This window comes from Blastococcus sp. SYSU DS0973 (assembly GCF_054051055.1).
In genome coordinates, this window is sequence record NZ_JBJHAN010000004.1 from 113,153 (window position 1) to 343,838 (window position 230,686).

Annotated in this window: 217 protein-coding genes, 4 tRNA genes and 1 pseudogene (2 of these 222 cut by a window edge); 148 read left to right on the top strand and 74 right to left on the bottom strand. The window is 73.6% G+C overall.

Annotated features, from left to right (window positions below; genetic code table 11):
- Together aroA and ACI791_RS09140 are read right to left on the bottom strand one after the other, a co-directional pair.
- Nucleotides 1-95 carry the start of a 3-phosphoshikimate 1-carboxyvinyltransferase gene (gene aroA, locus ACI791_RS09135; RefSeq protein WP_456585769.1) on the bottom strand. It extends 1,186 nt beyond the left edge of the window, so only the first 95 of its 1,281 coding nucleotides appear in the window; the start codon lies at nt 93-95; the stop codon falls past the left edge of the window.
- A 125-nt stretch (nt 96-220) separates the two neighbouring features.
- On the bottom strand, nt 221-1,684 hold the full coding sequence (locus ACI791_RS09140) for an NAD-dependent succinate-semialdehyde dehydrogenase (protein ID WP_456585770.1): 1,464 nt from the start codon (nt 1,682-1,684) through the stop codon (nt 221-223).
- A 137-nt stretch (nt 1,685-1,821) separates the two neighbouring features.
- Between ACI791_RS09140 and ACI791_RS09145 the strand changes: the two genes are divergently transcribed.
- From ACI791_RS09145 to ACI791_RS09175, 7 genes are all read left to right on the top strand, one after another.
- Nucleotides 1,822-2,607 (top strand): SOS response-associated peptidase, encoded by a 786-nt coding sequence (locus tag ACI791_RS09145; RefSeq protein ID WP_456585771.1) that lies wholly within the window; start codon nt 1,822-1,824, stop codon nt 2,605-2,607.
- Nucleotide 2,608: 1 nt separating this feature from the next.
- Nucleotides 2,609-4,150, top strand: coding sequence for a fused MFS/spermidine synthase (locus tag ACI791_RS09150; protein ID WP_456585772.1), 1,542 nt, complete (start codon nt 2,609-2,611; stop codon nt 4,148-4,150).
- A gap of 284 nt (nt 4,151-4,434) precedes the next feature.
- Nucleotides 4,435-4,731: a Dabb family protein gene (locus tag ACI791_RS09155; protein ID WP_456585773.1), complete on the top strand. Its 297-nt coding sequence runs from the start codon at nt 4,435-4,437 to the stop codon at nt 4,729-4,731.
- A 9-nt stretch (nt 4,732-4,740) separates the two neighbouring features.
- A complete protein-coding gene (locus ACI791_RS09160) occupies nt 4,741-5,487 on the top strand; it encodes an SDR family oxidoreductase (RefSeq protein ID WP_347057774.1) in 747 nt (248 codons plus the stop codon).
- A gap of 64 nt (nt 5,488-5,551) precedes the next feature.
- Nucleotides 5,552-6,664, top strand: a complete 1,113-nt coding sequence (locus ACI791_RS09165) for an NDMA-dependent alcohol dehydrogenase (RefSeq protein WP_347057773.1) — start codon at nt 5,552-5,554, stop codon at nt 6,662-6,664.
- Complete coding sequence (locus ACI791_RS09170; RefSeq protein ID WP_456585948.1) at nt 6,664-10,353, top strand: indolepyruvate ferredoxin oxidoreductase family protein; 3,690 nt, start codon at nt 6,664-6,666, stop codon at nt 10,351-10,353. The genes ACI791_RS09165 and ACI791_RS09170 overlap by 1 nt, the downstream gene beginning before the upstream one ends.
- 3 nt (nt 10,354-10,356) lie before the next feature.
- Nucleotides 10,357-11,505: an acyl-CoA dehydrogenase family protein gene (locus ACI791_RS09175; RefSeq protein ID WP_456585774.1), complete on the top strand. Its 1,149-nt coding sequence runs from the start codon at nt 10,357-10,359 to the stop codon at nt 11,503-11,505.
- Nucleotides 11,506-11,557: 52 nt separating this feature from the next.
- On the opposite strand, the gene ACI791_RS09180 is transcribed toward ACI791_RS09175, so the two are convergent.
- Both ACI791_RS09180 and ACI791_RS09185 read right to left on the bottom strand, forming a co-directional pair.
- Entirely contained in the window at nt 11,558-12,355 is a 798-nt protein-coding gene (locus ACI791_RS09180) for an HpcH/HpaI aldolase/citrate lyase family protein (protein ID WP_456585775.1), read from the bottom strand.
- On the bottom strand, nt 12,352-12,855 hold the full coding sequence (locus ACI791_RS09185; RefSeq protein ID WP_347057770.1) for a MaoC family dehydratase: 504 nt from the start codon (nt 12,853-12,855) through the stop codon (nt 12,352-12,354). The genes ACI791_RS09180 and ACI791_RS09185 overlap by 4 nt, the downstream gene beginning before the upstream one ends.
- Nucleotides 12,856-13,149: 294 nt before the next feature.
- Between ACI791_RS09185 and ACI791_RS09190 the strand changes: the two genes are divergently transcribed.
- From ACI791_RS09190 to ACI791_RS09235, 10 genes are all read left to right on the top strand, one after another.
- Nucleotides 13,150-14,601 carry an FAD-binding oxidoreductase gene (locus tag ACI791_RS09190; protein ID WP_456585776.1) on the top strand — a complete coding sequence of 484 codons (1,452 nt, stop codon included), beginning with the start codon at nt 13,150-13,152 and terminating at the stop codon, nt 14,599-14,601.
- A gap of 218 nt (nt 14,602-14,819) precedes the next feature.
- On the top strand, nt 14,820-15,959 hold the full coding sequence (locus ACI791_RS09195) for a C4-dicarboxylate TRAP transporter substrate-binding protein (RefSeq protein WP_456585777.1): 1,140 nt from the start codon (nt 14,820-14,822) through the stop codon (nt 15,957-15,959).
- 14 nt (nt 15,960-15,973) lie between these two features.
- Nucleotides 15,974-16,636 (top strand): TRAP transporter small permease, encoded by a 663-nt coding sequence (locus ACI791_RS09200; protein ID WP_347057767.1) that lies wholly within the window; start codon nt 15,974-15,976, stop codon nt 16,634-16,636.
- Nucleotides 16,633-17,976, top strand: coding sequence for a TRAP transporter large permease (locus ACI791_RS09205; RefSeq protein WP_456585778.1), 1,344 nt, complete (start codon nt 16,633-16,635; stop codon nt 17,974-17,976). Before ACI791_RS09200 ends, ACI791_RS09205 begins: the two co-directional genes overlap by 4 nt.
- A 58-nt stretch (nt 17,977-18,034) precedes the next feature.
- On the top strand, nt 18,035-19,171 hold the full coding sequence (gene pdhA / locus ACI791_RS09210; protein WP_347057765.1) for a pyruvate dehydrogenase (acetyl-transferring) E1 component subunit alpha: 1,137 nt from the start codon (nt 18,035-18,037) through the stop codon (nt 19,169-19,171).
- A gap of 16 nt (nt 19,172-19,187) precedes the next feature.
- Nucleotides 19,188-20,168, top strand: coding sequence for an alpha-ketoacid dehydrogenase subunit beta (locus tag ACI791_RS09215; RefSeq protein WP_347057764.1), 981 nt, complete (start codon nt 19,188-19,190; stop codon nt 20,166-20,168).
- Nucleotides 20,165-21,541 carry a dihydrolipoamide acetyltransferase family protein gene (locus tag ACI791_RS09220; RefSeq protein WP_456585779.1) on the top strand — a complete coding sequence of 459 codons (1,377 nt, stop codon included), beginning with the start codon at nt 20,165-20,167 and terminating at the stop codon, nt 21,539-21,541. Before ACI791_RS09215 ends, ACI791_RS09220 begins: the two co-directional genes overlap by 4 nt.
- Nucleotides 21,541-22,971, top strand: a complete 1,431-nt coding sequence (lpdA, locus tag ACI791_RS09225) for a dihydrolipoyl dehydrogenase (RefSeq protein WP_456585780.1) — start codon at nt 21,541-21,543, stop codon at nt 22,969-22,971. Before ACI791_RS09220 ends, lpdA begins: the two co-directional genes overlap by 1 nt.
- The gene (locus tag ACI791_RS09230; protein ID WP_456585781.1) at nt 22,968-24,209 is read left to right on the top strand and encodes a CoA transferase; all 1,242 of its coding nucleotides are present in this window, start codon (nt 22,968-22,970) and stop codon (nt 24,207-24,209) included. Before lpdA ends, ACI791_RS09230 begins: the two co-directional genes overlap by 4 nt.
- 101 nt (nt 24,210-24,310) lie before the next feature.
- On the top strand, nt 24,311-25,081 hold the full coding sequence (locus tag ACI791_RS09235) for a GntR family transcriptional regulator (RefSeq protein ID WP_347057760.1): 771 nt from the start codon (nt 24,311-24,313) through the stop codon (nt 25,079-25,081).
- 39 nt (nt 25,082-25,120) lie between these two features.
- Here the strand turns inward: ACI791_RS09235 and ybaK are convergent, their stop codons facing one another.
- On the bottom strand, nt 25,121-25,594 hold the full coding sequence (ybaK, locus tag ACI791_RS09240) for a Cys-tRNA(Pro) deacylase (RefSeq protein WP_347057759.1): 474 nt from the start codon (nt 25,592-25,594) through the stop codon (nt 25,121-25,123).
- Nucleotides 25,595-25,791: 197 nt separating this feature from the next.
- On the opposite strand from ybaK, the gene ACI791_RS09245 reads away from it, so the two are divergent.
- Nucleotides 25,792-26,487, top strand: coding sequence for a sigma-70 family RNA polymerase sigma factor (locus ACI791_RS09245; RefSeq protein ID WP_347057758.1), 696 nt, complete (start codon nt 25,792-25,794; stop codon nt 26,485-26,487).
- Nucleotides 26,484-26,822 (top strand): mycothiol system anti-sigma-R factor, encoded by a 339-nt coding sequence (gene rsrA, locus ACI791_RS09250; RefSeq protein WP_347057757.1) that lies wholly within the window; start codon nt 26,484-26,486, stop codon nt 26,820-26,822. Before ACI791_RS09245 ends, rsrA begins: the two co-directional genes overlap by 4 nt.
- 84 nt (nt 26,823-26,906) lie before the next feature.
- On the opposite strand, the gene ACI791_RS09255 is transcribed toward rsrA, so the two are convergent.
- Nucleotides 26,907-26,981: a 50S ribosomal protein bL37 gene (locus ACI791_RS09255; protein ID WP_014377707.1), complete on the bottom strand. Its 75-nt coding sequence runs from the start codon at nt 26,979-26,981 to the stop codon at nt 26,907-26,909.
- 180 nt (nt 26,982-27,161) lie between these two features.
- On the opposite strand from ACI791_RS09255, the gene ACI791_RS09260 reads away from it, so the two are divergent.
- Entirely contained in the window at nt 27,162-28,211 is a 1,050-nt protein-coding gene (locus ACI791_RS09260) for a biotin carboxylase N-terminal domain-containing protein (protein WP_456585782.1), read from the top strand.
- A 56-nt stretch (nt 28,212-28,267) separates the two neighbouring features.
- On the top strand, nt 28,268-28,492 hold the full coding sequence (locus ACI791_RS09265) for a biotin/lipoyl-binding carrier protein (protein WP_347057755.1): 225 nt from the start codon (nt 28,268-28,270) through the stop codon (nt 28,490-28,492).
- Here the strand turns inward: ACI791_RS09265 and ACI791_RS09270 are convergent.
- A complete protein-coding gene (locus tag ACI791_RS09270) occupies nt 28,489-28,986 on the bottom strand; it encodes a GNAT family N-acetyltransferase (protein ID WP_456585783.1) in 498 nt (165 codons plus the stop codon). The two genes, ACI791_RS09265 and ACI791_RS09270, sit on opposite strands and share 4 nt — an antisense overlap.
- A 135-nt stretch (nt 28,987-29,121) precedes the next feature.
- On the opposite strand from ACI791_RS09270, the gene ACI791_RS09275 reads away from it, so the two are divergent.
- Nucleotides 29,122-30,603, top strand: coding sequence for a sensor histidine kinase (locus ACI791_RS09275; RefSeq protein ID WP_456585784.1), 1,482 nt, complete (start codon nt 29,122-29,124; stop codon nt 30,601-30,603).
- 127 nt (nt 30,604-30,730) lie between these two features.
- Here ACI791_RS09275 and ACI791_RS09280 read toward each other — a convergent pair whose 3' ends face one another.
- Together ACI791_RS09280 and ACI791_RS09285 are read right to left on the bottom strand one after the other, a co-directional pair.
- The gene (locus tag ACI791_RS09280) at nt 30,731-30,982 is read right to left on the bottom strand and encodes a WhiB family transcriptional regulator (protein WP_091928851.1); all 252 of its coding nucleotides are present in this window, start codon (nt 30,980-30,982) and stop codon (nt 30,731-30,733) included.
- A 280-nt stretch (nt 30,983-31,262) separates the two neighbouring features.
- Entirely contained in the window at nt 31,263-32,288 is a 1,026-nt protein-coding gene (locus ACI791_RS09285) for a diacylglycerol/lipid kinase family protein (RefSeq protein ID WP_456585785.1), read from the bottom strand.
- 89 nt (nt 32,289-32,377) lie between these two features.
- Here ACI791_RS09285 and ACI791_RS09290 point away from each other — a divergent pair, with 89 nt between their 5' ends.
- Nucleotides 32,378-32,860, top strand: a complete 483-nt coding sequence (locus ACI791_RS09290) for a hypothetical protein (protein WP_456585786.1) — start codon at nt 32,378-32,380, stop codon at nt 32,858-32,860.
- A gap of 51 nt (nt 32,861-32,911) precedes the next feature.
- Here ACI791_RS09290 and ACI791_RS09295 read toward each other — a convergent pair whose 3' ends face one another.
- From ACI791_RS09295 to sodN, 6 genes are all read right to left on the bottom strand, one after another.
- Nucleotides 32,912-33,694 carry an HAD-IIA family hydrolase gene (locus ACI791_RS09295; RefSeq protein WP_347057750.1) on the bottom strand — a complete coding sequence of 261 codons (783 nt, stop codon included), beginning with the start codon at nt 33,692-33,694 and terminating at the stop codon, nt 32,912-32,914.
- A gap of 24 nt (nt 33,695-33,718) precedes the next feature.
- Nucleotides 33,719-34,201 carry an N-acetyltransferase family protein gene (locus tag ACI791_RS09300; protein ID WP_456585787.1) on the bottom strand — a complete coding sequence of 161 codons (483 nt, stop codon included), beginning with the start codon at nt 34,199-34,201 and terminating at the stop codon, nt 33,719-33,721.
- Nucleotides 34,198-35,025: a CDP-diacylglycerol--serine O-phosphatidyltransferase gene (gene pssA, locus ACI791_RS09305; RefSeq protein ID WP_456585788.1), complete on the bottom strand. Its 828-nt coding sequence runs from the start codon at nt 35,023-35,025 to the stop codon at nt 34,198-34,200. The genes ACI791_RS09300 and pssA overlap by 4 nt, the downstream gene beginning before the upstream one ends.
- Nucleotides 35,026-35,034: 9 nt before the next feature.
- A complete protein-coding gene (locus tag ACI791_RS09310; RefSeq protein ID WP_456585789.1) occupies nt 35,035-35,700 on the bottom strand; it encodes a phosphatidylserine decarboxylase in 666 nt (221 codons plus the stop codon).
- Between the two features lie 49 nt (nt 35,701-35,749).
- Nucleotides 35,750-36,997, bottom strand: a complete 1,248-nt coding sequence (locus ACI791_RS09315) for a PP2C family protein-serine/threonine phosphatase (RefSeq protein WP_347057746.1) — start codon at nt 36,995-36,997, stop codon at nt 35,750-35,752.
- A 108-nt stretch (nt 36,998-37,105) separates the two neighbouring features.
- Nucleotides 37,106-37,510 (bottom strand): superoxide dismutase, Ni, encoded by a 405-nt coding sequence (sodN, locus tag ACI791_RS09320; protein ID WP_347057745.1) that lies wholly within the window; start codon nt 37,508-37,510, stop codon nt 37,106-37,108.
- A gap of 51 nt (nt 37,511-37,561) precedes the next feature.
- Between sodN and ACI791_RS09325 the strand changes: the two genes are divergently transcribed.
- Entirely contained in the window at nt 37,562-37,960 is a 399-nt protein-coding gene (locus tag ACI791_RS09325) for a S26 family signal peptidase (protein WP_456585790.1), read from the top strand.
- On the opposite strand, the gene ACI791_RS09330 is transcribed toward ACI791_RS09325, so the two are convergent.
- Nucleotides 37,946-38,548, bottom strand: a complete 603-nt coding sequence (locus tag ACI791_RS09330) for a dTDP-4-dehydrorhamnose 3,5-epimerase family protein (RefSeq protein ID WP_456585791.1) — start codon at nt 38,546-38,548, stop codon at nt 37,946-37,948. The two genes, ACI791_RS09325 and ACI791_RS09330, sit on opposite strands and share 15 nt — an antisense overlap.
- Before the next feature lie 53 nt (nt 38,549-38,601).
- Here ACI791_RS09330 and ACI791_RS09335 point away from each other — a divergent pair, with 53 nt between their 5' ends.
- A complete protein-coding gene (locus ACI791_RS09335; RefSeq protein ID WP_456585792.1) occupies nt 38,602-39,798 on the top strand; it encodes an NAD(P)-dependent malic enzyme in 1,197 nt (398 codons plus the stop codon).
- Here the strand turns inward: ACI791_RS09335 and ACI791_RS09340 are convergent.
- The 3 genes from ACI791_RS09340 to ACI791_RS09350 are packed head-to-tail and all read right to left on the bottom strand — an operon-like array spanning nt 39,788 to nt 43,780.
- Nucleotides 39,788-41,227: a pyridoxal phosphate-dependent decarboxylase family protein gene (locus ACI791_RS09340; protein ID WP_456585793.1), complete on the bottom strand. Its 1,440-nt coding sequence runs from the start codon at nt 41,225-41,227 to the stop codon at nt 39,788-39,790. The genes ACI791_RS09335 and ACI791_RS09340 overlap by 11 nt on opposite strands.
- Nucleotides 41,224-42,567: an MFS transporter gene (locus tag ACI791_RS09345; protein ID WP_456585794.1), complete on the bottom strand. Its 1,344-nt coding sequence runs from the start codon at nt 42,565-42,567 to the stop codon at nt 41,224-41,226. Before ACI791_RS09345 ends, ACI791_RS09340 begins: the two co-directional genes overlap by 4 nt.
- A 25-nt stretch (nt 42,568-42,592) precedes the next feature.
- Nucleotides 42,593-43,780, bottom strand: coding sequence for an RtcB family protein (locus ACI791_RS09350; protein ID WP_456585795.1), 1,188 nt, complete (start codon nt 43,778-43,780; stop codon nt 42,593-42,595).
- 76 nt (nt 43,781-43,856) lie between these two features.
- Here ACI791_RS09350 and ACI791_RS09355 point away from each other — a divergent pair, with 76 nt between their 5' ends.
- Nucleotides 43,857-44,153, top strand: a complete 297-nt coding sequence (locus ACI791_RS09355; protein ID WP_456585796.1) for a hypothetical protein — start codon at nt 43,857-43,859, stop codon at nt 44,151-44,153.
- A 12-nt stretch (nt 44,154-44,165) separates the two neighbouring features.
- Here the strand turns inward: ACI791_RS09355 and ACI791_RS09360 are convergent, their stop codons facing one another.
- From ACI791_RS09360 to ACI791_RS09390, 7 genes are all read right to left on the bottom strand, one after another.
- Nucleotides 44,166-44,879, bottom strand: coding sequence for a metal-dependent hydrolase (locus tag ACI791_RS09360; RefSeq protein WP_456585797.1), 714 nt, complete (start codon nt 44,877-44,879; stop codon nt 44,166-44,168).
- Between the two features lie 62 nt (nt 44,880-44,941).
- Nucleotides 44,942-45,064 (bottom strand): hypothetical protein, encoded by a 123-nt coding sequence (locus ACI791_RS09365; protein ID WP_456585798.1) that lies wholly within the window; start codon nt 45,062-45,064, stop codon nt 44,942-44,944.
- 215 nt (nt 45,065-45,279) lie between these two features.
- Entirely contained in the window at nt 45,280-45,468 is a 189-nt protein-coding gene (locus ACI791_RS09370; protein WP_091928837.1) for a DUF6104 family protein, read from the bottom strand.
- A gap of 81 nt (nt 45,469-45,549) precedes the next feature.
- Nucleotides 45,550-49,338, bottom strand: a complete 3,789-nt coding sequence (locus ACI791_RS09375; RefSeq protein WP_456585799.1) for a multifunctional oxoglutarate decarboxylase/oxoglutarate dehydrogenase thiamine pyrophosphate-binding subunit/dihydrolipoyllysine-residue succinyltransferase subunit — start codon at nt 49,336-49,338, stop codon at nt 45,550-45,552.
- A 133-nt stretch (nt 49,339-49,471) separates the two neighbouring features.
- Nucleotides 49,472-50,281, bottom strand: a complete 810-nt coding sequence (locus tag ACI791_RS09380) for an ankyrin repeat domain-containing protein (RefSeq protein ID WP_456585800.1) — start codon at nt 50,279-50,281, stop codon at nt 49,472-49,474.
- 75 nt (nt 50,282-50,356) lie between these two features.
- Complete coding sequence (locus ACI791_RS09385) at nt 50,357-51,112, bottom strand: ABC transporter permease (protein WP_456585801.1); 756 nt, start codon at nt 51,110-51,112, stop codon at nt 50,357-50,359.
- Nucleotides 51,109-52,005 carry an ATP-binding cassette domain-containing protein gene (locus tag ACI791_RS09390; RefSeq protein ID WP_456585802.1) on the bottom strand — a complete coding sequence of 299 codons (897 nt, stop codon included), beginning with the start codon at nt 52,003-52,005 and terminating at the stop codon, nt 51,109-51,111. Before ACI791_RS09390 ends, ACI791_RS09385 begins: the two co-directional genes overlap by 4 nt.
- Nucleotides 52,006-52,245: 240 nt before the next feature.
- On the opposite strand from ACI791_RS09390, the gene ACI791_RS09395 reads away from it, so the two are divergent.
- From ACI791_RS09395 to ACI791_RS09410, 4 genes are all read left to right on the top strand, one after another.
- Nucleotides 52,246-53,412: an MFS transporter gene (locus ACI791_RS09395; protein ID WP_456585803.1), complete on the top strand. Its 1,167-nt coding sequence runs from the start codon at nt 52,246-52,248 to the stop codon at nt 53,410-53,412.
- 10 nt (nt 53,413-53,422) lie between these two features.
- Nucleotides 53,423-53,893 (top strand): universal stress protein, encoded by a 471-nt coding sequence (locus ACI791_RS09400; protein WP_456585804.1) that lies wholly within the window; start codon nt 53,423-53,425, stop codon nt 53,891-53,893.
- Between the two features lie 14 nt (nt 53,894-53,907).
- Nucleotides 53,908-54,987, top strand: a complete 1,080-nt coding sequence (locus tag ACI791_RS09405; RefSeq protein ID WP_456585805.1) for an adenylate/guanylate cyclase domain-containing protein — start codon at nt 53,908-53,910, stop codon at nt 54,985-54,987.
- A gap of 70 nt (nt 54,988-55,057) precedes the next feature.
- A complete protein-coding gene (locus ACI791_RS09410; RefSeq protein ID WP_456585806.1) occupies nt 55,058-56,695 on the top strand; it encodes an ABC-F family ATP-binding cassette domain-containing protein in 1,638 nt (545 codons plus the stop codon).
- 36 nt (nt 56,696-56,731) lie between these two features.
- Here ACI791_RS09410 and ACI791_RS09415 read toward each other — a convergent pair whose 3' ends face one another.
- The 4 genes from ACI791_RS09415 to ACI791_RS09430 are packed head-to-tail and all read right to left on the bottom strand — an operon-like array spanning nt 56,732 to nt 60,272.
- Entirely contained in the window at nt 56,732-57,274 is a 543-nt protein-coding gene (locus tag ACI791_RS09415; RefSeq protein WP_456585807.1) for an N-acetyltransferase family protein, read from the bottom strand.
- Nucleotide 57,275: 1 nt separating this feature from the next.
- The gene (locus tag ACI791_RS09420; protein ID WP_456585808.1) at nt 57,276-58,397 is read right to left on the bottom strand and encodes an alpha/beta fold hydrolase; all 1,122 of its coding nucleotides are present in this window, start codon (nt 58,395-58,397) and stop codon (nt 57,276-57,278) included.
- A complete protein-coding gene (locus ACI791_RS09425; protein ID WP_456585809.1) occupies nt 58,318-58,773 on the bottom strand; it encodes a hypothetical protein in 456 nt (151 codons plus the stop codon). Before ACI791_RS09425 ends, ACI791_RS09420 begins: the two co-directional genes overlap by 80 nt.
- Nucleotides 58,770-60,272: a long-chain-fatty-acid--CoA ligase gene (locus ACI791_RS09430; RefSeq protein WP_456585810.1), complete on the bottom strand. Its 1,503-nt coding sequence runs from the start codon at nt 60,270-60,272 to the stop codon at nt 58,770-58,772. The genes ACI791_RS09425 and ACI791_RS09430 overlap by 4 nt, the downstream gene beginning before the upstream one ends.
- A 123-nt stretch (nt 60,273-60,395) precedes the next feature.
- On the opposite strand from ACI791_RS09430, the gene ACI791_RS09435 reads away from it, so the two are divergent.
- Nucleotides 60,396-61,166, top strand: a complete 771-nt coding sequence (locus tag ACI791_RS09435; protein ID WP_456585811.1) for an SDR family NAD(P)-dependent oxidoreductase — start codon at nt 60,396-60,398, stop codon at nt 61,164-61,166.
- A gap of 483 nt (nt 61,167-61,649) precedes the next feature.
- On the opposite strand, the gene ACI791_RS09440 is transcribed toward ACI791_RS09435, so the two are convergent.
- The 5 genes from ACI791_RS09440 to ACI791_RS09460 all read right to left on the bottom strand — a co-directional run bounded on the left by ACI791_RS09440 (nt 61,650) and on the right by ACI791_RS09460 (nt 65,265).
- On the bottom strand, nt 61,650-61,784 hold the full coding sequence (locus ACI791_RS09440) for a methionine/alanine import family NSS transporter small subunit (protein WP_456585812.1): 135 nt from the start codon (nt 61,782-61,784) through the stop codon (nt 61,650-61,652).
- Complete coding sequence (locus ACI791_RS09445) at nt 61,781-63,406, bottom strand: sodium-dependent transporter (RefSeq protein ID WP_456585813.1); 1,626 nt, start codon at nt 63,404-63,406, stop codon at nt 61,781-61,783. The genes ACI791_RS09440 and ACI791_RS09445 overlap by 4 nt, the downstream gene beginning before the upstream one ends.
- Nucleotides 63,407-63,665: 259 nt before the next feature.
- Nucleotides 63,666-63,740, bottom strand: a tRNA-Arg gene (locus ACI791_RS09450).
- Nucleotides 63,741-63,810: 70 nt separating this feature from the next.
- Nucleotides 63,811-64,485, bottom strand: a complete 675-nt coding sequence (locus ACI791_RS09455) for a DUF305 domain-containing protein (protein ID WP_456585814.1) — start codon at nt 64,483-64,485, stop codon at nt 63,811-63,813.
- Between the two features lie 54 nt (nt 64,486-64,539).
- Nucleotides 64,540-65,265: a DUF3105 domain-containing protein gene (locus ACI791_RS09460; protein ID WP_456585815.1), complete on the bottom strand. Its 726-nt coding sequence runs from the start codon at nt 65,263-65,265 to the stop codon at nt 64,540-64,542.
- Between the two features lie 161 nt (nt 65,266-65,426).
- On the opposite strand from ACI791_RS09460, the gene argS reads away from it, so the two are divergent.
- From argS to ACI791_RS09575, 23 genes are all read left to right on the top strand, one after another.
- Nucleotides 65,427-67,088 carry an arginine--tRNA ligase gene (gene argS, locus ACI791_RS09465; RefSeq protein WP_456585816.1) on the top strand — a complete coding sequence of 554 codons (1,662 nt, stop codon included), beginning with the start codon at nt 65,427-65,429 and terminating at the stop codon, nt 67,086-67,088.
- On the top strand, nt 67,085-68,578 hold the full coding sequence (gene lysA / locus ACI791_RS09470) for a diaminopimelate decarboxylase (RefSeq protein WP_456585817.1): 1,494 nt from the start codon (nt 67,085-67,087) through the stop codon (nt 68,576-68,578). The genes argS and lysA overlap by 4 nt, the downstream gene beginning before the upstream one ends.
- Nucleotides 68,575-69,873: a homoserine dehydrogenase gene (locus ACI791_RS09475; RefSeq protein WP_347057716.1), complete on the top strand. Its 1,299-nt coding sequence runs from the start codon at nt 68,575-68,577 to the stop codon at nt 69,871-69,873. Before lysA ends, ACI791_RS09475 begins: the two co-directional genes overlap by 4 nt.
- Entirely contained in the window at nt 69,870-70,931 is a 1,062-nt protein-coding gene (thrC, locus tag ACI791_RS09480; RefSeq protein ID WP_456585818.1) for a threonine synthase, read from the top strand. The genes ACI791_RS09475 and thrC overlap by 4 nt, the downstream gene beginning before the upstream one ends.
- On the top strand, nt 70,928-71,881 hold the full coding sequence (gene thrB, locus ACI791_RS09485; RefSeq protein WP_456585819.1) for a homoserine kinase: 954 nt from the start codon (nt 70,928-70,930) through the stop codon (nt 71,879-71,881). The genes thrC and thrB overlap by 4 nt, the downstream gene beginning before the upstream one ends.
- A 252-nt stretch (nt 71,882-72,133) precedes the next feature.
- A complete protein-coding gene (gene rho, locus ACI791_RS09490; protein WP_456585820.1) occupies nt 72,134-74,365 on the top strand; it encodes a transcription termination factor Rho in 2,232 nt (743 codons plus the stop codon).
- 136 nt (nt 74,366-74,501) lie between these two features.
- Entirely contained in the window at nt 74,502-74,738 is a 237-nt protein-coding gene (gene rpmE, locus ACI791_RS09495; protein ID WP_347057713.1) for a 50S ribosomal protein L31, read from the top strand.
- An 88-nt stretch (nt 74,739-74,826) separates the two neighbouring features.
- A complete protein-coding gene (gene prfA / locus ACI791_RS09500) occupies nt 74,827-75,906 on the top strand; it encodes a peptide chain release factor 1 (RefSeq protein WP_456585821.1) in 1,080 nt (359 codons plus the stop codon).
- A gap of 14 nt (nt 75,907-75,920) precedes the next feature.
- The gene (gene prmC / locus ACI791_RS09505) at nt 75,921-76,760 is read left to right on the top strand and encodes a peptide chain release factor N(5)-glutamine methyltransferase (protein ID WP_456585949.1); all 840 of its coding nucleotides are present in this window, start codon (nt 75,921-75,923) and stop codon (nt 76,758-76,760) included.
- Nucleotides 76,761-76,783: 23 nt separating this feature from the next.
- Nucleotides 76,784-77,425, top strand: coding sequence for an L-threonylcarbamoyladenylate synthase (locus ACI791_RS09510; protein ID WP_456585822.1), 642 nt, complete (start codon nt 76,784-76,786; stop codon nt 77,423-77,425).
- Between the two features lie 251 nt (nt 77,426-77,676).
- On the top strand, nt 77,677-78,954 hold the full coding sequence (locus ACI791_RS09515) for a serine hydroxymethyltransferase (RefSeq protein WP_456585823.1): 1,278 nt from the start codon (nt 77,677-77,679) through the stop codon (nt 78,952-78,954).
- A 3-nt stretch (nt 78,955-78,957) separates the two neighbouring features.
- Nucleotides 78,958-80,214, top strand: coding sequence for a glycosyltransferase family 4 protein (locus tag ACI791_RS09520; RefSeq protein ID WP_456585824.1), 1,257 nt, complete (start codon nt 78,958-78,960; stop codon nt 80,212-80,214).
- Entirely contained in the window at nt 80,211-80,693 is a 483-nt protein-coding gene (locus ACI791_RS09525; RefSeq protein WP_456585825.1) for a hypothetical protein, read from the top strand. Before ACI791_RS09520 ends, ACI791_RS09525 begins: the two co-directional genes overlap by 4 nt.
- A gap of 92 nt (nt 80,694-80,785) precedes the next feature.
- The gene (locus ACI791_RS09530; RefSeq protein WP_456585826.1) at nt 80,786-81,034 is read left to right on the top strand and encodes an AtpZ/AtpI family protein; all 249 of its coding nucleotides are present in this window, start codon (nt 80,786-80,788) and stop codon (nt 81,032-81,034) included.
- Nucleotides 81,031-81,858, top strand: coding sequence for a F0F1 ATP synthase subunit A (gene atpB / locus ACI791_RS09535; protein ID WP_456585827.1), 828 nt, complete (start codon nt 81,031-81,033; stop codon nt 81,856-81,858). Before ACI791_RS09530 ends, atpB begins: the two co-directional genes overlap by 4 nt.
- A gap of 99 nt (nt 81,859-81,957) precedes the next feature.
- On the top strand, nt 81,958-82,185 hold the full coding sequence (atpE, locus tag ACI791_RS09540; protein ID WP_347057705.1) for an ATP synthase F0 subunit C: 228 nt from the start codon (nt 81,958-81,960) through the stop codon (nt 82,183-82,185).
- A 47-nt stretch (nt 82,186-82,232) separates the two neighbouring features.
- The gene (locus ACI791_RS09545) at nt 82,233-82,805 is read left to right on the top strand and encodes a F0F1 ATP synthase subunit B (protein ID WP_456585828.1); all 573 of its coding nucleotides are present in this window, start codon (nt 82,233-82,235) and stop codon (nt 82,803-82,805) included.
- Nucleotides 82,805-83,677, top strand: a complete 873-nt coding sequence (locus tag ACI791_RS09550; RefSeq protein WP_456585829.1) for a F0F1 ATP synthase subunit delta — start codon at nt 82,805-82,807, stop codon at nt 83,675-83,677. The genes ACI791_RS09545 and ACI791_RS09550 overlap by 1 nt, the downstream gene beginning before the upstream one ends.
- A 49-nt stretch (nt 83,678-83,726) precedes the next feature.
- Nucleotides 83,727-85,364 (top strand): F0F1 ATP synthase subunit alpha, encoded by a 1,638-nt coding sequence (atpA, locus tag ACI791_RS09555; protein WP_347057702.1) that lies wholly within the window; start codon nt 83,727-83,729, stop codon nt 85,362-85,364.
- Nucleotides 85,365-85,367: 3 nt separating this feature from the next.
- Nucleotides 85,368-86,339: a F0F1 ATP synthase subunit gamma gene (locus ACI791_RS09560; RefSeq protein ID WP_456585830.1), complete on the top strand. Its 972-nt coding sequence runs from the start codon at nt 85,368-85,370 to the stop codon at nt 86,337-86,339.
- Between the two features lie 49 nt (nt 86,340-86,388).
- Nucleotides 86,389-87,834, top strand: coding sequence for a F0F1 ATP synthase subunit beta (gene atpD / locus ACI791_RS09565; protein WP_347057700.1), 1,446 nt, complete (start codon nt 86,389-86,391; stop codon nt 87,832-87,834).
- Nucleotides 87,835-88,340: 506 nt separating this feature from the next.
- Nucleotides 88,341-88,730 carry a F0F1 ATP synthase subunit epsilon gene (locus ACI791_RS09570; protein ID WP_456585831.1) on the top strand — a complete coding sequence of 130 codons (390 nt, stop codon included), beginning with the start codon at nt 88,341-88,343 and terminating at the stop codon, nt 88,728-88,730.
- Nucleotides 88,731-88,752: 22 nt separating this feature from the next.
- A complete protein-coding gene (locus ACI791_RS09575; RefSeq protein WP_456585832.1) occupies nt 88,753-89,154 on the top strand; it encodes a DUF2550 domain-containing protein in 402 nt (133 codons plus the stop codon).
- Between the two features lie 24 nt (nt 89,155-89,178).
- On the opposite strand, the gene ACI791_RS09580 is transcribed toward ACI791_RS09575, so the two are convergent.
- Complete coding sequence (locus ACI791_RS09580; protein WP_456585833.1) at nt 89,179-89,796, bottom strand: cob(I)yrinic acid a,c-diamide adenosyltransferase; 618 nt, start codon at nt 89,794-89,796, stop codon at nt 89,179-89,181.
- A 68-nt stretch (nt 89,797-89,864) separates the two neighbouring features.
- On the opposite strand from ACI791_RS09580, the gene murA reads away from it, so the two are divergent.
- The gene (murA, locus tag ACI791_RS09585) at nt 89,865-91,142 is read left to right on the top strand and encodes a UDP-N-acetylglucosamine 1-carboxyvinyltransferase (RefSeq protein ID WP_456585834.1); all 1,278 of its coding nucleotides are present in this window, start codon (nt 89,865-89,867) and stop codon (nt 91,140-91,142) included.
- Nucleotides 91,143-91,158: 16 nt separating this feature from the next.
- On the opposite strand, the gene ACI791_RS09590 is transcribed toward murA, so the two are convergent.
- Complete coding sequence (locus ACI791_RS09590; protein WP_456585835.1) at nt 91,159-91,491, bottom strand: hypothetical protein; 333 nt, start codon at nt 91,489-91,491, stop codon at nt 91,159-91,161.
- A 94-nt stretch (nt 91,492-91,585) separates the two neighbouring features.
- Here ACI791_RS09590 and ACI791_RS09595 point away from each other — a divergent pair, with 94 nt between their 5' ends.
- The 3 genes from ACI791_RS09595 to ACI791_RS09605 all read left to right on the top strand — a co-directional run bounded on the left by ACI791_RS09595 (nt 91,586) and on the right by ACI791_RS09605 (nt 96,016).
- Nucleotides 91,586-93,604 (top strand): protein meaA, encoded by a 2,019-nt coding sequence (locus tag ACI791_RS09595; protein ID WP_456585836.1) that lies wholly within the window; start codon nt 91,586-91,588, stop codon nt 93,602-93,604.
- A gap of 54 nt (nt 93,605-93,658) precedes the next feature.
- Nucleotides 93,659-94,429: an enoyl-CoA hydratase-related protein gene (locus ACI791_RS09600; RefSeq protein ID WP_456585837.1), complete on the top strand. Its 771-nt coding sequence runs from the start codon at nt 93,659-93,661 to the stop codon at nt 94,427-94,429.
- Between the two features lie 240 nt (nt 94,430-94,669).
- Nucleotides 94,670-96,016: a dicarboxylate/amino acid:cation symporter gene (locus ACI791_RS09605; RefSeq protein ID WP_456585838.1), complete on the top strand. Its 1,347-nt coding sequence runs from the start codon at nt 94,670-94,672 to the stop codon at nt 96,014-96,016.
- Between the two features lie 87 nt (nt 96,017-96,103).
- On the opposite strand, the gene ACI791_RS09610 is transcribed toward ACI791_RS09605, so the two are convergent.
- A complete protein-coding gene (locus ACI791_RS09610) occupies nt 96,104-96,982 on the bottom strand; it encodes a hypothetical protein (protein WP_456585839.1) in 879 nt (292 codons plus the stop codon).
- A 277-nt stretch (nt 96,983-97,259) separates the two neighbouring features.
- Between ACI791_RS09610 and nucS the strand changes: the two genes are divergently transcribed.
- From nucS to ACI791_RS09625, 3 genes are all read left to right on the top strand, one after another.
- Nucleotides 97,260-97,931, top strand: coding sequence for an endonuclease NucS (nucS, locus tag ACI791_RS09615; protein ID WP_456585840.1), 672 nt, complete (start codon nt 97,260-97,262; stop codon nt 97,929-97,931).
- A gap of 65 nt (nt 97,932-97,996) precedes the next feature.
- Nucleotides 97,997-99,787: a 3-hydroxyacyl-CoA dehydrogenase family protein gene (locus ACI791_RS09620; RefSeq protein WP_456585841.1), complete on the top strand. Its 1,791-nt coding sequence runs from the start codon at nt 97,997-97,999 to the stop codon at nt 99,785-99,787.
- Nucleotides 99,788-99,790: 3 nt separating this feature from the next.
- The gene (locus ACI791_RS09625; protein WP_456585842.1) at nt 99,791-100,096 is read left to right on the top strand and encodes a hypothetical protein; all 306 of its coding nucleotides are present in this window, start codon (nt 99,791-99,793) and stop codon (nt 100,094-100,096) included.
- Nucleotides 100,097-100,162: 66 nt separating this feature from the next.
- Here ACI791_RS09625 and ACI791_RS09630 read toward each other — a convergent pair whose 3' ends face one another.
- The 4 genes from ACI791_RS09630 to mce all read right to left on the bottom strand — a co-directional run bounded on the left by ACI791_RS09630 (nt 100,163) and on the right by mce (nt 104,777).
- Entirely contained in the window at nt 100,163-101,389 is a 1,227-nt protein-coding gene (locus ACI791_RS09630; RefSeq protein ID WP_456585843.1) for a class F sortase, read from the bottom strand.
- 68 nt (nt 101,390-101,457) lie between these two features.
- Nucleotides 101,458-102,711: a hypothetical protein gene (locus ACI791_RS09635; RefSeq protein ID WP_456585844.1), complete on the bottom strand. Its 1,254-nt coding sequence runs from the start codon at nt 102,709-102,711 to the stop codon at nt 101,458-101,460.
- A 160-nt stretch (nt 102,712-102,871) separates the two neighbouring features.
- Complete coding sequence (gene ccrA, locus ACI791_RS09640) at nt 102,872-104,203, bottom strand: crotonyl-CoA carboxylase/reductase (protein WP_456585845.1); 1,332 nt, start codon at nt 104,201-104,203, stop codon at nt 102,872-102,874.
- Between the two features lie 97 nt (nt 104,204-104,300).
- Nucleotides 104,301-104,777 carry a methylmalonyl-CoA epimerase gene (gene mce / locus ACI791_RS09645; RefSeq protein ID WP_347057684.1) on the bottom strand — a complete coding sequence of 159 codons (477 nt, stop codon included), beginning with the start codon at nt 104,775-104,777 and terminating at the stop codon, nt 104,301-104,303.
- A gap of 228 nt (nt 104,778-105,005) precedes the next feature.
- Here mce and ACI791_RS09650 point away from each other — a divergent pair, with 228 nt between their 5' ends.
- From ACI791_RS09650 to ACI791_RS09660, 3 genes are all read left to right on the top strand, one after another.
- Nucleotides 105,006-106,196, top strand: coding sequence for an acetyl-CoA C-acetyltransferase (locus tag ACI791_RS09650; protein WP_456585846.1), 1,191 nt, complete (start codon nt 105,006-105,008; stop codon nt 106,194-106,196).
- Entirely contained in the window at nt 106,193-107,233 is a 1,041-nt protein-coding gene (meaB, locus tag ACI791_RS09655; protein ID WP_456585847.1) for a methylmalonyl Co-A mutase-associated GTPase MeaB, read from the top strand. The genes ACI791_RS09650 and meaB overlap by 4 nt, the downstream gene beginning before the upstream one ends.
- A 61-nt stretch (nt 107,234-107,294) precedes the next feature.
- Complete coding sequence (locus ACI791_RS09660; RefSeq protein WP_456585848.1) at nt 107,295-108,764, top strand: phytoene desaturase family protein; 1,470 nt, start codon at nt 107,295-107,297, stop codon at nt 108,762-108,764.
- A gap of 53 nt (nt 108,765-108,817) precedes the next feature.
- Here ACI791_RS09660 and ACI791_RS09665 read toward each other — a convergent pair whose 3' ends face one another.
- Together ACI791_RS09665 and ACI791_RS09670 are read right to left on the bottom strand one after the other, a co-directional pair.
- A complete protein-coding gene (locus ACI791_RS09665) occupies nt 108,818-109,402 on the bottom strand; it encodes a hypothetical protein (protein WP_456585849.1) in 585 nt (194 codons plus the stop codon).
- Nucleotides 109,399-109,731: a hypothetical protein gene (locus ACI791_RS09670; RefSeq protein ID WP_456585850.1), complete on the bottom strand. Its 333-nt coding sequence runs from the start codon at nt 109,729-109,731 to the stop codon at nt 109,399-109,401. The genes ACI791_RS09665 and ACI791_RS09670 overlap by 4 nt, the downstream gene beginning before the upstream one ends.
- Before the next feature lie 146 nt (nt 109,732-109,877).
- Here ACI791_RS09670 and ACI791_RS09675 point away from each other — a divergent pair, with 146 nt between their 5' ends.
- From ACI791_RS09675 to ACI791_RS09685, 3 genes are all read left to right on the top strand, one after another.
- Nucleotides 109,878-110,396, top strand: coding sequence for a MarR family winged helix-turn-helix transcriptional regulator (locus tag ACI791_RS09675; RefSeq protein WP_456585851.1), 519 nt, complete (start codon nt 109,878-109,880; stop codon nt 110,394-110,396).
- A 39-nt stretch (nt 110,397-110,435) separates the two neighbouring features.
- Nucleotides 110,436-112,115 (top strand): acyl-CoA mutase large subunit family protein, encoded by a 1,680-nt coding sequence (locus ACI791_RS09680; RefSeq protein ID WP_456585852.1) that lies wholly within the window; start codon nt 110,436-110,438, stop codon nt 112,113-112,115.
- A gap of 112 nt (nt 112,116-112,227) precedes the next feature.
- Nucleotides 112,228-113,187, top strand: a complete 960-nt coding sequence (locus ACI791_RS09685) for a tetratricopeptide repeat protein (RefSeq protein ID WP_456585853.1) — start codon at nt 112,228-112,230, stop codon at nt 113,185-113,187.
- Here the strand turns inward: ACI791_RS09685 and ACI791_RS09690 are convergent.
- From ACI791_RS09690 to ACI791_RS09715, 6 genes are all read right to left on the bottom strand, one after another.
- A complete protein-coding gene (locus tag ACI791_RS09690; protein WP_456585854.1) occupies nt 113,184-114,569 on the bottom strand; it encodes a neutral zinc metallopeptidase in 1,386 nt (461 codons plus the stop codon). The two genes, ACI791_RS09685 and ACI791_RS09690, sit on opposite strands and share 4 nt — an antisense overlap.
- A 45-nt stretch (nt 114,570-114,614) precedes the next feature.
- Entirely contained in the window at nt 114,615-116,003 is a 1,389-nt protein-coding gene (locus ACI791_RS09695; protein WP_456585855.1) for a neutral zinc metallopeptidase, read from the bottom strand.
- 134 nt (nt 116,004-116,137) lie between these two features.
- Nucleotides 116,138-118,960, bottom strand: coding sequence for a 1,4-alpha-glucan branching protein GlgB (glgB, locus tag ACI791_RS09700; RefSeq protein WP_456585856.1), 2,823 nt, complete (start codon nt 118,958-118,960; stop codon nt 116,138-116,140).
- 52 nt (nt 118,961-119,012) lie between these two features.
- Nucleotides 119,013-120,380: a maltokinase N-terminal cap-like domain-containing protein gene (locus ACI791_RS09705; protein WP_456585857.1), complete on the bottom strand. Its 1,368-nt coding sequence runs from the start codon at nt 120,378-120,380 to the stop codon at nt 119,013-119,015.
- Entirely contained in the window at nt 120,377-122,197 is a 1,821-nt protein-coding gene (gene treS, locus ACI791_RS09710; protein ID WP_456585858.1) for a maltose alpha-D-glucosyltransferase, read from the bottom strand. Before treS ends, ACI791_RS09705 begins: the two co-directional genes overlap by 4 nt.
- A 48-nt stretch (nt 122,198-122,245) precedes the next feature.
- The gene (locus ACI791_RS09715; RefSeq protein WP_456585859.1) at nt 122,246-124,279 is read right to left on the bottom strand and encodes an alpha-1,4-glucan--maltose-1-phosphate maltosyltransferase; all 2,034 of its coding nucleotides are present in this window, start codon (nt 124,277-124,279) and stop codon (nt 122,246-122,248) included.
- A gap of 148 nt (nt 124,280-124,427) precedes the next feature.
- Here ACI791_RS09715 and glgP point away from each other — a divergent pair, with 148 nt between their 5' ends.
- Together glgP and ACI791_RS09725 are read left to right on the top strand one after the other, a co-directional pair.
- Complete coding sequence (gene glgP, locus ACI791_RS09720) at nt 124,428-126,977, top strand: alpha-glucan family phosphorylase (RefSeq protein WP_456585860.1); 2,550 nt, start codon at nt 124,428-124,430, stop codon at nt 126,975-126,977.
- 123 nt (nt 126,978-127,100) lie between these two features.
- Nucleotides 127,101-128,066 (top strand): FHA domain-containing protein, encoded by a 966-nt coding sequence (locus tag ACI791_RS09725; protein ID WP_456585861.1) that lies wholly within the window; start codon nt 127,101-127,103, stop codon nt 128,064-128,066.
- Between the two features lie 155 nt (nt 128,067-128,221).
- Here the strand turns inward: ACI791_RS09725 and glgX are convergent, their stop codons facing one another.
- On the bottom strand, nt 128,222-130,372 hold the full coding sequence (glgX, locus tag ACI791_RS09730; RefSeq protein ID WP_456585862.1) for a glycogen debranching protein GlgX: 2,151 nt from the start codon (nt 130,370-130,372) through the stop codon (nt 128,222-128,224).
- 63 nt (nt 130,373-130,435) lie between these two features.
- On the opposite strand from glgX, the gene ACI791_RS09735 reads away from it, so the two are divergent.
- The 14 genes from ACI791_RS09735 to ligA all read left to right on the top strand — a co-directional run bounded on the left by ACI791_RS09735 (nt 130,436) and on the right by ligA (nt 147,197).
- Nucleotides 130,436-131,251 (top strand): ABC transporter ATP-binding protein, encoded by an 816-nt coding sequence (locus ACI791_RS09735; protein ID WP_456585863.1) that lies wholly within the window; start codon nt 130,436-130,438, stop codon nt 131,249-131,251.
- 65 nt (nt 131,252-131,316) lie between these two features.
- Nucleotides 131,317-132,102: an enoyl-CoA hydratase/isomerase family protein gene (locus ACI791_RS09740; protein ID WP_456585864.1), complete on the top strand. Its 786-nt coding sequence runs from the start codon at nt 131,317-131,319 to the stop codon at nt 132,100-132,102.
- 144 nt (nt 132,103-132,246) lie between these two features.
- Nucleotides 132,247-133,386 carry an ABC transporter substrate-binding protein gene (locus ACI791_RS09745; RefSeq protein WP_456585865.1) on the top strand — a complete coding sequence of 380 codons (1,140 nt, stop codon included), beginning with the start codon at nt 132,247-132,249 and terminating at the stop codon, nt 133,384-133,386.
- A 164-nt stretch (nt 133,387-133,550) separates the two neighbouring features.
- The gene (locus ACI791_RS09750; protein ID WP_456585866.1) at nt 133,551-134,294 is read left to right on the top strand and encodes an ABC transporter permease; all 744 of its coding nucleotides are present in this window, start codon (nt 133,551-133,553) and stop codon (nt 134,292-134,294) included.
- The gene (locus tag ACI791_RS09755) at nt 134,291-135,175 is read left to right on the top strand and encodes an ABC transporter permease (protein WP_456585867.1); all 885 of its coding nucleotides are present in this window, start codon (nt 134,291-134,293) and stop codon (nt 135,173-135,175) included. Before ACI791_RS09750 ends, ACI791_RS09755 begins: the two co-directional genes overlap by 4 nt.
- The gene (locus ACI791_RS09760; protein WP_456585868.1) at nt 135,172-136,281 is read left to right on the top strand and encodes an ABC transporter ATP-binding protein; all 1,110 of its coding nucleotides are present in this window, start codon (nt 135,172-135,174) and stop codon (nt 136,279-136,281) included. Before ACI791_RS09755 ends, ACI791_RS09760 begins: the two co-directional genes overlap by 4 nt.
- On the top strand, nt 136,278-137,399 hold the full coding sequence (gene cds1, locus ACI791_RS09765) for an L-cysteine desulfhydrase Cds1 (protein ID WP_456585869.1): 1,122 nt from the start codon (nt 136,278-136,280) through the stop codon (nt 137,397-137,399). The genes ACI791_RS09760 and cds1 overlap by 4 nt, the downstream gene beginning before the upstream one ends.
- A gap of 117 nt (nt 137,400-137,516) precedes the next feature.
- Nucleotides 137,517-138,296 carry an electron transfer flavoprotein subunit beta/FixA family protein gene (locus ACI791_RS09770; protein WP_347057655.1) on the top strand — a complete coding sequence of 260 codons (780 nt, stop codon included), beginning with the start codon at nt 137,517-137,519 and terminating at the stop codon, nt 138,294-138,296.
- 33 nt (nt 138,297-138,329) lie between these two features.
- Entirely contained in the window at nt 138,330-139,292 is a 963-nt protein-coding gene (locus tag ACI791_RS09775) for an electron transfer flavoprotein subunit alpha/FixB family protein (RefSeq protein WP_456585870.1), read from the top strand.
- A gap of 340 nt (nt 139,293-139,632) precedes the next feature.
- Nucleotides 139,633-140,865, top strand: coding sequence for a cysteine desulfurase family protein (locus ACI791_RS09780; RefSeq protein ID WP_456585871.1), 1,233 nt, complete (start codon nt 139,633-139,635; stop codon nt 140,863-140,865).
- 2 nt (nt 140,866-140,867) lie between these two features.
- Nucleotides 140,868-141,977 (top strand): tRNA 2-thiouridine(34) synthase MnmA, encoded by a 1,110-nt coding sequence (gene mnmA, locus ACI791_RS09785; RefSeq protein ID WP_456585872.1) that lies wholly within the window; start codon nt 140,868-140,870, stop codon nt 141,975-141,977.
- Between the two features lie 76 nt (nt 141,978-142,053).
- Nucleotides 142,054-143,910 (top strand): bifunctional metallophosphatase/5'-nucleotidase, encoded by a 1,857-nt coding sequence (locus ACI791_RS09790; RefSeq protein ID WP_456585873.1) that lies wholly within the window; start codon nt 142,054-142,056, stop codon nt 143,908-143,910.
- A 53-nt stretch (nt 143,911-143,963) separates the two neighbouring features.
- Nucleotides 143,964-144,980 carry a methionine synthase gene (locus ACI791_RS09795; RefSeq protein WP_456585874.1) on the top strand — a complete coding sequence of 339 codons (1,017 nt, stop codon included), beginning with the start codon at nt 143,964-143,966 and terminating at the stop codon, nt 144,978-144,980.
- 72 nt (nt 144,981-145,052) lie between these two features.
- Nucleotides 145,053-147,197: an NAD-dependent DNA ligase LigA gene (gene ligA / locus ACI791_RS09800; protein WP_456585875.1), complete on the top strand. Its 2,145-nt coding sequence runs from the start codon at nt 145,053-145,055 to the stop codon at nt 147,195-147,197.
- Nucleotides 147,198-147,216: 19 nt separating this feature from the next.
- Here the strand turns inward: ligA and ACI791_RS09805 are convergent, their stop codons facing one another.
- The gene (locus ACI791_RS09805) at nt 147,217-147,897 is read right to left on the bottom strand and encodes an ACT domain-containing protein (protein WP_456585876.1); all 681 of its coding nucleotides are present in this window, start codon (nt 147,895-147,897) and stop codon (nt 147,217-147,219) included.
- 169 nt (nt 147,898-148,066) lie between these two features.
- Here ACI791_RS09805 and gatC point away from each other — a divergent pair, with 169 nt between their 5' ends.
- From gatC to gatB, 4 genes are read left to right on the top strand one after another with little or no spacing between them, the layout of a single operon-like run.
- Nucleotides 148,067-148,384: an Asp-tRNA(Asn)/Glu-tRNA(Gln) amidotransferase subunit GatC gene (gene gatC / locus ACI791_RS09810; protein WP_456585877.1), complete on the top strand. Its 318-nt coding sequence runs from the start codon at nt 148,067-148,069 to the stop codon at nt 148,382-148,384.
- Entirely contained in the window at nt 148,381-149,910 is a 1,530-nt protein-coding gene (gene gatA / locus ACI791_RS09815) for an Asp-tRNA(Asn)/Glu-tRNA(Gln) amidotransferase subunit GatA (protein WP_456585878.1), read from the top strand. Before gatC ends, gatA begins: the two co-directional genes overlap by 4 nt.
- Nucleotides 149,907-150,104 carry a hypothetical protein gene (locus tag ACI791_RS09820; protein ID WP_347057645.1) on the top strand — a complete coding sequence of 66 codons (198 nt, stop codon included), beginning with the start codon at nt 149,907-149,909 and terminating at the stop codon, nt 150,102-150,104. The genes gatA and ACI791_RS09820 overlap by 4 nt, the downstream gene beginning before the upstream one ends.
- The gene (gene gatB / locus ACI791_RS09825; protein WP_456585879.1) at nt 150,101-151,603 is read left to right on the top strand and encodes an Asp-tRNA(Asn)/Glu-tRNA(Gln) amidotransferase subunit GatB; all 1,503 of its coding nucleotides are present in this window, start codon (nt 150,101-150,103) and stop codon (nt 151,601-151,603) included. The genes ACI791_RS09820 and gatB overlap by 4 nt, the downstream gene beginning before the upstream one ends.
- Nucleotides 151,604-151,713: 110 nt before the next feature.
- On the opposite strand, the gene ACI791_RS09830 is transcribed toward gatB, so the two are convergent.
- Nucleotides 151,714-152,844 (bottom strand): PQQ-dependent sugar dehydrogenase, encoded by a 1,131-nt coding sequence (locus tag ACI791_RS09830; protein ID WP_456585880.1) that lies wholly within the window; start codon nt 152,842-152,844, stop codon nt 151,714-151,716.
- A gap of 64 nt (nt 152,845-152,908) precedes the next feature.
- Between ACI791_RS09830 and ACI791_RS09835 the strand changes: the two genes are divergently transcribed.
- Nucleotides 152,909-153,856, top strand: a complete 948-nt coding sequence (locus ACI791_RS09835) for a 2-hydroxyacid dehydrogenase (RefSeq protein WP_456585881.1) — start codon at nt 152,909-152,911, stop codon at nt 153,854-153,856.
- Here the strand turns inward: ACI791_RS09835 and ACI791_RS09840 are convergent.
- Complete coding sequence (locus ACI791_RS09840) at nt 153,850-154,248, bottom strand: PH domain-containing protein (RefSeq protein ID WP_456585882.1); 399 nt, start codon at nt 154,246-154,248, stop codon at nt 153,850-153,852. The two genes, ACI791_RS09835 and ACI791_RS09840, sit on opposite strands and share 7 nt — an antisense overlap.
- A gap of 64 nt (nt 154,249-154,312) precedes the next feature.
- Between ACI791_RS09840 and ilvD the strand changes: the two genes are divergently transcribed.
- The 4 genes from ilvD to ilvC all read left to right on the top strand — a co-directional run bounded on the left by ilvD (nt 154,313) and on the right by ilvC (nt 160,098).
- Nucleotides 154,313-156,037: a dihydroxy-acid dehydratase gene (gene ilvD, locus ACI791_RS09845; protein ID WP_456585883.1), complete on the top strand. Its 1,725-nt coding sequence runs from the start codon at nt 154,313-154,315 to the stop codon at nt 156,035-156,037.
- 476 nt (nt 156,038-156,513) lie between these two features.
- On the top strand, nt 156,514-158,400 hold the full coding sequence (locus ACI791_RS09850; RefSeq protein WP_456585884.1) for an acetolactate synthase large subunit: 1,887 nt from the start codon (nt 156,514-156,516) through the stop codon (nt 158,398-158,400).
- Between the two features lie 11 nt (nt 158,401-158,411).
- Nucleotides 158,412-158,939: an acetolactate synthase small subunit gene (ilvN, locus tag ACI791_RS09855; RefSeq protein WP_347057638.1), complete on the top strand. Its 528-nt coding sequence runs from the start codon at nt 158,412-158,414 to the stop codon at nt 158,937-158,939.
- Between the two features lie 130 nt (nt 158,940-159,069).
- Nucleotides 159,070-160,098 (top strand): ketol-acid reductoisomerase, encoded by a 1,029-nt coding sequence (gene ilvC, locus ACI791_RS09860; RefSeq protein WP_456585885.1) that lies wholly within the window; start codon nt 159,070-159,072, stop codon nt 160,096-160,098.
- Between the two features lie 126 nt (nt 160,099-160,224).
- Here ilvC and ACI791_RS09865 read toward each other — a convergent pair whose 3' ends face one another.
- Complete coding sequence (locus tag ACI791_RS09865; RefSeq protein ID WP_456585886.1) at nt 160,225-160,833, bottom strand: hypothetical protein; 609 nt, start codon at nt 160,831-160,833, stop codon at nt 160,225-160,227.
- A gap of 122 nt (nt 160,834-160,955) precedes the next feature.
- The gene (locus ACI791_RS09870) at nt 160,956-161,693 is read right to left on the bottom strand and encodes a hypothetical protein (RefSeq protein WP_456585887.1); all 738 of its coding nucleotides are present in this window, start codon (nt 161,691-161,693) and stop codon (nt 160,956-160,958) included.
- A gap of 618 nt (nt 161,694-162,311) precedes the next feature.
- Between ACI791_RS09870 and ACI791_RS09875 the strand changes: the two genes are divergently transcribed.
- From ACI791_RS09875 to cimA, 3 genes are all read left to right on the top strand, one after another.
- Complete coding sequence (locus ACI791_RS09875; RefSeq protein ID WP_456585888.1) at nt 162,312-162,455, top strand: hypothetical protein; 144 nt, start codon at nt 162,312-162,314, stop codon at nt 162,453-162,455.
- 11 nt (nt 162,456-162,466) lie between these two features.
- Nucleotides 162,467-163,489, top strand: a complete 1,023-nt coding sequence (locus ACI791_RS09880; protein ID WP_456585889.1) for a 3-isopropylmalate dehydrogenase — start codon at nt 162,467-162,469, stop codon at nt 163,487-163,489.
- A 282-nt stretch (nt 163,490-163,771) separates the two neighbouring features.
- Nucleotides 163,772-165,358 carry a citramalate synthase gene (gene cimA / locus ACI791_RS09885; protein ID WP_456585890.1) on the top strand — a complete coding sequence of 529 codons (1,587 nt, stop codon included), beginning with the start codon at nt 163,772-163,774 and terminating at the stop codon, nt 165,356-165,358.
- Here the strand turns inward: cimA and ACI791_RS09890 are convergent.
- Both ACI791_RS09890 and ACI791_RS09895 read right to left on the bottom strand, forming a co-directional pair.
- Complete coding sequence (locus ACI791_RS09890; protein ID WP_456585891.1) at nt 165,349-166,077, bottom strand: glutamine amidotransferase; 729 nt, start codon at nt 166,075-166,077, stop codon at nt 165,349-165,351. The two genes, cimA and ACI791_RS09890, sit on opposite strands and share 10 nt — an antisense overlap.
- Before the next feature lie 7 nt (nt 166,078-166,084).
- Nucleotides 166,085-166,411, bottom strand: a complete 327-nt coding sequence (locus ACI791_RS09895; RefSeq protein WP_456585892.1) for a putative quinol monooxygenase — start codon at nt 166,409-166,411, stop codon at nt 166,085-166,087.
- A gap of 519 nt (nt 166,412-166,930) precedes the next feature.
- Here ACI791_RS09895 and ACI791_RS09900 point away from each other — a divergent pair.
- The 9 genes from ACI791_RS09900 to ACI791_RS09940 all read left to right on the top strand — a co-directional run bounded on the left by ACI791_RS09900 (nt 166,931) and on the right by ACI791_RS09940 (nt 173,535).
- Nucleotides 166,931-167,743, top strand: a complete 813-nt coding sequence (locus ACI791_RS09900) for a fumarylacetoacetate hydrolase family protein (RefSeq protein WP_456585893.1) — start codon at nt 166,931-166,933, stop codon at nt 167,741-167,743.
- Complete coding sequence (gene gltX, locus ACI791_RS09905; protein WP_456585894.1) at nt 167,740-169,230, top strand: glutamate--tRNA ligase; 1,491 nt, start codon at nt 167,740-167,742, stop codon at nt 169,228-169,230. Before ACI791_RS09900 ends, gltX begins: the two co-directional genes overlap by 4 nt.
- 230 nt (nt 169,231-169,460) lie before the next feature.
- Nucleotides 169,461-170,408, top strand: coding sequence for a CPBP family intramembrane glutamic endopeptidase (locus ACI791_RS09910; RefSeq protein ID WP_347057625.1), 948 nt, complete (start codon nt 169,461-169,463; stop codon nt 170,406-170,408).
- Nucleotides 170,409-170,485: 77 nt separating this feature from the next.
- Nucleotides 170,486-170,557: transfer RNA gene (locus ACI791_RS09915), tRNA-Gln, on the top strand.
- A 35-nt stretch (nt 170,558-170,592) separates the two neighbouring features.
- Nucleotides 170,593-170,665 (top strand) — tRNA-Glu (locus ACI791_RS09920).
- A gap of 99 nt (nt 170,666-170,764) precedes the next feature.
- Nucleotides 170,765-170,837, top strand: a tRNA-Glu gene (locus ACI791_RS09925).
- A gap of 180 nt (nt 170,838-171,017) precedes the next feature.
- Nucleotides 171,018-172,109 (top strand): galactose-1-phosphate uridylyltransferase, encoded by a 1,092-nt coding sequence (gene galT, locus ACI791_RS09930; RefSeq protein WP_456585895.1) that lies wholly within the window; start codon nt 171,018-171,020, stop codon nt 172,107-172,109.
- Nucleotides 172,106-173,275: a galactokinase gene (galK, locus tag ACI791_RS09935; protein ID WP_456585896.1), complete on the top strand. Its 1,170-nt coding sequence runs from the start codon at nt 172,106-172,108 to the stop codon at nt 173,273-173,275. The genes galT and galK overlap by 4 nt, the downstream gene beginning before the upstream one ends.
- On the top strand, nt 173,275-173,535 hold the full coding sequence (locus ACI791_RS09940; RefSeq protein ID WP_456585897.1) for a hypothetical protein: 261 nt from the start codon (nt 173,275-173,277) through the stop codon (nt 173,533-173,535). Before galK ends, ACI791_RS09940 begins: the two co-directional genes overlap by 1 nt.
- Before the next feature lie 7 nt (nt 173,536-173,542).
- On the opposite strand, the gene ACI791_RS09945 is transcribed toward ACI791_RS09940, so the two are convergent.
- A complete protein-coding gene (locus ACI791_RS09945; RefSeq protein WP_456585898.1) occupies nt 173,543-174,244 on the bottom strand; it encodes an IclR family transcriptional regulator in 702 nt (233 codons plus the stop codon).
- Nucleotides 174,245-174,317: 73 nt separating this feature from the next.
- Between ACI791_RS09945 and leuC the strand changes: the two genes are divergently transcribed.
- Together leuC and leuD are read left to right on the top strand one after the other, a co-directional pair.
- Nucleotides 174,318-175,724, top strand: coding sequence for a 3-isopropylmalate dehydratase large subunit (gene leuC, locus ACI791_RS09950; RefSeq protein ID WP_456585899.1), 1,407 nt, complete (start codon nt 174,318-174,320; stop codon nt 175,722-175,724).
- A gap of 3 nt (nt 175,725-175,727) precedes the next feature.
- Nucleotides 175,728-176,327: a 3-isopropylmalate dehydratase small subunit gene (gene leuD / locus ACI791_RS09955; protein WP_456585900.1), complete on the top strand. Its 600-nt coding sequence runs from the start codon at nt 175,728-175,730 to the stop codon at nt 176,325-176,327.
- Here the strand turns inward: leuD and ACI791_RS09960 are convergent.
- The 3 genes from ACI791_RS09960 to cofC are packed head-to-tail and all read right to left on the bottom strand — an operon-like array spanning nt 176,276 to nt 179,964.
- Entirely contained in the window at nt 176,276-177,256 is a 981-nt protein-coding gene (locus tag ACI791_RS09960; RefSeq protein WP_456585901.1) for an NUDIX hydrolase, read from the bottom strand. The genes leuD and ACI791_RS09960 overlap by 52 nt on opposite strands.
- Entirely contained in the window at nt 177,240-179,312 is a 2,073-nt protein-coding gene (locus tag ACI791_RS09965) for an RNA degradosome polyphosphate kinase (RefSeq protein WP_456585902.1), read from the bottom strand. The genes ACI791_RS09960 and ACI791_RS09965 overlap by 17 nt, the downstream gene beginning before the upstream one ends.
- A gap of 4 nt (nt 179,313-179,316) precedes the next feature.
- On the bottom strand, nt 179,317-179,964 hold the full coding sequence (gene cofC, locus ACI791_RS09970; protein ID WP_456585903.1) for a 2-phospho-L-lactate guanylyltransferase: 648 nt from the start codon (nt 179,962-179,964) through the stop codon (nt 179,317-179,319).
- Nucleotides 179,965-180,078: 114 nt separating this feature from the next.
- Between cofC and ACI791_RS09975 the strand changes: the two genes are divergently transcribed.
- The 3 genes from ACI791_RS09975 to ACI791_RS09985 are packed head-to-tail and all read left to right on the top strand — an operon-like array spanning nt 180,079 to nt 183,052.
- Entirely contained in the window at nt 180,079-180,915 is an 837-nt protein-coding gene (locus ACI791_RS09975; RefSeq protein ID WP_456585904.1) for a lysophospholipid acyltransferase family protein, read from the top strand.
- Entirely contained in the window at nt 180,912-181,907 is a 996-nt protein-coding gene (locus ACI791_RS09980; protein ID WP_456585905.1) for an NAD(P)H-dependent glycerol-3-phosphate dehydrogenase, read from the top strand. The genes ACI791_RS09975 and ACI791_RS09980 overlap by 4 nt, the downstream gene beginning before the upstream one ends.
- Nucleotides 181,904-183,052 carry a cystathionine gamma-lyase gene (locus ACI791_RS09985; RefSeq protein ID WP_456585906.1) on the top strand — a complete coding sequence of 383 codons (1,149 nt, stop codon included), beginning with the start codon at nt 181,904-181,906 and terminating at the stop codon, nt 183,050-183,052. The genes ACI791_RS09980 and ACI791_RS09985 overlap by 4 nt, the downstream gene beginning before the upstream one ends.
- On the opposite strand, the gene ACI791_RS09990 is transcribed toward ACI791_RS09985, so the two are convergent.
- Nucleotides 183,023-183,823, bottom strand: a complete 801-nt coding sequence (locus tag ACI791_RS09990; protein WP_456585907.1) for a CDP-alcohol phosphatidyltransferase family protein — start codon at nt 183,821-183,823, stop codon at nt 183,023-183,025. The genes ACI791_RS09985 and ACI791_RS09990 overlap by 30 nt on opposite strands.
- Before the next feature lie 98 nt (nt 183,824-183,921).
- Here ACI791_RS09990 and ACI791_RS09995 point away from each other — a divergent pair, with 98 nt between their 5' ends.
- Together ACI791_RS09995 and ACI791_RS10000 are read left to right on the top strand one after the other, a co-directional pair.
- Nucleotides 183,922-185,058, top strand: a complete 1,137-nt coding sequence (locus ACI791_RS09995; protein WP_456585908.1) for a D-alanine--D-alanine ligase family protein — start codon at nt 183,922-183,924, stop codon at nt 185,056-185,058.
- The gene (locus ACI791_RS10000) at nt 185,055-185,729 is read left to right on the top strand and encodes a hypothetical protein (RefSeq protein WP_456585909.1); all 675 of its coding nucleotides are present in this window, start codon (nt 185,055-185,057) and stop codon (nt 185,727-185,729) included. Before ACI791_RS09995 ends, ACI791_RS10000 begins: the two co-directional genes overlap by 4 nt.
- Before the next feature lie 14 nt (nt 185,730-185,743).
- Here ACI791_RS10000 and ACI791_RS10005 read toward each other — a convergent pair whose 3' ends face one another.
- Both ACI791_RS10005 and ACI791_RS10010 read right to left on the bottom strand, forming a co-directional pair.
- A complete protein-coding gene (locus ACI791_RS10005; RefSeq protein ID WP_456585910.1) occupies nt 185,744-186,316 on the bottom strand; it encodes a DUF3515 domain-containing protein in 573 nt (190 codons plus the stop codon).
- An 11-nt stretch (nt 186,317-186,327) separates the two neighbouring features.
- A complete protein-coding gene (locus ACI791_RS10010; protein ID WP_224500414.1) occupies nt 186,328-186,561 on the bottom strand; it encodes an Lrp/AsnC ligand binding domain-containing protein in 234 nt (77 codons plus the stop codon).
- 92 nt (nt 186,562-186,653) lie between these two features.
- Here ACI791_RS10010 and ACI791_RS10015 point away from each other — a divergent pair, with 92 nt between their 5' ends.
- From ACI791_RS10015 to ACI791_RS10025, 3 genes are read left to right on the top strand one after another with little or no spacing between them, the layout of a single operon-like run.
- A complete protein-coding gene (locus tag ACI791_RS10015; RefSeq protein WP_456585911.1) occupies nt 186,654-187,694 on the top strand; it encodes a thiamine-phosphate kinase in 1,041 nt (346 codons plus the stop codon).
- A complete protein-coding gene (locus ACI791_RS10020) occupies nt 187,678-188,208 on the top strand; it encodes a GNAT family N-acetyltransferase (RefSeq protein WP_456585912.1) in 531 nt (176 codons plus the stop codon). The genes ACI791_RS10015 and ACI791_RS10020 overlap by 17 nt, the downstream gene beginning before the upstream one ends.
- The gene (locus ACI791_RS10025) at nt 188,196-188,822 is read left to right on the top strand and encodes a cytidylate kinase-like family protein (protein WP_456585913.1); all 627 of its coding nucleotides are present in this window, start codon (nt 188,196-188,198) and stop codon (nt 188,820-188,822) included. The genes ACI791_RS10020 and ACI791_RS10025 overlap by 13 nt, the downstream gene beginning before the upstream one ends.
- 89 nt (nt 188,823-188,911) lie before the next feature.
- Here ACI791_RS10025 and rpmB read toward each other — a convergent pair whose 3' ends face one another.
- A complete protein-coding gene (rpmB, locus tag ACI791_RS10030; protein ID WP_454970731.1) occupies nt 188,912-189,094 on the bottom strand; it encodes a 50S ribosomal protein L28 in 183 nt (60 codons plus the stop codon).
- A 195-nt stretch (nt 189,095-189,289) separates the two neighbouring features.
- Here rpmB and ACI791_RS10035 point away from each other — a divergent pair, with 195 nt between their 5' ends.
- The 11 genes from ACI791_RS10035 (at nt 189,290) to smc (ending at nt 201,590) form a co-directional block, all read left to right on the top strand.
- The gene (locus ACI791_RS10035; RefSeq protein WP_456585914.1) at nt 189,290-190,894 is read left to right on the top strand and encodes a DAK2 domain-containing protein; all 1,605 of its coding nucleotides are present in this window, start codon (nt 189,290-189,292) and stop codon (nt 190,892-190,894) included.
- 2 nt (nt 190,895-190,896) lie between these two features.
- On the top strand, nt 190,897-193,089 hold the full coding sequence (gene recG, locus ACI791_RS10040) for an ATP-dependent DNA helicase RecG (protein WP_456585915.1): 2,193 nt from the start codon (nt 190,897-190,899) through the stop codon (nt 193,087-193,089).
- A gap of 72 nt (nt 193,090-193,161) precedes the next feature.
- On the top strand, nt 193,162-193,716 hold the full coding sequence (rsmD, locus tag ACI791_RS10045; protein WP_456585916.1) for a 16S rRNA (guanine(966)-N(2))-methyltransferase RsmD: 555 nt from the start codon (nt 193,162-193,164) through the stop codon (nt 193,714-193,716).
- Nucleotides 193,713-194,198 (top strand): pantetheine-phosphate adenylyltransferase, encoded by a 486-nt coding sequence (gene coaD, locus ACI791_RS10050; protein ID WP_347057602.1) that lies wholly within the window; start codon nt 193,713-193,715, stop codon nt 194,196-194,198. The genes rsmD and coaD overlap by 4 nt, the downstream gene beginning before the upstream one ends.
- Nucleotides 194,195-194,890, top strand: a complete 696-nt coding sequence (locus ACI791_RS10055; RefSeq protein ID WP_456585917.1) for a hypothetical protein — start codon at nt 194,195-194,197, stop codon at nt 194,888-194,890. The genes coaD and ACI791_RS10055 overlap by 4 nt, the downstream gene beginning before the upstream one ends.
- A 117-nt stretch (nt 194,891-195,007) precedes the next feature.
- Nucleotides 195,008-195,634, top strand: a complete 627-nt coding sequence (locus ACI791_RS10060) for a YceD family protein (protein WP_456585918.1) — start codon at nt 195,008-195,010, stop codon at nt 195,632-195,634.
- A gap of 2 nt (nt 195,635-195,636) precedes the next feature.
- Complete coding sequence (gene rpmF / locus ACI791_RS10065; RefSeq protein ID WP_014377519.1) at nt 195,637-195,816, top strand: 50S ribosomal protein L32; 180 nt, start codon at nt 195,637-195,639, stop codon at nt 195,814-195,816.
- 10 nt (nt 195,817-195,826) lie between these two features.
- Entirely contained in the window at nt 195,827-196,609 is a 783-nt protein-coding gene (gene rnc / locus ACI791_RS10070; protein WP_456585919.1) for a ribonuclease III, read from the top strand.
- A 4-nt stretch (nt 196,610-196,613) separates the two neighbouring features.
- Nucleotides 196,614-197,519, top strand: a complete 906-nt coding sequence (gene mutM / locus ACI791_RS10075; RefSeq protein WP_456585920.1) for a bifunctional DNA-formamidopyrimidine glycosylase/DNA-(apurinic or apyrimidinic site) lyase — start codon at nt 196,614-196,616, stop codon at nt 197,517-197,519.
- Between the two features lie 165 nt (nt 197,520-197,684).
- The gene (locus ACI791_RS10080) at nt 197,685-197,876 is read left to right on the top strand and encodes a hypothetical protein (protein WP_347057597.1); all 192 of its coding nucleotides are present in this window, start codon (nt 197,685-197,687) and stop codon (nt 197,874-197,876) included.
- A gap of 147 nt (nt 197,877-198,023) precedes the next feature.
- The gene (gene smc, locus ACI791_RS10085; protein ID WP_456585921.1) at nt 198,024-201,590 is read left to right on the top strand and encodes a chromosome segregation protein SMC; all 3,567 of its coding nucleotides are present in this window, start codon (nt 198,024-198,026) and stop codon (nt 201,588-201,590) included.
- A gap of 5 nt (nt 201,591-201,595) precedes the next feature.
- Here smc and ACI791_RS10090 read toward each other — a convergent pair whose 3' ends face one another.
- Together ACI791_RS10090 and ACI791_RS10095 are read right to left on the bottom strand one after the other, a co-directional pair.
- Entirely contained in the window at nt 201,596-202,411 is an 816-nt protein-coding gene (locus ACI791_RS10090; protein ID WP_456585922.1) for an endonuclease/exonuclease/phosphatase family protein, read from the bottom strand.
- A 13-nt stretch (nt 202,412-202,424) separates the two neighbouring features.
- Entirely contained in the window at nt 202,425-204,098 is a 1,674-nt protein-coding gene (locus ACI791_RS10095; protein ID WP_456585923.1) for an alkaline phosphatase D family protein, read from the bottom strand.
- 81 nt (nt 204,099-204,179) lie between these two features.
- Here ACI791_RS10095 and ftsY point away from each other — a divergent pair, with 81 nt between their 5' ends.
- Nucleotides 204,180-205,406: a signal recognition particle-docking protein FtsY gene (ftsY, locus tag ACI791_RS10100; RefSeq protein WP_456585924.1), complete on the top strand. Its 1,227-nt coding sequence runs from the start codon at nt 204,180-204,182 to the stop codon at nt 205,404-205,406.
- Between the two features lie 21 nt (nt 205,407-205,427).
- On the opposite strand, the gene ACI791_RS10105 is transcribed toward ftsY, so the two are convergent.
- Genes ACI791_RS10105 through ACI791_RS10120 form a run of 4 tightly spaced genes read right to left on the bottom strand, consistent with a single transcriptional unit; the run spans nt 205,428 to nt 207,961 of the window.
- Nucleotides 205,428-206,171 (bottom strand): energy-coupling factor ABC transporter ATP-binding protein, encoded by a 744-nt coding sequence (locus ACI791_RS10105; protein ID WP_456585925.1) that lies wholly within the window; start codon nt 206,169-206,171, stop codon nt 205,428-205,430.
- Nucleotides 206,168-206,950: a cobalt ECF transporter T component CbiQ gene (gene cbiQ, locus ACI791_RS10110; RefSeq protein ID WP_456585926.1), complete on the bottom strand. Its 783-nt coding sequence runs from the start codon at nt 206,948-206,950 to the stop codon at nt 206,168-206,170. The genes ACI791_RS10105 and cbiQ overlap by 4 nt, the downstream gene beginning before the upstream one ends.
- 1 nt (nt 206,951) lies before the next feature.
- Nucleotides 206,952-207,263 carry a PDGLE domain-containing protein gene (locus ACI791_RS10115; RefSeq protein ID WP_347057589.1) on the bottom strand — a complete coding sequence of 104 codons (312 nt, stop codon included), beginning with the start codon at nt 207,261-207,263 and terminating at the stop codon, nt 206,952-206,954.
- Complete coding sequence (locus ACI791_RS10120; RefSeq protein ID WP_347057588.1) at nt 207,260-207,961, bottom strand: energy-coupling factor ABC transporter permease; 702 nt, start codon at nt 207,959-207,961, stop codon at nt 207,260-207,262. The genes ACI791_RS10115 and ACI791_RS10120 overlap by 4 nt, the downstream gene beginning before the upstream one ends.
- Before the next feature lie 265 nt (nt 207,962-208,226).
- On the opposite strand from ACI791_RS10120, the gene ACI791_RS10125 reads away from it, so the two are divergent.
- From ACI791_RS10125 to ACI791_RS10150, 6 genes are all read left to right on the top strand, one after another.
- Nucleotides 208,227-209,549, top strand: a complete 1,323-nt coding sequence (locus ACI791_RS10125; RefSeq protein ID WP_456585927.1) for an ammonium transporter — start codon at nt 208,227-208,229, stop codon at nt 209,547-209,549.
- Nucleotides 209,546-209,884, top strand: a complete 339-nt coding sequence (locus tag ACI791_RS10130; protein ID WP_347057586.1) for a P-II family nitrogen regulator — start codon at nt 209,546-209,548, stop codon at nt 209,882-209,884. Before ACI791_RS10125 ends, ACI791_RS10130 begins: the two co-directional genes overlap by 4 nt.
- Nucleotides 209,885-209,992: 108 nt before the next feature.
- Nucleotides 209,993-212,362: a [protein-PII] uridylyltransferase gene (locus tag ACI791_RS10135; RefSeq protein ID WP_456585928.1), complete on the top strand. Its 2,370-nt coding sequence runs from the start codon at nt 209,993-209,995 to the stop codon at nt 212,360-212,362.
- 84 nt (nt 212,363-212,446) lie between these two features.
- The gene (locus tag ACI791_RS10140) at nt 212,447-212,638 is read left to right on the top strand and encodes a hypothetical protein (protein WP_456585929.1); all 192 of its coding nucleotides are present in this window, start codon (nt 212,447-212,449) and stop codon (nt 212,636-212,638) included.
- Between the two features lie 137 nt (nt 212,639-212,775).
- Nucleotides 212,776-214,353, top strand: coding sequence for a signal recognition particle protein (gene ffh, locus ACI791_RS10145; RefSeq protein ID WP_347057583.1), 1,578 nt, complete (start codon nt 212,776-212,778; stop codon nt 214,351-214,353).
- Nucleotides 214,350-215,459, top strand: a complete 1,110-nt coding sequence (locus tag ACI791_RS10150; protein WP_456585930.1) for an amidohydrolase family protein — start codon at nt 214,350-214,352, stop codon at nt 215,457-215,459. The genes ffh and ACI791_RS10150 overlap by 4 nt, the downstream gene beginning before the upstream one ends.
- Nucleotides 215,460-215,486: 27 nt before the next feature.
- On the opposite strand, the gene ACI791_RS10155 is transcribed toward ACI791_RS10150, so the two are convergent.
- On the bottom strand, nt 215,487-216,875 hold the full coding sequence (locus tag ACI791_RS10155) for an LCP family protein (RefSeq protein WP_456585931.1): 1,389 nt from the start codon (nt 216,873-216,875) through the stop codon (nt 215,487-215,489).
- Between the two features lie 472 nt (nt 216,876-217,347).
- On the opposite strand from ACI791_RS10155, the gene ACI791_RS10160 reads away from it, so the two are divergent.
- The 16 genes from ACI791_RS10160 (at nt 217,348) to whiG (ending at nt 230,533) form a co-directional block, all read left to right on the top strand.
- Nucleotides 217,348-219,096 carry a proline--tRNA ligase gene (locus ACI791_RS10160; protein ID WP_456585932.1) on the top strand — a complete coding sequence of 583 codons (1,749 nt, stop codon included), beginning with the start codon at nt 217,348-217,350 and terminating at the stop codon, nt 219,094-219,096.
- Between the two features lie 216 nt (nt 219,097-219,312).
- Entirely contained in the window at nt 219,313-219,762 is a 450-nt protein-coding gene (gene rpsP, locus ACI791_RS10165; protein ID WP_347057579.1) for a 30S ribosomal protein S16, read from the top strand.
- Nucleotides 219,763-219,765: 3 nt separating this feature from the next.
- On the top strand, nt 219,766-220,002 hold the full coding sequence (locus ACI791_RS10170; protein WP_113799223.1) for an RNA-binding protein: 237 nt from the start codon (nt 219,766-219,768) through the stop codon (nt 220,000-220,002).
- An 11-nt stretch (nt 220,003-220,013) separates the two neighbouring features.
- Nucleotides 220,014-220,559, top strand: coding sequence for a ribosome maturation factor RimM (rimM, locus tag ACI791_RS10175; RefSeq protein ID WP_456585933.1), 546 nt, complete (start codon nt 220,014-220,016; stop codon nt 220,557-220,559).
- Nucleotides 220,556-221,299 (top strand): tRNA (guanosine(37)-N1)-methyltransferase TrmD, encoded by a 744-nt coding sequence (gene trmD / locus ACI791_RS10180; protein ID WP_456585934.1) that lies wholly within the window; start codon nt 220,556-220,558, stop codon nt 221,297-221,299. Before rimM ends, trmD begins: the two co-directional genes overlap by 4 nt.
- 7 nt (nt 221,300-221,306) lie before the next feature.
- Nucleotides 221,307-221,807, top strand: a complete 501-nt coding sequence (locus ACI791_RS10185) for an NUDIX hydrolase (protein WP_456585935.1) — start codon at nt 221,307-221,309, stop codon at nt 221,805-221,807.
- Nucleotides 221,808-221,953: 146 nt separating this feature from the next.
- Complete coding sequence (gene rplS, locus ACI791_RS10190; protein ID WP_347057575.1) at nt 221,954-222,310, top strand: 50S ribosomal protein L19; 357 nt, start codon at nt 221,954-221,956, stop codon at nt 222,308-222,310.
- A 77-nt stretch (nt 222,311-222,387) separates the two neighbouring features.
- Complete coding sequence (gene lepB / locus ACI791_RS10195; protein WP_456585936.1) at nt 222,388-223,344, top strand: signal peptidase I; 957 nt, start codon at nt 222,388-222,390, stop codon at nt 223,342-223,344.
- Nucleotides 223,345-223,491: 147 nt separating this feature from the next.
- Nucleotides 223,492-224,214 (top strand): LuxR C-terminal-related transcriptional regulator, encoded by a 723-nt coding sequence (locus ACI791_RS10200; protein WP_456585937.1) that lies wholly within the window; start codon nt 223,492-223,494, stop codon nt 224,212-224,214.
- A gap of 109 nt (nt 224,215-224,323) precedes the next feature.
- On the top strand, nt 224,324-225,157 hold the full coding sequence (locus ACI791_RS10205; RefSeq protein ID WP_456585938.1) for a ribonuclease HII: 834 nt from the start codon (nt 224,324-224,326) through the stop codon (nt 225,155-225,157).
- Nucleotides 225,154-225,474 (top strand): DUF2469 domain-containing protein, encoded by a 321-nt coding sequence (locus ACI791_RS10210; protein WP_347057571.1) that lies wholly within the window; start codon nt 225,154-225,156, stop codon nt 225,472-225,474. Before ACI791_RS10205 ends, ACI791_RS10210 begins: the two co-directional genes overlap by 4 nt.
- Before the next feature lie 79 nt (nt 225,475-225,553).
- Nucleotides 225,554-225,910 carry a YraN family protein gene (locus ACI791_RS10215; RefSeq protein ID WP_456585939.1) on the top strand — a complete coding sequence of 119 codons (357 nt, stop codon included), beginning with the start codon at nt 225,554-225,556 and terminating at the stop codon, nt 225,908-225,910.
- Nucleotides 225,907-227,427: a YifB family Mg chelatase-like AAA ATPase gene (locus tag ACI791_RS10220; RefSeq protein WP_456585940.1), complete on the top strand. Its 1,521-nt coding sequence runs from the start codon at nt 225,907-225,909 to the stop codon at nt 227,425-227,427. The genes ACI791_RS10215 and ACI791_RS10220 overlap by 4 nt, the downstream gene beginning before the upstream one ends.
- Nucleotides 227,424-228,671 carry a DNA-processing protein DprA gene (dprA, locus tag ACI791_RS10225; RefSeq protein WP_456585941.1) on the top strand — a complete coding sequence of 416 codons (1,248 nt, stop codon included), beginning with the start codon at nt 227,424-227,426 and terminating at the stop codon, nt 228,669-228,671. The genes ACI791_RS10220 and dprA overlap by 4 nt, the downstream gene beginning before the upstream one ends.
- Before the next feature lie 31 nt (nt 228,672-228,702).
- Entirely contained in the window at nt 228,703-229,641 is a 939-nt protein-coding gene (locus ACI791_RS10230) for a tyrosine recombinase XerC (RefSeq protein WP_456585942.1), read from the top strand.
- A 91-nt stretch (nt 229,642-229,732) separates the two neighbouring features.
- Nucleotides 229,733-230,533: an RNA polymerase sigma factor WhiG gene (whiG, locus tag ACI791_RS10235; RefSeq protein WP_456585943.1), complete on the top strand. Its 801-nt coding sequence runs from the start codon at nt 229,733-229,735 to the stop codon at nt 230,531-230,533.
- Between the two features lie 102 nt (nt 230,534-230,635).
- Here whiG and ACI791_RS10240 read toward each other — a convergent pair.
- Nucleotides 230,636-230,686 (bottom strand): annotated as a pseudogene (locus tag ACI791_RS10240) (murein hydrolase activator EnvC family protein) (its annotated part continues 408 nt past the right edge of the window); the annotation flags it as partial.

The following is a 230,686-nucleotide window of genomic DNA, read 5'->3' on the forward strand; positions in this document are numbered from 1 at the left end:
ACCAGTGCCCGGGCGGTCAGGGACTTGGACCCGGGCAGGGCGGCGACGGCGTCGACGGGAGCCGGGTGGTGCGGCGCGGACCAGACGTCTGTCACGTGACCTCCTCGCCAGCGCTCGTCGGTCACGTGACAGCGCTGTGCCCAGCGTTCGGGTGAGCTTGCAAGCTCGCTCACCCGCTCAGTCTGCCCGTTGGCCCGCGCCGCGCCTCCCGCGCACCCGATCAGCCAGCCTGCGGCTTCGCGGCCTTCTTGATCGGCACGGTGCGCACCAGCCGCCGGTTGGCGAACTCGAACATCGCGAGCTCGGACAGCTCACGGCCGTAGCCGGAGCGCTTGATGCCGCCGAAGGGCAGGTCGGGGAAGGACGCGGTGGGCTGGTTGATCCACACCATGCCCGCCTCGAGCCGCTCGGCGACGGCGCGGGCACGCTCGAGGTCGCTGCTCATCACGGTCGCGCCCAGGCCGAAGTCGCTGCTGTTGGCCAGTTCCACGGCCTCGTCGGCGTTCCCGACCTTGTAGACGACGGCCGCCGGACCGAAGAGCTCCTCGGAGTACGCGCGCATCTCCGGCGTGACGTCGGTCAGGATGGTGGGCTCGACGAACGCGCCGGGGTGCTGCGGGCGTCCGCCTCCGGAGACCACCGTGGCGCCCTTGTCGATCGCGTCCTGGATCTGGGCGTGCAGGTCCTGCGCCGCGCGCTCGCTGGACAGCGGGGCCAGTGACGTCTCGGGATCGGCCGGGTCGCCGGGTGCGAAGGTGGAGAACGCCTGCTTGAGGCCCTCAACGAAGGGCTCGAAGAGCTCCTCGGTGACGATCAGTCGCTTCGATGCCGTGCACGCTTGGCCGGTGTTCTGCATGCGGCCGGCGGTCGCGGCCTTGACGGTGGCGGCCATGTCATCGGCGTCGAGCACGATGAACGGGTCGCTCCCCCCCAGCTCGAGCACCGACTTCTTGAGGTGCTTGCCGGCCAGGGCGCCCACGGAGCTGCCGGCCCGCTCGCTGCCGGTCAGGGTGACGCCCTGCACCCGCCGGTCGGCGATGACCTGCTCGACGTCGCTGATGCGGAGGAAGACGTTGGTGAACAGGCCTTCGGGCGCGCCGGCGTCGGTGAAGAGGCGCTCGATGGCCTGGGCGCACTGCGGCACGTTCTCGGAGTGCTTCAGGACGATGCTGTTGCCCAGCACCAGGTTGGGCGCCGCCACCCGGACCACCTGGTAGAAGGGGTAGTTCCAGGGCTCGATGGCGAACAGGACACCGACGGGCTGCGTCTCGACGACGGCTTCGCCCTTGCCGAACATCGGGTCGATCCTCGTCGGCTGGAGGAAGTCGGCACCCTTGTCGGCGTAGTACGTCAGGATCATCGAGCAGAGCTTGAGCTCGCCGACGGCCTCCGCGTGGCGCTTGCCCATCTCCCGGGTGATCAGGCTGGCGTACTCGTCGAGTCGCTCGCCCAGCAGCTCGGCGGCGCGCGCCACGATCGCGGTGCGCTCCTCCACAGGACGGCCTCGCCACTCCTGGTACGCGACGTGTGCACGTTCGAGGATGCCGTCGATCTCCCCCGTGTCGAGGAAGGGGAATTCCTGCTCGGTCTCCCCGGTGTAGGGGTTGACCGTCGCGTACGGGCGGGCCGCGGCGTCGCTGGCGGTCTTCGGGTGCTCGGTCGGTGGCTTCTGAGTCACGGTCACGCGGTAATCCTCGTCTCTCGTCGGCTGTTTCGACAGGGGGGCCTACCCGTTCCGGCAGCGGACACGCACGGGTTCCGCGTCGGCGCACGCACCTACAGTGCGAACCGTCAGTCCCGCCCGTCCCCGAGGAGGCACCCGTGTGCGGTCGCTACGCCGCCAGCCGCAGCCCCGATGACCTCGCGATCGAGTTCGAGGCGGTGCCGGCCGGCGGACAGCCGGCGCTGCCCGCCGACTACAACGTCGCCCCGACCAAGGACGTCTACGTCGTGCGGCACGCCAAGGAGCGCGACGCCGAGGGCCGGCCCACGGGCGGCGGCCACCGGGAGGTCCGCGCCGTCCGCTGGGGGCTGGTCCCCTCCTGGGCGAAGGACGCCTCGGTCGGCAACCGCATGCTCAACGCGCGGGTCGAGTCGCTGATCGAGAAGCCGGCCTTCCGCATCGCGGCCCGGTCGCGGCGCTGCCTGGTGCCGGCCGACGGCTGGTACGAGTGGGCCAAGCGGCTGGACTCCCCGGCGAAGCAGCCCTACTTCATCACCCCGGAGGACGGCTCGGTGCTCGCCCTGGCCGGCCTGTGGGAGGTGTGGGGGAGAGGTGAGGACCGGCTCTACTCCTGCACCGTGGTCACCGCCCCGGCCACCGGGGCCCTGACCGAGATCCACGACCGGATGCCGTTGGTGCTGCCGCGCGACCGCTGGGCCGACTGGCTCGACCCGGCCCGCGAGGACGTCGAGGAGCTGGCCCGGCCGACACCGCCGGAGGTGGTCGCCGGTCTGGAGCTGCGGCCGGTCGGGGTGGCCGTGAACAACGTGCGCAACAACGGGCCCCAGCTGCTGGCGCGGGCGGACTCCGTCCAGGCGCCCGCCCCTCCGGGTGCCCTTCCGGTTCCCGTGCGGAGCAGCGACGACCAGCCCGCGCTGTTCTGACGTGGCCGCGGACGAGGTGGCCGCCGGCGCCGCCGCACCCCCGATGGCGCCGCCCCCGGGCGGCGCGCTGCCGCCCTGGATCGCGGCGGGGCTGACCTTCCTCAGCTCCGGCGCGGTGCTGGTGCTCGAGATCGTCGGTCTCCGGCTCATCGCGCCCTACGTCGGCGTCACCGTGCAGACGAGCACCGCCGTGATCGGTTTCGCGCTGGCGGCGATCGCGGCCGGGGCCTGGTTCGGTGGCGCGGCGGCGGACCGCACCGATCCCCGACGCCTGCTGGCGCCGCTGCTGGTGGCGGGCGGTGCGCTGATCGTCGCCGTGCTGCCGCTGGTCCGGTTCACCGGCGACCTCCTCACCGGCGCGGACGCCGGGGGCGTGCTGCTGCTCGCCGCGGTGGCGGTCGTGGTGCCGGCGGCGCTGCTGTCGGCGGTGCCGCCGATGGTGGTGAAGCTGCAGCTGGCCAGCCTCGACGAGACCGGCGCCGTGGTCGGTCGCCTCTCCGGCATCGGCACGATCGGCGGCATCGCGGCGACGTTCGCCACCGGCTTCGTCCTGGTGGCGGTGCTGCCCAGCAGCGTCATCCTGGTCGCCACCGGCGCGGTCACCGTCCTCACCGGCCTGGCGGTGGCCCTGCTCCTCCGGCGCGGGCCGGGCGCCCGACCGGTGCCCACGGGGCTGCTGGTGCTGGCGGTGGTGGGCAGCGGGCTGGCCGCCGTCGCGCCCACCCCTTGCGAGGAGGAGACCGCCTACCACTGCGCGCGCGTGGTCGCCGATCCCGAGCGGAGCTCCGGCCGGGTGCTGCTGCTGGACACGCTGCGGCACTCCTACGTCGACCTCGAGGACCCCACCCACCTGGAGTTCGAGTACGTGCGGGCGATCGCCGCGGTGACCGACGCGGCCCTCCCCGCCGGAGAGCCCATCTCGGCGCTGCACCTCGGCGGCGGTGGGCTGACGCTGCCGCGCTACCTCGCCGAGGTGCGCCCGGGCACGGAGAGCCTCGTGGTGGAGGTCGACCCCGGCGTCGTCGCCATGGACCGCGAGCAGCTGGGGCTCGAGACCTCCGCCGACCTGCGGGTGCGGGTGGCCGACGGCCGGGTCGGTCTGACCGAGGAACCGGCGGGGCAGCGCGACCTCGTCGTCGGCGACGCCTTCGGCGGGCTGTCGGTGCCCTGGCAGCTCACCACCCGCGAGGCGCTGGAGCTGATCGATCGCGCGCTCGCCGACGACGGTGTGTACGCGGTGAACCTCATCGACCACCCGCCGCTGTCGTTCGTCCGCGCCGAGCTGGCCACCATGCGCTCGGTGTTCGCCCACGTGCTGCTGCTCGCCCGCGCTCCCGTGCTCTCGGGGGAGGACGGCGGCAACGTGATCGCCGTCGCGTCCCAGCAGCCCCTGCCGGCCGGCGCGATCGCCGCCGCGCTGACCGACCGGGACCTCGCCTGGCAGGTCGCCGAGGGCGCGGAGCTGGACCGGTTCGTGGATGGGGCCGAGGTGCTCACCGACGACTTCGCGCCGGTCGACCAATTGCTCAATCCGTACGGCTGAGCGGACGCGCGCGGATGCGACCAGCGACCGGCCGCTGTTGACCGCGCTTTCCCGGACGCGAAGAACCGCGCCAGGGGTTCGGATCGCCGCAGATCGCGACCGCTTGGGCGCGCAGGGGGCGTACTCCGCTCGCGGGTGGCAGCCGTACCGGTTGGGAGTCGTCTCGGTTGGTGGCCCGGGGACGCGGGGCCGCGATACCAGCAAGATCGTACACAAAATATGCTAGCTTCCGTGTGCGCCGGGTGTCATGGCGCACGTCTGGCACGGCAAGAAGGGGGCCCCGGGTGTTCCGGCACGTCGCGGTGTTCGAGTGGACCGAGGAGTCCACGGCCCGGCAGCGGGCGGCCGCTGTCACGGCGCTCGAAAAGTGGGCCGCCGGACCGGCGACCGCCTTCGGGCGGCTCACCGTCGGCGTCGATGCCGGTCTGGCGGAGGGCAACGCGGACGTCGTCGTGGTCATGGACCTGCCAGACCGCGAGACCTATGCCGCCTACGCTGTGGACGAGGCGCACCAGGCCCTCCTTCGGGAGCACGTCCGTCCCATCCTCCGCCGGCGTACCGCCGTGCAACACGAGGTCTAGGAGGTCGGCGTGGATCTAGGACTGAAGGGGCGACGCGCGGCGGTCGCGGCGGCCACCGGCGGGCTCGGCTATGCCACGGCGGCGGCCCTGCTCGCCGAGGGAGCGCAGGTCACCATCTGCGGCTCCGACGCCGGTCGCGCCGAGGATGCGGCGCGGCGTCTGGGCGCCGGTGCCTCCTGGGTCGTCGCGGACCTGGCCGACCCCGACGAGGGTGAGCGGTTCGTCGAGCTCGCCCAGAAGACCATGGGCGGGGTCGACATCCTGGTGCCCAACGCCCCTGGTCCGCCGGCGGGGACCTTCGCCGAAATCGGGGTCAACCAGTACGCGCCGGCGCTCGAGCTGAGCCTGCTCTCCACGGTCCGCATGTGCCTGGCCGCCGTACCCCGGATGCGCGAGCAGAGGTGGGGCCGCGTGGTCGCGATCACGTCGATCGCGGTGCGGCAGCCGGTACCGAACCTGATCCTGTCCAACACCGCCCGTGCCGGCCTGACCGGTTTCCTCAAGACCCTGGCGCGCGAGGTCGCCGCCGACGGGGTGACGGTCAACTCCGTCCAGCCGGGTCTGCACGACACCGCGCGGCTGCGCGCTGTGTGGGGCGAGCGCATCACCGACGAGGTGGCGAAGATCCCGGCCCGCGAGCTCGGCCGGCCGGAGGACTTCGGCGCCACGGTCGCCTTCCTCTGCTCGGACAGCGCCCGGTACATCACCGGTTCGGCGGTTCCCCTGGACGGCGGCATGAACCAGGGCCTGCAGTGACGGTGCGCCCGGCGCGCGGCGCCGAGGGCAGCACCCGACCCGATCGACCAGAGGAGAAGCGCGCGTGAAAACTCATGGTGCCGTGCTGCGCGATGCAGGCATGGACTACGAAGTCGTCGAGCTCGAGGTCGGCGATCCGGGTCCGGGTGAGGTGCTGGTCGAGATGGCCTTCGCCGGTCTCTGCCACTCCGACGAGCACCTCCGCCAGGCCAACGCCGGCGGCCGGTACCCGATCGTCGGTGGCCATGAGGGCTCCGGGACGGTGCTGGCCGTGGGTGCAGGCGTCACCCGGGTGCAGCCAGGTGACCACGTGATCACGAGTTTCCTCCCGGCGTGCGGCCACTGCCGGTGGTGCGCAGCCGGGCGGTCCAACCTCTGCGACGTCGGCGCGACGATCGCCACCGGTCAGCTGCCCACCGGCACGTGGCCGTTCACGCTGGACGGCGAGGCCCTCGGGGGCTACTGCATGGTGGGCGCCTTCGCCCGCCACACGCTGCTGAGCGAGTACTCGTGCGTGCGCATCGAGCCGTGGGTGCCCATGGACACCGCGGCGCTGCTGTCCTGCAGCGTGCCGACGGGCTGGGGGTCCGCCGTGTACGCGGGTGGGGTCAAGCCGGGCGACACGGTGGTCGTGGTCGGTTCCGGTGGCGTCGGGGTGAACGCGGTGCAGGGAGCGGCGCACGCCGGGGCGCAGCACGTCATCGCCGTGGACCCCGTGCCGTTCAAGCGCGAGTTCGCGATGACCGTGGGGGCGACCCACACGGCCGAGGACACCCGCGCGGGCGCCGACCTGGCCCACCAGCTCTCCCACGGGGTGGGGGCCGACGTCGTCGTGCTGACCACCGGCGTGCTGGACGCCGAGACGACCAAGGGTGCGGTGCGCTGCGTCGGCAAGGGCGGGACCCTGGTCCTCACCGCCCTCGCCGGCATCGCGACGGAGACGACCCTGTCGTTGCTCGGCAACCCGATCACCGTCTTCGAGCAGCGGATCCAGGGCTCGCTGTTCGGTGGCTGCAACCCCTTCCGGGACATCCCCGCGCTGCTGCGCATGCACCAGGAGGGAACCCTGGAGCTCGACTCCCTCATCACCCGGCGCTACTCGCTCGAGAACCTGCGCCAGGGGTACGCCGACCAGGCGGCCGGCGAGACGATCCGCGGCCTACTGGTCCACGGCTGATTCCCGGGGGCGCGCGTCCTCGTCCGCCCCCGCCACCGGGGTCGCTCGTCCAGCCGCCTCCGGGCCGGTCCTCCCGGCCCGGGCGCGGCGGACAGCGATCCCGAACGCACCGAACCCCGCCCAACCGCCGGACTCCCGTCCCGAGGAGCGAGATGAACACCGTCGTCCAGGTCGAGGACCGATACCGGCAGTCCGAGGGCCTCCTCCACGTCACCGGCATCCAGGCGCTGGTCCGCGTCGCTCTCGACCAGGTCCGGGCCGACCGGCGCCGCGGACTGCGCACCGCCGGTTTCATATCGGGCTATCCCGGCTCCCCGCTGGGTGGCTACGACATGGAACTGGGACGCCGGGGGGACCTGCTCGACGAGCACGACATCGTCTTCCGTCCCGGGGTCAACGAGGAGCTGGCCGCCACGGCGGTGGCCGGCAGCCAGCTGGCCCAGACCCGCAAGGAACTGCGTTACGACGGCGTGACCGGCATCTGGTACGGCAAGGCGCCCGGTGTCGACCGTGCCGTGGACGCCCTGCGGCACGGCAACATGGCCGGGGCCGCCCCGGAGGGCGGCGTGCTCGCGCTCGTCGGCGACGACCCATCGGCCAAGTCCTCGACCATGCCCAACGCCTCCGAGGCCACCATGGCGGCCGTCGGGATGCCGGTCCTCTACCCGGGTGACGCGCAGGACGCCCTCGACATGGGCCTGCACGGCATCGCGCTGTCCAGGGCCTCCGGGCTCTGGGTCGGCGTCAAGGTCGTCACCGACGTCGCGGACGGCTCGGGCACCGTGGAGGTCCACCCGGATCGGATCGTGCCGGTGCAGCCGGACATGACCGTGGACGGTCGCGCGTTCCGGCACCAGGTCCGCGGCATGCTGCTGCAGCCGACGTCGGGCGAGCTGGAGGCGACGCTGTACCACGAGCGCCCCCTGATCGCACAGCGGTACGCGGCGGCCAACGGGCTGGACCGCCTCACCCGGTCGGGGCCCGACGACCGCATCGGCATCGTGGCCGCGGGGAAGACCTACCTGGACGTCTGCCAGGCGCTGGCCTCGCTCGGACTGGACGAGGCCGAGTGCCGCCGCCGGGGCGTGCGCCTGCTCAAACTCGGCATGGTCACCCCGGTGGAACCGGGCATCATCCGCTCCTTCGCCCAGGGGCTGCGGGAGATCGTCGTCGTCGAGGAGAAGCGGTCCTTCGTCGAGGCGGCGATCAAGCAGATCCTCTACGGGCGCACCGGGGCGCCGGTCGTTCACGGCAAGACCGGGCCCGACGGGCGCACGCTCGTGCCGGCGTCCGGCGAGCTGGAGCCCGACCTGCTGGCCGGCGTCCTCTCGCGGCGGATGCTGGCCCTCGGCGGCATGCCGACGGTGGAGGCGTGGTCGGAGGCACGCACGGCGCGGGCCGTCCGCGAGGACCGCCGGCCCGCGCTGCTGCCACTGCTCAGTCGGACGCCGTACTACTGCTCCGGTTGCCCGCACAGCACCTCGATGGCCACCCCGGAGGGGACCCTCATCGGCACCGGCACCGGTTGCAGCTCGCTGGCGGTGTTGATGCAGCCCGAGACGGTGGGCGACGTGAGCGTGCTCATGCAGATGGGCGGCGAGGGCAGCCAGTGGATCGGCATGGCCCCCTTCATCGACGTGCCGCACATGGTGCAGAACATCGGGGACGGCACGTTCCACCACTCCGGCAGCCTGGCCCTGCGCGCGGCCGTTGCCTCCGGGGTGAACATGACCTACAAGCTGCTGTACAACTCGGCGGTCGCGATGACCGGCGGGCAGAGCGCCCAAGGCGGGATGACCGTCCCGGCGCTGGCGGCGATGCTGACCGCCGAGGGTGTCTCCCGGATCATCGTCACGACCGACCAGCCGGAGAAGTACCGGCGTGTCCGGCTGCCCGGCAAGACGCAGGTGTGGCACCGCGACCGGCTGGTCGAGGCGCAGGAGGAGCTGGCGCGCGTGCCCGGGGTGACCGTGCTCGTGCACGACCAGGAGTGCGCCACGGAGAAGCGGCGCCGGCGCAAGCGTGGCCTGCTCCCGGAGCCGGCCACCCGGGTGCTGATCAACGAGCGGGTCTGCGAAGGCTGCGGTGACTGCGGGCAGAAGTCCAACTGCCTCTCGGTTGTCCCGGTCGACACCGAGTTCGGCCGCAAGACGCAGATCCACCAGGCCTCCTGCAACAAGGACTACACCTGCCTGGCCGGCGACTGCCCGTCCTTCCTCAGCGTCGTGCCTGGGGAGCGGACCCCCAGGCCGACCGCGGCCGAGCTGGACGCCGCGCTCCTGCCCGTCCCCGCGCCCCGGGTAGCGACCGACGACTTCGCCCTCCGGATCGTCGGCATCGGCGGGACGGGTGTGGTCACCGTCGCCCAGATCCTGGCCACGGCGGCCCAGCTGGGCGGGTTCCACGTGCGCGGCATGGACCAGACGGGCATGGCGCAGAAGGGCGGCGCGGTCGTCTCGGACCTGAAGTTCACCCGGGGTCCCGTCGTCCAGGCCGCGCGGGTCGCAGGGGAGGAGTGCGACCTCCTGCTCGGCTGCGACATCCTGGTTGCGGCGGAGCCGAAGAACCTCGCGGTGGCCGATCCGGCGCAGACGGTCGCCGTCGTGTCGACCGCGCAGGTGGCCACCGGCGCGATGGTGACCGATCCCGGGGTGACCTTCCCGCCGCCGGAGCAGCTGGCGGACCGGATCCGGACGGCTACCCGGATCGGCGACGCGGTGTTCCTGGACGCGCACCAGCTGACCCAGCAGCTCTTCGGTGGTGACCAGTCGGCCAACGTCCTGCTCCTGGGCGCCGCCTACCAGTCCGGTGCGCTGCCGGTGCCGGCCTCCGCGATCGAGGAGGCCATCGCCGTCAACGGTGCCGCGGTGGAGGTCAACATCCAGGCATTCCGTCGTGGGCGGCAGGCGGTGGCCGACCCCGCCGGGCTCGCGGCGGCCGTGGCGGACCTCTTTCCGCCGGCGGTGGAACCGGCGCCGCCGGCGCCCGAGGTCGCCGACGTGATCGCGTCGGTGCGGGCGCCGGCCGGTTCGGAGCTCGCCCGCTGCGTCAGCGTCCGCGTGCCCGACCTCGTCGGCTACCAGGACCTGGCCTGGGCGCAGGACTACGCCGGGCTCGTCGAGCAGGTGCGCGCGGTGGAGGCGGAGGTGGTCCCCGGCAGCGGCGAGCTGGCCGAGGCGGTCGCGCTGGGGCTGTACAAGCTGATGTCCTACAAGGACGAGTACGAGGTCGCCCGGCTCTCGATCGATCCGGCCGTCGAGGCCGACGTCGAGTCCCGCTTCGGCCGCGGGGCCCGGTACAGCTACCGCCTGCACCCGCCGGTGCTGCGCTACCTGGGTCGCAAGGACAAGATCGCGATCGACGCCCGTGCCGCCCGGCCGGTCCTGCGCACGCTCTACGGCATGCGACGGCTCCGTGGCAGCGTGCTCGACCCGTTCGGCCACAGCCACGTCCGCCGGACCGAGCGGGCGCTCATCCAGGAGTACCGGGAGCTGGTGCACCGCCTCCTCGAGGAGCTCGCGCCGGCCAACCACGGCGTCGCCGTGGAGCTGGCTGCGCTCCCCGACATGGTGCGCGGCTACGAGGAGATCAAGTTGGACAACGTCGCCCGGTACCGCGAGCGCCAGCGCGAAGCGCTGCAGCGGTTCGCCGGAACGGCGACCCCGCTCACCACCACCACGAGGAGCTGACCCATGCCCGAGACGGATCTGCAGGACCTCCGCGCGGGCGTCCGCGACCTGGCCTCGTCCTTCCCGGCGGAGTACTGGCGCCGGTGCGATGCCGCCCGCGAGTACCCGGAGGAGTTCGTGCGCGCGCTCACCGAGGCCGGCTGGCTCTCGGTGCTCATCCCCGAGGAGTACGGGGGAGGGGGGCTCGGCCTGGTCGAGGCCTCGGTGATCATGGAGGAGATCAACAGCACCGGGGCGAGCACCTCGGCGTGCCACGCGCAGATGTACACCATGGGCGCGGTGCTGCGGCACGGTTCAGAGGCGCAGAAGCGCACCTACTTGCCCGACATCGCGGCGGGCAAGCTCCGGTTGCAGGCGTTCGCCATCACCGAGCCCGACGCGGGCTCGGACACCACGCGGATCACGACCTTCGCCCGGCGGACGCCTGAGGGGTACGTGGTCAACGGCCGGAAGATGTGGATCTCCCGCGTGCAGCACAGCGACCTCATGCTGCTGCTGGCCCGCACCACCCCCCGCGAGGAGGTTGCCAAGCGCACCGACGGGCTCAGCCTCTTCCTGGTGGACCTGCGCGAGGCCGGGTCGTCGGTCCGCGCCGAGCCCATCGACACGATGGTGAACCACGAGACCAACGCCGTGTTCATCGACGACCTCGAGCTACCCGCCGACGCGCTCGTCGGGGAGGAGGGCCAGGGCTTCCGGCACGTCCTGAGCGGCATGAACGCCGAGCGCATCCTGCTGGCCAGCGAGAGCATCGGCGATGCCCGCTGGTTCCTCGACACGGCGTCGGCGTATGCCCGTGACCGGGTCGTGTTCGGCAAGCCGATCGGCGACAACCAGGGCGTCTCGTTCCCCCTGGCACGGGCCTGGGCGGACATGCGGGCGGCGTCGCTGGTGCGCGACCGGGCAGCCGAGCTGTTCGACGGGGGCGAGACGGGCGGCACGGACGCCAACGTCGCGAAGCTACTGGCATCCGAGGCGGCATGGGCCGCTGGCAACGCCGCGATGACCACCCTGGGTGGCTACGGCATGGCGGCCGAGTACGACGTCGAGCGCAAGTTCCGCGAGTCGAGGCTCTACCTGGTGGCCCCCGTGTCCAACAACCTGATCCTCCAGCACGTCGCCGGGCACGTTCTGGGCCTGGGCCGCGGCTGAACCCGCCCGGCCCAGGCCGAGAGGCGATGGCCTCCCGGCCTGAGCCGGGCGGTCAGCGCTCCGCGTCGGCCAGGAGTGCCCGGGCACGCTCGACCAGGGGTCGGTCCACCATGGCGCCCGCGACGGCGCCGACGCCACCGTCGACGTGGGCGGAGACCACGGCCCGGGCCCAGTCGAGCTCCTCGGGGGACGGTCGCCACGCCCGGGCGACGACGTCGACCTGACGCGGGTGGATGCACAGCTTCCCGCCGAAGCCGCTCTCGCGGGCCCCGCGGGCGTCAGCGGCCAGGACGTCCGCGTCCTGCAGCTCGGTCGTCACGCCGTCGAGGGGTGCCGGCAGACCGGCCAGCCGTGAGGCCAGGACGAGTTCGGCCGCGAGCAGGCGCACCAGCGGTGAGCGCGGCGTGACGCCCAGGTCGAGCGCCAGGTCCTGGTCGCCCAGGGCAAGGCGCGCGGACGCGCGGGCGACGTCGCGGGCGGCGGCGATCCCGGCGGCGGTCTCGACGAGCGCGATCACCGGCCGGCCGGTGGCCGAGCCCACCGCCGCGACGTGGCTGGGCTCCTCGGCCCGGGCCAGCATGACGCCGAGGAGGCCACGGGCGCCCACCAGCGTGGCGATGTCGTCCTCGTGGCCCGGGGCGCCGGCCGCCTGCACCCGGACGATCGCCCTGCCGCCGTCGTCGAGCCACCGGCGGACGTGCTGCCGGGCGGCGGCGCGGCGTCCGGCAGCGACGGCGTCCTCCAGGTCGAGGATCGGCACCGCACCCGAGCCGGCGGCCTTGTCGAAGCGTTCCGGGCGGTCGCCGGGGACGAAGAGGAAGGCGCGGGAGCCGGCCAGGGGAGCGGTCAACGCGCGTCCGTGCCGATCGAGGGCCGCGCCGAGGTGGGACCGTAACCCCGCCGGTAGACCAGCAGGGTGCGGGTGAAGGTGATCACGACGGTCCCCTCCTGGGTGTAGCCCGTGGTCCGCACGGTGACCAGCCCGGTGCTCTGCCGGGACTGCGACGGGCGCAGTGCCAGGACCTCGGAGCGCGAGTAGACGGTGTCGCCTTCGAACAGCGGATGCGGCATCCGCACCTCGTCCCACCCGAGGTTGGCGAAGACGTTCTGGGACACGTCGGTCACCGACTGGCCCGTGACGAGGGCGAGGGTCAGGCAGGAGTTGACGATCGGCCGGCCGAACTCGGTCTGTGCGGCGTAGTGGTGGTCGAAGTGGGGGTGAGCGGTGTTTTGCGTCAGCAGTGTGAACCAGGAGTTGTCGGTCGCGGTGATCGTGCGTCCGAGCGGGTGCTCGTAGACGTCACCGACCTCGAAGTCCTCGTAGAACCGCCCGTTCCAACCCGGCTTCATCGCCACGGCACACCTTCCGCCGGTGTAGCGCCGACTTCGCGTGACCGCTCCGGCACGGATCACCGGCCCAGGATCGCATGACATATAGGGATTGCGGGTGCCGACCCTGACCGGAGCGGGTCCGGCGCGAGGGCCCGCGGAACCGGCGGACCGGCCGGTGGTGCGTGACCATGTGGCACCGGCCGCAGCGAAACGGAGGGCTGCCGACGGGCGCGTGGAGCACCTGGTCGGGATCCTGGGCGGTCGGACCCACCCTCCGTCGAGTGTGTCAGGTGCCACACCTACCGTTCCGGTGTGACGACGCCACCCCCCACCAACCGCGACGCCCCCGAGCCCCCGTCGGCGGGAGCCGCCGGCGGGGCCGCCGACCTGGTCGCGGCCCTGGCGGCGGTGCTACCGGCCGACCGGCTGGTCACCGACCCCGACGTGCTGGCCGCCTACGCCCACGACGAGGCCGAGTGGGCCGAGAACGTGCTGCCCGCCGCCGCGGTCCGGCCGCGCACCGCCGAAGAGGTGCAGGCGGTCGTCCGCGCCTGCATCGAGCACCGCACCCCCGTCGTCCCGCGGGGTGCCGGTACCGGCTTGTCCGGCGGGGCGAACGCCACCGCCGGCTGTGTCGTCGTCTCGTTGGAGGCGATGGATGCGGTGCTGGAGGTCGACGAGCTGGAGCGGTTCGCCGTCGTCCAGCCAGGGGTGATCAACGACGACTTGCGCACGCACGTCGCCGGCCACGGTCTCTGGTACCCGCCGGACCCGGCCAGCTCCCCCTGGTCGACCATCGGCGGCAACGTGGCGACCAATGCCGGTGGGGTGTGCTGCGTCAAGTACGGCGTCACCAGGGACTACGTGATGGGGGTGCAGGTTGTCACCGGCACCGGCGAGCTGGTCAGGCTGGGTCGGCGCACGGCCAAGGGAGTGGCCGGGTACGACCTCACCGGCCTCATGGTCGGGAGCGAGGGCACGCTGGGCATCATCACCGAGGTGACCCTGAGGCTGCGCCCGCTGCGCGATCCGGAGCGCACGGTGGCCGGCTACTTCGACTCGGTGGTCGCCGCCGGCGAGGCGGTCACAGCGGTCGCTGCCGCCGGGCTCACCCCGTCGGCCCTCGAACTGGTGGACCGGCACTGCCTGGCTGCCGTGGACGCATGGAAGAACATGGGTCTGTCGCAGGACGCCGAGGTCGTGCTGCTGGGCCGGGTCGACACCCCAGGGGCTGCCGGGGACGCCGAGGCCGAGCAGATGCTGGCCGCGTTCGAGCGCGCCGGCGCGAGCTGGGCGGCCGTCAGCACCGATGCAGAGGAGGCGGATGCGCTGTTCGCCGCACGCCGGCTGGCCTACCCGGCGCTGGAGCGGCTCGGGCCGGTGCTCACCGAGGACGTGTGCATGCCCAAGGCCGCGGTCCCGTCGATGCTCGCCCGCATCGAGCAGATCGGCGCGTCGCACGACATCGTCATCGCCAACATCGCGCACGCCGGGGACGGCAACCTGCACCCGTTGCTGATCACCCCACCGGGCGACGAAGCCGCCCGCGACCGCGCCCAGCTGGCGTTCCAGGACATCATCGCTGCCGCCCTGGAGCTGGGGGGCACGGTCACCGGGGAGCACGGAGTCGGACTGCTCAAGCGTGACGGCCTGGTAGCCGAGATTCCGGAGGCCGTGCTCGCCATGCACCGCTCGGTCAAGGCGGCGCTGGACCCGTACGGCATCCTCAACCCGGGCAAGGTGTTCACCGCACCGGCGCGGTGACCGCGCGGTGCGCTCCGGACAGCGGGGACGCCGCGCGCCCGGTCGCTGATCGGCGCGCCCCCATCGGAACAGGTCCGACCGGAAGGGCTCCCCGGAGCGACTTTTCGACACGGTGACCAAGCTGTTACTTGACTCACATATATCGTATGTGTTGTCGTCTCGGTCACAGGGCCGCCGAATCGGGCTGGCCCTCTCAGCACTGAGATCGAGGAGATGGCGTGCACAGCTCACTACGCACGAAGCGGGCCGCTGCGGTTGGCGCGGCGGCGGTGCTGGCGGCCTCGCTGGCTGCCTGCGGCGGGGACTCCGGCGGCAGCGGCGGTGGTGGGGGTGGCGCTGGGGCCGAGGGTCAGTCCTTCGACTGGCAGTACTCCAACTACCTGCCTCCCAACTCGTCCTTGAGCACCGGGATCGCCAACTACTTCGACTCGATCGAGGAGCAGGGCGACATCACGGTCGAGGAGTTCTACCAGGAGTCCCTGCTGTCCGCGACGGACACGCTGCAGGGCGTCGCGCAGGGCCGGGCCGACCTCGGCTTCATGATCGCCCTGTACTACCCGGGTGAGTTGCCGCTCTCCCAGGTCGTGGGCGTGCCCTTCCAGACCGACGACGCCGAGGCGCAGGTCCGGGCCATGAACGACCTCTACGAGAACAACGAGGCCTTCCGCGCCGAGTACGAGAACCAGGGCGTCCACGTCCTCAGCTTCGTGCCGCTGGCGCCGACCATGGTGGCGACGTCGGAGCCGCTGTCCGGGCTCGACGACTTCCAGGGCCGGCAGATCCGCGCCGTCGGCCTGCTCAGTCAGGCGATCGAGCAGACCGGCGCCAGCCCGGTCGCCCTCTCGGCCCCGGAGATCTACGAGTCGGTGGAGCGCGGGGTCATCGACGGGTTCACCTCCTACCCGTTCGACGTCGCGGTGGCCAACAGCCTCCACGAGGTCGCGCCCAACATGACGGACCCGGGCACCGGCCTCTACAACCTCGGCGCGCTGGTCATCACGAAGAGCCTCTGGGACGGACTCCCGGAGGAGACCCGTGAGCTCATGACCGAAGAGATCGACCAGTACGTCACCGACGCCATCGCGCTGCTGGCCGAAGAGGAGCAGAACACCTGCGACACGTTCCTGGAGGCCGGTGGCACGCCCGGCGTGTTCCCGGAGGCGGACGTCGAGGAGTTCGAGACCATGGTCGGCGACAGCGTGCTGAACGCCTGGCGTGAGCAGGCCACGAGCGCCGGCGTCTCCGCGGACGAGGTGGACGGGTTCCTGGAGGACTACCAGGCCGCCCTGGAGCAGTACTCCGCCGAGTCCTCCTACACGCCCGGCCTCGTGGCCTGCGCAGAGCGGAACGGGAACTGACCGGTTCGACACCGGTGGGTGCGTCGGGGGGCAACGACCCGTTGTCCCCCGACGCGCTGATCGGTGACGCGCACTCCGTGCCGCCGATCGACGGCACGCCCGCGGAGCGGCCCGGGGGGCCGGTCCGCAAGGTCATCCACCTGATCGCGACGACCTTCGGCGTCATCGCTGCCCTTCTGATCGTCGGCATCATGATCAGTACGGCACTGGACGTGTTGGTCCGCCAGATCACCGGGTCCTCCATCCCCGGGGTGGTCGAGTACAGCGAGGTGCTGCTCGCCGGGCTGGTCTTCCTCGGCCTGGCCTATGCGCAGCGCACCGGGGCCCACATCGGCGTCGACCTGGTCACCGAGCGCCTGCCGACGCGCACCGCCCACGTCGTGCGCGCGGTCGGTCTGGTCGTCGCCATCGCGGTGCTCCTGTGGATGACCTACGAGACGGCCGTCGTGGCCGTCAACTCCTTCCAGGTCGGAGAGTTCCGTTTCGGCCTCGTCCCTGTCCCTATCTGGCCGATCCGGATCGTGATCCCGCTCGGCCTCGTCGCCTTGATCCTGGAGCTGGCGCTGAGCACCTACGACGAGATCGTCGGGGCCCGGACGGGTGCCCCGACCGTCCAGCACGAACACCCCGAGGCGGCGTCCGCGGCGACCGAGCGCGACAGGGGCGCCCGGTCGTGACCGCAGGGCTCGTGGCGGCCCTCGCCGTCCTCGTCCTGCTCGTGCTCCTGTGCACGGGCGTTCCTGTGGCCTTCGCCCTCGCCACCGCGGGGATCCTGGGCCTGATCGTCTACCGCGGTGCTGACATCACGGCCAGCACGATGGGGTCGCTGCCGTACCAGGCGACGGCGGAGGCGACGCTGGTCGTCATACCCATGTTCATCCTCATGGGCGTGCTGGCAGCGCACGCGCGGGTGGCCGAGGACGTCTTCCGGATCAGCCACCGGCTGCTGCGCCGGCTGCCCGGTGGTCTGGGGCTCGCGTCCATCGCCGCCTGCGCCGGCTTCGGCGCGGTGTCCGGGTCGAGCGTGGCCACCACGGCGACCGTCGGACGGGTCGCCATCGTCGAGATGCGCAAGTACGGCTACAACGTGGCGTTCGCCGCCGGCATCGTGGCCGCGGCGGGCACGCTGAGCGTGCTCATCCCGCCGAGCATCGTGCTGGTCATCTACGGCATCATCACCGGTGAGTCCATCGGCGCGTTGCTCACCGCCGGGATCGTCCCCGGCATCCTGTCGGCGCTGGTGTTCATGTCGCTGGTGATCATCCGGGTACGGCTGCGGCCGGCCATCGGCGGCTTCAACCAGGCCCCGACGGCCGTCGACGACCAGCCGAGCCTCGCCGGCAACCGGCCGCAGGGCAAGGGTTATGCCGGGCTGGTCAAGATCACCGTCTTGTTCGCCATCGTCATCGGCGGCATCTACGCGGGGTTCTTCACCGCGACCGAGGCCGCCTCGCTGGGGGCCTTGGCCGCGCTGTTCATGCTCCTGGCGGACGTGTTCCGGTACGGGCCCCGTCAGCTGATGATCAATCTGCGGAACAGCTTCGCGGAGGCGGCGTCGGTGACCAGCTTCATCTTCGCCATCCTGGTGGGCGCCAGCCTGTTCACCTACTTCCTGGTCAGCGCCGGGATCACCAACGCCTTCGCCAACTGGGCGTTGGAGCTCCCGGTGCCGCCGACGGTCCTCATCATCGTCCTGCTGGCGATCATGGTCCCGCTCGGGATGTTCCTCGACCCGATCTCGATCATGCTGATCGTCCTGCCTCTCGCTTACCCGGTCGTCATCGGCCTGGGCTTCGACGGCATCTGGTTCGCCATCCTCACTGTGAAGATGATCGAGATCGGGCTGATCACCCCACCGGTGGGATTGAACGTCTACGTCCTTGCAGGCACACCCGGAGTCCGACTGGAGGACGCGTTCCGGGGTATTGCCTGGTTCCTCCCGGCCGAGTTGTTCACGACCTCGCTCCTGTTCCTCATCCCGGACCTCGTGACCTGGTTGCCCAGCCAGATCGGCTAGTGACCCGGTCCTCCCGTCCCGACCCATACCCACCGACGCGCACGAAGGAAGGGCTGCCATGACCGCCCACCCGACAGCTGACGACCCGAAGACCGAGGCCGAACTGGACCTCGACAGGAAACAGGAAGAGGTCGAGCAGAGCTTCGCCGGCCCGGGCGAGCGGCTGGAGATCCTGTCGCCCGACGGGACGGTCCGTCCCGGGGCCGAGGTCCCGCTGAGCACCGAGCAGGTCCGCGACGCGCTCCGCTGGATGATGCTGTCCCGGACGGTGGACGTCCGGGCGATCAGCCTCCAGCGGCAGGGGCGCATGGGCACGTTCTCCGCCGTCCGCGGCCAGGAGGCCTCGGTCGTCGGCTCGTCGTTCGCCCTCGACCCCGCCCGCGACTGGATCGTTCCGCAGTACCGTGAGCTCCCCGGGGTCGTCCGCCACGGCTTTCCGCTCGACGGGTACCTGCTGTACTGGATGGGGAACCCGGCCGGCGGTCGGGTGCCCGACGGCGTCAAGGTGCTCCCGCTGCAGATCGCGCTGGCCGCGCAGCTCCCGCACGCGGTCGGGCTGGGATGGGGGCTGAAGCTGCAGGGCAGCGACGGCGTCGTGACCACCTACTTCGGCGACGGCGCCTCCTCGGAGGGAGACACGCACGAGGCCATGAACCTCGCCGGTGTCACCCGGGCACCGGTGGTGTTCTTCCTGCAGAACAACGGGTGGGCGATCTCCACCCCGCGAACGAAGCAGACCGCGGCGTCGAACTTCGCCAGCCGGGCCGAGGGGTACGGCTTCCCGGGCGTCATCGTCGACGGCAACGACCTGTTCGCCGTGTACACGGCGATGCAGCAGGCGGTCGAGCGTGCCCGGCGGGGGGAGGGACCGACGCTGATCGAGTCCCAGACGTACCGGATGGGTGCCCACAACACCGCCGACGACCCGACCCGCTACATGGAGCCGGTGGAGCTCAGCGGCTGGGACGAGCGCGACCCCATCCGCCGCGTCACGTCCTGGCTGCGCAGCCAGGACGCCTGGGACGACGAGGCCGAACGGGAGATGCAGGCCGGCATCGACCGGCAGGTCGACGAGGCGATCGAGTCCGCCGAGGCCTTCGCACCCCCGAACCCCGAGCAGATCTACACCCACGTCTACGCCGACCCGCCGGAGCGCCTGCGTGCGCAGCAGCGTGCCGCGCTGGACTCCCACTGAGCCGAGGAGCGACACCATGGCGACGATGACGATGATCGAGGCGATCCGGTCAGCCCTCCGGGAGGAGATGGCGCGCGACGAACGGGTCGTGGCGCTGGGCCAGGACATCGGCCAGCTCGGCGGTGTCTTCCGGGCGACGGACGGGCTGCTCAAGGAGTTCGGCGCCGACCGGGTGTTCGACATGCCCCTGGCCGAGGCGGTGATCGCGGGCTCGGCGCTCGGGCTGGCGGTCTCCGGCCTGGTCCCCGTGGCGGAGATCCAGTTCCTCGGGTTCACCCACCAGGCGTTCCACCAGATCGCGCCGCAGATCGCGCGTTACCGCTACCGCTCGCAGGGCCGGTACAACGCGCAGGTCACCATCCGCACCCCCTTCGGTGGCGGCGTCCGGACCCCGGAGCTGCACTCCGACGCCCTCGAGGCGCAGTTCGTGCAGGCCCCCGGGCTCAAGGTGGTCATGCCGTCGAACCCCTACGACGCCAAGGGCATGCTGCTGGAGGCCATCCGCGACCCCGACCCGGTGCTCTTCTGCGAGCCGCTGCGGGGGTACCGGCTGGTCAAGGGTGAGGTCCCGGAGGGGGACTACACCGTTCCCTTCGGTCAGTCCCGGGTCACCCGCGAGGGCGGCGACGTGACGCTGGTGGCGTGGAGCGCCGCGGTGCAACTGGCCGAGCGGTCCGCCGCGCGGCTCGCGGAGGAGGGCATCGAGGCGACGGTGCTGGACCTGCGCACGCTCGTCCCCCTGGACGTCGAGGGGCTGGTGTCGGCCGTGGAGGCGACGGGGCGCTGCGTCGTCGTCCACGAGGCCCCGCTGACGGCCGGGTTCGGGGCCGAGGTGGTCGCGACCCTGCAGGAGGAGGCGTTCTACTCCCTGGAGGCTCCGGTGGCCCGGGTGGCGTCGCCGGACACCCCGTATCCGATCGCCTCGATCGAGGACTACTACATCCCGAGTGTCGAGCGCGTCGTCGACGCCGTCCGCCGGACGGTGAGCGCCAAGTGAGCGAGCTGGAGTTCCGCCTTCCCGACGTCGGGGAGGGCCTCGATGCGGGCGAGATCGTCGAGTGGCACGTGCAGCCGGGTTCCACGGTCGTCCGGGACCAGGTCCTGGCCGAAGTGGAGACCGACAAGGCGGTCGTGGAGATCCCGTCTCCGGTGAACGGGACGGTGCTCCGCCTCGGTGGCGAGGTCGGCGACGTCCTCGAGATCGGGGCGCTGCTGGTGGTCTTCGAGACCGATGAGTCGGTGAAGATCCGCAGCCACGGCACGGGCGGCCCGGCGACCTCGCCGGCCGCCGAGCAGCCGCCGGCCGCCGAGCAGCCGCCGGCCGAAGAGCAGCCGCCGGCCGCCGCGCCTGCGCTGCCCACGCCCGCCGCCGTGGCGCAGTCCCCGGAGGCGGCGGCGGGGGCTCCCTCGCCCACCGCGGCCGCCGACGGGGGCCGCTCCCGGATCGGGCGGGTACTGGCCTCGCCGGCCACCCGCCGGCTGGCGCTGGAGACAGGGGTCGACCTGACGGCCGTGCGTGGCTCCGGTCCGGGTGGCCGGGTGACCGCGGACGACGTGCGGGCCTTCGCGGCCGCGCCCGCGGTCGCCGACACGGACGTGGACGAGACCGCCGGGGCCGCGGGCGGGAGCTCCGCGGAGCCCGGCGAGCCGCGGCGCGTCGTGCGCCGGCTCGCCGACGAGACCGTGCCCCTGCGCGGGCTGCGGCGATCGATCGCGAAGTCCATGACGACCTCGTGGCAGCAGATCCCGCACATCACCGAGTTCCGGGAGGTCGACGCCACCGCTCTCGTGCGGGCGCGGGCCAGCCTCCGGCCGCACCTGGAGCCCGACGGCGTGGCCTTCACGTTCCTGCCGCTGCTGGTCAAGGCCGTCGTCGCGACGCTGGCCGAGCACCCCAAGTTCAACGCCAGCATCGACATGGCTGCCGAGACGATCACCTACCACGGCCGGCGCAACATCGGCCTGGCCACGGCGACCGCTGCCGGGCTGATGGTGCCGGTGGTCAAGGATGCGGACGGCAAGTCCCTGGGCGAGCTGTCGCGAGAGATCGACCAGCTCGCCTCGGCTGCCCGGGACCGCACCGTCAGCTCCGCGCAGATGTCCGAGGGGACCTTCACGATCACCAACTTCGGCAGCTTCGGCGGCTGGCTCGCCACGCCGATCATCCGGCCGCCCGAGGCCGCGATCGCCGGTTTCGGTCGCATCCGCGACTCCGTGGTCCCGGTCGACGGTGTGCCCGTGGTCCGGCCGACGCTGCCGTTGTCGGTCTCCGCCGACCACCGGCTGATCGACGGCGACGACATGGGAGCCTTCCTGGCCACCCTCATCGCCTACCTGGCCGATCCGATCCTGCTGCTCAAGGGGGAGTGATGGTCGTCGGAGAAGTGGCAGAGGGCGTCGACCTGCTCGTGGTCGGCGCCGGCCCCGGCGGCTATACGGCGGCGCTGCGCGCGGCCGCCCTGGGCCGCAGCGTGCTGCTCGTCGACCGGCTCGGGGACGCCGGCGTGGGCGGGGTCTGCCTCCAGGTCGGCTGCATCCCCAGCAAGGCGCTCATCGAGGTGGCCGAGGTGGCGCACCGGGCCGGCGGGCTCGGGGACGCCGGTCTCACGGTCGGCGACGTGTCGGTGGACATGGCGCGGTTCCAGGAGTGGAAAGCGGCAAAGGTCGGCGGGCTCACCGGAGGCGTCTCGGGGCTGCTCCGCCGGGCCGGCGTCGAGGTCGCGGCCGGCGAGTTCCGGTTCACCAGGCCGGGCTCGGGGGTGCTGCAGTCCGCCGACGACCGCCCACCGCGGCACCTGCAGTACACCGACGTCCTGCTCGCGACCGGATCTCGGCCGGTGGAGCTCCCGGGGCTTCCCCGGGACGGGGAGCGGGTCCTGGACTCCACGGACGCCCTGGCCCTGCAGACGTTGCCGCGCAGCATCGTGGTGGTGGGAGGTGGCTACATCGGTCTGGAGCTCGGAACGGCGTTCGCCAAGCTGGGCACCCGGGTGACCATCATCGAGGCGCTCGACCGGCTCCTCCCGGGGGTCGACGCCGCGCTGCTGCGTCCCGTCCGCCAGCGGCTCAAGGCGCTCGGCGTCGACGTGCTGCTCGGGCACCGGGTGGAAGGCTTCGAGGACGGCGTGGTCACGGCGACCGCGGCCTCCGGTGAGAAGCGGGTGTCGGCCGAGAAGATGATCGTGGCCATCGGTCGGCGCCCCAACACCGACGGGCTGGGGCTGAAGAAGATCGGCATCACGCCCGACGTCGGTGGGCTCCTGGCGGTGGGGCCGGATCGCATGGCTGCACCGCACGTCGCGGCCATCGGCGACATCACGGCGGGACCGGCCCTCGCGCACAAGGCGACGGCGGAGGGGGAGGTGGCCGCCGAGGTGTTGTGCGGCAAGCGCGCGGCGTTCGATCCGGCGGCCATCCCCGCCGTCGTGTTCAGCGACCCAGAGATCGCAGTCGCGGGTCTGTCGCCCGAGGAGGCCCGGGCGCAGGGCATGGACGTCGCCGTCGCGCGCCTCCCGCTGAGCGCCTCGGGGCGGGCCGCGACGATGGACGCCACGGAGGGGTTCACGCAGCTGGTTGTGGACCGGTCGGTCGATGCGGTGGTCGGCGTGCACATCGTCGGTCCGCACGCGTCGGAGCTGATCGCCGAAGGGGTCCTCGCCATCGAGATGGCGGCGTCCCCGCTGGACCTGCTGGCGTCGATCCACCCGCACCCGACGCTGAGCGAGATGACGTCCGACGTCGCGCGCAGCCTCTTGCACCAGCCGGCCGGGGCGACGGTGCCGGCCGCGGCGGCCTCGTGACCGCGGCGGCGGGCGCCGGCGACCGGCCGCTGGAGGGGCTGCGCGTCGTGGAGTGCGCGACGTACGTGGCCGGTCCCTCCGGCGGCATGACGCTCGCCCAGCTGGGGGCCGACGTCATCCGCGTCGACCCGCTGGGCGGGGCCACCGACCACCGACGCTGGCCGCTGGCCCCCAACGGCGCCAGCCTGTACTGGCACAGCCTCAACAAGGGGAAGCGCTCGGTCACCGTGGATCTCCGGTCCCCGGCCGGGAGGGAGCTGGTGACCGCCCTGATCACTGCCCCTGGCCGGGACAGCGGGGTGTTCCTGGACAACAACGTGGCCCGTTCGTGGCTGGACTGGTCCGCGCTCTCGGCGCGCCGGCCAGACCTCGTCCACGTCCACGTCCAAGGGCACCGCGACGGCCGGCCGGCGGTGGACTACACGGTCAACGCCGCGGCGGGGATCCCCAACATGACCGGCGGCGAGTCGGACGGTGCGCCGGTGAACCACGTGCTCCCGGCGTGGGACCTGCTCACCGGGCAGTCGGCGGTCGTCGGGTTGCTCGCCGCGCTGCGGCACCGGGACCGCACGGGTCGGGGCAGCTACCTCGAGGTGGCCCTCGCCGACGTCGCGCTGGCCGGGGTGGCGGCGCTCGGCTGGTACGCGGACGCCCAGCTGTCGGGGGTGGACCGGCCGCGGCACGGCAACCACGTGTACGGCAGCTTCGGCGTCGACTTCCCCACCTCGGACGGACGCCGGGTGATGGTGGTGGCACTGACCGAGGGCCAATGGCGGTCGCTGTGCCAGGTGACCGGGACGGGAGAGGTCTTCGCCGCGCTGGAGAAGGCCCTCGGCGTGGACCTCGAGGACGAGGTGAGCCGGTACCACCACCGGGAGACGATTGCGGCGATCCTGCGCGGTTGGTTCGCCTCCCGCGACGTTGCGACCGTCAGCCGGCAACTCGAGGCCGCACGGGTTCTCTGGGGTCCATACCGCACGGCTACGGATGTCGTGCGGGAGCACGAGGCCGACCCCGCGTCCTCGCCGCTCACCGAGCTGGAGCAGCCCGGCGTCGGTCGCCTGCTGGCGATGGGCAGCCCGCTGCGACCCCATGCGGTGGAGGAGCCTCCCCGCCCGGCGCCCGTGCTGGGCGCCGACACCGACGAGGTGCTGACCGAGGTGCTCGGGCTGGGATCGCGGGAGATCGGTCGGCTGCACGACGAGGGCGTCCTGGCGCCCACCTCGGCGGCAGAGTGACCGCCGTCGACCGGCCGCAGAGAGGCGGGACGGTTGCCGCCTCACCCCGCCGCGCGCCATCCATCGAGTACGGGGCGGGGTCGGCCGACTACCATGCTGAGGTGGCGGTAGAGGCATCGGGCATCGACGGATTCCACTCCTCGCAGCCGCCACGCGGCCGTCAGGCCCTCAGCGAGGAGTCGGCGGGCTACGTCCGCGCGCTGATCATGTCCGGGGAGCTCCGGGAGGGTGAGTTCGTTCGCCTCGACCGCATCGCGGCGGATCTCGGGATCAGCGTGACACCGGCCAGGGAGGGACTCCTCCTGCTGCGCGGTGAGGGTTTCGTGGTCTCGGAGCCGCGGCGGGGTTTCGTGGTCGCGCCCCTGTCGCCGGAGGACGTCGCCGACCTCTTCTTCGTCCAGGCGACCATCGCCGGGGAGCTGGCCGCTCGCGCGGCGCTCAAGCTCAGCGACACGGACCTCGCCGAGATCGACGATCTCCAGGACCGGCTGGCACGAGCCGCGCGGGCAGGGGACGGGGACGTCGTCGCCCGCTGCAACCACCTTCTGCACCGGATGATCAACCAGGTGGCGGCCGCACCCAAGCTGAACTGGTTCCTCGGCCTCTCGGTGCGGTACGTGCCGACCCGCTTCTTCACGTCCATCGCCGGCTGGGAGGAGGCCTCCGCGCACGACCACACCGCGTTGATCCAGGCTTTGCACCGGCGTGATGCCGATGGCGCCCGCGTCGCGATGGAGGAGCACATCAGGCATGCCGGCCAGCTGCTGGTTGCCCACCTGGTGCGGACCCGCTCCGCCGCGAAAGAGGACCGGGATGCACCCGGCGAGGGCGACGCGGAGTCCCGGGACGCGGCGTCCGCTCCGCTTCCGTAGCGCAGCCGACCGGGTCGCAGTAGTAGGGGAGCCAGGCGGTCAGCGGCCGATCGGCGCCGTCCGGGCCCGGGTCAGCCGCACCAGTTCGCCCGGCGGCAGCTCCAGCTGGAGCCCGCGCTTGCCCGCGCTCACCAGCACCGTGGGGAACCCCAGGGCGGAGGCGTCGACCACGGTGGGCAGCGCCTTCCGCTGGCCGAGGGGGCTGATCCCGCCGAGCACGTAGCCGGTCGCGCGCTCGGCGTCGGCGGGCTCGGCCATCGCCGCCCTGCGTCCGCCGGCGGCCGTGGCCAGCGCTTTGAGGTCGAGCGTCCCGCTGACCGGCACGACCGCGACGGTGAGGACGCCGTCGACGTGGGTCACCAGGGTCTTGAACACCTGGCGGGGGTCGGCACCCAGCGCGGCGACGGCGGCCTCGCCGTGTCCCCGGTCAGCCGGGTGCCCGGGGTCGTACGGGTGCAGCGTGTGGGCCACCTTCGCCTGCTCCAGGACCCGCACCGCCGGGGTTGCCGCCACGGCGCCGGAGCGTAGCGATCACCGGCCCGGTGGGAATGGCCGCGGGCGCCGGTGCCGTTGCACCCGCCGTGAGCAGCAGCGTCTCCACCACCCGCACGCGGGCCGTGCACCGACGTCCCCCGGGCCGTCCGGACGCCGCACGGCTAGGATCGACCGACGTGGTGCCCCGCGTCCGGGGGCCCCGGAGAGGACGGTCGGTGCCTGAGGATTCCGCGGTCGACAACGCCGGTCAGCTGCCCGAGGGCGCTCCGGTGGAGGTGCCGGAGGCCCGCGAGGGCGGGAGCCGCACGGAGCTCGCCGAGACCCGCGCCGAGCGGGATGCCCGGTTCGAGCGCGACGCGCTGCCCTACCTGGACCAGCTCTACCCGGCGGCCCTGCGGATGACCCGCAACCCGGCCGACGCCGAGGACCTGGTGCAGGAGACCTTCGTGAAGGCCTACTCCGCGTTCCACCAGTTCGCCGAGGGCACCAACCTCAAGGCCTGGCTGTACCGGATCCTGACGAACACCTACATCAACAGCTACCGCAAGAAGCAGCGGCAGCCGCAGCAGTACCCCACCGAGCAGGTGCAGGACTGGCAGCTCTACGCGGCGGAGGAGCACACCTCCTCGGGTCTGCGCTCGGCCGAGATCGAGGCGCTGGACCACCTGCCCGACTCCGACATCAAGGACGCCCTGCAGCAGCTGCCGGAGGACTTCCGGCTCGCCGTCTACCTGGCCGACGTCGAGGGCTTCGCCTACAAGGAGATCGCCGAGATCATGGGCACGCCCATCGGCACGGTGATGTCCCGGCTGCACCGCGGTCGCCGGGGGCTGCAGAAGCTGCTGGCCGACTACGCCCGCGAGCGCGGCTTCGTCCGCGCCGGAGCCGGTGAGGAGGCGACCCACTCGTGAGCAGCGAGCACGGGTCCGGCGGACCCCTCGACATCAACTCGTGCGACGACGTCCTGACGCACGTCTTCGAGTTCCTCGACCACGAGACCACCGACGAGCGGCGCGGCCTGATCGCCGAGCACCTCGAGGACTGCTCCTCCTGTCTGCGCGAGTTCGGCATCGAGCAGGAGTTCAAGGCCCTGGTGCGCCGGCGCTGCGGGGGCGACAAGCCGCCGTCGGGTCTGCGCGAGCGGATCAAGACGCAGCTGACCAGCGTCTCCTTCGAGGAGGACGGCACGCAGGTCAGCGTGGAGCGGCTGACGATCGAGCGGTCGGAGGAGCGCCCCACCGCGTGAGGCGCCGCTGAACGCCAGAGGCCCAGAACCCGTCGGGTTCTGGGCCTCTGGCGCATGCCCCCTCTGCATGCAGAGGGGCCGCTCTCACGCGTTGGGGCGCTTGCCGTGGTTGGCCTTGTTCCCCTTGCGGGAGCGACGCTTGCGTCCACGCTTGGACATCGCTGCCCTCCTCTCACCCTCACCGGTGGGCCCGCTCGGCCCGTGGATCCCGCGGGGGGGTCGGCGCGGCCCACGTAGGGTGCACGACGCCGACGAACCCGCCAAGCTGACCGGACAAGCCTCTCACGGAGGCGCCTGGCCGTGCGCCGGGCCGGGCGATGGGATGCAGGAGGAACAGCAGTGCCGCAGCTGGGGATCGAGACCGTCCTGGTCGCAGGACGGGGCCCGGCGGGCTGCGCCGCGGTGGGCGCGTGCCAGCGGCTCGGTCTCAAGGCCGTCGCCGTGTACAGCGAGACCGAGCACGCGGCGCGGCACGTCCGGCTGGCCGACGACGGGGTGCTGCTCGGCCCCGCCCCGGCCGCGGAGTCCTACCTGGCGGTCGACCGCATCGTGGAGGCGGCCCGGCGCAGCGGGGCCGACACCGTGCTCCCCGTCCCACCCGCGCTGGCCGGGAACGCGCGACTGGCGAGCGCCGTCCTCGGCGCGGGGCTGCGCTGGGCAGGCCCGGCTCCGGAGGTGCTGGAGCGGCTGGGCGGCGACGGCGTGGAGCCGGCCAGCGAGCGGGGCCTCCTGGCCTGGGTGACCGACGAGGGTCTGCGGTTCCCCACGCCGGTGGCCCGGGACCGCGCGGCCGGCATCGCGCGGGTGTCCTGGACCCCCGGAGCGCCCGGCGACGTGCCGCCGGCGGCGCAGCGGCTCGCGGAGATCGGCTGGCGCGGCCTGGTCACCGTGGGCATCGCCCCGGACGGAAAGCTGACCGAGGTCGCCGCCGGGGTCTCCCTCGACATGGCGGTGCTGGAGCGCGCGCATGGCGTGGACGCCGTCGAGCTGGCGCTGCGCAGCGCGGTCGGGTCACCGGTGCCCGGCCCCGGTCCGGCGGCTCGCCCGGACGTGCGTGCCGCGGTGGCCGTCCAGCTGCGATCGACCCTGCCCCCGGGCACCGCGGGCCGGATCAGCGGGCGGCTGCCCGGCTCCGGGCGCCGGCCGGTGGCCGAGGCGGACATCGACCTGGTGGCGGTGACCGGGTACGACCCCGGTGACCGGCTCGACGGCTGGTACGACGCGTTGCTGGTCACGGTCAGCGCCGGGGCGGTGGACGTCGCGACGGCCGCCCGCGCCGCTGCTCTGGCGCTGAGCGGGCTGCCCGAGACCGGCGTTCCGCACGACGGTCCGGAGGTCTGCGCGGTGGTCGGGCGACTCGCTCAGGGGCGGGCCGTCCCGGACGCCTGATCCGCCGGCCGCGTGCTTGGATGAGGGCTCACGGACGGTGAGCGCGGGAGGTTCCGGTGGCGGTCGAGGAAATCCACGCAGAGATGGTCTCCAGCGTCTGGAAGGTGCTGGTCGAGCCCGGTGCGCCGGTGTCCGCCGGCGACACGCTGGTCATCCTCGAGTCGATGAAGATGGAGATCCCGGTCCTCACGGAGCGTTCGGGCACGGTGCGGGAGCTGCACGTCGTGGAGGGCGAGGTCCTCCAGGAGGGCGACCTGATCGCCACCGTCGTCGATGCCTAGAGGTCGCGGGCGTAGACCAGCAGGTCGATGCCCGGCACCGGCGTCCAGTCCCGCTCGGGCAGGCGGGTGAATCCGAGCCGCTCGTACAGCCGGTGCGCCGCGGTCATGCGTGTGCCCGTCGAGATCACCAGCCGCCGCTTGCCTGCCGCCGACGCACGGCGCAGGCACTCCTGCACCAGCGCCGCCCCGATGCCCTGGCCCTGCGCGTCCGGGTCCACGGCGAGCATCCGGAAGCCTGCTTCGTCGGCGGACTCCAGCACCTCGCCGAACGCGCCCCCCGGTACAAAGGCGACGCTGCCGACGACCCGGCCGGTCGCATCGCGCGCCACGAGGACTTCGGCCTGGCGCGCCCGGCCGGCGACGTCGGCCAGCTCCGCCGCGTACCCGCTGGAGGCGAGCCCGCCGCCCACGTAGACGTCGACGGTGAGCTGGGCGATGCGGTCGTGGTCGCGGCGCCCGGCGGCCTCGATGACGACGGCGGGAAGGGCTACCACGCGCGCAGCCTAAGTGGTCCTCTGCCGGGGCCCGCGGCGAGCCTGCGTCCAACTGGGCAGGGCACCGACCCCGTCCACCTCGCCCCTCGCCCGCGCGGGGAGGGCCCCGGGACGGGGTCCTAAGCTCGGCGCACCATGAGCAGCCTCTCCGAACGCCTCACCCGCGGAACGGCGTCCAGCCCTGCCCAGATCGCCCACGCGCGGCGCCTGGTCGCCGACTGGCAGCTGCTGGCGGACCTGGCTTTCGCCGACCTCACGCTGTGGGTGCCGCTGCCCTCGGGCTCCTGGTGGTGCGTGGCCCAGGTGCGGCCGCTCACCGCACCCACCAGCCGGCCGGAGGACATGGTCGGCGTCGAGACCGGTCCGGAGGAGGCCCGGTCGTTCGCCGTGGCCCTCCGGGACGGCCGGCCGGTGCTGGACGGGGAGCCCGACCGGACCGGGCACACGTCACGGCGGCGCGAGGTGATCCCGGTCCGGCACGAGGGCGTGGGCATCGCCGTCCTGGCCAAGGACACCAACCTCGCGGTCACCCGCTCGCCGTCGACGCTGGAGCTGACCTACCTCGACATCGCCGCCGACCTCTGCCTCATGATCTCGGCCGGCACGTTCCCGCCGGGAACGCTCGAGGACGCGGAGATGAGCCCGCGGGTGGGTGACGGGCTGGTACGCCTGGACGGTGCCGGACGGGTCAGCTACGCCAGCCCCAACGCGCTGTCGGCCTACCGGCGGATCGGGGTGGCCGGTGACCTGGCCGGCGCGACCCTCGCGGAGGTGACCTGCCGGGCGGTGACCGACCGGGTGGCGGGCGAGGCGGCCGCGGCCGGCATCACGGCGGCGGTCGCGGGGCGCTACCCCCATCCCATGGACGTCGAGGCGGCCAGCGCCACCCTGCTGATGCGGGCACTGCCGCTGCAGGCTCCCGGCGCCGCACCCGGCGCGCTCGTGCTGGTGCGCGACGTGACCGACGTCCGGCGGCGGGACCGGGCACTGCTGACCAAGGACGCGACCATCCGGGAGATCCACCACCGGGTGAAGAACAACCTGCAGACGGTGGCCGCGCTGCTGCGGCTGCAGGCCCGCCGGATGACCGAGCCGGCCGCCCGGGCGGCGCTCGAGGAGTCGGTGCGCCGGGTGGCCTCGATCGCCGTGGTGCACGAGACGCTGGCCGGCAGCCGGGAGGACGTCGTCGACGTCGACGACGTCCTCGACCAGGTGCTGCCGATGCTCGGCGACCTGACGTCGGTGGGCCCGGCGGCGCGGACCCGGCGGACCGGATCGTTCGGCGAGTTGCCGGCGGCGGCGGCCACCCCGCTGGTCCTGGCGGTGACCGAGCTGCTGCACAACGCCGCGGAGCACGCCTTCTCCGAGGGGGAGCCCGGCGTCATCGAGCTCGTCGCCGAGCGGAACGGCGAGGACCTGCTCGTCCGCGTCCGGGACGACGGCCGGGGTCTGCCGCCGGGGTTCGACCCGGCCGTCAGTGACGGGCTCGGCCTCCAGATCGTCCGGACGCTGGTGACCAGCGAGCTGGGCGGCAGCCTCACGATGGGTGCGCCGGAGGGGCGACCCGGCACCGAGGTGGTGCTGCACCTGCCCGGGAACGGCTGGCCGCGGCGCTGAGCCCGGCGCCGGCGGAAAGCGCCGAGGCCGGTCCGGGGGGAGCCGGACCGGCCTCGTGGCGGTCAGTGCGAACGCGGTGGTGCGGTGAGCCGCCGGGAGTTCCCGGCAGCCGTCGTGGTGCTCCTGGTCAGGCGGTGTGGACCCGGGTGCGAGCCTGGCGGCGCTTCAGCGCGCGCCGCTCGTCCTCGGAGAGCCCACCCCAGACGCCGGAGTCCTGACCCGAGCGCAGAGCCCAGTCCAGGCACGACGAGACCACCGGGCAGCGCTGGCAGACGGCCTTCGCCTGCTCGATCTGGACCAGGGCCGGACCGGTCGTCCCGATGGGGAAGAACAGCTCCGGATCCTCGTCCCGGCAGAGCGCGCGGTGGCGCCAGTCCATGGCGTTGTACTCCTCGATGTCGTCTGCGGTCGGTACGTCAGTCGCGTAGCTCGGTCTGCCATCGCCGGGCCGACACCGGTTTACCCAGCGCCATGGCGGCAGCGACTGCCTGCTTTGTTACCGGCAGGTTGCGTTCCAGCAGCGATGTTTTCACGTGCCGGACGCCTGTCAAGGGAAACGCGGTCAGCGCTGACCCCCGCGTGAGCAACCTCACCACGGCCGTGCTAGGCCTGCCACTCGGCGGAGGTAATGCCCTTGCGCCCGGGTCGGGATACGCCGGTTACGCGATGACGCGCAGGGCGCCGGGCACGTTCCGGAACCGCACGCCGGTGGCGGTGCCGAGGTGGTCGCCGTCGACCTGCCAGCCCTGCGGTCGCACGGCGGTGACGGTGAGCTCCCGGAGGTCGTGCCGACGGTGCAGGCCACGCCCGCGCAGGTCTGGTTCGGGCCGCATGGTCTGCCGCAGGGCCCGGAGCATGCGGGTGGTGCCCGTGCGGCCGAGGGCGAAGACGTCCAGCCCGGTGTCGAAGGAGGCTCGAGGCGTGGGGTTCACCGGTCGGGTGCCCAGGTACGTCCAGGGGCTGACGTTGGAGACCAGGCAGAGGAACAGCTCCTCGAGCGGCGGTTCGCCGGGCACCTGCAAGGTCATGGCCGGACGCCGGCGTTCGCGGCCGAAGAGGAAGGCGCTGGTGCCCTCGCGGACGTAGAGAGCGCCGGTCGAACGGCGGCCCTGCGCCCGGCGCGCCTCCACCCGGGCGATCACCTCCGCGTCGAAGCCGAACCCGGCGGCGAAGACGAACCAGCGTCGATCGGTCCACCCCGGCCCGTCGGCGTCGGCGTCGGCGCGGGCGACCGCCTCCGCCGCGGCCGGCGCCACGCCGGTCACCGCCGCGGTGCTGGTCCCCGTGGCGCTGGCGGTGCCCAGGGAGACCGACCGGGTGCGGCCCGCCCGCAACGAGGCCAGGATCTCCGCGGTCGCCTCCACCGGGTCGAGGGAGCGGCCCAGGGCCCGGGAGAACACGTTGGTCGAGCCGCCCGGGACAACCGCCAGCATGGGCACGCCCGCCCCGGGGCCGTCGGCCAGCAGCCCGTTGACCACCTCGTTCACGGTGCCGTCGCCGCCGAGGGCGACGACCACGTCGATCCCGTCGGCGACCGCCTGGGCACCCAGCTCCCGGCCGTGGCCGCGGTGTCCGGTCTCGGCGACGTCGACCTTCAGCTCGCTGGCGAGGGCACCCACGAGCACGTTCCGCGTCTTCGCGGTGGTGGTGGTGGCCGCCGGGTTGACGACCACGAGCGCGCGCATGCCGCCAGGCTATCCAGGGGGCGCGGGCACCCGTCGGCGGCGCCGGGCGACGGGCCTGCGGCGAGCGGGCGCCGCGTAGTCTCGCCGTCGTGACCGAGGACCGCGGCGCGCCCGCACCGCCGCCCCGTCGCCTCGCCGACCGCCTGTTCGGCGCCTCGATCGCGCAACCTGCTCCCCGCCCCGCGACGCCACGCACCGAGGCGCCGCCGTCGCTCCGCCGGGCTGCGCTGGCGGTGGGGCTCGAGGCGCTGCTGTTCGGCCTCGGCGCGCTGGTGCTGCTCGTCCTCACCGTGACCGGCGACCCCGAGAGCGTGCCCCGGGCCCTGGCCGAGGTGGTGCTGGCCGCGCTGGCCGCCGGCGTTCTCGGTGCCGCCGCCCGCGGCCTGTGGCGGGTGGCCGACTGGGCCCGCGGGCCGGTGATCGCCCTGCAGCTGTTCCTGGGGCTGACCGGCTTCACCTTCGCCTTCTCGGCCCAGCAGCCGCTGATCGGCCTGCCGATCCTGGCGCTGGTCGGCACCGTGCTCTACCTGCTGGCCACCCCCGAGTCCCGCCTGGCCTACCTGGACCGTTGAGGTCCCCTCAGGGGCGCGCCCCGAACCCGCGAGGTGGAGAGGGGGGCTCCCTCAGATCAGGTCGATGACGTCGGCGATGGAGTCGAGCACCCGGCTGGGCCGGAAGGGGAAGCGCGTCACCTCGTCGGCCGCGGTGGACCCGGACAGCACGAGCACGGTCTCCAGACCGGCCTCGATCCCGGCGACGACGTCGGTGTCCATGCGGTCGCCGACCATGATCGTGGACTCCGAGTGCGCCTGGATGCGGTTCATGGCGCTGCGGAACATCATCGGGTTCGGCTTGCCGACGAAGTAGGGCTTCGCGCCGGTCGCCGCGGTGATCATGGCGGCGACCGACCCGGTGGCCGGCAGCGGGCCCTGGGGCGAGGGGCCGGTGACGTCGGGGTTCGTGGCGATGAAGCGGGCGCCGCCACCGACGAGCCGGATCGCCCGCGTGATCGCCTCGAACGAGTACGTGCGCGTCTCCCCGAGGACGACGTAGTCCGGATCGCTGTCGGTGAGGGTGTAGCCGGCCTCGTAGAGCGCCGTGGTCAGCCCGGCCTCACCGATGACGTAGGCCGACCCGCCGGGCAGTTGGGTGGTGAGGAAGTCGGCGGTCGCGAGCGCCGAGGTCCAGATGGCCTCCTCGGGCACCAGCAGCCCGGTGCGGCTGAGCCGGGCCGCGAGGTCACGCGGTGTGAAGATCGAGTTGTTGGTGAGGACGAGGAACCGACGCCGCCGCTCGACCAGGCGGTCGAGGAACTCCTTCGCCCCGGGCAGGGCGTGCCCCTCGTGGACCAGGACCCCGTCCATGTCGGTCAGCCAGCACTCGATCGGTCCGCGCTCGGTGGTCACGGGCCGAACGCTAGCGCCGGTGGGTCACTCCCGTGCGGCGCGGGCGAACGACGCGAGCGCGTCGTCGGTGAGCCGGAACACCGTCCACTCGTCCATGGGCACGGCGCCGGCGGCCCGGTAGAAGTCGATCGACGGGGTGTTCCAGTCCAGCACCGACCACTCGAGCCGTGAGTAGCCCCGGTCGACGCAGACCTGTGCGAGCGTGCGCAGCAGTTCCCGGCCGAGCCCGGCGCCGCGGTGCTGCGGCTGGACGTAGAGGTCCTCGAGGTGGATGCCGTGGGTGCCCCGCCAGGTGGAGAAGTTGAGGAACCACAGGGCCGTGCCGACGACCCGGCCGTCGCGTTGGGCCACGTGGCCGAACAGGGCGGGGGAGCCGCCGAACAGGCAGGCGGTGAGCTGCTCCTCGGTCAGGCGGACCTCGTGCAGCGCCTTCTCGTAGTCGGCGAGCTCGCGCACCAGCCCGACGACGGCGGGGACGTCGTCGGGGCGGATCGGGCGCACGCTCATGAGAGGAGCTCCTTCAGGCGGGCCGGCACCAGCCGGCCCAGTGGTGACAGCACCGGCACGAGCACCGGTGCGAGCAGGTAGCCGTAGGCGAGCACGCATCCGGTGACAACCGGGAACAGCGCGAGGCCGATCACCAGGAGCACCGCCGTGGCGACCAGCCCGTAGGGGCGGCCGCTCTTCGGGCTGACCAGCGACCGGAACGACCGGAAGCGGACGTCGGTGACCATCAGCACCGCGGGGACGGCCACCACGAGCAGCACCCAGAGCCGGTCACGGCCCTGCATGTCGTCACCGAAGGCGAACACCGACGCCAGCACGACGCCGGCGGCACCGGGACTCGGCATGCCGATGAAGTACCGCTTGTCCGCCGTCGGGTCGATGGTCGTGTTGAACCGGGCCAGGCGGATGGCGGCACACGCCACCCACAGGAAGCAGACGACCCAGCCGAGCGGGTCCCACTCGTCGCGCCCCTCGGAGAACAGGGTGAACGCGAGCAGCGCCGGGGCCAGCCCGAAGGAGACCAGGTCGGCCAGCGAGTCGAACTGCAGACCGAACGGCGTGACGGCGCCGACCAGGCGGGCGACGGCGCCGTCGACGATGTCGAACAGCACCGACAGCCCGACCAGGACGGCCGCGAGCGTGTACTGACCGCGGATCGACACCAGGATGGCGAGGAACCCGCAGAACATGTTGGCGAGCGTGAAGAGGCTGGGCAGGGTCGCGAGCGCACGCCGCCGGCTGCCCCGCACCGAGCCGCGCACGAACTCGACGGTGGCCGTGCGGCGGGTCTGCGGGGGCCGGTGGCCGGAGGCGGAGCTGGGCACGGCGAGCCCTCAGCGGGTCGAGGACCAGCGGGCGATGGCGGTCTCGCCGCCCCGCACGCGCTGCCCCTTCGTCACCGTGATCTCGCACTCGGGCGGCACGAACACGTCCATGCGCGAGCCGAACTTCATCAGGCCCATCCGCTCCCCGGTGGCCAGGTGCTGCCCGGGCCCGGTGCGGGTGACGATCCGGCGGGCGAGCACGCCGACGATCTGGCGGAAGACGACCGTGCGGTCGCCGTCGCGCAGCCACAGTTCGCTGCGCTCGTTCCGGTGCGCCGACTCCTTCCGGTAGGCCGCGAGGAAGCTGCCCTTGCGGTAGGAGCTCTCCACGACCTCGCCGTGGTACGGGGAGCGGTTGACGTGCACGTCCACCACCGACAGGAAGACGCTCACCTGCTGCCAGTCGCCGTCGGGGGCCACTCCCTCCTGCGGCTCACCGGCCACCATCACCACGCCGTCGGCCGGGGACAGGACGTCGTCCGGGTCGACCGGCACGGTGTCGCAGCGCCGGTCCGGGTCGCGGAAGAACAGCGCCATGTACGCCGACAGCCCCACCAGTGGCCAGGCGGCCAGGCGGAGGCTCCGGCGGCCGGTGGTCCGGCCTCCCGCGGTGAGCAGGGCGGCTGGGGCCAGCGGTCCGGTGATGAAGGGCCACCCGGCGGGGTCGATGCGCATCGTCTGCAAACCGTACCGGCCGCGCCCGCGGTCGGTCCGGATCCCGGGTTCAGGCCGGCGGCGAGGTGATGTCCGGGTCGGCCCCCTGCTCGCTGGTGCGCGGCCGCGGCGGGCCGCCGTACCAGTCGAGGCAGATCATCGTGGCGTCGTCGCGCAGGTCCCCGCCGGTCTCTTTGAGGACGGCCCTGCCGAGGGCGTGGACCACCTCTCGCGGGTGCAGGTCGGCGGTGTCCGCCAGCGTTCTCGCGACATCCAGGTCGACCGCGTTGCGCTCCTGCATGCCATCGGTGAGGAAGACGATCCGGTCACCGGGCTCGAGCGGGAAGGGCTGGACGTCGAAGGACTTGCCGGGAACCACGCCGAACGGCGGCTCGACCCGCAGGTCGACCTCCTCGACCCGGCCGTCGCGCAGCCGCAGCGGCAGGACGTGCCCGGCGTTGACGACCGTCGCGGTAGCGGCGTGCAGGTCCACCCGCACCAGCTGCCCCGTGACGAACTGCCCGGCGTCCGCGTTCTCCGCGAGGGCGTCGTTGGCGTACCGGGCCTGCTCGGCGAGGTCCATGCCGCGTCGCCGACCGTTGCGCAGCGCCCCCACCAGCAGGGTGGCCAGCAGGGCCGCGGCGACCTGGTGGCCGACGGCGTCGGTGATCGACAACTGGAGGCAGTCGCGGTCCAGCGTGTAGTCGAAGGTGTCCCCGCCGACCGAGCTGGCCGGTTCCAGCCACCCTGCAAGGGTGAACTGACCCGCCTCGCACGTGTAGGACGCGGGAAGCAGCCGACGCTGGATCTCCGCGGCCAGCGCGAACTCCGTCGAGCGCTGCCCCCACTCGAACACGTCGGTGTGCCGGCGGGCGGCGATGACCACGTAGGCGAGCGCGTGCGCCGCGGTACGGATCTCCGCCATCTCCTTCGCGGAGGGGTAGCGGGCGAGGTCGAACTCGATGACGCCGATCGCGTCGCCCCGGTCGGTGACCGGCACGACCACCACCGCCCCGTCGACGGCCTCCCGGACGTCGGCCTCCTGCGTCCGCAGGACCTGCTCGTAGACCGTGCCGGCCAGCGACAGCGTCTCGGCCTGCTCGCCCCCGTGCCTGCGCGCGCCCTCGACCAGGGCGGCCGAGGTCAGCCGGACGACGGCCCGGCCGGTGAAGTCGGCGATCAGCAAGGTCGCGCTGCGGGCCTCGACCATCGCCCCCAGGGCGTCGGCGACGGCCTCCACCGCCTCGATGGGTGCCGCGTCCTCGACCCTCTCCAGGAGTTGCCCGACGTCGATCACGAAGTCCTCCGAGCCGCGCATGGGGCAGACCCTAGGCGCCGGCGCGGCGTCGCCAGGGTGGGAGGAGTGTTCGAGACGGCGCTGCCGGACCACCCACGGGGGTGGCCCGGCAGCAGCGCAGGTCCGGTCTCAGGCAGCTGCCTTGGTCTCCCAGAAGATCTTGTCGATCTCGGCGATGTAGTCGAGCAGCTTCTGGCCCTCGGCGGGGTCCATGCTGCCCTTGCCGCCGGCGGCGCCGGCCTGCTTGGTGGCCTTGTTGAACAGCTCGTGCAGCTGCGGGTACTTCTCGAAGTGCGGGGGCTTGAAGTAGTCGGTCCACAGCACCCACAGGTGGTGCTTGACGAGGTCCGCCCGCTGCTCCTTGATCAGGACGGCGCGGGTGCGGAAGACCGGGTCGTCGTTGCCCTGGTACTTCTCCTGGATGGCCTTGACCGACTCCGCCTCGATGCGGGCCTGGGCCGGGTCGTAGACGCCGCAGGGGAGGTCGCAGTGCGCGGTGGCCTCCACGGCGGAGAACATGCGGGTGAGACGCATGGGGATGCCTCCGAGGATCGTGGGGTTGTGTCGTCTGCGACCCTACTCGCGGTGATCGACGGCGACAGCGCGGGAGAGCGCGGGAACGGCCCGGTGGACCCGCTGCCGGGTGCGTGGCGACCGGTCCGGGTGAGCGGGCCGTCCATGTCCCCGACCGTCCGCTCGGGCGACCTCCTGCTGGCCCGGCGGGTGCGGTCCGGGGGCCGGTGGTCGCGCGGGGTGCGCCCGGGGGACGTCGTCCTGGCGCGGTTCCCGTCGCGGCCGGACCTGCTGGTGGTCAAGCGGGTGCGCCTGGCGGTCCCCGGTGGGCACTGGGTGGAGGGCGACAACCCGTTCGTCACCGACGACAGCCGCTCGTTCGGCGTCGCCGTCGTGGTGGGCCGCATCACCGCCCGGCTGTGGCCCCGCCCGGGCCGGCTCCCCGGCGCCCCGCCCTCAGACCTGGCGTAGCCGGGCGTACCGCGCGGCGCACTCGGCCATGGTCGGCAGCAGGCCCTGCGCCCGCGCCTCGGCCAGGGTGGGGGCGGCCCGGTCCTTGGCCGACAGCTCCAGCTCGAGGTCCGACGGCCAGGGCAGGTCCAGCTCGGGGTCCAGCGGCGAGACGCCGAACTCCCGCCCCGGGTCGTAGCCGGAGGAGACCAGGTAGGTGACCGAGCTGCCGTCCTCCAGCGCGACGAAGGCGTGGCCGAGCCCTTCGGCGAGGTAGACCGCGCGCGGCTGCTCGCCGTCGAGGAGCACCGCGTCGTGCACGCCGAACGTGGGCGAGTCAACCCGGACGTCGACGACGACATCGAGCACCCGGCCGGCCGGGCAGTAGACGTACTTCGCCTGGCCGGGGGGCACGAGCGCGAAGTGCACACCGCGGAGGACGCCCCGTGCGGAGACGCTGTGGTTGGCCTGGGCGAGCGGAAGGCTGTGTCCCATGGACCGGGACAGCACGTCGGCCCGGTACCACTCCGTGAACCGGCCGCGCGTGTCGCCGTGCGGCACCAGGTCGAACACGTAGCTGTCGGGCACGGCGAGCTCGCGGATCTCCACGGCCGCACCGTAACCGCAGCGCGGCCGCCGCCCCCGGTTACGCTGCTGTGCCCATGAGCGGAAATCCGGCGCCCGGAGACCACGTCAGCAGCGACCGCTTCGCGGCCGACCCGGTGTTCGCGGTGCACGAGGGCGGCAAGCTCTCCGTGGCCTCCACCCGCTCCATCGGCTCGATCGCCGACCTCGCGCTCACCTACACCCCCGGCGTCGCCCGGGTGTCCAGCGCGATCGCCGCCGAGCCCGAGCTCGCCCGCCGGTTCACCTGGGCGCCCCGGGTCGTCGCCGTCGTCTCCGACGGCACCGCCGTGCTGGGGCTCGGCGACATCGGCCCCACCGCCGCGCTCCCGGTGATGGAGGGCAAGGCCTGCCTGTTCAGCGAGTTCGCCGGCCTCTCCTCGGTGCCGATCGTGCTCTCCACGACCGACGTCGAGGAGATCGTCGAGACCGTCGCCGCGATCGCCCCCTCCTTCGGCGGCATCAACCTCGAGGACATCAGCGCCCCCCGCTGCTTCGAGATCGAGGCCCGGCTGCGCGAGCGCCTGGACATCCCGGTCATGCACGACGACCAGCACGGGACGGCGATCGTCGTGCTCGCGGCGCTCCGCAACGCGGCGACGGTGGTCGGGCGGGAGCTCGGCGACCTGCGGGTCGTGGTCTCCGGCGCCGGGGCGGCGGGGGTCGCCTGCACCAAGATCCTGCTCGAGGCGGGCGTGCGCGACATCGCCGTCGCCGACTCGCAGGGCGTCCTGCATGCCGGCCGGGAGGCGCTGACCGGCACGAAGCAGTGGCTGGTCGAGAACACCAACGAGTCCGGTTTCGCCGGCTCCATGGTCTCGGCGCTGCGGGGGGCGGACGTCTACCTCGGGGTGTCCGGCGGCTCGGTGCCCGAGGAGGCGATCGCGTCGATGGCCGAGAACTGCATTGTGTTCTCGCTGGCCAACCCCACCCCCGAGGTCGACCCGGAGGTGGCGGCGAGGTACGCCGCCGTGGTCGCCACGGGGCGCAGCGATCTGCCCAACCAGATCAACAACGTGCTCGCCTTCCCGGGCGTCTTCCGCGGCGCCATCGACGCCGGGGCGACCAGCATCACCGAGGAGATGAAGCTGGCGGCCGCCACGGCGATCGCCGACGTCGTCGGCGACGACCTGCGGGCCGACTACATCGTGCCCAGCCCGCTGGACCGCCGGGTCGCGACCGCCGTCGCCGAGGCCGTGGCGGCGTGCGCGCGGAAGCAGCGCGTCACCCGCTGAGCGTGGGCCGGTAGACGCGACCGAGGACGCCCGCGAGCAGCCGTTCGGCGACCGGTCGGGGGAGCGCGGCGACCAGCGCGTGCACCGGCGCCATGCGCGCCGGGAGCGATCCGCCGGAGACCCCGGCGAGCTCCAGCAGCGCCTCGACCTCGGCGACGGTCAGCGCCGCCGGGTCGATGGTGGCGGCCGCGGCCACCAGGTCCGGGTCCGGCACCGGCCGGGGCAGCGCGGCGGCCGACCGTGCGCCGTCCCGCAGATCGGCCAGCAGCGCGTCCACCCGGTCGGCGGTCGCCGCCGTGACGGTCAGGTGCACTGTGGCGGGGAGGTCCCCGCGCTCCTGGGCGAAGGGCGGCTGCGGCTGGATGAGCCAGCCGCGGGCGGTCATCTCGTCGGCCAGGTTCAGCACGTCGACGCCCTCCGGTCGGTCCTCCGCCATCGCGACGAGCGTCGCCGCCGGGCGGCCGACGACCCGCAGGCCGTCGATCGTGTCGATCCCGTCCGCGAGCCGCACGGTGGCGTCCCGAGCCCTGAGGGCGAGCTCGCGGTAGCCCTCGGTGCCCAGCCACCGGTGCACCGCCCAGGCGGCGGCCATGGCACCGGCCGGCCGGGTGCCGGCCAGGGTCGGGTTGACCACCGGGTAGCCGGGCCAGCCCGCCGTGGAGAACCAGTGCGCGTGCCGCAGCTCCGGCGTGGCGGTGAGCAGCACCGAGACGCCCTTGGGCGCGTAGCCGTACTTGTGCAGGTCCACCGACAGCGAGGTCACACCCCGCACCGAGAGGTCGAAGGGCTCCGGGACGTCCTCGAGGAACGGCAGGACCCAGCCCCCGATGCAGGCGTCGACGTGGCACGGCACCCCGGCCGCGGCCGCGAGCCCGGCGATCTCCCCCACGGGGTCGAGCACGCCGTGCGGGTAGGACGGCGCGCTGACCACCACCAGCACCGTCCGCTCGTCCAGCAGCCGGACCACCGCCGCGGGGTCCGCCTGGCAGGTGACCGGGTCGACCGACACGTCGCGCACCTCGACGTCGAACAGGTGGGCGGCCTTGCGGAACGCGGCGTGCGCCGTCACCGGCAGCAGCAGCACCGGCCGGCCGGTGCCGCCCGCCGCCCGCCAGCGCTCGCGGGCGGCCAGGACGGCGAGCTGGCAGCTCTCGGTTCCGCCGCTGGTCAGCGTGCCCACCGCCTCCGGGCCGCCGCCGAGCAGCGCCAGGGCCGCCCCGACGAGGTCGTTCTCGATCCGCGCCACGCTGGGAAAGGCGGTTGGGTCCAGGGCGTTCGTCCACTGGAACGCCGCCTGCGCGGCCGCGGCGAGCCCGTCGACGTCGGCCCGACCGGAGTCGTAGACGTAGGCCATGGTGGCGCCGCCGTGGGTGGGCACGTCCCCGGCCTGCAGGGCGGTGAGCTCGGCGAGCACGTCCTGCGGGTTCACGCGGGGACCTCCTGGGCGGGGACGGGATCGAGCCGGTACCGGGCGAGCACGGTTATGCTGACCAGCACGAAGAGGGCCGGGACGACGGTGAACCCGAGGCGCACCGCGAGCACCGCGGTGCCGGACTGGGCGACGACCTCGTCGCCGGTCGTGGAGACGTAGCCCCCGAGGGCGAGCAGCGCGCCGAGCAGACCGGGCCCCACGGCCAGACCGAGGGTCTCCGCAGCCGTCCAGACGCCGGTGAACACCCCGGCGCGGCGCTCGCCCGACGCGGTCTCGTCCGCGGCGATCACGTCCGGCAGCATCGCCAGCGGGAACATCTGCATGCCGGCGTAGCCGATGCCGACGAGCACCACGAGCGGCAGCGCCACGGCGGTGCCTCCCTGGGGGACGACGGCGAGCAGTGCGGCGCCGACGGCGAACAGGCCCGAGGCGACCACCAGCCCCCTGCGCTTGCCCACCCGGCGGCTGATCCGCAGCCACAGCGGCATGATGAGGATGGCGGGGGCGACCAGGGAGGCGAACAGCAGCGTCCCGATCGCCGGGTCGCCGAGGACCTGCTCGGAGAAGTACGGCACCCCGGCGAGCATCACGCCGATGCCGAGCGCCTGGACGACGAAGCCGGCCAGCAGCACCCGGAACGGGCGGGACCGCCAGGCCACCGCCAGGGTGGCGCCCAGCCGTCCCTCGGTGCGCACCCGGGTCAGGGTCGGCGCCCGCCGGGTGCCGGCGACCGCGCCCAGCATCCCGGCCGCCAGCAGCACCGCCACGAACACCGCCATGGCCAGGTAGCCGGCCCGCCCGCCGCCGGCGAGGTCGACGACGGCGGGGGCGCCCGCCCCGGCCAGCAGGATGCCGAGCGCCAGCGCGGCGACCCGCCAGGACATGAGCGTCGACCGCTCGTCGGGGTCGTCGGTGATCTCCGCCGGCTGGGCGACGTAGGGCACCTGGAAGCAGCCGTATGCCGTGGCGGCCAGCAGGAAGGTGGCCGCCACCCATCCCGCGGCGAGCGCCGGGGGAGCGCTCGGGCCGGCGAACACGAGCACGAACAGCGGGGGCAGGGTCAGGCCGCCCGCGAGCATCCAGGGCCGGCGGGGGCCCCAGCGGCTCGAGGTGCGGTCCGACCGGCTGCCGATCCACGGGTTGAGCCAGACATCCCAGGCCTTGGGGAGGAACACCACGAGCCCGGCGATCCCGGCTGCGACGCCGAGGACGTCGGTCAGGTAGTACAGCAGCAGCAGCCCGGGCACCGTTCCGAACGCCGCTGTCCCGATCGAGCCGAGCGCGTACCCCAGGTGGGTGCCGCGGCCGAGCCGGGGATCGGGAGAGACGGGCGTCACAGGTTCCGCACCGTAGCGGGTCGGGTCAATCCCCCTTCACGTTGACCAGCTGGCGCAGCGTGTGCCGGACATCCACGAGGTCCGCGGCGTCGGCCATGACCTGGTCGACGTCCTTGTAGGCCGCGGGGATCTCGTCGAGGAAGGCGTCGCTGTGCCGCCACTCGATGCCCCGCATCGACTCCTCCAGCTGGGCCCGGGTGAAGGTCTTGCGGGCCTTGGTCCGCGAGAACACCCGCCCCGCGCCGTGCGGGGAGGAGTTCAGCGACTCGGGGTTGCCGCGCCCGGTGACCACGTAGCTCGCCGTCCCCATCGACCCCGGGATGAGCCCCGGCTGCCCCTTCCTCGCCTGGATGGCGCCCTTCCGGGACACCCAGAGATCGGCGCCGAAGTGCTTCTCGTGCTGGGTGAAGTTGTGGTGGCAGTTGACCCGCTCGAGCTCCGGCGTCGCGTCGGCGCGCATGTGCCGGGCCAGGCAGTCGGCGACCCGGTCCATCATCTCCTCGCGGTTGAGCAGCGCGAAGTGCTGCGCCCACCGCAGCTCGGCGATGTACCGGTCGAACTCCGGGGTGCCCTCGTCGAGCCAGGCCAGGTCCCGGTCGGGCAGGTGCAGGCCGTCGCGGCGGGCCCGCTCCTGGGCGATCGCGATGTGCTTCTGAGCGATCCTGTTGCCCACCCCGCGGCTGCCGGAGTGCAGGAACAGCCACACGCGGTCGCGCTCGTCCGCGGTCACCTCGATGAAGTGGTTGCCCGAGCCGAGGCTGCCCAGTTGCATCGCCCAGTTCGGCGCCGTCGTCGTCACCGAGTGCAGGACCCGGTCGCCCAGCTCCTCGGCCTTCGCCTCCAACTCGGCGACCCGGCGCCGCGCCGACTCGGTGAGCTTCTTGTTGTACCGGCCGGCCGAGAGGGGCACCGCCCGCTCGATGTCGCCGCGCAGCGGCGCCAGCGGGCCCCGCGCCCGCACCTGGTCCACCGACCACGGGGTCCGGACGGCGATCATGCCGCAGCCGATGTCGACGCCGACCGCCGCCGGGATGATCGCCCCGCGCGTCGGCAGCACCGAGCCGACGGTGGCGCCCTTGCCCAGGTGTGCGTCGGGCATGAGGGCCACGTGCGGGTCGACGATGTCCAGGGAGGCGGTGCGCTCGGCCTGCTTCAGCGTCTCCTCGTCGAGGATGCTCGCCCAGTTCAGGAGCTTGTCCGACAGTCTCTCCACCCCTCGAGTCTGCGGGCTCCGGCCGATCGCGGCGAACGGTTTGTCCCGGGGCCGGATCGCGGGTATCGAGGGGCGCATGGCAGCCAGCAGGGCGGGGGTCGCCGCCACGGGCCAGTGGGTCGACCCCGACGACGGCATCCGGTACCCGGCCGGTGAGGTGCACGCCTGGGAGCGCGGGCGCAACGAGACCGCCTGCGGGCTGTCGCTGAGCCGGTCACGGCTGACGCGTTTCCCGCACGTCGCCTGGCCCGACGTGCAGCCCGAGTCCGGCCGGCACGCCGAGGAGGTGCAGGACGTCTGCCGCCGCTGCCGCGCGGCACAGGGCGCCCGCCGGGACGACCGCGGCTGGACCAGGACCAACCCCCGCCCGTGACGGCGGGCGGTCTCAGCCGGAGCTGAGCAGCCGGTCCACCAGCGGGTCGACGGCGAGGTGCAGGTCGGTGTTGGTGTAGGCGAGGACGACGGTGGCCACCACGAACAGCGGCACCAGGGCCACCTTCTCCACGGCCGCGCCGGTGCGGATGGGGGAGAGGGCCAGCCGCTTCCGGCGGACCAGCCAGAGCAGCGGCACCGGTACCCCGGCGGTGGTGATCGCGTCGCCGGCGATGTGGGTCAGCACGCCTGCGGCGACCGCCCAGGGGAGCCAGGACGGCGTGGTCGTGTGGTCGAGCACCAGCCAGGCGCCGCCCCACGACAGCAGGAGGTTGCCCAGGATCGTCGTCTCGGTGCGTCCGGGGATGACGAAGTGCAGCGCCCGCAGCGCCAGGCCGATGGCCAGGGCCAGCAGCAGGAGGCTGGACCAGAAGGCACCGGAGGCGAGGATGGCGAGCGCACCGAACGCCAACGGGGCGAGGACCGCGTCGTGGGTCCCCCAGCGGTGCCCGCCGGCGAGCGCCCCGATCGCGCCCGCGGGCACGTCGGTGACCGGGCCCCACATGTCCGAGACCGTGGAGTTGCGGTGGTCGAGGTCGGGCAGCATCGCCATCCCGCCGACGGCGGCGACCCACGCTGCCTGGCCGACCGCTCCCTGGACCGGGGCCCACGGCAGGGTCGCGGCGCCGGCGGCGAGGCCGGAGAGCGCGTGGGAGTGACCGAGCACGAACTCAGCGTGCAGCCGCGCCGCGGCCCGCGCGGGCAGGTGCTGCGGCGTGTCCCCCTCGTTCAGTCGTCGGGCAGGTGGCGCAGCAGCCGCTCGGGCGCGTCGAAGAACGTCCGCCAGTCGCGGACCAGGTCCAGGCCGGCCCACGAGCGCCCGGTGGGCCCCGCCTCGTCGAGCTCGTACACGGGCGCCCGGGAGCGCGGCGAGCACGGGGGAGTGGGTGGCCAGCGGGACCTGCGAGCCGGTCGCCGCGACGCCCGGCAGCTCCCGGAACCAGGCATCGGGATCGGTGGCGTCGGCACGGACCTGTACCCGCGCCAGCGGCAGGTCAGCAGGCACTGCCGGGCCCCTGCAGTGTCCCGCCACCAGCTCGCCAGTGGTGGGGTCAGGGGATCCTCTGTCAGTCGTCGAGGTCGTCGTCGTCCGTGCCGCCGCGGGCCAGCCAGGTGGCCAGCCGCTCGACGGGCACCTCGAAGTCGGGGTGCTGGTCGACGAACGCCTGCATCTGGTCGGCCAGCCAGGCCAGGGTGACCTGCTCCCCGCCCCGCCGCTCGGCCAGCTCCTCCAGGCCCCGGTCCGTGAAGTACATGCCGGAGAACCTACGACGCCCGGTCCCCGAGGTGATCGGGGGCCGGGCGTCGGTCGGTGGATCCGCCGTCGGTCGACCGGGTCAGTCGGCGAAGGCCTCGGCGACCAGCTTGCGCTGCTCGACCTCGTGCACCTTCGCCGAGCCGACCGCCGGGCTGGCCGACGCCCGGCGGCTGACCCGCCGCAGCTTCCGGCCCTCCGGGAGCTCCTCGGGCAGGTTGACCGCCATGAACTGCCAGGCGCCCATGTTCGCCGGCTCCTCCTGCACCCACACCACGTCCGTCGCGTTCGAGTAGCGCTCCAGCTCGGCACGGATCTGCTCGGCCGGCAGCGGGTACAGCTGCTCGACCCGCACGATCGCGGTGTCGGCGCGGCCGTCGGACTCGCGCTGCGCCATGAGGTCGTAGGCGACCTTGCCGCTGCAGAGCAGCACGCGCTTCACCGTGGAGGCCTCCAGCGGCTCGCCGCCTACACCGGTGTCGGGCAGCACCGAGCGGAAGTTCTGCTCGGTGAAGTCGGCGACCGGGCTGACCGCGGCCTTCGCCCGCAGCAGCGACTTCGGCGTGAAGACGACCAGCGGCCGGTGCACGTCGGAGAGCGCCTGGCGGCGGAGGAGGTGGAAGTAGTTGCCGGGGGTGGTGCAGTTGGCGACGGTCATGTTGTTCTCCGCCGACAGCTGCAGGAACCGCTCGATCCGGCCGCTGGAGTGGTCGGGGCCCTGCCCCTCCATGCCGTGCGGCAGCAGCATGACGACGCCGGAGCGCTGCCCCCACTTGGCCTCGCCGGAGCTGATGAACTCGTCGATGACCATCTGGGCCCCGTCGACGAAGTCGCCGAACTGGGCCTCCCACAGCACCAGGGCCTTGGTGTTGGCCACCGAGTAGCCGTACTCGAAGCCGAGCGCCGCGTACTCGCTGAGCAGCGAGTCGTAGACGAAGAACTTCGCCTGCTCCTCGGTCAGATTGGCCAGCGGGGTGTACTCCGCCCCGTTCTCCCGGTCGATCAGGACCGAGTGGCGCTGCACGAACGTGCCGCGGCGGGAGTCCTGGCCGGCCAGGCGGACCGGCACGCCCTCCATCAGCAGCGACCCGAAGGCCAGCAGCTCGCCCATGGCCCAGTCGATGCCGCCCTCGCTGGCCATCGCGGCCCGCTTCTCCAGCATCTTCTGCAGCTTCGGGTGCGGGCTGAAGTCCGGCGGGAAGGAGACGTGCGCGTCGCCGATGGTCTTGAGGACCTCCTGCGTGACTGCCGTCCGGACCGTCGACTCCTGCGGCGTGCGCGGGTCCATGACCGGCTCGGGCTTGGAGGAGTCCTGCGCGTCGTGGGTCTCGGCGAAGGCCCGCTCCAGCTGGCCGCGGTAATCCTTGAGGGCCTCCTCGGCCTCCTCGAGCGTGATGTCCCCGCGGCCGACCAGCGCCTCGGTGTACAGCTTCCGCACCGAGCGCTTGCGGTCGATGATGTCGTACATCTGCGGCTGGGTCATCGACGGGTCGTCGCCCTCGTTGTGCCCGCGCCGGCGGTAGCAGACGAGGTCGATGACGACGTCCTTCTTGAACTGCTGCCGGTACTCGACCGCCAGCCGGGCCACCCGGACGCAGGCCTCGGGGTCGTCGCCGTTGACGTGGAAGATCGGGGCGTTGACCATCCGCGCGACGTCGGTCGAGTACAGGGTCGACCGCGCCGAGCCGGGGCTGGTGGTGAAGCCGACCTGGTTGTTGACGACGACGTGCACGGTGCCGCCGGTGCGGTAGCCGCGCAGCTGGGAGAGGTTCAGCGTTTCCTGCACGACGCCCTGGCCGGCGAAGGCGGAGTCGCCGTGCAGCAGGACGGGCAGGACGGTGAAGCCCTGCTCGCCCTTGTCGATCATGTCCTGCTTGGCCCGGACGATGCCCTCGAGGACGGGGTTCACCGTCTCCAGGTGGCTCGGGTTGCTGGCCAGGGAGACGGCGATCTCGGCGTCGTCGCGGAACGGGTTGCGGAACGTCCCGGTGGCGCCCAGGTGGTACTTGACGTCACCGGACCCCTGCACCGTGCCGGGGTCGATGTTCCCCTCGAACTCGCCGAAGATCTTGGCGTAGCTCTTGCCCAGCACGTTGGCCAGCACGTTGAGCCGGCCGCGGTGCGGCATGCCGATCGCGACCTCGTCGAGCCCGTGGTCGGTGCCGGCCAGCAGCACCTCGTCGAGCACCGGGATCAGCGACTCGCCGCCCTCGAGGCTGAACCGCTTCTGCCCGACGTACTTCGTCTGCAGGAAGGTCTCGAACGCCTCGGCGGCGTTGAGCCGGCCGAGCACGTGCTTCTGCTTCTCGCGGTCGGGCTGCTCGTGCTTGACCTCGATCCGCTGCTGGAGCCACTGGCGCTCCTCGGGGTCGGTGATGTGCATGTACTCCACGCCGACCCTGCGGCAGTAGGAGTTGCGCAGCACGCCGAGGATGTCCCGGAGCGTCATGAGCCGCTCACCGGCGAAGCCGCCGACCGGGAACTTCCGGTCGAGGTCCCACAGGGTCAGCCCGTGCTGGAGGATGTCCAGGTCCGGGTGGGTGCGGACCTTGAACTCGAGCGGGTCGGTGTCGGCCATCAGGTGGCCGTTGCGCCGGTAGGACTCGATGACCTCGATGACGCGGGCTTCCTTGTCGATCTGCCCCTCGCGCGTGATCCGCACGTCCGGCATCCAGCGCACCGGCTCGTAGGGGATCCGCAGCGAGCGGAAGACCTCGTCGTAGAAGCCGTCCTCGCCCAGCAGGAGCGAGTGGAGCTTGCGCAGGAAGTCGCCGGACTCCGCGCCCTGGATGATCCGGTGGTCGTAGGTCGAGGTGAGCGTGATGATCTTCGAGACGCCCATCTCGGTGAGGACCTCGGGGCTCATCCCCTGGAACTCGGCCGGGTACTCCATCGCGCCCACGCCGATGATCGCGCCCTGCCCGGCGGTCAGCCGGGGCACCGAGTGGTTGGTGCCGATGGTGCCGGGGTTGGTCAGGCTGATCGTGGTGCCGGAGAAGTCCTCCATCGTCAGCTTGTTGTTCCGGGCACGGCGGATGATGTCCTCGTACGCGGCCCAGAAGTCGGCGAAGTCCATCGCCTCGGCGCCCTTGATCGACGCGACCACCAACGAGCGCGACCCGTCGGGCTTCGGCAGGTCGATGGCCAGCCCGAAGTTGACGTGCTCCGGCTGCACCAGCACCGGCTTGCCGTCGACCTCGGCGAAGGCGCTGTTCATGTTCGGAAACGCGTCGAGCGCCCGGACCAGCGCGTAGCCGATCAGGTGGGTGAAGGAGATCTTGCCGCCCCGCGCCCGGGCGAGGTGGTTGTTGATGACGATGCGGTTGTCGGCCAGGAGCTTGGCCGGCACCGCGCGCACGCTGGTCGCCGTCGGCACGGTCAGCGAGGCGTTCATGTTCTTGACCACCGCAGCGGCGGCGCCGCGCAGCGGGGACTGCTTGCCGTCGCCGACCGGCGGCTTGGGAGCGGCCTTGGGGGCTGCCGCGGTGGTGGACTGGGTGGACTTCTGCACGGGCGAGCTCCCCGTCGGCTGGGGCCCGGCGGCCGGGCGCTGGACGTCGGCCTTCTTCGCGGCGGGGGTCTCGGGTGCGGGTGCGGCCGGGGCGGCCTGCCGCGGAGCCGCCTGCTCCGGTGCCGCCTGCTCCGGTGCCGCGGGCTTCGGGGTCGTCGGCGCGCCGTTGCCGGACGGCGCCTGCTCCCGGTCGCCGCCGGCGGGCGTACCCGGCCGGTAGTCGGCGAAGAACTCGTGCCACGCCTGATCGACGCTGGACGGGTCGGCGAGGAACTGCTGGTACATCTCCTCTACCAACCACTCGTTCGTGCCGAAACCGGCAACGGGGGACGAGGTGGACGACGGTCGGGATGAACTCACGCTTGACACGGGGTCGAGTGCCTTCTTCGTTATGGGGCTGCGTCTGAGGGGCGTCGCTGGACCGGGTGTCGAGTCTACGCCCGTGCCGGGCCGCTGACTCGGCACGGAACCGTGCACCCGTCCCGCACGGTGGTCAGTGGCTCGCGCCGTGGGCCACGAGCAGTTCGACGAGGGCGTCGTTGCCGGTGGCCCGGTCCTCGTCGGCCCGCCGGTGCCGGGCTGCCGCCACGCGGCTGATGTCCAGCGCGCTGGCCCCGTCGTGGGTGGTGGCGTCGACGTCGGCGCCCGCCTCCAGCAGCAGCCGCACGATCTCGGGCGCGTCGCCGGTCGCGCCGGCCGCCACCGCGGCGTGCAGCGGGGTGCGGCCGGTGTCGGGGTCCCGGTCGTCGACGTCGGCGCCCGCCTCCAGCAGCAGCCGCACGAGCTCCGCGCTGCCGCCCGCGGTCGCGGCGTGCAGCGCTCCGCCGTCGGGGTCGGCGCCCCGGGCGAGCAGCAGCCGCGCCGCGCCGGCCGCGCCACCGAAGGCGGCCCACGCGAGCAGGTCCACCCCGGTGGTCGGGTCGGTGAGGGCCGCGCCGCCGTCGAGCTCGGCGGTGAGCCGGTCGACGTCGTCGAGGTAGGCCGCGCTCGGCGCGTCTACGACCGCGCCCAGCTCCACCAGCACGGGCACGAGGTCGGGGGCGTGCTCCAGGGCCACGTGCAGCGGGGTGCGGTGCTGCTCGGTGCGGGCCGCGAGGTCGGCTCCCGCGTGGACCAGGACCCGGACGACGCCGACCCGGTCGCAGGCCACGGCCAGGTGCAGCGGGGTCCAGCCCCCCTCGCCCTCCCGGTCGACGGTGCCGGTGAGCAGGCGCGGCGCCTCGGTGACGGCGGAGCGGACGCCGTCCTCGTCCCCGTCGACGATCAGGCGGCCCAGCCGCTGGACGGTCATGCGAGTCGTCACGCGTTCTCCGTTCTCCGTTCGGGTCCGCCCCGCACGTGCCGGTGGGGGCGAGGCTCCTGTGGTCCCGCCGGCGCCTCAGACGATGTCGCGACGGACGGCCAGGAACGTGCCGAGCAGGGCGGCCACCAGACCGTAACCGAGCAGCAGGAGGCCGCCCTGCCAGGCGTCGAGCAGGTCCGGGCCCTGCAAGGTGGCGGTGAGCGCTTCCAGGGCGCCGCCCGGCATCCACTTGTACGCGCCGGAGGTGGCCGGGATCGAGCGGATGATCGGCTCGATCACGAACAGGTAGACGAGGCCACCGACGATGGCGCCGACCTGGTTGCGCAGCAACGCACCGAGGCCCACGCCGATCACCGCGTAGATGACCAGGGCCAGACCCGAGCTGCCCAGCGTCCCCAGGTTGTCGGCGCCCAGCGGCGGGGCGTCCCCGCGCGCCCCGGCGTGCACGGCGACCACCGCATAGTTCACTGCGAGCACGACCAGGGCGAACAGCGTCGCGGCCAGCGCGTAGGCCACGAGCTTGGCGATCACCACACGGCCGCGCCGGGGCGTGGCCAGGAAGGTCGGCGTGGCGGTGCGGTGCCGGTACTCCTGGGTCATCCCGATGATGCCCAGGATCAGGAACAGCACGTTGACGTTCACGGCGTTCGCCATGGCCAGTTCTTCGTACACCGGGGTGCCCACGGCGGGGATGCCCGACTCGGGGTTCCCGGCGAACGCGGTGAGCAGGACGGCGAACCCGGCCACCAGGAGGCAGGCGCCGAGCAGCAGGCCGAGCCAGACCTTCGTCGTGAACAACTTGGTCCACTCCGCGCGGATCAGTCCGGTCATCGCGAGGCCTCCGCGGACGGCACGTCGGCGGACGGGGCGCGGTACTGCTCCCGGCCGGCGGTGAGCTGGAAGTAGATCTCCTCGAGACCGCTGGTGCGCGACCGCAGCTCGTGCAGCTCCACGCCCGCGGCGAAGGCCCGGCTGCCGATCTCCGCGGTCGTCCGGCCGGTGACGGTGAGCGCGTCGCCGTCCCGGGTGATCCCCGTGCCCTCGGCCCGGAGCGCCTCGGCCAGCCGGTCGACCTGCGGGCTGCGCACGAGCACCGTCCCCGCGCCGTCCGCCCCCGATCGCAGCTCCTCCATCGAGCCCTCGCGCACCAGGTGCCCGGCGCCCACGATGACGACGCGGTCGACGGTCTGCTCCACCTCGGAGAGCAGGTGGCTGGAGACCAGCACCGTGCGGCCCTGGTCGTGGGCGAGGTGGCGCAGGAACCCGCGCAGCCACTGGATGCCCTCCGGGTCCAGCCCGTTGGCCGGCTCGTCGAGCACCAGCACGGAGGGGTCGCCGAGCAGCGCCGTCGCCAGCCCGAGCCGCTGCCGCATGCCCAGGGAGTAGCCGCCCGCGCGTCGTCGTCCGGCGTCGGCGAGCCCCACCTGGACCAGCACCTCGTCGGCGCGCCGCAGAGGGATGCCGGCGGCGCGGCAGTAGACCCGGAGGTGGTTGCGCCCGGTGCGGGCGGGGTGGAACGCGGTCTCCAGCACGGCCCCGACCGTGCGCAGCGGCGCGGACAGCGACGCGTACGGGCTGCCGTTGAACGTGGCGGTGCCGGCGTCGGGCCGCATCAGCCCCAGGACCATCCGCAGCGTGGTGGTCTTGCCCGCGCCGTTGGGGCCGAGGAAGCCCGTGACCGTCCCCGGCTCGACGGTGAAGCTGAGGTCGGAGACGGCCCGCACCCTGGCGAAGGACTTGGTGAGTCCGCGGATCTCGACCCCGACCGGGTCGACCCTCGCGGTCGTGCCGCTGGAAATGGCGTTCTCCCGTCGTCCGGGCTGGTGGCCAGGTCATCCAAGCGCACCCCGGCCTCCCGTGGGGGCCCCCGCGCCGGGCTTCGCGCGGTGGTCACCGGGGCGTTCCCGCGACGCCGTCCGGGAACCGCCCGCCGGACCGTCGGCACCGCGTGGTCGACTGGCGCGGTGGGTGCACCGGGACGGGCGCGGCTGGCCGTGACCGTCGTCTTCGCGGCGAACGGCGCGGTCTTCGGCAACTGGGCCGTGCGGATCCCCACCGTGAAGAGCGACCTCGGTCTGTCCGACGCCGCGCTCGGCGGTGCGCTCCTCGTGCCGGCGATCGGTGCCCTGGTCGCCATGCCGCTGATCGGCGCGCTCAGCGCCCGGTTCGGCAGCCGGACGACGACGATCGCCTCCGCCCTCCTCTTCTTCGCCGTCCCGGTGTTCCTGGGGCTGGCCCCGTCGCTGCCCTGGCTCGTCCCGGCGCTGCTCGTCTTCGGGCTGGCGTTCGGCAGCCTGGACGTCGCCATGAACGCCCAGGCGGTCACGGTCGAACGAGTGCTCGCCCGGCCGGTGATGTCGTCGTTCCACGCGGCCTTCTCGGCCGGGGCGCTGGCGGGCTCGCTGACCGGGTCGCTGGCCGCGGCGGTGGCCCTCGGGCTGACGGCGCACCTGGGCGGGACGGGCCTGGTGCTGTTCCTGCTGACCGCACCCCTGTTCCCGGCGCTGCTCCGGGAGGAGCGCATCGAGGGACCGGCGGGGCCGCTGTTCGCCTGGCCCCGGGGGCGGTTGCTGCCGCTGGCCGTCATCGCACTCGTCGTCCTGCTCGCCGAGGGGGCGGTGGGGGACTGGAGCGCCGTCCACCTCCGGGACGAGCTGGGCGCCTCCGCCGGGGTTGCGGGCCTGGCGTACACGGCGTTCAGCGTCACGATGGTGGCCGGCCGGCTCGCCGGTGACCGGATCGTCGCCGCGTGGGGTCGGGTGCGGACGGTGCGGATCTCCGCGTTGGTCGCCACGGCCGGCGGAGTGCTGGTCGTGGCCGGCCCGACGGTCGCCGTCGTGCTGGCCGGCTTCGCCGCCCTGGGCATCGGCCTGGCCTGCACCGTTCCGCTGGTCTTCTCGGCGGCGGCCGAGGGCGAAGCTGAGGCCGGCCCGGCGCTCGCCGCGGTGAGCACGCCCGGCTACCTCGGTTTCCTCCTCGGCCCGCCGGTCATCGGTGGCCTGGCCGAGCTCGTCGGCCTCTCGGCGGCGCTCGGGCTGCTCCCGGTGCTGCTCGCCGGGGTGGCGCTCCTGGCCGGCCGCACGGCGCCCGTTCGCGTGACCGCGGGCACACGGCCGGCCGCGGTCCCATAGAGTGCGCGCCGTGAGCGAGCCCGCGAGCGCCTACTCCACGGTCGTCGTCGGAACCGACGGGTCGGCATCGTCTCTCCGCGCGGTCGCCCGCGCCGGTGCCCTGGTCGGCGCCTGCGGGGCGACGCTGGTCGTCGCGTGCGCCTACCTCCCCACCGAGGGCGACGACCGCGAGCTGGCTCGTGCGCAGGACGTGCTGGGCGACGAGGCGTACCAGGTGGTCGGGTCGCACCCGGCCGAGGAGACCGTGCGCACCGCCACCGAGCGCGCCGGTGCTGCCGGCGCCGCGAAGGTGCGCACCGTTGCGGTCATGGGGTCACCGGTCGAGACACTGCTCGACGTCGTCCGCCGGGAGAACGCCGATCTGCTGGTCGTCGGCAACCGTGGGCTGAGCAGCATCAGGGGCCGCCTGCTCGGCTCGGTGCCGGCCGACGCCACGCGCCGCGCGGAGTGCGACGTGCTCGTCGTGCACACCACCGACTGAGGTCCGCGACGGGCATGGACGACCCCGGCGGCGACGGCCCGGCCCCCGGTGCCCGCGAGGCGCTGGAGCGGCTGCTGCTCGACGGCCCCCGCCGGTACACCCGGCTGGACGTCGGCCGCCTGGCCGGCATGCCGCCCGAGCGCACCCAGCGGCTCTGGCGGGCCCTCGGCTTCCCCGACGCCGCCGACGACGACCCGGCCTTCACCGATGCCGACGTGGCGGCCCTGGGGGTGCTCTCCGAGCTCATCGACTCCGGTTTCGTGGCCCCCGACAGCGAAGCCTCGATCGCCCGGGCGATGGGGCAGTCGCTGTCCCGGCTGGCCGACTGGCAGACCGACATGCTCGCCGACGCGCTGCTCCGCGGAGCGCCGGAGGGGGAGGGCCCCGCGGACACCACGGAGCGGGCGATGGAGGCGGCGCGGGCGCTGCTGCCCCGGCTGCGCGAGGTGCAGGACTACGTGTGGCGCCGGCACCTCGTCGCGAACGTCGACCGGCTGCTGGCCGCCACCGGCCCCGGCGACCGGCGGGAGCTCGCGGTGGGGTTCGCCGACCTGGTGGGCTACACCTCGCGCAGCCGCGGCATGGCCGGCCGCGAGCTGGGCGCGATGGTCGAGAATTTCGAGGGCACCGCCGCCGAGGTCATCGCCCGGCACCACGGCCGGGTCGTGAAGACGGTCGGGGACGGCGTGCTGTTCACCGCCGGGTCGGCCACCGACGCCGCCGAGATCGGGCTGGAGCTGCCGCACGCCTGGGACGCCCCCGACCGGCCACCGCTGCGGGTCGGCGCGGCCTACGGCGCGGTGCTCACCCGGCTGGGAGACGTCTACTCGCCGGTGGTGAACCTGGCCAGCCGGCTGACCTCGCTGGCCCGTCCCGGGGCGCTGCTGGTCGACCGCGAGCTGGCCGACCGGGTCCGCGGGCTGCCCGGCTACCGCGCGCGACCGCTGCGCCGGGTCTCGGTGCGTGGCTACGACCACCTGCAGCCGTGGCTGATCCGCCGGAGCAGGACAGCCGACGCAGGGCCGGGGGAGGACGCCGACAGCGGCTACGACGAGGACGCCTTCGACGTCGAGCAGGACGACGCGGAGGAGTGAGCCACCCGCCGCGGCGCGCCGGAGGCGAATCCGCTGTCGGTCGGCCGGGCCGGCTTGGCAGGCTGTAGGGGTGAGCGCCACCCTCGTCGCCCGCGGACTGGCGGCCGGTCACGGCGCCCGCGTGCTGTTCTCCGACCTCGATCTCGTCGTCGCCCCGGGTGACGTCGTCGGCCTGGTGGGGGTGAACGGCGCGGGCAAGTCGACGTTGCTGCGCACGCTGGCCGGCGAGATCCCCGTCGAGGCCGGCAGCATCGCGCTCAGCCCGCCGACGGCCACCCTGGGCTACCTCCCCCAGGAGCACGAGCGGCGCCAGGGGGAGACCGTCCTCGCTGCCCTCGCCCGGCGCACCGGTGTCACCGCCGCCCAGGCGGCCCTGGACGCCGCGACCGATGCCCTCACCGCCGGTGCGGCGGGCGCGGACGACGCGTACGGCGATGCGCTCGAGCGCTGGCTCGCGCTCGGCGGAGCCGACCTCGACGAGCGGGCCGAGGAGGTGGTGGCCGAGGTCGCGCCCGGCGTCGCGCTCGACGCACCGATGACCGGGCTCTCCGGCGGGCAGGCCGCCCGGGTGGGTCTGGCCTCGCTGCTGCTGTCGCGCTACGACGTCCTCCTGCTCGACGAGCCGACCAACGACCTGGACCTGGCCGGGCTCGACCAGCTGGAGCGGTTCGTGACCGGCGCGCGGGCCGGTGTCGTCGTCGTCAGCCACGACCGCGAGTTCCTGGCCCGGACGACCAGCCGGATCGTCGAGCTCGACCTCGCCCAGCAGCTGGTGCGGGTGCACGACGGCGGCTACGAGGCGTACCTGGTCGAGCGCGAGGTGGCCCGGCGGCACGCGCGGGAGGAGTACGAGGAGTTCGCCGACACCAAGGCGGGGCTCGAGGCTCGGGCGCGGATGCAGCGGAACTGGATGGCGAAGGGCGTCCGCGACGCGATCAAGAAGTCCAAGGACGGCGACAGGCACATCAAGGCCGCCAATCGGGCGTCATCGGAGAAGCAGGCGGCCAAGGCCAGGCAGACCGACCGGTTGATCGATCGGCTCGACGTCGTGGAGGAGCCGCGCAAGGAGTGGGAGCTCCGCATGGAGATCGCCGCCGCGCCGCGGGCCGGTGCGGTCGTGGCCACGCTGCGCGGCGCCGTCGTCCGCCGGGGTTGCTTCACCCTCGGCCCGGTGGACCTGCAGGTCGACTGGGGCGACCGGGTCGCTATCACCGGCGCCAACGGATCCGGGAAGTCGACGCTGCTCGCGGCGCTGCTCGGCCGGGTGCCGCTGGACGAGGGCGCGGGATCCCTCGGCCCGGCGGTCCGGATCGGCGAGATCGACCAGGCCCGCGGGCGGTTCCTCGGCCCCGAGCAGCTGCTCGACGCGTTCGGCGCCGAGGTGCCCGACTGGCCGACGGCGGAGGTGCGGACGCTGCTGGCCAAGTTCGGGCTCACCGCCGACCACGTGCTGCGCCCGGCCCTCACCTTGTCGCCGGGGGAGCGCACCCGCGCGGCGTTGGGGCTGCTGCAGGCCCGGGGCGTCAACGTGCTGGTGCTGGACGAGCCGACCAACCACCTGGACCTGCCGGCCATCGAGCAGCTCGAGCAGGCCCTGGCCGGCTACACCGGCACCCTCCTGCTGGTCACCCACGACCGCCGCATGCTCGAGGCCGTGGCCACCGACCGGCGGCTCGAGGTCGACGGCGGGCGGGTCACCGAGTGGTGAGCCGACCGGGCGCGGGGTGGGTGGGCGCCGGGGTGCTCAGCCGGCCGGAGCGCCCAGCTCGTCGGCGATGCCGACGGTGTCCATGCCCGACCACGTGTCGGTCACGTGGTGCGCCAGCACCATCAGGTCGCGCAGCTCGCCGCCGCGGTCGCGGATGTGGTCGCGCAGCAGGGCCTCGCCGCTGAAGCCGAGGTCGCTGAAGAGCGCCAGCGCCGGCCCCTGCTCGGCGACCACCTCGACGACGATCTTGTGCAGCCCCGACCGGACCCCCTCGACGAGGGCGCGACGGGCCAGCTCCCGGCCCAGCCCGGTGCCCCGGCTCGACGGTGCGACGACCAGCCGCAGCTCACCGACGTGGTCCGACCACCCCGGGAGCGGGCGGACCGCCACGTACCCGGTCACCGTGTCGCCGTCGACGGCGACCCAGCGGCCGCCGGGGGAGGCGCCGGTCGCCCACGAGCGGACGGTGTCGGGGTCGGTGACCTCCTCCTTGATGAAGGTGAGGTCCCCTTCGGGGAGGTCGCCGAAGAAGCGCAGCAAGGCGTCGCAGCGCTCCGGTCCGAGTTCGACCACCGTCATGTCAGGCCTCCCGTGTCGAGGTGTCGGTCCGGCGGTCGGCGTCCAGCGGATCGCTGCGCCGGCGGACGAAGTCGATGATCGTGGGCACCGTCGTCTTGGCCGCGGTGCGCCCGACGACCAGCCCCATGTGGCCGGCGTCCAGGCAGAGCTCGTGCTTGTCGGGGGAACCGACCAGGTCGATCAGCGGCGCAGTCGCGTCCGGCGGCACGATGTGGTCGCGGTTGGCCCGCACGGTGAGGAACGGCACCTGGATGTCGGAGAGGTGCACCGGGTCCCCGCCCACGGTGAGCCGGTCGTTGACCATGCCGTTGGCCCGCACCAGCATCTCCGCCGTCTCCCGCGCGGCTGCGCCGGGGAAGGGCACGTGGTCGTCCGACCACCCCGTCATGGCCTGGTAGGACGCGACGTAGTCGTCGTTCCAGAGCCGCTCCCAGAGCGTGACGTAGCGGGTCACCTCGGAGGTGGGGGTCAGGGTCCGGAAGCCCTGCACGACCACCGACGGCGGGACGTTGCCGTCGGGGCCCACGACCGAGTCGACGTCCATGCCACCGACGCGGAAGATGTCGGCGAGTGGCCCCATGTGCCGGAAGTCGACCGGCGTGGCCAGCACGGTGAGGCTGCGCAGCGGGGCGTCGGGGTGGTGCGCGGCGTAGAGCAGGGCGAGGTCCCCGCCGAAGCAGTAGCCGAACAGGTTGACCTCGTCGGCGCCGGAGATCTCGAGGACGCGGTCGATCCCCGCCGGGATGTAGTCGTCGACGTAGTCCTCGAGGCGGTTGCCGGCATCGCGCTCGTCGGGCTCTCCCCAGTCGAGCATGTAGACGTCGAAGCCGGCGTCGACCAACTGCTCCACGAAGCTGTTGCCGGGGGTCAGGTCGAGGATGTAGCTGCGGCTGACCAGGCTGAAGACGATCAGCAGCGGTGGCCCGTACCGCACGTCGTCGTTGCGGTAGTGCCACAGCTGCGTGCGGCCGCGCTGCCAGACGACGTCCTTGGGGCTGAGGCCCACTCCGGGGCGGTCCACCCCGGCGACCATCTTGATGCCGTTACGCGCCCGGAGGGCGTTGCGCTCGACGTCCCGCCGGACGCGGTCGAGCACCGTCTGCGGGCTGGGAACCGTCGGCATCGTCGTCCTCCGTGGTCGGGGTTGTCGTCGTGGCGGGCCGGGTGCGCCCGGAGCCTGCGCTCCGTCGCCGTTCGGACTCCAGCTGCAGGGTCAACCGGCGCACCTCCCGGTCCAGGGAGCCGATCTGCGCGCGCAGCCGGCTGATGTCGCTGCCCGCGGGCAGGTTGAGCAGGTGCCAGGCGCGGGCGCTGAGCCCCTGCACCGACCGGCCGGCGAGGGTCTGCGCCCGCCGGACCAGCGCGGCGCCGAGGGCGAAGTGCTCCGTGCGGACCAGGCTCTCCGCACGGGGCGCCACGGCCCGTTCGGCGGCGTCGAACGCCTGCCGCCACAGCGGCGGCGACGGCGGGGGCGTGCGGGGCACCGGCGGGGGGGTCATCGGGTCCCCACCTCCTGCGGAACCTCCACGGCGCGGCGCAGGATCTTCCCGGTCGGCCCCTTGGGGAGCGTGTCGACCAGCCAGAGGTGCCGCGGGTACTTGTAGGCGGCCACCCGGGCCTTGACGAACTCGCGCAGCTCGTCGGCCTCGGCGGTGGCGCCGGGTTTGAGCGCGACCGCAGCGGCCACCTCCTCGCCCAGCTCGGGGTGCGCGACGCCGACCACGGCCACCTCGGCCACCGACGGGTGTTCGTAGAGCGCCTCCTCGATCTCCCGCGGGTAGACGTTGTAACCGCCGCGGATGATCATCTCCTTCTTCCGGTCGACGATGAAGAAGTAGCCGTCCTCGTCGGTGCGGGCGAGGTCACCGGTGCGGAACCAGCCGTCGGGGATCGACTTCGCCGTCTCCTCCGGCCGCGCCCAGTAGCCGCGCATCACGTTCTCGCCGCGGATGGCGATCTCGCCGACCTCGCCGGCACCCACCTCGTTGCCGTCGTCGTCGACCAGGCGCATCTCCACGCCGCGGATCGGGGTTCCGATCGAACCGGGCTTCCGCTCGGCGTGCGGGTGGTTGAAGGAGGCGACCGGGGAGGTCTCGCTGAGGCCGTAGCCCTCCAGGATCGTGCAGCCGAACCGCGCCTCGAACGAGCGCATGATCTCCACCGGCATGGCCGAGCCGCCGGAGACGCACAGCCGCAGGCTGGACACGGCGTGCTCGTCGGCGCCGGGGGAGTGCAGCATCGCGGCGAACATCGTCGGGACGCCCTCGAAGATGGTCACCCGGTCGCGCTCGATCACCTGCAGCGCCTTCGCGCCGTCGAACCGGGGGATGAGCGTGAGCAGCGACCCCCGCAGGACGGAGGTGTTCAGGCCGCAGGTCAGGCCGAAGACGTGGAAGAGGGGCAGGCATCCCATGATCACGTCGTCGGGCGTGTTCTCGGCCAGCGTGTCGGCGGTGGTCAGGGCATTGCGGCCCAGGTTGGCGTGGGTGAGCTCCGCGCCCTTCGGCTGCCCGGTCGTCCCCGAGGTGTAGAGGATGACGGCCAGGTCCTCGTCGGACCGCTCCACCGGCGCGCCCAGCGGCTCGTCGGCCATCAGCTCGGTAGGGGAGGCCGGCCCCACCACGACGGCCTCGGCACCGACGGCGCCCGCCGCCTCGCGCACGGGGCCGGCGGCGGTCTCCAGCGTGACGACGACCCGCGCACCGGAGTCCTCGAGGAAGTACTGCACCTCGCGGGCCTTGAGCAGCGGGTTCATCGGCACCACCGCGGCGCCGGCGAGCAGCGCGCCGTAGAAGACGACCGGGAAGGCCAGCACGTTCGGCAACACCAGCCCGACGCGGTCACCGGGCTGCATGCCGCGCGCCTGCAGCGAGGCGGCGACGCGGAGGGCGGCGTCGCGGAACTGGCCGTAGGTCAGCTCGGCCTCGTCCATCCGGAGGGCCGGCCGGTCGGCTCCCTCGGCGGCGGAGTCGAGCAGGTTCTGCGCGAGGTTGGTCACGGTCGTCCTCCCTGTGGCCGATGGCTGGACCGGCGGCCCCTACCCGGCTCACCCGGTGATGTACCGCACAGGACGGATACGGTGACGGCGACCGCCCGCCGCCCCCCGAGGGAGACACCACTCATGCCCGACCGCACGATCCTCGACCTGTTCCGCCTCGACGACCGCGTCGCCATCGTGACCGGCGCCTCCTCGGGGCTGGGTGCGGTCTTCGCCCGGACCCTGGCCGAGGCCGGCTGCGACGTCGTCCTCGGTGCCCGCAGGGCCGATCGGCTGGCCGACACCCAGCGCGCGGTGGAGGCGACCGGCCGGCGCGCGATCAGCGTGGCCACCGACGTCTCCCGGCCGGAGGACTGCCAGGCGCTCGTCGACGCCGCCATGGCGGAGTTCGGCAAGGTCGACGTGCTGGTGAACAACGCCGGGGTGGGCACGGCCGCGCCCGCGACGCGGGAGACCCCGGACCAGTTCCGGCAGGTCATCGACGTCAACCTCAACGGCTGCTACTGGATGGCCCAGGCGTGCGGCCGCGTCATGCAGCCGGGCAGCTCGATCGTCAACATCTCCAGCGTCCTCGGCCTGACCACCGCTGGTCTGCCGCAGGCGGCCTACGCCGCCAGCAAGGCCGGGCTCATCGGGCTGACCCGGGACCTGGCCCAGCAGTGGACCGGCCGCAAGGGCATCCGGGTCAACGCCCTGGCGCCGGGCTTCTTCACCTCGGAGATGACCGACCAGTACCCCGAGGGCTACCTGGAGTCGCAGCTCACCCGGGTGCTCGTCGGGCGCAAGGGCGAGCCCGAGGAGCTCGCCGCCGCGCTCGTCTTCCTCGTCAGCGACGCCGGCGGCTACGTCACCGGCACCACCATCCCGGTCGAGGGCGGCATGCTCACCAGCTGAGCGGGCCTCCGGCGGCGGCGCGGTCGGCGGGCGGTGCAGCCGCAGCCGGTCGGGCTCCGGGAGCGCCGCCGCCCCGCCGCCGCGCTGCGGTCGTCGATGACCTCGACGGTGGCCCGGTTCGCAGTGGTGACCCGCTGTGCGGGCCGGCGCGCTTCCGGCAGCGCCGTCGGGGGGTGGGTGTCGACGACACGCTGGACGGCGCCCCGCGGTCGGTCGCCGGCGCGGCGAGGAGCACGCCCATCGCCGCCTCGTTCGGCGCACCGGCGCCCGGGCGCCGGTCGTCGACTTGACCCAGGTGAGGCTGCGCAGCCGCTCCGGGTGCGCGATGGCGACCAGCTGCGCCAACCCGCCCGTCGAGGGGCCCACCACGTGCACGCGGTCCAGTTCCCGGGACGTCGAGCAGGCCGACATGGCCTCGGCGAGGCCGTGGAAGGAAGTAGTCGGGCGAGCCGATCATCACGGCGCAGGCCGCCGTGCACCGGGTCAGAGGTCCCTGTGCACGCCCTCGGTGCGGTCCTCGACGGCGCCGTGGTGCAGCAGGCTGGCGACGGCCAGGGCGAGGCCGCCCCAGATCACGGCCATCGCCACCACCATCATGACGATCGCGTCGGCGCTCATGGTCGACCTCCCTCGTCGTGCCCGGTTCCCGGGCGGTTCCCGGTGGTCGTGGGGGGCGCGTGCAGCGGCGCCGCCGGATCGGAGCCGGGTGGCGGCCCCTCCAGGTGGGTTCCGGCGCGCCACGGCAGCCGGGCGAGGAGGAAGCCGACGAGCGGCAGCGCCACCACCAGCAGCCAGCCGAGGACCAGCAGGAGCCACGTGGGGTAGTCCTCGTAGGGCGCGGCCAGGTCCTCCCGCAGCGCGAGGACGAGCACGACGGCCAGGCCTGCCGGGGCGACGACGCTGGTCAGCAGGCGCCAGCCGGTGCCGACCCGGGGACGGCCGTGCACATTGAGGTGCTCGCCGAGGCCGGTCAGGGCCCGGACGCCCCAGGCGACGACCAGCATGCTCACCAGCGCCACGACGAGGATGCCGTACTGGTTGACGAAGTGGTCGACGACGTCGAGCACGTAGATGCCGCTCGTCGTGCTGAAGAGCACCAGGCTCAGCACCGCGGCGGGCACACCGACCGAGAGGGTCGCGGTGAGGCGGCCGGTGTCGAGCTTGTCGCGGACCGCGGAGATCACCACCTCGATGACGCTGATCAGCGAGGTGATGCCGGCAACGACCAGCGACCCGAAGAACAGGACGCCGATGAGGGCGCCGGCCGGGGCCTCGTTGATGATCGCCGGGAAGGCGATGAAGGCGAGGCCGATGCCGTCGCTGGCGACCTCGCCGACCGGGACGCCGCCGGCCTGGGCCATGAAGCCCAGGGCGGCGAACACACCGATGCCGGCGAGCAGTTCGAAGCCGGAGTTCGAGAAGCCCACGACGAGGCCGGAGCCGACCATGTCCTCGCGGCGGCTGACGTACGAGGCGTAGGTGATCATGATGCCGAATCCGACCGACAGCGAGAAGAAGATCTGCCCGAACGCGGCGGCCCAGACCGAGGCGGAGGTGAGCGCCGACCAGTCCGGTGTGAACAGCGCGTCGAGGCCGGCTCCCGCGCCCGGCAGCAACAGCGCCTGCACGACCAGAGCGGCGAAGGCCAGCACCAGCACCGGGATGAAGACCAGCGAGGTCACCCCGATGCCCCGCTGGACGCCGAGGGCCATGATGACCAGGACGGCCAGCCAGACCAGCGCGAGGGGCACGAGCACCCCCGGCACCACGTCCGCGGTGACCTGGACGTCCCCGGCCTGGAGGAAGTCGCCGAAGAAGAAGCCCTCGGGATCGGCGCCCCAGGCCTTGTCGAGCGAGAAGAAGGCGTAGCGCAGCGCCCATGCGACGACCGCGGCGTAGTAGACGGCGATGACGAAGCAGATGCCCACCTGCCACCAGCCGAGCCCCTCGGTGCCGCGGCGCAACCGGGCGAACGAGAGCGGGGCGGAGCCGCGGTGGCGGTGCCCGATCGCGTAATCGAGCAGCAGGAAGGGGATGCCGGCGGTCAGCAGCGCCACCAGGTAGGGCACCACGAAGGCGCCGCCGCCGTTCTCGTACGCGACGTAGGGGAACCGCCAGATGTTGCCCAGCCCGACCGCGGAGCCGATCGCCGCGAGGATGAAGACGCGTCGCGAGCTGAACGCGCCGCGCCGGCCCTCCTCGTGGGACAGCGTGGTGGAGTGATCAGCTGGCGTGCTCATCTGACCTCCTGCGTCGTGCTCCGCCCAGCCTGCAGGCACCGGGGCGCGATGGGCCGGCGGGGGGAAGGTGCCAGAACTCCGGTGACGTCAAACCCCTGGACCCGAAAAGGGTTGCGCTGCGGGCCGGGACGACGCGCGGTGGCACGGGCACAACACGCACGAGGTCCGGCGATCCCCCGGGATCGGGGCCGGTGGGGCCTGGGCACACTGCGCCGCCGACCGCGGTCGGCCCCTGGAAGGCTCCACGGTCAGCGCCCGGTGGTGCCCCCGGCAGGATTCGAACCTGCGCACCCGCCTCCGGAGGGCGGTGCTCTATCCCCTGAGCTACGGGGGCTCGGTGGTGGGGCAGGGGAGAAGTTACCAGCCCCCCGCGCCGGCCCGGGAAGCGGCTCCCGGGCCGCGCGTCACGGCTCGGGCAGCGGCGTTCCGCCCCGGGCGGTGAGCATCCGGGTCATCGTCGTCGTCTCCGCGCCCTGCGACTGCTCGATCGACCGGGCGAGGTCGCGCACGGCCGCCACCTCGGCGTTCTCGGCCGCGTAGCGGGCCATGTCGAAGCCACCCTGGTGGTGCCGGATCATCAGCCGGAGGAACTCGACGTCGAACTCGGTGCCCGACAGGCTCCGCAGCTCGGCCAGCTCCGCCTCGGTGGCCATGCCGGGCATGGGCGCGCCGACGCCGGTACCCACGCCACCCATGTCGTGGGCGGCGTGCCCGTCCTCGCCCATCCAGGTCATGGTCTCGCCGGACAGGGGCAGCCCCCACAGCGCCAGCCAGCCCTGCATGCGCCCGGCCTGGTTGGTCTGGGTGGCGGAGATGTCGAAGGCCAGCTGCTCGACCTCCGGGTCGTCGCTGCGCTCGGCGACGAGGTTGGCCATCTCCACGCCCTGGAGGTGGTGCCGCGACATGTCCCGCGAGAACCCCGCGTCGACCGAGTCGGCCGTGGGCGTCGGCGTCCCGTCCCGGCCGATGCCCAGGGCGACGGCCAGCCCGCCGCCCAGCACCACCAGCCCGACGGCGATGACGGCGAGCAGGGCGGTGCGCACTGCGCTGCCACGCCGGGTACCTGTCGTGCTGGTCATGCGAGCTGCCTCCGCGGGGCGGGCGTGGGAGCGGACGGGGACGGCGCCGCGACGTCAGGGCGCGGACGTCCCGGCCGACGCGGCCTCGGCGACGAGCGGGTCGGCCAGGAAGGTCGGGCTCTCGCAGGTGGCCCCCGGCTCGGGGAACTCTCCGGCCTTGGCGGTCATCAGGTCGGCGAACTGCTTGACGCGCTCGTCGTCGGCGCTGTCGACCTTGAGCTGGTGCCCCCAGGACTGCAGGCTGATCGGGGCGTCCAGGCCCTCGTAGGGGGACATCATCCGGTAGGACACGCCGTCGACGAGCTCGGCGAGCGTGGCGATGTCGGCGTCGGTCACCTCGTCGGGGTTGTAGGTGATCCACACGGCGCCGTGCTCCAGGCTGTGGACCGCGTTCTCGTGGCGGATGTCGACGTCGTAGACGGTGCCCGTGCAGTCGGCCCAGAGGTTGGCGTGCGGGCCACCCACCGGCGGTGACTGCTCGTACTCGATCGGGCCGTCCTCGTGCAGGCCGCCCTCGTACTCGTAGGTCTGCGCGTCGGCGATCTCGTCGATGGACTCGACCCTCAGGGCGTCGGCCTCGCGCACCTGCACCACGGCGTAGGTGATCACGGCCGCGGCGAACACCACGACGGCGACGGCGGCGGCGATCAGGCCCCAGGGTCGCTGCTGGGCCACGACCTGCGTCGGCGGCCGGGTGCGACCGCCCGTGCCGCGGCCGCCGGCCCGCGAGGCCCCACCGCCGGTGGTTCGGCTCTTGTCGGGCGTGCGGTCCTTGGCCAAGGCCTCTCCTCGTTACGGGGCGCGTGCGCGCCGCTGCGGCCGGGGCCGGGACGGCCCCTCCACCGCGCGGGAGTCTAGGTCGGGGACCTGTGCGGAGGCTGGGAGCCGGGCCGCCCGGGTGGAGCCTCCGGGCTCCGGAAGCGGGTCAGTACGCTCGCCGGGTGACACCGGAGCAGCTGCGAGACGTCGTTCGTACCGCCGTGGCCGCGGTCGTCGAGCGAGGCGAGCTGCCCGTCGAGGTGCCGGCGGACGTCGTGGTCGAGCGGCCGAAGAACCCCGACCACGGCGACTACGCCACGAACGTGGCCCTGCGCCTGGCCAAGCCGGCGGGCCGTCCGCCGCGGCAGGTGGCCGAGCTGCTGGCCGCGCAGCTGCGCGCGCACGACGGCATCGCCACCGTCGACGTCGCCGGCCCCGGCTTTCTCAACATCACCCTCGCCCAGGGCGCGCTCGGCAAGATCGCCGTCGACGCGGTGACGGCGGGTCAGGCGTACGGCCGGACCACGACCCTGGCCGGCCAGAACCTCAACCTCGAGTTCGTCTCGGCCAACCCGACCGGTCCGGTGCACATCGGCGGCACCCGCTGGGCGGCCGTCGGCGACGCGCTCGGCCGGCTGCTCGAGGCCAGCGGCGCAACGGTCACGCGGGAGTACTACTTCAACGACGCCGGCTCGCAGATCGACCGGTTCGCGCTGAGCCTCATGGCTGCCGCGCACGGCCGGCCGGTGCCCGAGGACGGGTACGCCGGCGACTACATCGGGGAGATCGCCGGCCAGGTCGTCGCGGCCGAGCCTGGTGTGCTCGAGCTGCCGGAGGACCAGCAGCGGGAGCGCTTCCGGGTGCTCGGCGTCGAGCTGATGTTCGCCGAGATCAAGCGCACGCTGGCCGGCTTCGGCGTGGTCTTCGACGTGTACTTCTCCGAACGCACCCTGCACGAGACGGGCGCCCTGGAGAAGGCCATCACCCGGCTGCGGGAGAACGGCCACGTCTACGAGGCCGACGGCGCGGTGTGGCTGCGCACCACCGACTTCGGCGACGACAAGGACCGGCCGCTGATCAAGAGCGACGGCGCGCCCACCTACTTCGCTGCCGACTGCGCCTACTACCTCGACAAGCGCAACCGTGGGTTCGACAAGGTCGTGATCATGCTGGGCGCCGACCACGCCGGCTACGTCGGCCGGTACAAGGCGCTGTCGGCCGCCGTGGGCGACGACCCCGAGGCCAACCTGGAGATCCTGCTCGGCCAGCTGGTCAACCTGGTCCGCGACGGCGAGCCGGTGCGGATGAGCAAGCGGGCCGGCACCGTCGTCCTGCTGGAGGACCTCGTCGAGGCCGTCGGCGCCGACGCCGCCCGGTACGCGCTGGCGCGGGCCTCGGTCGACCAGCAGATCGACCTGGACCTGGACCTGTGGAGCCGGCAGACCAACGACAACCCGGTCTTCTACGTCCAGTACGCGCACGCCCGGATCTCGTCGGTGCTGCGCAACGCCGCCGACCTGGGGCTGGGTCTCGGCGAGGCCGGGGACGTCGACGCCGGGCAGCTCACCCACGAGCGCGAGAACGCCCTGCTGCGGGCGCTCGGCGAGTTCCCGCGGGTCGTCACGGCCGCCGCCGAGCTGCGCGCGCCGCACCGGGTGGCCCGCTACCTCGAGGAGCTGGCCGGCACCTACCACCGGTTCTACGACTCCTGCCGCGTGCTGCCCCGCGGCGACGAGGAGGCGACCCCGCTGACCACCGCCCGGCTGTGGCTGTGCGCGGCGACCGCGGTGGTCCTGCGTAACGGGCTGGCCGTGCTGGGCGTCTCCGCGCCGGAGCGGATGTGAGGGCGCACCCGGCGGGGCCGCTGCACGGAAGTCTGGCGCCGCCCTCGGCCGCCGGCGCCCCGCCCGCCGAGCTCGGCGTCCTCGACCCCCAGGTCTGGCCCCGCTCTGCCGAGCGGATCGACGGCGAGCTGCACCTGGCCGGCCGGGCCGTCACCGACCTGGCCCGCGCGCACGGCACGCCGCTGTTCGTGCTCGACGAGGCGGACTTCCGCGGCCGCGCCGCCGACTTCGCGACCGCGTTCGCCGACGCCGACGTCCACTACGCCTCCAAGGCGTTCCTCTGCGGCCAGGTGGCCCGCTGGATCGCCGAGGACGGGCTGCACCTGGACGCCTGCAGCGGCAACGAGCTCGCCGTCGCGCTGGCCGCCGGGTTCCCCGCCGAGCGGATCGCGTTGCACGGCAACAACAAGTCGCTGGTGGAGCTGGAGCTGGCCGTCGACTCCGGCATCGGGCACGTCGTGCTCGACTCCTTCGACGAGATCGACCGGCTGGTGCCGCTCGCCGAGGCCCGCGTCGCCTCCGGCGGCGCCCCGGTGGCGGTGCTCATCCGCACCACCGTCGGCATCGAGGCGCACACCCACGAGTTCATCGCCACCGCCCACGAGGACCAGAAGTTCGGCTTCTCCCTGGCCACCGGGGACGCGCTCGAGGCCGCCCGCCGGGTCGTCGCCGAGCCGGCCCTCCACCTGGCCGGCCTGCACAGCCACATCGGCTCGCAGATTTTCGACACCGCCGGCTTCGAGGCCGCGGCGCACCGCGTGGTGGGGCTGCTCAGCGCCGTCCGGGACGCCACCGGCGAGGTGCTCGGGGAGCTGAACCTCGGGGGTGGCTTCGGCATCGCCTACATCCCGGACGACGACCCGGTCAGCCCGGTCGACGTCGCCGCCCGGCTGCGCAGCGTCGTCGCCGCCGAGTGCGCGGAGCTCGGTCTGCCGGTCCCGCGGCTGGCCGTCGAGCCGGGCCGGGCCATCGCCGGGCCCGGCACGGTGACGCTGTACGAGATCGGCACGATCAAGCCGGTGCGCCTGGGCGCGTCCGGTGCGCCCGGGACGCCGCTGGTGCGCAACTACGTCTCCGTCGACGGCGGGATGAGCGACAACATCCGCACCGCCCTGTACGACGCCTCCTACACCTGCGTGTTGGCCAACCGGACCTCCGACGCCCCGCCGGCCCTGTGCCGGGTGGTGGGCAAGCACTGCGAGAGCGGCGACATCCTCGTCCGCGACCTGTGGCTGCCGTCGGACGTCGTGCCCGGCGACCTGCTCGCCGTCGCCGCCACCGGTGCCTACTGCTGGTCGATGGCGAGCAACTACAACTACCTGCTCAAGCCGCCGGTGGTCGCCGTCCGGGACGGCGCCGCCACGGAGATCGTGCGACGTCAGACACTGTCCGACGTGTTCGCCCTCGATGCGGTCCTCGCCGACCGCCCCGCCCCCTCGCCGGCCATCGACCAGCCGGCGCCCGAGCACCCCGCGGGAGCGACCTCGTGACCGGACCCCTCAAGGTGGCGCTGCTCGGCTGCGGCACCGTCGGCAGCGCGGTGCTGCGCGCGCTGCAGGAGCAGGCCGACGACCTCGGCGCCCGCATCGGCCGCCCGGTGGAGGTCGCCGGCGTCGCCGTGCGCCGCCCGGCGCACCACCCCGACGTCCCGGCGCACCTGCTGACCACCGACGCCCACGGCCTGGTCACCCGCGACGACGTCGACCTCGTCGTCGAGGTGATCGGCGGCATCGAGCCGGCGCGCTCGCTCATGCTGGCGGCGTTCGAGAGCGGCAAGTCGGTGGTGAGCGCCAACAAGGCGCTGCTGGCCGAGGACGGCGTCGCCCTGCACGCCGCGGCCGCCGAGGCCGGCGTGGACCTCTACTACGAGGCCGCGGTCGCCGGGGCCATCCCGATCCTGCGGCCGCTGCGGGAGTCGCTGGTCGGCGACCAGCTGTCCCGCGTCGTGGGCATCGTCAACGGGACGACGAACTACATCCTGTCCCGCATGGCCGAGACCGGTGCCGGCTTCGGCGAGGCGCTGGCCGAGGCCACCGAGCTGGGCTACGCCGAGGCGGACCCGACCGCCGACGTCGACGGCTTCGACGCCGCCGCCAAGGCCGCGATCCTCGCCTCGCTGGCGTTCCACACCCCGGTGGCGGCGGTCGACGTGCACCGCGAGGGCATCTCCACGGTCACCGCGACCGATGTCGCGCGCGCCGCGGAGATCGGCTGCACGGTGAAGCTGCTGGCCATCTGCGAGCGGGTCACGAGCCAGGACGGGGACGCCGACTCGGTCGCCGTCCGCGTGCACCCGGCGATGATCCCGACCGCGCACCCGCTGGCCTCGGTGGGCGGCGCGTTCAACGCCGTGTTCGTGGAGGCGGAGGCGGCCGGCCAGCTCATGTTCTACGGGCAGGGGGCGGGCGGGGAGCCGACGGCCAGCGCCGTCCTGGGCGACCTGGTGGCGGTCGCCCGCAACCGGGTCACCGGCGGCCCCGGCCCGGGCGTCACCGGTTACGCCAACCTCGCCGTCCGGCCCATGGCCGAGACGCCGACGCGGTACCACGTCAGCCTGGACGTGGCCGACAAGCCGGGTGTGCTCGCCGCCGTCGCGCAGGAGTTCGCGCGGCACGAGGTGAGCATCTCCACCGTCCGTCAGACCGGCCGCGGCGACGCCGCGACGCTGGTCATCGTGACCCACAGCGCCCCGGACGCGGCGCTGTCGGCCACCATTGCCGCGCTGCGGGAGATGCCCGCGGTCCGGGGGGTCACCAGCGTGCTGCGCGTGGAGGGGTTGTCATGAGCGTGTCCCCGATCTGGCCGGGCCTGATCGAGGCATACCGGGCCCGGCTGCCGGTCAGCGACACCACCCCGGTGGTCACGCTGCAGGAGGGCGCCACCCCGCTGGTGCCGGCGCGCGAGCTGTCGCGGCGCACCGGCTGCGACGTCTACCTCAAGGTCGAGGGCGCGAACCCGACGGGCTCCTTCAAGGACCGCGGGATGACGATGGCCATCACCAAGGCCCTCGAGGAGGGGGCGCAGGCGGTCATCTGCGCCTCCACCGGCAACACCAGCGCCAGCGCCGCCGCCTACGCCGCGCGGGCCGGCATGACCTGCGCCGTCCTGGTGCCGCAGGGCAAGATCGCGATGGGCAAGCTGGCGCAGGCGCTGGTACACGGCGCCCGGCTGCTGCAGGTCGAGGGCAACTTCGACGACTGCCTGGCGCTGGCCAGCAAGCTGGCGATCGACTACCCGGTCAGCCTGGTCAACAGCGTCAACCAGTTCCGCATCGAGGGGCAGAAGACTGCCTCCTTCGAGATCGTCGACGTGCTCGGCGACGCTCCTGACATCCACTGCCTGCCGGTGGGCAACGCGGGCAACATCACCGCCTACTGGCAGGGCTACCGCGAGTACGCGGCCGACGGCATCGCCTCGCGCACCCCCCGCATGTGGGGCTTCCAGGCGGCCGGCGCGGCGCCGATCGTCACCGGGCAGGTGGTGGAGAACCCCAGCACGATCGCCACCGCCATCCGGATCGGCAACCCCGCCTCCTGGACCAAGGCGCTCGCGGCCCGCGACGAGTCGGGCGGGCGCATCGACGCCGTCACCGACCGCGCGATCCTCTCGGCCTACCGGCTGCTCGCCCGCAGCGAGGCGGTGTTCGTCGAGCCGGCGTCCGCGGCCTCGGTCGCCGGCCTGCTGCAGGTCGCCGACGCCGGGCAACTCGAGCCGGGGCAGCGCATCGTCTGCACCGTCACCGGCAACGGCCTCAAGGACCCGGAGTGGGCCATCTCCGGCGCCCCCGCGCCGGTCACCGTGCCGGTCGACGCCGCCGCAGCAGCGGTGCAACTGGGCCTGTGAGCGTCCTCGACCCCCACCGGGTCCGCGTCCGCGTGCCCGCCACCAGCGCCAACCTCGGACCGGCGTTCGACTGCGCCGGTCTGGCCCTGGAGCACCACGACGTGCTCCAGTTCTCGGTGCAGCCCGAGGGGCTGTCCGTCGAGGTGAGCGGGGTGGGGGCCGGTGAGCTGCCCACCGACGAGTCGCACCTGGTCGTGCGCGCGTTCCGTGCCGCCTGCGCCGAGCTCGGCTGGACCCCGCCAGGCCTGCGGGTGGTGGCGGAGAACGCCATCCCGCAGGGCCGGGGGATGGGGTCGTCGGCCGCGGCGGTCGTCGCCGGGGTCATGGGCGCCTGGGCGCTGTGCCCCGACGTCGAGGTGATCGACCTGGACGCCGTCCTCCGGCTCACCACCGCGATGGAGGGGCACCCCGACAACGTCGCCGCCTGCCTGCTGGGTGGGCTGACGCTGTCCTGGACGGGGGAGGGGGGCGTCGGCGCCGACAGCCTGACCGTGCACGAGGACGTGCTGCCGGTCGTCCTGGTCCCGCAGGCGACGCTGTCGACGGAGCTGGCGCGTGGGCTGCTGCCCGACGTCGTGCCGCACGCCGATGCCGCGTTCAACGCCGGGCGGTCCGCGCTCCTGGTGCATGCGCTGACCTCGGGAACCCTGCTCCTGGAGGCCACCGAGGACCGGCTGCACCAGCGTCAGCGCACCGCCGCGATGCCCGGCTCGTTGGCGCTCGTGGACGGCCTGCGGGCGGCCGGGCACGCCGCGGTCATCTCCGGTGCCGGGCCATCGGTGCTCGTGCTGGGCCGCCGCACCACGACGGGTGCCGACGAGCGACCGGGTGAGAGCGAGGTGCGCGCCATCGGGGAACTGGCTCCGGCGGGTTGGTCGGTGCTGCCGCTGGACGTCGATCCGACCGGTGCCCGGGTCGACCGCCCGCTGCGCCAGGTATCGTCTCGGTAACGAGGAACACGCCGAGATCATCCGGTGTTGTCCAGTCCGTGAGCTGCGACTAGGCTCACGGCGTAGCCGCCCAGGAGGGCGCGCCTCGCGCGGGGCCGAAGCAGACGTTCGATACCTCTTCGTCGCTGATCCGCCTCGCACCTCTCAACCTGTCTCCTGACGCGCGCCCGTCCCGTACTCGGGCCGGCCCGCCGGGGACCGGGCCCCCCCTGCGCCGAGACGGCGTAGGTCACCGCAGGGAAGGACCTGTACGTGAGTGAAACCACCGACCTCGGCGTGACCGGCGCGCCCGATGCCGCCGCCTCCGCCGAGGGCACTGCCGCTTCTGGGCCGGCGGGCCGCCCCCGTCGCCGCGGCAACGGGCTGTCGGGCATGCTGCTGCCCGAGCTGCAGCGCCTGGCCGGCGAGCTGGGCATCTCCGGCACCGGTCGGATGCGCAAGAGCGACCTGGTCGCCGCCATCTCCGCCCGCCAGGTGGGCGGAGACCCCTCGGTCGACGCCCCCGCGCCCGGCGCGGAGAGCGCGACCACCGACGGGGTCGACGCCGCCCGCGGTGTCGCCGCGACCGCCGCCCCCCTCGAGGCCCCGGTCAGCGGCGGTGGGAACGGCGGCCCGCTGACCGGCGAGGCGACGTCCGCGCCGGCCCGCACTCGTCGTGCCGCCAGCCGTCCGGCCGGATCGCCCGGCACCGCGACGGAGGCCCCCGCGGCCGATGCCGCACCGGCGGAGGCGCCGGGCGACCGGACGGTGCCGGCCACCACCACCGAGCCCCGCGACGACGAGCAGCGCGACGGCGACCGGCCGCAGCGCGACCGCAACCGCAGCCGCACCCGCACGGAGCGCGGGGACGGCCGGGAGAGCGACGACGACCGGAATGCCAACCGTGACGGCGGGGACCGCAACGAGCGGGCCGGCCGCGACGGTGGCGACCGCAACGAGCGGGCCGGCCGCGACGGAGGCGATCGCAACGAGCGGGCCGGCCGCGACGGAGGCGATCGCAACGAGCGGAGCAGCCGCGACGGAGGCGACCGCAACGAGCGGAGCAACCGTGACGGCGGCGACCGCAATGAGCGGAACGCCGACCGCGCCGAGCGCAACGCCAACCGCGACGGTGCGAACCGGGACGGCAGCCGTGGCCCCGACCGCGACCGCAACGACCGGGGCGGGCGTCCGGACAACCGGAACGACAACCGCAACGACGGTGGTCGCGGTCCCGCGTCCACCGATGAGGACGACGACGACTTCGAGGGCGGCCGCGGCCGTCGCGGGCGCCGGTACCGCGACCGCAACAAGCGCGGCACCGGCCGGGACCGGTTCGAGCAGGGCGAGCCGACCGTCAGCGAGGACGACGTCCTCCTGCCCGTCGCCGGCATCCTCGACGTCCTGGACAACTACGCGTTCGTCCGCACCTCGGGCTACCTGACCGGGCCGAACGACGTCTACGTCTCGCTGTCGCAGGTCCGCCGCTACGGCCTGCGCCGCGGTGACGCCATCACCGGTGCCGTCCGGCAGCCCCGGGAGGGGGAGCGCAAGGACAAGTACAACGCGCTCGTCCGGCTCGACTCGGTCAACGGTCTGGACCCCGAGCAGGCCCGCAACCGGCCGGAGTTCACCAAGCTCACGCCGCTCTACCCGCAGGACCGGCTGCGGCTGGAGACCGAGCCGCACCTGCTCACCACCCGGGTCATCGACCTCGTCATGCCGATCGGCAAGGGGCAGCGCGCGCTGATCGTGTCGCCGCCGAAGGCCGGCAAGACGATGGTGCTGCAGTCGCTTGCCAACGCCATCACGACGAACAACCCCGAGTGCCACCTGATGGTCGTCCTGGTCGACGAGCGTCCGGAAGAGGTCACCGACATGCAGCGCTCGGTGAAGGGCGAGGTCATCGCCTCGACCTTCGACCGGCCGCCGGCCGACCACACCACGGTCGCCGAGCTCTCCATCGAGCGGGCCAAGCGCCTGGTCGAGATGGGCCACGACGTCGTCGTCCTGCTGGACTCGATCACCCGCCTGGGTCGCGCCTACAACCTGGCGGCCCCCGCCAGCGGGCGCATCCTCTCCGGTGGCGTGGACTCCACGGCGCTCTACCCGCCCAAGCGCTTCCTCGGCGCGGCCCGCAACATCGAGAACGGCGGATCGCTCACGATCATCGCCTCGGCGCTGGTCGAGACCGGTTCCACGATGGACACGGTCATCTTCGAGGAGTTCAAGGGCACCGGGAACGCCGAGATCAAGCTCGACCGCCGGCTGGCGGACAAGCGGGTCTTCCCTGCGGTCGACGTCAACGCGTCGGGCACGCGCAAGGAGGAGATCCTCATGTCGCCCGACGAGCTGGCCATCGTCATCAAGCTGCGCCGGGTGCTCGCCGCCCTGGAGCCCCAGCAGGCGCTGGAACTACTGCTCGACAAGCTGAAGAAGACCCGCAACAACGTCGAGTTCCTCATGCAGATCCAGAAGACGACGCTCGGGCCCGGCGGGGAGTGAGCGGTACCGCCCGCCGGCGGGGCGCGGCGATCAGGGATACTGGTCGACCGAGCCCCCGCCGGCGGCGCGGAATACCTCCCGCCGGCCGGCGTTCCATCACGTGAACCGCCCAGACTTCTCGGAAGAGGCAATCGGCATGAAGCCCGACATCCACCCCACGTACCACGAGACCACCGTGACCTGTGGTTGCGGGAACACCTTCACCACGCGCAGCACGGCGCCCAGCGGTCAGCTGACCGTCGAGGTCTGCTCGGCCTGCCACCCCTTCTACACCGGCAAGCAGAAGATCCTCGACACCGGTGGCCGGGTGGCCCGCTTCGAGAAGCGCTTCGGCAAGCGCAACGTCGGCGCAGCGGCGACCGACGCCCAGTAGCACCCCTGACGGCGCCCGTTCCCACCTCGGTGGGGCGGGCGCCGTCGTCATGTCCGGACCTGACGCGAGCCCGAGAGGCACCATCCCGATGAGCAGCACCGAGACGTCGGCGCCCGACCGGCTGGCCGGGCTGCTCGCCGAGCACGCCCGCCTGGAGCAGGAGCTGGCCGACCCGGCCGTGCACGCCGACCAGGCGCGGGCCCGCCGCATGGGCCGGCGCTACGCGCAGCTGGCGCCGCTGGTGGAGACCGCGCGCGCGCTGGACGAGGCGCGGGACGACCTGAGCGCCGCGCGGGAACTCGGGGCGGAGGACGCGTCCTTCGCCGCAGAGGCCGCCGCCCTCGAGCGGCGGATCGCCGAGCTCACCGACCGCCTGCGCGAGCAGCTGCTGCCCAAGGACCCCGACGACGACAAGGACGTGATCCTCGAGATCAAGGCGGGGGAGGGTGGCGCCGAGTCGGCGCTGTTCGCCGGAGACCTGCTGCGCATGTACCTGCGCTACGCCGAGCGCCGCGGCTGGGCCACCGAGGTGCTCGACGCCGTGGACGCAGAGCTGGGCGGCTACAAAAACGTCGCGGTCGCGATCAAGTCCCGTACGGACGAGGGCATCTGGTCCCGGCTGAAGTTCGAGGGCGGCGTGCACCGCGTCCAGCGGGTGCCCGCCACCGAGAGCCAGGGCCGCATCCACACCTCCGCGGCCGGCGTCCTGGTGCTGCCGGAGGCCGAGGAGATCGACGTGAGGATCGACCCGAACGACCTGCGCATCGACGTCTTCCGCTCGTCGGGTCCCGGCGGGCAGAGCGTCAACACCACCGACTCCGCCGTCCGCATCACGCACCTGCCCAGCGGCATCGTGGTCAGCTCGCAGAACGAGAAGAGCCAGCTGCAGAACCGGGAGTCGGCGTTGCGGGTGCTGCGCGCGCGACTGCTGGCCGCCGCCCGCGAAGAGGCCGCCGCGACGGCGAGCGACCAGCGGCGCAGCCAGGTCCGCACCGTCGACCGCAGCGAGCGGGTGCGCACCTACAACTTCCCGGAGAACCGGATCTCCGACCACCGCGTCGGCTACAAGTCCCACAACCTCGACCAGGTGCTCGACGGCGACCTCGACGGCGTCATCGACGCGCTGGTCAGCGCGCACACCGCCGAGCTGCTGGCGGCCGGCTCCTGAGCGCCCGCGCCCTGCTGGCCGCGGCGGCCCGCCGCCTCGCCGAGGCAGGTGTGGAGTCGCCCCGGGTGGACGCCGAACTGCTGCTCGCCCACGTGCTCGGCGTCCCGCGCACCCGCCTGCTCACCCTCGACGACGTCGACGACGGGGCGGCCGACCGGTTCGAGACCCTGCTCGGGCAGCGGGCCGATCGGGTGCCGCTGCAGCACCTCACCGGCCGGGCGCCGTTCCGCTACCTCGAACTGGCGGTGGGGCCGGGCGTCTTCGTGCCACGGCCGGAGACCGAGCAGCTGGTGGGCTGGGCCCTGGAGCAGCTGGCCGGCACGCCCGAGCCGGTGGTGGTCGACCTCGGATCGGGCTCGGGTGCCATCGCGCTGTCGATCGCCCGCGAGCACCCCGGGGCCCGGGTGACGGCGGTCGAGCGGGACCCCGGCGCGATCGAGTGGACGAGGCACAACGCGCGCGCCCGCGCGGCGGCGGGGGACACCCCCGTGGAGGTCCTCGCCGGCGACATGACCGATCCGCAGCTGCTGCGCGAGCTCGGCGGCGGGGCCGACCTGGTCGTGAGCAACCCGCCCTACGTGCCCGACGGTGCGCGGGTGCCGCGGGAGGTCGCCGACCACGACCCGCCGCTGGCATTGTGGGGCGGCCCCGACGGCCTCGACGTCGTCCGCGGGCTGCTGGACACCGCCGCCCGTCTGCTCCGGCCCGGCGGTGGGCTGGGCATCGAGCACGCCGACCAGCAGGGCGGATCGCTGCCGGCGCTGGTGCGCGCGCACGGCGGTTTCGCCGACGTGGACGACCACCCGGACCTCGCGGGCCGGCCCCGGTACACCACCGCTCGTCGCGCCGGCTGAGGTCTGCGGAAGACTGCTGCTCCGTGGCCGAGTTCTACGACTGCTCCGATCCCGAGACCCGCGCGGCCGGCCTGCACGCCGCCGCGGAGGCGATCACCCGCGGCGAGCTGGTGCTGCTGCCGACCGACACCGTCTACGGCGTCGCCGCCGACGCGTTCAGCCCTGCCGCCGTCGCCCGCCTGCTCGCCGCCAAGAACCGGGGCCGGGCCATGCCCGTGCCGGTGCTGATCGGCGAGGCGTCGACGCTGGCCGGGCTGGTGCTGCAGATGCCGGAGGTCGCCACCCGGCTCGCCCAGAAGTTCTGGCCCGGAGGGCTCACGCTGGTGCTGGAGCACGCGCCGTCCCTGGCCTGGGACCTCGGTGACGCCGAGGGAACGGTGGCCGTCCGGCTGCCCGGCGACGAGCTGACCCGGGACCTGCTCCGCCGCACCGGACCCCTGGCGGTGTCCAGCGCCAACCGGTCCGGCCGGCCGGCGGCCACCTCGGCGCAACAGGCCGACATGCAGCTCGGCGCACATGCGGCGGTCGTGCTCGACGACGGGCCGCGGACGAGCTCGGCGGCGAGCACGATCGTGGACTGCACCGGTCCCGCCCCGCGGGTGCTGCGTGTCGGCGCGATCCCCGTGGAGCGCCTGCGCGAGGTCGTCCCGGAGGTCACGGACTGACCCCCGCCGGGGCGGGCCGAGGGTCGTCGACGAGGGCCCGACCGCAGCAGGCAGGGGGCAGGGCACCGACGAGGGGGCCCGGAGGGTCCGGCGAGGAGCGTGCGGACGCGCTCCGCGCAGCCGGGGGGCGGCATGTGGCCGCGGTGCAGTCCGGAGGACTGCCTCGTCCCAGTGTCATAGTTAGACGACCGCCGCGCCGCCCGAGCCCGGGCATCGCGGGCGCCCGCACCGACTTCTGGAGTGCGCCTGAGATGAGCACCCCCTACTGGGGCCCGGACTTCGACGCCCTGGCCGCCTTCGACCCCGACATCGCCGACGTGGTCACCGGTGAGCTGGACCGGCTGCGCGGAGGGCTGCAGCTGATCGCCAGCGAGAACTTCACCAGCCCCGCCGTCCTGGCCGCCCTCGGCAGCACCTTGTCGAACAAGTACGCCGAGGGTTACCCCGGCCGGCGCTACTACGGCGGGTGCGAGGTCGTCGACCGCGCCGAGGAGATCGGGATCGAGCGCGCCAAGGAGCTCTTCGGCGCCGAGCACGCCAACCTGCAGCCGCACTCGGGGGCCAACGCCAACCTCGCCGCCTACGGCGCCTTCCTCAAGCCGGGGGACACGTTCCTCGGCATGGCGCTCCCGCACGGCGGCCACCTGACCCACGGCACGAAGGTCAGCTTCAGCGGCAAGTGGTTCAACGCCGTGCAGTACGGCGTGGACGCTGGTACCGAGCACATCGACTACGACCAGGTGCGCGACCTGGCCCGCGAACACCGGCCGAAGCTCATCGTCGCCGGCGGATCGGCGATCCCGCGGCTGATCGACTTCGCCGCCTTCCGGGAGATCGCCGACGAGATCGGCGCGATCTTCATGGTCGACGCGGCGCACTTCATCGGCCTGGTCGCCGGCAAGGCGATCCCCAGCCCGGTGCCCTACGCCGACGTGGTCACCTTCACCACCCACAAGGTGCTGCGCGGCCCGCGCGGTGGCGCGATCGTCTGCAAGGCCGAGCACGCCAAGGCAATCGACAAGGCGGCCTTCCCGATGATGCAGGGCGGCCCGCTCATGCACGCCGTCGCCGCCAAGGCGGTGAACTTCAAGGAGTGCCTGCAGCCGGGATACCAGGCCTACGCCCGTCAGGTCATCGCCAACGCGCAGGCGCTCACCGAGGGCCTCGCGGCCGAGGGGCTCCGGCCCGTCGCCGGCGGCACCGACACGCACCTGGCGCTGCTGGACCTGCAGCAGACCGGGGTGACCGGTGCCGACGCCGAGAAGCGCTGCGACGCCGCCGGCATCGTCCTCAACAAGAACGCGATCCCGTTCGACCCGCAGCCGGCGTCGGTCGCCTCCGGCATCCGCGTCGGCAGCCCGGCCGTCACCACGCAGGGGATGGTCGAGTCGGACATGAAGTCGATCGCCTCGCTGATCGGCACCGCCATCCGCGACGCCGACGGCAGCCGCACGGCCGAGGTCGCCGCGGGCGTGCGCGAGCTGGTCGGTGCCCACCCCGCGTACCCCGAGCCGGCGAAAACCGTCTGAGCCGTGCGCGAGTACGTCGTCGTCCTCCTCACCGCTGCGCTGGTCACCTTCCTGGCCACGCCGGTGGTGCGGATGATGGCGATCCGGCTCCGCATGATGGCCGCCCCGCGGGAGCGTGACGTGCACGTCATCCCGACCCCGCGGGGCGGCGGCGTGGCCATGTACCTCGGCGTGGTGGCCGCGGTCCTCGTGGCCTCGCGACTGCCGGCGCTGCAGCGGACGTTCGACGACACCCAGGTCTACGCGGTTCTCGTCGCCGGTGGGCTGATCTGCCTGCTGGGGGTGCTGGACGACAAGTGGGGCCTGGACGCCCTGACGAAACTCACCGGGCAGATCGCCGCGGCCGGCGTCATGGTGCTGCTCGGCGTCCAGCTGGCGTTCCTGTTCCTCCCGTTCGCCGACATCGGCACGGTATCCCTGGGCCCGGACGTCGGCGTGCCGTTGACCATCCTGCTGACGGTCTCCGCGGTCAACGCGCTGAACTTCATCGACGGGCTCGACGGCCTGGCCGCCGGGGTCTCTGCGATCGCCGCGCTGGCGTTCTTCGCCTACAGCTACAACCTCGGCCAGATGCGGTACGAGGAGGCAGCGAGCGCGCCGACCCTGATCACCGCGGTGCTGGCCGGCGTCTGCCTGGGCTTCCTTCCGCACAACTTCAGCCCGGCACGCATCTTCATGGGCGACTCAGGGTCGATGCTGGTCGGCCTGATGCTCTCCGCGGCCGCGGTCACCGCCACCGGGGGAGTGGACGCGCAGACGTTCGGCTCGGCGGCCAGCCTGCTGCCGCTGACCCTGCCGCTGCTCGTGCCGATCGCGATCCTCTTCATCCCGTTCACCGACCTGGTGCTGGCCGTGGTGCGGCGCACCCGCAAGGGCCGGTCACCGTTCTCTCCCGACAAGATGCACCTGCACCACCGGCTGCTGTCGATCGGGCACTCGCACACGCGCGCGGTCCTGGTCATGTACTTCTGGGCCGCGCTGCTGTCCTTCGGCGCGGTCGGGTTGTCGATCACCGGCGGGCGGGTCGAGCTGCTCGTGGCCATCGCCGTCCTGCTGGTCGTCGGCGTGGTCGTCGTCCTGAGCCCCCGTGCGCGCCGGGCCGCCCGCGAGGCCCGTGCCGCCGAGCTGGAGGCCCAGCGCCGCCGGAGCCGCGCCGACCACCCCACGGCGCGGAGGGTGGCGCCTCCGGCGACCGCTCCAGGTGCCGGTCCCATCACCCGTCCCGCCGCTCGCGCGGAAGGATTTCCGAGGCCCCGATGACCCGTACCCCTGTCCACGACACCCCGTGGGACGTCTCGTTCCTCCGGCCGGCCGCCCTCGTCACCGCGGGGTTGGCGGCCGCCGTCGCGCCGGTTGCCGGCCTCCTCGGAGGCTGGCCGACGGCCTGGGGCGTCCTCGTCGGCGCCGTCGTCGTGACGGCGTTCTTCGTGGTGTCCGGCGCCGTGGTGGCGTGGGCCGGACGGATCGGGGACACGCTGACGCTCCCCGCCGCCCTGCTGGTCTTCGGCATCAAGGCGATGGTCCTCTTCGCCGTGCTCGGTGCCCTGCCCGAGGACGGTTGGCTGGACCGGCGGGCCCTGGCGTGGACCGTCGTCGCCGGTGCTCTGCTGTGGAGCGCCGTGCAGCTGCGATGGGTGTGGACCCGGCAGATCTACTACGTGCCTCCTCCGGAGCCCCGGCCGACCGGCCGGGTGTCGCCCGGACGGGCGGACCCGGGAGGCGCCGCGACGGGCGGCTGATAGGGTCCGCACCGATGGCCGATGACTCCTCCAAGCGCGGGGGTGCCCGACCACGCCCAGCACGACCGGTCCGTCAGCCCAGCGGGGCTGACATGGGCTGGGGCGTCACCGGGACGATTCTCTCCGGGATGGCCGTGTGGGGCGGAGTCGGGTGGCTGCTCGACCAGTGGGCGGACACACGTCTGTTCTTCCCGGTCGGCGTCATCCTCGGCGTAGCAGTGGCCATCTACGTGGTGGTCGTCAAGTACGGCACCGTGACCCCTCCACCGGGTGAGCGGCAGACCAGCAGGACCTCGGGCGGAGGACAGGACCGGCCCAGGACGCAGAAGGGACAACGGTGACCTCAGGCGCCCTCGAGCGCGGTGGCGTGCTCGCTGTCGAGAGCGATCCCGGCGGCGGTTTCACGCCTCCGGGTCTCGGAGAGTTCTTCCCCGAGGAGCTGTTCGGCTTCACATTGCTGGGCATCGAGTTCAGCTTCGACCGGATCATCCTGGCGATGTGGCTGGCGACGGCCGCCGTCGCGGTCTTCCTCGTCATGGCCTCGCGGAACGCCAAGGTCGTGCCCGGGCGGCTGCAGTACCTGGGCGAGAGCAGCTACTCGCTGGTGCGGGACGGGATCGCTCGCGACGTCGTCGGGGTCAAGGGCCTGCCCTTCGCCCCGTTCCTGGCCTCGCTCTTCTTCTTCATCCTCGCGAACAACCTCCTCGCCATCATCCCGGGCATCCAGATCTCCCCGATGGCGCGTTTCGCCTTCCCGCTCGTGCTGGCGCTCATCTGCTGGGTCGTCTACATCGGAGTCGGGATTCGCGAGCAGGGAGCCTGGCCGTACTTCCGCGACATCCTCTTCCTGCCCGGCGTGCCCAAGGCGGCGTACATCCTGGTGACGCCGCTGGAGATCCTCCAGAACTTCATCGTCCGGCCGTTCACCCTGGCGGTCCGACTCTTCGCCAACATGTTCGCCGGCCACATGCTGCTGGTCACCTTCGCGCTCGGCGCGACATACCTGTTCACGGTCGGCAACTTCTCCGCCGTCTTCGGCCCGCTCTCGGCGCTGATGGCGATCGTGATGACCTTCTTCGAGTTGCTGGTCATCTTCCTGCAGGCCTACGTCTTCACGATGCTGATGGGCACCTACCTGAACGGTTCGGTCGAGGCCCAGCACTGATCAGTGTCGTGGTGGCCGGATCCACCGGCCGTCCGCAAGCGCACCACCCCGCCAGCCGCCCGGCGTCCGCCGGGCGACGACAGAGGAGGAACACCCCAAATGGATCTTCTGGCAGAGGTCTCCGGCAGTATCGGTTCGGTCGGCTACGGCATCGCCACCATCGGCCCGGGGATCGGTGTCGGCCTGGTCTGGGCCGCCTACATCCAGGCGACGGCCCGGCAGCCCGAGTCGGCCGGCCTGACCCGCACCTACGCGTTCCTCGGCTTCGCACTCGCCGAGGCGCTGGCCCTCATCGGCTTCGTCGCCCCTCTCGTCTACGGCACCTGATCCGGTAGCCGAGCACGGGTACCGACTCCAGACGGGACAGTGAGACCATGAGCACCCTGGCTGCGGAGAGCCCCAATCCGCTCCTTCCGCCGGTCGGCGAGATCATCATCGGCTTGATCGCATTCGCGGTTCTGCTGTACGTGGTGGTCAAGTTCGTCGCGCCGCAGTTCGAGCAAGCGTTCCAGGCGCGTCGGGAAGCGATCGAGGGCGGGATCGAGCGCGCCGAGGCCATGCAGGCCGAGGCCAAGGCATCGCTGGAGCAGTACCGCGCCCAGCTCGCCGAGGCCCGTACCGAGGCCGCCCAGATCCGGGACCAGGCCCGTGCCGAGGGCCAGCAGATCCTCGAGGAGCTGCGGGCCCAGGCGCAGGAGGAGTCGGCGCGGATCGTCGCCCGCGGCGAGGAGCAGATCGCTGCCTCCCGCCTGCAGGTGGTCAACGAGCTGCGCGGCCAGATCGGCGCGCTCGCCGTCGAGCTCGCCGGTCGCGTCGTGGGCGAGTCGCTCGCCGACGAGGCGCGCCGCCAGGGCACCGTCGACCGGTTCCTCGACCAGCTCGACGGCATGTCCGCCGGCACTCCCGACGGCCGGGGCGGCAGCACCGTCGCCGGGGGCACCCGCTGATGGATGCGTCGAGCCGCGCGGCGCTCGTCGTCGCCCGGGAGCGGCTGGAGGAGCTGACCCGCGATCCGTCGGGCCTCCTGGAGAAGGCCAAGGACCGGCTCACCGGTCAGGCGCGGGCCACCGAGTCCGGCGAGCAGCTCGCGCTGGCCGAGGAGCTGTTCGCGGTGGCGCGGCTGCTGGAAGCCCAGCCGTCGCTGCGCCGGGCGCTGTCCGACCCCTCGGGCAAGCCGGAGGAGCGGGCGGCCCTGGCGCAGCGGCTGTTCGGGGAGCGCCTGTCCCCGGTCGCCCTCGACCTGGTCCAGGTCAGCGTCCGGCAGCGCTGGTCGCGGCCGCTCGACCTGGTCGAGGCAGCCATGACGCTGGCCACCGAGGCGGCTCTCGACGCGGCGGACCTGCGGGGCGAGCTGGACGGCGTGGAGGACGAGCTCTTCCGCTTCGGCCGGATCGTCGCCGGCGACCGCGAGCTGTCCCGGGTGCTCAGCGACCGCACCGGATCGGCGCAGGGCAAGACCGAGTTGCTGGACCGGCTGCTGTCGGGGCGGGTCAGCCCGGTCACCGAGCTGCTGCTCCGCAACGTCCTGACCGGCTCGCACGCCGGTACCGCGGGAGTCGCGATCGAGCGGCTCTCGGAGGTCGCCAGCCGTCGCCGCGGTCAGTCGGTGGCACGGGTGACGACCGCCGTGCCGCTCACCCCGTCCCAGGAGCAGCGGCTGGTCGACGTGCTCTCCCGCCTCTACAGGCGGACCATCGGGCTGCAGGTGACCGTCGACCCGGCAATCGTCGGGGGACTCGTCGTCCAGGTGGGCGACGAGGTCATCGACGGAAGCATCGCCCACCGGCTGGAAGCCGCCCGCCGGCAGCTCGCCGGCTGACCGCCCACCACCACAGATCACGACCCCGCAGGGAAGAGGACTCAGAGCCATGGCCGAGCTGACGATCTCCGCAGACGAGATCCGCAGTGCCATCCAGAACTACGTCACGGAGTACTCGCCCGACGTCTCCCGCGAAGAGGTCGGGATCGTCACCGAGGCCGGCGACGGCATCGCCCGGGTCGAGGGCCTGCCCTCGGTCATGACCAACGAGCTGCTCGAGTTCGAGAGCGGTGTCCGCGGTCTGGCGCTGAACCTCGACGTCCGTGAGGTCGGCGTGGTCATCCTGGGTGACTTCTCCGGGATCGAGGAGGGCCAGCAGGTCCGCCGCACCGGTGAGGTGCTCTCCGTCGCCGTCGGCGACGGCTACCTCGGCCGCGTGGTCGACCCGCTGGGCAACCCGATCGACGGTGCCGGCCCCATCGCGTCCACCGGTCGCCGCGCCCTGGAGCTCCAGGCCCCGACCGTGGTGCAGCGGCAGTCGGTGCACGAGCCGATGCAGACCGGCATCAAGGCCATCGACGCCATGACCCCGATCGGCCGTGGCCAGCGTCAGCTGATCATCGGCGACCGGCAGACCGGCCGGACCGCGATCGCGATCGACACGATCATCAACCAGAAGCAGGCCTGGGCCACCGGTGACCCGACGCAGCAGGTGCGCTGCATCTACGTCGCCGTCGGGCAGAAGGGCTCGACGATCGCCGCGATCCGCGCGTCCCTCGAGGACGCCGGCGCGCTGGAGTACACGACGATCGTCGCTGCGCCGGCGTCGGAGTCGGCCGGCATGAAGTACATCTCCCCGTACACCGGCTCGGCCATCGGCCAGCACTGGATGTACGAGGGCAAGCACGTCCTGATCGTCTTCGACGACCTGTCCCGGCAGGCCGAGGCCTACCGCGCGGTGTCCCTCCTGCTGCGCCGGCCCCCGGGTCGCGAGGCCTACCCCGGCGACGTGTTCTACCTGCACTCCCGGCTGCTGGAGCGCTGCGCCAAGCTCTCCGACGAGCTCGGTGCCGGTTCGATGACAGGTCTGCCGATCGTGGAGACCAAGGGCAACGACGTGTCGGCGTACATCCCGACGAACGTCATCTCGATCACCGACGGGCAGATCTTCCTCGAGACGGGCCTGTTCAACTCGGGCGTCCGCCCGGCCATCAACGTCGGCATCTCGGTGTCCCGCGTCGGTGGCTCGGCGCAGATCAAGGCGATGAAGTCGGTCGCCGGCCGTCTGCGGCTCGACCTGGCCCAGTACCGCGAGCTGGAGGCCTTCGCGTCCTTCTCCTCCGACCTGGACGCCTCCAGCCGGGCCACGCTCGAGCGCGGCCAGCGTCTGGTCGAGCTGCTCAAGCAGGGCCAGTACTCGCCCTACCCGGTCGAGCGCGAGGTCGTCTCGCTGTGGCTGGGCACGACCGGAAAGCTCGACCGCGTGCCGGTCTCCGAGGTGCGCCGCTTCGAGTTGGAGTTCCTCGACTACGTCGGCCGCGGGGACAATGGCATCTTCGACACCATCCGGCAGTCGAAGAAGCTCGAGGACGACACCGTCGCAGCCCTGGAGCGGGCCGTCGAAGCCTTCTATGGCCAGTTCACGACCTCCGAGGGGGAGTCGCTGGTGGTCAACGAGCCCGAGGCCGAGGCCATGGACGCCTCGGAGCGGGGTCAGGAGCGCGTCCAGGTCAAGCGGGGCAGCTGACCCATGGCCGGTTCTCTCCGCGCGCTGCGGCGCCGCATCCGCTCCACGCAGTCGACGAAGAAGATCTTCTCGGCGCAGGAGCTGATCGCCGGTGCCCGCATCGTCCGCGCCCAGGCCCGGGTGGAGGCGTCCAAGCCCTACGCCCGGGAGATCACGCGGGTGCTCTCGGCGTTGGCCTCGTCGGCCTCGCTGGACCACCCGCTGCTGACCGAGCGGCAGAACCCGCAGCGGGCGGCGGTCCTGGTGATCACTTCCGACCGCGGGTTCGCCGGGTCGTACAACGTGAACGTGCTCCGGCGCACCGAGGAGCTGCTCGCCCTGCTCCGGCAGGAGGGCAAGGAGCCGCTGCTCTACGTGGTCGGCCGGAAGGGGGAGACCTACTACTCCTTCCGCAACCGCGAGACGACGGCGACCTTCACCGGCTTCTCCGAGCAGCCGAACTACACGGACGCGCAGGCGGTCGGCCGCGAACTCATCGACGCCTTCACCGCGGGTGAGGACGACGACGAGGCGGGCGCCGGCGTCGACGGCGTCCTCGGGGTGGACGAGCTGCACATCGTCTACACCGAGTTCCGCTCCCTGCTCGCGCAGGTCCCGGTCGCCAAGCGGATGGCTCCGTTGGAGGTCGAGGAGGTCGACGAGTTCGACTACGAGCGGGAGGAGCGGGCGGCGGGTGGCACCGCCGACAGCGGCATCCCGACCTCGTACGAGTTCGAGCCCTCGGCCGAGGGGCTGCTCGACGCGCTGCTGCCGAAGTACATCACCACGCGCATCTACGCGGCGATGCTCGAGTCGGCGGCGTCGGAGTCGGCCTCACGCCGCCGGGCCATGAAGTCGGCCTCGGACAACGCCGAGGAGCTGGCGAAGAACCTGTCGCGGCAGGCGAACCAGGCACGCCAGGCGGAGATCACCCAGGAGATCAGCGAGATCGTCGGTGGCGCCGACGCACTGGTCTCGTCCGGCGCCAACGACTGACCCCACCGAACAGCAGACCCCCGAGCCCCAGGGCAGGAGAGCACTACAGATGACCGTCACCGAGGATCGTCCGACCACCCAGCACACCCAGGCCACCGGCCGGGTCGTGCGGGTCACCGGGCCGGTCGTCGACGTCGAGTTCCCGCGCGACGCGATGCCCGACCTGTTCAACGCCCTGAAGGTCGACGTCACCCTGGCCGACCTGAGCAAGACGCTGACCCTCGAGGTGGCCCAGCACCTGGGCCAGAACGTCGTGCGGACCATCTCCATGGCTCCGACCGACGGACTCGTCCGCAGCGCCGAGGTCACCGACACCGGTGGCCCGATCAGCGTGCCGGTCGGCGACGTGACCAAGGGCCACGTGTTCAACGCCCTGGGCGAGTGCCTGGACACCCCCGGCTACGCCGCGGACGCCCTGCACTGGTCGATCCATCGGCAGGCACCGCGGTTCGACCAGCTCGAGGGCCGCACCGAGCTGCTGGAGACCGGCATCAAGGTCATCGACCTGCTCACGCCCTATGTGGCGGGCGGGAAGATCGGCCTGTTCGGTGGTGCCGGGGTCGGCAAGACCGTGCTGATCCAGGAGATGATCCGCCGGGTCGCCCAGGAGTTCGGTGGTGTGTCGGTGTTCGCCGGGGTCGGCGAGCGCACCCGCGAGGGGAACGACCTGATCACGGAGATGACCGAGTCAGGAGTCATCGAGTCGACCGCCCTGGTGTTCGGCCAGATGGACGAGCCGCCGGGCACGCGACTGCGCGTGGCTCTGTCGGCCCTGACGATGGCCGAGTACTTCCGGGACGAGATGCACCAGGACGTGCTCCTCTTCATCGACAACATCTTCCGGTTCACCCAGGCCGGCTCGGAGGTGTCGACCCTGCTCGGTCGCATGCCCTCGGCCGTGGGTTACCAGCCCACGCTGGCCGACGAGATGGGCCAGCTCCAGGAGCGGATCACCTCGACGCGGGGGCGCTCGATCACCTCGCTGCAGGCGATCTACGTGCCCGCCGACGACATCACCGACCCGGCGCCGCACACCACGTTCGCCCACCTCGACGCGACGACCGTGCTCTCGCGGCCGATCTCGGAGAAGGGCATCTACCCGGCCGTGGACCCGCTGGACTCCACCAGCCGGATCCTGGACCCGCAGTACGTGGGCCAGGAGCACTACCAGATCGCGCAGACCGTGAAGCAGATCCTCCAGCGCTACCAGGAGCTGCAGGACATCATCGCGATCCTCGGCATCGACGAGCTCTCCGAGGAGGACAAGGTCACGGTCAACCGGGCCCGGCGCATCGAGCGCTTCCTCTCGCAGAACATGTTCGTGGCCGAGGCGTTCACCGGGCAGCCGGGCTCCTACGTACCGCTGTCGGAGACCCTCGAGGCCTTCAAGGCGCTCACCGAGGGCACCTACGACCACGTGCCGGAGCAGGCCTTCTTCATGTGCGGTGGCCTCGAGGACCTCGAGAAGAACGCGGAGAAGCTCAGGCGGGCCTGAGCCAACCGCCACGGATGGGCGCGACGGCCGGGTCTCCCTGCGGGGAGGCCCGGCCGCCGCCGTCTCCGCGACCCCGGGCGTCGCCCGGACGGGTGATTCGCGGGTGGCGGGCTGCGGGGTGACCGCGGGGATGCCGACCATCTGCTCCGGGTGCACCTGTGAACGGCTGCCGGCCCGTGAGGGGCGACGTGCAGCCGCACAGCACAGTGCTGCGCCCGGCAATCCGGGTCCGGCGACTGGACCTGGCCGCCGTACGCGCCGGTCGACGGCCCGACCGCGGCCTCCGCCACCGATCCCTGGGCCTCGCCCACCTGTGTCCGGCACCGCTGGGTGCGGGTGGACCGCTGGGCCCTCCTCTACCGCCGCGCGCCCCAGCGGCGGGCACGCCCCTCGGGGGCACCGCGCGACACGCCGCTAGAGTGGGCCCATCCGTCGCCGGCCCGCCGGGCCGGCGTACCCGTACGCACCGCACCTCTCCGGCGGAGGGGTGGACTTCGAGGAGTGTCGTGGCGACCCTGCAGGTCGAGTTGGTGGCCGTCGAGCGCAAGATCTGGTCCGGCGAGGCCACGCGCGTCATCGCCCGCACCACCGAGGGCGAGCTGGGTGTCCTCCCCGGTCACGCGCCGATGCTGGGCCAGCTGGCCGACGGCGGTGTCGTGACCATCCGCACGGAGTCCGGTAACGACATGGTGGTGGCCGCGCACGGCGGCTTCCTCTCGGTCACCGATCGCGGGGTGTCGATCCTCGCCGAGACGGCCGAGATCTCCTCCGAGATCGACGTCGACCGCGCCCGCGAGGCGCTGCGCCGGGCAGAGAGCGAAGGGGACACCCCCGAGGCGCTGGCCGCGGCGCGCCGTGCGCAGTCGCGGCTGAGGGCGGCCGGCCAGGGCGACTGACCACTGCCGGCGAGCGCCCAGGATGACCACGGCCCTGCTGGTCCTGCTCGGCGTCCTGCTGCTGCTGGTCGTCGTGGTCTTCCTGCTGCGTCGCCGGTTCCTGCTCTCCGGTCTCGGCGCGGTCACCATGTGGGCGCGCGCCGAGCGCTCACCCCGCTGGTCGGTGGGGGTCGCCTGGTACGGCGGCGACGCGCTGCTCTGGTACCGCGCGCTGTCGCTGTCGGTTCGCCCGCACCACCGGCTGTGCCGGGCCGGCTTCCGGGTGCTGGCCCAGCGACCGGCCGGGCGCGACGACCTCGCACTGCCCGGCGACGTCGTCGTGCTCACCTGCAGCACGGCCGGGGGCCCGCGCGAGCTCGCCATGGAGCCCTCCACCCTGACCGGTTTCCTCTCCTGGGTGGAGTCGGCTCCGCCGGGGAGCTGAGGAGAAGGACCGCGCCGGGTGGGCTCAGTCGGAGCCGGCCCCCGTGGCCGCCTCGCGCTGGGCGTGGGCGCCGCTGTGCGCGCCGGGCTCCCAGAGGATGTCGCCGTCGGGGTTGGCCACGCGCCCGAGGATGAACAGCAGGTCCGACAGCCGGTTGAGGTACCGCGCGGTCTCCGCGTTGGTGCGCTCCGGCTCGGCCTCCAGCAGCGCCCACACGCTGCGCTCGGCGCGACGCGCCACGACCCGTACCTGGTGGAGCAGGGCGGCCAGCGGGGTGCCGCCGGGCAGGATGAAGCTGTTGAGCTTGGGCAGCGCCTCGTTGTAGGTGTCGCAGGCGGCCTCGAGCCGCTCGGTGTAGGCGGCGGTCACCCGCAGCGGTGGGTACTGCGGGGCCGCCACGATCGGCGTGCAGAGATCGGCGCCGACGTCGAAGAGGTCGTTCTGGATGCTCTGCAGCAGGCCGGCGAGCGCCGGCTCGGCCGAGCCGAGCGCGAGCGCCACCCCGATGGCGCTGTTGGCCTCGTCGACGTCGGCGTAGGCCACCAGGCGCGGATCGGTCTTCGACACCCGGCTCATGTCGCCCAGGTGCGTCTGACCGGCATCGCCGGTCTTGGTGTAGATGCGGGTGAGCCGGACGGTCATGCCCGCAGCCTATGCGGCGCCCGGCCCGGTGGCGCCGGTGCGCGGAGCGGGCGCCGTAGGGTGTTCCGGTGGAGTGCTTCGAGGTGACCGGGGGCGCGCGGCTCGCGGGCCGGGTCCGGGTCACCGGTGCCAAGAACAGTGCCCTGAAGCTCATGGCGGCGGCGCTGCTCGCCACGGGGCGCTCGACCATCGACGAGGTGCCCGACATCCTCGACGTCTCGATCATGAGCGAGGTGCTGCGCCGGCTCGGCTGCGACGTCTCCTACGAGCGCACGCCCGGGACCGGTGGCGGCCGGCTGACCATCGACGTCCCGGAGCAGCCCTCGACGGAGACCGACTACGACCTCGTCCGCCGCATGCGGGCCTCGATCAGCGTGCTGGGCCCGCTCGTCGCCCGCTGCGGCAGCGCCCGGGTGGCCCTGCCCGGCGGCGACGCCATCGGCTCTCGCGGGCTGGACATGCACATCTCGGGCCTCGAGCGGCTCGGCGCGACCATCGTCAGCGAGCACGGGTTCCTGGTGGCCACCGCGCCGCGCCTCACCGGCACCTCGATCTGGCTGGACTTCCCGTCGGTCGGGGCCACCGAGAACCTGGTCATGGCCGCGGTGCTGGCCGAGGGCACCACGGTGGTCGACAACGCCGCGCGGGAGCCGGAGATCGTCGACCTGTGCCGGATGCTCGGCGAGATGGGCGCGCGGATCGACGGCGCCGGTACCTCGACGATCACCGTGGAGGGCGTCGACCTCCTGCAGCCGGTGGAGTACTCGACCGTGCCCGACCGGATCGTCGCCGGCACCTGGGCCATCGGGGCGGTCATGACCCGGGGCGACGTCGTCGTCGAGCGCGCGGTGGCCGAGCACCTCACCGTGGCGCTGGACAAGCTGGTCGACGCCGGTGCCACCGTGGAGGCGCTGCCCGACGGGATCCGGGTGGCGATGGAGGATCGGCCGCGCTGCGTCGACGTCGTCACGCTGCCGTTCCCCGGCTTTCCGACCGACCTGCAGCCGATGGCCGTCGCCCTCGCCGCGGTGTCCACCGGGACGGCGCTGATCACCGAGAACGTGTTCGAGGGCCGGTTCATGTTCGTCAACGAGCTGGTGCGCCTGGGCGCCGACGTCCGCATCGACGGGCACCACGCCGTCGTCCGGGGCCGGGAGCGCTTCTCCAGCGCCCCGGTGCTGGCCACCGACATCCGGGCCGGTGCCGGGCTGGTCCTGGCCGGGTTGTGCTCCGACGGGGTCACCGAGGTGCAGGACGTGCACCACGTCGACCGCGGCTACCCCGACTTCGTCGACCAGCTGCGGGGCCTGGGCGCCGAGGTGACCCGCACCCAGCGGCCCGGCTGAGGCCCCCGGCCGGCGCTCAGCCGCCGAAGGAGGCGGCCAGCGCGCGGGCCCGGTCGGCGTCCTCCGGGAAGACCAGCACCTCGGCGCGGTGCGCGCCCGGGAAGCGGACGGTGGAGCGGATGCCGGCGTCGGACAGCACCGCCCGCAGCGCCAGGGCCGACTCCCGGCGGCTGAGTGTGGCGACCCGGGTGAGCAGCCCGTCGTTCCCGGCCGCGCCGCCCCCGCGGCCGAGCCCGCCGTCGTCGCCGCCGCCGAACGCCCAGCGCGCGAACAGCACCAGGACCACGAGGACGACGACCGTGACGACGGGGCCGATCAGGTAGTGCATGCTGCCCGCGTCCACCGGCATGGCGCCCTCCCGTCCGACCCGGTCGAGTGTGCCACCGCAACCGCTGGTCGGGCGGGGCTGCTACCGATCGGTAACCGCCCTACACTCCGCCGGTATGCCGTTCCCGAACACGCCTGAGGAGCGCGACCGCCCCTGGGTCATGCGCACCTACGCCGGCCACTCCTCGCCGGCCGAGTCCAACGCCCTGTACCGCCGCAACCTGGCCAAGGGGCAGACCGGCCTCTCGGTCGCCTTCGACCTGCCCACGCAGACCGGCTACGACCCCGACGACGAGCTCGCCGTCGGTGAGGTCGGCAAGGTGGGCGTCCCGGTCACGCACATCGGGGACATGCGCGCTCTCTTCGACGGCATTCCGCTCGACGAGATGAACACGTCGATGACGATCAACGCCACCGCGATGTGGCTGCTCGCGCTCTACCAGGCGGTCGCCGAGGAGCACGGGCACGACGTCAGCAAGCTCGCGGGGACGACGCAGAACGACATCATCAAGGAGTACCTGTCGCGGGGCACCTACGTCTTCCCGCCGGCTCCGTCGATGCGGCTGATCACCGACATGGTCGCGTACACGGTGACGACCATGCCGAAGTGGAACCCGATCAACATCTGCAGCTACCACCTGCAGGAGGCCGGGGCGACGCCGGTGCAGGAGATCGCCTACGCGATGAGCACCGCGATCGCCGTCCTGGACTCGGTGCGCGACTCGGGCCAGGTCCCGCAGGAGCGCTTCGGCGAGGTCGTCGCCCGCATCTCCTTCTTCGTCAACGCGGGCGTCCGCTTCGTCGAAGAGATGTGCAAGATGCGGGCCTTCACCCAGCTCTGGGACGAGCTGACCGAGGAGCGCTACGGCGTCGAGGACCCCAAGCACCGCCGGTTCCGCTACGGCGTGCAGGTCAACTCCCTGGGCCTGACCGAGGCGCAGCCGGAGAACAACGTCCAGCGGATCGTGCTGGAGATGCTCGCCGTCACCCTGTCCAAGGACGCCCGCGCCCGCGCCGTGCAGCTGCCGGCGTGGAACGAGGCCCTCGGGCTGCCCCGTCCGTGGGACCAGCAGTGGTCGCTGCGGCTGCAGCAGGTGCTCGCCTACGAGACCGACCTGCTGGAGTACGAGGACTTGTTCACCGGCTCCGTCGTGGTGGAGAAGAAGGTCGCCGAGCTCGTCGAGGGCGCGCGCGCCGAGATCGCCCGCGTGCAGGAGATGGGCGGCGCCGTTCCGGCCGTCGAGTCCGGCTACATGAAGGGGGAGCTGGTCGCCTCGCTGGCCGAGCGCCGGCGCCGGATGGAGAGCGGCGAGGACGTCGTCGTCGGGGTCAACAAGTTCGACACGACCGAGCCCAACCCGCTGACCGCCGACCTGGACACGGCGATCATGGTCGTGGACCCGGCCGTCGAGGCCGCCGCCCGGGAAGCCGTGCAGAGGTGGCGCGCCGAGCGGGAACCGGACCCGGTGCGGAAGGCCCTCGACGCGCTCCGCGAGGCGGCGTCCTCTGACTGCAACCTCATGCCCGCCACGCTCGACTGCGCCCGGGCCGGGGTGACGACGGGGGAGTGGGCCGGGGTGCTGCGCGAGGTGTTCGGCGAGTACCGGGCGCCCACGGGCGTGGCCGCGGCCGCCGGCGGCGGTGCGGCCGACGGAAACCTCACCGGCGTCCGCGAGCGGGTGCGGGCCACCGGCGAGGAGATCGGGGGCCGGCTGCGGTTCCTGGTGGGCAAACCGGGTCTGGACGGGCACTCCAACGGTGCCGAGCAGATCGCCGTGCGCGCCCGCGACGCAGGGTTCGAGGTCATCTACCAGGGCATCCGGCTGACCCCGGAGCAGATCGTCTCGGCGGCCGTCGAGGAGGACGTGCACGTCGTCGGCCTGTCGGTGCTCTCCGGTTCGCACCTGCAGGTCGTGCCCGCGGTGCTGCGCGGGCTGCGGGAGGCCGGGCTCGACGACGTCCCGGTCGTCGTCGGCGGGATCATCCCGGAGAGCGACGCGCGGCGGCTGCGCGAGCAGGGCGTCGCCCGGGTCTTCACCCCCAAGGACTTCAGGCTCAACGACATCATGGGCCAGGTCGTCGACGTGGTCCGCGAGGCCAACGGACTGCAGGAGTTGGTCCCCGCTCCGGCGTGATCGGGGAGGAGATCCGCGGGTGTCACGACCGCGGATCTCCTCTAGCGTCGGTGCATGGCTGACGGTGCGCCCCGGGTCGAGCGCGACGGCGACGTCGTCCGCATCACGATGACGCGCGCGGAGAAGCGCAACGCGCTCTCCCGTGAGCACCTGACGCAGCTGCTCGCCGCCGTGACCGAGGCGGGGCGGAGCGACGCCGCGGGCATCGTGCTCGGCGCCGAGGGGCCGGTGTTCAGCGCCGGCCACGACTTCGCCGACGTCGCGGGCGCCCCGCTGCCGGAGGTCCGCAGCCTGCTGCGGCTGTGCACCGAGCTCATGCAGACGCTCCAGGAGGTGCCGCAGGTCGTCGTCGCACGGGTGCACGCCCTGGCCACGGCCGCCGGCTGCCAGCTGGTGGCCTCATGCGACCTCGCCGTCGCGGCGGAGTCGGCCGGCTTCGCCGCTCCTGGCGGCAAGGGCGGCTGGTTCTGCCACACACCGATGGTCGCCATCGCCCGGAACGTCGGCCGCAAGCGGGCGATGGAGCTGGCGCTGACCGGCGACGTCATCGACGCGGCGACGGCGCTGGACTGGGGTCTGGTGAACCGGGTGGTGCCCGACGCCGACCTGGACACCGCCGTCGACGAGCTGATGGACCGGGCCACCCGTGGCTCCCGGGCGAGCAAGGCGTGGGGCAAGCAGACGATGTACGCCCAGCTGGACCGGCCCGAACGGGATGCCTACGCGACCGCGATCGAGGTCATGGCCGCGGCCAGCCAGCTGCCCGGTGCCCGCGAGGGCATGGCCTCGTTCCTGGAGAAGCGGCGCCCCGTCTGGACCGACTGAAGGAGGACCCCGTCCGGCTCGCCCTTCGCAGGCGCGGTGCGAGTCCCCGGACGGTGCCACGGGTGAAGCCGGCCACAGCCGGAATGCCCGGGCCCACGGGAGCACTGACCTGCCCGTGCAGAACATGTGGGGGCTGACTCGGCGGCGGACCGTCGACTTCGGCCGCGTGACGGTGGACCGCTGTCGCGGCTGACGCCGCCTCCCGCCCGGTCATCCCTCACCCAGAACGGAAACACCCTCGTGCTCGCTCGTCTCCGCCGCGTGCCCTTCGCGGCCCAGGTACTGCTGGGTCTCGTGGTCGGCATCGCGCTCGGACTGGTCGCCCGCGACCTCGGCCCCGTGGCCGACGGATCGCCCAACTGGCTGACCAGCACCCTCCAGACCATCGGCAGCACCTTCGTCACGCTGCTGAAGACGCTCGTCCCGCCGCTGATCGTCACCGCGGTGATCGTCAGCATCGCCAACCTCAAGCAGGTCTCGAACGCTGCGCGCCTGGCCGGGCAGACCCTGCTGTGGTTCGCCATCACCGCGCTGATCGCCGTCGGCATCGGCATCACCCTCGGGCTGCTCACCGAGCCGGGTCGCAACAGCTCGGTCGACGCCGCGGCGCAGGAGGACCCGACCCGGACCGGCTCCTGGTTCGACTTCCTGGGCGGCATCGTCCCGGGCAACGTCTTCGGCCTGCAGTCGTCGGCCGAGGGGGACCTGTCGTTCAACGTCCTGCAGCTGATCGTCATCGCCGTGGCGATCGGCGTCGCGGTGCTGAAGGTCGGTGAGGCAGCCGAGCCGTTCCTCGGTCTGGTCCGCTCCGCGCTGGCCGTCGTGCAGAAGGTGCTGTGGTGGGTCATCCTGCTCGCGCCGCTGGGCACCGTCGGCCTGATCGGCAACGCCGTCGCCAGCTACGGCTGGGAGTCCCTCGGCTCGCTCGGGGCTTTCGCCGGCGCCGTCTACGCCGGTCTGGCGCTGGTGCTGTTCGTCGTCTACCCGGTGCTCCTGCGGCTGCACGGACTCTCGCCGCTGCGGTGGTTCGCCGGTGCCTGGCCGGCCATCCAGCTGGCCTTCGTGTCGCGCTCGTCCATCGGCACGTTGCCGGTGACCGAGCGGGTCACCGAGCAGAACCTGGGCGTTCCGCGGTCCTACGCCTCGTTCGCCGTCCCGCTGGGGGCGACGACGAAGATGGACGGCTGCGCGGCGATCTACCCCGCGCTCGCGGCGATCTTCGTCGCCCAGTTCTTCGGGGTGGACCTCGGCATCACCGACTACCTGCTCATCGTCCTGGTCTCGGTCGTCGGCTCGGCGGCCACCGCGGGCGTCACCGGTGCGGTCGTGATGCTGACCCTCACCCTCTCGACCCTTGGCCTGCCGCTGGCCGGCGTCGGTCTGCTGCTGGCCGTCGACCCGATCCTGGACATGGGGCGCACCGCGGTGAACGTCGCCGGTCAGGCGCTCGTGCCCACGATCGTGGCCAAGCGCGAGGGCATCCTCGACCTCGAGCGGTACCGCTCGACGAGGACGATCGACCCGCTCGCCCCGGTCGAGGACCGTGGCGGCGTCGACGCCGACCTGCGGGAGCCGGCCACCGCCTGAAGCACTCACCGTCCCGTCACTCGCAGGCACCCGCCGGGGCCCTGCATCGGCCGGGCCCGGACCTCGCCGGAAGGTCCGGGCCCGCCGTCATCCCGCGATCAGGTCCGCGCAGCCCGTCTCGTGGGGCAGCAGCGGCCGGAGGAGCACCGACCAGCGGGTTCCGTCGGGCGAGGTCCACGGGGTGGCCGCCGACGCCGACGCCGCGGCGTCCAGGACCGCCTGCGCCGCCTCCCCGTCCGCCGTCACGCAGGTGACCCCGGGGGCGACCGGCTCGCCGGGCAACTCCGGACCGGGCCACGGTTGCTCCGGCTGGGCCGGCTCCACGTCGACGTACGGCGTCACCAGCGCGGCCACCGCCTCCGGTCGGTACGGCTCCGGCCCGGTGACCCGGTCGGTGCCCAGGGCGTCGGCCGGGTTCCGCAGCACGTCGACCAGCTCGGACAGCCGCGTCCGCGCGGCCGCCTGCTCCTCGGTGACACCGGTCTCGAGTTCCCGCCCGGGCGCCGAGCTCACCCCCAGGGCGTAGACCTCGCGGGTGACCAGCTCCCCGCCGGTGCGGACGGCGAACCGCGTGCTCGTCGCGTCGGCGAGGGGAGGGCTGCCGAGGTCCCCGGTCTCCGCGACGCCGGCAGCCAGCGCCCGGTCGACGAGGTCGCGCACCCCGCCGTCGTCGAGCTGGTGGAGCTGCAGGTTCGGCAGCGCGGGCGCCGGCCAGATGGCGATCACGGGGCCGTCGGTGATGAGCCGGCCGTCGGCGTAGACCGTCGCGGTCGGCAGCCGGCCGGCGAGCATCGCCGGGGTGGTGAAGCCGCCGACCTCGCTGACCTGCAGGACGACGGCCGGGTCCGCCGGCGGGGGTGACGGCTCCGCCGGCTCGGCGGGTCCGCCGCCGGCGCCCGTGGCGCAGGCGCTCAGCAGCGGGAGCAGGGCCAGGAGGGGCACGGCGCGCAGCGGGCGAACGGGCATACGGGTATGACGGCGGTCGGGTCGGCCAGGTTCCGTCCGGTCCGGTCAGGTCACCCGCGGGACGTGCACCGCCGTCCGGTCCGGTCGAACAGGTGACCCCTGCCCGTGGCGCGACCCGCGGGCGGGCAGCGCACCCCGATCGACGCCCACCAGCCGTGCTCCCGGCTCGCTCCCGCGAACGCGACCATCGCCCAGGTCATGGCCTGCCGGGCCGGACCGCCCTGCCCGCACGTCCCCGCGATGGCGTCCGGGTATCCGGCCGGTAGCGTCGGCGCCCGTGCGCCTGGTCATCGCCCGCTGCTCCGTCGACTACGTCGGTCGGCTCACCGCCCACCTGCCCCTGGCGACCCGCCTCCTGCTGGTCAAGGCCGACGGGTCGGTGTCGGTGCACGCCGACGACCGCGCGTACAAGCCGCTGAACTGGATGAGCCCGCCCTGCCGGCTGGAGGAGGACCTGACCGACGGCTCGGGCACGTGGACGGTCACCAACAAGGCCGGTGAGCAGCTGATCATCAGCATCGAGGAGGTCCTGCACGACCACGCGCAGGAGCTCGGCACGGACCCGGGCCTGCAGAAGGACGGCGTCGAGGCGGAGCTGCAGCGGTTGCTCGCGCTGCACGTCGAGACCTTCGGGCCCGGCTGGTCGCTGGTGCGCCGGGAGTACCCGACGGCGATCGGGCCGGTGGACCTGCTCTGCCGCGACGCCTCCGGCGCGGTGGTGGCGGTGGAGATCAAGCGGCGCGGCGAGATCGACGGCGTGGAGCAGCTGACCCGCTACCTCGAGCTGCTCAACCGGGATCCGCTGCTCGCCCCGGTCAAGGGCGTCTTCGCCGCGCAGGAGATCAAGCCGCAGGCCCGGGTGCTCGCCCAGGACCGCGGCATCGACTGCCTCACCGTCGACTACGCCGTCCTCAAGGGCACCGACGACCCCACCCAGCGGCTCTTCTGAGGAGACCCCGTCCTCCCGCGGGCGGCGGGTGAGAGACTGCCCGCGATCACCGGCGGTGGGAGGAGATGGCAACCGTGCCCAGGGAACTGAACGAGGTCGGCGTCGTGGGGCTGGGCACCATGGGTGCCGGCATCGCCGAGGTGTTCGCACGGGCGGGCCTGTCGGTCACCGCCGTGGAGATCAGCGACGAGGCGCTGGCCCGGGGCCGGAGCCACGTCGAGCAGTCCACCGACCGGGCCGTCGCCCGCGGCAAGCTCGATGCCGCCGAGCGCGACGCCATCTTCGAGCGCATCCGCTTCTCCACCTCGCTGGAGGACCTGGGCGACGTCGAGCTGGTCGTCGAGGCGGTGCCCGAGCGGATGGAGCTCAAGGCCGACCTCTTCGCGAAGCTGGACAAGATCTGCCCGCCGGACACCATCCTGGCGACGAACACCTCGAGCCTCTCGGTCACCGAGCTGTCGGTCGTCACCGGACGGCCGAGCAAGGTCATCGGGATGCACTTCTTCAACCCGGCGCCGGTCATGAAGCTGGTCGAGGTGGTGCGCACCGTCGTCACCGAGCCCTCGGTGGTCGAGGACGTCGAGGCGCTGGCCGAACGACTCGGCAAGGTCGACGTCACGATCGGCGACAAGGCGGGCTTCATCGCCAACGCGCTGCTGTTCGGCTACCTCAACCACGCCGTGTCGATGTACGAGAACCGGTACGCCAGCCGGGAGGACATCGACGCGGCGATGCGCCTGGGGTGCGGCCTGCCCATGGGCCCGCTGGCGCTCATGGACCTCATCGGCATCGACACCGCCTACGAGATCCTCGACACGATGTACAAGCAGTCGCGCAACCGGCTGCACGCGCCGAGCCCGATCATCAAGCAGATGATGACCGCGGGCCTGCTGGGCCGGAAGGTCGGCCGGGGCTTCTACACCTACGCCGCGGCCGGCTCCGCGGAGGTCGTCGCCGACGAGGCGACCCCCACCCCCGGCGGCGCGGCCGAGGGAGCCCGACCGGTGCGGACCGTGGGCGTCGTCGGCTCCGGGACCATGGCCACCGGGATCATCGAGGTCGTCGCCAAGGGTGGCTACGACGTCGTCTTCGTGGCCCGTTCCGCCGAGAAGGTCGAGGCCGTCACCACGGCGGTCACCAAGTCGCTGGACAAGCAGGTCGTCCGCGGCCGGCTGGAGGAGAACGCCAGGGACGAGATCCTGGGCCGGGTCACCGGCACCACGTCGCTGGACGACCTCGCCGACCGCGACCTGGTCATCGAGGCCGTCGTCGAGTCGCTGCCGGTCAAGGAGGCGCTGTTCGCCAACCTGGGCGAGATCGCCAAGCCCGGGGCCGTGCTGGCCACGACCACGTCGAGCCTGCCGGTCATCGAGTGCGCCAAGGCCGGCGGCCGCCCGGCCGACGTCGTGGGCATGCACTTCTTCAACCCCGCGCAGGTCATGAAGCTGGTGGAGGTCGTCTCGACCATCTCCACCGCCCCGGACGCCGCGGCGACCATCCACGCGGTGTCGGCGCAGCTGGGCAAGCGCGCGGTCTCCTGCACCGACCGGGCCGGGTTCATCGTGAACGCCCTGCTCTTCCCGTACCTGAACGACGCGGTGAAGATGCTGGAGGCGCATTACGCCACGGCCGACGACATCGACGCCGCGATGAAGGTCGGCTGCGGCTACCCCATGGGGCCCTTCGAGCTGCTCGACGTCGTCGGCCTGGACGTCTCGCTGGCGATCGAGAAGGAGCTCTACACCGAGTTCCGAGAGCCGGGGTTCGCGCCGGCGCCGCTGCTCGAGCACCTGGTCACCGCCGGCTACCTCGGCCGGAAGACCGGTCGTGGTTTCCGGGACTACGTCAGCCGCTGACGGGTGCCCCGTCGCCGTCCACGGACCGGGTCGCGTTCCTCGGGGCGCCACCCGGTCCGTCGTCCCGAGCAGGTCGAGGAGGCGTCCGACGGCGACTGGGTCGTCCGGGCGATCACCGGGGCGGCCACGGGCAAGACCTACCGCTGCCCCGGCTGCGACCAGGAGATCCGCCCCGGGACGCCGCACGTGGTCAGCTGGCCCGCCTACGCCCGGAACTCCGACCTCGACGCCTGGGACGTCCACTCCGCCGCGGACCTGCGGCGGCACTGGCACACCACCTGCTGGCGCTCGCGCGCGCGGCGACGCTGACGAGGGACCGCGCACTCCCGCCATCCCCGCGGGCTCGCGTCAGGCCCTCGGCGGATGGCCGTTCGCTCAGGTCACGAGCTCCGCGGACACCACCACGTTGTCGCGGTAGCTGCCCCGCTCGGCGGCGAACGGCCCACCGCAGGTGATGAGCCGGAGCTCGGCTCCCGTAGTGGGGGCGTAGACCACGGACCCGGGGAAGCCCGTCTTGGCGTAACGGTCGACGGCGGTCACCCGGAACCGGGCCGTCGTGCCGTCGGCCCGCTCCACCCGGACCTCGTCGCCGGGGGTGACCTCCGCGAGACCGCCGAGGGCGCCCGGGCGGCCGGCCCAGTCCACGTGGCCCGTGAGGACCGCCGGGCCGGGCGCGCCCGGGAGCGGGCCGCCGGTGAACCAGCCGGTCAGCGCCGGGTCCGCCGGTGGGACGAGCGCGCCGTCGCCGTCCAGCCCGGCGCCGACGACGGCGGTGTCGATGCCGGCGGCCGGCACCCGCAGCCGCACCGGGGCGGCCTCCACCGGAGCCGGATCCGGTGCCGCGGCGGCCAGGACGGCGAGAACGTGCGGCAGCCAGCTCACGGCCGGGCCCGGTCCGCCACCGGCCTCGACGCCGCCCGCAGGGGGCGTCGCCGGCCCGGTGGCGTCCACGACCCCGCGAAGCTCGATACCGCCGCCGGGCCGGTCGAGGGCCAGCAGCGTGCGGACGGAGCCGGTCGGCAGGTCCAGCGCGACGGCCGCGCCCGCGCCGGGTACCTCGGCCCGGTACCTCCCGCCGGGCACCGTGACCGGCGGCCCGGCACCTGGAAAGCGCAGATCCGCCGCGAGCGGCGAGCCGTCGTCCAGCACCACGTCGAGCGAGGGCAGCGAGGCGGCCGCGGCGAGCACCCGGACCCGCGCGGTGCCCGGGGGAGGCGCGCTGAGGTCGTCGGGGAAGGACGCCAGCGACAGCCGGGCGAAGGACCCGGCGAGCGCCACGGTCGACGCCTGACCGGCGGCCACCTCGACGCGGGCGGAGAGCGCCGGTGGCGTGGTGTCCGGGGCGCCGGCGGCGCGGACGCTGACCGCGTAGGCACCGGGCGGCAGCTCCGCGTAGCTGCCTACGTCGCCGTACCGGAGCCCCGCCGCCACGACGGGACCCGGTTCGGTGAGCACCTCCCCGGCCGGTGCGGCAGCGGTCAGGGAGACGTCCACCGCCGGGCTGTCGGGGGACAGGTGCGCGACCCGCAGCAGCCCCGCCGCCGGCTCCTCGGCCAGGGCACGGCCCGGGGTGCCGAGAACGGCGCCGAACACGACGAGCACGAGGACCAGGACGGCCGACAGCCCGCGCCCTGGTCGGACGCGGGCTGTCGCGAGGTGGCGCGTGGAGTTCAGGAGCGCCCCTGGCCCACCGGCTCGTCGATCGACTGGGTGGTGGCCGGCTGGGGAGCCGTGGTGGCGCCGGTGGGCGCGGGCCGCGGCGGCATGGGCAGCTGCCGGGTGGTGGTCTCCCCGGAGCGGTGGGCCGCGGGGAACGTGGCGGTCACCGGGTCGGTGCGCGTGGGCTGGCGGGCCGCGGCGGCCTCGCCCTCCCCACGGGTGACCTGGACGGCCGGCTGCTGGGCGGTCTGCGGCCCGGCGACCGGTGCCGGCGACTGGGCAGCGGGCGCCGGCTGACCCGCGGAGGCCGGCTGGGGGCCCGGGCTCGGCGAGGCCGGCGCCGCGGAAGCGGGCTGCTGCGCGGCGGGCCGCCGGGGGACCTGCTGCTCCGGCGAGGTCTCCCGCGCGGCGGGCGGGGCCGGCTGGGGGCGCCGCGCGGTGCCGGCGTCGTCACCGGACTGCTGGGGGCGGTCACCGAGGTCGGGCAGGTCGTCCAGCAGCCGGCGGGCCTGGACCAGCCGGCTGGTCAGCTCGTCGCGGACCTCGCGGATGGCCTCGGCGCGGGCCTCGGCATCGGCGACCAGCTGGGCCGCGTGCTGCTCGGCCCCGGCGATCCGCTGGCGCGCGGCCTGGACCGAGACGCGCTCGCGATCCTCCTCGGCCCGGGCGGCCTCCGCGCGGCGGGCGCGCTGCGCGATCTCGAAGTCCTCCTCGACCTTGGCGCGGCGGGCCTGCGACTCGGCGTCGAGCCGGGCCACCCGCTCCTGCGCCTTGGCGACCAGCTCGTCGGCCCGGATCTGGGCCTTCTGCGCGATCTGCTCGGCGCTGTGCCGGGCCTCGGCGATCATGCGCTCGACCTCGGCCTGCCCGGCGGCGTGGCGCTCGAGCAGCGCCCGCTCCTCGGCGGCGGTCTGCTCGCGGACGGCCATCGCGTCGTTCTCGGCGGCGCGGCGGATCTCGCCCGCCTCCTCCTCGGCGAGCTGCAGCATGTGCTGGATGCGCTCGCTGATGTTCTCGAACGTGGGCGCCGACGCCGTCGCGGCCTTACGGCGCAGCGACTCGATCTCGCCGTGCAGGGCCGACAGCTGGCCGGCCAGGTCCGCCGTCCGGGCGGCGGCGGCATCACGGTCGGCCAGCGCGATGCGGAAGTCGGCCTCCAGCCGCTCGATCGTCTCGGCGACCTGGCCGCGGTCGTACCCCCGCAGGACCACGTCGAACGAGTGCTGGGCCTCGTGCATCGGCAGATCGCGGCGGGGGTCGCTCATACGTCCATCCTCGCAGAAGGGGAAGGGCCCGTCACCGGTCCCGCGGAGTCCAATCCCAGGTGCCCCGGACGCCCCGGACGCCCCTGGCGCCACGCGCCGGCCCCGGGGTGGCCCGGTCCGGAGACTCGCCCCGAGCGCGCGAGAGGTGAGGGGGCCTCTGTCAGAGCCCGCGGAAGCGGTTGATCGCCTCGAGGTGCTTGGCGCGCTTCTCGGCGTCCTTCACGCCCAGGCCCTCCTCGGGGGCGAGGGTCAGGACGCCGACCTTGCCCTGGTGGGCGTTGCGGTGGACGTCGAGGGCGGCCTGGCCGACGTCAGCCATCGGGTAGACCTTGGACAGCGTCGGGTGGATCAGCCCCTTGTCGATGAGCCGGTTGGCCTCCCACGCCTCCTTGTAGTTGGCGAAGTGCGAGCTGACGATCCGCTTGAGGTTCATCCAGAGGTAGCGGTTGTCGTACTCGTGCATGTAGCCGGTGGTGGAGGCGCAGGTGACGATCGTGCCGCCCTTCTTGGCGACGTAGACGCTGGCGCCGAACGTCTCCCGGCCGGGGTGCTCGAAGACGATGTCGACGTCGTCGCCGCCGGTCAGCTCACGGATCTTCTTGCCCAGGCGCTGCCACTCCTTGGGGTCCTGGGTGTTCTCGTCCTTCCAGAACTGGTAGCCCTCGGCGGAACGGTCGATGACCAACTCGGCGCCCATCGTGCGGACGATCTCGGCCTTCTCCGGGTTGCTCACGACGCACACCGGGATCGCACCGCCGTTGAGCGCCATCTGGGTGGCGTAGGAGCCCAGGCCGCCGGAGGCGCCCCAGATCAGCACGGTGTCCCCCTGCTTCATGGCGGCACCGTTCCTGCTCACCAGCTGGCGGTAGGCGGTGGAGTTGACCAGCCCGGGGCTGGCCGCCTCCTCCCAGGACAGGTGGGCCGGCTTGGGCATGAGCTGGTTGCTCTTGACCAGCGCGAGCTCGGCGAGCCCGCCGAAGTTGGTCTCGAAGCCCCAGATGCGCTGCTGGGGATCCATCATCGTGTCGTCGTGGCCGGCCGGGTCCTCGAGCTCCACCGAGAGGCAGTGCGCCACGACCTCGTCGCCCGCCTTCCACTTGTTGACGCCCGGGCCCACGCGCAGCACGACGCCGGCCAGGTCGGAGCCGACGACGTGGTAGGGCAGGTCGTGCCGCTTGGTGAGCTCGGACACCCTTCCGTAGCGCTCCAGGAAGCCGAACGTCGAGACCGGCTCGAAGATCGACGTCCACACGGTGTTGTAGTTCACCGAGGACGCCATGACGGCGACGATCGCCTCGCCCGGGCCGAGATCGGGGGTCGCGACCTCCTCGACGTGCAGCGACTTGCGGGGGTCCTTGTCCTTCGTGGACAGGCCCACGAACATGTCCTGCTCGTCCTTGCGGACGAGCACGGCGCGGTAGGACTCCGGCACTGCCAGGCTCCCCAACGCGTCCAACTGGTCGGCGAGGATGGCGTCCCTGATCTCGTTCACGCGTACTCCCGGGTCATCGGTGGCCGTCGTCGGCCGGCTCGGAGGGCGGTGCGGGTGCGCAGAGGTTACCGATGGGTAACAGCGGGGGTGCAGCCGGTCAGTGGGCGGGGGCGGCGGCGGGCTCGACGAGCTCCACCAGGACACCGCCGGCGTCCTTCGGGTGGATGAAGTTCACCCGGCTGTCCGACGTCCCCCGCTTGGGGACGTCGTAGAGCAGGCGCAGGCCGCGCTCGCGCAGCGTCGCGCTGACCGCCTCGACGTCGTCGACCCGGAAGGCCAGCTGCTGCAGGCCGGGCCCGGAGCGGCCGATGAACTTGGCGATCGTCGACTCCGGGGTGAGCGGCGCGAGCAGCTGGATCCGGGTGTCGCCGGTGCCGACGGCGAGCATCGCCTCGCGGACGCCCTGCTCCTCGTTGGTCTCCTCGTGCACCGACTGCACGCCGAAGGCCTGCGCGTAGAAGGCGATGGCCTCGTCCAGGTCGGGGACGGCGATGCCGACGTGGTCGATGGTGGTGAACAGCCCCGCGGGCAGACCGGCGGGAGTGCTGGTGCGATGGGCGTCGTTGGTGGTCACGCGGGCATGATGCCGCCAAGACGTCTGAGACGACGGGTCGGGGTGCCGGGGTCACCCCGGGGCCGTGACGGCCACCGCAGATGTCGCCCTGCCGCACGTCGGAGCGCCGTCCTATCCTTCCGGGAAGGCCCGGCGCCGCGCCTGGTCGTGACCTGCCCGGTCGCGGTCGATCGCGGTGCGTCCCGACAACGTGGTCGCCACCGGCGGCGGCCCGGCACTGGAGGCAGCATGTCCCGCTCGGTCATCGTCAGCGGCGCCCGCACCCCGATGGGGCGGCTGCTCGGCTCCCTCAAGGACTTCTCCGCGGCCGACCTCGGCGGCGTCGCCATCAAGGCCGCCCTCGAGCGCGCCGGCATCTCCGGCGACCAGGTCGACTACGTGATCATGGGCCAGGTCATCCAGGCCGGCGCCGGCCAGAACCCGGCCCGCCCGGCCGCGGTCGCCGGCGGCATCCCCATGTCGGTGCCGTCCTTCACGCTCAACAAGGTCTGCCTCTCCGGCCTCGACGCGATCGCGCTGGCCGACCAGCTGATCCGCGCCGGGGAGTTCGACGTCGTCGTCGCCGGTGGCATGGAATCCATGACCCAGGCGCCGCACCTGCTCGCCGGCTCGCGGACCGGCACGAAGTACGGCGACACCAAGCTCATCGACTCGATGGCGCACGACGGCCTCTCGGACACCTTCGACCAGGTGGCCATGGGGGTGCTCACCGAGCAGGCCAACAGCCGCTACGACCTGACCCGCGAGGAGCAGGACGAGTTCGCCGCCGCCAGCCACCAGAAGGCCGCGCGCGCCGCCAAGGACGGGATCTTCGACGAGGAGATCACCCCGGTCCTCATCCCCCAGCGCAAGGGCGACCCGATCGAGTTCCGCGAGGACGAGGGCATCCGCCCCGACACCACCGCGGAGAGCCTCTCCAAGCTGAAGCCGGCGTTCGCCAAGGACGGGACGATCACCGCCGGCAGCGCCTCGCAGATCTCCGACGGCGCCTGCGCGGTCGTCGTCATGAGCGCCGAGAAGGCCGCCGAGCTCGGCTGCACCGTGCTCGCGGAGATCGGTGCGCACGGCGTCGTCGCCGGGCCCGACGCCACGCTGCAGAGCCAGCCGTCGCGGGCGATCCAGAAGGCCTGCGAGCGGGAGGGCATCGACCCGCAGTCACTCGACCTGGTGGAGCTGAACGAGGCCTTCGCCGCCGTGGGCATCGTGTCCACCCGCGAGCTCGGGATCGACCCGGAGAAGGTGAACCCCAACGGTGGCGCCATCGCCCTGGGGCACCCGGTCGGCATGAGCGGCGCCCGGATCGTGCTGGACCTGGCGCTGGAGCTGCGCCGTCGCGGTGGCGGGGTCGGTGCCGCCGCGCTGTGCGGTGGCGGCGGTCAGGGCGACGCGCTGATCCTGCACGTCCCCGCGAAGGCGTGAGCGGACCCCCGGAGGGGACTGCGGTCCAGACGTCCACCCCCGTCCCCGCCGGGCCCCGACCCACCCGCCGCTCCCGGCGTTCGGTCGACGTCCCGACGCTGGTGGAGCGCGCGCGGGAGGGCGACGCGCGCTCGGTGGCGCGGCTGATCTCCCTGGTGGAGGACGCCAGCCCCGCCCTGCGCGAGGTCGCCGCAGCGCTGTCCCCGCACACCGGCCACGCCCAGGTGATCGGGCTGACCGGCTCCCCGGGGGTGGGCAAGTCCACCTCGACGACGGCGCTGGTGCGGGCACTGCGGCAGGCGGGCAAGCGGGTCGGGGTGCTCGCGGTCGACCCGTCGTCGCCGTTCTCCGGTGGCGCCCTGCTCGGTGACCGGGTCAGGATGCAGGACCACGCCGGGGACGGCGGCGTCTTCATCCGCTCCATGGCCTCCCGCGGCCACCTCGGCGGCCTCTCGTGGGCCACCCCGCAGGCGCTGCGCGTGCTCGACGCGGCCGGCTGCGACGTGGTGCTGATCGAGACCGTCGGCGTCGGGCAGTCGGAGCTGGAGATCGCCTCGCTCGCCGACACCACGCTGGTCCTCGTCGCCCCCGGGATGGGCGACGGCATCCAAGCGGCGAAGGCCGGGATCCTCGAGGTCGCCGACGTCTTCGTCGTCAACAAGGCCGATCGGGACGGCGCGGACCAGACCGTGCGCGACCTGCGCTACATGCTCTCCCTCGGCGGCCGGCACTCCGAGGCCGGCCACTGGCGGCCGCCCATCTGCCGCACGGTCGCCGCCCGGGACACCGACAACGGGATCGACGACGTGCTGGCGAGGATCGAGGAGCACCGGCAGTGGCTGGAGTCCTCCGGTGAGGGCCACCGTCGTCGCAGCGAGCGGGCCGCCCGCGAGATCGAGGCGATCGCACTGGCGACGTTGCGGGAGCGGATGGGCGACGTGCGCGGATCGGCCGCGCTGGGCGCGCTCGCCGACCAGGTGGTCGACGGCGGGACCGATCCCTACCGCGCCGCCGACGAGCTGCTCGGCCAGTTGTAGGCGCTGACCGGGCAGGTCGCGCCAGGTGCGGCCAGGATGGACGGGTGAACGGGCTGCGGCATTGAACGGCAAGGCGGACGCTGTCGTCGTCGGAGCGGGACCCAACGGGCTGGCGGCGGCGCTGCGCCTGTCCGCCGCGGGGCTGCGCGTGCAGGTGGTGGAAGCGGCGGAGCGCCCCGGCGGCGGCCTGCGCACCGAGGAGCTCATGCGCCCGGGCTACCACCACGACGTCTGCTCGATCGTGCAGCCGATGGCCGCCGCGGCGCCGTTCTTCCGGGAGTTCGACCCGGAGAGCCGCGGCGTGCGCCTGGTGCACCCGGAGATCAACTTCGCGCATCCGCTCGACGGCGGGCGCGCGGCGGTGTCGGTCCGGTCACTGGAGGAGACGGCGGTGGGGCTGGGCGCGGACGCGGACGCCTACCGCCGGCTGTTCGGGCCGCTGGTGGAGCACGGGACCGATGTCGTCGACTTCTTCCTGACCAGCCGGCTGCGGCGGCTGCCGACCCGCAGCGTGCCGCAGATCGCCACGTTCGGCCTCGCCGGCCTGCCCAACGTGCGCTGGCTGGCGCAGCGGCACTTCGAGAGCGAGGAGGCCCGGGCGCTGCTCGGGGGCGCGGCCGCGCACGGCATGCTCGACCTCAGCCAGCCGCTGACCTCCGCGCTGGGCATGCTGCTCACGATGTTGTCCCACCACGTCGGGTGGCCGCTGATCGAGGGCGGGTCGCAGAGGCTCGCCGACGCGATGGTGACCGCGCTCGAGGAGCAGGGCGGCGAGGTGGTCACCGGCCACCACGTCACCGACCTGCGCGAGTTCGACGGCGTCCCGGCCGTGCTGCTCGACACCACCCCGCGGGCCTTCGTCGCGATGGCCGGCGACCGGGTGCACGAGGGCTACCGCCGCTGGGTGTCCCGGTACCGCCACGGCGCGGGCGTCTTCAAGATCGACTGGATCCTGTCCGAACCGGTGCCGTGGACCAACCCCGACGTCCGGCGGGCCGGCACCGTCCACGTCGCCGGTAACCTGGACGAGACCATCGCCGGTGAGCGTGCTCCCAACCGCGGGGAGATTCCCGACCGCCCGTACGTGCTCGCCGTGCAGCCCACGGTGCCCGATCCCACCCGCGCACCGGAAGGCGGGCACATCCTCTGGGCCTACGTCCACGTGCCGCACGGCGCCGACGTCGACATGACCGACGCCATCGAGCGGCAGATCGAGCGCTTCGCCCCCGGATTCCGCGACACGGTGCTCGAGCGGTACACGAAGAACGCGGTGGCGATGGAGGAGTGGAACCCCAGCTACCCCGGTGGGGACATCTCCAACGGCCAGGCGACGCTGCGGCAGATGCTGGCCCGTCCGGTGCCCCGGTGGAACACGTACAAGACGCCGGTGTCTGGCGTCTACCTCGCCTCGGCGGCGACCCCGCCCGGTCCCGCCGTGCACGGCGCGTGCGGGGACAACGCCGCCCAGGTCGCGCTGCGCGAGGTGTTCGGCATCCGGCACTTCCCGCCGCTGCGCCCCGCCCTCCGCTGACCGGGGCCGCCGCCGAGCTCACGTCGACCTCGTCGGGGTCCGGACGAGGCCGGTCACCGCAGGGTGGAGAACCGGTTCAGGGCTGATCTCGATGCCACGAAGCGGGCGATCCGTGCCAGGAGCAGCTCGGGTCGGTGCAGGTCGGCCGCGGTCACGAAGAGCACCGTCCAGCCCGCGCCGCTGAGCCGGTCGAGTCGCCGGCGATCCCGCCCTACCTGCTGCCGCTCGCCATGCCACTCACCGTCGTACTCGAGGGCCAGTCGGAGTTCCGGCCAGGCGAAGCCGACCCGGGCGATGAACCGGTCGGACGTCCGGACGCTGTACTGCGCGACCGGGGCGGGGAGTGTGGACCGGTGGAGGAGCAGGCGCAGACGTGTCTCCTGGGGCGACTCGGCCAGCCCGTCGGCGAGTGCCGTCGCCGTCCGAACCGCCCGGCAGTCCCGCCCGGTGACCCGCTGAGCCGCAATGCGCACCTCGTTCAGGGACACCAGTCCCGGGCGGAGGAACCGGTCCAGTGCGACGACTGCTTCATCCGGTGGGCGGATCCGCGCGACGTCGAGGGCCGTCCGCAGGGGGGTGGTGGCGGGCGCGCCGTGCCGTTCGGTGACGTCGTCGGGGTGCAGCGCACGCCGGTTCACGCGGATGCCGGCGACAGGACGACCCCCGAGGTCCGGGGAACGGTGCACTCGTCGTCGTCGTCGTCGTCGGGCGTGGCGAGGCCGACTCCCCACAGCACCGCTGCGGTTCGCCCGCAGGCCACCGCGCCGGGGACGAGGAGGCTCGTGGCGGCTCCGGCGCGGAGCTCATGGGTGAGGTCGAGCGACGCGCAGGCGTAGACGTCGGGAAAGGCCCGCCGCCACGCCGAGCTCTGTACCTGGTGCCGGATCAGCAGCCCGGCGCGCCCCGCGGCGGAACCACGGAAGACGGTGCCCTGGAGACGGGGTGGACGCACCGGAGGTCTGGGCACGACCGGACCCTGGCCTACCGCGGGGGGCTGCCCGGTCGTCGTCCACAGATCCGCGCCGAGATGGGCTGGGAACCGCCTTCGCCGACGGGTGATACCGGTTCGCTGGCCATCTCGGCACGGCGAAGTGGCCCGGTAGCGTGCCGCTCATGGTCCGACCGCTGGGGCTGCCCTTCGACCCGATCGAGCGGGCAGGGGAGACGTGGGAGCAGCGCTTCGGCCCGGCGTCGGCCATGCGCGCGGCGACGTCGCTCTTCCGGGTACAGCAGATCCTGCTCGCCCGATTCGACGAGGTGCTCAGGCCGCACGGGCTGACCTTCGCCCGGTACGAGGTGCTCGTGCTGCTCACCTTCAGCCGCAGCGGCGAGCTCCCGCTGAAGGTCGTCGGCAGCCGGCTGATGGTGCACCCGACCAGCGTCACCAACGCGATCGAGCGCCTGGTGGCCGCGGGCTACGTGGACCGGCGGCCGAACCCGGCCGACGGCCGCGGGGTGCTGGCGGCGATCACCGACCGCGGGCGCGCGGTGGTCGAGGTGGCGACCACGGCGCTCATGGCCGTGGAGTTCGGGCTGGCCGAGCTCTCCGAGGCGGAGCGGGAGCAGCTGTTCGGCACGCTGCGGAAGGTGCGGCTGGGCGCCGGGGACGTCGCCGGAGATCGAGCCGGGTGACGGTCGACACACGATAGTTGGACGTCCTAGCATCTGGTCATGACCCAGGACGCGCGGCAGCGGTGGCAGCAGCGGTACGAGGCGGCGCTCGCGGCGGGGCGGGTGCGGAACGCCGACTTCACCACCCTCTCGGGCGTCGAGGTCGATCCGGTGTACGGCCCGGCCGACGAGAGCGCCGTCGAGAACTTCGAGCGCATCGGCTACCCGGGGGAGTTCCCCTTCACCCGGGGGCTGCACGCCACCGGCTACCGCGGGCGGGCGTGGACGATCCGCCAGTTCGCGGGCTTCGGCAACGCGAAGCAGACCAACGAGCGCTACAAGATGATCCTGGCCGAGGGCGGCGGCGGGCTGTCGGTCGCGTTCGACATGCCCACCCTCATGGGCCGCGACTCCGACGATCCCCGCAGCCTCGGCGAGGTCGGGCACTGCGGCGTCGCCATCGACACCGCGGTGGACATGGACGAGCTCTTCGACGGCATCGACCTCGAGGCGACGACGACGTCGATGACCATCAGCGGCCCCGCCGTCCCGGTGTTCTGCATGTACCTGGTCGCCGCCGAGCGCCAGGGCGCGGACATCGGCCGCCTCAACGGCACGCTGCAGACCGACATCTTCAAGGAGTACATCGCGCAGAAGGAGTGGCTCTTCCCGCCCGAGCCGCACCTGCGCCTGATCGGCGACCTCATGGAGTACTGCGCCGAGCACATCCCGGCGTACAAGCCGATCAGCGTCTCGGGCTACCACATCCGCGAGGCGGGCTCGACCGCCGCGCAGGAGCTGGCGTACACGCTGGCCGACGGCTTCGCCTACGTGGAGCTGGGCCTCTCCCGCGGCCTGGACATCGAGCAGTTCGCACCCGGGCTGTCCTTCTTCTTCGACGCGCACATCGACTTCTTCGAGGAGATCGCGAAGTTCCGTGCCGCGCGCCGGATCTGGGCCCGCTGGCTGCGCGACGTGTACGGGGCGACCACGGAGAAGGCGCAGCAGCTGCGCTTCCACACCCAGACGGCGGGGGTGTCGCTCACCGCCCAGCAGCCGGACAACAACATCACCCGCACCGCGGTGGAGGCGCTGGCCGCCGTGCTCGGCGGCACCCAGAGCCTGCACACGAATGCCCTCGACGAGGTGCTCGCGCTGCCGAGCGCGAAGGCGGCGCAGATCGCCCTGCGCACCCAGCAGGTCATCGCCGAGGAGACCGGGGTGGTCAACGTCGCGGACCCGCTGGGCGGGTCGTGGTACGTCGAGGCGCTCACCGACGACATCGAGCGGCAGGCCGAGGAGATCTTCGCCCGCATCCGCGACATGGGCACCGACGGCACGATGACCTCCGGGGTCCTGCGGGGTATCGAGGACGGGTGGTTCACCGGGGAGATCGCCGAGGCCGCGTTCGCGTACCAGCGGGCCCTGGAGAAGGGCGACAAGAAGGTCGTCGGCGTCAACACGCTGGTCGGTTCGGTGGACGCCCACGACAAGCTGGAGATCCTGCGGGTCAGCCACCAGGTCGAGGTCGACCAGAAGGCCGAGCTCGCCGGCCGTCGGCAGCGGCGGGACGACGACGCCGCCCGCGCCGCGGTCGAGCGGATGGTCGAGGTCGCCCGCACGGACGCCAACATGGTGCCGGCGATGCTCGACGCGGCGCGGGCCGAAGCCTCCCTCGGGGAGATCTGCGACGCGCTGCGCACCGAATGGGGCGGCTACACCGAGCCCGCGCGGTTCTGAGCGGGCCTCGTCGCGGCGCCCGGAGGCTCCCCGGGTGGCGCGACGGATGGGCTCCACGCAGGCCGCGACGGCCCCTGGCTGCGGTGTCGACCGGTAGGGAGACAATAGGTACATGCAGCCGACCCGTCCAGGACGTCCCGACCCGCGCGCGCAGGCCCAGCAGGCCCAGATGGCGGCCGCGATGGCCGGTGCGGTCGACCTCGCCGCGGTCAAGGCGCGGTCCGAGGCGGCCGCCCGGGCGCAGGCGGCCCCACCGCCGAGCGCCGCAGCACCGGCCGGTGCGCCGGGGGGCGCCGTCGTCGACGTCACCGAGGCGACCTTCCAGGCCGAGGTCCTCGACCGGTCGTTCCAGGTGCCGGTGGTGCTGGACCTGTGGGCAGAGTGGTGCGGGCCGTGCAAGCAGCTCTCCCCGGTGCTCGAGGCGCTGGCCGTCGAGGGCGGCGGCTCCTGGGTGCTCGCCAAGGTCGACGTCGAGGCCAACCCGGCGCTCGCCCAGGGGCTGCGGGTGCAGGGCATCCCCGCCGTCAAGGCGGTCTGGCAGGGGCAGCTCGTCGCCGAGTTCACCGGTGCGATCCCCGAGGAGCAGGCGCGCCAGTTCGTCACCGAGCTGGTGCAGGCGACCACCGGCGGGGCCGTTCCGGGTACGGCGCCGGAGGAGTCGGAGGACCCGCGCCTGGACGCCGCCGAGGCCGCGCTCGAGCGTGGTGACCTCGCCGCCGCCGAAGCCGCCTACCAGGCCATCCTCGCCGAGGAGCCCGACCACGCCGACGCGGCGCTGGCGCTGCGCCAGGTGCAGCTCTTCCGGCGGGCCGAGGAGGCCGGCCCCGACGCGCTGGCCGCCGCTGACGCGGCTCCGGACGACGTCGCCGCGCAAACCCGCGCCGCGGACTTCCTGCTCGGCACGGGCAACATCGAGGCGGCCTTCGACCGGCTGCTCGACGTGGTCCGGCGCACCGCCGGTGAGGACCGGGACGCGGCGCGCAAGCACCTGGTGGAGCTGTTCGCCGTGGTGGGCGACCAGGACCCGCGGGTGAACCAGGCCCGGCGCCAGCTCACCGCCGCGCTCTTCTAGGCCGCGACGTCGCAGGCGGCGGCGCCCTCCACGAACCCTCCCCGGAAGACGTCGACCAGCTGGAAGCCCGACAGCTGGGCGGCACCCAGGACCTGCTCCTCGACGCCGTAGGTGAGCAGGAAGAGCACGCTCTCGTCGATGTCCCCGGGTGAGACCTCCGTCCCCGGCACCGCGCCCCGGTTGACCTCCGCGCTGAACCAGCCGGTGAGGCACACCGCCGAACGGATCGCATCCGGATCGGCCGGGTCCAGGCCCAGCTGGTCGCGGGCGCCCAGCGCATAGGGGATGGAGATCGCCGTCGCGACGGCGAAGTCGCCCAGCCGGTACGCCTCCCTGGTGAGGCCCTCGTCGAAGCCGACCACGTTGCCGTCGGCGCAGTAGACGAGGTCGCGATCGGCCGGTGCACAGCCCGGCGCACGGCCGGCGAAGGGCTCGAGCGGGGGAGCGTCGAACCGCCCGCCGAAGTCCTCGGCGAACACCCGCTCCCAGAACGCCGGCAGGGCGCTGTCGACCAGGCTGACCAGCTGGTCGTAGGGCAGGTTGCCCTGCCGGCGGAAGTCGTCGTCCCGGGTGAACTGGCTCTGGGTGAACACCCGCTCGGGCCCGAACTCGTCGCGGCAGGCGACCGCCCCGGCGTCGAAGCCCTCCTGGAAGGCGGAGACGCGGTCGAAGTAGGAGCCGTGGGCCGACTGCTGCGCAGTGCCCGTGCCCACCGGGTCGCGGAGCAGGAAGTAGCCGCGCAGCAGGTCGTCGAGATCGGCCTCCTCCATCTCCGAGCGCTCGGCGTTCCCGGCGGCGACCCAGGCGGTCCACGCGCCGGCGAGGCAGTCCGCCTGCGTCTCGATGGCGATCGAGGCCGAGGGGGCGCCGACCCGGCCCTGCACCGCGTGCCCGAACTCGTGCGCCATCACCAGCGCGGGCAGGAATCGGCCGTACCCGGAGGCGAGCTCAGCGAGGAAGGCGCGGTCGTAGGTGATCGAGTCGGAGTTCGGTCGCTGCCCGTCCAGGCAGTAGAAGGCGTTGTCCTCCACCTCCCGGGGGGCGGCGCCGCAGCCGACGCCGTCCGGGTACTGCCGGGGGTCGAGGTCGCCGGGATCGACGCTGAAGTAGCCACCCTGCAACGGCTGGAACGCGGTGCCGAACACCTCGGGGAGCTCCCCGGCCCAGAAGACCTCCAGGTCGGCGAGCGCGTCGGAGGCGAGCACGTCGACCTCCTCCGCCGTGGCGCCGACGACGGGGGAGTTCCCGCCCGGGACCGTCCCCGGGCCCGGCCCGGACGAGCGCGGCGGTTCCAGCACCACGACGCCGCAGCCGGTCAGGACGCCGGTGGCCAGCACCGCGACGAGGGCGGCCAGCAGACGGGTCCCGCGTCGCTGAGGCATGCTGTCTGGATCACCGTCGCCGGGCGGTCGCAAACGCCGCGCGGGTCAGCCGCCGAGCTCGCAGGCCTTCCCGCCGTCGAGGAAGCCGGTCCGGAAGGCGCCCACCAGCTCGAAGCCCGACGTGTCGACGTCCGGGAAGACCCGGTCGTCGACGCCGTACTGCAGCAGGAACTGCACGGCCTCGTCCAGGTCGCCGGGGCTGATCTCGGCCTCGAGCAGCTCGCCGAAGGCGTCGTCGTACCACTGAGCCTCGTACCAGCCGGTGAGGCAGACCGCCGACCACATCGCCGCGCCGTCATCGACCGACAGGCCGGCTTGGTCGCGGACCGCCAGGGCGTAGGGCAGCGCCATGGCGGTGGCCAGCGCGAAGTCGCCGATCTCGTCGTAGGCGGGCACCGCGAGCTCGCTCTCGTCGATGTAGACGGTCCGGTCGTCCCGGCAGTAGCCCAGGTCGCGGTCCTCGAGCCCCGCGCAGTCGGGCGCATCCCCTCGGAAGCCGGCGACCTCGGGGGCGTCGAACTCGCTGCCCAGCGCATCGGGGAAGGCCTCGCCCCAGAAGGCGGGCAGCGTCGTCCCCACCCACGTCACGATGTCGTCGAATGCGGCGTTGCCCTGGTCGAGGTCGGTCGGCTGGAACTCGGCCGCGGTGAACAGCCGGTCCTCGCCGAAGGCGTCGCGGCAGGTGGCCAGGCCGGTGTCGAAGCCGTCGTAGAACGCCGAGACCCGGTCGAAGTAGGAGCCGTGCGCCTCGACGTCGTCGGGGTCGCTCCCGACGTCGTCGCGCAGCAGCAGGAACCCGCGGACGACGTCGTCGAGCTCGGGTTCGCGCAGGGACAGGTGGCGGGACCCGCCGTCGGCGACCCAGCGCGTCCACGCCCCGGCCAGGCAGTCGGCCTGGGTCTCGTCCTGGATGCTGCGACCGGACGCGGCGAAGCCGAAGCGGCCCTGCATGGCGTGCCCGAACTCGTGGGCCATGACCACGGGGACGAGGAAGCGGCCGTGGTCGTCGGAGAGCTCCTGCAGCAGCGAGCGGTCGTAGGCGATGACGTCGCAGACGGGGTCGTAGAAGGCGTTCCCGGCCACGTCCTCGGGTGCGGTGGACGAGTCCTCGCAGCCGATGCCGGTCTCCGGGTAGGCGCTCTCGTCGAGGTCTGCGGAGTCCACCGAGAAGTAGCCCGCCAGCGGGGTGTACTGCCCGCCGAAGTGCGCCGGGTAGGCCTGCGTCCAGAACGCCTCCAGATCGGCCAGCGCGTTCCGGGCGAACTGGTCGATGGGCTCCTCGCTGACCCCGGTGACGGGGAAGTCCTGGGCGGGGACGTCGACCGGCTCACCGGGCCCGGGGGAGGCCTGGCCGCGGACGGTCCCGGTGGCGCAGCCGGTGAGCACCAGTCCCGCGACGACCACGGGGGTCATCCGGCGCAGTAGCGGCCTCATCCCGGCGCTTCCTCCACGTGCCCGGCGGGTGCCCACCCGGCCGGGCGCGCGCGGCACAGCATGCCCGGTGCACCGGGCGACCGGCGGCACTCCGGCCGCACCGGAGCGGCGCGGCCGGAGGAGGCGACGGGCGATCAGCCCTCGTGCAGGAACCAGACGGTGCCGAGGGGCGGAGCGGAGATGGTCGCCGAGTACGGCTGACCGTGCCACGGCTGGGCCACCGCCTCGACACCGCCGTAGTTGCCGACCCCCGAGCCGCCGTAGCCCTCGGCGTCGGAGTTGAGGAGCTCCCGCCACTGCCCGGGCCGGGGCAGGCCGATCCGGTACTCGTGGTGGGGGCTGCCGGAGAAGTTGACGACGCAGGCCAGCGCCGACCCCTGCGGCGCGGCCGGCTCGACGGCGCCGGCCGGACCGACCGCCTCGGCGTCGGCGGTGCCCGCCGCCGCTTGCGGCGCGGCTCCGTAGCGGAGGAACGACAGCACGTTCCCCGAGGCGTCGTTGGCGTCGATCCACTGGAAGCCGGTGGGATCGACGTCGAGGGACCAGAGGGCGTCGACCTCCTTGTAGCGGCCGTTGAGATCGGTCACCAGCTGCAGGACGCCGCGGTGCGCCGGGTCGTCCAGGTGCCACCAGTCGAGCGAGCGGCTCTCGGCCCACTCGGAGTCCTGCGCGAACTCCGAACCCATGAACAGCAACTGCTTGCCCGGGTGGGCCCACATGTACGCCAGGTAGGCGCGCAGGTTCGCCAGTTGCTGCCACCGGTCGCCGGGCATCTTCCGCAACATGGAGCCCTTGCCGTAGACGACCTCGTCGTGGCTGATCGGCAGGACGTAGTTCTCGCTGTAGGCGTAGTGCATCGAGAACGTGAGCTGGCCGTGGTGGTAGCTGCGGTAGATCGGCTCCCGCTCGGCGTAGGCCAGCGAGTCGTGCATCCAGCCCATGTTCCACTTGAAGCCGAAGCCCAGGCCGCCGAGGTGCGTGGGCCGGGTGACACCCGGCCAGGCGGTGGACTCCTCGGCGATCGTCACCACGCCGGGGACCTCGCGGTAGACGGTGGCGTTGAACTCCTGCAGGAAGGCCACCGCCTCCAGGTTCTCCCGGCCGCCGTACTTGTTCGGCAGCCACTCGTCGCGGGAGTAGTCCAGGTAGAGCATCGAGGCCACGGCGTCGACGCGGATGCCGTCGACGTGGAACTCCTTGGCCCAGAACAGCGCGTTGGCGACCAGGAAGTTGCGGACCTCGGACCGGCCGAAGTCGAAGACGTAGGTGCCCCAGTCCAGCTGCTCGCCCCGGCGCGGGTCGCCGTGCTCGTACAGCGGCGTCCCGTCGAAGCGGGCCAGCGCCCACTCGTCCTTGGGGAAGTGCGCGGGCACCCAGTCGACGATGACGCCGATCCCGGCCTGGTGGGCGCGGTCGATCAGGTACCGCAGGTCGTCCGGGCTGCCGAAGCGCGAGGTGGGGGCGTAGTAGGAGGTGACCTGGTAGCCCCAGGAGCCGCCGAAGGGGTGCTCGGCCAGCGGCATGAACTCGATGTGGGTGAAGCCGGCGGAGACGACGTAGTCGACGAGCTCGTCGGCGAGCTCCCGGTAGGAGAGCCCCTGGCGCCAGGACCCGGCGTGCACCTCGTAGATGCTCATGGGCCGCTGGTGCCACCCCGCCTCGGCGCGGGTGGCCAGCCAGGCGTCATCCTTCCACTGGTAGGAGGACTCGGTGACCACGGAGGCGTTCAGCGGTGGCACCTCGGTGGCGAACGCCAGCGGGTCGGACTTCTCCCGCCACGTGCCGTCGGCGCCGAGGACGTGGTAGCGGTACCGGACACCGGCCTGCACGCCGGGGATGAAGATCTCCCAGACGCCGGAGGACCCCAGGTGCCGCATCGGGTACGCGCGGGCCTGCCAGTAGTCGAAGTCGCCGGTCACCTTCACGCCGCGGGCGTTGGGCGCCCAGACGGCGAAGGAGACGCCCTCCACCGTGCCGCGGGGTGTCTCGTAGCGCCGGACGTGTGCCCCGAGCACGTCCCAGAGGCGTTCGTGCCGGCCCTCGCGGATGAGGTGCTCGTCGAGCGGGCCGAGCGTGGGCAGCCAGCGGAAGGGATCGTCGACGGTGTGCGTGGTGGTGCCGCCCGACCCGTCCCCGTAGACCACCTCGATGCGGTAGTCGCCGGGCTGGCGGGGGAGGCGCGCCTCGTAGATCTCCCCGCCGTGCAGTCGGACGGCGTCGTAGCGGCTGCCGTCCTCGTCCAGGACGGCGACGGCGACGGCGTCCGGACGCAGCGTGCGCACCGCCCAGCCGCTCCCGGTGCGGTGGGCGCCGAGGACGCGGTGCGGATCGCGGGACCAGCCCTCGACGATCGCCCGCAGGTCCTCGTCGGTGAGGGTCTGGATCGTGACGTCCTCGGCCGCACCGGCGGTGGTGCCGCCGGACAGCCCGGAGGCCTGGGCGGGCGCCTGGGGGGTGGGCGGCGTGGCCGGGTCGGGGTCGGGCGCCTCCGGCTGCCCGGCCGGTGCGCCGGACGGCGAGCCGGGCTGGGCGACGGGCGCGGGGGACACCACCGGGTTGACCGTGGTCTCGGTGTCGTCGCCGCCGGGTTCCGGGGTGGCCTCGGTGGCCGTGGGAGCGGGTTCGGAGTTCTTCGCCGTCGACCGCTTCGCGGCGGGCACGGGGGTGTCCGAGGCCGCCGCCTTCCGGGCCGGGGCCCGCTTCGCCGGAGACTTCTTCGCGGGCGCCGCCTTCTTGGCCCCCGCCTTCTTGGCCGGCGGTGCGTCCGCGGCGTCGGTCGTGCCCGCGTCGGCGGCCGTCTTCTTCGCGGCGGTGCGCCGGGTCGACTTCTTCACCGGCTCGGCGTTGACCACCGGGCCGGCGCCGTTGGCCTCGGCCTCGGCCACCCTCTCTTCCACGGCGCGCTGCAGATCGTCCTTGCCGGCCACGTGGCTCTCGCCTCGGTCGTCGGTCGTCATCGTCTCGCCGTCCTCGTCCGTTCTCGGTGCTCTGGTCCGTCGGTTCGGGAGCTCAGTCGCGACCGGCGAGCCGGGCGATCGACTGGAGCGGGATCATGAGCCAGTGCGGACGGTTCCTCGCCTCGTAGACGCACTCGTAAACCGCCTTGTCGGCCTCGAACGCCCGAAGGAGTGGTGACTCCCCGCACGGGTCCAGCCCGCTGGCCTCGGAGTAGCCGGCGCAGAAGGCGGCCCGGTTGCGCGCCGCCCACTCCTGGGCGCGGTACTCGCGCTGCGAGTCCTCGGGCTGCTCGACGAGCAGGTGCCGGGCGGCGTAGTCGAAGCTGCGCAGCATGCCGGCGACATCCCGCAGCGGGCTGTCCAGCTCCCGGCGGGACGCGAGCGGTCGGGCCGGCTCGCCCTCGAAGTCGAGGATGATCCAGCCGGTCGCGGTGCGCAGGACCTGGCCGAGGTGGAGGTCCCCGTGCACCCGCTGGCGGACCACCCGCTCGTCGGCGCCGACGATGCCGGCGTACACCTCGCGGAGCGCATCGGCGTGCTCCGCCAGCTGGGGCACGATCTCGATGGCCGCGTCCAGCCGATCGGACATCTGCCGGGACACGGTGGCGAACCACTCCGAGGTGGCCTCCTCCGTCGGCAGGACCGCCGCCATGTCGGCGTGCACGGACGCCGTGGCCGCGCCCAGCCGCTCGCTGTCGGCCGCGAAGTCACCGCCCACCTCGTCGGCGTGCAGGTCGCCTTCCGCGTACAGGTCCCGGACGCTCGCGGTCGCCAGGCGCCAGCCGTCGCTGGCGTTCGGCACGAAGGTCTGCAGCATGGCGACCGTGGCCGGTTCCCCGCCGGAGGGGTCGTCGATCTCGACATGACCCAGCAGCGGGGCGATGTGCTCGTTGTCCGTCCGGCGCAGGGCGCCGTGGATCTCGACGTCGGGGTTCAACCCCGGCTCCAGCCGGCGGAACAGCTTGAAGATGGCTTCCTGGCCGTAGACGAGGGAGGTGTTGCTCTGCTCGGTCGAGATGATGTCGCCGGGCAGGCCGTCGGGGATGTTCCCCTCGTCCGCGGGGGAGAAGCGCATCGGGCCGACCGACGAGCCCTGGGCCAGGTGGATCAGCCAGGGGGCCGTGGCCTCCCGGTCGCGCATCGCGTCGTAGGCGAACGTCTGGTTCCCCTCGTTGGCGACCGAACCGATGAGTGCCGTCTCCAGGTCCTCGGACTGCTGGTCACGCCAGGACAGCGGGACGAGGTAGGTGTCGCGGGCGCCGTCGGTGTACTCGATGGTCACCCGGTGCACCGAGAGCACCGGGTTCCCGCGGTCGAGGAAGAAGCCTTCCTCGGTGACGCCGGCCCATTCGCGGCCCTTGCCGCCGAACCACCGCTGCTGCGGGATCCACTCACGGAACAGCTCGGCCAGTGCGCTCATCGGGCGTCTCCGGACTCGTCGGACGGGGTCTCGTCGGCGTCGCTCACCACACCGGCGGCCAGCAGCGAGTCGGCGACGGCGCTCGACGTGGCGCTGGCCCAGTCCTCGTGCTCGTCGGGAACCGGCTCGGTGGGCTTGGACAGCTCGAACCAGTAGAAGCCGTGGCCGGCGAGGGTGAGCATGTAGGGCAGGACGCCGATCTGCGGGAACTCCACCCGGCCGGTGAGCTCGACGGGGGTGTAGCCCTCGAACCGCCGCAGGTCCAGCTCCACCGGCTGCGGAAACCGTGACAGGTTGTTGACGCAGAGCACGACGTCGTCGCCGAACTCGCGGACGAACGACAGCACGGTGGGGTTGCGCGACCCGATCTCGGCGTAGCTGCCGAGTCCGAACGTGGGGTGCTGGCCACGGACCTGGATCATCCGGCGGACCCACTGCAGCAACGAGTTGGTGTTGCGCAGCTGCGACTCCACGTTGGTGACCTGGTAGCCGTAGACGGGGTCTCCGTTCAGCGGCAGGTACATGCGCTGGGGGTCGGCGCTGGAGAACCCGCCGTTGCGGTCGGGCGTCCACTGCATGGGGGTCCGGACGGCGTCGCGGTCACCGAGCCAGATGTTGTCCCCCATGCCGATCTCGTCGCCGTAGTACAGGACCGGCGAGCCGGGCAGCGACAGCAGCAGGGCGTTGAACAGCTCGAGGGTGTTGACGTCGTTGTCCAGGAGCGGGGCCAGTCGGCGGCGGATCCCGATGTTGGCCTTCATGCGGGGGTCCTTCGCGTACTCGCCCCACATGTAGTCGCGCTCCTCGTCGGTGACCATCTCGAGGGTCAGCTCGTCGTGGTTGCGGAGGAAGACGCCCCACTGGCAGTTGTCGGGGATGTCCGGCGTCTGGGCCATGATCTCCGAGATCGGGAAGCGCTGTTCCCGGCGCACCGCCATGAACAGGCGCGGCATGACCGGGAAGTGGAACGCCATCTGGCACTCGTCGCCGTTCTCGCCGAAGTACTCGACGACGTCGGCCGGCCACTGGTTGGCCTCGCAGAGCAGCACCCGGTCGGGGTAGTCGGCGTCGACGACCTTGCGCACTTCCTTGAGGAGCTCGTGCGTGCGTGGCAGGTTCTCGCAGTTGGTGCCCTCCTCCTCGAAGAGGTAGGGCACGGCGTCGAGCCGGAAGCCGTCGATGCCCAGGTCCAGCCAGAACCGGAGGGCATCGATGATCGCCTCCTGGACCTTCGGGTTCTCGAAGTTCAGGTCGGGCTGGTGGGAGAAGAACCGGTGCCAGAAGTACTGCTTGCGCACCGGGTCGAAGGTCCAGTTGGAGCTCTCCGTGTCGACGAAGATGATCCGTGCGTCGGCGTAACCGGTGTCGTCGTCGGCCCACACGTAGAAGTCGCCGTAGGGGCCCTCGGGGTCGCTGCGGCTGGCCTGGAACCACGGGTGCTGGTCCGATGTGTGGTTCATGACGAAGTCGATGATCACCCGCATGCCGCGGGCGTGGGCGGCCTCGAGGAACTCGCGGAAGTCCTCGATGTCGCCGAACTCCGGCAGGACGGCGGTGTAGTCGCTGACGTCGTAGCCGCCGTCGCGCAGTGGCGAGGCGAAGAACGGCGGCAGCCACAGGCAGTCGACGCCGAGCCACTGGAGGTAGTCCAGCTTGTCGATCATGCCGCGCAGGTCGCCGACGCCGTCGGCGTTGCTGTCGGCGAAGCCCCGGACGAGGACCTCGTAGAACACCGCGCGCTTGTACCACTCCGGGTCGGTGCCCGGTGGTGGGAGCGGGGAGTGGTTGCTGCGGGAGTCGGGGACGGGAACGCTCATCGACGCCAATGCCTCGTTCGGATCGGAGGTGCGGTCGGAAAGGGCCGGTTACTCGACCGGCGGCGGGAACTGCACGGGACGCGGGAAGGTGACGGCGAAGACGTGGGCCGGCTCCCGGTAGGGGTCGAGCTCCACGTAGTTGAACTGGCCCCAGTCGTACCGGGCGCCGGTGAGCTCGTCGGTGACCGCGAAACGCTCGTGCCAGTCCAGGCCCAGGGTCGGCAGGTCCAGTGCCGTCGTGCCGATCTGGGTGTCCCGGCTGGACAGGTTCACGACGACGAGGACGGCGTCGTCCGAGCCGGGGTCCGTCTTGGAGAAGCACAGCAGGTTGGGGTTGTCGACCTGGTGGAACCGCAGGGTGCGCAGCTGCTGCAGAGCGGGATGGGCCCGCCGCACCTCGTTGAGCCGGCGCAGGTACGGCGCGAGGCTCCGGCCCGACGCCTCCGCGCCCGCCCAGTCGCGCGGGCGCAGCTTGTACTTCTCGCTGTCGAGGTACTCCTCGCTGCCCGGCTTCACGGCCACGTGCTCGAAGAGCTCGAAGCCGGAGTAGACGCCCCAGGTGGGGCTGAGCATCGAGGCGAGCACGGCCCTGATCTTGAACATCGGCGGGCCGCCGAACTGCAGCGACTCGTGGAGGATGTCCGGGGTGTTCACGAAGAAGTTGGGCCGCATGTAGTGGCAGTTCGCGGCCAGCTCCTGGCCGTACTCCTCCAGCTCCTGCCGCTCGGTGCGCCAGGTGAAGTACGTGTAGGACTGCGTGAACCCGATCCGGGCCAGCTGGTGCATCATCGCCGGCCGGGTGAACGCCTCGGCCAGGAACAGCACGTCCGGATCGGTCTTCTTGACCTCCCAGATCAGCCAGTGCCAGAAGTTCAGCGGCTTGGTGTGCGGGTTGTCGACGCGGAAGATGCGCACGCCGGCGTCCATCCACACGCGCACGACCCGCAGCACCTCGGCGTAGAGGCCCTCGGGGTCGTTGTCGAAGTTGATCGGGTAGATGTCCTGGTACTTCTTCGGCGGGTTCTCCGCGTAGGCGATCGTGCCGTCGGGCTTGGTGGTGAACCACTCGGGGTGCTCGGCGACCCACGGGTGGTCCGGCGCGGCCTGCAGCGCGAGGTCCAGCGCGACCTCCATGCCGAGCTCGCGGGTGCGCGCCACGAAGGCCTCGAAGTCGTCCATCGTGCCCAGCTGCGGGTGCACGGCGTCGTGCCCGCCCTCGTCGCTGCCGATCGCCCAGGGCGAGCCGACCTCGTCGGGGCCGACGTCGGAGGGGTTGCCGCCGGGGAACTGGCTGGAGTTCGGGCCCTTGCGGTTCACCTTCCCGATCGGGTGGATCGGGGGCAGGTAGACGACGTCGAAACCCATCTCGGCGATCGCCGGCAGCCGGTCGGCGGCGGTGGTGAAGGTGCCGTGCGTGGGCCGCCCGCCGACGACGGGGCCCTCCGAGCGTGGGAAGAACTCGTACCAGGACCCGTAGAGGGCCTCCTTGCGGTCGACCCACACCTCGTACTCGGGGGAGCGGGTGACCAGCTCGCGCACCGGGTGCTCGTGCAGGTACCGCTGCAGGCCCGCCGCGAGCGCGGGGGCGATGCGGACGGTCAGCTCCTGCGAGGTGTCGCGCAGCGAGCCGGCGGCGGCGGTGATGCGGTCGCGCCACTCGCCGTCGGCCTCGGCGGCGACGCGGTCGAGCAGCCGCGCGCCCTCCTCGAGGTCGTTGGCGAGCTCCTCGGGCCCCTGGCCGGCCTCGACCTTGACCTCGACGGCGTGCTTCCACGTCGTGAGCGGGTCGCTCCACGCCTCGACGCGGAAGGTCCACCGGCCCTCCCGGTCGGGTACGACGCCGGCGATCCAGCGGTCGGGCTCCGGGGGGAGCTTCGCCATGCGGAGGAAGGGGGCGGCCGCGTCGTCCCCTTCGGGCGGGGTCCACACGACGTCGGCCGCGACGGCGTCGTGGCCCTCGCGGAAGACGGTCGCGGTGATCGGCAGGTGCTCGCCGACGACCGCGCGGGCCGAGAAGGACCCGCAGGACACGACGGGGGCGACATCGGTGATGCCGAGGCGGAGGTCAGCGCGGCCATTCATCCCGGCCACGCTATCGAGGTGCCGCCCCACCAGCATCTCGGCCGCGCACCGGCCCCTCGCGTCGGGGCGGCCGGAAGGGGTGGGGCCCTCCCGGGCAGGTCCTCGCGGGAACCCTGCCGGTGGGCCCGGAACTCGTTAGGCTCGCCCGGTGCGAGCTCTCCGTCGGTTCACCGTCCGTGCCGCTCTGCCCGAGCCGCTCCTGCCGCTGTCCCAGTTGGTCAGCAACCTGCGCTGGTCGTGGCACGCCGAGACCCGGGACCTCTTCGAGGCCCTGGACCCCGACCTGTGGCAGCGCTGCGGCGGTGATCCGGTCCGCGCGCTCGGCGAGGTGTCGGCCGAGCGGCTGGCGGCGCTGGCCAAGGACCGACGCTTCGTGCGCCGGCTGACCGACGCCGTCGACGACCTGGAGGAGTACCTCGCCACCCCGCGCTGGTACCAGTCGCTCGGGGCGGAGGCGCCCGCGACGATCGCCTACTTCTCGGCCGAGTTCGGCATCAGCGAGGTGCTGCCGCAGTACTCCGGCGGTCTGGGCATCCTGGCCGGCGACCACCTCAAGGCCGCCTCCGACCTCGGCGTCCCACTGATCGGCGTGGGTCTGCTCTACCGGGCGGGCTACTTCAGCCAGGGCCTGTCGGCCGACGGGTGGCAGCTGGAGCACTACCCCTCGCTGGACCCGCACGGCCTGCCGATCAAGCTGCTGCGCCAGGCCGATGGCTCGGCCGTCGTCATCAACGTGCCGCTGCCCGAGGGCCGCACCCTGCACGCCCACGTCTGGCGGGCGCAGGTCGGCCGCGTCCCGCTGCTGCTCCTCGACAGCGACATCGAGGAGAACACCCCCATCGAGCGCGGGGTCACCGACCGGCTCTACGGCGGGGACGAGGACCACCGCCTCCGCCAGGAGATGCTGCTGGGCATCGGCGGCGTGCGGGCGCTGCGCGCGTACTGCTCGCTGACCGGCACCCCGCAGCCGGAGGTGTTCCACGCCAACGAGGGCCACGCCGGCTTCCAGGGCGTCGAGCGCATCCGCGAGCTGACCGAGGCGCACGGCCTGACCTTCGCCGAGGCCCTGCAGGCCGTCCGGGCGGGCACCGTGTTCACCACGCACACGCCGGTGCCGGCGGGCATCGACCGGTTCCCGAAGGCCCTCATCGAGCGCTACTTCACCGGGTTCGGCGTACCCATGGACCAGCTGCTGCCGCTCGGGGCCGAGGAGGACCCGGCGAAGTTCAACATGGCGCACATGGGGCTGCGGTTGGGCCAGCGCGCCAACGGCGTCAGCATGCTGCACGGGCACGTCAGCCGCGGGATGTTCAACGACCTGTGGCCCGGCTTCGACGAGCGGGACGTGCCGATCGGGTCGATCACCAACGGTGTGCACGCCCCCACGTGGACCGCGCGCGAGCTGGTCGAGATGGGCACCCAGACCTCGAGCCAGGGTGACACGGTCGACGTCGAGGGCGACGTCCACTTCGACGGGGTCGACCGCATCCCGGCCGCCGAGCTGTGGGGTATCCGGCGCCTGCTGCGGGGGCGCCTGGTCGACGAGGTGCGCCGGCGCATCCGGGAGACCGCGCTGTCGCGCGGGGCCACCGAGGCGGAGGTCGGCTGGACCGACGGCGCCTTCGACCCCGACGTGCTGACCATCGGCTTCGCCCGGCGGGTGCCGTCCTACAAGCGGCTCACCCTCATGCTGCGCGATCCGGAGCGGTTGAAGGCGCTGCTGCTGGACCCCGAGCGGCCGGTCCAGCTGGTCATCGCCGGCAAGAGCCACCCCGCCGACGACGGCGGCAAGAGGCTCATCCAGCAGATGGTCGCCTTCGCCGACGACCCGGAGATCCGGCACCGCATCGCGTTCCTCCCCGGCTACGACATCGGCATGGCCCGCTACCTGTACTGGGGCTGCGACGTCTGGCTGAACAACCCGCTGCGCCCGCTGGAGGCCTGCGGCACCTCCGGGATGAAGGCGGCGCTGAACGGCGGGCTGAACCTGTCGATCCGCGACGGCTGGTGGGACGAGTGGTTCGACGGCCAGAACGGCTGGGCCATCCCCACGGCCGACGGCGTGGCCGACCCCGACCGCCGCGACGAGGTCGAGGCCCGGGCGATCTACGAGCTGCTCGAGAACCAGGTGCTGCCGCGGTTCTACGAGACCGACCGGGACGGCGTCCCCGGCCGCTGGGTGGAGATGGTGCGGCACACGCTGCGGGAGACCGGCCCCAAGGTGCTGGCCACCCGGATGGTCCGCGACTACGTCCGGGTGCTCTACGTCCCCGCCGCGGGGTCGGCCCGCGCGATGGCCACCGACGGCTACGCGCCGGCGCGCAGCGAGGCCTCGTGGCGGTCCCACCTGCTGTCCCACTGGCACGACGTGCGGGTCGCCCACGTCGAGGCGACCGGCGCTGGGGACACCCCGGAGATCGGGTCGAGCCTGGCGCTGAGGGCCGAGGTCGAGCTGCCGGGGCTGACGCCGTCGGACGTGGAGGTCCAGGCCGCCTACGGCCGGGTGGACGACGCCGACGGGCTGCACGAGGTGACGACGGTGCCCATGGGCCACGAGCACACCGACGGCTCCCGGCACTGGTTCACGGCCACGGTCCCGCTCGAGCGGACGGGGGCGTTCGGTTACACCGTGCGGGTCCTCCCGCACTCCCGGTACCTGGCGGACCCCGCGGAGCTCGGCGTGGTGAGCACCGCCTGACGGCAGCACAGCGGACACTCGGACCACGGCGGTCACAGTGACCACACGTGACGTCCTGATGCCCCGGCGTGGCGGTTTCCTGCGCACAGGCCAGACCGGCTGTGCATCACTAGGCTGGACGCCATGCCCGACCGCTGTGAAGTCCTCCCCGGAGATGCCGTCGTCGCCCGCCGTGGCGGCGGCCTGCTGTGGGTCGACGCTCCCGGCTCGCCCGCTCTGGTCTCGGCTCTGCACGCCTGCCTGGGTGTGTCGGGCCCCGGCGCCGATCGCGTCCTGGCCGCCGTCGCCGGTCAGGTGAGCTCGCTCGCCTCCGGGAGCGCCTCGTTCGCGCTCGTCCTCACCACCGATGCCGGCACCGGTGTCGCGCTGTGGGCGGGCAAGGGGCAGCCGGCCGTCGACGGCGTCCCCGTCTCCGGCTCGTCGGTCGACGGCGGCACGCTCGCCGCCGGCTTCCCGCTGGGGCGGTCGCTGTACGTCGGGCCCGGCCAGTCGGCCCCCCGCACCCCGCCGGGCGTGAGCTACGACCTCGTCGAGGGCACCGTGCCCGGCGGCGGCGCCACCCTGCACCTGGCCGGCCCCGCGCCGGCGGAGGCAGCGGCCCCGGCGACCGCCGCGGCGCCGGCGTCGTCGTTCGCGGGTCCCGAGTCCGGCGGCTTCGGTTCGAGCCGGGCGTCCTCCGCCGCCTCCGCGGAGCACCCGGAGTCCGGCGAGCAGACGGCGTTCTGGCGGCCCGACCCGTCCGACGCCGCGCCGATCCTGCGCTTCGACGACGGCCTGGTCGTCACCGTCGACGAGGACCTCGTCCTCGGCCGGCGCCCCGACAACCACGAGATGGTGGCCAGCGGGTCGGCCCGGGCGGTGCCGATCGCCGACACCCAGAACGTGCTCTCCTCGGCGCACGCCGCGCTCACCCGCTCCGGCCGCGAGGTCTCGCTGGTCGACCTGGGCTCGCTGAACGGCACCCACGTCGCCGGGCCGGAGGCGACCGAGTGGACCCAGCTGGAGCCGGGGGTGGCCCACCCGCTCTCCGACGGGGACCGGCTGCTGCTCGGCTGGACGGTCATCACCTTCGAGCAGCCCGAGGAGTAACCAGCAGCTGCGTCGCGCCAGAGCCCCGGTCCGCCCGCCAGGACCGGGGCTCTGGCGCGTCCGGGCACCGCGAGCGGCTCGCCGAGTGGGCAGTCGTCGCCGGTGCCGGCGGCGTGTCCGCGTGCGTCGGCGGCAGCAACTGCGCACTCGCCGTCTCAGGGTCGGCGTTCCACCCGGAGCAGCCAGACGCAGCGGCCGGGCACCTCGAGCGGCCCGGGTGCCACGAAGGTCGGCTCCGGCGGGATTCCGCGGGCGTACTCCGTGGAGAGCGCCAGCTCGTAGCCGTCGGCCCACGGGGGTCCGGGCAGCGTGACGGTCACCGGGTCCGGGCCGGCGTGCAGCTGGACCAGGTAGGAGTCGTCGACCACCGGGTGGCCGTGCTCGTCGCGGTGCCGGATGCCACGGCCGTCGAGGTACATGCCGACCGTCTGCAGGCCGGTGTCGAACCACTCGGCGGTGGTGAGCTGGCCACCGCCGGGAGCGAACCAGGCCAGGTCCCGGGTACCGCCCGTGCCCGGCAGCTCGTGGCCTTCGAAGAACGCCTCCTGGCGCAGCACGGGAGCTCCACGCCGTAGCCGCACCAGCCGGGTGGTGAAGGCGAGCAGGTCGTCGTCGACCGCCGACCAGTCCAGCCACGACAGCTCGTTGTCCTGGCAGTAGGCGTTGTTGTTGCCCCGCTGCGTGCGGCCCAGCTCGTCGCCGGCGGTGAGCATGGGCACCCCGGTGGACAGCAGCAGGGTGGCGAGCAGGTTCCGCGCCTGGCGAGCGCGGAGGGCGAGCACGGCAGGGTCGTCGGTGGGGCCCTCGACCCCGCAGTTCCAGTTCCGGTTGTGGCTCTCGCCGTCCCGGTTGTCCTCGCCGTTGGCCTCGTTGCGCTTGTGCTCGTAGGCCACCAGGTCGGCCAGCGGGAACCCGTCGTGCGCGGTGACGAAGTTGATGCTGGCGAACGGACGGCGGCCGTCGGAGCGGTACAGGTCCGACGAACCGGTCAGCCGGTAGGCGAGGTCGCGCACCCCCACGTGCGCACCGGACCACACGTCGCGCACGGTGTCGCGGTACTTGCCGTTCCACTCGGTCCACGGGGGCGGGAAGTTGCCCACCTGGTAGCCGTTCGGCCCGACGTCCCACGGCTCGGCGATCAGCTTGACCTGGCTGACCACCGGGTCCTGGTGCACCACGTCGAAGAAGGCCGACAGCCGGTCGACGTCGTGCATCGAGCGGGCCAGCGCCGAGGCGAGGTCGAAACGGAAGCCGTCGACGTGCATCTCGGTGACCCAGTAGCGCAGCGAGTCCATGAGCAGCCCGAGCACCGCCGGCCGGCGCACGTCGAGGGTGTTCCCGCAGCCGGTGTAGTCGGTGTACCGGGCGGGGTTGTCGCCGTCGAGGCGGTAGTAGCCGGCGTTGTCGATGCCCTTGAAGCACAGCGTCGGACCGGTGTGGTCGCCCTCGGCGGTGTGGTTGTAGACGACGTCGAGGATCACCTCGATGCCCGCGGCGTGCAGCTCCCGGACCATCGTCTTGAACTCGGTCACCTGCCCGCCGCCGCTGCCCACCGAGCTGTAGCCGCCGTGCGGGGCGAAGTAGCCGAGCGTGTTGTAGCCCCAGTAGTTCGTCAGCCCGCGGCGCAGCAGGTGCGGCTCGCTGACGAAGTGGTGCACGGGCAGCAGCTCGACCGCGGTGACCCCGAGCGCGAGCAGGTGCTCGACGAACGCCGGGTGCGCCAGGCCCGCGTAGGTGCCGCGCAGGTGGGGCGGGACGCCGGGGTGCGTGGCGGTGGCGCCCTTGACGTGGGCCTCGTAGATCACGGTGTCCGACCACGACCGGCGCAGCGGGCGGTCACCGTCCCACGGGAACGGGTCGTGCACCACCACGCTGCGGGGCACGTACGGCGCGGAGTCGCGGCCGTCGGGGACGGCGGAGTCCACCGCGTCGACGGGGTGGCCGAACAGCGCGCCGTCCAGCCGCAGCTCGCCGTCGACCGCGCGGGCGTAGGGGTCGAGCAGGAGCTTCGCCGGGTTGTGGCGGAGCCCGGAGAAGGGGTCGTAGCCGCCGTGCACCCGGTAGCCGTAGCGCTGGCCGGGGCCGGTCCCGGGCAGCCGGCCGTGCCACACCTGGTGGGTGGTCTCCTCGAGCCGGTACCGGCGCTCCGCGCCGTCGGGGTCGAACAGGCACAGGTCGACCGCGGAGGCCCCGGCCGACCACAGCGCGAAGTTCGTTCCGCGGCCGTCCCACGCCGCTCCGAGAGGAGCGGGCGTGCCGGGGAGCACGGCCGGGACCGGGGAACCGGCGGGGAAGGAGTGGGTCACCGGGGTGATCGTGCCGTCTCCGTGACCGGAGCGGACGCACCGGCGGCGGGAAAGGTTGGTTGGATGGGGGACGTGTCGAACCCTGGCGCCCCCGAGGGGGCGGTCGTCCGCATGACCGGTGTCGACGTCGTCCGGGGGCAGAACCACCTGCTCCGCGGCGTCGACTGGGCGGTCGAGGCCGACCACCGTTGGGTCGTGCTCGGACCCAACGGGGCGGGGAAGACGACGCTGATGCAGCTCGCGGCGGCCCAGATGCACCCCACCCGGGGGGAGGTGCGGCTGCTGGGGGAGACCCTCGGCGCGGTCGACGTCTTCGAGCTGCGGCCGCGGATCGGCCTGACCAGCGCCTCGCTCGCCCAGCGGATCGAGCCGTCCGAGCGCACCGGCGACATCGTCGTCTCGGCCGGGTACGCCGTCGTGGGCCGGTGGCGGGAGCGCTACGACGTCCACGACCTGACCCGGGCCGGGATGCTCATGGAGCAGTGGGGCGTCGCCCAGTTCGCCCACCGTCCGTTCGGCACGCTGAGCGAGGGTGAGCGCAAGCGGGCCCAGATCGCCCGGGCCCTGATGCCCGACCCGGAGCTGCTGCTGCTCGACGAGCCCGGTGCCGGCCTGGACCTGGGCGGCCGGGAGGACCTCGTCGCCCGGCTGTCGGACCTCGCGAGGTACCACTACGCGCCGGCCCAGGTGCTCGTCACCCACCACGTCGAGGAGATCCCCCCCGGCTACACCCACGCGCTGCTGCTGCGCGACGGCGAGGTGGTGGCCACCGGGGCCGCCGACGACGTGCTGACCGCGGAGCACCTGTCGGACACCTTCGGCGTCCGCCTGTCGCTGACCCGCACCGACGGCCGGTACACCGCCCGCCGCGCCCGGTGAACGGGCCGGTACCGGCTGGCTAGGGTGCCTGTGACGACCTCGTCCGCCACCTGGAGGAACCGCACATGGCCGAGCCCGAGTTCGTGACCCTGCAGGTCGAGGACGGAGTCGGCACGATCCGGCTCGACCGGCCGAAGATGAACGCCATCGACGAGCAGCTGCACATGGAGGTCCGCGCCGCGGCGACGGAGGCCGGCCGCCGCGACGACGTGCGCGCCGTGGTCGTCTACGGCGGGGAGCGGGTCTTCGCCGCCGGCGCCGACATCAAGGCGATGTCGCAGCTCGACGGCGCGGGCATGACCGTCTGGGGCCGGGAGCTGCAGGACTCCTTCCGCGCCGTCGCCCGCATCCCGAAGCCGGTCATCGCCGCGGTCACCGGCTACGCCCTCGGCGGCGGCTACGAGCTGGCGTTGTGCGCCGATTTCCGGGTCCTCGGCGCCGGCGCCAAGATCGGCCAACCGGAGATCCTGCTCGGCGTGATCCCCGGCGCGGGCGGCACCCAGCGGCTGGCCCGCCTGGTCGGCCCGGCGCGGGCCAAGGACCTCGTCTTCACCGGCCGGCACGTGGGTGCGGAGGAGGCGCTGGAGATGGGCCTGGCCGACGCCGTCGTCCCGGACGCCGAGGTGTACGGGACGGCGCTGGTGATGGCCCGCAAGCTCGCCGCCGGCCCGCCGCTCGCGCTGGCCGCGGCCAAGCGCGCGATCGACGAGGGGCTCGACCTGCCGATCGACGAGGGCCTGGCGCTGGAGAGCCGGCTGTTCGCCGAGCTGTTCGACACCGAGGACCAGGACACCGGCATGCGGTCGTTCCTCGAGAACGGGCCGGGCAAGGCCACCTTCACCGGTCGCTGAACCGGGCGGTCCGTGGCCCAACGGTCGCGTAACGGTCACCTCGCGTCACTGCCCAAGCCCTGCCGCGTCGGCGACAATCCCCGAGGCCGCACGGCCGGGGTCAACCGGACCCCGGGCGGGCGCGGCCCCACACCTGGAGGACACGTGCGACGAAGCACCCTGCGGACCGCGGTCGCGGTCGTGACGGCGGGACTCACCCTGACCGCCTGCGGCTCGGACGACGGCGGTTCCGGCGGGAGCGGCTCGGACTGGGCCACCGCCACCTCGGTGGAGGACGGTGGCGGGATGGACGCGCTCGTCGAGGCCGCGCAGGCCGAGGGTGAGCTCAACGTCATCGCGCTGCCGCCGGACTGGGCCAACTACGGCGAGATGCTGGAGACCTTCAGCGAGAAGTACGACATCGAGATCAACAGCGCCAGCCCCGACGGGTCCAGCCAGGACGAGCTCAACGCGGTGACCAGCCAGCGCGGCCAGGACCGCGCGCCCGACGTCCTCGACCTGGGCACCGCCTTCGCCCGTCAGGCGCAGGGTCAGGACCTGCTCGCGCCATACCAGGTGCAGACCTGGGAGGACATCCCCGAGGACCAGAAGGACGCCGACGGCCACTGGGTCAACGACTACGGCGGCTACATCTCGATCGGGTGCAACGCCTCGGTCGTCGCCGAGTGCCCGACCACCTTCGCCGACCTGCTCGATCCGCAGTACGCCGGCCAGGTCGCGCTCAACGGCAACCCGACGCAGGCCGCGGCGGCCTTCGGGGGCGTCTGGGCGGCCGCCCTGGCCAACGGGGGCAGCCTCGACGACATCGGCCCGGGCATCGACTTCTTCGAGCAGATCAAGGACGTCGGCAACTTCAACCCGGTCGAGATCACCCCGGCCACCATCCAGAGCGGCGAGACGCCGATCTCGATCGACTGGGACTACCTCAACGCGTCCTTCACCGACACCTTCGCCGAGCAGGGGGTCGAGTGGGAGGTGAACGTGCCCACCGACGGCCTGTTCGGCAGCTACTACAGCCAGGCGATCAGCAAGTTCGCGCCGCACCCGGCCGCCGCCCGGCTCTGGGAGGAGTTCCTCTACAGCGACGAGGGCCAGAACATCTGGCTCAACGGTGGTGCCCGCCCGGTCCGCCTGCCCGCGATGGAGGAGGCGGGTACGGCCGACGCCGACGCGCTGTCGGCGCTGCCCGAGGTCGAGGGCACGGCCGACTTCCCGACCCAGGAGCAGGAGAGCGCCGCCCAGCAGGTCGTGGCGGAGCGCTGGAACGCGGAGATCTCCGGCTGAGTACGACCGCACCGGAGCGCACCGCGCCGGCCCCTCGTCGCAGGGGCCGGCGCGGTGGCGCGCTGACCGTCCTCGGGACCCTCCCGTTCCTGCTCTACGTCGCCGTCTTCCTGCTGCTGCCCATCGGCGCGCTCGCCGTCGAGGCGTTCCGGGCGACCGATCCGGTGACGTTCGAGGAGACGTGGTCGACCGACTCCATCACCGCGGTCACCGACGGCGCCTACCGGCGGGCCTACCTGGGCAGCCTCCAGCTGTCGCTCATCACCGCGGTGCTCGGCGCCGTCCTGGGCCTGGCGCTGGCCGTGGCCATCCTGCGGTCCCGCCGCGGCCGGCTGCTGCGCCGTCTGGTGCTCACCGCCTCCGGGGTGCTGGCCAACTTCGGCGGCATCCCGCTCGCCTTCGCCTTCCTGGCCACCATCGGCAACGCCGGCGTGGTCACCGCGCTGCTCCAGGACACCTTCGGCATCGGGCTGGGCGGGTTCTCGCTGTACTCGATGACCGGGCTGGCGCTGGTCTACCTGTACTTCCTGATCCCGCTGATGGTGCTCATCATCATCCCGGCCCTGGAGGCCCTGCGGCCGCAGTGGCGGGAGGCCGCGGACAACCTGGGCGCCAGCGGCTGGCAGTACTGGCGGTACGTCGGGGGTCCCGTGCTGGCGCCCCCCGTGCTCGGCGCGACGATGCTGCTGTTCGCCTCGGCCTTCGCCGCGTACGCGACCGCCAAGGCGCTGGTCGGCAGCAGCGTCCCGCTGGTCACCCTGCAGATCGCCGACGCGCTGTCGAGCAACGTCGTCGTCGGGGCGGAGAACCTCGGCAAGGCGCTCGCGCTCGGCATGGTCGTGGTCGTCGGCCTGGTGATGATCTTCTACGCCTGGGTGCAGCGGCGAACCCAGCGGTGGCTGGCATGACCGTGCTCGCGGAGAACGTCGCCGGCGCCGGGGGCGTCGAGCCCCCGGAGCCGCAGCGGCCCGGACGCCGCCGCAGCGGTGCCTGGCGCCTCGCCGTGCTCGCCCTGCTGGGCCTGTACTTCCTCGTCCCGATCGCCGCCTCGGTCTGGTTCACCGCGCGCGACCGCGGCCAGGGCGGGTTCACCGCCGAGCACTACGCGGAGATCCCCGGGGCGCCCGGCTTCGCCGAGGCATTCACCCGCTCCCTCGCGCTGGGCGGGCTCACCGTCGCCCTCGCGCTGCTGCTCATGGTGCCGACGATCGTGCTGGTCACCCTGCGGCTGCCCCGGCTGCGGACGACGGTCGAGCTGCTCACCCTGATGCCGCTGGTCCTGCCGCCCATCGCGTTGGTCGTCGGCGTGCGCAGCGTGCTGGCCTGGGCCCCGGACCACTTCCTCGGCACCCCGCTGGCCGAGGCGTTCTTCGCCCTCCAGGAGCCCGCGCTGCCGTGGATCCTGGTCTTCGTCTACGTCGTGCTCGCGCTGCCCTTCGTCTACCGGGCGCTCGACGCCGGCGTCCGCGGCGCCGACCTGCCCACGCTCACCGAGGCCGCGCGCAGCCTGGGTGCCAGCTGGCCCCGGGTGCTGGTCTCGGTCGTGCTCCCGGTGCTGCGCACGTCGGTGCTCAACGCCGCCTTCCTCACCCTCGCCCTCGTCCTGGGGGAGTTCACGATCGCCAACATCCTCGGCTTCGAGACGTTCCCCACCTGGATCGTGCGCATCTCCGGCTCCCAGCCGCAGCTGTCGGTGGCGGTGTCGGTGCTCTCCCTCGTGATGACCTGGATGCTGCTGCTGCTGATCTCCGCGCTGGACCGCCGGCGTGGCCCGAAGGAGTCCGCATGACCTCGCTGCCCGGGACCACCACCGACCGGTCTCCCGGTGCCCCCGCGGACCTGCGCGGCCGGCCCGGCACGCCGGTGCGGCTGGAGCGGCTGACCCGACGCTACGGCTCGGTGGTGGCCCTCGACGGCCTCGACCTCGACATCGCCGGGGGCGAGCTGCTGGCCCTGCTGGGTCCCTCCGGCTGCGGCAAGACCACGGCGCTGCGGGCGATCGCCGGCTTCGACCGCCCCGACGGCGGCCGCGTGCTGGTGGGGGAGCGGGACATCACCGGGACCCCGCCGAGCAAGCGCGACATGGGCATGGTGTTCCAGGCCTACAGTCTGTTCCCCAACCTGACCGTCGCCGAGAACGTCGCGTTCGGCCTCCGGGTGCGCCGCCGGGCGAGGTCCGAGCGGTCGGGCCGGGCGGCCGAGCTGCTGGACCTCGTCGGGCTCGGCGACCGCGGCGACCGGTACCCGCACCAGCTGTCCGGCGGCCAGCAGCAGCGGGTCGCCCTGGCCCGTGCGTTGGCCGTCGCGCCGCAGGTGCTGCTGCTGGACGAGCCGCTCTCCGCGCTCGATGCGCAGGTGCGCGTGCAGCTGCGGGAGGAGATCCGCCGGATCCAGCTGGAGCTGGGCATCACCACCGTCTTCGTCACCCACGACCAGGCCGAGGCGCTCTCGGTCGCCGACCGGGTGGGCGTGATGCGCGCCGGCCGGCTCGAGCAGGTGGCCTCGCCCGACGAGCTGTACGAGCGCCCGGCGACGGCGTTCGTCGCCGAGTTCGTGGGCACGATGAACCGGCTGCCGGCGGTCCTCACCGGCGGCGAGGCGCAGCTGCTCGGCGTCCGGCGCCCGGTGACCGGGGCCACGCCTCCCGGCGGCCCGGTGGTCGCGCTGGTGCGGCCGGAGTCGCTGCTGGCCTCCGCCGACCCGGCGGGATCCGGGCGCGTGGTGACCCGTACCTTCTCCGGCGCATCCACCCGCGTGCTCGTCGCGCTGCCTGACGGCGTGGAGGTGCGCATCGACGTCGCCAGCGCCGACAGCCAGCTGCTGACCCCCGGGACCGCCGTCACGGTGACCCCTGCCGACCGGCCCGTGCTGGTCGCGCCGGCCGAGCCCGCGTGACCGGGCACCGCATGGACGTCGACCACTCCGACCCCGGTGGCCGGGCGTGGGTGGACCGCGCGGTCGCCGCCGTCGAGGCCGACGCGCGCCGGAGCGCCGACACCCACCTGCTGGTCTACCCGCTGCCCCCGGAGTGGGGCGTCGACCTCTACCTCAAGGACGAGTCGACCCACCCGACCGGCAGCCTCAAGCACCGGCTGGCCCGGTCGCTGTTCCTCTACGGGCTGTGCTCGGGGCAGATCACCGAGGGGAGCACCGTCGTGGAGGCCTCCAGCGGGTCGACGGCGGTGAGCGAGGCGTACTTCGCCCGGATGCTGCGGCTGCCGTTCGTCGCGGTCATGCCGCGGTCGACCAGCCCGGAGAAGATCGCGCTGATCCAGTTCCACGGGGGCGTGTGCCACTTCGTCGACCGCGCGCCCGACATGTACGAGGAGGCCCGCCGGCTGGCCACGGAGTGCGGCGGTCACTACCTCGACCAGTTCACCTTCGCCGAGCGGGCGACCGACTGGCGGGGCAACAACAACATCGCCGAGTCGATCTTCGAGCAGCTCGCCGCCGAGCGGCACCCGGTGCCCGAGTGGGTGGTGGTCGGCGCCGGCACCGGCGGCACCAGCGCGACCATCGGCCGGTACCTGCGCTACCGGCGGCACCCGACCCGGCTCGCCGTCGTCGATCCGGAGAACTCGGCGTTCCTGCCCGGGTACACGGCCGGTGACCCCGGCTGGACCACCGGTAGGCCCTCGCGGATCGAGGGCATCGGCCGACCCCGGGTGGAGCCCTCGTTCGTGCCGACCATCGTCGACCGGATGATCGGGGTGCCCGACGCCGCGTCCCTGGCGGCGATGCGGCACCTGGAGCGGGCGACCGGCCGCCGGGCGGGCGGGTCCACGGGCACCAACCTGTGGGGGGCGTTCGGCCTGGTCGCGGAGATGGTCGCGCAGGGGCGCCGAGGCAGCGTGGTCACCCTGCTGTGCGACGGCGGCGAGCGGTACGCCCGCACCTACTACTCCGACGAGTGGGTCGCCGCGCAGGGGCTCGACCTCGCCCCGCACACCGAGACCCTCCGGGGTTTCGCGGCGACCGGGAAGTGGGCGGTGTCACCGGGCCCGTCGGCGTGATGTGCCTCACCGGCCCCTCCTGCCGCGGCGGCATTACTCCGCAGTAGCCTCCATGATCGGAGCCAGGCGGGCCCCCGTGCCCGCATCCTGAACGCGTCCTGAGGAAGGTTCAGCGCGATGAACATCGTCGTTCTAGTCAAGCAGGTCCCGGACTCGGGAAGTGAGCGCAAGCTGGACCCGGCCGACAACACCGTCGCCCGTGCGTCCGCCGACAACGTCATCAACGAGATGGACGAGTACGCCATCGAGGAGGCGCTCACCATCAAAGAGGCGCAGGGCGGGGAGGTCACCGTGCTGACCGTCGGCCCCGACTCCGCCACCGACGCCATCCGCAAGGCGCTGTCCATGGGCGCCGACAAGGCCGTCCACGTCAGCGACGAGGCGATCCACGGCTCCGACGCCGTGCAGACCAGCGCCGTCCTGGCCGCGGCCCTCCAGCAGCTCGAGTACGACCTGGTCCTCTGCGGCGCCGAGGCGACCGACAGCCAGATGAGCGTGATGCCGGCGCTGCTGTCCGAGCGGCTGGGCATCCCGCAGCTGTCCGGTGCCCGCAAGGTCACCATCGACGGCGGCACCGCGAAGGTGGAGCGGCAGACCGACGGCGGCTTCTGGGCCCTCGAGGCGCCCCTCCCGGCGATCATCTCGACCTGGGACACGATCAACGAGCCGCGCTACCCCTCCTTCAAGGGGATCATGGCCGCCAAGAAGAAGCCGGTGGAGACCAAGTCGCTGGCCGACCTCGGCCTCGACGCCGGCAGCGTGGGTCTGGCCAGCGCCACCAGCAAGGTGCTCGACTTCGCCGGCCGCCCGCCGAAGGGCGAGGGCGTCAAGGTGACCGACGAGGGCGACGGCGCGCAGAAGTTCGTCGACTTCCTCGCCAGCCAGAAGATCGTCTGACCGGCCCGGATCGAAGGAAGAGGAGAACACCCCATGGCAGAGGTCCTGGTCCTGGCCGAGCTCAACCCGGCCGGCGGCGGAGTCCGCAAGACCACCCTGGAAGCCCTGACCGCGGCGCGTGCGCTCGGTGACCCGTCGGCCGTCGTGCTCGGCGCGCCGGGCACGGCCGCCGGCGTGAAGGACACCCTCGCGGAGTACGGCGCCGCGACCGTCTACGTCGCCGAGTCCGAGGACGTCGACGCCTACCTGGTGGCCCCCAAGGCCGAGGTGCTGGCGCAGCTGGTGAGCGAGAAGTCGCCCGCCGCCGTCGTCATCCCCTCCTCGCCCGAGGGCAAGGAGATCGCCGCCCGCCTGGCCATCAAGACCGGCAGCGGCTTCCTGACCGACGTCACCGAGATCGCCCCCGACGGCACCGCCACCCAGGCGGCGTTCGCCGGCGCGACGATCGTCCACTCACAGGTCACCGTCGGCACGCCGATCTACACCCTGCGGGGCAACTCGGTCACCCCCGAGCCGGCTCCGGCCGCCGGCGCCGAGCAGCCCGTGCCGGTGTCGATCAGCGACGCCGCGAAGCAGGTCCGGGTCGTCGAGCGCGTCGTGGAGCAGAAGAGCAACCGCCCCGAGCTCACCGAGGCCTCGATCGTCGTCTCCGGTGGTCGTGGCGTGGCCAGCGCCGAGAACTTCGCGATCATCGAGGGCCTGGCCGACTCGCTCGGCGGTGCCGTCGGCGCCTCCCGTGCCGCGGTCGACTCCGGCTTCTACCCGCACAGCTTCCAGGTCGGGCAGACCGGCAAGACCGTCTCGCCGCAGCTGTACGTGGCCGTCGGCATCTCCGGGGCGATCCAGCACCGCGCCGGCATGCAGACCTCGAAGACCATCGTGGCCATCAACAAGGACCCCGAGGCCCCGATCTTCGAGCTGGCCGACTTCGGTGTCGTCGGCGACCTCAACACGGTCGTCCCCGCCGCCACCGAGCAGATCAACGCGCGCAAGTAGGAGAAGGACCCCGTCCTCCCCACCCCTCGCAGGCTCAGGGTGGGGCCCGGGACGGGGCGAGCACGTGACCCGAGCGCCGGTCCCCGTCGGGGGCCGGCGCTCGGCGTCTGCCTGCGGTCGGGAAGCACGTGCAGCGGCGCGGGGTTGGGCGGGACGTGGACGGGACGGCCGAGGGGAGCATCTGGGACGCCGACCACCGGCGGACGACGATCGGCCTGGTGCGCTCACTCCTCGGTGCGCGGGTGGCCGGCCGCACCGTCCCGCCGGACCAGGATGCTCCGACGGGCGCGACTACCCTGGCGTCGGTGACCGCGGTAGCACGGTCGCCGAGGGAGCGAGCATGACGGTCACGTGGCCGACGAGCGCCAGCGAGGAGGCCGGGGTGACGTATCTCGACCACGCGGCGACCACGCCGATGCTGCCCGAGGTGCTGGCCGCGATGACCGAGCAGCTCGGCCGCGTCGGCAACGCCTCGTCGCTGCACGCCAGCGGCCGCGCCGCCCGGCGGGCCGCCGAGCAGGCCCGTGAGCGGCTGGCCGAGGCGCTGGGCGCCCGGCCGTCGGAGGTGCTGTTCACCGGCGGCGGCACCGAGAGCGACAACCTCGCCGTCAAGGGGCTGTTCTGGGCCCGGCGGGCGGCCGACTCCCGCCGTCGCCGGATCGTGGTGAGCCCGGCCGAGCACCACGCCGTCCTCGACAGCGTGGAGTGGCTGGCCAAGCACGAGGGCGCCGAGGTCACCTGGCTGCCGGTCGAGCCCTCCGGCCGGGTGACGCCCGCAGCGCTGGCCGAGGCGCTGGGCGACGGCACCGACGTCGCCGTGGCGAGCGTGATGTGGGCCAACAACGAGATCGGCACGGTCAGCGACATCGCCGCCCTCGCCGCCACCGCCCACGACGTGGGCGTGCCGCTGCACACCGACGCCGTGCAGGCCGTCGGGCAGGTGCTGGTCGACTTCGGCGCCACCGGCGCGGACGCCCTGACCATGACCGCGCACAAGCTCGGCGGCCCGATGGGCGCCGGGGCGCTGCTGCTGCGCCGGGACGCCGAGTGCACCCCGCTGCTGCACGGGGGCGGCCAGGAGCGCGACGTCCGCTCCGGCACCCTCGACGTCGCCGCGATCGTCGGGCTGGCGGTGGCCGCGGCCACCGCGGTCGAGGCCCGGGTGGAGCGGGCCGCCGAGCTGTCCCGGCTGCGCGACCGGCTCGTCGCCGGCGTCGTCGGGCAGGTGCCCGACGCCCAGCTCAACGGCGCAGCGCTGGACGACGTGGTGCGCTCCGGCCCGGGCCGGCTGCCCGGCAACGCGCACCTGTCCTTCCCCGGCGCGGAGGGCGACGCGCTGCTCATGCTGCTCGACGCCCGGGGGATCGAGTGCTCGACGGGCTCGGCGTGCAGCGCCGGGGTGGCCCGGCCGAGCCACGTGCTGCTGGCGGTCGGCGCCGAGCCCGACCGGGCCCGCAGCTCGCTGCGGTTCAGCCTGGGGCACACGAGCACCGATGCCGACGTCGACGCCGTGCTCGAGGTGATCTCCCCCGTCGTGGAGCGCGCCCGCCGCGCCGGCATGGGACGGCGCTGACCGTGCGGGTCCTGGCCGCCATGAGCGGGGGAGTGGACTCCGCCGTCGCCGCCGCGCTGGCGGTCGACGCCGGCCACGACGTGACCGGGGTGCACCTGGCGCTGTCCCAGCAGCGCCAGACGCTGCGCAGCGGCTCCCGCGGGTGCTGCAGCGTCGAGGACTCCCACGACGCCCGGCGGGTGGCCGACGAGCTCGGCATCCCGTTCTACGTCTGGGACCTCGCCGAGCGCTTCACCGAGGACGTCGTCGACGACTTCGTGGCGGAGTACGCCGCGGGTCGCACGCCGAACCCGTGCCTGCGGTGCAACGAGAAGATCAAGTTCTCGGCGGTGCTGGAGCGGGCGCAGGCGCTCGGCTTCGACGCGGTGGTCACCGGGCACCACGCACGGCTGGCCGACGGCGCGCTGCGGCGGTCCGTGGACGCGGCCAAGGACCAGTCCTACGTCCTCGGGGTGCTCACCGCGGAGCAGCTGGCCGCCGCGGTGTTCCCCCTCGGCGGCATGACGAAGGAGCGGGTGCGGGAGATCGCGGCCGAGCGCGGCTTCGCCGTCGCCACCAAGGCCGACTCCCACGACATCTGCTTCATCCCCGACGGCGACACCCGCGGCTTCCTGGCCCGCCGGCTGGGCAGCCGCCCCGGCCCGGTGGTCGACGCCGCCACCGGGGCGACCGTCGGCGAGCACGACGGCACCTACGGCTTCACGGTCGGTCAGCGACGCGGGCTCGGCGTGACCGCCGGCGACTCCCGTCCGCGGTACGTGCTCGGCATCGAACCGGTCACCCGCACGGTCACCGTCGGCACCGCCGACCTCGCCGGGGTCGACGTCGTCGGGACGGCGGCGCCCACCTGGACCGGGGCCGCCCCGGCGCTGCCGTTCCGCGCCGAGGTGCAGCTGCGGGCCCACGGCACCCCGGTTCCCTGCGCGGTGGCCGCCGGCGACGACGGCGGGCTGCGCATCGAGCTCGGCGAGCAGCAGCGCGGCGTGGCCGCCGGGCAGTCGGCGGTGCTCTACCAGCCCGACGCCGAGCGCGGTGACCGGGTACTGGGGCAGGCCGTCGTCCGAAGCGCAGGGAAACGCGCGGCGAAGATCGCCGCCGACGCGCCGGTCTGACACCGAACCGCAGCTGCGGCCGGGTGCGGACCGTGGTCGAGTGGGCCGACCTCGTCCCGACCCCCTCGGAGGACCCGTGCTCCGACAGCGCCTCACTTCCGCGCTGCCCCTCGCAGTACTGCTGCTCCTGACCGCCTGCCAGGGTGCCGCGGTCGCGCCCGGGAGCGATGCCGCGCCCGGAGCCGAGCAGCTCCCGGACCCGGTCACCGACACCCCGGTCCAGCTGCTGGCCCTCAACGACTTCCACGGGCAGCTGCGACCGCCCCGGGGCGCAGCCGGGACGCTCGAGACGGGCACGCCGGGTGCGGGCGCCGACGGACGTCCCGGCACCGAGGACGACGGCCCTCAGCTCGTCGGCGGGGCCGCGCACCTCGCGGCGACGGTCCAGCAGCTGCGCGCGGACTTCGACGGCCCCCCGGAGGACTCGCTCCTGGTCGCCGCGGGCGACCTCGTCGGTGCCTCGCCGTTCGTGTCCGGGGCCTTCCGCGACGAGCCGACCGTCGAGGTGCTCGACGCGCTGGGGCTGGACTTCTCCGCGGTCGGCAACCACGAGCTCGACCGAGGGGTCGCCGAGCTGCTGCGGCTGTCCGGCACGGGCGACGGCGTGGACTCCGACGACGTGGATGCGTGCGCCGGGGTCCGGGTGGACGAGACCGGGTGCTTCTCCGACAGCACGGGCGCGATCTTCGACGGCGCCGACTTCGGCTACCTGGCGGCGAACGTCGTCGACACGGGGACCGGTGAGCCGGTCCTGCCGCCCTACGCCGTGGTGCAGACCTCCGGCGGCGTCGAGATCGGCATCGTGGGCGTCGCCACCGCCGACACCCCGGACATGGTGCTGCCGGCCGGGATCGCCGGGTACCGGTTCGGGGACGAGGCCGAGGCGGTGAACCGCTACGCCGGTGAGCTGCAGGACCGCGGGGTCGAGGCGATCGTGCTGCTGGTCCACGAGGGCGGAGCCCAGGAGGGGCGGTACGACGAGTGCGCCGGCGGGCTCGCCGGCACCGCCCTCGAGGAGATCAACGCGGCGGTGACGCCGGCGGTGGACGTCGTCATCAGCGCCCACACCCACGTCGCCTACGACTGCCGGCTGCCGGACCCGGCCGGCGTTCCGCGACCGGTCGTGCAGGCGGGCGCGCACGGGACCGGGGTCGTCGACCTCCGGTTCGTCGTCGGTGCCGAGGGGGACGTGCGGCGCGAGACCGTGACGTCGGCTGCCGTACCGGTCGTCCGTGCCGAGCCGGAGCCGGAGATGGCGCGGATAGTGGACTACTGGGCCGGCCGGGCGGCGGAGAGCGGTGCCGACAGCCCGGTTGCCGTGCTCACCGGGGACGTCCGGCGCGGGCCCGCCCCGTCGTCGTCTCTGGGCGTCCTCGTCGGGAACGCCATGCTGGCGGCCGCGGCCGACGAGGTGCCGGGGCCCCCACCGCTCGCCGCCTTCACGAGCAGCGGCAGCCTCCGCGCCGACCTGGTCGTCCCCGGCGGCGCCGGCGGGGAGGTGCGCCGCCGGCACGTCTACGCCGTGACGTCGATCCCGTACACCGTCGACGTCGTGACCCTCTCCGGGGTGGCGGTGCGGCAGGCGCTGGAGGAGCAGTTCACCGCGGACGGCGCATTCGGCGCCTTCCCGCTCGAGGTGTCCGGCGATGTGTCCTACAGCTACGACCCGGGGCGACCGGTGGGCGACCGCGTCGACCCGTGCTCGCTCGTGCTGGCCGGGCAGCGGGTCGACCCGGCGGGGGCCTACCGGATCGCCCTGACCTCCCACCTGCGCGCGGGCAGCGACGGGTACGGGCCCTTCACCTCGGGCACCGACACGCTCGAGGGGCCGGAGCTCCCGGAGGCGCTGGTCGAGTACCTGGCGACCCGGTCGCCGGTGGATCCTCCGGCTCCCGCGCAGGTGGTCGCCTCGTCGGAGCGGCTCTCCTGCTGACCCGTCCGGGAGTGGCTGCCCGGCGTCCTGAGGCGCGGGCTAGCGTCGCGGTCATGGCTGCATCGAGCGAGAGCACGGACCCGGCGACGGCGCCGGTGTCGTGGGGGCCGGCCACCGGTGTCGGCTCCCTGCCCGGCGCCGACCCCGCCGAGGCGGTACGGCTGGTCGCCGGCGAGCTGCCGGAGTTCGCCCACCTGCCCGAGCTGCCCGGCCGGGGCGCCGGCTCGGACATGCTCGGCCGGTCCGCCGCGCTGCTGGTCGACCTCGCGGTGGACCTGACCCCGGCCGGCTGGCGGCTGGTGGCCCGGCCGGGAGCGGACCAGCGCCGGGCCGAGGAGTTCCTCGCCCGCGACCTCGACGCGCTGCACGACGTGGCCGCGACCTGGACCGGGCCGCTCAAGGTGCAGGCCGCCGGGCCGTGGACGCTGGCCGCCGGGCTGGAGCGCACGCGCGGCGACCGCGCCGTGGTCGACGCCGGCGCCCGCCGCGACCTGGGCCAGTCGCTCGCGGAGGGCCTCGCCGCGCACGTGGCCGCGGTGCAGGCCCGCGTGCCCGGCGCGGAGGTGGTGCTGCAGCTCGACGAGCCGTCGGTGCCCGCCGTCGTGCAAGGCGGGCTGCCCACCGCCAGCGGCTTCGGCAAGCTGCCCGCGGTCGCCGCGGACGTGGTCGAGCAGGAGCTGGCCGCCGTGGTCCGGGCGCTGCCGGGGCCGGTGGTCGTGCACTGCTGCGCGCCCCGGGTGCCGTTGGACCTGTTCCGCGCCGCCGGCGCCGCGGGTCTCTCCTTCGACCTCGGCCTGGTGCAGGACCTCGATGCGGTCGGCACCGCGATCGAGGCCGGCGTGCACCTGCTGCCCGGCGTCGTCCCCGGCACCGACGCGCCCCTGCCGGCGGCGAAGGCGACGGCGACCCGGGTCCAGGCGTGGTGGCGCGAGCTCGGCTTCCCGGCTGACGACCTGGCGGCGGCGGTGACGCTGACGCCGGCGTGCGGGCTGGCCGGCGCCACCCCGTCGTACGCCCGTGCGGCCATGGCGCAGGTCCGTGAGGCCGCGAGATACCTGCTGCCGGAGTGACTCCGCCGGGCCCTCCGCGCACAACCCGGTGAGCGCCGGTTGACCGTCGGACCCGCCGGATACCGTTCGTCCGTGAGCACCGACGCCGCCGACCTCGTCGAGCCCTCCGTTACCCCGGTGGGCGACCGCGCGGACCTCACCGAGGTCCCCGACGAGGCGCGCACGCGCCACCGCGACCTGTCCGAGGAGCTGGACCGGTACGCGTTCGCCTACTACGTGCGCGACGAGCCGCTGATCAGCGACGGTCAGTACGACGACCTGATGGGCGAGCTCAAGGCGCTGGAGGCCGCGCACCCCGCCCTGGTCACCCCCGACTCGCCCAGCCAGAAGGTCAACGGCGGGTTCACGGCCACCTTCGCCCCGGTGCAGCACCTCGAGCGCATGCAGAGCCTGGACAACGCGTTCAGCAGCGACGAGCTCGCCGCCTGGGCCACCCGCGCCGAGCGGGAGGGCGCCGCGGGGGCGAGCTACCTGTGCGAGCTGAAGGTCGACGGCGTCGCCGTCGACCTGGTGTACGAGAGGGGGCGGCTGGTGCGGGCCGCCACCCGCGGCGACGGGACCACCGGCGAGGACGTCACCGCCAACGTCCGCACGATGGACGACGTCCCGGAGCAGCTCACCGGCCCCGACGTCCCCGAGCTGCTCGAGGTCCGCGGCGAGATCTACTTCCCGGTCGCCGCCTTCGCCGAGGTCAACGCCACGATGGTGGAGCAGGGCCGGCCGCCGTTCGCCAACCCGCGCAACGCCGCCGCCGGGTCCCTCCGGCAGAAGGACCCGAAGGTCACCGCGTCCCGGCCGCTGAGCCTGGTGGTGCACGGGCTGGGCGCCCGGACGGGCTTCGACCCCGACCGGCAGTCGGCGGCCTACGACGGGCTCCGCGCCCTCGGCCTGCCGGTCAGCGACCGGTACGAGGTGGTCGACGACCTCGAGGGCGTGTGGGCCTACATCGAGCGCTACCGCGAGCAGCGGCACTCGGTCGCGCACGAGATCGACGGCGTCGTGGTGAAGGTCGACCAGGTGGCGCTGCAACGTCGGCTGGGCTCCACCTCCCGCGCGCCCCGGTGGGCGATCGCGTTCAAGTACCCGCCGGAGGAGGCGATGACGAAGCTCCGGGACATCCGGGTCAACGTCGGCCGCACCGGCCGGGTCACGCCGTTCGCGTTCATGGAGCCGGTCAAGGTGGCCGGCTCGACCGTGCAGCTGGCGACGCTGCACAACGCCTCGGAGGTCATGCGCAAGGGCGTCCTGATCGGCGACACCGTCGTCATCCGCAAGGCCGGCGACGTCATCCCCGAGGTGCTCGGCCCGGTGGTGGCGGCGCGCACGGGCGACGAGCGCGAGTTCGTCATGCCCACGCACTGCCCCGAGTGCGGCACCGAGCTGCGGCCGGAGAAGGAGGGCGACGCCGACATCCGCTGCCCGAACGCCCGGTCCTGCCCCGCCCAGCTGCGGGAGCGGGTCTTCCACGTGGCCGGCCGCGGCGCCTTCGACATCGAGAACCTGGGGTACGAGGCGGCGATCGCACTCCTGCAGAGCCACCTGCTGCAGGACGAGGGTGACATCTTCTTCCTCGACGGGGAGCAGCTGCAGCGCTCCCCGTTCTTCACGAGGAAGAACGGGGCGCTGTCGGCCAACGGGGCCAAGCTGCTCGCCAACCTGCAGACGCGCAAGGACGTCCCGCTGTGGCGGGTCCTGGTGGCGCTCTCCATCCGGCACGTCGGCCCGACCGCCGCCCAGGCGCTGGCCCGCGACTTCCGCTCGATGGATCGCATCATGGCGGCGAGCGAGGAGGAGCTGGCGGCCGCGGACGGCGTCGGGCCCACGATCGCGCGCTCGGTGCGCGACTGGTTCGCCGTCGACTGGCACTGCGCCGTCGTGGAGAAGTGGCGCCAGGCGGGCGTGCGCATGGCCGACGCCGCCGAGGACGCCCCGCCGGGGCCGCTCACCGGCGTCACGGTCGTGGTCACCGGTTCGCTGCGCGACTTCAGCCGCGACCAGGCGATCGCGGCGATCCAGGAGCGCGGGGGCAAGGTCACCGGTTCGGTGTCGAAGAGGACGGGCTTCGTCGTCGTCGGCGCCGACCCCGGCAGCAAGTACGACAAGGCGGTCCAGGCCAAGGCGCCGATCCTCGACGACGACGGCTTCCGGGTGCTGCTGGACGACGGCCCGGACGCCGCCCGCGAGGTCGCGACGATCGGCGACGGCACCGACGGGTGACGGGCCCGGGGCGGTCACGCTAGGCGGGCGGCAGGTGGGTGACCGTGGCCGCGATGCCGGTCAGGTGGGCCAGCCGGAGCAGCTCCGAGCGGCGGAACGCCGGGCCGCCCGAGCGGCCGACCACGACGGCCCGGGTGCCGGCGCCGTAGGGAGCGGCCATCATCTCGATGGCCATCTCCTGCCAGCGCTCGGGCAGCCACGAGTCGTCGCTGGGCAGCAGCACCGGCCCGGAGAGCGGCAGCCACGGCAGCGTGAGGCCGGCGAACCCGGGTGCCGCCTCCGACCCCGCCACCACCGCCGAGGGCTCCAGGGGAGCGGGCTGGCCGGCGCCGTCGAGGATCACCGCCCACCCGCTGTGGAACACCCGGGGCAGCTCCGCGGCCAGCAGCGCGGCGGCCGCGCCGTCCCCGCCGCGGGCCAGTGCGTCGAGCAGGTCCAGCTCGCGGTGGGTGTCCAGCGGCCCCGCGAACGGCCGCAGCGACTCCACCTGCACGCCCGGCACCCCCTGGGCGACGGTGATCAGGCTGTCGGGCAGCCGGTCGTCGGGAAGGTCCACCACCACGTCGTCGACGGCGATCCCGTGCCCCCGCTCGAGCACGTCCAGGGACACGATGTCGATGCCGGCGGTACCCAGCGCGGTGGCCACCGCGCCGAGCACGCCGGGGCGGTCGGGCAGCACCAGACGCAGGAGATAGGACACGGTTCCTCCGGGGGAGTCCTCGCCGTTCGGCCGATCTCCGTCGATCGCGATCGGGGGGGAAGCCTCTCACGCTGACCAGCGCCCCGACGCCCCCACGTAGAGTGTCCAGGTCACGCCCCGGGCCGAGAGCGGGCCGACGGGCACTGCCGAAGTGGAGTTCCACCGCAGCATGAGCACCCCCTCCCCGAAGGGCCGACTGACCCGCGACGAGGTGGCGCACCTGGCGCACCTGTCCCGCCTGGCGGTGAGCGACCAGGAGCTGGACCTCTTCGCCGGTCAGCTCGCCGCCGTGCTGGGCGCCGTCGCGCAGGTCGGCAAGGCCGATGTCGCCGACGTGGCGCCCACCACGCACGCGGTGCCGATGACCAACGTCATGCGGCCGGACGTCGCCCGCCCCAGCCTGCCCCGCGACGTCGTCCTCGCCGGTGCTCCCGCGACGGAGGACGACCGGTTCCGCGTGCCGCGCATCCTGGGGGAGGAGGCGTGAGCGCCGACCTGACCACCACCAGCGCCGCCGACCTCAGCAGCGCCCTGCAGTCCGGCGACCTGAGCTCCGCCGAGGTCACCCGCGCCTACCTCGACCGCATCGCGGCCGAGGACGGCGCCCTCGGCGCCTACCTGCACGTCGACGCGGAGGCGGCGCTGGCCTCCGCCGAGGCCGTCGACGCCGCCCGCGCGGCCGGCGAGGAGCTGGGCCCGCTGGCCGGCGTCCCGCTGGCGCTCAAGGATGTCGTCGTCACCGAGGGTGTCACCACCACGAGCGGGTCGAAGATCCTCGAGGGCTGGCGCCCGCCCTACGACGCCACGCTGGCCGCCAAGCTCAAGGCCGCGGGCACCGTCCTGCTGGGCAAGACCAACATGGACGAGTTCGCGATGGGCTCCTCCACGGAGAACTCCGCCTACCAGGTGACCCGCAACCCCTGGGACCACAGCCGCATCCCGGGTGGCTCCTCGGGTGGCTCCTCGGCCGCGGTCGCCGGTGGGCTGGCCCCCTGGTCGATCGGCACCGACACCGGCGGCTCGATCCGCCAGCCGGCTGCGCTCACCGGGCTGGTGGGGCACAAGCCGACCTACGGCTCGGTTTCCCGCTACGGGCTGGTCGCGTTCTCCTCCAGCCTCGACCAGGCGGGTCCGATGACCCGCACGGTTCTTGACGCGGCGCTCCTGCACGAGGCGGTCGCCGGTCACGACACCTACGACTCCACCAGCATCGACTCCCCCGTCCCCGTGCTGGCCGAGGCCGCCCGCCGCGGGGCCGAGGGGGAGCTGGCCGGGCTGAGGGTCGGCGTCGTCCGCGAGCTGGGCGGCGACGGGCACGCCGACGGCTACGAGAGCGGCGTGCTCGACCGGGTCCGCGAGGCGGTGGCGCTGCTGGAGAGCATGGGCGCGGACGTGCGGGAGGTTTCCTGCCCGGCGTTCGACCTGGCGCTGCCGGCCTACTACCTGATCGCCCCCAGCGAGGCGTCGTCCAACCTCGCCCGCTTCGACGGCGTGCGCTACGGCCTGCGCGTGGGCGACGACGGCAGCCGGGACCTCGACGAGGTCATGGCGCTGACCCGCGAGCAGGGCTTCGGGCCCGAGGTGAAGCGCCGGATCATCCTCGGCACCTACGCGCTGTCGGCCGGCTACTACGACGCCTACTACGGCCAGGCGCAGAAGGTGCGCACGCTCATCACGCGCGACTTCACCGCCGCCTACGCGGACGTCGACGTGCTGGTCAGCCCCACCACCCCCACGGTGGCCTTCCCGATCGGCACCCGCGTCGACGACCCGATCGCCATGTACGCCGCCGACCTGTGCACGCTGCCGGCGAGCCTGGCCGGCGTGCCCGCGATCTCGGTGCCCTGCGGGCTCTCCGAGGGCCTGCCGGTCGGCTTCCAGATCATGGCTCCCGCGCTGGCCGACGACCGCTGCTACCGCGTCGCCGCCGCCCTGGAGGCCGCGCAGGACGCCGCCCGGGGCCACCGGTTGCTCGACGAGCTCGGCCGCACGGCTCCGCAGGGGGCGGCGTGAACGGCGTCATGAAGGCCGCGTGGGGGCTCACGGCGTTCGTCGTCCTCGCCGGCCTGGTGCTCTGGCTGACCACCGGCGAGGCCGTCTTCGCCTTCTTCATCGTCCTCGGCGTCCTGACCGGGGTCGGCGCGTGGATCACCGGGCGCACGCAGCCTCCCGGCCCCGCCGGCCCGAAGGAGAACAACCCCTCATGAGCACCGACACCCTGGTCGCGTTCGACGAGCTCCTCACCCGCTACGAACCGGTGATCGGGCTGGAGACCCACGTCGAGCTGGGCACCGCGTCGAAGATGTTCTGCGGCTGCGCGACCACCTTCGGCGCCGAGCCCAACACGCAGACCTGCCCCGTCTGCCTGGGTCTGCCCGGCTCGCTGCCCGCGGCCAACGCCGCCGCCATCGAGGCCACCATCCGCATCGGGCTGGCCCTGGGCTGCCGGATCGCGACCTGGTCGCGGTTCGCCCGGAAGAACTACTTCTACCCGGACATCCCCAAGGGCTTCCAGACCAGCCAGTACGACGAGCCCCTGTGCACGGCCGGGCACCTGGACGTCGAGGTCGACGGCGAGACCTATCGCGTCGAGATCGAGCGGGTGCACCTGGAGGAGGACACCGGCAAGAACCTGCACGTCGGCGGCTCGACCGGGCGCATCCACGGCGCGGACCACTCGCTGGTCGACTACAACCGCGCCGGCATCCCGCTGGTGGAGATCGTCACCCGCCCCATCCCCGGGGCCGGGGCCAAGGCGCCCGAGGTGGCCAAGGCCTACGTCACCGAGCTGCGCGAGATCCTGCTCGCCCTCGGCGTCTCCGAGGTGCGCATGGAGCAGGGCAACCTGCGCTGCGACGTCAACACCTCGCTCGCGCCGATCGGAAGCCTCGAGTGGGGCACCCGCACGGAGACCAAGAACGTGAACTCGCTGCGCTCGGTGGAGCGGTCGGTGCGCTTCGAGATGCGCCGCCAGGCCGCTGTCCTGGACGCCGGTGGGCGGGTCGTGCAGGAGACCCGCCACTTCCACGAGGACACCGGCAGCACGTCGGCGGGGCGGAGCAAGGAGGAGGCCACCGACTACCGGTACTTCCCCGAGCCCGACCTGGTGCCCATCGCCCCCGACGAGGAGTGGGTGGCGAAGCTGCGGGCCGGCCTGCCCGAGCTGCCCGCCGCCCGCCGCGCCCGGCTCTCCGACGAGTGGGGCATCTCGCCGACGGAGATGGGCTGGCTGGTCAACGCCGGCGCGGTGGAGCTGGTCAGCGACACGGTGGCCGCCGGCGCCTCGCCCGGCGACGCGCGGAAGTGGTGGCTCGGTGAGCTGGCCCGCCGGGCCAACGACGCCGGGATCGAGCTCGGCCAGCTGGCCGTGACGCCGGCGCAGGTCGCCGAGCTGATCGGCCTGGTCTCCGCCGGCACGATCAACGACCAGCTGGCCCGGCAGGCGCTGGACGGCGTCCTCGCGGGTGAGGGCGACCCCGCCGCGGTCGTCGAGGCGCGCGGGCTGGCGGTCATGGGGGAGTCCGACGAGCTGGTGGCCGCTGTGGAGGCGGCGATCGAGGGCAATCCCGACGTCGCCGACAAGGTGCGCGGCGGAAAGCTGCAGGCGATCGGGGCGCTGGTCGGCGCGGTCATGAAGACCACTCGCGGCAAGGCCGACGCCGCAACCGTGAAGCGGATGCTCGAGGAGCGGCTGGTCAGCAGTTGATCGGTCGCGCCGAATGGGCCCCGGAGGGGGGTCCGTGCAGGCGCGACTGCGGGGCTCACCACGTCAGGGGGACGGCACCTGGCGGCGGTGCGGTCCGGAGGACCGCGGTGTCACAGCGGGGAGTCCGGCTGGCCGCCGGGTGGGCGGATGCGCAGGACCTTGTCGTCGTCCTCGGCCGGCGTCCCGAGGCCGTCGTGGTTGGACGTCGTGACCCAGAGCGCGCCCTGGGCGTCGAGGACGACGGTGCGCAGCCGCCCGTAGCGGCCGCCGAGCACCTCGTCGGCGGCGCCGTCGACGGGCGCGCCGTCGGCGTCGAGGGTGATGACGTGCACCCGCTGGCCGTCGAGTGCGCCGAGGAACACGGTGCCGTTGGCGACGGCGCAGCCACCCAGGCCACCCTCCTCGGGCGGGACCGCCAGCAGTGGGGCACCGCCCTCGCCCTCGCGGACGACGTCGAACTCGTCGGGCCCCTCGCGCGCCTCGTCGGTGGCGTAGAGGAGTTCCGCGTCCTGGCAGAGCGCGGTGACGTCGCGGTAGCCACGGCTGAACACCGGGCCGCCGCCGCCCACGGGCCGGCCGAAGACGTCGATCCGCAGCACCTTGCCGGCGAGCGACGCGGGGTCGGCGGCCAGCGCCGGGTCCCCGGCGTCGCCCGTGCCGACGTAGAGGTGGCCGTCGACCCCGGTGAGCAGCCCGCCGCCGTTGCCCACCTCGCCGCGCGGGATGCCGGTGAACACCGGGTTGGGCGTGCCGCCGATCGGAAAGCGGACGACCCGGTTGTCGGTGGCGGTGGAGACGTAGGCGAACAGCAGCCCGTCCTCGGGGAAGGTGGGGGAGAGGGTCAGCCCCAGCAGCCCGCCGTCCCCGGTCGTGTCGATGCCCGGGACGGTCATGAGCTCCTTGGCCGGGGACCGGTCGGGAAACACCTGGAGCAGGCGGCCGGTGTCCCGTTCGCCGACGATCGCCGAGCCGTCGGGCAGCAGCACCAGGCCGGTGGGCACGCTGAGCCCCGAGGCGACGACGTTCGGGTCGCCGGCCTCCTCCTCGCCGCCGGGCTGCGCCGGATCGCCCGGCGGGGGGAGCGTGGCCGAGGGCGGCCCGACCTGCGGTGGCGGTCCCTCGGGCAGCGGGCGGAAGGGGCCGGCGGGCTCGTAGCCGCCACCGCCGCAGCCGGTCAGCAGCACCCCGGTGAGCAGGGCGGCGACCACCCGCGACGCGCGCAGCGCCCTCGTCGGCCTCACCGGGCCCAGGGTACGTGCGCCCGGCCGGTCGTCCGCGGCACGCGGGCTGGCTAGCGTGGTGCCCGTGACGACTTTGGAGCTGGCGGCGGACGAGACGCTGCACGTGCTGGTGCCCTCCCGCGCCATCGGAGCCGCCGTCGAGGAGGTGTCGCCCCGGATCCGGGCGCACCGGCTCGACCCGGCCGATGGCCCGCCGACCGGTGAGGCCGCGCTCGCGCGCGTGTGGGTGCCGCGTTCCGGTGGCGCCACACTGCCCGACGACGCGTTCTTCGCCGCGCTGCCCGAGCTGCGCCTGGTGCAGCTGCTGAGCGCGGGTGCGGAGAACTTCGCCGGCCGGCTGCCCGAGGGCGTGGTCCTGTGCAACGCCCGGGGTGCGCACACCCCGTCGACCGCGGAGTGGGCGGTCGCGGCGACGCTCGCGGCCCAGCGGGGAATCCCCTTCTTCGTGCGCGAGCAGGACGCCGGCCGCTGGTCGTTCACCACGCACCGGTCGCTGGTCGGGGCCCGCGTGCTGGTGATCGGCGCCGGGGACATCGGCCGGGCCATCGGCCGCATGCTCGCCGGGTTCGACGTCGAGCTGACCTACGTCGCGCGCACCGCCCGCGAGGGGGTCCGCGCCATCGACGAGCTCCCCGACCTGCTCCCGCACGCCGACGTCGTCGTCCTCATCGTCCCGGTGACGCCGGAGACCCGGGGCATGGTCGACGCGGAGTTCCTCGCCGCGATGGCCGACGGGGCGCTGCTGGTCAACGCCGCCCGGGGTGTCGTCGTCGACACCGACGCCCTCGTGGCCGAGCTGGCCAGCGGCCGGTTGCGCGCGGCGGTGGACGTGACCGACCCCGAGCCGCTGCCCGCGGGGCACCCGCTGTGGTCCGCGCCCGGGCTGCTGCTCACCCCGCACGTCGGCGGCGCGGTGCCCGAGACCAACGCGCGGGCGGCCGCCGCCGTCACCGACCAGCTCCGCCGGATTCTCGCCGGCGAGCCGCTGGTCAACGTCGTCGACGCCTACTGAGCCGGCGGGCGGGATCCGGCCGGGGCGACGGGAATCTCCAGGCGTCCGCCGGAGACCGCGGCCAGCCGGGGCAGGTCGCGGGTCCGCAGTACCGGCAGCCGGACCTCGGTGGCGGCGGCGGTGACCAGCCAGAGGTCGCCGCGGGCGCCGACGCGGATGCCGGCCAGCTCCGTCCAGGGCACCGTCCGCGAGCCGAGGACGGCGCGCGCGGTGATGCCCTCGTGGGTGACGTCGACGCCCCGGCGCAGCACCGCTACGGCGATCGCCGCGGGCACGAGCAGCAGGACCGGCGTCCACCAGGCGACCGCCGCCGTCGGGAGGATGCAGAAGGCCAGCACGACGAGGGGCAGCAGCGCGTTGCGCTCCATCCGGAACCGCGCGGGAAGGGTCACGAACGGCCATGATCCCACCCCGGGCCGGTCCGCCGGACGGGGCGCAGGCATACCATCGCCGCTCGTGACGATCGGTGAGGACCTCATCCCCGGCAACGAGCCCGCGAGCCAGACCCACAGCCCGTTGAAGCCGCGCAGCTACGAGGTGACCGACGGGGACGCCAAGGCGCCCGCGCGGGCCATGCTCCGCGCCGTCGGCATGGGCGACGAGGACTTCGCCAAGCCGCAGATCGGCGTCGCCTCGTCCTGGAACGAGATCACCCCCTGCAACCTGTCCCTGGACCGGCTGGCCAAGCGGGCCAAGGAGGGCGTGCACGCGGCCGGCGGCTACCCGCTGGAGTTCGGGACGATCTCGGTCTCCGACGGCATCTCCATGGGGCACGAGGGGATGCGCGCGTCGCTGGTGTCCCGCGAGGTCATCGCCGACTCGGTCGAGACGGTCATGTTCGCCGAGCGGCTGGACGGCTCGGTGCTCCTGGCCGGCTGCGACAAGTCGCTGCCGGGGATGCTCATGGCCGCGGCGCGGCTGGACCTGGCCAGCGTGTTCCTGTACTCCGGCTCCACGCTGCCGGGGAAGCTCGGCGACCGGGACCTCACGATCATCGACGTCTTCGAGGGCGTGGGTGCCTGCGCCCGCGGGCTGATCAGCCGCGAGGAGCTGGTCGAGATCGAGAAGGCAGCCTGCCCCGGGCAGGGGTCCTGCGGCGGCATGTACACCGCCAACACCATGGCCAGCGTGGCGGAGGCGCTCGGCATGGCGCTGCCCGGCAGCGCCGCCCCGCCCGCGCCGGACAGCCGGCGCGACGCCTACGCGGTCGCCTCCGGCGAGGCCGTGGTCAACCTGCTCCGCAAGGGGATCACCGCACGCCAGATCATGACGAAGGAGGCGTTCGAGAACGCGATCACCGTCGTCATGGCGCTCGGCGGCTCCACCAACGCCGTGCTGCACCTGCTGGCGATCGCGCACGAGGCGCAGGTCGAGCTGACGCTGGACGACTTCAACCGGATCGGCGACCGCACCCCGCACCTGGCCGACGTCAAGCCCTTCGGTCGCTTCGTCATGACCGACATCGACCGCGTCGGCGGGGTTCCGGTCGTGCTCCGCGCGCTGCTGGACGCCGGGCTGCTCCACGGCGACACGCTGACCGTGACCGGGAAGACGATGGCGGAGAACCTCGCCGACATCGCGCCGCCCGACATCGACGGCACGATCGTCCACGCGATGAACGACCCGATCCACACGACCGGCGGCCTGACGATTCTCCGCGGCTCGCTCTCCCCGGAGGGTGCGGTCGTGAAGTCGGCGGGCTTCGACGCGGACGTCTTCGAGGGCACCGCACGGGTCTTCGACGGCGAGCAGGGCGCGATGGACGCCGTCACCGAGGGCACGCTCGAGCCCGGCGACGTCGTGGTCATCCGCTACGAGGGCCCCCGGGGCGGGCCGGGCATGCGGGAGATGCTCGCCGTCACCGGTGCGATCAAGGGCGCCGGACTGGGCAAGGACGTCCTGCTGCTGACCGACGGCCGGTTCTCCGGCGGCACCACCGGCCTGTGCATCGGTCACGTCGCGCCCGAGGCCGCCGACGGCGGGCCGATCGCGTTCGTGCGCGACGGCGACCGGATCCGGCTGGACCTGGTCCACCGGACGTTGGACCTGCTCGTCGACGCCGACGAGCTGGCCCGCCGGGCCGACGGCTGGGAGCCGCTCCCGCCCCGCTACACCACCGGCGTGCTCGGCAAGTACGCCAAGCTCGTCGGCTCGGCGGCCCAGGGAGCGATCTGCGGCTGACCCCCATGGGGTGACACGGCGGCCCCGGCCGGTCCCCGGACCGCCGGTCACACCGCGGACCCGGCACCCGGAGGTGTGAGTGCCGGGTCCGCCACGCCCTGGCCCTGGGTGCTCGGAGTGGCCACGGAGCAGGCGGCCGGGCTCCTGGCCGACGGCTGGGACGTGCGGCGCGTCTCCGTGGCCCGCCCTGACGGCACCGAATCTGGACGCCGGTGTCCACATCGTGGGACGCGACGGTTGACGCCGGGCCGGGGTGGGGCGCACAGTGTGACCGTGCCTCGCACCAGCATGCTCGCCGACGCCGGCCCCCGCGGCGTCCTCGTACTCGCGTAGCGCGTCCGGTCACCGACCGACGCGCTGACCCTTCGTGCCCGTGGCACGAGGGGTTTTTTGTTGGCCGTGACCTGCCGCACAGCGAGCGCGCCCGCCCGTCGCACCAGCCCGTACCACGCCGCAAGGCACAGGAGATCCGCGCGATGACCACCACCACCCCGCACGAGGCCCCGCACTCCGAGGTCGCCACCCGCGAGGCCGCCGCGGCGCTCACCGGCGTCGAGACGACGGCCCGGTCGGTCGCCGAGGCCGCTGCCGAGCCGGCCACCGGTATCACCGGTGCGCAGAGCCTCGTCCGCTCGCTCGAGGCGGTCGGCGTCGACGTGGTCTTCGGCATCCCGGGCGGCGCGATCCTCCCGGCCTACGACCCGCTGTTCGACTCCCGCGTGCACCACGTCCTGGTCCGGCACGAACAGGGCGCGGGACACGCCGCCACCGGGTACGCGCAGGCCACCGGGCGGGTCGGTGTCTGCATGGCCACTTCCGGCCCGGGCGCCACCAACCTGGTCACCCCGCTGGCCGACGCCTACATGGACTCGGTCCCCATCGTGGCCATCACCGGCCAGGTGCCGAGCGCGGCCATCGGCACCGACGCCTTCCAGGAGGCGGACATCCGCGGCATCACGATGCCGGTCACCAAGCACAACTTCCTGGTGACGTCGGCCGAGGAGATCCCGCAGCGGATCGCCGAGGCCTTCCACCTGGCGTCCACCGGCCGCCCCGGTCCGGTCCTGGTCGACATCCCCAAGGACGTCCTGCAGGCCACGACGGACTTCTCCTGGCCGCCGCGGCTCGACCTGCCCGGCTACAAGCCGACGACGCGGCCGCACGGCAAGCAGGTCCGCGAGGCCGCCACCCTCATCGCCGCCGCTCGTCGCCCGGTCCTCTACGTCGGCGGGGGCGTGCTCAAGGCGCAGGCCACCGCCCAGCTCGCCCAGCTCGCCGAGCTGACCGGCGCGCCGGTGGTCACCACACTCATGGCCCGGGGCGCGTTCCCCGACAGCAACCCGCAGCACCTGGGCATGCCCGGCATGCACGGCACCGTCGCGGCGGTGACCGCGCTGCAGAAGTCCGACCTGATCGTCGCGCTGGGCGCGCGGTTCGACGACCGGGTGACCGGCGAGCTGTCCAGCTTCGCGCCCGACGCCCTGGTCGTCCACGCCGACATCGACCCCGCCGAGATCGGCAAGAACCGCAGAGCCGACGTGCCGATCGTCGGCGACGCCAAGGAGACCATCGCACAGCTGGTCGAGGCCCTCCGCGCCGAGCACGAGGCGGGCCGCACGCCGGACCTGGCGGCGTGGTGGGCGCAGCTCGACGACTGGCGCGAGCGCTACCCGCTCGGCTACGACTGGCCCGAGGACGGCGCGCTGTCGCCGCAGTACGTCATCGAGCGGCTGGGCGCGATCGCCGGCCCCGACGCCGTCTACACCTCCGGCGTCGGCCAGCACCAGATGTGGGCGGCCCAGTTCATCAGGTACGAGAAGCCGGGCACCTGGCTCAACAGCGGCGGCCTGGGCACGATGGGCTACTCCGTGCCGGCGGCGATGGGCGCCAAGTACGGCTGCCCCGACACCACCGTGTGGGCCATCGACGGCGACGGCTGCTTCCAGATGACCAACCAGGAGCTCGCCACCTGCGCCATCGAGGGCATCCCGGTGAAGGTCGCCGTCATCAACAACGGCAACCTCGGCATGGTCCGGCAGTGGCAGACCCTGTTCTACGAGGGTCGCTACTCCAACACCAGGCTGCACGCGCGCAACCCCGACGGCTCGCCCAAGCCGGTGCGCATCCCCGACTTCGTCGCGCTGGCGGAGGCGCTGGGCTGCGTCGGGTTGCGGTGCGAGAGCAAGGACGACGTCGACGCCGTCATCGAGAAGGCCATGGCGATCAACGACGCGCCGGTGGTCATCGACTTCGTCGTCGGCGCCGACGCCCAGGTGTGGCCGATGGTCGCCGCCGGCGCCAGCAACGACGCGATCCTGGCCGCGCGCGACCTGCGCCCGGTCTTCGGCGACGGCCAGGTCTGAGGAGCGCACCCATGTCCCGTCACACCCTCTCGGTCCTCGTCGAGAACAAGTCCGGTGTCCTGGCCCGCGTCTCGGCGCTGTTCAGCCGTCGCGGCTTCAACATCGAGTCCCTCGCCGTCGGGCCGACCGAGAACCCCGACCTGTCGCGCATGACCATCGTCGTCGACGCGGAGAGCCAGCCGCTGGAGCAGATCACCAAGCAGCTCAACAAGCTGATCGAGATCATCAAGATCGTCGAGCTGGACGGCGGCGCCGCCGTCCAGCGCGAGCTGCTGCTGGTCAAGGTGCGCGCACCCCTCGCCGAGCGCACCCAGGTGCTGCAGACCGCCGAGCTGTTCCGGGCCCGCGTCATCGACGTCAACCCCGACACGGTGACCCTCGAGGCCACCGGCACGCCGGAGAAGCTGCAGGCGCTGCTGGCGGTGCTCGCACCGCTCGGCATCAAGGAGATGGCCCAGTCGGGCACCGTCGCGCTGGGCCGGGGCCCGCGGGCGATGTCCGGCGCCGGTACGTTGCGCCCGGTCGAACGCACCGCGTGACGACGGCCCTGGGAGCATCGCAGCGAGCAACGAGCGGGGAGCAGACCAGGGCGCGGAGTCGCGCCATCGACACTGCCTGATCCCGCAGCCTGAGACGTCGAACCACCAACCGAAGGGAACCGCACACAGCATGGCCGCCGAGATCTTCTACGACGCCGACGCCGACCTCTCGATCATCCAGGGGCGCACCGTCGCCGTCCTGGGCTACGGCAGCCAGGGCCACGCCCACGCGCTGTCGCTGCGCGACTCCGGCGTCGACGTGCGCGTCGGCCTGCCCGAGGGCTCCAAGAGCCGCGCCAAGGCCGAGGCCGAGGGCCTGCGCGTCGTCACGCCGGCCGAGGCGTCCGCCGAGGCCGACCTGATCATGATCCTGGCTCCGGACCACGTGCAGCGGACGCTGTACGCGGACTCCGTGGAGCCGAACCTGCAGGACGGCGACGCGCTCTTCTTCGGTCACGGCTTCAACATCCGGTTCGGCTACATCAAGCCCCCGGCCGGTGTGGACGTGGCGATGGTCGCCCCCAAGGGCCCCGGTCACCTCGTCCGCCGCGAGTTCGAGAACGGCAAGGGCGTGCCCTGCCTGGTCGCCGTGGAGCAGGACGCCTCCGGGTCCGCGCTGCAGCTGGCCCTCTCCTACGCGGCCGCCATCGGTGGCACCCGCGCCGGCGTCATCAAGACGACCTTCGCCGAGGAGACCGAGACCGACCTGTTCGGTGAGCAGGCCGTCCTCTGCGGTGGCGCGAGCGCGCTGATCACCGCCGGGTTCGAGACGCTGACCGAGGCCGGTTACCAGCCCGAGGTCGCCTACTTCGAGTGCCTGCACGAGCTGAAGCTGATCGTCGACCTCATGTACGAGGGCGGCATCGCCAAGCAGCGCTGGTCGGTGTCCGACACCGCCGAGTACGGCGACTACACCTCCGGCCCGAAGGTCATCGACGCCCGCGTCAAGGAGTCGATGCAGGACGTGCTGGCGGCGATCAAGGACGGCTCCTGGGCCGCGGCGTTCATCGCCGACCAGGACGCCGGCGCGCCGGACTTCAAGGCGAAGCGGGCCGCCGCCGAGGCGCACCCGATCGAGGAGACCGGGCGCAAGCTGCGCGGACTGATGAGCTGGGTGGCCGCGTCCGACGACTACACCGGAACCGCTGCCCGCAGCTGAGCGAAGCCACCCTTCCCCCACGGCTCGCAGGCTCGGCGCGGGTCCCTGGAGGGTGGGCCGCTCCATACGCACCCGGCCCCCGCCGCCCTCAGGGCAGCGGGGGCCGTCGTGCGTCGGGGCCGAGGGTCAGTAGCTGACGCCGCGGGCGGCGAAGTACTGCCTGGAGCGCGGCTGCACGAGCAGGAACACGATGAGGATCGGCAGTACGAACGACAGCAGCCCCGAGAACCACGCCTCGCCGTAGACGACGGCGAAGATGGTGTACAGCAATTGCACGCCGATCGAGGCGTAGCTGCCGAGCAGCAGCAGCCGGGGCGACTTCCCCTGGATGGTCTGGGTGGCGCCGATCAGCATCACGACCGAGGTCGCGAGCGAGAGCAGGTACAGCAGGCCCAGGATGGCGCTGGCGTCGAAGATCAGCCCGAGCGCGAAGAGCCCGATCAACCCGAACAGGGTGCCGAGCCCGCCGATGATGATGCCGATGACCGCCGCGGCGGTCACCTGTCCCGGCCGCTGGTCCGGCGGAGGCCCGCCGTAGCCGGGAGGGGCGGCGGGGTAGCCGCCGGGACCCTGGCCGTAGCCCTGAGGCGACTGGTTGTAGCCATGGCCGTAGCCCTGGGGCGGCTGGCCGTAGCCGGGCGGCGGCTGCTGGCCGGGTGGCGGCCCCCAGCCCGGCTGGCCCTGCGGCCCACCGCCCTGGGGGTAGTCGGGGTCGGAACCGGTGGGGCTGGACATCGCAGCGTCCTCCTGGTCAGGGGGGCCGACGTGGCTCCCTGGTCACCGATCGTAGGGACGGTTGCCCCGGCCCGGGGCCGGCGGCGTCCGCGGCCGCCGGCACCCCGCCGCCGCCACCCGGTTCAGCGACCCGTGCGCCGGAACCGGTGCGCGGCGAAGAACTGCGTGGCCGGCTTCATCGAGAGCAGCACCACGATCGCCAGGGCGGCGAGGAAGAAGAGCAGGCTGATCACGAGATCACCGGCGCCGCCCTCGGACAGGCTGCCCAGGAAGCCGATGGCCGTGAAGACGAGCGCGATGGAGCCGCCGACCAACAGGAGGACGCGGCTGCGACCGCTCAGGGCCCAGACCGAGCCCCAGACCATCACCGCCGTCCAGACCAGCGCCAGCAGGCCGACAATGAGCAGCACGCCGCCGAGGGCACCGGCGACGGATCCGAGGCCCGGGATCTCCTCGTCCAGCCCGGTGCCGGCGCCGCTCGCGGCGACGCCCAGGACGATCGTGAAGAAGCTCACCAGCAGGCCCAGGGCGCCGTAGACGAACCCGAGCACGGCGGCGGTGACGACGCCCCCCGGCTTGGCCGGGACGCCGGTGGCGCCGTACTGGCCGTACTGCTGGGCGTAGGGCGCCGGCATCCCGTACTGCTGCCCGTAGCCCTGGTCGCCGTACGGCTGGCCGTAGGCCTGCTGCCCGTACGGGGGCTGGCCGTACTGCGGCTGTCCGTACGGCGCCTGGCCGTACGGGGGCTGGCCGTACTGCGGCGGGTTCCCCTGCCCGTAGGAGGGCCCGTCCTGCTCCTGCCCGCTCCCGGGACCGTACGGGCCCGACTCGGAACGACCCTGGTCGTCGGACTGGCTCACTGTTCTCCTCCGTCGGTGCCGGGGGGTTCCGGCTCTCGGGGGTCAGGATGTCGGTGGCTCCACACGGGGGCAAGGACCCGGGGAGCGGGTCCCATCCGCGGGAGAGTCCCCAGCCGGTGGCACCCGACCACGCCCCCAACACCATCGCGCCGTCGTCCTGATCGCCGAAGAGCTCGCCTCCAGTGTGCTGGAGGTGTTCGGGACCGGAGTCGGGATCCGTCATGTCGACGGGGCCGACCGGGCTGCGCTGCTGTCCGCCCTCGCCGGCGCCGCAGCCGTGACGATCCGCAGCGCCAACCGGGAACGACGTCGAGGCGCTCGCCGCCGCACCGAACCGCAAGTCGTCTGCCCCTGGCCGAGAAGCTGGGCCGGGTGTCGACCTCCGTCGCCGACGGGCTGGCCCAGTCGGCACGGCCGCCCTGACCAGCGACCCCGAGAGCCCGACCCACCCCGACTACGTCCGGGTGTGCGGCGCGATGGCCGACGGCACGCAGGTCGCCGTCGCCGGCACGCTGTTCGGCAGGAACCAGTTGCCCCGGCTCACCGAGATCGAGCTTCGAGATCGGCCTGGCCGCCTCGGGGTACCTCTTCTTCGTCTACGCCGACCGCCCGGGCGTCGTGGGCACCGCGCTCGGGGAGGCCCGGGTCCACATCGCCGGCGCTCAGGTCAGCCGGGCCGACGACGGCGGCGAGGCGGTCGTGGCGGTCACCGTCGACAGCCCGGGCAGCCCTGGCCGCCGACTTCACGACGCTCTCACCTAGGGTCCCTTCCCATGCGCCTGGCAGTGATCCCTGGAGACGGCATCGGCCCCGAAGTCCTAGCGGAGGGGCTCAAGGTCCTCCGCGCGGTCGCGCCCGATCTGGAGACGACCCCGTACGACCTCGGTGCCGCGCGGTGGCAGCGGACCGGCGAGCTGCTGCCGGACACGGTTCTCGACGAGCTCCGCCAGCACGATGCGATCCTGCTGGGCGCGATCGGAGACCCGAGCGTGCCGCCGGGCATCCTGGAGCGCGGGCTGCTGCTGCGACTGCGCTTCGAGCTGGACCACCACGTGAACCTGCGTCCGGCGAAGCTCTTCGACGGCGTGCGCGGCCCGCTGGCGTCGCCCGGCCCGATCGACATGCTGTGCGTCCGCGAGGGCACCGAGGGTCCCTACGTCGGCAATGGCGGCGTGCTCCGCAAGGACACCCCGCAGGAGGTCGCGACCGAGGTCAGCCTCAACACCGCCTTCGGCGTCGAGCGCCTCGTCCGCTACGCGTTCGAGCGGGCTGTGGGGCGCCCGCGCAAGCACCTGACGCTGATCCACAAGACCAACGTGCTCACCCACGCCGGCGGCCTCTGGTCGCGGATCGTGGAGGAGGTGTCGGTCGAGTTCCCGGGGGTCACCGTCGCCTACCAGCACGTCGACGCGGCCTCGATGTTCTTCATCACCGACCCGGGCCGCTACGACGTCATCGTCACCGACAACCTCTTCGGCGACATCGTCACCGACGTCGCCGCCGCGGTGACCGGTGGCATCGGCCTCGCAGCGAGCGGCAACCTCGACGCCTCGGGGACCAACCCGAGCATGTTCGAGCCGGTGCACGGGTCGGCCCCCGACATCGCCGGCCAGGGCATCGCCGACCCCACGGCCACGGTGCTGTCGGTCGGCCTGCTCCTGGACCACCTCGGCCGCACCGAGCAGGCGCGCAAGGTCGACGCCGCCGTCGCGTTCGACCTGTCCACGCGGGACCCGCGGGCGGCGATCCGCACCACCGACGTCGGCGACCGGCTCGCGGCCCTCGCCGGCGGCTGAGAAAGCCCCCCGGCGAGGGGGCTGCCAGCACGTCACCCGGTGGGCCGGCCAGGGGCGCCGGTGAGCGGCACGGGGCACACGGGGCCGCCGGCGCCGTCGGCTGCAGCCCCGTTCCCGGACGGGGGTGACGTGCACCGCACCCACCGTGCTTTCATGGTGCCGATGCACACCAGCGGCACGATCATCGCCTAGCGCGCAGTCACCTCCCCGACTGCGCGCAGACCTCCCGTACCCGGGGGGTCTTTTTCGTGTTCGGCCCCTTGCCATCCCCCGGGAGACACCGTGACCACCACCGACACCGACTTCCACGTCTTCGACACCACGCTGCGCGACGGCGCCCAGCGCGAGGGGGTCAGCTACTCGGTCGCCGACAAGCTCGCGGTGGCCCGGCTGCTGGACGAGATCGGCGTCGGCTACATCGAGGGCGGGTGGCCGGGCGCGCTGCCCAAGGACACCGAGTTCTTCGCCCGCGCGCGGACCGAGCTGCAGCTGAAGAACGCTCAGCTGGTGGCGTTCGGATCGACCCGCAAGGCCGGCGTCGCCGTGGCCGACGACCTGCAGGTCCGAGCCCTGCTCGACGCGCAGACGCCGGTGGTCTGCCTGGTCGCGAAGTCCGACGTGCGGCACGTGCGGGAGGCGCTGCGCACCACGCTGGAGGAGAACCTGGCGATGGTCGCCGACACGGTCGCCTTCTTCGTCGCCCACGGCCGGCGGGTGTTCCTCGACTGCGAGCACTTCTTCGACGGGTACGCCGCCGACCGGGACTACGGGGTGCGCGTGCTGCAGGCGGCGTTCGACGCCGGCGCGGAGGTCGGCGTCCTGTGCGACACGAACGGGGGCATGCTGCCCATGGGCGTGGGCCGGATCGTGACCGAGGTGCGGGCGCGGGTGGACGGCCGGCTGGGCATCCACTGCCAGGACGACACCGGCTGCGCGGTGGCCAACACCCTCGCGGCGGTCGAGGCCGGCGTCACGCACGTCCAGGGGACGGCGAACGGCTACGGCGAGCGCGCCGGCAACGCGGACACCTTCGCGCTCATCGGGAACCTGGTCACCAAGATGGGCATCCCCGCCGTACCGGCCGAGTGCCTGCCGGAGCTGCAGCGGGTCAGCCACGCGCTCGCCGAGCTGGCCAACATCGCACCCGACGACCACCAGCCGTTCGTCGGCGCCTCGGCGTTCGCGCACAAGGCCGGCCTGCACGCCAGCGCGATCAAGGTGAGCCCCGAGCTCTACAACCACCTCGACCCGTCGGTCGTGGGCAACGGCATGCGCATCCTGGTCACCGAGATGGCGGGCCGGGCGTCGGTCGAGCTGAAGGGCCGCGAGCTGGGCGTGGACCTCACCGGCGAGTCCGACGCCGTCGGCCGGGTGGTCGACCAGGTGAAGGTGCTCGAGGCCGACGGGTGGTCCTTCGAGGCCGCCGACGCCTCCTTCGAGCTGCTGCTCCGCTCGCAGCTGCCCGGCGCGCCGCCCCCGCTGTTCGAGCTGGAGAGCTACAGGACCTCCGTCGAGCACTGGGGCAACGGCGTCGTCGTCAGCGAGGCGACCGTCAAGGTGCACGTCGACGGCCAGCGCATCATCAGCACCGGTGAGGGCAACGGCCCGGTCAACGCCCTGGACAACGCGCTGCGGCAGGCGCTGGTGCACCGCTACCCGCAGCTGGCCGACGTCGCCCTGGCCGACTACAAGGTCCGCATCCTGGGCTGGAGGGGCGGCACGAGCGCCACCACCCGGGTGCTCATCGACACCACCGACGGGGTGGGGGAGTGGACCACCGTCGGGGTCCACGCCAACATCGTCGAGGCGTCCTGGCATGCGCTGGTCGACGCGCTCACCTACGCCGTGCTGCGCCGCCCTCAGCCGTAGCGGGCGACGAAGTTCGCCAGCAGGCGCCCGGGGCGGGTCACGACCGCCGGCGTCAGCCGCGCGATGACCGCCTCGATCTCCGACGGCGCGAAGTAGCCGGCGTGCTGGTAGATGCGCACCCGCTGCACGATCCCGGGGACGTCGAGCTCCGGGTGGAACTGGGTGGCGTAGACGTTCTCCTTCACCCTGAACATCTGCACGGGGCAGCTCGCCGACGACGCCAGCAGCACCGAGCCCGGCGGCAGCACCCGGCAGGCCTCCTTGTGCCCCACGAAGGCCTGGAACCGGTCGGGCACCCCGGCCAGCAGCGGGTCGGCGCGGCCCTCCGGCGTCAGCGCCACCTCGACCGCCGACACCGGCTCGCCGTAGGTCCGGTCCACGACGCCGCCCTGCCGGGTGCCGAGCGTGCCGATGCCGTAGCAGGCGCCGAAGAACGGCAGGTCGCGCGCCACCACCTCGTCCAGGAGGGCGCCGACCTCCCGCTCGACCCGCACCTGGACGGGGGACTTCAGGTCCGGCTCGTCGCTGGAGTTGAACGGCCCGCCACCGAGGAACACCCCGGCGTAGGCGTCGAGGTCCAGCGACGGCAGCGGGCCCGCCTCCAGCCGAATCCGGTGCAGCCGCTCCGCGGGCAGGGCGGTGAACCGGAGGAACGAGGCGAGCTCCTCGTCGGCGGCCGCATCCTCCGGTCGGGTGGACAGCAGCAGGAAGGGCAACACCGGCGGGTCAGCGCGGCTGGATCTCCCCCATCGGGCCCCAGCCTTCGACGTCGGGGGCGTCGACGTAGATGATCTGCGGCTGCGCCGACACGAGGTCCGGCGCCTGCTCGACGAAGCGGGTGAAGGCGTCGGTGGCCACGTGCGCCGCGCCGGCGGCGGCGTCCCGGAAGCCCTCGACGCAGACGTAGGTGTTCGGCTCCTCCAGGCTCCGCGACCACTCGAAGAACAGCGAGCCCTCCTCGGCGTTGACCGCGCGGGCGTAGTCGGCGGCCAGCCCGGTCCACTCGTCGGCGCGCTCGGGACGGACGGGGAACTTCACGACGATGAGGATCACGGTGACATTGTCGGCCTCCGGCCGACCCCGCGGCCAATCGCCGTCCCGTGCTGCACCGAGCCGCTCCGTCGTTCCTGCGGGCCGGGATCGATGACCCGGGGCAGGCGCCCTCACCGGTGGGGGGCCTTCCCACGCACAGTCGAGTTCTGCTTACGACGGTGAGCAGGCCCCGACTTCCTGGGGCTACGTCCTCGGGGCGCGGGGCACCGGCAGCCCCTGCTGCAACGGGTCGAGCCGGCTGCGCAGCGGGCGGGACTGGTGCCCTCGGGATCGGCGAGCACGTGCCGGCTCTGGTCGCCGGACTGATCGGCGCCGGGCCGGCGAAGCGCTCGGCCGGGCCGATCTCGCTGCCCGTCCTCGTCGCCGAGGACCCGGTGGCCGAGCACCGCCCGCCCGGGATGCGGCCAGCGCCTCGGGATCGCGGATGTCCACGACGAGTGGGGGGAGTGGCGGGCCACGCGTGCAGTGAGCCCGAGGCGCGCCGGGGCCGCCGACCGGAGAGCCGACTAACCTCGGGTCGTGCGCATCGTCCGTTTCGCCTCCCCCCGAGGCATGTCCTTCGGTGTCCTCGACGGCGACGGCCAGGTCGCCCAGATCGAGGGCCACCCCTTCGGCCAGATCTCCTTCACCGGCACGCGCTACGCGCAGGCCGACATCCGGCTGCTCTCGCCGATCTTGCCGAGCAAGGTGGTGTGCGTCGGGAAGAACTACGCCGACCACGTCAAGGAGATGAACACCGGCGACGCTCCCACGGAGCCGCTGCTGTTCCTCAAGCCCTCGACGTCGGTCATCGGCCCCGGCGACGCCATCCGGATCCCGCCGGGCAGCACCAACGTGCACCACGAGGCCGAGCTCGCCGTCGTCATCGGCGCCCGGGGCGCCCGCAACGTGACGCCGGAGCAGGCGCTGAGCAGCGTCTTCGGCTACACGATCGGCAACGACGTGACCGAGCGGGACATGCAGCGGAGCGACGGGCAGTGGACCCGCGCGAAGGGCTTCGACTCCTTCTGCCCGCTGGGGCCGTGGATCGAGACCGACCTGCCCGGCATCGGCCTCGACGCCGCCGACCTGGAGGTCACCTGCGACGTCGACGCCGAGCGCCGCCAGAGCGGCCGCACCAGCCAGCTGCTCTTCGGCATCCCGTTGCTGATCTCCTACATCTCCCGGGTGATGACCCTGCTCCCCGGCGACGTCGTGCTCACCGGCACCCCGTCGGGCGTCGGCCCGATCCGCCCCGGCCAGACGGTGGCCTGCACCATCCAGGGCCTCGGCACGCTGACGAACTCCGTCTCCGCGGCCGACTCCGTCTCGACGGCCGGCGGCGCCCGGTGACGCAGCCGACGACGGTCCGCACGCGCTTCTGCCCGTCACCGACGGGCATGGTGCACGTCGGCCTGATGCGCACGGCTCTGTTCAACTGGGCGCACGCCCGGCACTCCGGCGGCACGTTCGTCCTCCGCATCGAGGACACCGACGCCGCCCGCGACTCCGAGGAGTCCTATCGCCACCTGCTCGACTGCCTGCGGTGGCTCGGGCTCGAGTGGGACGAGGGCCCCGAGGTGGGTGGCCCGAACGGCCCGTACCGCCAGTCGGAGCGACACGACGTCTACCGCGAGGTGGCGGCGAAGCTGCTCGAGGCGGGGCACGCCTACGAGTCCTTCTCGACCAACGAGGAGGTCGACGCCCGGCGGCGGGCGGCGGGCCAGGATCCGAAGCTCGGCTACGACAACCACGACCGGTTCCTCACCGACGCCCAGAAGTCCGCCTTCCGGGACGAGGGGCGGCAGCCGGTGCTCCGGCTGCGGATGCCGGACGAGGACCTGGTGTGGGACGACCTCGTCCGGGGGGAGGTGCGCTTCGCCGCCGGGTCGGTGCCCGACTTCGTGCTCGTCCGCGGTAACGGGGCTCCGCTCTACCCGTTCGTCAACCCGGTCGACGACGCGCTGATGGGCATCACCGACGTCCTGCGCGGTGAGGACCTGCTGCCCTCCACGCCGCGGCAGCTGGCCCTCTACGGGGCGCTGGCCGACGTCGGCGTCGCCTCGGGCACTCCCCGGTTCGGCCACCTGCCGTACGTGACCGGCGAGGGCAACAAGAAGCTCTCCAAGCGCGATCCGCAGTCCAACCTCGACGTGTACCGCGAGCGCGGCTTCCTGCCCGAGGGCTTCGCCAACTACCTGGCGCTGCTGGGCTGGTCGATCGCCGAGGACCGGGACATCTTCTCCACCGCGGAGCTGGTCGAGGCCTTCGACGTCTCCCGGGTCAGTGCCAACCCGGCGCGCTTCGACCTGAAGAAGGCCGAGGCGATCAACGCCACGCACCTGCGCGCCCTCCCGGTGGAGGAGTTCATCGCCCGCGTGATCCCCTACCTCGCCGGGGCAGGCCTGGTGAGCGAGCCGCCCACCGCCGAGCAGGACGCCGTGCTGCGGGCCATCGCGCCGATGGCGCAGGAACGCATGATCGTGCTGTCGGAGGCGGTCGGGCTGCTGGGCTTCCTCTTCGTCGACGAGGTGACCATCGAGCCGGCGGCGGCCGAGAAGCAGCTGGCCGGGGAACCGGCGGTCGAGGTGCTGGACGCCGCGACCACGGCGCTGGGTGCACTGCCGGAGTGGACCAACCCGGCCATCGAGCAGGCGCTGAAGGACGCGCTGGTCGAGGGGCTCGGCCGCAAGCCGCGGCAGGCCTTCGGCCCGGTCCGGGTCGCGGTCAGCGGGCGCACGGTGTCCCCGCCGCTGTACGAGTCGATGGAGCTGCTCGGCCGCGAACGGACGCTCGACCGGCTCGCCGCGGCCCGCGCGGTCGCCGCCACCGCGGGATGACGTCGCCGGGGAACGGTGGCCGGACGGCCGAGGAGCCGTACACCGGGCCGCCGCCGACCCTGCGCCCCGCGCCGGGGCAGTTCCCGATGACCCCGTGGGTCCAGCCCTACGGGCCGCCGCGGGGCTGGGGGCCACCTCCGCCGGGCTGGGGGCCACCTCCGCCGGGCTGGGGGCCACCTCCGCCGGGCTGGGGGCCACCTCCGCCGCCGTACCCCCCGGCGGGGTGGGCGGTGCCCCCGGATGCGCCGCCGCACGACGAGCCGCAGCCCTACCTGCACGTCATGCGCACCCGTGACTGGGCGTGGTGGCGGCCGCTGCTGGGTCTGCTGCTCCTCGGGGTCGTGTTCCTGGTGGGCAGCGCGGTGCTCGCCGTGGTCGGCATCCTCACCGGCGTCAGCCCCGACCTGGCCCTGCTCCAGCTCACCGATCCGGGCACGCTGCTGGTCACCAATCTCACCTTGATCGTGGCGATCCCGGTCGTCTGGCTGGCGTGGGCCGTGGCCCACGGCATGCGCACGGGGTGGTCGTCGTCGGTGCTCGCGCGGATCCGCTGGCGGCTGCTGCCCCGGCTGACGTTGCTCGCCCTCGCCACGCTCGGCGTCGCCATCGTCCTGTCGGTGCTGCTGGCCTTCACCGTGGGCGACGCCGACGTCGAGGGGCCGGTGCGCTCGTGGGGGTGGCTGCTCGTCGTGGTCCTGCTCACCACGCCGCTGCAGTCCGCGGCCGAGGAGTACCTGTTCCGCGGCTACCTCAGCCAGGCGATCGCCGGCTGGATCCGCAGCCCGCACGCCGGTGCCGTGGGAGCCGCCCTGGTCACCGCGACGCTGTTCTCGCTCGCCCACCTGCCGCCGGACCTGCTCACGTTCCTCGACCGCTTCCTGTTCGCCCTGGCGGCCTCGGCGGTGGTGTGGCTGACCGGCGGGCTGGAGGCGGCGATCGTGCTGCACGCGGTGAACAACGTGGTGCTGTTCGTGCTGGCAGCGCTGCTGGGGGAGGGGGTGGCCACGGCGGCCGTGCCTCCCGGGCTGGCGGCCGTCTCGGTGGCGCTGGGCCTGGCCGCCTTCGGTGGCTACGTCGCGCTCGTCGCCCGGTGGCGGCGGCGGGCCGACCTGGAGACTCGCACCCCCGCGCTGGACCTCCGGATCCCGCCCGTGGCGGGCCCCGCCCCGGTGCGCTGACCCGCCGACCGGGGGTGGCGTGACCCGCTCCCCGGGCGTCGGGTACAGTCGTCTGCGGCGCCGCGAGGTGCTACCCATGGGGTATGGGGTAATTGGCAGCCCGACGGTTTCTGGTTCCGTTAGTCTAGGTTCGAGTCCTGGTACCCCAGCGAGGAAGCCTGGTTCCTCTTGCACCACCCAGCACGGCCCCGTCGTCTAGCGGCCCAGGACGCCGCCCTCTCACGGCGGTAGCGAGGGTTCGAATCCCTTCGGGGCTACGCGACCGAGAGCCCCCGACCACCCGGTCGGGGGCTCTCGCCGTTCCCGGCCCCCCCGCGAGACCCGGGCCGCGGCATGGCAGGATGGCTCCCGCACACGGCCCCGTCGTCTAGCGGCCCAGGACGCCGCCCTCTCACGGCGGTAGCGAGGGTTCGAATCCCTTCGGGGCTACGTGAGCGAGAGCCCCCGACCAGCCGGTCGGGGGCTCTCGCCGTTCCGGGCCGGCAGCGGGCCGGGGCACCGGTTGCGGCGTATCGGAGCTCGCACCGCCTCCGGTGGCAGCGTGCTCGCTCCCGGTCATACGGTCGCACCGCCGGTCACGCACCGTGACGGCGGGAAGGTGGTCGCGCGGTGATCCGCACCAGCCGTCATCTGGCCGACGGCCGGGAGATCCTCTACTTCGACGACGACCGGGACCCGGCCCCGCGGGAGGCGGTCGACACCCGCGGCCTCCCCGCCGTGGTCACCCGCTCCCAGCTGAGGTTCGACCCCCTGCTGGCCGAGTGGGTCGTCGTCGCCGCCCACCGGCAGACCCGCACCTTCCTGCCCCCGGCCGACCAGTGCCCGCTCTGCCCCAGCCGGCCCGGCCGGCCGACCGAGATCCCCGAGGGGGACTACCAGGTGGTCGTCGTCGAGAACCGGTTCCCGTCCCTGGCGACCGACGTCGCGCGCGACGTCGCCCCCGCGGTGCAGGGCAACCCGCTGGCGGAGCTGCGGCCCGGCTTCGGCCGCTGCGAGGTCGTCTGCTTCACCAGCGACCACGACCGCGACTTCGCCCGGCTGGGGGCGGAGCGTGCGCGGCTGGTGGTCGACGTCTGGGCCGAGCGCACCGCGGAGCTCTCCGCGCTCCCGGGCGTCCGGCAGGTGTTCTGCTTCGAGAACCACGGCGAGGAGATCGGCGTGACGCTCTCCCACCCGCACGGCCAGATCTACGCATACCCGTTCGTCCCGCCGCGCGTCGAGAAGATGCTGGCCTCCGCGCGCCGGCACCGGGAGGAGACCGGGGGCGGCCTCTTCACCGAGGTGGTCACCGCGGAGCGGTCCGGCTCGCGGGTGGTCGCGGCCAACGAGCACTGGACGGCGTTCGTGCCCGCGGCGGCCCGGTGGCCCTACGAGGTGCAGCTGTTCCCCACCCGCAGGGTCCCCGACCTGCCCGCCCTCACCGGCGCCGAGCGGAACGCCTTCGTCGAGGTGTACCTCGACGTCCTGGGCCGGTTCGCGCACCTCTTCGACACCCCGATGCCCTACATCGCCTCCTGGAACCAGGCGCCGGTGACCGATGGGCGGGACGACTGGTGGCTGCACCTGCAGTTGTTCTCGCTGCGCCGCGCGCCGGGCGCGCTCAAGTACCTGGCCGGCTCCGAGTCGGGCATGGGCGCGTTCATCACCGACACGAACCCCGAGGACGTCGCCGAGCAGCTGCGCGCGGTGGTCCTCCCGTGACGGGAGACGGGGACGCCGCCGCGCGGGCCGCCGCCGCGTTCGCCGAGCGCTTCGGGCGGCAGGCCGACGGGATTTGGGCGGCACCGGGCCGGGTGAACGTCATCGGCGAGCACACCGACTACAACGGCGGGTTCGTGCTGCCCGTGGCGCTGCCGCACACCACCCGCGCGGCGATGGCGGAGCGCGACGACGGGCTCCTGGTGCTCGCCTCCGCACAGCGCCCGGAACAGGAGGCCGTGGTCCCCGTCACCGACCTGCGCCCCGGCCGGCCGGGCGGCTGGGCGGCCTACCCCGCCGGGGTCGTGCACGCGCTGGCCGGGCGAATCCCGGGCGGGCTCAGCGTCCTCGTCGACGGCGACGTGCCGTCCGGCGCGGGGCTGTCCTCCTCCGCGGCCCTGTCCTGCTCGGTCGCGCTGGGCGTCCGCGACCTGCTCGAACTCGACCTGGACGCCGACGCGCTGATCGACCTCGCCCGCCGGGCGGAGAACGACTTTGCCGGTGCACCGACCGGCGTCCTCGACCAGTCGGCGTCGATCCTCTGCACGGCCGGCCACGCGCTCTTCCTCGACACCCGCGACGGCACTCGCGAGCAGGTGCGACTGGACCTCGCCGCGGCGGGCCTCGCCCTGCTCGTCGTCGATACGGGGACCACGCACGACCACGCCGCTGGCGGCTACGCCGACCGGCGCCGGGAGTGCGAGGAGGCCGCCCGGCGGCTCGGGGTCGCACTGCTGCGTGAGGTCGACGACGTCGCCGCGCTGGCTCCCCTGGCCGACGGCAGCCTCGAGGGCGACCTGCTGCTGCGGCGCGCCCGGCACGTGGTCACCGAGGACGCCCGCGTGCTCGAGGTCGTGGCCGCGCTGCGCGGCGACGCCGATCCGCGGGCGATCGGGCCGCTGCTCACCGCGGGCCACGCGTCGCTGCGTGACGACTTCGAGGTCTCCGTGCCGCTGATCGACGCCTGCGTGGAGGCCGCGTCGGCCGGCGGCGGCCACGGGGCCCGCATGGTCGGGGGCGGCTTCGGCGGCAGCGTCGTCGCGTTGGTCGACAGCGGGGGCCTCGACACCGTCCGGGCGTCGGTGGCCGATCGCTTCGCGCGCGAGGGGCATCCCGCGCCGCGCACCTTCGTCGTCGTCCCGTCCGCCGGCGCCCGCCGGCTGACCTGATGGCGCGCCACCCGAGAGGAGGGGCGGGCGCGTTCGACGTCCGCGACGTCATCGCCGACCTGATCGGCTTCTACGGGGTCGTCCTGGTGATCGTCGGGTTGCTGGACGGCTCCGAGGAGGCGCTGGCAGAGCCCGACGGGTCGAACGCCGACCTCTGGGCGGGCCTGGCCATGGTCGCCGTCGCGGTGGCCTTCGCCGTCTGGACGCGGTGGCGCCCGGCGGTGGTGGAGGCTCCGGCGGCCGACGACGAGCGGGGCTGACCCCGCCTCAGCGGGCGGCGCGGGAGATCGCTGCTGCGGCGTCGAGCACGGCGCCGATGACCTCCGGGCTGGGGCGCCTCCCCAGCCGCTCCACCGGACCGGAGATCGAGACGGCGCCCAGGACGCTGCCGGTGCCGTCGCGCACCGGTGCCGACAGCGACGCCACGCCGGCCTCCCGCTCGGCGACGCTGTGCGCCCAGCCGCGCCGGCGGACGTCCAGCAGCGTGCGGGCGGTGAAGCTCGCCGAGGGCAGCAGCCGGGTCACCTCGTCGGCGGGCATGAACGCCAGCAGGGCGTGCGCGGCGGAGCCCGCGGTCATCGGCAGCCGCGCGCCGACCGGCACGGTGTCGCGCAGGCCGCTGGTGCGCTCCGCCGCGGCGACGCACACGCGGGTGGCGCCGTCGCGCACGTAGAACTGCGCGCTCTCGCCGGTGGCGTCGCGGAGGGTGGCCAGGTGGCGGGACGCGATCTCCCCGACGTCGGCCGTGCCGCGGCCCAGCTCTGCCAGCGCGGGGCCGGGGGCCCAGCTGCCGGCATCGGTGCGCCGCACGAGGCGGTGACCCTCCAGGGCGACGGCGAGCCGGTGGGCGGTCGCCCGGGGCAGGCCGGTCCGCGCCACCAGCTCGGCGAGGGTCGCCGGCTCCTGCGCCACGGCGTGCAGGATCGACACTGCTTTGTCCAGCACCGCGACCGGGTTAGGCTGTCCCACACAGCAATACTCGCATCCCGCACAGTGAGACAGTCACTCCGGGATCGACCAGTCACCCGAAGGGGACGAGACCGTGCCGAAGACCCTGGCCGAGAAGGTCTACGACGCCCACGTCGTGCGCAGCACCGCGGGCGAGCCCGACCTGCTCTACATCGACCTGCACCTCGTCCACGAGGTCACCAGCCCACAGGCCTTCGACGGCCTCCGGGCCGCCGAGCGCACGGTCCGCCGCCCCGACCTCACCATGGCGACCGAGGACCACAACGTCCCGACCCTGGACATCCTCAGCCCCATCGCCGACCCGGTGAGCCGGGCGCAGGTCGACGCGCTGCGGCGCAACGCCGCCGAGTTCGGCATCCGGCTGGCCCCGATGGGCGACCGCGACCAGGGCATCGTCCACGTGATCGGCCCGCAGCTGGGGCTGACCCAGCCGGGCATGACCATCGTCTGCGGCGACAGCCACACCTCCACCCACGGGGCCTTCGGGGCACTGGCGTTCGGCATCGGCACCAGCGAGGTCGAGCACGTGCTGGCCACCCAGACCCTTCCGCAGTACCGCCCGAAGCAGATGTCGGTCACCGTCGAGGGCGAGCTGGCTCCCGGCGTCTCGGCGAAGGACATCATCCTCGCCGTCATCGCCCAGATCGGTACCAACGGTGCGGCCGGGCACGTCATCGAGTACCGCGGCAGCGCCATCGAGGATCTGTCGATGGAGGCCCGGATGACCATCTGCAACATGTCGATCGAGGCCGGCGCGAAGGCGGGGCTCATCGCTCCCGACCAGACCACCGTCGACTTCCTGCAGGGGCGCCCGCACGCCCCCCGGGGCGTGGACTGGGACGCCGCCGTCGAGCACTGGCGCACGTTGCGCACCGACGACGGCGCGGTGTTCGACCGCGAGGTGACCCTGGACGCCTCGACGCTGACCCCGTTCGTCACCTGGGGCACCAACCCGGGCCAGGGCCTGCCGATCGACGGCGTGGTGCCCGACCCGGCCCAGTTCGACGACGACGGCGAGCGGCGGGCCGCCGAGCAGGCGCTGGCCTACATGGGCCTGACCCCCGGCACCCCGCTGCGCGAGATCGAGGTCGACACCGTCTTCCTGGGCTCCTGCACCAACGGCCGGATCGAGGACCTGCGCACTGCGGCGGCGTTCCTGCAGGGCAAGAGGATCGACTCGGGCACGCGCATGCTCGTGGTCCCCGGCTCGGTGGGCGTGAAGCTGCAGGCCGAGGCGGAGGGCCTGGACAAGGTCTTCACCGAGGCCGGCGCCGAGTGGCGGGGTGCGGGGTGCTCGATGTGCCTGGGCATGAACCCCGACCAGCTCAAGCCCGGCGAGCGGTCGGCGTCGACCAGCAACCGGAACTTCCAGGGCCGCCAGGGCAAGGGCGGTCGCACCCACCTGGTGTCGCCGTCCGTGGCCGCCGCCACCGCGCTGACCGGCCGCCTCACCGCCCCCGCCGACCTGATCGGAGCCTGAGCCATGGACGCCTTCACGACCCACACCGGGACCGCCGCGCCCCTGCGCCGCAGCGCCGTCGACACCGACCAGATCATCCCGGCCGAGTACCTCAAGCGGATCACCCGCACCGGCTTCGACGACGGGCTCTTCATCGCCTGGCGCACCAACGAGCCGGACTTCGTGCTCAACCAGCCGCAGTACGCCGACGCCTCGATCCTGGTGGCTGGCCCCGACTTCGGCACCGGCTCCTCCCGCGAGCACGCCAACTGGGCGCTGCTCGACGGCGGTTTCCGCGTCGTCATCAGCTCCCGGTTCGCCGACATCTTCCGCAACAACTCGACCAAGTCGGGGCTGCTGACCGTCGTGCTGCCGCAGGACGAGGTCGAGGCGCTGTGGGCCGCGATCGAGGCCGACCCGGCGACGCCGGTGACGGTCGACCTGCGGGCCAAGCAGGTGACCTACGGCGACGTGGCGGTGCGGTTCGAGATCGACGACTACACCCGCTGGCGGCTGCTGGAGGGGCTCGACGACGTCGGCCTCACCGAGCGGCACCTCGACGACATCGAGAGCTATGAGGCGGCGCGCCCGGCCTGGCTCCCGACGGCGCTGCCCGCCCGCTGAGGCAGCGGGGCGTCCGGGTCGGGCTCGAAGTCGCGGTAGTAGTCCGCGACCAGCGCGCCCGGCCGGCCGCCGAGGGCCCACACGCTGCTCTTGGCGGCCGGCGGGAGCAGGCCGCGGACGCCGTGGCCGTGCACCCCGAGCGCCTGCAGCACCGCGGGGATCACCCCGCCCTGGCTGCACAGCACGGTGACACCGCCGTCGGCCCGGGGGACGAGCCGCTGCTCGACCGCGGCGAGCGCGGCCTGCGGGTCGTCCGCGAAGCCCTCCTCGCCCAACTCGGGCCGGACGGGCACGTCCAGGCCCAACAGCTGCGCGAGGGGATCCACGGTCGAGCGGCAGCGCAGCGGCGGCGCCGAGGCGATCGCCGCGGGGCCGAAGAGCGGCAGCGCCTCGGCCAGCTGCTGCGCCTGCCGCCGCCCCCTGTCGTCCAGCGGGCGCAGCTCGTCCGGGCCGTCGAAATCCTGCTTGCTCCCGGCGCGGCCGTGGCGGACCAGGAGGACGCTCACCTCTCGCGGCACGTCGGTGCGGGCGGCGTCGGCGATCACCAGCCGGTCGTGGTCGTGGGTGACCAGCTCGGCGGCGTCGGCGGGGGCGAGCCAGCGCAGCTCGTCCACCTCGTCGTTGGCGCGGAAGGAACCGCCCGCGCAGCGCATGAGCCAGTAGTCCACGTGCTTGGGCACGCCGCCGACGGCGTACTGCGTCGTCGGCCCGCGGCGTCCGGCGACGATGCGCAGGCCGGTCTCCTCGGCCACCTCGCGGCACGCCGCGGCCAGTGCGTGCTCACCGGCGTCGAGCTTGCCCTTGGGCAGCGACCAGTCGTCGTAGCGGGGACGGTGGACGACGGCGATCTCGACACCGTCGTCGCCGGCCGGCCGCCACACGACCCCGCCGGCGGCCGCGACGGGTCGCGGCTCAGCCGGCGAGCTCATGGATCCGGTGCATCAGCTCTGCCTGGTAGTCCCGCCCCTCCAGCCGGTCCCACTGCCCGTCGCTGCGCAGCTCCCAGGACCGCACGCCCGGCTCCATGGCCGGGCTGAGCGTCTCCTCCAGTTGCCTGCGGGCCGCCTCGTCGCAGACCCGCAGCAGCACCTCGACCCGGCGGTCGAGGTTGCGGTGCATGAGGTCGGCGCTGCCGATCCACCACTCCGGCTCGCCGCCGTTGAGGAACGAGATCACCCGGGAGTGCTCCAGGAACCGCCCGACGATCGAGCGCACCCGGATGGTCTCCGACAGCCCGGGGACGCCCGGGCGCAGGGCGCAGATGCCGCGGACGAAGAGCTCCACCGGCACACCGGCCCGCGAGGCCTCGTAGAGGGCGTCGATGAGGCGCTCGTCGACGATCGAGTTCGCCTTGATGCGGATGCCCGAGGGGCGCCCCTCGCCGGCGTGCCGGGCCTCGCGGCGGATCTTCTCGACCAGGCCGTTGCGGATGCCGTGCGGGGCCACCATGAGCGTGCGGTAGTTGGTCTGCCGCGAATAGCCGGTGAGCACGTTGAACAGGTCGGTCAGGTCGGCGCCCACCCGGGGGTCGGCGGTGAGGATGCCGAGGTCCTCGTAGATCCGGGCGGTCTTCGGGTTGTAGTTGCCCGTACCGATGTGGCAGTACCGCCGGATCATGCCCTGCTCCCGGCGGACCACCAACGCCGTCTTGCAGTGCGTCTTCAGCCCCACCAGCCCGTAGACGACGTGGCACCCGGCCCGCTCCAGCGAGCGGGCCCAGCTGATGTTGGCCTCCTCGTCGAACCGGGCCTTGATCTCGACGAGGACCACGACCTGCTTGCCGGCCTCGGCGGCCTCGATCAGCGCGTTGACGATCGGGGAGTCCCCGGACGTGCGGTACAGCGTCTGCTTGATGGCGAGCACGTTCGGGTCGGCGGCGGCCTGCTCGATGAACCGCTGCACGCTGGTCGCGAACGAGTGGTACGGGTGGTGGACCAGCACGTCGCCCTCGCGGAGGGTCGCGAAGACGCTCTTGGGCGTCTCGCCCTCGGACAGGCGCGGGTGCGTGGCGGGGACGAACGGCTCGTCCTTGAGCTCCGGCCGGTCGAGGTCGTAGAGCGCCATGAGCGAGGCGAGATCGAGCAGCCCGGGCACGTGGACGACGTCCGTGGGGGAGACCTCGAGCTCGGAGATGAGGACCTCGAGGATCCGCGGGTCCATCGGCTCGGCGACCTCCAGGCGCACCGCGGGCCCGAACCGGCGCCGGGCCAGCTCGCGCTCCAGAGCCTGCAGCAGGTCCTCGTCGCGGTCCTCCTCGACCTCGACGTCGGCGTTGCGGGTGACGCGGAAGAAGTGGTGGTCGAGCACGTCGAGCCCCGGGAAGAGCTGGGGCAGGTGCGCGGCGATGAGGTCCTCGAGCGGCAGGAAGATCACCGTGTCGTCCTGCGAGGCGACCGGCACGAACCGCGGCACGTTGTTGGGCACCTTGAGCCGCGCGAAGCGGGGGGTGTTGGAGTCGGGGTCCTGCACCGACACCGCGAGGTTCAGCGACAGGCCGCTGATGTAGGGGAACGGGTGCGCCGGGTCGACCGCGAGCGGGGTGAGCACCGGGAAGACCTGGTCGCGGAAGTAGTCCCGGAGCCGGCGCATCGCGTCGTCCTCCAGGTCCTCCCAGTGGACGATCCGGATGCCGGTCCCCTCGAGGCGGGGCAGCACGTCCTTGTTGAAGACGTCGGAGTGCCGCTGCACCAGCTCCTGGGTGCGGGTGGTCACCCGCTCCAGCTGCTCGCGGATGGTCAGCCCGTCGGGCGAGCGGACCGTGAGGCCGGTGCTCTGCCGGCGCTTCAGCCCGGCGATGCGCACCATGTAGAACTCGTCGAGGTTGCTGGCGAAGATGGCGAGGAACTTGACCCGCTCCAGCAGCGGGAGCGAGTCGTCCTCCGCCAGCTCCAGGACGCGGGAGTTGAAGTCCAGCCAGGACAGCTCCCGGTTCAGGTACCGGTCGGCGGGCAGGGCACTGGTCCGGGACGCGTTCTGGGAAGGCACGGCCTCATCGTGCCGTACCCAGCCGGTCGGCGAGACGGGGCGACCTCCGCACCAGCTCGGTCGTGCGGGCGCCGGCCCCGAGAGCGAGGGCCGTGCGGAGGTCGTCGGGCGTGTCGACGTCGCGCAGCAGGCCCGGCCAGGCGCCGCTGAGCGGTGCCGCGCCGTCCTTCCGGTGCGCCTGCGCCGACCCGCGCCCGAACCGGGGGTGCAGGGGCACCCCGGCGGCGGTCAGCAGGGTGGTGCCGGTGCCCTGGGCGTCGGCGACGAAGCAGCGCGGGGCCACCTCCGCCGCGGTGAGCGCCGCGGCCAGCTCCCCGGACCGCAGGGCGGGCAGGTCGGAGGAGAGCGCGGCCACGCGGTCCCCACCGGCGTGCCGCGCCCCGTGCTCGAGCGCGGGGTTCAGCCCCCGGTCCGGTTCGTCGGCCACGGTGCCGGCCCCCAGGGCGCGCACCAGCTCCGCGGCGGCCGGATCGTCGGTGACGACGACCACCGACCCCACCAGCGGGCAGGCCAGGGCCGCCGCGACCGTGTCGGCGAGCAGCGCCAGGACCAGCGCCCCGTGGTCGCCGCCGGGCTCACCGGTGAGCGGCCGCAGCCGGGTCTTGGCCACGGCGAGCCGCTTCGCCGGGACCACGACCGACCAGCTGGACACGACCACAATGTGAGCACACGGTGGCCGCGGGGGCCGGAGGCCGGGACCCGGTGGACCGCGATCGGCGGCCCGGGTCGATCATGGGCTGGCTCACAGCGGAGGGAGGGGGCGGCGGTGACGGAGGAGACGTCCTCCCGCGGAGCGCACGCGGGCGGGTCGGCCGCGGTCGAGGCCCACCGCGCCGGTCGGCCCGGCAGGTGGCGCACCCGGGGCCGCATCTCGTTCGCCCTGTGGCTGTGCATCGTGGTGATTCACCCGGTGTCGTCGCTGATCTTCCGGCTGCGCTACCGGCACGCCGACCGCATCCCGGTCCGGGGGCCGGTGCTGCTGGTCGCCAACCACGTCTCGGTGCTCGACCCGCTGGCCTGCGCCCGCCTGGTCTTCGACCAGGGCCGCATTCCGCACTTCCTGGCCAAGGAGGCGGTGTTCAAGGGGCTGGCCGGGACGATCCTGCGGGCGGCCGGTCAGATCCCGGTGGCCCGGTACTCGACTGCGGCGCGCGGATCGCTGGACGCGGCGCGGGCCGACCTCGCGGCGGGCAGCATCGTCGTGATCTACCCGGAGGGGTCGGTCACCCGCGACCCGGAGTGGTGGCCGATGCAGGCCCGTACGGGCGCGGCGCAGCTGGCGCTGACGACCGAGGCCGTCGTCGTCCCGGTGGCGCAGTGGGGGCCGCAGCGGGTGCACGACTACCACGCCAAGAAGCTGCACCTGCGGCTGCGCACGCCCGCCGACTACCTCGTCGGCGAGCCGATCGACCTCTCGGCCGTGCGGGCCGAGGTGCGGGCGGGCCGTCCGCTGAACGCCGACCTGCTGCGGGAGACGACCGATCTGATGATGTCGAGGGTGCGAGACCAGCTCGGCGAGCTGCGGAACGAGCGACCCCCGCTCACCTTCCACCCGGGCCCGGGCCGCTCGCGCCCGGACGGCATCGCGGGGAGCGCGGCGTGACCCGCGCCGCGGTGCTCGGCGCCGGCTCCTGGGGGACGACGTTCGCCAAGGTGCTCGCCGATGCCGGGTGCGACGTCGTGCTGCACGCACGGCGCCCGGAGCTGGCCAAGGCCATCACCGACGAGCGCGAGAACGCCGACTACCTGCCGGGCGTACGGCTGCCCGAGCGGCTGCGGGCGACCGCGGACCCCGCCGAGGCGCTGCTGGACGCCGACGTCGTCGTGCTGGCCGTGCCGTCGCAGTCGCTGCGCGGCAACCTCGGGGACTGGCGGGAGCTCCTGCCGCCCGACGCGACCCTGTTGTCGCTGATGAAGGGCATCGAGCTCGGCAGCACCAAGCGCATGAGCGAGGTCATCTGCGAGGTCACCGGTGCCGGCCCGTCGCGGGTGGCCGCCCTCTCCGGCCCCAACCTGGCGCGCGAGATCGCCGAGGAGCAGCCCGCCGCCACGGTGATCGCGTGCTCGGACGCCGATCGCGCAGCGGTGCTGCAGGCGGCGTGCCACACCCGGTACTTCCGGCCGTACACCAACCCCGACGTCGTGGGCTGCGAGCTCGGCGGGGCGGTGAAGAACGTCATCGCCCTCGCCTGCGGCATCACCGAGGGGCTGGGATTCGGGGACAACACCCGGGCCTCGCTGATCACCCGGGGCCTGGCCGAGACCGCCCGACTGGGCCTGGTGCTGGGCGCCGAGCTGACCACCTTCGCGGGGCTGGCGGGGCTCGGCGACCTGGTGGCCACCTGCAGCTCGCCGCTGTCGCGCAACCGCACCTTCGGCGAGAAGCTCGGCCGCGGCATGAGCGTCGAGGAGGTGCAGCGGAGCACCCGGCAGACCGCCGAGGGCGTGAAGAGCTGCCGGTCGGTGCTCGACCTGGCCCGGGCGCACGGCATCGACGTGCCGATCACGGAGGCGGTCGTGCGGGTGTGCCACGAGGGCGAGGCGCCGGAGCAGATGGTGCGGGAGATCATGTCGCGGGAGGCGAAGCCGGAGTGAGGGGACCGGATGGCCCCAGCGGCTACGGCGACGGCACCCGGTCGGTGCGCGCGGGGGAGGGCGCCGCGGTGCCGGGTGCCCCGCTGCGGCCCTCGCCGGTGTTCGCGGCGCCCTTCCAGCTCGGCGACCAGCCACCCCGGGCCGGGGGCGCCGACGCCTACGCGCGCACCGAGCAGCCGACGCTGCGCGTGTTCGAGGACGCCGTCGGCGAGCTCGACGGCGGCCGCTGCCTGTCCTTCGCCACCGGGATGGCGGCGCTGACGGCGGCCGTCCTGGCGTGCGCCCGCAGCGGGAACCGGATCGTGCTGCCCTCGGACGGCTACTACACGACCCGGCTGCTCGCGGCCGAGGAGCTGGCCCGCTTCGGCATCGAGGTGCAGTACGTGCCGACGCCGGAGATCGGCCGGTTCGCAGCCGACGGCGGGCTCGCCGGCGCTCGCATGGTGCTCCTGGAGACGCCGAGCAACCCACACCTCGACGTCTGCGACATCGCCGCGGTGGCGGAGGCCGCGCACGCCACCGGCGCGCTGGTCGCCGTCGACAACACCACCGCCACCCCGCTCGGCCAGCGCCCCCTCGCGCTCGGCGCCGACCTCACCGTCGGCAGCGACACCAAGGCGCTCACCGGGCACAGCGACGTGCTGCTCGGGCACGTGACGGTCACCGACGACGACCTCTACGCGGCGGTGAAGGGCTTCCGGGACCGGACGGGCAGCACGCCGGGTCCGTTCGAGGCGTGGCTGGGCCACCGCTCGATGAGCACGCTGGACCTGCGGCTGGCCCGTCAGGCGGCGAACGCGGCGGCGGTGGCGGACCTGCTGGCCGGGCACCCCGCCGTCACGGACCTGCGCTGGCCGTGGCGCGCGGGCGACCCGTCCTTCGCGCTGGCCGCGCGCCAGATGCTGCGACCCAACGGCGTGGTGTCCGCGGAGCTGCCCGACGAGGCCGCCGTCGCCCGGCTGCTGGGCGCGAGTCGGCTGTGGACGGCGGCGACCAGCTTCGGCGGTGTGCACAGCACGATCGACCGGCGGGCGCAGTGGGGCGGGGACGCCGTCCCCGGAGGCTTCGTGCGGCTGTCCTGCGGCATCGAGGACACCGCCGACCTGGTCGCCGACCTATCCCGCGCGCTCGACGCCCTCGGCTGACGCGGGCCGGCGGCGGCTACCGGCCACCGTGAGCCAGATGCTCACGCCGAAGTAGTAGGCGAGATAGGCCAGGCTCAGCGCGACCACCAGCGGGTGCGGGTCGGGGTACTGGACGATCAGCACCGCGAAGGCCACCAGCCAGACCGTCGCCAGCCCCACGTTCACCCCCCGCAGCAGCTTGGTGCGCGACGGGTAGACGTACTTCACCGGCACGAAGACCAGCACCGTCAGGACGGCGAGCGCGATGCCGACCCCGGTGGTGCCGACGTCGAGGACGATCGCGTAGAAGGCCACCACGTTCCAGTAGCTGGGGAAGCCGAGGAAGTAGTGGTCCTCGGTCTTCGCGTCCACCCGGCAGAACTGGTAGCAGGAGGCGAGCAGGGGCAGCGCGGCCAGCACCCAGCCGGGGGCGCCGCCCGGCAACCGGTCGGTCGTCCAGAGCAGCACGACGGGGGCGAAGACGTAGGTCAGGTAGTCGACGACGTCGTCCATCCGGGCGCCGTCGAACCAGGGGATCGTCTGCTTCACCCGTGCGCGCCGGGCCAGCATCCCGTCCGTGCCGTCGATGAACAGCGTCGCGAGGATCAGCCAGAGGGCGGTCTCCACGGCGCCGTCGAAGGCGGCCAGCACGATGAGCAGGCCGAGCACCGAACCGCTGGCGGTGTACAGGTGCACCGCGGCGCCGGCCAGGCGCAGTCCTCGGGAGTACCCGGGCCCGTCGGCGGTGCGCACCGCCCCGGGTGCGGTCTGGTGGGCTGGGTCGTCGTGCACGGCGACGAGGCTGCCACACCCCGCTCGCCCCGGCGGACCGACGCCTGCACCGACGTCGCGGCGGGGCTCGCCGACCGGCCTCGGTTAGGGTCCCCGCAATGAGTGGACAGGCGGGCAGGGTGCGTGTGGCGGTCGTCTTCGGGGGGCGCAGCGAGGAGCACGCGATCTCCTGCGTCTCGGCCGGCAGCGTGATGGCCGCCCTGGACCCCGGCCGGTACGAGGTCGTGCCCGTCGGCATCGCCCGGGACGGCCGCTGGGTGCTGCCGGACCCCGACCAGCGGCTCGAGATCACCGACGGCGCGCTGCCCGAGGTCACCGGCGGCACGGCGGTCTCGCTGGTCAGCGACCCGGAGGCGCGGGGTCTGGCCGTGCTCGAGCCCGGCGACGGCATCGGGCGGGCGCTCACCGAGGTCGACGTCGTCTTTCCCGTCCTGCACGGGGCCTTCGGGGAGGACGGCACGGTCCAGGGCCTGCTGGAGATGACCGGGCTGCCCTACGTGGGCTCGGGGGTGTTCGCCAGCGCCGCCTCCATGGACAAGGAGTTCACCAAGAAGCTGCTGGCGGCCGCGGGGTTGCCGCAGGGCGACCACGTCGTGCTGCGCGACGAGCACGGTGCCGTGTGCGCCGACCCCGCGGTCCTCGACGAGGCGGCGCGCGAGCGCCTGGGCCTGCCGGTCTTCGTGAAGCCGGCCCGCGCCGGGTCGAGCATCGGCATCACCAGGGTGACCGACTGGGCGCAGTTCCCGGCCGCCGTCGCCGCGGCCGCCGCGGTCGACCCGAAGGTCATCGTGGAGGCCGCCGTCCCCGGCCGGGAGATCGAGTGCGGCGTGCTCGCCGCCCGCGGCTCCGGCCTGCCCGAGGCGAGCCTCCCAGCCGAGATCCGGCTGCGGCCCGGCGTCGACTGGTACGACTTCGCGGCGAAGTACCTCGACGACGCCGCCGAGTTCGACATCCCGGCCGACCTGGCCCCCGAGCGGATCGCCGCCGTGCAGGACGCCGCCCGCCGGGCCTACCTGGCGCTGGACTGCCGGGGGCTGGCCCGCGTCGACTTCTTCCTCGGCACCGGGACCGACGGCGAGGACCGGCTGGTGATCAACGAGGTCAACACGATGCCCGGCTTCACGCCGATCTCCATGTTCGCCCGCATGTGGGCCGCCACCGGCGTGGACTTCGCCGAGCTGGTGGACCGCCTGGTGAGCGGGGCGCTGGTCGACGGCGCGCGGCCGGGCCGGTGATCGCGGGGCGGCCGGCCCCCGGCGGCGCGGCCGCCCGTGCCCGGCTCGCCCCCGGGCTGCTCGTCGCCCTGTCGCTGCTGACCGGGTGCGGGCGGGCGGTCGACGGCGTCCCGACGCCCGTGCCGCCCTCGGACCGGCCCGGCTCGGCGGCGGAGCTGGAGCAGCTGGTCGTCGGCGAGGTGCCCTCCGGGCTGCCCCGGCTGCCCGACGACGAGGTGGAGCCGCCGGCCGGGGCCAAGCAGCTGGAGGACGTCGCCGCCTACGCGCCCGACCCGGAGCGGGAGCTGGCGGTGCTGGACAGCTACGGCTACCGGTTCGGTTGGGAACGCTTCTGGGGCCACGAGTCCGGCCCCATCACCGGCGTGTTCGTGGACCAGTTCCACCAGCGCGCCGGCGCCCGCGCCTACGCCGAGGACCTGGCGCGCAACGACGCCGAGCTCTACGGCGGGGTGCTGGGCGTGGACCCGCCCGAGCTGCCCGCCAACTGCCGGCTGCTCACCGTGGACACGCCCGTGCCGGAGGCCGGGCTGGCGGACCCGGCCGCCTTCGCGTGGTGCTGGCACGGCGTCTTCAGCGTGTCCGTGACCGCGGTGGCCGCGACGGCCGAGGACGCGGTCCGGGAGGTCGGCGCCGTGCTGGAGGAGCAGCTGGCGCTGCTGCCGCCCGCGTGAGCGCTCCTGCGGCCTCAGGGGCCGGGCGTGGGCTCCTGGTAGGGGAGCGCCTCGGCCAGCGGCACGGTGAGGGCGGTGACGGGGGCGCTGTCGACCCCGGCGGGCAGGCGCATCTCGACGTAGACCGGCCGGTCGACCGCCGTCCACACCGTGCTGTCGGGGTCGCTGGTGTCGACGTGCCACTGGACACCGTTGATCTGGATGGCCGAGGCGCCCACGGTCCAGCCGGCGGGGCGCTCCACCCCGCACGTGAGGACGACGGGCGGCTCGCCCCAGGCGTAGACGAACGGGGTCTCCGACCGCACGCGGCGGGACGGCTCCCCGGCGAGTTCCAGCGGCAGGTTGCCCATGAGGTCGGGGCAGGACGTCTCGGCCTCCGGCGTGACCGGCGGGGTGGCCAGCTCCAGGACCGGGAGGTCCTCCGGACGCACCGGGGCCGCGCCCTCGATGTCGGCCGGGAGGTCCTGACCGGCGGACGGGTCGTCGGCGCCGCGGTCGCCGCGCACGTTGACGAGGACGACCAGCGCGATCACCACCGGGAGCGTGATCGCCGTGATCAGGATCGCGGCCCGGCGCAGCGGGTCCACGGGGCGACCGCTCAGATGTTGACGACGGGGCAGGTCAGCGTCCGGGTGATCCCGTCGACCGACTGCACGCGGGCGACCACGAGCCGGCCCAGCTCGTCGACGGTGTCGGCCTCGGCCCGGACGATGACGTCGTACGGGCCGGTGACGTCCTCGGCCTTGGTGACGCCGCTGATCTCGCTGATGGTCGAGGCGACCTGGGCGGCCTTGCCGACCTCGGTCTGGATGAGGATGTAGGCGTGGACCACGGGAGATCCTTCCTCCGGCAACAGTGCCGAGACGTCGTCCCCGCCGGGTGGCGGACTCGTCGGCAACCTACCGCAGCGACTGGAGAGCACCGATGAGCCGACCCCGCCCGCTGGTCCCGCGCGGCGATCCGGCCGACACCGTGCGGGTGGTCGGCGAGTTCGGGGTGATCAGCCGCGTGCTCGCCCGGTCGGGCACCGCCGCGGCCGCCGTCGTCGGGCCCGGGGATGACGCCGCCGTGGTGCGCACGCCCGACCAGCGCGTCGTCGTCACCACCGACGTCCTCGTCGAGGGCCGGCACTTCCGGCGGAACTGGTCCTCGGCCGAGGACGTCGGGCACAAGGCCGCCGCCGCGAACCTGGCCGACGTCGCCGCGATGGGTGGCCGCACGACGGCGCTGGTCGTCGGGCTGGCCTGCCCGGCGGACACTCCCACGAGCTGGCTGGAGGGCGTCGCGACGGGCCTGGCCGACGAGTGCGCCCCGCAGGGGGCCGCGGTGGTCGGAGGCGACACCGTGGCCGCCGCGCCCGACAGCGCCGGGGTCGTCCTGTCGGTCACCGCCCTCGGTGACCTGGGCGGCCGGGCGCCGGTGCTGCGCTCCGGGGCCCGGCCCGGGCACGTCGTGGCGCTCGCCGGCCGGCTGGGCTGGTCGGCGGCGGGGTTGGCGGTGCTCCGCCGGGGCTTCACCAGCCCGCTGGCCGTCGTGAACGCCCACCGGCGGCCCACCCCGCCCTACGCGGCGGGGCCGGCTGCGGCCGACGCCGGGGCGACCGCGATGTGCGACGTGAGCGACGGGCTGGTGGCCGACGCCGGGCACATCGCGACCGCCAGCGGCGTGGTGCTCGACCTCGACCGCGCCGCCCTGGTGCGGGCGTGCCTGGAGCCGGTCGGCCCGCTGCAGCAGGTGGGCTCGGCGCTGGGCGTGGACCCGATGGCGTGGGTGCTCAGCGGCGGCGAGGACCACGCCCTGCTGGCCACGTTCCCGCGGAAGGTGGCGCTGCCGGAGGGGTGGACGGCGATCGGGGTGGTGCGCCAGGGGAAGCCGGGCCCCGGGGTCCGGGTGGACGGTGAGGCCGCAGCGGAGGCGCTGCGGACGGCGGGAGCGGAGATGGCGGGGCATGTCCACTTCGGCTGAGCGGGTGCTGCGGGACGGGTCGGTGGCGCGCCTGCGCCCCCTGCCCTACGACGACCCGCTGGCGCAGCAGATGGTCGAGGCGGTCCAGCAGGAGTACGTGGCGCGGTACGGCGGCCGGGACGCGGCCGTCGTCGGCCCGGCGGAGTTCCTGCCGCCGGCCGGGCTGTTCCTGGTCGCGGAGGTGGCCGGGGAGGCCGCGGGCTGCGGTGCGTGGCGGGCCTATCCGCCCGGAGGTGTCGAGATCAAGCGCGTGTACGTGGCGCCGGCCTTCCGCCGGCGGGGGCTGGCGCAGGTGCTCATGGCGGAGCTGGAGTCCACCGCCGCGCTGGCCGGCCACCGGTCGGCGGTGCTGAACACCGGCCGGAAGCAGCCGGAGGCGGTCGCCCTGTACCGGGAGCTCGGCTACGTCCCCGTCCAGGGGTACGGGGTGTACGCCTGCTCGCCGGATGCGGTGTTCCTCGGCAAGGATCTGGCTCTGCTCGGGAGCGAGGAGGAGTCGACGTGGGCGTCGTGACGATCTCGGCGCCCTACGGCGCCGCGGGCGCGGAGGTGGGGCCGGCGGTGGCCGCGCGGCTGGGCCTGCCGTTCCACGACCGGGCGATCCCGGCGCAGGTGGCCGGCCGGCTCGGCGTCCCGGTGGAGGAGGCCGAGGCCAACGACGAGACCGTCGTCCGCGGGCTCTGGCGGCTGGTGGCGTCGCTGGGGACCATGCCCGATCCCGTCGGCGCCGTGGTGCCGGGGACGACGCTGCCCGACGCCCGGGCCTACCGGGAGCAGACCGAGCGCATCCTGAGCGAGATCGCGGCGGGGGACGGCGGGGTGGTGCTCGGCCGGGCGGGGGCGATGGTGCTGCGGAACCGGACGGACGCACTGCACGTCCGGCTCGACGGCCCCGCCGACCGGCGGCTGGCGGCCGCGGTGGCGCGGTCGGGGCGGCCCCGGGACGAGATCGCGCGCGAGATGGCGGCGAACGACCGGGCTCGAGAGGCGTACGTGCGGCACTTCTACCGCTGCGACCCGGCCGCGGCCGGCCACTACCACGTGGTGGTGGACACCACCGCGCTGCCGGTGGACACGGTCGTCGACATCGTGGTGACGGCGGCGAGGGGACGCGGCCTCGGGCGGTGACGCCGGCGTCCGGGCGCGCGAAGAACCCCGGAGGTCGGTGACCTCCGGGGTTCTCCGGGTGTCCAGCTGAGGGGCTACGGCCCCCTGGCTCAGGCGCGGGCGACCTTGCCGGCGCGGATGCACGAGGTGCACGCGTTGATCCGGCGACGGTTGCCGGGGGCGATCAGCGCCCGCACGGACTGGATGTTCGGGTTCCAACGGCGCGGCGTGCGGCGGTGCGAGTGCGACACCGACATACCGAAACCGGGGCCCTTGCCACACACATCGCACACGGCAGCCACGGTGGATCACTCCCAGAAAGAATCGTTCACAGACGGCGGGGCAAGGCAGCACCCGCATCAAGACCGTCCAGCAGTCTAACCGCTCTTCGCGCCGGACGTCGCGGTGCCCTCCGGAGAGGCCTCCGCCAGGACCGGCGGGGCTCGCGACGGCGGGCTCCGTCGGGAAGGATGGGTAGCCTCCTCCCCGTGCTGCCGGCGCTGGACGACGCCGCGGTCGGTCAGTGGTGCCGGGCCGCGGTCGAGACGCTGTCCGACTTCCGGGGCCGGCTCGACGACCTGAACGTCTTCCCGGTGCCCGACGGGGACACCGGCACCAACCTGCTGCACACCGCTGAGGGCGCCCTCGCCGCGCTCGACTCGGCCGGGAGCGGTGAGCCCCCGTGGGCCGTCCTGGCCCGCGGTGCGGTCCTCGCCGCCCGCGGCAACTCCGGCACGATTCTGGCCCAGCTCCTGCGCGGCCTGGCCGACCAGCTGGCCCACCAGCCCCCGGCCGACGGGCCCGCCTTCGCCGCCGCGCTGCGCAAGGCCGCCGAGAGCGCCTACACCGCCGTCGCCGACCCGGAGGAGGGCACCTTCCTCACCGTCGCCCGGGCGAGCGGGGAGGCGGCCGTCGCCGCGGTCGACGAGGGCCGTACCGGCCTCGCCGACGTCGTGCTCGCCGCCGCCGACGGCGCCCGCGCCGCCCTGGAGCGCACGCCCGGTCAGCTGGCCGCCCTCCGCGAGGCCGGCGTCGTCGACGCCGGTGGCGCCGGGCTCTCCCTGGTCCTCGACGCCCTCGTCCGCACCGTCACCGGCGTCCACCCGGTCCGGCCCGCCCTGGACGGTCCCGACCGGCACCGCCGGCGGCACGGTTCCGAGCACGCGCCGCACCAGCCGCCGCCCGGCCCCGGCAGCGAGGTCCAGTACCTGCTGGCCGACGCCGACGAGAGCTCCGTCGCCCGCCTGCACGAGCGGCTGGCCGCGCTGGGGGACAGCCTCGTCGTCGTCGGCGTGGACACCCCGACCGGCCGCGAGTGGAACGTCCACGTGCACGTCTCCGACGTCGGCGCGGCGATCGAGGCGGGCATCGAGGCAGGTCGCCCGCACCGCATCTCGGTCACCCCGCTCGCGCCGGTGCGCCCGGCCGCACCGGTGCCCGGCCGCCGTTCGGTGGTCGCCGCCGTGCACAGCGACGGGCTCGCCGAGCTCTTCCGCGCGGAGGGTGTCCGGGTCGTCGTCTGCGGCGCCGACGGCGTGACCGAGGACGACCTGTTCGGCGAGATCGTCGCCTCCGGCGGGCAGGAGGTGGCCGTCCTGCCGAACGACGCGGGGCTGCTGCCGGCGGCCTCCCGGGCCGCCACCCGGGCGCGCCAGGCCGGTCGCGAGGTCGGCGTCGTGCCGACCCGCTCCCCGGTCCAGGGGTTGGCCGCCGTGGCCGTCGCCGACCCGGAGCGGCGTTTCGGCGACGACGTCATCGCCATGGCCGAGGCGGCCGCCGCGACCCGCTGGGCCGAGGTGATCATCGCCGACCAGGAGGCGCTCACCTCCGCCGGCCGCTGCCATCCCGGCGACGTGCTCGGCTCCGCGGAGGGCGACGTCGTCGTCATCGGCGCGGAGCTCGCCGCCGTCGCCTGCGACCTCCTGGACCGGCTGCTCTCCGCCGGTGGGGAGATGGCCACGCTCGTCGTCGGCTCGGACGAGGCGCTCGGCGACGCCGTGTGCGGCCACCTGTCGTCGGCCCATCCGACCATCGAGGTCGTCCGCTACGGCGGCGGCCCGAGTTCGCTCCCGTTGCAGATCGGGGTGGAGTGACCGTGGCCGTGACGCTGGAGACGCCCCTGGCGCGGGTGCTCGGCCCGAAGACGGCCACCGGCATGGCCGACCAGCTCGGCCTGCACACGGTCCGCCACCTGCTGCGGCACTACCCCCGCCGCTACGCGCGCCGGGGGGAGATGGCCCGGCTGGACGACCTCCAGCCCGGGGACCGGGTCACGGTGCTCGCCCAGGTCAGGACCGTGAGCACCCGGCCGATGCGGCAGCGCCGCGGCATGATCACCGAGGTCACCGTCGGCGACGGCGCCGGCACGATGAAGCTGGTGTTCTTCAGCCATCGGCACGCGCGGCTGGCCCCCGGGGTCTGGGGCATGTTCGCCGGCACCGTCGGCACCTACCAGGGCAAGCTGCAGTTCACCCACCCCGACATGCACCTGCTCAGCGGCGACGATGACGACGACGACTGGGCGCGCGAGCTGGTGCCCATCTACCCGGCCAGCAAGGACGTCTCGAGCTGGGTCATCCAGAAGTCGGTGAAACTGCTGCTGGGCGGCGCCGGCAACCTCGTGGACCTGGTCACCGATCCGCTGCCCGAGGAGATCCGGACCCGGCACGGCCTGCTCTCCCTGCCTGCTGCGCTGCTCGACATCCACCGGCCCACCACCAGCCAGGACGTCGAGCGGGCCGAGCGCCGGCTGAAGTGGGACGAGGCGCTCACCCTCCAGCTCACGCTGGCCGCCCGCCGCCGGGCCGCGGCCCTGGAGCCGGGCACCGCCCGTCCCCGGAGGCCCGGCGGCCTGCTCGACGCCGTCGACGCCGCCCTGCCGTTCGCCCTGACCGACGGCCAGCGCGCCGTCGGCGAGGAGCTGGCCGCCGAACTCGACCGGGACAAGCCGATGCACCGGCTCCTCCAGGGGGAGGTGGGCTCGGGGAAGACCGTCGTCGCGCTGCGGGCCATGGCCCAGGTCGTCGACGCCGGGGGACAGGCCGCGCTCCTCGCGCCGACCGAGGTGCTCGCCGCCCAGCACGCCCGCGGCATCCGTGCGCTGCTCGGCCCGCTCGGCCGCGCCGGCGAGCTCGACGGCGACCCCGCCGGCACCCGGGTCACCCTGCTCACGGGCTCGCTCAAGGCCGCCCCCCGCCGCCAGGCCCGCGCCGAGGTGGCCGAGGGACGCGCGGGCATCGTCATCGGCACCCACGCGCTGCTGCAGGAGGGGGTCGACTTCGCCGACCTGGGCCTCGTCGTCGTCGACGAGCAGCACCGCTTCGGCGTGGAGCAGCGGGACGCGCTGCGGGCCAAGGGCAGCCGTCCACCGCACGTGCTGGTCATGACCGCCACCCCGATCCCGCGCACCGTGGCCATGACCGTCTACGGCGACCTGGAGATCTCCACCCTCCGGCAGCTGCCCAGCGGCCGCGGGGGCGTGTCCAGCTCGGTGGTCCCGGTCGTGGAGAAACCCGGCTGGATCGACCGCGCCTGGGCCCGGCTGCGCGAGGAGATCGCCGCCGGCCGGCAGGCCTACGTGGTCTGCCCGCGCATCGGCGACGTCGCCGGCGCCGACGACGAGCCGGAGGACGCCGACGGCGCACCCCCCGACGACGACGGCCGCGGCGACCGCCGGCCCCCGCTGGCCGTGCTGGACGTCGCCGAGGCGCTGCGCAGCGGCCCGCTGGCGGGGCTGCGGCTCGACGTCCTGCACGGCCGGATGACCCCCGAGGAGAAGGACGGCGTGATGCGCGCCTTCGCCACGGGTGCGACCGACGTGCTGGTCGCCACCACGGTCGTCGAGGTGGGCGTCGACGTGCCCAACGCCACCGTGATGGTGGTCATGGACGCCGACCGGTTCGGCGTCAGCCAGCTGCACCAGCTGCGCGGCCGGGTGGCCCGCGGCAAGCACCCGGGTCTCTGCCTGCTGGTCACCGACGCTCCGTCGTCGTCCCCGACGGGTCAGCGGCTGGCCGCCGTCGCCGCCACGTCCGACGGCTTCGAGCTCGCCCGGCTCGACCTCGAGACCCGGCGCGAGGGCGACGTCCTGGGCGCGGCGCAGTCCGGTCGGCGCTCGGGCATCAAGCTGCTGTCCCTCCTGGAGGACGAGGAGCTCATCGCCGAGGCCCGCGGCGAGGCCACCGCACTGCTGGCCACCGAGCGCGGGCTCGCCGACCACCCGGGGCTCGCGGCGGAGGTGGCCGCGCTCGCCAGCGACGAGCGCGCCGAGTGGCTGGAGAAGGCGTGAGGAAGGACCCCGTCCTCCGCACCCCTCGCGCGCTCGGGGTGAGCCTCGGAGCCTCGGGACGGAGCCGCTGACGTGACCAGGGTGATCGCCGGCGTGGCCAAGGGGCGGCGGCTCACGGTGCCCCCGGCCGGTGTCCGCCCGACCGGGGACAAGGCCCGCGGCGCGCTGTTCAACTCCCTCGGTCCACTGGTCGACCTCGACGGCGCGGCGGTGCTCGACCTGTACGCCGGGTCCGGGGCGCTCGGCCTGGAGGCCCTCTCCCGGGGGGCGGGCACCGTGGTCTTCGTGGAGTCCGGCCGGGCGGTGCTGCCCGTCCTGCGGGCCAACCTCGCCACCGTCGGCCTGCCCGGGGGACGCGTGGTCGCCGGTTCGGTGCCCGCCGTCGTGGCCGGTCCGGCACCGCAGGCCTTCGACGTCGTGCTCGCCGACCCGCCCTACGCCGTCCCCACCGACGAGGTGCGCGACGTGCTGCGGGCGCTGGTGGCGCGGGACTGGCTGGCCCCTGGAGGTGTCGTCGTGGTGGAGCGGTCGAGCCGCGAGCAGGGGTGGCAGTGGCCGACACCCCTGGAAGGTCTGCGCGAGCGGCGCTACGGCGAGGCCGTGCTCCGGTACGGTCGGCGTCCGTGAGGCGTGCCGTCTGTCCTGGTTCCTTCGACCCGGTCACCAACGGGCACGTCGACGTCATCACCCGGGCCGCCGGGCTCTACGACGAGCTGGTCGTGGCCGTGCTCGTCAACCCGGGGAAGGCGGGGCTGTTTCCCGTCGAGGAGCGCATGGAGCTCCTCCGGGAGGCCGTGGCCGATCTCCCCAACGTCACCGTCGACAGCTTCCAGGGACTGCTGGTCGACTACTGCCGCACCCACGGGATCCCGGTGATCGTCAAGGGGCTCCGCGCGGTCAGCGACTTCGAGTACGAGCTGCAGATGGCGCAGATGAACCGCGAGCTGGCCGCCATCGAGACCCTGTTCGTCCCCACGGCCCCGCAGGTCGGCCACCTGTCCTCCAGCCTGGTCAAGCAGATCGCCACCTTCGGCGGGGACGTCTCCCGGCTGGTGCCCAAGGCGGTCCACGACCGGCTGGCCGGGCACGCCCGGCGGGGGGAGGCGTGACCCGGCCGTCCCGCGGCGGGCCGCCCCGCGGGGCCACGACCGAGGTCGTCTACCGCCTGTACGAGACCGTCGACGAGCTGACGACGGTCATCGAGAACGCTCGCAGCGTGCCGATGTCGAACTCCTGCATGGTGCCGCGCGACCACGTGCTCGATCTGCTCGACGACCTGCGGGAGTCCCTGCCCGAGGACGTGCAGGCCGCCGGCGCGATCGTCGAGCAGCGCACCGAGATCCTGCAGCAGGCACAGGCCGAGGCCGAGCGCCTCACCGGCCGCACCCGGGCGGACAGCGAGCAGCTGCTCGGCCAGGCCCGCCGCCAGCGCGACGAGATCATCGGCACCGCCCGGCGGCAGCGCGACGAGCTGCTCGCCGCCGCGCAGGCGGATGCCGAGCAGATCCTGCTCGAGGCCGAGGCCGAGGCGGAGGCGCTGATCGACGAAGGCCGGCAGCACCGGGCCGCGCTGATCGACGAGGCGCAGGCCGAGCACGAGCGGCTGATCACCGAGACCGAGGTCTACCGCACCGCCGTCGCCCGTGCCGACGAGCTCGGTGAGCAGTCCCACGCCGAGGTCGCCCGGATGCGGGCGGAGGTCGACGAGTACGTCGACACCCGGCTGGCCGAGTTCGGCGCGACGCTGGAGCGCATGCTGCGCTCGGTGGACAAGGCCCGCAGCACCCTGCGGGAGCCCTGAGACCTTCCGCACGGTGGGTGCCGGCGGGGGATCGGGTAGTCTCGGCCCCTGGTCCGACCGCCGGTGGCTTCCCGCCCCGGCCGGCCACCTCTCCCGCTCCCGACCGCGAGTACTGACATGCCTGCCGCTTCCCCGAACCGCTCCGGCGCCGCGTCCCCCGAGGACCGGCGTCCCTCGGCCAACCCCTGGAGGTTCGACCTCCGGGAACTGGGTCGTCGCGCGGGCTCCATGCACGAGCTGGACCGCACCGCGCCCGCTCCGGAGGGCTGGGGCCTGGAGCTGATCCGCGTCCCCGGGAACGCCGACGTCCACCTGCGGCTGCGGCTGGAGTCGGTCATGGAGGGCGTGCTGGTCAGCGGGGACCTCGAGGTCCCCGTCGTGGGTTCCTGCGCCCGCTGCCTCGAGCCGATCGAGGACACCCTGACCCTCGACGTCCAGGAGCTCTACGCCTACGCGGGCAGCACCACCGAGGCCACCAGCGAGGAGGACGAGGTGCGCCGGGTCGAGGGCGACTTCCTCGACCTCGAGCCCCTGGCACGGGACACCGTCGTTCTGAGCCTCCCGTTGTCGCCGGTCTGCTCGCCGGACTGCGGCGGCCTGTGCGTCGACTGCGGCCGGCGCATCGACGACCTGCCGGAGGACCACACCCACGAGGTGACCGACCCCCGGTGGGCCGCCCTCGCGGAGCGTTTCGCTTCCTCGCCGGGCACCCCCGGCGAATCCACCACCCCAGAGGAGAACTGATCGTGGCCGTTCCGAAGCGGAAGATGTCGCGCGCCAACACCCGCATGCGCCGGTCGCAGTGGAAGGCCACCGCGCCGACCCTGTCGCCGTGCCCGAACCGTGCCTGCGGCGAGCTCAAGCCCCCGCACCAGGCCTGCCCGACCTGTGGCCAGTACGACGGTCGCCAGGTCCTCTCGGTCTGACCGACCGGACGTGACCGCCGTGGGGACGACGGCCGCCGAGCACCCTCCCGAGGGTGCCGCCGACGGCCGTCCCCCGGCCTCTCCCGGTGGAGCGGAGCATGCCGAGCGGGCCGCCGCCTGGCTGAAAGACGCCCTGGGCGTCGAACTGCCCGACGGGCTGCTGCCCCTGGTGCTCACCCACCGGTCCTTCGCGTACGAGAACGGCGGCCTGCCGACCAACGAGCGCCTGGAGTTCCTGGGCGACTCGGTGCTCGGCCTGGTCGTCACCGACGAGCTCTACCGCAGCCAGCCCGACCTGCCCGAGGGTCAGCTGGCCAAGCTGCGTGCCTCGGTGGTCAACATGACGTCGCTGGCCAAGGTCGCCCGGCGGCTGGGCGACGGCGGGCTCGGCCCGCACCTGCTGCTCGGCCGCGGTGAGGAGACCACCGGCGGCCGGGAGAAGGACTCGATCCTCGCCGACGCCCTGGAGGCGCTCATCGGCGCGATCCACCTGGGTTGCGGCCTGGACACCGCCTCGGCGGTCGTGCACCGGCTGTTCGACCCGCTGCTGGTCGAGTCGGCCACCCGCGGCGCCGGCCTGGACTGGAAGACCAGCCTGCAGGAGCTCGGTGCCGCCCGCGGGCTCGGTGCGCCGCTCTACCGGGTCGACGACGAGGGCCCCGACCACGCCAAGACCTTCAGCGCCGCCGTGCTGCTCGCCGGCATCGTCCGGGGCACCGGGACCGGCCGCACCAAGAAGGCCGCCGAGCAGGAGGCCGCCGAGGTCGCCTGGCGCGCCCTGTCGGAGGAGTAGTCCCGTGCCGGAGCTGCCCGAGGTCGAGGTGGTGCGCCGGGGCCTGGAGCAGTGGGTCGCCGGCCGGACGGTGGAGACCGTCGAGGTGCACCACCCCCGAGCGGTGCGGCGGCACCTCGAGGGCGCCGACCACTTCGTGCAGGCGGTCACCGGGCGCACCTTCACCGCCGCGCACCGGCGGGGGAAGTACCTCTGGCTCCCGCTCGCCGAGCCCGACGGCACGCCGTCGGGCCGTGCCATGGTCGGGCACCTGGGCATGAGCGGGCAGCTCCTGGTCGAGAAGCGCTCCGCCCCCGACGAGCCGCACCTGCGGGCCCGGTTCACCTTCACCGACGGCGGCCGCGAGCTGCGCTTCGTGGACCAGCGCACCTTCGGCGGACTCGCGGTGGAGGAGTGCGCGCGGGGCGGTGGGGCGGGTGGGCCGGCAGAGGACGACCTGCCCGGCCGGCTCGCCCACATCGCCATCGACCCGCTGGACCCGGCGTTCGACGTCGACGGCTTCACCGCGGCGCTCCGCCGGCGCCGCACCGAGGTCAAGCGCGCGCTGCTGGACCAGACCCTCATCGGCGGGGTCGGCAACATCTACGCCGACGAGGCGCTCTGGCGCGCCCGGCTGCACGGCGCCCGGCCCACCGACAGGCTCACCCGCCCGCAGGTCGCCGCGCTGCTGGAGGGCGTCCGGGACGTCCTCGGGGAGTCGCTGGCGCAGGGCGGGACGTCGTTCGACTCCCTCTACGTCGACGTGAACGGGCAGAGCGGCTACTTCTCGCGTCACCTGGCCGTCTACGGGCAGGAGGACCGGCCCTGCCCGCGGTGCGGCACGGCCGTCGTCCGGGAGCAGTTCATGAACCGCTCCAGCTACAGCTGCCCGGTCTGCCAGCCCCGCCCCCGGGCGCGACGGAAGGCCTGAGCCGTCACCCGGACGTGACGAAGACGACACCACCCGGACACCTGAGCCCCGCGTGGCCGCCGTTGACCTGGGGATCGGCGGGTGTCACCCTGGGATGACCAGACCCGCGCCGACCGGTCTCCGGGGCGCCGGTCACCCCTCTCGCTTCGAAAGGCCGTCACAGCCATGGCCAAGGCCCTGTTCGGTTCGATCGTCACCCCCGCGGAACTCCGGGTAGTCGAGGAGAACGCGGTCCTCCGCGCCAAGGTCCGCCGGCTGGAGCTCGAGCTGGCCGAGCTGCGCGCCCAGCGGGACGCCGCCATCGCCCACGAGCTGCTCTCCATGGCCGGCGACAACGCCGAGCCCGCGCTCGCCTGAGAACGGACCGCATCCTTCGCTCCCCGCACGCTCGGGGCCGCGGCGCCCTGGACGGGCCGGCGGTGGTGTCCTGCTGACCGTCACTCGCGTACCAGCCGCCCCGCGGGACACCTGACCGCGCCGTTCCGGCGCTAGAGTCCTCTTCCCGTGCACCTGTCGAGCCTCACGCTGAAGGGCTTCAAGTCCTTCGCGTCCGCCACCACGCTGCGGCTCGAGCCCGGGATCACCGCTGTCGTCGGCCCCAACGGGTCGGGCAAGTCCAACGTCGTCGACGCCATCTCCTGGGTCCTCGGCGAGCAGGGGGCGAAGAGCCTGCGCGGCGGCAAGATGGAGGACGTCATCTTCGCCGGCACCGCCGGCCGCCCCGCCCTCGGCCGGGCCGAGGTCACCCTGACCATCGACAACTCCGACGGCGCGCTGCCGATCGAGTACACCGAGGTGTCGATCACCCGCCGCATGTACCGCTCCGGGGAGAGCGAGTACGAGATCAACGGCGACAAGGTGCGCCTGCTCGACGTCCAGGAGCTGCTGAGCGACTCCGGCATCGGCCGGGAGATGCACGTCATCGTCGGCCAGGGTCAGCTCGACGCCGTCCTCTCCGGCCGCCCGGAGGACCGGCGCGCCTTCGTCGAGGAGGCCGCCGGCGTCCTCAAGCACCGCAAGCGCAAGGAGAAGGCGCTCCGCAAGCTCGACGGGATGCAGGCCAACCTCGACCGGCTGGCCGACCTCACCGCGGAGCTCCGCCGTCAGCTCAAGCCACTGGGCCGGCAGGCCGAGGTGGCCCGCCGCGCGGCCGGGGTCCAGGCCGACCTCCGCGACGCCCGCCTCCGGCTGCTCGCCGACGACCTCGTGCAGCTCCGCGACGCGCTGGACCGGGACGTCGCCGACGAGACGGCGGCCCGCGAGCGTCGCGCCGTGGTGGAGCGTGACCTCGCCGTCGTCTCCCGCCGGGAGTCCGAGCTGGAGAGCGGGCTCGCCGTCGGCGCCCCGCGGCTCCAGGCGGCGTCGGACACCTGGTACCGGCTCTCCGCCCTCGGGGAGCGCTTCCGCAGCGCCTCCCAGCTGGCCGCCGAGCGGCACCGCCACCTCTCCGCGGCCGCGCCGGCGGCGGCGAGCGGCCGCGATCCCGAGCAGCTCGACGCCGAGGCCGAGCGCGTCGCGACGACCGAGGCCGAGCTCGCCGCCGGGCTGGCCGCGGAGCGCGAACGGCTGGCCCGGGTGGTGGCCGGCCGCACCGACCTCGAGCGATCGCTGGCCGAGGCGGAGAAGGCCTGGGTCGCGGCGGCCCGCGCGCTGGCCGACCGCCGGGAGAGCCTGGCCCGCCTGTCCGGTGAGGTCGCCGCGGCGCGCTCGCGGGTGGGCGCTGGGCAGGCCGAGATCGACCGGCTCGCCTCCGCCGCGGCCGAGGCCGCCGGCCGTGCGGAGGTCGCCGCCGAGCGGCTGGCCGACCGCCGGGGGCAGGTCGCCGAGCAGGAGGACACCGACGTCGCGCTCGTCGCGGCGCACGAGGACGCCGTGGCCGCCCACGCCGCGGCCGCCCACCGGGTGACCGAGCTGGCCGAGGCCGAGCGGGCCGCGGAGCGCGACCGCGCCTCGTGGCAGGCCCGCCGGGACGCCCTCGCTCTCGGGCTGACCCCGGCCGACGGCGCGGCCGCGGTGCTCGGCGCCGGGCTGGCCGGCGTGGTCGGCCCGCTGCCCGAGCAGCTGACCGTCACCCCCGGCGACGAGGTCGCCGTGGCCGCCGCGCTCGGGGGCATGGCCGACGCCGTCGTCGTGTCGGGCGTGGCCGAGGCCGCCGCGGCGCTGGCGCACCTGAGCGGCAGCGGCGGGGGTCGCGCCGGCCTGCTGGTCACCGGTGGGCTGCCGCCGGTCCCGCGGGACGGCTGGCCCGAGCTCCCCGACGGCGCCCGCTGGGCCCTGGACGTGGTGCGGGCACCCGGGCCGCTGCGGCCGGCCCTCGCGCGGGCTCTGGAGCGGGTCGCCCTCGTCGCCGACCTGGACGCCGCCGTCCGGCTGGTCCGCACGCACCCCCGGGTGCGCGCCGTCACCGCGACCGGCGACCTCCTCGGCGCCGACTGGGCGCTCGGTGGGCAGGCCGACGCGCCCTCGAACCTGGAGCTGCGTGCGCGGGTCGACGAGGCCGCCGCCGAGCTGGCCGCCGCCACCGCGCACGCCGCGCAGCTCGCCGACGAGCTGGCCGAGGCCCGGCGCACGGCGCAGGAGCGCTCCGCCGACGTCGACGCCGCCCTGGCCGCCCGGCAGGCCGCCGACCGCAGCCGCTCCGCCGAGGCCGCCGCCCTGGCCGAGCTGAGCGCCGCGGCGCGCTCGGCCGCCGCCGAGGCCGAGCGGCACGCGGCCGCCCGGGTGCGGGCCGAGGAGTCGCTGGAGCGGGCCGCGACCGCGCTGTCGACGCTGGAGGGCCGGCTCGCCGAGGCCCAGGCCGCTCCGGTCGAGGACGAGCCGCCCACCGAGGACCGCGACCGGCTGCGAGCCGAGGTGGCCGCCGCCCGGCAGGCCGAGACCGAGGCCCGGCTGGCCGTGCGCACCGCCGAGGAGCGGGCGCGGGCGCTGCAGGGGCGTGCGGAGTCGCTGCGCCGCCAGGCCCGGCAGGAGCGGGCGGCGCGGGAGCGGGCCGCCGCGGCGCGGGTCGCGCGGGAGCGCGGCGCGGCCGTGGCCGCCCGCGTGCGACGGGACGCCGAGGCCGCGCTGGCCGCCCTCGGGGCATCGCTGTCCCGCGCCGCGGCCGAGCGGGACGCCCTCGCCGCGGCCCGGAGCTCGGCGGAGGCGGAGCTGCTGGAGGTGCGCGGCCGGGTGCGTGCGGCCACCGCGGAGCTCGACCGGCTCACCGACGAGGTGCACCGCGACGAGGTGGCCCGCACCGAGCAGCGGTACCGCATCGAGTCGCTGGAGAGCCGTGCCGCCGAGGAGTTCGGCGTCGACCTGCCGACGTTGGTGGGGGAGTACGGCCCCGCGACGCCGGTGCCCCCGGCGCCCCAGCTGGTCGCCGAGGCGGAGGCCGCCGGGCAGCCGGTGCCCGAGCCGCAGCCCTACGACCGGGCGGTGCAGGAGCGGCGGGTCGCCCGCGCCGAGCGGGACCTCGCCACCCTCGGCAAGGTCAACCCGCTGGCGCTGGAGGAGTTCGCCGCCCTGGAGGAGCGGCACACGTTCCTCGCCACGCAGCTGGAGGACCTCAGGAACACCCGCAAGGACTTGCTGACCGTCGTCCGGGAGGTCGACGGGCGCATCCACGACGTCTTCGCCGCGGCCTTCGTCGACGTCGCCCGCGAGTTCGAGCAGGTCTTCGCCACCCTCTTCCCCGGAGGCTCGGGCCGCCTGGTGCTCACCGACCCGGAGCACATGCTGACCACCGGCGTGGAGGTGGAGGCGCGCCCGCCCGGCAAGAAGGTGAAACGGCTGTCGCTGCTCTCCGGCGGGGAGCGGTCGCTGACGGCGGTCGCGCTGCTGGTGGCGATCTTCCGCGCCCGCCCCTCGCCGTTCTACGTGCTCGACGAGGTGGAGGCGGCGCTCGACGACGTCAACCTCGGCCGGCTGCTGGTGCTCGTGGAGCAGCTCCGCGCCACCTCGCAGCTGATCATCATCACCCACCAGAAGCGGACGATGGAGATCGCCGACGCCCTCTACGGCGTCAGCATGCGCGGCGACGGCATCACCGGCGTCATCAGCCAGCGGCTCCGCGAGGCCGAACCCGCCTGACCCGCCTAGACGCCGCTGCGGACCTCCAGGTCGACGACGACCGGGAGGTGGTCCGAGGCGCCCTCGGCGTCGAGCACGTAGGCCCCGGCCACCGCGACCCCGGAGGAGACCCACACCTGGTCGATCCGCCGGTGCGGGGACCGCGCGGGATGGGTCTTGCCGGCGTCGGCCTGCCAGAACCGCCAGCCCGCCTGGTCGTCGCGGGCCCGCGCCAGCCGCCAGGCGTCGGTGAACCGCTGCCGCAGCACGTCGAGCTCCGGGGCGTCGGGCTCGGTGTTGAAGTCGCCGACCAGGACGCCGGTCTCCATCGACTCGGTGTGCAGCCCGGCCAGGGTGGCGACCTGCGCGGCCCGCTCGTCGGCCGACCGGGTGGTCAGGTGCGTGGCGGTGATCCACAACGCGCCGCCGTCGAGCTCCACCATCGTCCGCAGCGCGCTGCGGGGCTCACCGCGGCCGGGCAGCGGGTGCACGTCGCTGATCAGGATCGGCAGCCGGGACAGCAGCGCGTTGCCGTACTGCCGGGGCGGCTGGTCGCCGGGCCGCTCCTCGTCGATCGCCGGCCCCCACGCCAGCTGCATGTCCAGCGCCCGGGAGAGCAGCAGCGCCTGGTCGACGTCCTCGCTCCGGGCGCCGTAGTGGCGGTCCACCTCCTGCAGGCAGATGACGTCGGCGTCCACCGAGGCCAGCAGCGTGGCCAGCCGGGGCAGGTCGTGCCGGGCGTCCGCGCCCACGCCGTGGTGGGTGTTGAAGGTGACCAGCCGCACCGGGATCGGGGGCTGGTCGGGACCAGGGGCCGGCTTCCCCCCGTGCGCACCACTCATGCGTCGCAGCCTGTCACCCGTCGGACAGCGGCTCGTCGAGCACCTGCCGCAGGTGCTCGTCGCCCCGCTCCGACACCGACAGCAGGAACCGGGCCTCCCGGCCGCTGAGCACCAGCTCACCGATCTGGTTGCCGAAGTAGGGCCCGGCCTTCTTGTCCCACTCCAGACCGGTGGGCTCGGCCTTGACCAGCCGCGCCAGGCGCTCGGTCCACCGGCGCGCCGCCCGGCTCCAGCCGATTTTGAAGCCGACGCGGATCGGATGCGGCGCCTGGTTGTGCAGCGGGGAGACGGTGAGCTGGTGCACCCGGGCCCGGAGCCCGCCGGGACGCACCAGTTCGGCGGCGTAGGCGTGGTGGACGTCGCCGGAGAGGACCAGCGCCGTGGCGGGAGCCCGGCCGTGCTCGCCCCGGGCGACCGCGGTCAGCGCCGCGCCCAGCCGCTCGAAGGAGTGCCCGAAGGCCGACCAGTGCTCCAGGTCGGCGGCCTGCCGGATCGCCTCGGCGATCCGGCCGCGCCAGTGGCCGTGGTGCCGCACGTTGAGCGTCTCGTTCCACCGCTCCAGGTAGTGGATCGCGTGCGGCAGCAGCCAGGGCAGCGAGGTGCCGACGACCAGGTGCTCCACGCCCTCGTCCACGGCGCGGCGCATCGCCGCCTCCACCCAGGCGAACTCGTCCTCGTCGAGCATCCGGCGGTGCTGCTCCTCCAGCACCCGGCCGGCCCGGCTGTCGACCATGATCAGCCGGACGTCGCCCCAGTGCCGCACGAAGCTCCACCGGATCGTCGCCGGTTCGGCGTCGGCCAGCTCGGCCATCTCGCGCAGCAGGGGCTCGGCGTCCCGGGTCGGGTCGTCGGCGCTGATGCCCTGGACCGCCTGCCAGGTCTTGTGCTCCGCCAGTTCCCGCGGGCTGAGGTTGCCCAGGTGCTGGTAGATCCAGTAGCTGATCAGGCCGCCGGTGATCCGCCCGCGCCACCAGGGCTCCTGCGAGGCCGTGGCCCGCCAGGCCGCCGAGGTGTTCCAGTCGTCGATCATCTCGTGGTCGTCGAAGATCATCGACGACGGGATCGTCGACAGCAGCCACCGCACCCGGGGGTCCTGCCAGGACTCGTAGTAGAGCCGGGTGTACTCCTCGAAGTCCGCGACCTGGTCGGCCATGGCCCGGCGCTCGGCGCTGCGGTCGCGCCGGCGGTGCAGCAACGACTTCGTGTGCTTGCTCAGCTCGTCGGCGTACACCTGGTCGCCGAGGAGGACCAGCGCGTCGGGCCAGCGGTCCTCCGGCAGGGCCGCCACCTGCTTGGCGTAGAGGTCCAGGGCGTCCGGGGGGATGCCCTCGGAGGCCTCGACGGTGTGCGGGCTGGCGTAGCGGCAGGAGCCGAAGGCCAGCCGGAACGCCCCCGGGCCACCCGGCGTCCGGATCCGGCTGGCCGGGAAGGCCGGGTCCTCGGGCGGCCACACCCGGACGTCGTCGAGCCGGACCTCGTACGGCGTGGTGCTGCCGGGCGCGAGGTCCTCCACGACGACCAGCGCGTAGTGGTGGCCGCCGACGCAGAACGTGCGTGCCCTGCGGCCGAGGACGTCGACGGTGCACGGCCGGTCGGTCTCGACCCACACCGTGGCGGAGACCGGGTCGACGTGCCGCAGCAGGGGGCCGAGCAGGAGCCCGGGGGACGACCGGTCGGGGACGGACATGCCCACAGCCTGGCCCATGAACCTGCATCCCGCCGCAGTGTCCGCTGGAAGGCCGTCTGCGCGGGCTGGGAGACTCGGCCCATGGAATTCGTGCTGATCGCGATCGCGATCCTGGTCGTCGCACTGATCCTCGGCGTCAGCCTCCTCGTCGGCCGCGGCCGGCGGACCACGCGCCTCGACGACGACGCCGTCAGCGGCACGACCCTCACCCGGCCGCGGCCGCCGGCGCCGCCGGCCGATGAGCGGCGGCCGACCGGTGCCACCGCCTCCGGTCTGGGCCTGCCCGACGTCGCACAGCCCGACGCGGTCTCCCCGGATGCGCCGCCGGCCGTCGAGTTGCCCCCGGCCGAGCCCGAGCCGGGCCTGGTCTTCGACACGCCGCTGCCCTCGGCCGGCCGGCTGGTGCGGCTGCGCTCCCGGCTGGCCCGCTCGCAGTCCTCGCTGGGCCGCGGCCTGCTCACCGTCCTGGCCCGGGAGAAGCTGACCGAGGACGACTGGGAGGAGATCGAGGAGACCCTGCTCGCCGCCGACGTCGGCGTGGCGGCCACCACCCAGATCGTGGAACGGCTGCGCACCCAGTCGATGGTGCTGGCGACCGCCTCGGGGGCGGACCTGCGCGAGCTGCTGGTGCGCGAGCTGACGGCCGTGCTGGGTCCCGACCTCGACCGCTCCCTCGGCACCGCCCGCTCCGAGGGGCGGCCGGGTGTGGTGCTGGTCGTCGGGGTGAACGGCGCCGGCAAGACCACCACCGTCGGCAAGCTCGCCCGCGTGCTCGTCGGTGACGGCAGGAGCGTCCTGCTCGGCGCCGCGGACACCTTCCGCGCCGCGGCCGCCGACCAGCTGGAGACCTGGGGCGAGCGCGTGGGCGTGCTCACCGTCCGCGGCCGGGAGGGCGGCGACCCCGCAGCCGTCGCCTTCGAGGCGGTGCGTACCGGCGTCGAGGCGGAGGTGGACACCGTCGTGGTGGACACCGCGGGGCGCCTGCACACCAAGTCGGGGCTGATGGACGAGCTGGGCAAGGTCAAGCGGGTCGTGGAGAAGCAGGCGCCGGTCACCGAGGTGCTGCTGGTCCTCGACGCCACCACCGGGCAGAACGGCGTCGTCCAGGCGCGGGTGTTCACCGAGGCCGTGACCGTCACCGGGGTGGTGCTGACCAAGCTGGACGGCACCGCGAAGGGCGGCATCGTCGTCCGCGTGCAGCAGGAGCTCGGGATCCCGGTCAAGCTCATCGGTCTCGGCGAGGGCCCCGACGACCTCGCGCCCTTCGAGCCGCGGGCGTTCGCCGAGGGGCTCGTCGGCGAGATCTGAGCAGGCGACGCGTCCGCCGGCTCAGCCGGCCGGCGTGAAGCCGTACGGGAGCTCGAGCCGGTGCGCGGCCAGCAGCGGCGCGTCGGTGAGCAGCTCGCCCGTCGGGCCGTCGGCCACCACGGTGCCGCCGTCGAGGATCACCGACCGGGCGCACAGCTGGGCGGCGTAGGGCAGGTCGTGGGTGACCATCAGCAGGGTGACCGGGAGGTCGGCGAGCACCTCGGCCAGCTCGCGGCGGCCGGCCGGGTCCAGGTTCGAGGACGGCTCGTCGAGGACGACGATCTCCGGCTGCATCGCCAGCACCGTGGCGACGGCGACCCGGCGGCGCTGCCCGAAGGACAGGTGGTGCGGGGGGCGGTCGGTGGTGTCGGCCATGCGCACCGTCTCCAGCGCGGCGGCCACGCGGGCGGCCACCTCCTCCTCGGGCAGGCCGAGGTTGCGCGGGCCGAACGCCACGTCCTCGCCGACGGTCGGCATGAAGAGCTGGTCGTCGGGGTCCTGGAACACCACGCCGACCCGGCGGCGGATCTCCTGGAGGGTCTTCTTCTGCACGGGCAGGCCGGCGACGGTCACCTGCCCGCGGCCGGCCCGCAGGATGCCGTTGAGGTGCAGCACCAGCGTCGTCTTGCCCGCGCCGTTGGGGCCCAGCAGCGCGACCCGCTCGCCGCGCTCCACCCGCAGGTCCACGCCGAACAGCGCCTGGTGCCCGTCGGGGTAGGCGAAGGCGAGGTCCTCGACCAGCAGGGACGGCGGAGGTGCGGTCACCCCAGCAGCATCCCCGCCAGCAGCACCGCGGCCGCCACCAGGGGCAGGGCGAGCGCGAGCGCCCACTCCCGGGGCGCGACCGCGGCCGACGGTCCGGCCGGCACGGTACCGCGGTAGCCGCGGCTGAGCATCGCCAGGTGCACCCGCTCGCCCCGCTCGTAGGACCGGACGAACAGGGCGCCGGCGGTGGCGCCGAGCACCCGCAGTCCGCGGAGCCCGCCGCCGGTGAAGCCGCGGGACTCCCGGGCCACCCGCATCCGGTGCAGCTCGCCGCCCACGACGTCGGCGTAGCGGATCATGAACATCAGGATCTGGACGAGCACCTGCGGCAGCCGCAGCCGCTCCAGCCCGCGGAGCAGCGCCCGGGGCTCCGTCGTCGCGGCGAGCACGGTGGCGGCCAGGACCGACAGCGTCGCCTTGGCCAGCAGCCCGCCACCGGCCGCCAGGCCGGTCCCGGAGAGGGAGAGCCCGAGAACCTCGACGCGGGGCCCGCGGGCGACGAACGGCATCAGGACGGCGAACGCCACGAACGGCACCTCGACGACCAGCCCGCGCAGCAGCCGGCCGGGACCCACCCCCGCCAGCGCGGCGGCGCCCAGGACGGCGAGCAGGTACCCGGCGTAGGCGGCCGGGGCCCACGGGGCGTGGACCGGGGTGGCGACCACGACGACGGCGAACGCCAGCACCGCGACGAGCTTGACGTGCGGCTGGAGGCGGTGGACGAGGGTGCTGCCCGGCAGGTAGCGGGCGGTCAGGGTGCCGCCGTGGCCCGCTCCCACGTCAGTTCCGGCCGGAGGCGGCGCCACGGCGGCGGAGCAGCCAGGTCACGCCGCCGGCGAGGCCGAGGGTGAGCAGGACACCCACGACCCCGGCGGTGCCGGCCGAGAGCCGGTTCTCCTCGCCGTCGACCAGGTAGTCGGCGAACGGGGAGCCCGCCGTGGCGCTCTCCTCGGCGGTGTGCGCGAAGCCGGACTGCTCGGCGGCCCACTCGAGGCCGTCGGGGGAGGCGCTGGCGTACCAGCTGCCGATCCCCGCGACGACCAGGGCGGCGACCAGCCCGGCGATCCAGAGGCTGCGACCCCGGCGGTTCACCGGGCCACCTCCGCGCCCGCCGGACGGCGGTCCTCCAGCACGGTGGCGGTGCGCAGGCCGCGCGCCCCGTGCACGAGGTCGGGCCGGACGGCGAGCACCGCACCGACCACCGCCACCGTGATGGCGGCCTCGCCGATGCCGATGAGCAGGTGCACGCCGGTCATCGCCGACGCGACGGTGCCGAGCGGCAGGTCGACCGTGCCGCCCAGGGCGAACAGCCCGACGAACGTCAGGGCGGCTGCGGGTACCGAGAGGAAGGCGGCCGCGCCGGACGCGGCCAGCACGCCGGTGCGGGTGCGGGGGAGCACCGCCGCCAGCCCCCGGAACACGCCGTAGCCGACCACCACGGCGAGCAGGCCCATCAGCGTGACGTTGGTGCCCAGGGCGGTCAGCCCGCCGTCGGCGAACAACACGGCCTGCACGAGCAGAACCGCGGTCATGCAGAGCACGGCCGTCCACGGGCCGACCAGGACAGCGGTGAGCACGGCGCCGATGAGGTGGCCGCTGGTGCCGGCGGCGACGGGGAAGTTGATCATCTGGCCCGCGAAGACGAAAGCCGCGGTGAGCCCGGCGAGCGGGGCGGTGCGGTCGTCGAGCTCGGCGCGGGTCCTGCGGAGGGCCAGCGCGACCGTCCCGGCGGCGAGCGCGCCGGTGGCCACGGAGGTGGGGACGTCGAGGAAGCCATCGGGGACGTGCACGGGGTCGACCTTATTGCACAACGTTTGCAACTAGCGACCCGCCGACGTCCGGACGGAGTCATCGGCACCCCGTCCCGAGCCGCCGCAACACGCCTGCAACGAAAGGGTCGGACACGCGGTGCGGAGTTCACGACCCGGAAACGCGATGCCGACGTCGCCGGAAACAACGGCCGGGCACGGTGAACGCCGCATCGCCCCTCCCGCACCCGGGGCGGCGCCCCACCGATACGGCCGCCCGGCCGACGACCCGACACAGGAGGTTGCCGTGCTCGACACCGGCAATACCGCCTGGATCCTCACCAGTGCGTCGCTCGTGCTGCTGATGACCCCAGGCCTCGCGCTGTTCTACGGCGGCATGGTCCGCGCCAAGAGCGTCTTGAACATGATGATGATGAGCTTCGGGGCGCTGGCGCTGATCAGCGTGCTGTGGGTGCTCTGGGGCTACTCGATCGCCTTCGGGGACGACATCGGCGGCGGCCTCCTGGGCAGCCCCTTCGAGTTCTTCGGGCTGAACGGCCTCATGGAGGACACCGACGCCGCGCTGCCGACCATGGCCTTCGTCGGCTTCCAGTCCGTCTTCGCCATCATCACCGTGGCGCTGATCTCCGGTGCCATCGCCGATCGCGCGAAGTTCGGTGCCTGGATGGTCTTCGCCGGCATCTGGGCGACCGTCGTCTACTTCCCGGTGGCGCACTGGGTCTTCGCCTTCGACGGCGACGACGTGGTCGGCGGCTGGATCGCCAACGACCTGGCCGCGATCGACTTCGCCGGCGGCACCGCCGTGCACATCAACGCCGGTGCGGCGGGCCTGGCGCTCGCCCTGGTGCTGGGCAAGCGGCGCGGCTTCGGCCGTGAGGCGATGCGCCCGCACAACCTGCCGCTGGTCATGATCGGCGCCGGGCTGCTGTGGTTCGGCTGGTTCGGCTTCAACGCCGGCTCCGCGCTGGCCGCCGACAACACCGCCTCGGTGGTCTGGGTGAACACGCTGGTGGCCACCGGCGCGGCGACGCTCGGCTGGCTCGTGGTGGAGAAGATCCGCGACGGTCATTCGACCTCGCTGGGCGCCGCCTCCGGTGTCGTCGCCGGCCTGGTCGCGATCACGCCGGCCTGCTCCGCGGTCTCCCCGATCGGCGCCATCATCATCGGCGCGATCGCCGGTGCGCTCTGCGCCCTGGCCGTGGGCCTGAAGTACAAGCTGGGCTACGACGACTCGCTCGACGTCGTCGGCGTCCACCTGGTCGGCGGCCTGTGGGGCACCATCGCCATCGGCTTCTTCGCCGACCCCGACGCCCCCGCCGGTGTCCAGAGCCTCCTCTACGGCGGCAGTGTCGACCAGCTCTGGCGCCAGGTCGTGGGGGCGGTGGCCGTCCTCGCCTTCTCCTTCGTCCTTACGCTGGTCATCGGGCTCGTCATCCAGAAGACGATGGGCTTCCGCCTCACCGAGGACGACGAGGTCACCGGCATCGACAACGTCGTGCACGCCGAGTCGGGCTACGACTTCGCCTCCCTCGGCGGCAGCGGTTCCACCGCCCCACTGGCCGGCCAGGCGCGTGCCGAGGCCCGCAACACCGAGAGGACGCTGGCATGAAGCTGGTCACCGCGATCGTCAAGCCGTTCAAGCTCGACGACGTCAAGAACGCGCTCGAGCTGATCGGCATCGCCGGGCTCACCGTCAGCGAGGTCCAGGGCTTCGGCCGTCAGCGGGGTCACACCGAGGTCTACCGCGGGGCGGAGTACCAGGTGGACTTCGTGCCGAAGGTCCGCATCGAGGTGGTCGTCAGCGAGCTCGACGCCGCCCGGGTCGTGGACGCCGTCGTGGAGTCCGCCTCCACCGGCCAGATCGGCGACGGCAAGGTCTGGGTGACCTCGGTCGACGAGATCGTCCGGGTCCGCACCGGCGAGCGCGGCGACGACGCGCTCTGACCGGAGCTGATGTGGCAACTCGCGCGTAGCGCACCCGTCGGCCGGGGTGGTGGGATCGCCCGCCACCCCGGCCGACGCCTTTCATCCGGGCCGTACCGAGGGGGAGTCGTGCTGGACACCGAGGCGTTGCCGGGGCTCGGCCGCGCGGAGCGGGTCGAGGCCCTGGACGGGTGGCTCACCGGGCTGCTCGGCGACGCCGTCGCCGGAACCCCGCCGCCCCGGTCGCGGCGTGGTGGGCCACCCCCCCGGACGGGCACCGACGGCCTCGCGCTGGTCGCCGTCGGCAGCCTCGGCCGCCGGGAGCTCCCGCCGCACGGTGACCTGGACCTGGTCCTGGTGCACGAGGACCGGCCGGAGATCGCCGCCGTCGCCGATGCCCTCTGGTACCCGGTCTGGGACGCCGGCCTGCGCCTCGACCACTCGGTCCGGTCGGTGGCCGAGGCGGTCACCGTCTCCTCCACCGACGTCAAGGCCGGGCTCGGTCTGCTCGACGCCCGGCTGGTGGCCGGGGACGCGGAGCTGGCCGCCCGGCTGCGGACGGCGACGCTCGCCAGCTGGCGGCAGCACGCCTCGCGGCTGATGCCGCAGCTGCGCGACCTGCGCCGGGAGCGGGCCCGCCGGCTGGGGGAGCTGGCGTTCCTGCTCGAGCCCGACCTCAAGGAGGCATACGGCGGGCTGCGCGAGGGCCAGGTGCTCCGGGCAGCGGCCGCGGCGCAGCTCGCCGACGAACCCACCGCCGAGGTCGAGCAGGCCTACGCCTTCCTGCTCGACGTGCGCGACGAGCTGCGCCGCCGGTCCGGGCGGGCGTCGGACGTCCTCGTGCGCCAGGAGCAGCGCGCGATCGCCGCGACCCTGGGGCTGGCCGACGAGGACGTCCTGCTGCGTGAGGTGAGCCTGGCGGGACGGCGGCTGAGCTTCGTCGCCGACGAGACCTGGCGCCGGGTGGAGGCCGCGCTGGTCCGCCGACCGCGCGGGCGATACCGCCGGGTGCGCCGCGAGCCGCTGGCCGAGGGCGTCGTCCGGCAGGGCGACGAGGTGGTGCTCGCCCGCGACGCCCACCCCGCCACCGACCCCGGGCTGGTGCTGCGGGCCGCCGCCGCGGCGGCCCGCGCGGACCTGCTGCTCTCCCCGTACACCCTCAAGGTGCTCGCGGTGCACAGCCCGTCGTTGCCCGAGCCGTGGCCGCCGGAGGCGCGGTGGTCGTTCCTGCGGATCCTGGCCAGCGGACGGTCGGCGGTCCCGGTGCTGGAGCAGCTGGACCAGGAGGGCCTGCTCTCCCGGCTGCTGCCCGAGTGGGACCGGATCCGGTCGCTGCCGCAGCGCCACCCGTGGCACCGGTACACGGTCGACCGCCACCTGATCGAGGCCGCGGCCGCGGCCAGCGAGCTGACCCGTGACGTCGACCGGCCCGACCTCCTGCTGGTCGCGGCCCTGCTGCACGACATCGGCAAGGGGTGGCAGGGGGACCACAGCGTGGTCGGGGAACCGATCGCCGCGGAGATCGGCGCCCGCATGGGCTTCTCCGAGCCCGACGTCGCCGTGCTCGGCACGCTGGTGCGCCACCACCTGCTGCTGCCCGCGACGGCGACCCGGCGCGACATCGACGACCCCGCGACCATCGAGCGGGTCGCGGCCACCATCGGCCACGACGCCACGGTGCTGCAGCTGCTGCACGCCCTGGCGCAGGCCGACGGCGCCGCCACCAGCGCCTCGGCGTGGTCGCCGTGGAAGGCGCACCTGGTCGCGGCGCTGGTCGCCCGGGTGCAGGCCGCCCTGGGCGGCCCGCAGCTGGCCGAACCCGACCCAGTGCTCCACCCCACCTCGGCGCAGGTGACCACGTCCGCCCCCGACATCACCGGCGTCACCCGGTCGGTGACCGTCGGGATCGAGGAGGTGGCCGACGGCCAGCAGGTGACCATCGGCGCCCCCGACCAGCCGGGGTTGCTCAGCACCTGCGCCGGCGTGCTGGCGCTCAACCAGCTCGACGTGCGCGCGGCGAAGATGACGGTGGCCGACGGATACGGCACCGGGGTGTTCGCGGTGCGGCCGCGGTTCGGCCGCGCGCCGGTGCCGGAGATCCTCGCCGACGGGGTGCGGGCGGCGCTGGAGGGGACGCTGTCGCTCCCCGAGCGGCTGCGGCAGCGGGAGGTCGACTACCGCGAGGAGGCGCGGTCCGCGCCACCGCGCATCTCCTGGCACAACCACGAGGTCAGCGGCCGAGCGACCGGAATCGTCGAGGTGCGGGCCGGGGACCGGGCCGGGCTGCTCTACCGGCTCACGGCGGCGATCGCGAGCGAGGGGCTGGACGTGACCTCCGCCCGCATCGAGACGCTCGGTGGTGACGCGGTCGACTGCTTCTACGTGTGCAACCCGTCCGGCTCGCCGGTCGACCCGCAACAGCGGGAGCGGGTGGATGCGGCGCTGGTGGCGGCGACGCGCGGGCCCGCGGTGGCGGTGGGCCCCGACACGTCGTCCTGAGGTCCTCGGTCCTGTCAGTGGTGCGTGCGAGCGTCGCGGGGCGGACCGGGACGGACCGGTCCCACCTACCGAGAGGAGTTCGTCGTGGACAGCCGCCAGTGGCCCTGCCCCGCCTGCGGGGAGGACCGGGACTTCGTGCAGCCGCCCTGCGTCGACGGGCACACCGAGGACGGCGGCGAGTGCCCCGAGTGGGCCTGTGCCGACTGCGGCGCCGCGCTGGTCGCCGGGGACGCCGCGGTGGTGCCCGCGGTTGCCCGGCTCGGCCGCGCAGCCTGAGGAAGGGCACTCCCACCCTGCATCGCTCGCAGGCTCGCGGCGGGACCCTCCGGGAGAACCGCCCCTTCCTCGCCACTCGATACGCTGGGGATCAGGTGGTGCGGCGAGCCCGCGCCCGTGACTCCTGAGGACGTGCTGTGTTCGAGACCCTTTCCGACCGCCTCGACAAGGTCTTCACCGGCCTCCGGGGCAAGGGTCGGCTCTCCGACGCCGACATCGACGCGACCGCGCGCGAGATCCGCATCGCGCTGCTGGAGGCCGACGTCGCGCTGCCGGCGGTGCGAGCCTTCATCGCCGCCGTCAAGGAGCGCGCCCGGGGCGCGGAGGTCTCGCAGGCGCTGAACCCGGCGCAGCAGGTCGTCAAGATCGTCAACGAGGAGCTCATCCAGATCCTCGGCGGCGAGACCCGCCGTATCCGGCTGGCCAAGCAGTCGCCCACGGTGATCATGCTGGCCGGTCTGCAGGGTGCCGGTAAGACCACCCTCGCCGGCAAGCTGGGGCGCTGGCTGAAGTCGCAGGGACACACGCCGCTGCTCGTGGCCGCCGACCTGCAGCGCCCCAACGCGGTGAACCAGCTGTCGATCGTGGCCGGTCAGGCCGGGGTCGACGTCTTCGCGCCGGAGCCGGGCAACGGCGTCGGCGACCCGGTGCAGGTGGCCCGCGACTCGATCGAGCACGCCCGGCGCACCATGCACGACGTCGTCGTCGTCGACACCGCCGGCCGGCTGGGCATCGACGCCGAGCTGATGCAGCAGGCCGCCGACATCCGCGACGCCGTCACGCCCGACGAGACCCTCTTCGTCGTCGACGCGATGATCGGCCAGGACGCCGTCACCACCGCCCAGGCCTTCCAGGAGGGCGTCGGGTTCAGCGGGGTCGTCCTGACCAAGCTCGACGGTGACGCCCGCGGTGGTGCCGCGCTGTCGGTGCGGTACGTGACCGGCCAGCCGATCATGTTCGCCTCCACCGGCGAGAAGCTCAGCGACTTCGACGTCTTCCACCCCGAGCGGATGGCCTCGCGCATCCTCGGCATGGGCGACATGCTGACGCTGATCGAGCAGGCCGAGCGGACGTTCGACGCCGAGCAGGCCGAGCGGATGGCGGGCAAGCTCGCCTCCCGCGAGGGCTTCACCCTCGAGGACTTCCTCGAGCAGATGATGGCCATCCGCAAGATGGGGCCGATCGCCAACCTGCTCGGCATGCTCCCGGGCGCGGGCCAGATGAAGGAACAGCTCAAGCAGGTCGACGACCGCGACCTCGACCGCACGGCGGCGATCATCCAGTCGATGACGCCCGAGGAGCGGGTCAACTCGAAGATCATCAACTCGTCCCGCCGGGTGCGCATCGCCAACGGCTCGGGCGTGACGGTCACCGAGGTCAACGGCCTGCTGGAGCGGTTCGCCCAGGCCCAGAAGATGATGGGCCAGATGGCCGGCAGCATGGGCCTGCCCGGCATGGGCCCGATGTCGAAGAAGGCGCGCGGCCGGCAGATGCAGGCGCAGTCGAAGAAGGGCAAGGGGAAGAAGGGCAAGGGGAAGGGTGGCCCGGCCCGCCGTCCCGTGGGCGCCCCCGGGCTGCCGCCCGGCGCCGGCTTCCCCGGCGGGGCGAACCCGTTCGGTGGGGGCGGGATGCCCGGGCTGCCCCCCGGCCAGGGCATGCCCGACCTCACCAAGCTCAACTTCGACCAGTTCAAGGACGAGCGGCCGGGCCGGTGACCGCCCCCGCATCGGTGGGGCGGGTGAGGGCAGCGCTGCACCTGTCCGGTGTGGTGCTCCCCGAGGGGGAGCACCACGACGTCTGGGTGCGCGACGGGCGGTTCACCTTCGAGCCGGTCCCGGGCGCGGAGACGGTGAGCCGGGGCGGCTGGCTGCTGCCCGGCCTGGTCGACGCCCACTGCCACGTCGGCATCGCCCGTGGCGGCGGCCACGTCGAGGACCTCGCCGCCGCGCGCACCCAGGCGCTCGTGGAGCGGGACGCCGGGGTGCTGGCGCTGCGCGACTGCGGCTCGCCGGTCGACACCCGGGCCCTCGACGACGACCCCGACCTGCCGACGATCATCCGGGCGGGGCGGCACATCGCGCGCACCCGCCGGTATCTCCCGGGGCTGGGCGTCGAGGTCGAGCCCGAGGAGCTCGTCGAGCAGATCCGGCTGCAGGCGCGCCGGGGCGACGGCTGGGTGAAGCTGGTCGGCGACTGGATCGACCGGTCCGTCGGCGACCTGGCGCCGGAGTGGCCGGCCGACGTCCTCGCCGCGGCGATCACGGCCGCGCACGAGGAGAGCGCCCGGGTCACCGCGCACACCTTCGGCACCGATGCGCTGCCGGCGCTGATCGAGGCCGGGATCGACTGCATCGAGCACGGCACCGGGCTGACCGAGGAGCTCATCGGCGAGATGGCCCGGCGCGGCACCGCCGTCGTCCCGACGCTGGTGAACGTGGAGAACTTCCCCGGGTTCGCGGCGGCGGGGGAGAATAAGTTCCCCAGCTACGCCAGCACGATGCGGCGGCTGTACGCGAACTCCGGTGCGGTGGTGCGGGCCGCCTACGAGGCGGGCGTCCCGGTGTTCGCCGGCACCGACGCCGGCGGTGGCATCGACCACGGTGTCATCGCCGACGAGATCCGGGCGCTGTGCCAGGCGGGCATCCCGGCCGAGGCGGCGCTGGCGGCGGGCTCGTGGCAGGCGCGGGAGTGGCTGGGGCTGGGCGGCATCCAGGAGGGGGCGAGGGCCGACGTCGTGGTCTACGAGACCGACCCGCGCGCCGACCTCGACTCGTTGCAGCGACCGCAGCGAACGATCCTCCGCGGCCGCCTCGTCGGCTGATCGTCCGCCCGCCGGGAGCGGCAGACGTCAGTTGATGCAGCCGGTGTCGGCGGCGGTGCGGGCGTCCTCGCCCGCACCGGCTTCCGCCGGCGGCTGGACGTCGGTGGCCTCCCCGACGCCGTTGAAATCCGCGCCCAGGACGAGCTGCACGGTGCCCGGCGTGGCGTCGCCGACGACCTCGGTGACGGCGCCGGGGACGGCGGCGGCGACCGTGGCGGCGAGGGTCTCGTCGCCCGCGGCGTGCCGGACCACCGTCTGCAGGTAGTCGGAGGAGTCCGCGTTGCCGGTGGAGACCACGGTGAACCCCTCGGCGTCGAGCTCGGTCTCCGCCTGGGCGGCCAGCCCACTGGCCCCGGAGCCGTTGAAGACGGCCACGGAGACCTCCGAGGGGTCGACGGTCTCCGGCGGGGCGGCGTCCTCGGATGCGGGCTCCTCGGGTTCGGCCGACAGCTCCGCGAAGAACTGGCGCAGCGTCTCCTCCTCCTCGAGCCGGACGATCGACTTGTCGCCTTCCCGATCCACCCCGAGGTTCGGCACGGTCTGGAACTCGATGCTGCTCGTGGTCACCGACTGCATCTGCTCGGCGAGCTGGAGCAGGTCCAGGTCCTCGTCCACGGTGATCGACTCCGCGGCGGCCTGGACCAGCTCCCGCTGCTTGCCGAGATCGAGCAGCACGTCCTCGGAGAGCATCGTGCGCAGGACGCCGGCGATGAAGACCTGCTGGCGGACGATGCGGTCGAAGTCGCCCCCGGGCAGGCCGTGCCGCTGGCGGACGAACTTCAGCGCGTCCGCGCCGCTGATGGTCTGCGGTCCGGCCGGGAAGAAGGCCCCGGACCACTCGCGGTCGTCCACCGCGGTGCACAGGTTCACCTCGACGCCGCCCACGACCGAGCTGAGCTCGAAGAAGCCGAGCAGATCCACCTCGGCGTAGTGGTCGATCTCCAGCCCGGTGAGCCGGCTGATGGTCCGGACCAGCAGCCGGGCCCCGGCGGCCTGGCGCTCGGTCTGGTCGGCGCTCCCGGCATCGGCGTAGCCGTAGGCGTACGCGGCGTTGAGCTTGTCCCAGCCGTAGCCGGGGATCTCGACCCACGAGTCGCGCGGGAAGGAGACGAACGATGCCCGGGACCCGTCGGCGGGCACGTGCACCAGGATCATCGTGTCGGTGTTGACCCCGGAGTCGGTGCCGGCGTTGAACTCCGCCAGCTGCTCGTCGGTCAGGTTGCTGCGGCTGTCGTTCCCGACCAGCAGCAGGTTCATCGCCTCGCCGGCGTCCCCGCTGTCCTCGTTGCCGTCGGCGGGGATGGCGTCGGTCCGGTTCACCGTCGCGTCGGCGACCTGGCCGAGGTACCAGCCCCAGCCCGAGCCGGCGAGCAGCACCACCGAGAGGAGCCCGGCGACGACCCGGCTCGCGACCACGAGGCGGCGGCGGCGGCCCAGCGGTGGCGGCCCGGCGGAGTCCGCACGCGCACGGGAACGCGGCCGCCCGCCGGCGCGCGGGTCGAGGCGTGCGGGCAGCGGTCGGTCGGCGCCGCCCTGCCGGCTGCCGTCTCGGCCCACGGATGCCTCGCTTCCGGGGTCGGCCCCGCGACGGGGTCGTGGACGCGCCTCTGACCTGGCCGATCGTAGCCACGGCGCGCCCGCTTCGGTGATCGATCCGGACGAGCTCCGGCCCGAGGCCCCGGTTCGAGCGCCGTCACGTCCAGGCCCGGCCCCTCGCCGGCGACCGTGACCAGTGCACCGCCGCCGTCCCGCGGCAGAGCCTGCCCCCCCTCCCACTCCCGGCGACGACTCCCACGGCCGGACCGGCGGCGGCCACGGCCCCGACGACTGAGCCGGGATCCCGGGCCCGGCGGTGAGATCACCTCGCCGGGCCTGGGAGACTTCTCCCGTGCTGTTGCGGATGTCCTCCCTGTTCCTGCGGACCCTTCGGGACGACCCGGCCGACGCCGAGGTACCGAGCCACCGCCTGCTCGTGCGTGCCGGCTACATCCGGCGGGCCGCTCCCGGTGGGTTCAGCTGGCTGCCGCTGGGCTTCCGCGTGTTCCGCAACGTCGAGCGCATCGTCCGCGAGGAGATGGATGCGATGGGCGCGCAGGAGGTGCACTTCCCCTCGCTGCTGCCCAAGGAGCCCTACGAGGCCACCGGCCGCTGGACCGAGTACGGCGACAACCTGTTCCGGCTCAAGGACCGCCGCGGCGTCGACCACCTGCTCGGCCCCACGCACGAGGAGATGTTCACGCTCCTGGTGAAGGACCTGTACTCGTCGTACAAGGACCTGCCGCTGTCGCTCTACCAGATCCAGACCAAGTTCCGGGACGAGGCACGCCCCCGCGCCGGCCTGCTGCGCGGCCGCGAGTTCACCATGAAGGACAGCTACTCCTTCGACGTCGACGACGCCGGGCTGGACAACAGCTACGCCGCGCACCGCGATGCCTACATCCGCATCTTCGACCGGCTCGGCCTCGAGTACGCCATCGTCTCGGCGATGTCGGGGGCCATGGGCGGCTCGAAGAGCGAGGAGTTCCTGCACCCGACGGCGATCGGCGAGGACACCTTCGTCCGCTCACCCGGTGGCTACGCGGCCAACGTCGAGGCGGTCACCACCGTCGTTCCCGAGGACGTCCCGCTCGACGGTCTGCCCGAGGCGCACGTCGAGGACACCCCCGACACGCCGACCATCGAGACGCTGGTCGCCGTCGCGCAGCAGATGTTCCCCGACGCCGGCTACACCGCCGCGTCGACGCTGAAGAACGTCGTCGTCACGCTGGTCCACCCCGACGGCGCCCGCGAGCCCCTGGTCATCGGCGTCCCCGGCGACCGCGAGGTCGACGCCAAGCGCCTGGAGGCGCAGGTCGCCCCCGCCGAGGTCGAGCCGTTCACCGAGTTCGACGAGCACCCCGCACTGGTCAAGGGCTACATCGGCCCGCAGGTGCTCGGCGCGGACAGCGAGTCGGGGATCCGGTACCTGGTCGACCCCCGCGTGGTGTCCGGAACCCGCTGGATCACCGGCGCCAACCAGCCGGGCAAGCACGTGTTCGACCTCGTCGCCGGCCGGGACTTCACCTGGGACGGCGTCATCGAGGCCGCCGAGGTGCTCGCCGGCGACCCGGCGCCCGACGGCTCCGGGCCGCTGGAGCTCGCCCGCGGCGTGGAGATGGGTCACATCTTCCAGCTGGGCCGCAAGTACGCAGCCGCCCTGGGCCTCCAGGTGCTCGACGAGAACGGCAAGCTGGTCACCGTCACGATGGGCTCCTACGGGATCGGCGTCTCCCGCGCGGTCGCCGCGATCGCCGAGTCCACCCACGACGAGCTGGGCCTGGTCTGGCCCCGCGAGGTCGCCCCGGCCGACGTGCACGTCGTCGGCACCGGCAAGGACCCCGCGATCTTCGAGGCCGCCGGGACGCTGGCGCAGGAGCTGGTAGCCGCCGGGCTCACCGTGCTCTACGACGACCGCCCGAAGGTCTCCCCGGGCGTGAAGTTCAAGGACGCAGAGCTGCTCGGCATGCCGACGATCGTCACCGTCGGCCGCGGCCTGGCCGAGGGCGTCCTGGAGCTGCGCGACCGCAGGACCGGTGAGCGCGAGGAGATCCCGGTCGACGGAGCTGCAGCCCGCATCCTCGCGGCCGTCGGGAAGTAGCAGGAGGACCCCGTCCTCCTGCCGCCTCGCACGCTCGGCGCGAGCCTCCGGACGGGGCTGGGCGGCGCCGGCGCGCCTTCTGGCACAATGAACGGTCGAACACGGCGGTGGCGGCCCTCTCACCGTTCCCGCCCGTGTCCCTGGCTCCGCCCCGGCGTAACCCCACACGTCGTTCCGGCGAGCACCGAAACGCGTTCGAGGAGAACACCACCCACCGTGGCCACCAAGATCAAGCTCATGCGCCTGGGCAAGATGCGCGCGCCGTACTACCGCATCGTCGTCGCCGACGCCCGCACCAAGCGCGACGGGCGCTCGATCGAGACGATCGGCAAGTACCACCCGAAGGAGGACCCCTCCTTCATCGAGGTCGACAGCGAGCGCGCGCAGTACTGGCTGGGCGTCGGCGCGCAGCCGACCGAGGCCGTCGCCGCCATCTTCCGGGTCACCGGCGACTGGCAGAAGTTCAAGGGTGAGCCGGCCCCGGCCCCCATGAAGGTCGCCGAGCCCAAGCCGGACAAGAAGGCTCTCTACGAGGCCGCTGTCCGCTCGGGCATGGACGAGCCGGCCGCCGGCGCCACCACCCCGAAGAAGAAGGCCGCTCCCAAGGCCGACGCCGCCGAGGCCCCCGCGGCCGACGCTGCTCCGGCCGAGACGCCGGCCGAGTAAGTCGTGCTCGAAGAAGCGCTCGAGCACCTGGTCAAGGGCATCGTCGACAACCCCGACGACGTCACCGTCGACCTGCTCACCAACCGTCGCGGCAAGACCCTCGAGATCCGGGTCCACCCCGACGACCTCGGCAAGGTCATCGGCCGCGGCGGGCGCACCGCCAAGGCGCTGCGCCAGGTCATGACCGGGGTCGGCGGACGGGGCCTGCGGGTCGACGTCGTCGACACCGACGGGCGCTGAGCACGAGCTCTTTGAGCACACCGAACGAATCCACCGACACCGTGGTGGTCGGCCGCATCGGCCGGCCCCACGGTGTCCGTGGTCTGGTCACCGTCGAGGTCCGCACCGACGACCCCGACCTCCGCTTCGCCCCCGGGGCGGTGCTCGCCACCGACCCGCCGGAGCGCGGGCCGCTGACCGTCGTCGACAAGCGGTGGCACAGCGGCACCCTGCTGCTGCAGCTCGCCGACACCTCGGGCGCGGTCTACGACGTCCGCGAAGCCGTGGACGAGCTGCGCAACACGCTCCTGCTCGTCGCGATCGCGGACCTGCCGGAGATCGAGGAGCCCGACTCGTACTACGACCACCAGCTCGTCGGACTGACCGCCCGGCTGCCCGACGAGTCGGTCCTCGGCGAGATCACGGCGGTCCGGCACGAGGCGCAGGACCTGCTCGTCGTGCGGCGCGCCGAGGGCGGGGAGGCGCTGATCCCGTTCGTCTCGGCGATCGTGCCCACCGTGGACGTCGCCGGCGGCTTCCTGGTGGTGGACCCGCCCGAGGGGCTGCTCGACCTGTGAGTCCGGCGTTCCGCATCGACGTGGTCACGATCTTCCCCGAGTACCTCGCGCCGCTGCGCCAGTCGCTGCTCGGCAAGGCCGTCGAGCGCGGCCTGGTGAGCGTCGGCGTGCACGACCTGCGGCAGTGGACCGACGACGTGCACCGCACCGTGGACGACGCGCCCTACGGCGGCGGCCCCGGCATGGTCATGAAGCCCGAGCCGTGGGGGAGGGCGCTGGACGCCGTCCGCCCGCCCGGCACCCGGCTCGTCGTGCCGACCCCCGCCGGCCGGTCCTTCACCCACGCCATGGCTGCGGAGTGGGCCACCGAACCCGGGCTGGTCTTCGCCTGCGGACGCTACGAGGGCATCGACCAGCGGGTCGCCGACTGGGCGGCCGACGCCGGCCCGGTCTCCGAGGTGTCGATCGGTGACTACGTGCTCGCCGGCGGGGAGTCCGCGGTGCTGGTGATGACCGAGGCGGTCACCCGGCTCATCCCCGGCGTGCTGGGCAACCGGGAGTCCGCCGAGTTCGACTCGCACGCCGACGGCCTGCTGGAGGGCCCGTCCTACACCCGGCCGGCGAGCTGGCGGGGGCACGAGGTGCCTGACGTCCTGCTCTCCGGCGACCACGCGGGCATCGCCCGCTGGCGGCGGGCGGAGTCGCTGCGCCGCACCGCGGACCGCCGTCCCGACCTGCTGGCCGCGCTGCCGGACGACGCGCTCACGGACGCCGAACGGGCGGCGCTGGCCGGTGAGTGAGCGTCGGGTGGGTGGGCGAGCGATCGTCCGGACGACGGCGCGCGTCGTCGTCCTCCAGCCTGCCGGCCGGGTGCTGTTGATGTGTGCCCGTCTCCCCGATCCCGCCATGCCGCCCGGCGAGGTGCTGTTCTGGTACACCCCCGGCGGGGGCGTGGAGGCCGGCGAGACGCTGCGCGAGGCCGCCGTGCGCGAGCTCGCCGAGGAGATCGGGTTGCACGTCGACCCGGCCGCGCTGGAGGGGCCGGTCTGGCTGCGCCGCCACGTCGGCCCGTTCGGTGGCCGGGTCTACGACACCCGCGAGACCTACTTCGTGCTCCGGGACGTCGTCCACGAGGTGGTGCCCGGGGCGCTCACCGAGCTGGAGCTGCTGGCCGACGAGCCGCACCGGTGGTGGTCACCGGAGGAGCTCGCCGCGGGCGCCGTGGACCTCGTGCCGGCCGACCTGCCGGCCCTGCTCGCCGAGCTGTCCGGCAGCCCGTGGACGGGGTCCCCGCGCGTCGTCGCCTGAGGATGTGGCACAGTAGAGAGTCGCTGCTGACCGACGGCCGGGCTGTCGGGAGCTCCGCACCGGAGCCGCAGCACCCCGGAACGGACAGCCGGGGCGTTCCGCTGTCCGAACCGAGAACGAGCCATCTGAGACTGAGGACTGCCGAGATGAACACCCTGGACGCACTCGACGCCGACTCGCTGCGCGACGACATCCCCTCGTTCCGCCCGGGTGACACCGTCAAGGTGCACGTCCGCGTCATCGAGGGCAACCGCTCCCGCATCCAGGTCTTCCAGGGCGTCGTCATCCGCCGTCAGGGTGGTGGCATCCGCGAGACCTTCACCGTGCGCAAGGTGAGCTTCGGCGTCGGCGTGGAGCGCACCTTCCCGGTGCACACCCCGGTCGTCGAGAAGATCGAGGTCATCACCCGCGGTGACGTGCGCCGCGCCAAGCTGTACTACCTCCGCGAGCTGCGCGGCAAGGCTGCCAAGATCAAGGAGAAGCGCGAAACCGTCTCGCGCTGACCTCCCCACGCGGACACGCCTGACCTCGGCCCGACCGGCTGGATCTCGGCGGGTCCCCGCGCCGTACGCTGGCTCCGATGAGCAGCGACCGGCCCGGGGGGCCCGCCGATGTCGTTCCGGGGGAACCGGACGGCCCCGACGAGACGCCCGCGGGCGGAACCGGCCGGCCGCCGGCCGCCCGCCACAGCCGGCACAGCCGCCGCGAGGAGGCGAAGAAGGGCTCCCTGCTGCGCGAGCTGCCCGTCCTGCTGCTGATCGCCTTCGTGCTGGCGCTGGTCGTCAAGACCTTCTTCGTGCAGGCCTTCTTCATCCCGTCCGGGTCGATGGAGCAGACGCTGCACGGCTGCACCGGCTGCACCGGTGACCGCGTGCTGGTCAACAAGATCCCCTACTGGTTCGGCGAGCCCGAGCCCGGCGACATCGTGGTCTTCCGGGGGCCGGACACCTGGACACCGGAGATCTCGGTCGACGAGCCGGACAACTGGTTCACCGGGGCGCTGCTGTGGCTGGGGCGCGCGATCGGGGTCGCCCCGCCGAGCGAGGACGACTTCGTCAAGCGAGTGGTCGCCACCGGGGGCCAGACGGTGCAGTGCTGCGACACCGAGGGTCGCGTCACCGTGGACGGCGAACCGCTCGAGGAGCCCTACATCTTCGAGGACAGCCCACTCGAGAGCCGCGCGTTCGGCCCGGTGACCGTGCCCGACGGGCGGCTGTGGGTCATGGGCGACCACCGATCGGCGTCGGCGGACTCGCGGTCGCACGTGGGGGACAAGTACGCGGGCACCATCGCCGTCGACGACGTCATCGGCAAGGCGGCGGTCATCGTCTGGCCGCTGAGCCGGTTCGGCCTGCTGGACTCACCCGACATCCAGGGCACCGAGGCGTCGGCGGTGGTTCCCGGGGTGCCGGCCGGCGACGGGGCGAGCCCGGTGGGCGCCGTCGCCGTCCTGCCGTACGGGGTGGGCCTGGCGGGAGCGGCGCCGGTGACGGCGTGGCGCCGACGCCGGACCAGGGGTGCACGCGCCGCGCGGTAATGGTCGTGCTGTTACCCGTGTGACTCATCGGGAACGGGCGATGAGTGCGGGTAATCGCCGCAGTAAATGTCGGAAAAGCATTCAAGCAACCGTTTCACCCTTCCGATGGGGACATTGCACGTTCCCGGAAGTGAAACGGAGTTCCTTGTGTCTGCACCCCTGGCGAGCACGGCCCGCGGAGTCACCCGCGTGCTCCTCCTCGCCGACGCGCCCGTCCTGCGCCGGGGGCTGGTGAGCATGATCAACGAGACCGCCGGCATGCAGTCGGTGGGCACCCCCGGCGAACTGCGCCGCGCGCTCACACTGGCCGACACCGCCCGCCCCGACGCCGTCGTGGTCGAGCTCGGCCCCGGCCGCGCCGCGACCCTGGCGGCCTGCCGCGACCTGCGGCGGCGGTTCCCCCGCGTGGCGATCATCGCTCTGGCGACCTCCGAGGACCCCGCTGTGGTCAACGAGGCCCTGGCCGCCGGCATCCGCGGGTACCTGATGGTCAACACGTCGCCGACGCTGCTCGGCTGGGCGATCCTGGCCGCCCGCGCCGGCCGCGTCGTCGTCGACCCGCAGATCCGCCGCGTCGAGCCGGCGGCCGTGCCCGCGACCAAGCCGTTCACCCCCGAGGTGCCGCTGACCCGGCGCGAGCAGGACGTGCTCGACGAGCTCCTGCAGGGGCAGTCGAACCGGCAGATCGGTCGGAACCTGTTCATCAGCGAGGACACCGTGAAGTCGCACATCAAGGCCATCCTGCGCAAGCTCGGTGCCCGCGATCGGGCGCACGCCGTCTCCCTCGTGCTCTCGTCGCGCACTCCGGGCTGCACCTGCGGCGCGCACGCGCTGCAGGCCACCGGGCCGGACGTGACCGCCGACATCTGATCCACCGCTGCTCCGCGGCGCCTGCGGGCCGGCCCCTCGTGGGGGCCGGCCCACGGTGCGTCCGGGGGTCGGTCGCGGTGTCGCGGCGTGGTCGTACTGTCGTGCCGCGATGGCTGCTCGTCCCACCCACTCCAGCTCGGCGCCGGCCGTCCGTGCCCGGCGCACGGTCGCCGACGACCGGCCCGACGCGCTCTGGGACATGGAGCGCGTGCTGCGCCGGCGCGGCTTCGAGGCGATCGCCGGCGCCGACGAGGCCGGCCGGGGCGCCTGTGCGGGGCCGCTGGTCGCCGCCGCGTGCGTCCTGCCGTCCGGACGACGCGGGCGGGTGCCCGGCCTCGCCGACTCCAAGCTGCTCAGCGCCGCGACCCGCGAGCGGGTCTACGAGGAGGTCGTCGGCCGCGCGGTGGCGTGGTCGGTCGTCGTCCTGCCGGTCGAGGACCTCGACGCGCGGGGCATGCACGTGACCAACGTCGAGGCGCTGCGCCGCGCCGTCTCGATGCTCGAACCCGGCCCCGACTACGTGCTCACCGACGGCTTCCCGGTCCCCGGGCTCGCCCGGCCCGGGCTGGCGGTGTGGAAGGGCGACCGGGTGGCCGCCTGCGTCGCCGCCGCCTCCGTGCTGGCGAAGGTGACCCGGGACCGGATCATGCTGGACCTGCACGAGCGCTGGCCGGAGTACGACTTCGCCGGCCACAAGGGCTACATCACCGACGTGCACACCGCGGCGCTGGAGCGGCACGGCCCCTGCCCGGAGCACCGCATGCGGTACGTGAACGTGGCCCGGGCGCGCGACGCGCACGCCGCCCGGACGGCCCACCGCACCGGTTCGGGCGTCATGGTCGATGATGGGGTCATGCGTCCTGCGTCCCGAGCCCTTCCGAGCACCGAGGACCATCGAGGGTCGCCGCGGCCGTCCGGTTCCCCCGCGGAGCAGCGTCGATGAGCACCGAAGACCTCGAGAAGTACGAGACCGAGATGGAGCTCCAGCTCTATCGCGAGTACCGGGACATCGTCCGGCAGTTCACCTACGTGGTGGAGACCGAGCGCCGGTTCTACCTGGCCAACTCCGTCGACCTGCAGGTCCGGGAGGCCGGGGGGGAGATCTACTTCGAGCTGAAGCTCTCCGACGCCTGGGTGTGGGACATGTACCGGCCCGCTCGCTTCGTGCGGAACGTGCGGGTGCTGACGTTCAAGGACGTCAACGTGGAGGAGCTCGACAAGCCGGACCTCGAGCTGCCGGACGGCCCGCGCCTGCCGTAGCTCGTCCACAGGCCCCGGCGCCGTCCACAGATGAGCGCCGGCGCTGGGCCCGGTCGCGGCAGCGCGGCACGGTCGGGGAGTGCCTCCTCCTGATCTCGGTGCCCGCGGCGAGGAGATCGCCGTCGCCTACCTGACCGACGCCGGGTTGTGCGTCCTCGACCGCAACTGGCGCTGCCGGGAGGGCGAGCTCGACGTCGTCGCCCGTGACCGGGACGCCCTGGTCTTCTGCGAGGTGAAGACGCGGAGAGGCACCGGCTACGGCCATCCCGTCGAGGCGGTGACGCCGGCCAAGCAGCGGCGGCTGCGCGTACTGGCGCAGCGGTGGCTTGCCGCGCACGACGAGCACGCGCCCGAGATCCGGTTCGACGTCGTGGGCGTCCTCGTGCGCCCGCGGCGTCCGGCCCTGGTGACGCACCTGCGGGCGGCGTTCCCGTGACGCTGGCGCGCACCTGGTCGGTCGGCCTCGCCGGGGTGCAGGGGGCGATGGTCGAGGTGGAGGTCGACATCGCGGCGGGGCTGCCCGGGGTGGTCCTGGTCGGCCTGCCCGACGCCGTGGTGCGGCAGTCGGTGGACCGGGTGCGGGCTGCGGTGGTCAACGCCGGCGGGGAGTTCCCGGCCCGGCGGATCACCATCGGGCTCTCCCCGGCGTCGATGCCGAAGCAGGGCAGCGGCTTCGACCTGGCCCTGGCCGCGGCGGTCCTCGCGGCCGCCGGCGCGGTGCGCCGCCGCGCGGTCGACCGGCTGGTGCTGCTGGGCGAGCTCGGGCTCGACGGGTCGGTGCGGGCGATCCGCGGCGTGCTGCCCGCCGTGCTCGCCGCCGCGCAGGCGGGCCACCGCCAGGTGGTCGTACCGGCCGCGAACGCCGCCGAGGCGGCCCTGGTCGAGCGGATCGAGGTGCTGGCGGTGGAGGGCCTCGCGCAGCTGGTCGGGCACCTGCGCGGGGAGACGGTCCTGCGGCCGCACGAGCGCGGCCCGTCGCCCGTCCAGCCGCCCGTGCCCGACCTCGGCGACGTCGTCGGCCAGGCCGCGGGCCGGCGCGCGGTGGAGGTCGCCGCCGCCGGTGGACACCACCTCTTCCTCGGCGGGCCGCCGGGTGCCGGGAAGACGATGCTCGCCGAACGGCTGCCCGGCCTGCTGCCCGAGCTCGACGAGCAGGCGGCGCTCGAGGTGACGGCCACCCACTCGATCGCCGGCACCCTCCCGCCGGACGCCCCGCTGGTCACCCGGCCCACCTTCGAGGCCCCGCACCACTCGGCGACGATGGCCGCCTTGATCGGCGGCGGCTCGGGGCAGATCCGCCCGGGCGCCCTGTGCCGGGCACACCGCGGCGTGCTGTTCGTGGACGAGGCGCCGGAGTTCCCGCGGGCGGTCCTCGACACGCTGCGCCAGCCGCTGGAGCGCGGGCAGGTGACCATCCACCGGGCCGCCGGCTCGGCCACCTTCCCCTGCCGGGCGCAACTGGTCCTGGCGGCCAACCCGTGCCCGTGTGCGAGCGCCGCCGGCGACACCGCCTGCACCTGCAGCCCGCTGGAGCGGCGGCGCTACCAGTCGCGGCTGTCCGGTCCGCTGCTGGATCGCGTCGACCTGCGGGTGGAGCTGCCGCCGGTCACCCGGGCCGCCTGGCTCGACGGGCTGGGTGCACCGGAGTCGACGGCGGTCGTCGCCGAGCGGGTCCGCCGGGCGCGGCTGGCGGCCGAGGAGCGGCTGGCCGGCACGGGCCTCGGGCTGAACAGCCAGGTGCCCGGGCGGATGCTGCGCGAGCGGTTCGCGGTCCCGCGGGCGTCGCTGCGGCTGGCCGAGCGGGCCCTGGAGCGCGGGTCGCTGTCGGTCCGGGGGTTCGACCGGGTCGTCCGTGTCGCCTGGACGCTGGCCGACCTGGCCGGGCGGACGGTGCCGGGACCCGACGAGGTGGCCGAGGCCCTGGGCATGCGACTGCAGCGGAGCGCGGCGTGAACCTGGACGAGGACCTCGAGGAGGCGGCCGGCTCAGCACCCCGGCCCGGAGAGGTGCACCCGGGCGTGCGCCGTGCGCGGGCCTGGCTGAGCCGGGCGGTCGAGCCGGGCACGATCGACCTCTGGCGCTACGTCGAGGACGTGGGTCCGGTGGACGCCGTGCGGCGGCTGAGGGCCGGCGCCGCCCCGGAGCGGATCCGGTCGCTGGTCGGCGCACGGGCGCACGAGGACGCCACCCTGGCCGACCTGCGGCGCGCCGGACGGTGCCAGGCGCGGCTCGTGGTCCCCGAGGACGACGAGTGGCCGGCCTGGCCGCTGCATGCGCTGACCGTCGCGGTGGCGGGGGAACCGCTCCACCACCGGGACCAGTCCGACCGCACTCGGGCGCCGGTTCCGCCGCTGGCGCTGTGGGTCCGCGGCCCGGCCCGGCTGGACGCGGTGACCGACCGCTCGGTGGCGGTCGTCGGCTCCCGGGCCTCCTCGGCCTACGGCGAGCACGTCGCCGCCGAACTCGGTCACCAGCTGGGCGAACGGGGCTGGACGGTGGTCTCGGGCGGGGCCTACGGCATCGACGCCGCCGCCCACCGCGGCGCCCTCGCCGCCGAGGCGCCGACCATCGCGGTGCTGGCCTGCGGCGTCGACCGGGTCTACCCCGCCGCGCACGGCGCGCTCTTCGCCAGGATCGCCGAGTCCGGTCTGCTGGTGAGCGAGTGGCCGCCCGGCTGCGCGCCGCTGCGGCACCGGTTCCTCGTGCGGAACCGCCTGATCGCCGGGCTCACCCGGGGCACGGTGGTCGTCGAGGCGGCGGCCCGATCCGGCGCGCACGCGACCGCCCAACGTGCCCGGCGGCTCGACCGGCCGCTGATGGTGGTTCCGGGTCCGGTCACCTCGGCCCTCTCGGTGGGGTGCCACGAGCTGCTGCACGACCAGGAGGCGGGGGCGGTCCTGGTCACCTCGGCGGCGCAGGTCATCGAGGCGGTCGGGGGCATCGGCACCGACCTGGCGCCGCCCGTGGAACGGCCGACATCCCCGCGGGACGGCCTCTCGGACATCGCTGCCCGGGTGCTCGACGCCTGCCCGGTGCGCATCGGGGTCAGCCCCGAGCGGCTGGCGAGCGTCGCCGGGTGCGACGTCCTGGAGGTGCTCAAGGTGCTGCCGTCGCTGGAACTGGCCGACCTGGTCCAGTGGACGGGCACCGGCTGGCGGTTGTCCCCACCGCCGGAGCGCCCCGGCGCGGCGGCTTGACCGGCGCGGGGCGCCGACGGACCGTGCCCCCGTGGCGACGCCCAGCACCGCAGAGGTCCGCGCCGGGCTGCCACCGGCGCTGGCCGAGGCGCTGGCCGGCTACGAGGAGCACCTCAGCGCGCAGCGCGACCTGTCGGCCAACACGGTCCGCAGCTACGTCGGGGACGTCGCCCGGCTGCTGGACCACCTCGCCCGGCGCAGCGGGACGCAGCCGCACGACCTCGACCTCGCCACTCTCCGGAGCTGGCTCGCGCAGGGCCGCACCCGGGGGCACAGCCGCTCGACCACCGCACGGCACGCCTCGGCGGCACGGTCGTTCACCGCCTGGCTGCGCCGCGCCGCACTCACCCCCGAGGACGTGGGACAGCGACTGGTGAGCCCCAAGGCCCACCGGACCCTTCCCGACGTGCTGGCGCCCGAGCAGGCACGCGCACTGGTCGAGACCGCCGCCGGCGAGGAGTCGCCGGTCCGGCTGCGCGACGCCGTCGTCCTGGAGCTGCTCTACGCCAGTGGCATCCGGGTGAGCGAGCTCGTCGGGCTGGACGTCGACGATGTCGACCGCGGCCGCCGGCTGCTGCGGGTGCTCGGCAAGGGCCGCAAGGAGCGCAGCGTGCCCTACGGCCTGCCGGCCGAGCGCGCGCTGGACGCCTGGCTCACCCGCGGCCGGCCTGCCCTGGCCACGCCGGACTCCGGGCCGGCGCTCCTGCTCGGGCTGCGCGGCCGCCGGCTGGACGCCCGGGAGGCCCGCCGCACCGTGCACGCCGCGACCGCCGGCGTCCCGGGGGCGCCGGACATCGGTCCGCACGGCTTGCGGCACTCCGCCGCCACGCATGTGCTCGAGGGCGGCGCGGACCTGCGTTCCGTCCAGGAGCTGCTCGGCCACGCTAGCCTCGCCACGACGCAGATCTACACGCACGTGACGGTCGAACGGCTCCGTGCTGTCCATGCCCAGGCGCATCCCCGTGCCTGAGGCCGGCGGCCGGATCGCGGAGCGGACGGCGGAGTCATGACCACGCGGGACCACGGACGGTGCCCGCGCAGCACGACCGAGGAGCGCGACCGTGTCTGAGGCAACCATCCGCCGCATCGACGAGCCCGGCGAGGACGCCGACGCCCTGCTGACAGACCTGTGGGCGCGCTACGTGGAGGACCGGGACCCCGCCCTGCGGGACCGGCTGATCCTCCACTACGCGCCCCTGGTCAAGTACGTCGCCGGCCGGGTCGGCAGCGGTCTGCCCGCCCACGTCGAGCAGGCCGACCTCATCTCCTACGGCACGTTCGGGCTCATCGACGCGATCACCCGCTTCGAGCCGACCCGCGAGGTCAAGTTCGAGAGCTACGCGATGTCGCGGATCCGCGGCGCCATCATCGACGAGCTCCGCAACACCGACTGGATCCCGCGGTCGGTGCGGGTCAAGGCCCGCCAGTTCGAGCGCACCGTCGCCGAGCTGGAGAGCAAGCTCCACCGGACGCCGTCGGACGAGGAGGTCGCCGACGCCATGGACATGGACGTCGAGGACATCCGGAAGTTCCTCGGCCAGCTCTCCCTGGTCAACGTCGTCGCCCTCGACGAGCTGCTCACCGACGACGACGGCGGCTCACCCCGCCTGGGCGACACGCTGCGGGACCCCAGCGCGCTGGACCCGCAGGCGATGGCAGAGCACGGCGAGGCCCGGCAGCTGCTGGCCCGGGCCGTCGAACAGCTGCCCGAGCGGGAGAAGGTCGTCGTCTCCCTCTACTACTTCGAGGGGCTCACGCTCGCCGACATCGGCCGCGTCCTCGGCGTCACGGAGAGCCGGATCTGCCAACTGCACACCAAGGCCGTTCTGCACCTGCGTACCAAGCTCGCCGACATCGCGTGATGACTGCGGGCGACGTGCACTTCGTCGAGCACCTGGCCTGATCCGGCCCAGTGGCAGCAGGCGGAGCCGCGGCGGGCGCAGCAGCGCCAGCGGATCGAGGTAGTCCGCCCCCCGGCGCAGCCCCCAGTGCAGGCAGGCGGCTGCCGGGCACCG

Bases quoted from the DNA above. Each gene is read 5' to 3' on its own strand.
- ACI791_RS09175 (WP_456585774.1), top strand. From the start codon at position 10,357: ATGCCCGAGACGGATCTGCAGGACCTCCGCGCGGGCGTCCGCGACCTG.
- ACI791_RS09185 (WP_347057770.1), bottom strand. From the start codon at position 12,855: ATGAAGCCGGGTTGGAACGGGCGGTTCTACGAGGACTTCGAGGTCGGT.
- pdhA (WP_347057765.1), top strand. From the start codon at position 18,035: ATGACCGCCCACCCGACAGCTGACGACCCGAAGACCGAGGCCGAACTG.
- ACI791_RS09215 (WP_347057764.1), top strand. From the start codon at position 19,188: ATGGCGACGATGACGATGATCGAGGCGATCCGGTCAGCCCTCCGGGAG.
- lpdA (WP_456585780.1), top strand. From the start codon at position 21,541: ATGGTCGTCGGAGAAGTGGCAGAGGGCGTCGACCTGCTCGTGGTCGGC.
- ACI791_RS09275 (WP_456585784.1), top strand. From the start codon at position 29,122: ATGAGCAGCCTCTCCGAACGCCTCACCCGCGGAACGGCGTCCAGCCCT.
- ACI791_RS09280 (WP_091928851.1), bottom strand. From the start codon at position 30,982: ATGGACTGGCGCCACCGCGCGCTCTGCCGGGACGAGGATCCGGAGCTG.
- ACI791_RS09285 (WP_456585785.1), bottom strand. From the start codon at position 32,288: ATGCGCGCGCTCGTGGTCGTCAACCCGGCGGCCACCACCACCACCGCG.
- ACI791_RS09300 (WP_456585787.1), bottom strand. From the start codon at position 34,201: ATGAGCGTGCGCCCGATCCGCCCCGACGACGTCCCCGCCGTCGTCGGG.
- ACI791_RS09310 (WP_456585789.1), bottom strand. From the start codon at position 35,700: ATGCGCATCGACCCCGCCGGGTGGCCCTTCATCACCGGACCGCTGGCC.
- ACI791_RS09315 (WP_347057746.1), bottom strand. From the start codon at position 36,997: ATGCGCGGCTCGGAGGACTTCGTGATCGACGTCGGGCAACTCCTGGAG.
- sodN (WP_347057745.1), bottom strand. From the start codon at position 37,510: ATGCGTCTCACCCGCATGTTCTCCGCCGTGGAGGCCACCGCGCACTGC.
- ACI791_RS09335 (WP_456585792.1), top strand. From the start codon at position 38,602: ATGAGCGGAAATCCGGCGCCCGGAGACCACGTCAGCAGCGACCGCTTC.
- ACI791_RS09355 (WP_456585796.1), top strand. From the start codon at position 43,857: ATGGCAGCCAGCAGGGCGGGGGTCGCCGCCACGGGCCAGTGGGTCGAC.
- ACI791_RS09370 (WP_091928837.1), bottom strand. From the start codon at position 45,468: ATGTACTTCACGGACCGGGGCCTGGAGGAGCTGGCCGAGCGGCGGGGC.
- ACI791_RS09385 (WP_456585801.1), bottom strand. From the start codon at position 51,112: ATGACCGGACTGATCCGCGCGGAGTGGACCAAGTTGTTCACGACGAAG.
- ACI791_RS09405 (WP_456585805.1), top strand. From the start codon at position 53,908: ATGGACGACCCCGGCGGCGACGGCCCGGCCCCCGGTGCCCGCGAGGCG.
- ACI791_RS09415 (WP_456585807.1), bottom strand. From the start codon at position 57,274: ATGACGGTGGTCGAACTCGGACCGGAGCGCTGCGACGCCTTGCTGCGC.
- ACI791_RS09420 (WP_456585808.1), bottom strand. From the start codon at position 58,397: ATGCCGACGGTTCCCAGCCCGCAGACGGTGCTCGACCGCGTCCGGCGG.
- ACI791_RS09425 (WP_456585809.1), bottom strand. From the start codon at position 58,773: ATGACCCCCCCGCCGGTGCCCCGCACGCCCCCGCCGTCGCCGCCGCTG.
- ACI791_RS09435 (WP_456585811.1), top strand. From the start codon at position 60,396: ATGCCCGACCGCACGATCCTCGACCTGTTCCGCCTCGACGACCGCGTC.
- ACI791_RS09440 (WP_456585812.1), bottom strand. From the start codon at position 61,784: ATGAGCGCCGACGCGATCGTCATGATGGTGGTGGCGATGGCCGTGATC.
- ACI791_RS09445 (WP_456585813.1), bottom strand. From the start codon at position 63,406: ATGAGCACGCCAGCTGATCACTCCACCACGCTGTCCCACGAGGAGGGC.
- ACI791_RS09455 (WP_456585814.1), bottom strand. From the start codon at position 64,485: ATGACCAGCACGACAGGTACCCGGCGTGGCAGCGCAGTGCGCACCGCC.
- thrC (WP_456585818.1), top strand. From the start codon at position 69,870: ATGAGCGTGTCCCCGATCTGGCCGGGCCTGATCGAGGCATACCGGGCC.
- rpmE (WP_347057713.1), top strand. From the start codon at position 74,502: ATGAAGCCCGACATCCACCCCACGTACCACGAGACCACCGTGACCTGT.
- prfA (WP_456585821.1), top strand. From the start codon at position 74,827: ATGAGCAGCACCGAGACGTCGGCGCCCGACCGGCTGGCCGGGCTGCTC.
- ACI791_RS09515 (WP_456585823.1), top strand. From the start codon at position 77,677: ATGAGCACCCCCTACTGGGGCCCGGACTTCGACGCCCTGGCCGCCTTC.
- ACI791_RS09525 (WP_456585825.1), top strand. From the start codon at position 80,211: ATGACCCGTACCCCTGTCCACGACACCCCGTGGGACGTCTCGTTCCTC.
- ACI791_RS09530 (WP_456585826.1), top strand. From the start codon at position 80,786: ATGGGCTGGGGCGTCACCGGGACGATTCTCTCCGGGATGGCCGTGTGG.
- atpE (WP_347057705.1), top strand. From the start codon at position 81,958: ATGGATCTTCTGGCAGAGGTCTCCGGCAGTATCGGTTCGGTCGGCTAC.
- ACI791_RS09545 (WP_456585828.1), top strand. From the start codon at position 82,233: ATGAGCACCCTGGCTGCGGAGAGCCCCAATCCGCTCCTTCCGCCGGTC.
- ACI791_RS09550 (WP_456585829.1), top strand. From the start codon at position 82,805: ATGGATGCGTCGAGCCGCGCGGCGCTCGTCGTCGCCCGGGAGCGGCTG.
- atpA (WP_347057702.1), top strand. From the start codon at position 83,727: ATGGCCGAGCTGACGATCTCCGCAGACGAGATCCGCAGTGCCATCCAG.
- ACI791_RS09560 (WP_456585830.1), top strand. From the start codon at position 85,368: ATGGCCGGTTCTCTCCGCGCGCTGCGGCGCCGCATCCGCTCCACGCAG.
- atpD (WP_347057700.1), top strand. From the start codon at position 86,389: ATGACCGTCACCGAGGATCGTCCGACCACCCAGCACACCCAGGCCACC.
- ACI791_RS09575 (WP_456585832.1), top strand. From the start codon at position 88,753: ATGACCACGGCCCTGCTGGTCCTGCTCGGCGTCCTGCTGCTGCTGGTC.
- ACI791_RS09580 (WP_456585833.1), bottom strand. From the start codon at position 89,796: ATGACCGTCCGGCTCACCCGCATCTACACCAAGACCGGCGATGCCGGT.
- ACI791_RS09590 (WP_456585835.1), bottom strand. From the start codon at position 91,491: ATGCCGGTGGACGCGGGCAGCATGCACTACCTGATCGGCCCCGTCGTC.
- ACI791_RS09595 (WP_456585836.1), top strand. From the start codon at position 91,586: ATGCCGTTCCCGAACACGCCTGAGGAGCGCGACCGCCCCTGGGTCATG.
- ACI791_RS09600 (WP_456585837.1), top strand. From the start codon at position 93,659: ATGGCTGACGGTGCGCCCCGGGTCGAGCGCGACGGCGACGTCGTCCGC.
- ACI791_RS09610 (WP_456585839.1), bottom strand. From the start codon at position 96,982: ATGCCCGTTCGCCCGCTGCGCGCCGTGCCCCTCCTGGCCCTGCTCCCG.
- ACI791_RS09620 (WP_456585841.1), top strand. From the start codon at position 97,997: ATGGCAACCGTGCCCAGGGAACTGAACGAGGTCGGCGTCGTGGGGCTG.
- ACI791_RS09635 (WP_456585844.1), bottom strand. From the start codon at position 102,711: ATGAGCGACCCCCGCCGCGATCTGCCGATGCACGAGGCCCAGCACTCG.
- ACI791_RS09650 (WP_456585846.1), top strand. From the start codon at position 105,006: ATGTCCCGCTCGGTCATCGTCAGCGGCGCCCGCACCCCGATGGGGCGG.
- ACI791_RS09675 (WP_456585851.1), top strand. From the start codon at position 109,878: ATGGTCCGACCGCTGGGGCTGCCCTTCGACCCGATCGAGCGGGCAGGG.
- ACI791_RS09680 (WP_456585852.1), top strand. From the start codon at position 110,436: ATGACCCAGGACGCGCGGCAGCGGTGGCAGCAGCGGTACGAGGCGGCG.
- ACI791_RS09685 (WP_456585853.1), top strand. From the start codon at position 112,228: ATGCAGCCGACCCGTCCAGGACGTCCCGACCCGCGCGCGCAGGCCCAG.
- ACI791_RS09690 (WP_456585854.1), bottom strand. From the start codon at position 114,569: ATGCCTCAGCGACGCGGGACCCGTCTGCTGGCCGCCCTCGTCGCGGTG.
- ACI791_RS09695 (WP_456585855.1), bottom strand. From the start codon at position 116,003: ATGAGGCCGCTACTGCGCCGGATGACCCCCGTGGTCGTCGCGGGACTG.
- glgB (WP_456585856.1), bottom strand. From the start codon at position 118,960: ATGACGACCGACGACCGAGGCGAGAGCCACGTGGCCGGCAAGGACGAT.
- ACI791_RS09705 (WP_456585857.1), bottom strand. From the start codon at position 120,380: ATGAGCGCACTGGCCGAGCTGTTCCGTGAGTGGATCCCGCAGCAGCGG.
- treS (WP_456585858.1), bottom strand. From the start codon at position 122,197: ATGAGCGTTCCCGTCCCCGACTCCCGCAGCAACCACTCCCCGCTCCCA.
- ACI791_RS09715 (WP_456585859.1), bottom strand. From the start codon at position 124,279: ATGAATGGCCGCGCTGACCTCCGCCTCGGCATCACCGATGTCGCCCCC.
- ACI791_RS09725 (WP_456585861.1), top strand. From the start codon at position 127,101: ATGCCCGACCGCTGTGAAGTCCTCCCCGGAGATGCCGTCGTCGCCCGC.
- ACI791_RS09735 (WP_456585863.1), top strand. From the start codon at position 130,436: ATGGGGGACGTGTCGAACCCTGGCGCCCCCGAGGGGGCGGTCGTCCGC.
- ACI791_RS09740 (WP_456585864.1), top strand. From the start codon at position 131,317: ATGGCCGAGCCCGAGTTCGTGACCCTGCAGGTCGAGGACGGAGTCGGC.
- ACI791_RS09755 (WP_456585867.1), top strand. From the start codon at position 134,291: ATGACCGTGCTCGCGGAGAACGTCGCCGGCGCCGGGGGCGTCGAGCCC.
- ACI791_RS09760 (WP_456585868.1), top strand. From the start codon at position 135,172: ATGACCTCGCTGCCCGGGACCACCACCGACCGGTCTCCCGGTGCCCCC.
- ACI791_RS09770 (WP_347057655.1), top strand. From the start codon at position 137,517: ATGAACATCGTCGTTCTAGTCAAGCAGGTCCCGGACTCGGGAAGTGAG.
- ACI791_RS09775 (WP_456585870.1), top strand. From the start codon at position 138,330: ATGGCAGAGGTCCTGGTCCTGGCCGAGCTCAACCCGGCCGGCGGCGGA.
- ACI791_RS09780 (WP_456585871.1), top strand. From the start codon at position 139,633: ATGACGGTCACGTGGCCGACGAGCGCCAGCGAGGAGGCCGGGGTGACG.
- ACI791_RS09795 (WP_456585874.1), top strand. From the start codon at position 143,964: ATGGCTGCATCGAGCGAGAGCACGGACCCGGCGACGGCGCCGGTGTCG.
- gatC (WP_456585877.1), top strand. From the start codon at position 148,067: ATGAGCACCCCCTCCCCGAAGGGCCGACTGACCCGCGACGAGGTGGCG.
- gatB (WP_456585879.1), top strand. From the start codon at position 150,101: ATGAGCACCGACACCCTGGTCGCGTTCGACGAGCTCCTCACCCGCTAC.
- ACI791_RS09850 (WP_456585884.1), top strand. From the start codon at position 156,514: ATGACCACCACCACCCCGCACGAGGCCCCGCACTCCGAGGTCGCCACC.
- ilvN (WP_347057638.1), top strand. From the start codon at position 158,412: ATGTCCCGTCACACCCTCTCGGTCCTCGTCGAGAACAAGTCCGGTGTC.
- ilvC (WP_456585885.1), top strand. From the start codon at position 159,070: ATGGCCGCCGAGATCTTCTACGACGCCGACGCCGACCTCTCGATCATC.
- ACI791_RS09865 (WP_456585886.1), bottom strand. From the start codon at position 160,833: ATGTCCAGCCCCACCGGTTCCGACCCCGACTACCCCCAGGGCGGTGGG.
- ACI791_RS09880 (WP_456585889.1), top strand. From the start codon at position 162,467: ATGCGCCTGGCAGTGATCCCTGGAGACGGCATCGGCCCCGAAGTCCTA.
- ACI791_RS09940 (WP_456585897.1), top strand. From the start codon at position 173,275: ATGGCGCGCCACCCGAGAGGAGGGGCGGGCGCGTTCGACGTCCGCGAC.
- leuD (WP_456585900.1), top strand. From the start codon at position 175,728: ATGGACGCCTTCACGACCCACACCGGGACCGCCGCGCCCCTGCGCCGC.
- ACI791_RS09960 (WP_456585901.1), bottom strand. From the start codon at position 177,256: ATGAGCTCGCCGGCTGAGCCGCGACCCGTCGCGGCCGCCGGCGGGGTC.
- ACI791_RS09995 (WP_456585908.1), top strand. From the start codon at position 183,922: ATGAGTGGACAGGCGGGCAGGGTGCGTGTGGCGGTCGTCTTCGGGGGG.
- ACI791_RS10015 (WP_456585911.1), top strand. From the start codon at position 186,654: ATGAGCCGACCCCGCCCGCTGGTCCCGCGCGGCGATCCGGCCGACACC.
- ACI791_RS10020 (WP_456585912.1), top strand. From the start codon at position 187,678: ATGTCCACTTCGGCTGAGCGGGTGCTGCGGGACGGGTCGGTGGCGCGC.
- ACI791_RS10060 (WP_456585918.1), top strand. From the start codon at position 195,008: ATGCCTGCCGCTTCCCCGAACCGCTCCGGCGCCGCGTCCCCCGAGGAC.
- ACI791_RS10080 (WP_347057597.1), top strand. From the start codon at position 197,685: ATGGCCAAGGCCCTGTTCGGTTCGATCGTCACCCCCGCGGAACTCCGG.
- ACI791_RS10090 (WP_456585922.1), bottom strand. From the start codon at position 202,411: ATGAGTGGTGCGCACGGGGGGAAGCCGGCCCCTGGTCCCGACCAGCCC.
- ACI791_RS10095 (WP_456585923.1), bottom strand. From the start codon at position 204,098: ATGTCCGTCCCCGACCGGTCGTCCCCCGGGCTCCTGCTCGGCCCCCTG.
- ftsY (WP_456585924.1), top strand. From the start codon at position 204,180: ATGGAATTCGTGCTGATCGCGATCGCGATCCTGGTCGTCGCACTGATC.
- ACI791_RS10130 (WP_347057586.1), top strand. From the start codon at position 209,546: ATGAAGCTGGTCACCGCGATCGTCAAGCCGTTCAAGCTCGACGACGTC.
- rplS (WP_347057575.1), top strand. From the start codon at position 221,954: ATGAACACCCTGGACGCACTCGACGCCGACTCGCTGCGCGACGACATC.
- lepB (WP_456585936.1), top strand. From the start codon at position 222,388: ATGAGCAGCGACCGGCCCGGGGGGCCCGCCGATGTCGTTCCGGGGGAA.
- ACI791_RS10205 (WP_456585938.1), top strand. From the start codon at position 224,324: ATGGCTGCTCGTCCCACCCACTCCAGCTCGGCGCCGGCCGTCCGTGCC.
- ACI791_RS10210 (WP_347057571.1), top strand. From the start codon at position 225,154: ATGAGCACCGAAGACCTCGAGAAGTACGAGACCGAGATGGAGCTCCAG.